At 48.4% G+C, this 230,686-nt stretch carries 212 protein-coding genes, 11 tRNA genes, 1 other RNA gene, 4 riboswitches and 1 other annotated feature; of the genes, 167 read left to right on the top strand and 57 right to left on the bottom strand.

Going from position 1 to position 230,686, the window contains the following annotated elements:
• The first annotated feature begins 33 nt into the window (after positions 1–33).
• From Q7Q81_RS01120 to ffs, 4 genes are all read left to right on the top strand, one after another.
• Positions 34–348, top strand: a complete 315-nt coding sequence (locus tag Q7Q81_RS01120; RefSeq protein ID WP_210685134.1) for a helix-turn-helix domain-containing protein — start codon at positions 34–36, stop codon at positions 346–348.
• 145 nt (positions 349–493) lie between these two features.
• On the top strand, positions 494–1,354 hold the full coding sequence (locus tag Q7Q81_RS01115) for a universal stress protein (protein ID WP_293388036.1): 861 nt from the start codon (positions 494–496) through the stop codon (positions 1,352–1,354).
• A 157-nt stretch (positions 1,355–1,511) separates the two neighbouring features.
• Positions 1,512–1,601, top strand: a tRNA-Ser gene (locus Q7Q81_RS01110).
• 70 nt (positions 1,602–1,671) lie between these two features.
• An RNA gene (gene ffs / locus Q7Q81_RS01105) (signal recognition particle sRNA small type) lies at positions 1,672–1,771 on the top strand.
• A gap of 65 nt (positions 1,772–1,836) precedes the next feature.
• On the opposite strand, the gene Q7Q81_RS01100 is transcribed toward ffs, so the two are convergent.
• The gene (locus Q7Q81_RS01100) at positions 1,837–3,405 is read right to left on the bottom strand and encodes a nitrite/sulfite reductase (RefSeq protein WP_304273002.1); all 1,569 of its coding nucleotides are present in this window, start codon (positions 3,403–3,405) and stop codon (positions 1,837–1,839) included.
• Between the two features lie 166 nt (positions 3,406–3,571).
• Here Q7Q81_RS01100 and dnaX point away from each other — a divergent pair, with 166 nt between their 5' ends.
• The 13 genes from dnaX (at position 3,572) to rlmH (ending at position 16,223) form a co-directional block, all read left to right on the top strand.
• Positions 3,572–5,395 carry a DNA polymerase III subunit gamma/tau gene (gene dnaX / locus Q7Q81_RS01095; protein ID WP_304272999.1) on the top strand — a complete coding sequence of 608 codons (1,824 nt, stop codon included), beginning with the start codon at positions 3,572–3,574 and terminating at the stop codon, positions 5,393–5,395.
• A gap of 87 nt (positions 5,396–5,482) precedes the next feature.
• Positions 5,483–5,809 carry a YbaB/EbfC family nucleoid-associated protein gene (locus tag Q7Q81_RS01090; RefSeq protein WP_009144537.1) on the top strand — a complete coding sequence of 109 codons (327 nt, stop codon included), beginning with the start codon at positions 5,483–5,485 and terminating at the stop codon, positions 5,807–5,809.
• Positions 5,810–5,813: 4 nt separating this feature from the next.
• Positions 5,814–6,413 carry a recombination mediator RecR gene (recR, locus tag Q7Q81_RS01085; protein WP_009144536.1) on the top strand — a complete coding sequence of 200 codons (600 nt, stop codon included), beginning with the start codon at positions 5,814–5,816 and terminating at the stop codon, positions 6,411–6,413.
• Positions 6,414–6,434: 21 nt separating this feature from the next.
• Positions 6,435–6,707, top strand: a complete 273-nt coding sequence (locus tag Q7Q81_RS01080) for a pro-sigmaK processing inhibitor BofA family protein (protein WP_293388048.1) — start codon at positions 6,435–6,437, stop codon at positions 6,705–6,707.
• A gap of 178 nt (positions 6,708–6,885) precedes the next feature.
• Positions 6,886–8,103, top strand: coding sequence for a dicarboxylate/amino acid:cation symporter (locus Q7Q81_RS01075; RefSeq protein WP_293724367.1), 1,218 nt, complete (start codon positions 6,886–6,888; stop codon positions 8,101–8,103).
• Positions 8,104–8,315: 212 nt separating this feature from the next.
• Complete coding sequence (locus tag Q7Q81_RS01070; protein ID WP_304272995.1) at positions 8,316–8,981, top strand: NUDIX hydrolase; 666 nt, start codon at positions 8,316–8,318, stop codon at positions 8,979–8,981.
• A gap of 14 nt (positions 8,982–8,995) precedes the next feature.
• Entirely contained in the window at positions 8,996–10,354 is a 1,359-nt protein-coding gene (locus Q7Q81_RS01065; protein WP_304272992.1) for an LCP family protein, read from the top strand.
• Positions 10,355–10,733: 379 nt separating this feature from the next.
• Complete coding sequence (locus Q7Q81_RS01060) at positions 10,734–11,591, top strand: DegV family protein (RefSeq protein WP_304222004.1); 858 nt, start codon at positions 10,734–10,736, stop codon at positions 11,589–11,591.
• A 21-nt stretch (positions 11,592–11,612) separates the two neighbouring features.
• Complete coding sequence (locus Q7Q81_RS01055; protein WP_304272989.1) at positions 11,613–13,220, top strand: DAK2 domain-containing protein; 1,608 nt, start codon at positions 11,613–11,615, stop codon at positions 13,218–13,220.
• Positions 13,221–13,225: 5 nt separating this feature from the next.
• Positions 13,226–13,657 carry a Fur family transcriptional regulator gene (locus Q7Q81_RS01050; protein ID WP_021720189.1) on the top strand — a complete coding sequence of 144 codons (432 nt, stop codon included), beginning with the start codon at positions 13,226–13,228 and terminating at the stop codon, positions 13,655–13,657.
• A 163-nt stretch (positions 13,658–13,820) separates the two neighbouring features.
• A complete protein-coding gene (locus Q7Q81_RS01045; protein ID WP_304272987.1) occupies positions 13,821–14,636 on the top strand; it encodes an MBL fold metallo-hydrolase in 816 nt (271 codons plus the stop codon).
• Between the two features lie 13 nt (positions 14,637–14,649).
• Positions 14,650–15,747, top strand: coding sequence for a S1C family serine protease (locus tag Q7Q81_RS01040; RefSeq protein WP_293389622.1), 1,098 nt, complete (start codon positions 14,650–14,652; stop codon positions 15,745–15,747).
• Entirely contained in the window at positions 15,744–16,223 is a 480-nt protein-coding gene (rlmH, locus tag Q7Q81_RS01035) for a 23S rRNA (pseudouridine(1915)-N(3))-methyltransferase RlmH (RefSeq protein WP_293806539.1), read from the top strand. Before Q7Q81_RS01040 ends, rlmH begins: the two co-directional genes overlap by 4 nt.
• A 191-nt stretch (positions 16,224–16,414) precedes the next feature.
• Here the strand turns inward: rlmH and rbr are convergent, their stop codons facing one another.
• The 4 genes from rbr to Q7Q81_RS01015 all read right to left on the bottom strand — a co-directional run bounded on the left by rbr (position 16,415) and on the right by Q7Q81_RS01015 (position 20,505).
• Positions 16,415–16,954 carry a rubrerythrin gene (rbr, locus tag Q7Q81_RS01030; protein ID WP_009146377.1) on the bottom strand — a complete coding sequence of 180 codons (540 nt, stop codon included), beginning with the start codon at positions 16,952–16,954 and terminating at the stop codon, positions 16,415–16,417.
• 251 nt (positions 16,955–17,205) lie between these two features.
• Complete coding sequence (gene mnmA, locus Q7Q81_RS01025) at positions 17,206–18,279, bottom strand: tRNA 2-thiouridine(34) synthase MnmA (RefSeq protein WP_304272985.1); 1,074 nt, start codon at positions 18,277–18,279, stop codon at positions 17,206–17,208.
• Positions 18,276–19,355: a [FeFe] hydrogenase H-cluster radical SAM maturase HydE gene (gene hydE, locus Q7Q81_RS01020; RefSeq protein ID WP_304272982.1), complete on the bottom strand. Its 1,080-nt coding sequence runs from the start codon at positions 19,353–19,355 to the stop codon at positions 18,276–18,278. Before hydE ends, mnmA begins: the two co-directional genes overlap by 4 nt.
• Positions 19,356–19,359: 4 nt before the next feature.
• Positions 19,360–20,505: a cysteine desulfurase family protein gene (locus tag Q7Q81_RS01015; protein WP_304272980.1), complete on the bottom strand. Its 1,146-nt coding sequence runs from the start codon at positions 20,503–20,505 to the stop codon at positions 19,360–19,362.
• Between the two features lie 402 nt (positions 20,506–20,907).
• On the opposite strand from Q7Q81_RS01015, the gene cysK reads away from it, so the two are divergent.
• Positions 20,908–21,837 (top strand): cysteine synthase A, encoded by a 930-nt coding sequence (cysK, locus tag Q7Q81_RS01010; protein WP_040565217.1) that lies wholly within the window; start codon positions 20,908–20,910, stop codon positions 21,835–21,837.
• Between the two features lie 118 nt (positions 21,838–21,955).
• Here cysK and Q7Q81_RS01005 read toward each other — a convergent pair whose 3' ends face one another.
• Positions 21,956–22,393 carry an RrF2 family transcriptional regulator gene (locus tag Q7Q81_RS01005; protein WP_009145806.1) on the bottom strand — a complete coding sequence of 146 codons (438 nt, stop codon included), beginning with the start codon at positions 22,391–22,393 and terminating at the stop codon, positions 21,956–21,958.
• A gap of 367 nt (positions 22,394–22,760) precedes the next feature.
• On the opposite strand from Q7Q81_RS01005, the gene Q7Q81_RS01000 reads away from it, so the two are divergent.
• The gene (locus Q7Q81_RS01000) at positions 22,761–23,318 is read left to right on the top strand and encodes a hypothetical protein (RefSeq protein WP_246869421.1); all 558 of its coding nucleotides are present in this window, start codon (positions 22,761–22,763) and stop codon (positions 23,316–23,318) included.
• Positions 23,319–23,417: 99 nt separating this feature from the next.
• Here Q7Q81_RS01000 and hemL read toward each other — a convergent pair whose 3' ends face one another.
• The 8 genes from hemL to Q7Q81_RS00960 form a co-directional block, all read right to left on the bottom strand.
• Positions 23,418–24,716: a glutamate-1-semialdehyde 2,1-aminomutase gene (hemL, locus tag Q7Q81_RS00995; RefSeq protein ID WP_304272977.1), complete on the bottom strand. Its 1,299-nt coding sequence runs from the start codon at positions 24,714–24,716 to the stop codon at positions 23,418–23,420.
• A 12-nt stretch (positions 24,717–24,728) separates the two neighbouring features.
• The gene (gene hemB, locus Q7Q81_RS00990; protein WP_304272975.1) at positions 24,729–25,718 is read right to left on the bottom strand and encodes a porphobilinogen synthase; all 990 of its coding nucleotides are present in this window, start codon (positions 25,716–25,718) and stop codon (positions 24,729–24,731) included.
• A gap of 14 nt (positions 25,719–25,732) precedes the next feature.
• A complete protein-coding gene (gene cobA, locus Q7Q81_RS00985; RefSeq protein ID WP_304272973.1) occupies positions 25,733–27,250 on the bottom strand; it encodes a uroporphyrinogen-III C-methyltransferase in 1,518 nt (505 codons plus the stop codon).
• A gap of 13 nt (positions 27,251–27,263) precedes the next feature.
• Positions 27,264–28,184, bottom strand: a complete 921-nt coding sequence (gene hemC / locus Q7Q81_RS00980) for a hydroxymethylbilane synthase (RefSeq protein ID WP_304272970.1) — start codon at positions 28,182–28,184, stop codon at positions 27,264–27,266.
• Positions 28,156–29,460, bottom strand: a complete 1,305-nt coding sequence (gene hemA / locus Q7Q81_RS00975) for a glutamyl-tRNA reductase (protein WP_304272967.1) — start codon at positions 29,458–29,460, stop codon at positions 28,156–28,158. Before hemA ends, hemC begins: the two co-directional genes overlap by 29 nt.
• Positions 29,414–30,076, bottom strand: coding sequence for a precorrin-2 dehydrogenase/sirohydrochlorin ferrochelatase family protein (locus Q7Q81_RS00970; protein WP_304272963.1), 663 nt, complete (start codon positions 30,074–30,076; stop codon positions 29,414–29,416). The genes hemA and Q7Q81_RS00970 overlap by 47 nt, the downstream gene beginning before the upstream one ends.
• A gap of 267 nt (positions 30,077–30,343) precedes the next feature.
• A complete protein-coding gene (locus Q7Q81_RS00965) occupies positions 30,344–30,889 on the bottom strand; it encodes an NADH peroxidase (RefSeq protein ID WP_021720205.1) in 546 nt (181 codons plus the stop codon).
• A 161-nt stretch (positions 30,890–31,050) separates the two neighbouring features.
• On the bottom strand, positions 31,051–31,662 hold the full coding sequence (locus Q7Q81_RS00960; RefSeq protein WP_210685112.1) for a hypothetical protein: 612 nt from the start codon (positions 31,660–31,662) through the stop codon (positions 31,051–31,053).
• 177 nt (positions 31,663–31,839) lie between these two features.
• Between Q7Q81_RS00960 and Q7Q81_RS00955 the strand changes: the two genes are divergently transcribed.
• The 3 genes from Q7Q81_RS00955 (at position 31,840) to Q7Q81_RS00945 (ending at position 35,600) form a co-directional block, all read left to right on the top strand.
• The gene (locus tag Q7Q81_RS00955) at positions 31,840–33,450 is read left to right on the top strand and encodes a putative polysaccharide biosynthesis protein (protein ID WP_304272961.1); all 1,611 of its coding nucleotides are present in this window, start codon (positions 31,840–31,842) and stop codon (positions 33,448–33,450) included.
• Between the two features lie 13 nt (positions 33,451–33,463).
• Positions 33,464–34,402, top strand: coding sequence for a peptidoglycan DD-metalloendopeptidase family protein (locus Q7Q81_RS00950; RefSeq protein WP_304272958.1), 939 nt, complete (start codon positions 33,464–33,466; stop codon positions 34,400–34,402).
• Between the two features lie 271 nt (positions 34,403–34,673).
• Positions 34,674–35,600 (top strand): alpha/beta hydrolase, encoded by a 927-nt coding sequence (locus Q7Q81_RS00945; RefSeq protein WP_293811254.1) that lies wholly within the window; start codon positions 34,674–34,676, stop codon positions 35,598–35,600.
• A gap of 42 nt (positions 35,601–35,642) precedes the next feature.
• Here the strand turns inward: Q7Q81_RS00945 and Q7Q81_RS00940 are convergent, their stop codons facing one another.
• Positions 35,643–36,290, bottom strand: a complete 648-nt coding sequence (locus Q7Q81_RS00940; RefSeq protein WP_304272955.1) for an HAD family hydrolase — start codon at positions 36,288–36,290, stop codon at positions 35,643–35,645.
• Positions 36,291–36,394: 104 nt separating this feature from the next.
• Between Q7Q81_RS00940 and Q7Q81_RS00935 the strand changes: the two genes are divergently transcribed.
• Both Q7Q81_RS00935 and Q7Q81_RS00930 read left to right on the top strand, forming a co-directional pair.
• Positions 36,395–37,204 carry an HAD-IIA family hydrolase gene (locus Q7Q81_RS00935; RefSeq protein WP_249747639.1) on the top strand — a complete coding sequence of 270 codons (810 nt, stop codon included), beginning with the start codon at positions 36,395–36,397 and terminating at the stop codon, positions 37,202–37,204.
• A 43-nt stretch (positions 37,205–37,247) separates the two neighbouring features.
• Entirely contained in the window at positions 37,248–38,474 is a 1,227-nt protein-coding gene (locus Q7Q81_RS00930; protein WP_304272949.1) for a M24 family metallopeptidase, read from the top strand.
• Between the two features lie 60 nt (positions 38,475–38,534).
• Here Q7Q81_RS00930 and Q7Q81_RS00925 read toward each other — a convergent pair whose 3' ends face one another.
• On the bottom strand, positions 38,535–39,173 hold the full coding sequence (locus Q7Q81_RS00925; protein WP_304272946.1) for an isochorismatase family protein: 639 nt from the start codon (positions 39,171–39,173) through the stop codon (positions 38,535–38,537).
• 263 nt (positions 39,174–39,436) lie between these two features.
• On the opposite strand from Q7Q81_RS00925, the gene Q7Q81_RS00920 reads away from it, so the two are divergent.
• Complete coding sequence (locus Q7Q81_RS00920; RefSeq protein ID WP_299825796.1) at positions 39,437–39,580, top strand: FeoB-associated Cys-rich membrane protein; 144 nt, start codon at positions 39,437–39,439, stop codon at positions 39,578–39,580.
• A 157-nt stretch (positions 39,581–39,737) separates the two neighbouring features.
• Positions 39,738–40,856: an alanine racemase gene (alr, locus tag Q7Q81_RS00915; protein WP_021720760.1), complete on the top strand. Its 1,119-nt coding sequence runs from the start codon at positions 39,738–39,740 to the stop codon at positions 40,854–40,856.
• 108 nt (positions 40,857–40,964) lie between these two features.
• Here alr and Q7Q81_RS00910 read toward each other — a convergent pair whose 3' ends face one another.
• From Q7Q81_RS00910 to thiS, 6 genes are all read right to left on the bottom strand, one after another.
• Entirely contained in the window at positions 40,965–41,492 is a 528-nt protein-coding gene (locus Q7Q81_RS00910) for an inorganic diphosphatase (protein WP_040564460.1), read from the bottom strand.
• A 141-nt stretch (positions 41,493–41,633) separates the two neighbouring features.
• Positions 41,634–42,212, bottom strand: coding sequence for a thiamine phosphate synthase (locus Q7Q81_RS00905; RefSeq protein ID WP_304272943.1), 579 nt, complete (start codon positions 42,210–42,212; stop codon positions 41,634–41,636).
• Positions 42,205–43,422: a 2-iminoacetate synthase ThiH gene (gene thiH, locus Q7Q81_RS00900; RefSeq protein ID WP_304272940.1), complete on the bottom strand. Its 1,218-nt coding sequence runs from the start codon at positions 43,420–43,422 to the stop codon at positions 42,205–42,207. The genes Q7Q81_RS00905 and thiH overlap by 8 nt, the downstream gene beginning before the upstream one ends.
• A gap of 9 nt (positions 43,423–43,431) precedes the next feature.
• Positions 43,432–44,199 carry a thiazole synthase gene (locus Q7Q81_RS00895; protein WP_304272938.1) on the bottom strand — a complete coding sequence of 256 codons (768 nt, stop codon included), beginning with the start codon at positions 44,197–44,199 and terminating at the stop codon, positions 43,432–43,434.
• A 1-nt stretch (position 44,200) separates the two neighbouring features.
• Positions 44,201–44,830, bottom strand: a complete 630-nt coding sequence (gene thiF / locus Q7Q81_RS00890; protein ID WP_304272935.1) for a sulfur carrier protein ThiS adenylyltransferase ThiF — start codon at positions 44,828–44,830, stop codon at positions 44,201–44,203.
• The gene (thiS, locus tag Q7Q81_RS00885; protein ID WP_210685095.1) at positions 44,831–45,025 is read right to left on the bottom strand and encodes a sulfur carrier protein ThiS; all 195 of its coding nucleotides are present in this window, start codon (positions 45,023–45,025) and stop codon (positions 44,831–44,833) included.
• A gap of 242 nt (positions 45,026–45,267) precedes the next feature.
• On the opposite strand from thiS, the gene Q7Q81_RS00880 reads away from it, so the two are divergent.
• The gene (locus Q7Q81_RS00880) at positions 45,268–45,615 is read left to right on the top strand and encodes a cupin domain-containing protein (RefSeq protein ID WP_304272932.1); all 348 of its coding nucleotides are present in this window, start codon (positions 45,268–45,270) and stop codon (positions 45,613–45,615) included.
• Between the two features lie 64 nt (positions 45,616–45,679).
• Here the strand turns inward: Q7Q81_RS00880 and Q7Q81_RS00875 are convergent, their stop codons facing one another.
• From Q7Q81_RS00875 to Q7Q81_RS00860, 4 genes are all read right to left on the bottom strand, one after another.
• Positions 45,680–47,272: a helicase HerA-like domain-containing protein gene (locus tag Q7Q81_RS00875; RefSeq protein WP_304272929.1), complete on the bottom strand. Its 1,593-nt coding sequence runs from the start codon at positions 47,270–47,272 to the stop codon at positions 45,680–45,682.
• Positions 47,273–47,300: 28 nt separating this feature from the next.
• On the bottom strand, positions 47,301–47,531 hold the full coding sequence (locus Q7Q81_RS00870) for a hypothetical protein (RefSeq protein WP_299824688.1): 231 nt from the start codon (positions 47,529–47,531) through the stop codon (positions 47,301–47,303).
• A 9-nt stretch (positions 47,532–47,540) separates the two neighbouring features.
• Positions 47,541–48,491 (bottom strand): magnesium transporter CorA family protein, encoded by a 951-nt coding sequence (locus Q7Q81_RS00865; RefSeq protein WP_021720430.1) that lies wholly within the window; start codon positions 48,489–48,491, stop codon positions 47,541–47,543.
• Between the two features lie 185 nt (positions 48,492–48,676).
• Complete coding sequence (locus tag Q7Q81_RS00860) at positions 48,677–48,916, bottom strand: TIGR03905 family TSCPD domain-containing protein (protein ID WP_304272927.1); 240 nt, start codon at positions 48,914–48,916, stop codon at positions 48,677–48,679.
• 275 nt (positions 48,917–49,191) lie between these two features.
• On the opposite strand from Q7Q81_RS00860, the gene Q7Q81_RS00855 reads away from it, so the two are divergent.
• The 17 genes from Q7Q81_RS00855 (at position 49,192) to aguB (ending at position 63,220) form a co-directional block, all read left to right on the top strand.
• Complete coding sequence (locus Q7Q81_RS00855; protein ID WP_304269403.1) at positions 49,192–50,634, top strand: sodium:solute symporter family protein; 1,443 nt, start codon at positions 49,192–49,194, stop codon at positions 50,632–50,634.
• A gap of 49 nt (positions 50,635–50,683) precedes the next feature.
• Positions 50,684–51,124: a HutP family protein gene (locus tag Q7Q81_RS00850; RefSeq protein ID WP_304242747.1), complete on the top strand. Its 441-nt coding sequence runs from the start codon at positions 50,684–50,686 to the stop codon at positions 51,122–51,124.
• 9 nt (positions 51,125–51,133) lie between these two features.
• Positions 51,134–51,799 (top strand): L-serine ammonia-lyase, iron-sulfur-dependent subunit beta, encoded by a 666-nt coding sequence (gene sdaAB / locus Q7Q81_RS00845; protein ID WP_304272923.1) that lies wholly within the window; start codon positions 51,134–51,136, stop codon positions 51,797–51,799.
• 10 nt (positions 51,800–51,809) lie between these two features.
• Positions 51,810–52,697, top strand: a complete 888-nt coding sequence (gene sdaAA, locus Q7Q81_RS00840) for an L-serine ammonia-lyase, iron-sulfur-dependent, subunit alpha (RefSeq protein ID WP_303679137.1) — start codon at positions 51,810–51,812, stop codon at positions 52,695–52,697.
• A gap of 25 nt (positions 52,698–52,722) precedes the next feature.
• Complete coding sequence (locus tag Q7Q81_RS00835; protein WP_021720424.1) at positions 52,723–53,097, top strand: RidA family protein; 375 nt, start codon at positions 52,723–52,725, stop codon at positions 53,095–53,097.
• 143 nt (positions 53,098–53,240) lie between these two features.
• Positions 53,241–53,316: transfer RNA gene (locus Q7Q81_RS00830), tRNA-His, on the top strand.
• 42 nt (positions 53,317–53,358) lie between these two features.
• Positions 53,359–53,434: transfer RNA gene (locus tag Q7Q81_RS00825), tRNA-Gln, on the top strand.
• Positions 53,435–53,436: 2 nt separating this feature from the next.
• A tRNA-Lys gene (locus tag Q7Q81_RS00820) sits at positions 53,437–53,512 on the top strand.
• A 92-nt stretch (positions 53,513–53,604) separates the two neighbouring features.
• A tRNA-Leu gene (locus tag Q7Q81_RS00815) sits at positions 53,605–53,689 on the top strand.
• A gap of 320 nt (positions 53,690–54,009) precedes the next feature.
• Entirely contained in the window at positions 54,010–54,549 is a 540-nt protein-coding gene (gene ilvN, locus Q7Q81_RS00810) for an acetolactate synthase small subunit (RefSeq protein ID WP_021720421.1), read from the top strand.
• A gap of 29 nt (positions 54,550–54,578) precedes the next feature.
• Positions 54,579–56,240, top strand: a complete 1,662-nt coding sequence (gene ilvB / locus Q7Q81_RS00805; RefSeq protein ID WP_304272920.1) for a biosynthetic-type acetolactate synthase large subunit — start codon at positions 54,579–54,581, stop codon at positions 56,238–56,240.
• 123 nt (positions 56,241–56,363) lie between these two features.
• Positions 56,364–57,812 carry an aminotransferase class I/II-fold pyridoxal phosphate-dependent enzyme gene (locus Q7Q81_RS00800; protein WP_304272917.1) on the top strand — a complete coding sequence of 483 codons (1,449 nt, stop codon included), beginning with the start codon at positions 56,364–56,366 and terminating at the stop codon, positions 57,810–57,812.
• Positions 57,813–57,825: 13 nt separating this feature from the next.
• Positions 57,826–58,680 (top strand): polyamine aminopropyltransferase, encoded by an 855-nt coding sequence (speE, locus tag Q7Q81_RS00795; RefSeq protein WP_009144908.1) that lies wholly within the window; start codon positions 57,826–57,828, stop codon positions 58,678–58,680.
• Positions 58,681–58,715: 35 nt separating this feature from the next.
• Positions 58,716–59,975: a saccharopine dehydrogenase family protein gene (locus Q7Q81_RS00790; protein WP_304272914.1), complete on the top strand. Its 1,260-nt coding sequence runs from the start codon at positions 58,716–58,718 to the stop codon at positions 59,973–59,975.
• 1 nt (position 59,976) lies between these two features.
• Positions 59,977–61,215 (top strand): carboxynorspermidine decarboxylase, encoded by a 1,239-nt coding sequence (gene nspC / locus Q7Q81_RS00785; protein ID WP_304272912.1) that lies wholly within the window; start codon positions 59,977–59,979, stop codon positions 61,213–61,215.
• Positions 61,212–62,345: an agmatine deiminase gene (gene aguA / locus Q7Q81_RS00780; protein WP_304272909.1), complete on the top strand. Its 1,134-nt coding sequence runs from the start codon at positions 61,212–61,214 to the stop codon at positions 62,343–62,345. Before nspC ends, aguA begins: the two co-directional genes overlap by 4 nt.
• Positions 62,342–63,220, top strand: coding sequence for an N-carbamoylputrescine amidase (aguB, locus tag Q7Q81_RS00775; RefSeq protein ID WP_304093079.1), 879 nt, complete (start codon positions 62,342–62,344; stop codon positions 63,218–63,220). Before aguA ends, aguB begins: the two co-directional genes overlap by 4 nt.
• A gap of 62 nt (positions 63,221–63,282) precedes the next feature.
• On the opposite strand, the gene Q7Q81_RS00770 is transcribed toward aguB, so the two are convergent.
• The 5 genes from Q7Q81_RS00770 to Q7Q81_RS00750 all read right to left on the bottom strand — a co-directional run bounded on the left by Q7Q81_RS00770 (position 63,283) and on the right by Q7Q81_RS00750 (position 67,753).
• A complete protein-coding gene (locus Q7Q81_RS00770; RefSeq protein WP_304272906.1) occupies positions 63,283–63,696 on the bottom strand; it encodes a type II toxin-antitoxin system HicB family antitoxin in 414 nt (137 codons plus the stop codon).
• A 4-nt stretch (positions 63,697–63,700) separates the two neighbouring features.
• Positions 63,701–63,895, bottom strand: coding sequence for a type II toxin-antitoxin system HicA family toxin (locus tag Q7Q81_RS00765; RefSeq protein ID WP_304272903.1), 195 nt, complete (start codon positions 63,893–63,895; stop codon positions 63,701–63,703).
• A gap of 229 nt (positions 63,896–64,124) precedes the next feature.
• Positions 64,125–64,718 carry a hypothetical protein gene (locus Q7Q81_RS00760; protein ID WP_304075017.1) on the bottom strand — a complete coding sequence of 198 codons (594 nt, stop codon included), beginning with the start codon at positions 64,716–64,718 and terminating at the stop codon, positions 64,125–64,127.
• A 211-nt stretch (positions 64,719–64,929) separates the two neighbouring features.
• A complete protein-coding gene (locus Q7Q81_RS00755; RefSeq protein ID WP_304272901.1) occupies positions 64,930–66,384 on the bottom strand; it encodes a sodium/proline symporter in 1,455 nt (484 codons plus the stop codon).
• A 157-nt stretch (positions 66,385–66,541) separates the two neighbouring features.
• Complete coding sequence (locus Q7Q81_RS00750) at positions 66,542–67,753, bottom strand: DUF401 family protein (protein ID WP_304272898.1); 1,212 nt, start codon at positions 67,751–67,753, stop codon at positions 66,542–66,544.
• A gap of 175 nt (positions 67,754–67,928) precedes the next feature.
• Here Q7Q81_RS00750 and Q7Q81_RS00745 point away from each other — a divergent pair, with 175 nt between their 5' ends.
• The 5 genes from Q7Q81_RS00745 to galE all read left to right on the top strand — a co-directional run bounded on the left by Q7Q81_RS00745 (position 67,929) and on the right by galE (position 73,480).
• The gene (locus Q7Q81_RS00745) at positions 67,929–69,245 is read left to right on the top strand and encodes an AAA family ATPase (protein WP_210685078.1); all 1,317 of its coding nucleotides are present in this window, start codon (positions 67,929–67,931) and stop codon (positions 69,243–69,245) included.
• A complete protein-coding gene (locus Q7Q81_RS00740; protein ID WP_304272895.1) occupies positions 69,242–70,021 on the top strand; it encodes a retron system putative HNH endonuclease in 780 nt (259 codons plus the stop codon). Before Q7Q81_RS00745 ends, Q7Q81_RS00740 begins: the two co-directional genes overlap by 4 nt.
• A gap of 118 nt (positions 70,022–70,139) precedes the next feature.
• Entirely contained in the window at positions 70,140–71,510 is a 1,371-nt protein-coding gene (locus Q7Q81_RS00735) for a phosphomannomutase (RefSeq protein WP_304272891.1), read from the top strand.
• A gap of 95 nt (positions 71,511–71,605) precedes the next feature.
• Positions 71,606–72,487, top strand: a complete 882-nt coding sequence (gene galU / locus Q7Q81_RS00730; protein ID WP_304272889.1) for a UTP--glucose-1-phosphate uridylyltransferase GalU — start codon at positions 71,606–71,608, stop codon at positions 72,485–72,487.
• Between the two features lie 3 nt (positions 72,488–72,490).
• Positions 72,491–73,480: a UDP-glucose 4-epimerase GalE gene (gene galE / locus Q7Q81_RS00725; RefSeq protein ID WP_303710049.1), complete on the top strand. Its 990-nt coding sequence runs from the start codon at positions 72,491–72,493 to the stop codon at positions 73,478–73,480.
• Between the two features lie 137 nt (positions 73,481–73,617).
• On the opposite strand, the gene Q7Q81_RS00720 is transcribed toward galE, so the two are convergent.
• Both Q7Q81_RS00720 and pyc read right to left on the bottom strand, forming a co-directional pair.
• Positions 73,618–75,147: a hypothetical protein gene (locus tag Q7Q81_RS00720; RefSeq protein ID WP_304272885.1), complete on the bottom strand. Its 1,530-nt coding sequence runs from the start codon at positions 75,145–75,147 to the stop codon at positions 73,618–73,620.
• Positions 75,148–75,319: 172 nt separating this feature from the next.
• On the bottom strand, positions 75,320–78,760 hold the full coding sequence (gene pyc, locus Q7Q81_RS00715; protein ID WP_304272881.1) for a pyruvate carboxylase: 3,441 nt from the start codon (positions 78,758–78,760) through the stop codon (positions 75,320–75,322).
• A 226-nt stretch (positions 78,761–78,986) separates the two neighbouring features.
• Here pyc and ftsH point away from each other — a divergent pair, with 226 nt between their 5' ends.
• From ftsH to Q7Q81_RS00675, 8 genes are all read left to right on the top strand, one after another.
• On the top strand, positions 78,987–80,837 hold the full coding sequence (ftsH, locus tag Q7Q81_RS00710; protein WP_368502095.1) for an ATP-dependent zinc metalloprotease FtsH: 1,851 nt from the start codon (positions 78,987–78,989) through the stop codon (positions 80,835–80,837).
• 555 nt (positions 80,838–81,392) lie between these two features.
• A complete protein-coding gene (locus Q7Q81_RS00705) occupies positions 81,393–82,580 on the top strand; it encodes an MFS transporter (protein ID WP_303679120.1) in 1,188 nt (395 codons plus the stop codon).
• A 207-nt stretch (positions 82,581–82,787) separates the two neighbouring features.
• The gene (locus Q7Q81_RS00700; protein ID WP_304272874.1) at positions 82,788–83,828 is read left to right on the top strand and encodes a type II secretion system F family protein; all 1,041 of its coding nucleotides are present in this window, start codon (positions 82,788–82,790) and stop codon (positions 83,826–83,828) included.
• A 17-nt stretch (positions 83,829–83,845) separates the two neighbouring features.
• Positions 83,846–84,232: a type II secretion system protein gene (locus Q7Q81_RS00695; RefSeq protein WP_293692489.1), complete on the top strand. Its 387-nt coding sequence runs from the start codon at positions 83,846–83,848 to the stop codon at positions 84,230–84,232.
• Positions 84,222–84,683: a hypothetical protein gene (locus Q7Q81_RS00690; protein WP_304272871.1), complete on the top strand. Its 462-nt coding sequence runs from the start codon at positions 84,222–84,224 to the stop codon at positions 84,681–84,683. Before Q7Q81_RS00695 ends, Q7Q81_RS00690 begins: the two co-directional genes overlap by 11 nt.
• On the top strand, positions 84,673–85,044 hold the full coding sequence (locus Q7Q81_RS00685; protein ID WP_304272868.1) for a hypothetical protein: 372 nt from the start codon (positions 84,673–84,675) through the stop codon (positions 85,042–85,044). Before Q7Q81_RS00690 ends, Q7Q81_RS00685 begins: the two co-directional genes overlap by 11 nt.
• Positions 84,929–85,447, top strand: a complete 519-nt coding sequence (locus tag Q7Q81_RS00680; protein ID WP_304272866.1) for a hypothetical protein — start codon at positions 84,929–84,931, stop codon at positions 85,445–85,447. Before Q7Q81_RS00685 ends, Q7Q81_RS00680 begins: the two co-directional genes overlap by 116 nt.
• Positions 85,437–86,336, top strand: a complete 900-nt coding sequence (locus tag Q7Q81_RS00675; protein ID WP_304272865.1) for a hypothetical protein — start codon at positions 85,437–85,439, stop codon at positions 86,334–86,336. The genes Q7Q81_RS00680 and Q7Q81_RS00675 overlap by 11 nt, the downstream gene beginning before the upstream one ends.
• Positions 86,337–86,412: 76 nt before the next feature.
• Here the strand turns inward: Q7Q81_RS00675 and pth are convergent, their stop codons facing one another.
• From pth to ispE, 8 genes are all read right to left on the bottom strand, one after another.
• Positions 86,413–87,009, bottom strand: a complete 597-nt coding sequence (gene pth, locus Q7Q81_RS00670) for an aminoacyl-tRNA hydrolase (protein WP_293693916.1) — start codon at positions 87,007–87,009, stop codon at positions 86,413–86,415.
• 14 nt (positions 87,010–87,023) lie between these two features.
• Positions 87,024–87,815: a polysaccharide deacetylase family protein gene (locus Q7Q81_RS00665; RefSeq protein ID WP_304272861.1), complete on the bottom strand. Its 792-nt coding sequence runs from the start codon at positions 87,813–87,815 to the stop codon at positions 87,024–87,026.
• Between the two features lie 87 nt (positions 87,816–87,902).
• Positions 87,903–88,862: a ribose-phosphate diphosphokinase gene (locus Q7Q81_RS00660; protein WP_298880604.1), complete on the bottom strand. Its 960-nt coding sequence runs from the start codon at positions 88,860–88,862 to the stop codon at positions 87,903–87,905.
• 138 nt (positions 88,863–89,000) lie between these two features.
• On the bottom strand, positions 89,001–90,377 hold the full coding sequence (glmU, locus tag Q7Q81_RS00655; RefSeq protein ID WP_304272858.1) for a bifunctional UDP-N-acetylglucosamine diphosphorylase/glucosamine-1-phosphate N-acetyltransferase GlmU: 1,377 nt from the start codon (positions 90,375–90,377) through the stop codon (positions 89,001–89,003).
• A gap of 75 nt (positions 90,378–90,452) precedes the next feature.
• The gene (gene purR, locus Q7Q81_RS00650; RefSeq protein ID WP_304272856.1) at positions 90,453–91,262 is read right to left on the bottom strand and encodes a pur operon repressor; all 810 of its coding nucleotides are present in this window, start codon (positions 91,260–91,262) and stop codon (positions 90,453–90,455) included.
• Complete coding sequence (locus Q7Q81_RS00645) at positions 91,240–92,034, bottom strand: NTP transferase domain-containing protein (protein ID WP_304272854.1); 795 nt, start codon at positions 92,032–92,034, stop codon at positions 91,240–91,242. The genes purR and Q7Q81_RS00645 overlap by 23 nt, the downstream gene beginning before the upstream one ends.
• Before the next feature lie 2 nt (positions 92,035–92,036).
• Positions 92,037–92,729 carry a GntR family transcriptional regulator gene (locus tag Q7Q81_RS00640; protein WP_009144941.1) on the bottom strand — a complete coding sequence of 231 codons (693 nt, stop codon included), beginning with the start codon at positions 92,727–92,729 and terminating at the stop codon, positions 92,037–92,039.
• Position 92,730: 1 nt separating this feature from the next.
• Positions 92,731–93,591 carry a 4-(cytidine 5'-diphospho)-2-C-methyl-D-erythritol kinase gene (ispE, locus tag Q7Q81_RS00635; RefSeq protein WP_304272851.1) on the bottom strand — a complete coding sequence of 287 codons (861 nt, stop codon included), beginning with the start codon at positions 93,589–93,591 and terminating at the stop codon, positions 92,731–92,733.
• A gap of 190 nt (positions 93,592–93,781) precedes the next feature.
• Between ispE and Q7Q81_RS00630 the strand changes: the two genes are divergently transcribed.
• The 3 genes from Q7Q81_RS00630 to Q7Q81_RS00620 all read left to right on the top strand — a co-directional run bounded on the left by Q7Q81_RS00630 (position 93,782) and on the right by Q7Q81_RS00620 (position 96,497).
• Entirely contained in the window at positions 93,782–94,678 is an 897-nt protein-coding gene (locus Q7Q81_RS00630; RefSeq protein ID WP_246869414.1) for a YitT family protein, read from the top strand.
• Between the two features lie 143 nt (positions 94,679–94,821).
• Positions 94,822–96,297 (top strand): DinB/UmuC family translesion DNA polymerase, encoded by a 1,476-nt coding sequence (locus tag Q7Q81_RS00625; protein ID WP_304272848.1) that lies wholly within the window; start codon positions 94,822–94,824, stop codon positions 96,295–96,297.
• On the top strand, positions 96,294–96,497 hold the full coding sequence (locus Q7Q81_RS00620) for a hypothetical protein (protein ID WP_303706377.1): 204 nt from the start codon (positions 96,294–96,296) through the stop codon (positions 96,495–96,497). Before Q7Q81_RS00625 ends, Q7Q81_RS00620 begins: the two co-directional genes overlap by 4 nt.
• A 77-nt stretch (positions 96,498–96,574) precedes the next feature.
• On the opposite strand, the gene Q7Q81_RS00615 is transcribed toward Q7Q81_RS00620, so the two are convergent.
• A complete protein-coding gene (locus Q7Q81_RS00615) occupies positions 96,575–97,657 on the bottom strand; it encodes a linear amide C-N hydrolase (protein ID WP_293806684.1) in 1,083 nt (360 codons plus the stop codon).
• A 35-nt stretch (positions 97,658–97,692) separates the two neighbouring features.
• On the bottom strand, positions 97,693–98,439 hold the full coding sequence (locus Q7Q81_RS00610; RefSeq protein ID WP_304272845.1) for a hypothetical protein: 747 nt from the start codon (positions 98,437–98,439) through the stop codon (positions 97,693–97,695).
• A 476-nt stretch (positions 98,440–98,915) separates the two neighbouring features.
• Here Q7Q81_RS00610 and Q7Q81_RS00605 point away from each other — a divergent pair, with 476 nt between their 5' ends.
• The 11 genes from Q7Q81_RS00605 to atpC all read left to right on the top strand — a co-directional run bounded on the left by Q7Q81_RS00605 (position 98,916) and on the right by atpC (position 108,074).
• Entirely contained in the window at positions 98,916–99,935 is a 1,020-nt protein-coding gene (locus tag Q7Q81_RS00605; protein WP_009144949.1) for a glycosyltransferase family 4 protein, read from the top strand.
• Between the two features lie 15 nt (positions 99,936–99,950).
• Positions 99,951–101,111, top strand: coding sequence for a non-hydrolyzing UDP-N-acetylglucosamine 2-epimerase (gene wecB / locus Q7Q81_RS00600; protein WP_368502091.1), 1,161 nt, complete (start codon positions 99,951–99,953; stop codon positions 101,109–101,111).
• A gap of 77 nt (positions 101,112–101,188) precedes the next feature.
• Positions 101,189–101,455: a hypothetical protein gene (locus Q7Q81_RS00595; RefSeq protein ID WP_210685052.1), complete on the top strand. Its 267-nt coding sequence runs from the start codon at positions 101,189–101,191 to the stop codon at positions 101,453–101,455.
• Positions 101,445–101,852, top strand: coding sequence for a hypothetical protein (locus Q7Q81_RS00590; RefSeq protein ID WP_021719238.1), 408 nt, complete (start codon positions 101,445–101,447; stop codon positions 101,850–101,852). Before Q7Q81_RS00595 ends, Q7Q81_RS00590 begins: the two co-directional genes overlap by 11 nt.
• Positions 101,853–101,870: 18 nt before the next feature.
• Positions 101,871–102,587 (top strand): F0F1 ATP synthase subunit A, encoded by a 717-nt coding sequence (atpB, locus tag Q7Q81_RS00585; protein ID WP_021719237.1) that lies wholly within the window; start codon positions 101,871–101,873, stop codon positions 102,585–102,587.
• Between the two features lie 42 nt (positions 102,588–102,629).
• Positions 102,630–102,893 (top strand): F0F1 ATP synthase subunit C, encoded by a 264-nt coding sequence (gene atpE, locus Q7Q81_RS00580; RefSeq protein WP_363186368.1) that lies wholly within the window; start codon positions 102,630–102,632, stop codon positions 102,891–102,893.
• Positions 102,894–102,933: 40 nt separating this feature from the next.
• Positions 102,934–103,413: a F0F1 ATP synthase subunit B gene (gene atpF / locus Q7Q81_RS00575; protein WP_021719235.1), complete on the top strand. Its 480-nt coding sequence runs from the start codon at positions 102,934–102,936 to the stop codon at positions 103,411–103,413.
• A 90-nt stretch (positions 103,414–103,503) separates the two neighbouring features.
• Complete coding sequence (gene atpA, locus Q7Q81_RS00570) at positions 103,504–105,327, top strand: F0F1 ATP synthase subunit alpha (RefSeq protein WP_304272842.1); 1,824 nt, start codon at positions 103,504–103,506, stop codon at positions 105,325–105,327.
• Between the two features lie 7 nt (positions 105,328–105,334).
• On the top strand, positions 105,335–106,219 hold the full coding sequence (atpG, locus tag Q7Q81_RS00565) for an ATP synthase F1 subunit gamma (RefSeq protein WP_021719233.1): 885 nt from the start codon (positions 105,335–105,337) through the stop codon (positions 106,217–106,219).
• A gap of 28 nt (positions 106,220–106,247) precedes the next feature.
• Positions 106,248–107,660: a F0F1 ATP synthase subunit beta gene (gene atpD / locus Q7Q81_RS00560; RefSeq protein WP_021719232.1), complete on the top strand. Its 1,413-nt coding sequence runs from the start codon at positions 106,248–106,250 to the stop codon at positions 107,658–107,660.
• 3 nt (positions 107,661–107,663) lie between these two features.
• Positions 107,664–108,074 (top strand): ATP synthase F1 subunit epsilon, encoded by a 411-nt coding sequence (atpC, locus tag Q7Q81_RS00555; protein WP_210685050.1) that lies wholly within the window; start codon positions 107,664–107,666, stop codon positions 108,072–108,074.
• A gap of 161 nt (positions 108,075–108,235) precedes the next feature.
• On the opposite strand, the gene Q7Q81_RS00550 is transcribed toward atpC, so the two are convergent.
• Entirely contained in the window at positions 108,236–109,282 is a 1,047-nt protein-coding gene (locus tag Q7Q81_RS00550; RefSeq protein WP_304272840.1) for an AAA family ATPase, read from the bottom strand.
• A 185-nt stretch (positions 109,283–109,467) separates the two neighbouring features.
• On the opposite strand from Q7Q81_RS00550, the gene Q7Q81_RS00545 reads away from it, so the two are divergent.
• The 7 genes from Q7Q81_RS00545 to Q7Q81_RS00515 all read left to right on the top strand — a co-directional run bounded on the left by Q7Q81_RS00545 (position 109,468) and on the right by Q7Q81_RS00515 (position 117,677).
• Positions 109,468–110,172 (top strand): helix-turn-helix domain-containing protein, encoded by a 705-nt coding sequence (locus Q7Q81_RS00545; protein ID WP_304110827.1) that lies wholly within the window; start codon positions 109,468–109,470, stop codon positions 110,170–110,172.
• A gap of 171 nt (positions 110,173–110,343) precedes the next feature.
• Positions 110,344–111,750, top strand: a complete 1,407-nt coding sequence (locus tag Q7Q81_RS00540; RefSeq protein WP_304272837.1) for an aminopeptidase — start codon at positions 110,344–110,346, stop codon at positions 111,748–111,750.
• Positions 111,747–112,436: a hypothetical protein gene (locus tag Q7Q81_RS00535; RefSeq protein ID WP_304272833.1), complete on the top strand. Its 690-nt coding sequence runs from the start codon at positions 111,747–111,749 to the stop codon at positions 112,434–112,436. The genes Q7Q81_RS00540 and Q7Q81_RS00535 overlap by 4 nt, the downstream gene beginning before the upstream one ends.
• Before the next feature lie 171 nt (positions 112,437–112,607).
• Complete coding sequence (locus tag Q7Q81_RS00530) at positions 112,608–112,793, top strand: hypothetical protein (protein WP_009144962.1); 186 nt, start codon at positions 112,608–112,610, stop codon at positions 112,791–112,793.
• 159 nt (positions 112,794–112,952) lie between these two features.
• A complete protein-coding gene (gene murA, locus Q7Q81_RS00525) occupies positions 112,953–114,218 on the top strand; it encodes a UDP-N-acetylglucosamine 1-carboxyvinyltransferase (protein WP_304272829.1) in 1,266 nt (421 codons plus the stop codon).
• Positions 114,219–114,231: 13 nt separating this feature from the next.
• On the top strand, positions 114,232–115,257 hold the full coding sequence (locus Q7Q81_RS00520; RefSeq protein WP_210685046.1) for a rod shape-determining protein: 1,026 nt from the start codon (positions 114,232–114,234) through the stop codon (positions 115,255–115,257).
• A 1,025-nt stretch (positions 115,258–116,282) separates the two neighbouring features.
• The gene (locus Q7Q81_RS00515; protein ID WP_304272826.1) at positions 116,283–117,677 is read left to right on the top strand and encodes a phosphodiester glycosidase family protein; all 1,395 of its coding nucleotides are present in this window, start codon (positions 116,283–116,285) and stop codon (positions 117,675–117,677) included.
• Positions 117,678–117,762: 85 nt separating this feature from the next.
• On the opposite strand, the gene Q7Q81_RS00510 is transcribed toward Q7Q81_RS00515, so the two are convergent.
• Complete coding sequence (locus Q7Q81_RS00510) at positions 117,763–118,356, bottom strand: L,D-transpeptidase (RefSeq protein ID WP_304272823.1); 594 nt, start codon at positions 118,354–118,356, stop codon at positions 117,763–117,765.
• Between the two features lie 24 nt (positions 118,357–118,380).
• Complete coding sequence (locus tag Q7Q81_RS00505; protein WP_304272821.1) at positions 118,381–119,175, bottom strand: SH3 domain-containing protein; 795 nt, start codon at positions 119,173–119,175, stop codon at positions 118,381–118,383.
• A gap of 268 nt (positions 119,176–119,443) precedes the next feature.
• Here Q7Q81_RS00505 and Q7Q81_RS00500 point away from each other — a divergent pair, with 268 nt between their 5' ends.
• From Q7Q81_RS00500 to thiD, 39 genes are all read left to right on the top strand, one after another.
• Entirely contained in the window at positions 119,444–119,746 is a 303-nt protein-coding gene (locus tag Q7Q81_RS00500) for a hypothetical protein (RefSeq protein ID WP_021720697.1), read from the top strand.
• A gap of 102 nt (positions 119,747–119,848) precedes the next feature.
• Positions 119,849–121,516, top strand: coding sequence for a SpoIVB peptidase S55 domain-containing protein (locus tag Q7Q81_RS00495; protein ID WP_210685042.1), 1,668 nt, complete (start codon positions 119,849–119,851; stop codon positions 121,514–121,516).
• Between the two features lie 138 nt (positions 121,517–121,654).
• Positions 121,655–122,425 carry an MlaE family ABC transporter permease gene (locus Q7Q81_RS00490; protein WP_293806713.1) on the top strand — a complete coding sequence of 257 codons (771 nt, stop codon included), beginning with the start codon at positions 121,655–121,657 and terminating at the stop codon, positions 122,423–122,425.
• A gap of 27 nt (positions 122,426–122,452) precedes the next feature.
• Positions 122,453–123,208, top strand: a complete 756-nt coding sequence (locus Q7Q81_RS00485; protein ID WP_368502094.1) for an ABC transporter ATP-binding protein — start codon at positions 122,453–122,455, stop codon at positions 123,206–123,208.
• Complete coding sequence (locus tag Q7Q81_RS00480) at positions 123,195–124,463, top strand: MlaD family protein (RefSeq protein ID WP_304272817.1); 1,269 nt, start codon at positions 123,195–123,197, stop codon at positions 124,461–124,463. The genes Q7Q81_RS00485 and Q7Q81_RS00480 overlap by 14 nt, the downstream gene beginning before the upstream one ends.
• Before the next feature lie 84 nt (positions 124,464–124,547).
• Positions 124,548–125,942, top strand: a complete 1,395-nt coding sequence (locus Q7Q81_RS00475) for a TolC family protein (RefSeq protein ID WP_304272815.1) — start codon at positions 124,548–124,550, stop codon at positions 125,940–125,942.
• 228 nt (positions 125,943–126,170) lie between these two features.
• Positions 126,171–130,460, top strand: a complete 4,290-nt coding sequence (locus tag Q7Q81_RS00470) for a translocation/assembly module TamB domain-containing protein (RefSeq protein WP_304272812.1) — start codon at positions 126,171–126,173, stop codon at positions 130,458–130,460.
• Between the two features lie 32 nt (positions 130,461–130,492).
• Positions 130,493–131,128 (top strand): sigma-70 family RNA polymerase sigma factor, encoded by a 636-nt coding sequence (locus tag Q7Q81_RS00465; RefSeq protein WP_009144975.1) that lies wholly within the window; start codon positions 130,493–130,495, stop codon positions 131,126–131,128.
• Positions 131,129–131,285: 157 nt separating this feature from the next.
• Positions 131,286–131,777, top strand: a complete 492-nt coding sequence (locus Q7Q81_RS00460; protein ID WP_303713055.1) for a hypothetical protein — start codon at positions 131,286–131,288, stop codon at positions 131,775–131,777.
• Between the two features lie 20 nt (positions 131,778–131,797).
• Complete coding sequence (locus Q7Q81_RS00455; RefSeq protein ID WP_304272809.1) at positions 131,798–133,663, top strand: BamA/OMP85 family outer membrane protein; 1,866 nt, start codon at positions 131,798–131,800, stop codon at positions 133,661–133,663.
• A gap of 22 nt (positions 133,664–133,685) precedes the next feature.
• Complete coding sequence (locus Q7Q81_RS00450) at positions 133,686–134,957, top strand: hypothetical protein (protein ID WP_304272807.1); 1,272 nt, start codon at positions 133,686–133,688, stop codon at positions 134,955–134,957.
• A 150-nt stretch (positions 134,958–135,107) separates the two neighbouring features.
• On the top strand, positions 135,108–135,593 hold the full coding sequence (locus Q7Q81_RS00445; protein ID WP_298884402.1) for an OmpH family outer membrane protein: 486 nt from the start codon (positions 135,108–135,110) through the stop codon (positions 135,591–135,593).
• Between the two features lie 103 nt (positions 135,594–135,696).
• Positions 135,697–136,617, top strand: coding sequence for a hypothetical protein (locus Q7Q81_RS00440; protein ID WP_304272805.1), 921 nt, complete (start codon positions 135,697–135,699; stop codon positions 136,615–136,617).
• A 54-nt stretch (positions 136,618–136,671) separates the two neighbouring features.
• The gene (locus tag Q7Q81_RS00435; protein ID WP_293689504.1) at positions 136,672–137,079 is read left to right on the top strand and encodes an OmpH family outer membrane protein; all 408 of its coding nucleotides are present in this window, start codon (positions 136,672–136,674) and stop codon (positions 137,077–137,079) included.
• 69 nt (positions 137,080–137,148) lie between these two features.
• A complete protein-coding gene (gene lpxD / locus Q7Q81_RS00430) occupies positions 137,149–138,171 on the top strand; it encodes a UDP-3-O-(3-hydroxymyristoyl)glucosamine N-acyltransferase (protein WP_293806734.1) in 1,023 nt (340 codons plus the stop codon).
• A gap of 15 nt (positions 138,172–138,186) precedes the next feature.
• Positions 138,187–139,077, top strand: a complete 891-nt coding sequence (locus tag Q7Q81_RS00425; RefSeq protein ID WP_304272802.1) for a lysophospholipid acyltransferase family protein — start codon at positions 138,187–138,189, stop codon at positions 139,075–139,077.
• A gap of 21 nt (positions 139,078–139,098) precedes the next feature.
• Positions 139,099–139,947: a UDP-3-O-acyl-N-acetylglucosamine deacetylase gene (lpxC, locus tag Q7Q81_RS00420; protein ID WP_210685028.1), complete on the top strand. Its 849-nt coding sequence runs from the start codon at positions 139,099–139,101 to the stop codon at positions 139,945–139,947.
• A gap of 3 nt (positions 139,948–139,950) precedes the next feature.
• Complete coding sequence (fabZ, locus tag Q7Q81_RS00415) at positions 139,951–140,397, top strand: 3-hydroxyacyl-ACP dehydratase FabZ (protein WP_021720680.1); 447 nt, start codon at positions 139,951–139,953, stop codon at positions 140,395–140,397.
• A 176-nt stretch (positions 140,398–140,573) separates the two neighbouring features.
• Positions 140,574–141,380, top strand: a complete 807-nt coding sequence (gene lpxA, locus Q7Q81_RS00410; protein ID WP_299822982.1) for an acyl-ACP--UDP-N-acetylglucosamine O-acyltransferase — start codon at positions 140,574–140,576, stop codon at positions 141,378–141,380.
• Between the two features lie 4 nt (positions 141,381–141,384).
• Positions 141,385–142,191, top strand: a complete 807-nt coding sequence (locus Q7Q81_RS00405) for an LpxI family protein (RefSeq protein WP_293391684.1) — start codon at positions 141,385–141,387, stop codon at positions 142,189–142,191.
• A 104-nt stretch (positions 142,192–142,295) separates the two neighbouring features.
• Entirely contained in the window at positions 142,296–143,432 is a 1,137-nt protein-coding gene (gene lpxB / locus Q7Q81_RS00400; RefSeq protein ID WP_304272800.1) for a lipid-A-disaccharide synthase, read from the top strand.
• Positions 143,429–145,162, top strand: coding sequence for a lipid A export permease/ATP-binding protein MsbA (msbA, locus tag Q7Q81_RS00395; protein ID WP_304272797.1), 1,734 nt, complete (start codon positions 143,429–143,431; stop codon positions 145,160–145,162). Before lpxB ends, msbA begins: the two co-directional genes overlap by 4 nt.
• Before the next feature lie 19 nt (positions 145,163–145,181).
• On the top strand, positions 145,182–147,713 hold the full coding sequence (gene lpxK / locus Q7Q81_RS00390) for a tetraacyldisaccharide 4'-kinase (RefSeq protein ID WP_293806747.1): 2,532 nt from the start codon (positions 145,182–145,184) through the stop codon (positions 147,711–147,713).
• On the top strand, positions 147,710–148,444 hold the full coding sequence (gene kdsB / locus Q7Q81_RS00385; RefSeq protein ID WP_009144992.1) for a 3-deoxy-manno-octulosonate cytidylyltransferase: 735 nt from the start codon (positions 147,710–147,712) through the stop codon (positions 148,442–148,444). Before lpxK ends, kdsB begins: the two co-directional genes overlap by 4 nt.
• Positions 148,445–148,458: 14 nt before the next feature.
• Positions 148,459–149,277: a 3-deoxy-8-phosphooctulonate synthase gene (kdsA, locus tag Q7Q81_RS00380; RefSeq protein WP_009144993.1), complete on the top strand. Its 819-nt coding sequence runs from the start codon at positions 148,459–148,461 to the stop codon at positions 149,275–149,277.
• A gap of 15 nt (positions 149,278–149,292) precedes the next feature.
• Positions 149,293–150,267 carry a KpsF/GutQ family sugar-phosphate isomerase gene (locus tag Q7Q81_RS00375; protein WP_304272795.1) on the top strand — a complete coding sequence of 325 codons (975 nt, stop codon included), beginning with the start codon at positions 149,293–149,295 and terminating at the stop codon, positions 150,265–150,267.
• Positions 150,267–150,845 (top strand): KdsC family phosphatase, encoded by a 579-nt coding sequence (locus tag Q7Q81_RS00370; protein WP_277271168.1) that lies wholly within the window; start codon positions 150,267–150,269, stop codon positions 150,843–150,845. The genes Q7Q81_RS00375 and Q7Q81_RS00370 overlap by 1 nt, the downstream gene beginning before the upstream one ends.
• A complete protein-coding gene (locus tag Q7Q81_RS00365; protein ID WP_210685021.1) occupies positions 150,845–151,747 on the top strand; it encodes a lysophospholipid acyltransferase family protein in 903 nt (300 codons plus the stop codon). The genes Q7Q81_RS00370 and Q7Q81_RS00365 overlap by 1 nt, the downstream gene beginning before the upstream one ends.
• A complete protein-coding gene (gene lptC / locus Q7Q81_RS00360; protein ID WP_304272792.1) occupies positions 151,737–152,291 on the top strand; it encodes an LPS export ABC transporter periplasmic protein LptC in 555 nt (184 codons plus the stop codon). Before Q7Q81_RS00365 ends, lptC begins: the two co-directional genes overlap by 11 nt.
• A gap of 1 nt (position 152,292) precedes the next feature.
• On the top strand, positions 152,293–153,063 hold the full coding sequence (locus tag Q7Q81_RS00355) for an LptA/OstA family protein (protein WP_304272788.1): 771 nt from the start codon (positions 152,293–152,295) through the stop codon (positions 153,061–153,063).
• Between the two features lie 18 nt (positions 153,064–153,081).
• Positions 153,082–153,801, top strand: coding sequence for an LPS export ABC transporter ATP-binding protein (gene lptB, locus Q7Q81_RS00350; protein ID WP_009144999.1), 720 nt, complete (start codon positions 153,082–153,084; stop codon positions 153,799–153,801).
• A 14-nt stretch (positions 153,802–153,815) separates the two neighbouring features.
• Entirely contained in the window at positions 153,816–154,907 is a 1,092-nt protein-coding gene (locus Q7Q81_RS00345; protein WP_009145000.1) for an LptF/LptG family permease, read from the top strand.
• Positions 154,908–154,941: 34 nt separating this feature from the next.
• Complete coding sequence (locus Q7Q81_RS00340; protein WP_304272785.1) at positions 154,942–156,099, top strand: DUF3084 domain-containing protein; 1,158 nt, start codon at positions 154,942–154,944, stop codon at positions 156,097–156,099.
• A complete protein-coding gene (locus tag Q7Q81_RS00335) occupies positions 156,092–156,502 on the top strand; it encodes a pre-16S rRNA-processing nuclease YqgF (RefSeq protein WP_304074849.1) in 411 nt (136 codons plus the stop codon). The genes Q7Q81_RS00340 and Q7Q81_RS00335 overlap by 8 nt, the downstream gene beginning before the upstream one ends.
• Positions 156,502–157,131, top strand: a complete 630-nt coding sequence (locus Q7Q81_RS00330; protein WP_304272782.1) for a cyclodeaminase/cyclohydrolase family protein — start codon at positions 156,502–156,504, stop codon at positions 157,129–157,131. The genes Q7Q81_RS00335 and Q7Q81_RS00330 overlap by 1 nt, the downstream gene beginning before the upstream one ends.
• Before the next feature lie 72 nt (positions 157,132–157,203).
• Positions 157,204–157,293: transfer RNA gene (locus tag Q7Q81_RS00325), tRNA-Ser, on the top strand.
• A gap of 66 nt (positions 157,294–157,359) precedes the next feature.
• Positions 157,360–157,451: transfer RNA gene (locus Q7Q81_RS00320), tRNA-Ser, on the top strand.
• A 150-nt stretch (positions 157,452–157,601) separates the two neighbouring features.
• The gene (locus Q7Q81_RS00315) at positions 157,602–159,464 is read left to right on the top strand and encodes a TonB-dependent receptor (protein ID WP_304272780.1); all 1,863 of its coding nucleotides are present in this window, start codon (positions 157,602–157,604) and stop codon (positions 159,462–159,464) included.
• 143 nt (positions 159,465–159,607) lie between these two features.
• Positions 159,608–160,420 carry a bifunctional hydroxymethylpyrimidine kinase/phosphomethylpyrimidine kinase gene (thiD, locus tag Q7Q81_RS00310; protein ID WP_304272777.1) on the top strand — a complete coding sequence of 271 codons (813 nt, stop codon included), beginning with the start codon at positions 159,608–159,610 and terminating at the stop codon, positions 160,418–160,420.
• Positions 160,421–160,489: 69 nt separating this feature from the next.
• Here thiD and Q7Q81_RS00305 read toward each other — a convergent pair whose 3' ends face one another.
• Positions 160,490–161,878 carry an NAD(P)-dependent oxidoreductase gene (locus Q7Q81_RS00305; protein WP_246869407.1) on the bottom strand — a complete coding sequence of 463 codons (1,389 nt, stop codon included), beginning with the start codon at positions 161,876–161,878 and terminating at the stop codon, positions 160,490–160,492.
• A 14-nt stretch (positions 161,879–161,892) separates the two neighbouring features.
• Positions 161,893–162,585, bottom strand: a complete 693-nt coding sequence (gene cysE / locus Q7Q81_RS00300) for a serine O-acetyltransferase (RefSeq protein ID WP_210684991.1) — start codon at positions 162,583–162,585, stop codon at positions 161,893–161,895.
• A gap of 370 nt (positions 162,586–162,955) precedes the next feature.
• Between cysE and Q7Q81_RS00295 the strand changes: the two genes are divergently transcribed.
• The 16 genes from Q7Q81_RS00295 to meaB all read left to right on the top strand — a co-directional run bounded on the left by Q7Q81_RS00295 (position 162,956) and on the right by meaB (position 181,574).
• Positions 162,956–164,266, top strand: coding sequence for an amidohydrolase (locus Q7Q81_RS00295; protein WP_304272774.1), 1,311 nt, complete (start codon positions 162,956–162,958; stop codon positions 164,264–164,266).
• A 29-nt stretch (positions 164,267–164,295) separates the two neighbouring features.
• Positions 164,296–165,102, top strand: coding sequence for a DUF3100 domain-containing protein (locus Q7Q81_RS00290; protein WP_303709977.1), 807 nt, complete (start codon positions 164,296–164,298; stop codon positions 165,100–165,102).
• Positions 165,102–165,548: a DUF340 domain-containing protein gene (locus Q7Q81_RS00285; protein ID WP_293391126.1), complete on the top strand. Its 447-nt coding sequence runs from the start codon at positions 165,102–165,104 to the stop codon at positions 165,546–165,548. Before Q7Q81_RS00290 ends, Q7Q81_RS00285 begins: the two co-directional genes overlap by 1 nt.
• A 136-nt stretch (positions 165,549–165,684) precedes the next feature.
• A complete protein-coding gene (locus Q7Q81_RS00280; RefSeq protein WP_021719541.1) occupies positions 165,685–166,131 on the top strand; it encodes a hypothetical protein in 447 nt (148 codons plus the stop codon).
• A 3-nt stretch (positions 166,132–166,134) separates the two neighbouring features.
• Positions 166,135–166,422, top strand: a complete 288-nt coding sequence (locus tag Q7Q81_RS00275; RefSeq protein ID WP_304272771.1) for a hypothetical protein — start codon at positions 166,135–166,137, stop codon at positions 166,420–166,422.
• Positions 166,423–166,518: 96 nt separating this feature from the next.
• Positions 166,519–166,593: transfer RNA gene (locus Q7Q81_RS00270), tRNA-Gly, on the top strand.
• 177 nt (positions 166,594–166,770) lie between these two features.
• Complete coding sequence (tig, locus tag Q7Q81_RS00265; RefSeq protein ID WP_304272770.1) at positions 166,771–168,054, top strand: trigger factor; 1,284 nt, start codon at positions 166,771–166,773, stop codon at positions 168,052–168,054.
• A 36-nt stretch (positions 168,055–168,090) separates the two neighbouring features.
• Positions 168,091–168,684, top strand: a complete 594-nt coding sequence (clpP, locus tag Q7Q81_RS00260) for an ATP-dependent Clp endopeptidase proteolytic subunit ClpP (protein WP_304272768.1) — start codon at positions 168,091–168,093, stop codon at positions 168,682–168,684.
• Positions 168,685–168,709: 25 nt separating this feature from the next.
• Entirely contained in the window at positions 168,710–169,960 is a 1,251-nt protein-coding gene (clpX, locus tag Q7Q81_RS00255) for an ATP-dependent Clp protease ATP-binding subunit ClpX (protein ID WP_293391484.1), read from the top strand.
• Between the two features lie 123 nt (positions 169,961–170,083).
• Positions 170,084–172,417, top strand: coding sequence for an endopeptidase La (gene lon / locus Q7Q81_RS00250; RefSeq protein ID WP_304272765.1), 2,334 nt, complete (start codon positions 170,084–170,086; stop codon positions 172,415–172,417).
• Positions 172,410–173,060: a ribosome biogenesis GTP-binding protein YihA/YsxC gene (gene yihA, locus Q7Q81_RS00245; RefSeq protein WP_009144836.1), complete on the top strand. Its 651-nt coding sequence runs from the start codon at positions 172,410–172,412 to the stop codon at positions 173,058–173,060. The genes lon and yihA overlap by 8 nt, the downstream gene beginning before the upstream one ends.
• A 5-nt stretch (positions 173,061–173,065) precedes the next feature.
• Positions 173,066–174,103, top strand: a complete 1,038-nt coding sequence (locus Q7Q81_RS00240) for an AbrB family transcriptional regulator (RefSeq protein ID WP_304272762.1) — start codon at positions 173,066–173,068, stop codon at positions 174,101–174,103.
• A gap of 630 nt (positions 174,104–174,733) precedes the next feature.
• Positions 174,734–174,908, top strand: a riboswitch (cobalamin riboswitch).
• Positions 174,909–175,306: 398 nt separating this feature from the next.
• Complete coding sequence (locus tag Q7Q81_RS00235) at positions 175,307–175,729, top strand: conserved domain protein (RefSeq protein ID WP_009144834.1); 423 nt, start codon at positions 175,307–175,309, stop codon at positions 175,727–175,729.
• 238 nt (positions 175,730–175,967) lie between these two features.
• Complete coding sequence (locus Q7Q81_RS00230; protein ID WP_304272759.1) at positions 175,968–178,193, top strand: acyl-CoA mutase large subunit family protein; 2,226 nt, start codon at positions 175,968–175,970, stop codon at positions 178,191–178,193.
• Positions 178,193–180,388, top strand: a complete 2,196-nt coding sequence (gene scpA, locus Q7Q81_RS00225) for a methylmalonyl-CoA mutase (protein ID WP_009144832.1) — start codon at positions 178,193–178,195, stop codon at positions 180,386–180,388. Before Q7Q81_RS00230 ends, scpA begins: the two co-directional genes overlap by 1 nt.
• A gap of 10 nt (positions 180,389–180,398) precedes the next feature.
• Positions 180,399–181,574, top strand: a complete 1,176-nt coding sequence (gene meaB / locus Q7Q81_RS00220; protein WP_210684981.1) for a methylmalonyl Co-A mutase-associated GTPase MeaB — start codon at positions 180,399–180,401, stop codon at positions 181,572–181,574.
• Between the two features lie 796 nt (positions 181,575–182,370).
• On the opposite strand, the gene Q7Q81_RS00215 is transcribed toward meaB, so the two are convergent.
• On the bottom strand, positions 182,371–183,303 hold the full coding sequence (locus Q7Q81_RS00215) for a LysR family transcriptional regulator (RefSeq protein ID WP_304272756.1): 933 nt from the start codon (positions 183,301–183,303) through the stop codon (positions 182,371–182,373).
• A gap of 300 nt (positions 183,304–183,603) precedes the next feature.
• On the opposite strand from Q7Q81_RS00215, the gene Q7Q81_RS00210 reads away from it, so the two are divergent.
• The 3 genes from Q7Q81_RS00210 (at position 183,604) to Q7Q81_RS00200 (ending at position 185,715) form a co-directional block, all read left to right on the top strand.
• Complete coding sequence (locus Q7Q81_RS00210; protein WP_293724114.1) at positions 183,604–183,783, top strand: hypothetical protein; 180 nt, start codon at positions 183,604–183,606, stop codon at positions 183,781–183,783.
• Between the two features lie 440 nt (positions 183,784–184,223).
• Positions 184,224–184,421, top strand: a complete 198-nt coding sequence (locus tag Q7Q81_RS00205; protein WP_021720459.1) for a hypothetical protein — start codon at positions 184,224–184,226, stop codon at positions 184,419–184,421.
• Positions 184,422–184,437: 16 nt separating this feature from the next.
• The gene (locus Q7Q81_RS00200; protein ID WP_021720458.1) at positions 184,438–185,715 is read left to right on the top strand and encodes an SLC13 family permease; all 1,278 of its coding nucleotides are present in this window, start codon (positions 184,438–184,440) and stop codon (positions 185,713–185,715) included.
• Between the two features lie 408 nt (positions 185,716–186,123).
• On the opposite strand, the gene Q7Q81_RS00195 is transcribed toward Q7Q81_RS00200, so the two are convergent.
• The 4 genes from Q7Q81_RS00195 to Q7Q81_RS00180 all read right to left on the bottom strand — a co-directional run bounded on the left by Q7Q81_RS00195 (position 186,124) and on the right by Q7Q81_RS00180 (position 189,063).
• On the bottom strand, positions 186,124–186,453 hold the full coding sequence (locus tag Q7Q81_RS00195) for a branched-chain amino acid transporter permease (protein WP_304272753.1): 330 nt from the start codon (positions 186,451–186,453) through the stop codon (positions 186,124–186,126).
• Entirely contained in the window at positions 186,450–187,145 is a 696-nt protein-coding gene (locus Q7Q81_RS00190) for an AzlC family ABC transporter permease (RefSeq protein WP_304272751.1), read from the bottom strand. Before Q7Q81_RS00190 ends, Q7Q81_RS00195 begins: the two co-directional genes overlap by 4 nt.
• Before the next feature lie 73 nt (positions 187,146–187,218).
• Positions 187,219–188,286, bottom strand: coding sequence for a LacI family DNA-binding transcriptional regulator (locus Q7Q81_RS00185; RefSeq protein WP_304272748.1), 1,068 nt, complete (start codon positions 188,284–188,286; stop codon positions 187,219–187,221).
• A gap of 48 nt (positions 188,287–188,334) precedes the next feature.
• The gene (locus Q7Q81_RS00180) at positions 188,335–189,063 is read right to left on the bottom strand and encodes a glycerophosphodiester phosphodiesterase (RefSeq protein ID WP_304272746.1); all 729 of its coding nucleotides are present in this window, start codon (positions 189,061–189,063) and stop codon (positions 188,335–188,337) included.
• 249 nt (positions 189,064–189,312) lie between these two features.
• Here Q7Q81_RS00180 and dctP point away from each other — a divergent pair, with 249 nt between their 5' ends.
• From dctP to glpK, 4 genes are all read left to right on the top strand, one after another.
• Complete coding sequence (dctP, locus tag Q7Q81_RS00175; RefSeq protein WP_210684974.1) at positions 189,313–190,353, top strand: C4-dicarboxylate TRAP transporter substrate-binding protein; 1,041 nt, start codon at positions 189,313–189,315, stop codon at positions 190,351–190,353.
• Positions 190,354–190,480: 127 nt separating this feature from the next.
• On the top strand, positions 190,481–190,963 hold the full coding sequence (locus Q7Q81_RS00170; RefSeq protein ID WP_304079214.1) for a TRAP transporter small permease: 483 nt from the start codon (positions 190,481–190,483) through the stop codon (positions 190,961–190,963).
• Positions 190,963–192,240 (top strand): TRAP transporter large permease, encoded by a 1,278-nt coding sequence (locus Q7Q81_RS00165; RefSeq protein WP_210684972.1) that lies wholly within the window; start codon positions 190,963–190,965, stop codon positions 192,238–192,240. Before Q7Q81_RS00170 ends, Q7Q81_RS00165 begins: the two co-directional genes overlap by 1 nt.
• Before the next feature lie 372 nt (positions 192,241–192,612).
• Entirely contained in the window at positions 192,613–194,115 is a 1,503-nt protein-coding gene (glpK, locus tag Q7Q81_RS00160; RefSeq protein WP_304272743.1) for a glycerol kinase GlpK, read from the top strand.
• Positions 194,116–194,303: 188 nt separating this feature from the next.
• Here the strand turns inward: glpK and Q7Q81_RS00155 are convergent, their stop codons facing one another.
• The 4 genes from Q7Q81_RS00155 to Q7Q81_RS00140 all read right to left on the bottom strand — a co-directional run bounded on the left by Q7Q81_RS00155 (position 194,304) and on the right by Q7Q81_RS00140 (position 197,514).
• A complete protein-coding gene (locus Q7Q81_RS00155; protein WP_368502093.1) occupies positions 194,304–194,855 on the bottom strand; it encodes a substrate-binding periplasmic protein in 552 nt (183 codons plus the stop codon).
• Positions 194,856–194,868: 13 nt separating this feature from the next.
• Positions 194,869–195,084, bottom strand: a complete 216-nt coding sequence (locus Q7Q81_RS00150) for a transporter substrate-binding domain-containing protein (RefSeq protein WP_304272740.1) — start codon at positions 195,082–195,084, stop codon at positions 194,869–194,871.
• A gap of 163 nt (positions 195,085–195,247) precedes the next feature.
• The gene (locus tag Q7Q81_RS00145; protein ID WP_304272737.1) at positions 195,248–196,192 is read right to left on the bottom strand and encodes a cation diffusion facilitator family transporter; all 945 of its coding nucleotides are present in this window, start codon (positions 196,190–196,192) and stop codon (positions 195,248–195,250) included.
• 75 nt (positions 196,193–196,267) lie between these two features.
• A riboswitch (NiCo riboswitch) is annotated at positions 196,268–196,362 on the bottom strand.
• A gap of 177 nt (positions 196,363–196,539) precedes the next feature.
• Positions 196,540–197,514, bottom strand: a complete 975-nt coding sequence (locus Q7Q81_RS00140) for a M14 family metallopeptidase (RefSeq protein WP_304272733.1) — start codon at positions 197,512–197,514, stop codon at positions 196,540–196,542.
• A gap of 254 nt (positions 197,515–197,768) precedes the next feature.
• On the opposite strand from Q7Q81_RS00140, the gene Q7Q81_RS00135 reads away from it, so the two are divergent.
• The 27 genes from Q7Q81_RS00135 (at position 197,769) to Q7Q81_RS00005 (ending at position 230,587) form a co-directional block, all read left to right on the top strand.
• Complete coding sequence (locus Q7Q81_RS00135) at positions 197,769–199,076, top strand: MATE family efflux transporter (RefSeq protein WP_304272731.1); 1,308 nt, start codon at positions 197,769–197,771, stop codon at positions 199,074–199,076.
• Positions 199,077–199,179: 103 nt separating this feature from the next.
• Positions 199,180–199,308: riboswitch (cobalamin riboswitch) on the top strand.
• A gap of 107 nt (positions 199,309–199,415) precedes the next feature.
• Complete coding sequence (gene nikB / locus Q7Q81_RS00130) at positions 199,416–200,357, top strand: nickel ABC transporter permease (RefSeq protein ID WP_304272728.1); 942 nt, start codon at positions 199,416–199,418, stop codon at positions 200,355–200,357.
• A gap of 6 nt (positions 200,358–200,363) precedes the next feature.
• A complete protein-coding gene (nikC, locus tag Q7Q81_RS00125) occupies positions 200,364–201,200 on the top strand; it encodes a nickel transporter permease (protein ID WP_304272726.1) in 837 nt (278 codons plus the stop codon).
• Between the two features lie 82 nt (positions 201,201–201,282).
• Complete coding sequence (locus Q7Q81_RS00120) at positions 201,283–202,854, top strand: ABC transporter substrate-binding protein (protein WP_304272722.1); 1,572 nt, start codon at positions 201,283–201,285, stop codon at positions 202,852–202,854.
• Between the two features lie 30 nt (positions 202,855–202,884).
• Positions 202,885–203,679, top strand: a complete 795-nt coding sequence (locus Q7Q81_RS00115) for an ABC transporter ATP-binding protein (protein WP_304272719.1) — start codon at positions 202,885–202,887, stop codon at positions 203,677–203,679.
• Positions 203,669–204,649 (top strand): ABC transporter ATP-binding protein, encoded by a 981-nt coding sequence (locus Q7Q81_RS00110; RefSeq protein WP_304272716.1) that lies wholly within the window; start codon positions 203,669–203,671, stop codon positions 204,647–204,649. The genes Q7Q81_RS00115 and Q7Q81_RS00110 overlap by 11 nt, the downstream gene beginning before the upstream one ends.
• Positions 204,650–205,650: 1,001 nt before the next feature.
• A complete protein-coding gene (locus Q7Q81_RS00105; protein ID WP_368502092.1) occupies positions 205,651–208,023 on the top strand; it encodes a heavy metal translocating P-type ATPase in 2,373 nt (790 codons plus the stop codon).
• Between the two features lie 243 nt (positions 208,024–208,266).
• On the top strand, positions 208,267–208,476 hold the full coding sequence (locus Q7Q81_RS00100) for a FeoA family protein (protein WP_363186546.1): 210 nt from the start codon (positions 208,267–208,269) through the stop codon (positions 208,474–208,476).
• Positions 208,477–208,493: 17 nt separating this feature from the next.
• Positions 208,494–208,715 (top strand): FeoA family protein, encoded by a 222-nt coding sequence (locus tag Q7Q81_RS00095; RefSeq protein ID WP_021720435.1) that lies wholly within the window; start codon positions 208,494–208,496, stop codon positions 208,713–208,715.
• Between the two features lie 14 nt (positions 208,716–208,729).
• A complete protein-coding gene (gene feoB / locus Q7Q81_RS00090) occupies positions 208,730–210,877 on the top strand; it encodes a ferrous iron transport protein B (RefSeq protein ID WP_304272710.1) in 2,148 nt (715 codons plus the stop codon).
• Between the two features lie 14 nt (positions 210,878–210,891).
• On the top strand, positions 210,892–211,062 hold the full coding sequence (locus Q7Q81_RS00085) for a hypothetical protein (protein ID WP_293724065.1): 171 nt from the start codon (positions 210,892–210,894) through the stop codon (positions 211,060–211,062).
• A 420-nt stretch (positions 211,063–211,482) separates the two neighbouring features.
• Positions 211,483–211,565, top strand: a riboswitch (ZMP/ZTP riboswitch).
• Between the two features lie 78 nt (positions 211,566–211,643).
• Positions 211,644–212,852, top strand: coding sequence for an L-lactate MFS transporter (locus Q7Q81_RS00080; protein ID WP_304272707.1), 1,209 nt, complete (start codon positions 211,644–211,646; stop codon positions 212,850–212,852).
• Between the two features lie 181 nt (positions 212,853–213,033).
• Positions 213,034–213,573: a hypothetical protein gene (locus tag Q7Q81_RS00075; RefSeq protein WP_304272704.1), complete on the top strand. Its 540-nt coding sequence runs from the start codon at positions 213,034–213,036 to the stop codon at positions 213,571–213,573.
• Positions 213,574–213,642: 69 nt separating this feature from the next.
• Positions 213,643–213,855 (top strand) — a binding site (T-box leader).
• Between the two features lie 41 nt (positions 213,856–213,896).
• On the top strand, positions 213,897–216,551 hold the full coding sequence (locus tag Q7Q81_RS00070; RefSeq protein WP_304272701.1) for a valine--tRNA ligase: 2,655 nt from the start codon (positions 213,897–213,899) through the stop codon (positions 216,549–216,551).
• Positions 216,552–216,680: 129 nt separating this feature from the next.
• On the top strand, positions 216,681–217,355 hold the full coding sequence (locus Q7Q81_RS00065) for a hypothetical protein (RefSeq protein WP_304272698.1): 675 nt from the start codon (positions 216,681–216,683) through the stop codon (positions 217,353–217,355).
• A gap of 751 nt (positions 217,356–218,106) precedes the next feature.
• Positions 218,107–219,447 (top strand): ATP-binding protein, encoded by a 1,341-nt coding sequence (locus Q7Q81_RS00060; RefSeq protein ID WP_304272696.1) that lies wholly within the window; start codon positions 218,107–218,109, stop codon positions 219,445–219,447.
• 435 nt (positions 219,448–219,882) lie between these two features.
• Positions 219,883–220,686, top strand: a complete 804-nt coding sequence (locus Q7Q81_RS00055; RefSeq protein WP_304272693.1) for a DUF805 domain-containing protein — start codon at positions 219,883–219,885, stop codon at positions 220,684–220,686.
• Between the two features lie 173 nt (positions 220,687–220,859).
• Positions 220,860–222,164 carry a bifunctional folylpolyglutamate synthase/dihydrofolate synthase gene (locus Q7Q81_RS00050; RefSeq protein ID WP_304272690.1) on the top strand — a complete coding sequence of 435 codons (1,305 nt, stop codon included), beginning with the start codon at positions 220,860–220,862 and terminating at the stop codon, positions 222,162–222,164.
• A gap of 390 nt (positions 222,165–222,554) precedes the next feature.
• Positions 222,555–223,928 (top strand): O-antigen ligase family protein, encoded by a 1,374-nt coding sequence (locus Q7Q81_RS00045; protein WP_304272685.1) that lies wholly within the window; start codon positions 222,555–222,557, stop codon positions 223,926–223,928.
• Positions 223,929–224,395: 467 nt separating this feature from the next.
• Positions 224,396–225,004 carry a hypothetical protein gene (locus tag Q7Q81_RS00040; RefSeq protein ID WP_304272682.1) on the top strand — a complete coding sequence of 203 codons (609 nt, stop codon included), beginning with the start codon at positions 224,396–224,398 and terminating at the stop codon, positions 225,002–225,004.
• A 188-nt stretch (positions 225,005–225,192) separates the two neighbouring features.
• On the top strand, positions 225,193–227,790 hold the full coding sequence (gene polA / locus Q7Q81_RS00035) for a DNA polymerase I (protein ID WP_304272679.1): 2,598 nt from the start codon (positions 225,193–225,195) through the stop codon (positions 227,788–227,790).
• 39 nt (positions 227,791–227,829) lie between these two features.
• A complete protein-coding gene (gene mutM, locus Q7Q81_RS00030) occupies positions 227,830–228,642 on the top strand; it encodes a bifunctional DNA-formamidopyrimidine glycosylase/DNA-(apurinic or apyrimidinic site) lyase (protein ID WP_304273118.1) in 813 nt (270 codons plus the stop codon).
• Between the two features lie 12 nt (positions 228,643–228,654).
• The gene (gene coaE, locus Q7Q81_RS00025; RefSeq protein ID WP_304272677.1) at positions 228,655–229,263 is read left to right on the top strand and encodes a dephospho-CoA kinase; all 609 of its coding nucleotides are present in this window, start codon (positions 228,655–228,657) and stop codon (positions 229,261–229,263) included.
• Positions 229,253–229,873 (top strand): lytic transglycosylase domain-containing protein, encoded by a 621-nt coding sequence (locus Q7Q81_RS00020; RefSeq protein ID WP_304272674.1) that lies wholly within the window; start codon positions 229,253–229,255, stop codon positions 229,871–229,873. The genes coaE and Q7Q81_RS00020 overlap by 11 nt, the downstream gene beginning before the upstream one ends.
• Before the next feature lie 108 nt (positions 229,874–229,981).
• Positions 229,982–230,067 (top strand) — tRNA-Leu (locus tag Q7Q81_RS00015).
• Positions 230,068–230,096: 29 nt separating this feature from the next.
• A tRNA-Leu gene (locus Q7Q81_RS00010) sits at positions 230,097–230,182 on the top strand.
• Positions 230,183–230,501: 319 nt separating this feature from the next.
• Positions 230,502–230,587, top strand: a tRNA-Leu gene (locus tag Q7Q81_RS00005).
• The last annotated feature ends 99 nt before the right edge of the window (positions 230,588–230,686 follow it).

Below are 230,686 nucleotides of genomic sequence, written 5' to 3'. Positions count from 1 at the left end.
GGAATAATGAATATATATTATGAAAAGGGGAGGATGATGATGAATATGACAGAGGAATACAATCGCCTGATAGGCAAGCGTGTAAAAATGCAGCGCATTTCCGCTAAGGTATCTCAGACAGAATTGGCGAAAGAGTTGGGGGTAACTCAGACGCATTTAAGCAATATCGAAAACGGACGCGCGGGTTTGACAATACCCAATCTGATTAAGCTGCATCAGATTTTGGAATGTCCTATCAGTTCTTTTTTTGTGGATATCGAAGGGGAAAAGGAAGCTGATAACAGCAGCGATATAACTCTGGAAAATGTTATGGAGCTGGCAAGACTCCTGAAAAAGGCACGTGCCTGAAACAAAAAGCAAAGTCATTTTATGGCTTTGCTTTTTGTTTTTGTTGTGGCAGTATTTTTAGGAAAGCTGTTTTTTACTCAGGCAGGAATTTCGGGATTCATGGCGAACTATCCATATATTACATATTTTTTAAAGGAGCAATTAGATGAGTACATTCACCAAGGTCCTGTTGGCCACAGATCTGTCCCCGCAGGCTGATAAATTGACCGAGTGTCTGTTTTGCTTATGCCCCGATACGGAAACGGAAGTGGTTTTGGCTCACGTCTTTGATGATGACGATGATGCCGACCCTGACGGTAGCAGCTTTAAAAAAGCGCGCAGCCGATTGGATGGGTATAAAAATGATATAGAGCAGGCAGGCTATGAAGAAATTTCCATTGTAACCCCGGCAGGCGAGCCCTGCGAAACCTTAAGCAGGCTGGCGGAAGAAAACGACGCTGACCTGATGCTGGTAGCATCTCACCGCAAGGGCTTTTTGAAGCGTGCGCTGATGGGCAGCACTACCTATGAGCTGGCACGGGCTACAATGATTCCCCTGCTGATTAATAAGGATGAGGAAGATGAGGTTACAGAAAATCTGCTGGATACTGTGCTGATACCGACCGATTTTTCCCGTAAATCCTTAGAAGCGCTGAACGTTATCCGTAGCTTGCGTGAATATGTAGGCAAGGTATTGTTTGTGCATGTTGTTGAGCATAGCAGAAACAAACATGATTACAAGGAAAAATACGGCAGTGCCAAGATGTTTTTGCAAGAGCTGGTAGACGAAATGAAAATTTTCGGTATTGAAGCCGATTACCGCATTGCACATGGCGTAGCCTCCAGAAAAATTGCCGCTATCTGTGAGCGCGACAATGTCAGTCTGATTATGATGACTAAAACCGGTGCCGATATGACTAACGGTGATGACTTGGGCAGCACCTCGGAAAACGTGGTTCTGAATTCTGATTGTGCGGTAATGCTGCTGCCGGCTGAAGACAGTGATGAGGAGGATACCTTCTCCTAAACTGCCGCAGAAGAATTTTTTTGATGATTTTATAAAAATTTTTACAAAAAACGCTTGACTTTCATTAAAAATGCCAGTATAATACTACTTGCAGTTATGTTGACTGCGGGTACGTATTGTGCTGGCAAATTGAAAATAGTTTAAAGTTTTCAACCTTGGAGAGATGACCGAGTGGTTGAAGGTGCACGCCTGGAAAGCGTGTGTACGGGAAACCGTACCGAGGGTTCGAATCCCTCTCTCTCCGCCACTTAAAAATCTGCCGCACTGAGCGGCTTTTTTAATAAAATCATATAGCTTGTTTCTCTGTAGGATCGTAGAGCCGGGTCCTGCGCAATGGGAGCCTGTGAACCAGGTCAGGTCCGGAAGGAAGCAGCCTTAAGCGGATACTTTCATGTGCCGCGGGGAAGCCCGTCTTTGCGGTCCTACAGGGAAATAAACGAAGAAAATCCGTCGCATGTGCGACGGATTTTTTTGTGCTGCGCTTATTTGCTGAGCAGCTCGATTTTTTTCATATAGGGAGCAACGATAGTAGCGATGGCCTGAGGATTTGCTGCCTGCCAGGCGGCAAAGTCCAGACCGCTTTGGGCGATATGCTTGCCGATTTCCAAAAGCACGAAGGGGATATCTTCGGCGAGCAGTGTGCCTGCTTCTTCCCCTAGGCGTTCGCTGCCCTGCAGTGAGCAGCCGTTGATGTACATAGTGAAGGCTGGGTGTGCTGTACCCTTGATGACCTTAACTGTACCGCGGAAGCCGAGTTCGCCTATTTGGTGGGTGCCGCAGCTGGAAGGACAGCCGGAAATATAAATCTGCGGCAGAGCATCACTGGCAGCGTACTGCGTAGCCATTTCTTCAAAGCAGCTTGTCAGCAGGCTTTGTGAATCTCCCATGCCCATCTGGCAGACGGTGGAGCCGATGCAGGCCACGCTGCTTGTGAAGGCATTATAGGCTGTGTCAGGCGTGAGCGACATTACCTTTGCTGCTTCGGGAGCAGTGAGGTTGATAATATATACACTTTGGTCGGGTGCAAGACGCAACTCGGCGGCTTTAACGTTCTGCAGATAATCCGCCAGAGCTAGGAAGCTTTCAATTTTGGGCAGTCCTGCCTGTGGATGATAATTTACGGCGTAAAGACCGGGCTGCTTCTGTGAGGTAATGCGGAAGCCGGTGATGAGCTTGAAGTCGCGCTTGGTGATTTTTGTTGCCTCAGGCTGCAAATCAAGACCGCCTTCCTGCAGTGCCTGCAGGAGACGTTCGCTGTAGGCTGCTTTGTAAGCGGCTTCGCCACCCAAAAGCTCAGGCAGATAACGGGTGCGTGCTTTGGCTCTTTGCGTATAGGTGCCGCATTCGCGGAAGGTGGCGAGCATTGCTTTGATATGATACAAGATTTTTTCGGGAGCAACAGCCTCGGCCATTTTTATACCGATGCAGGGAGCAGGTCCCAGACCGCCGGCGCTGTAGACATCGAAGCGACCGTCGGGACGGGCGGCGAAGCCTAAATCGCGCATGGTAGCGTGCGTAAGATTTTGCGGGGAATTGGAAAAGCCGGTTTTAAATTTGCGTGGCAGCTTGCCGTCGGGAATGGTAGCGACGAGATACTGCGCTGCTGCTTCGGCGTAAGGCAGCACGTCAAAATATTCTTCGCGTTCCACACCGCTTAAGGGCGAGCAGAGCACGTTGCCGGGATAGTCACCGCCGCAGCCGAAGGGGATGATGTCCGCGTCCAGGCATTGCTCCAAAATTTCAGCGGCAGCCTCGGCGCTGAGATCATGCAGCTGTATAGTCTGCCCGGTTGTGAAGTGAATGCGGCTGATGTTATATTTGCGGATCATCTCGGCTATGAAGGCCAGCTTTGCAATAGTGATGCGTCCGGCGCTGCAGCGCAGGCGCAGCATATTGCTTTTGCCGTCGCGCTGGGCGAAGCTGCCGAAGTAACCGGAAAACTCCTTATAGGCAATTTTGCCGATTTTCTCGTTATGATAGTCGGCAGTCTGCCCGGAAAATTCCGGCAGCTGCCTGCGTAAAAAGTCCTTGTCAATTTCGGGGATGGTCATTGCTGTAGCCTCCTTTTGATTAGCTGATAATATTATATAATACTTTAGTGCATTAGTAAAATATTTGTTTTAACGGGAGCCGGGGGACTGCAAAACTTCAATTTACATTTCAGGCTATTTTGAGTATAATAATTATGTATGTAATGAATTCCGGGGAGGTGCGGTGATGGCTTATGTAGCATTATACCGCCAGTGGCGTCCGCAGGATTTTGACGCTCTTGTGGGACAAAAGGCTGTGAAAACAACCTTGAAAAATGCTTTGGCAAGCGGCAAAATTGCCCACGCCTATTTGTTTTCCGGTCCTCGCGGCACCGGTAAGACCAGTATGGCGCGTATTCTGGCCAAGGCTCTGAATTGCGAGCAGGGGCCGACTGCCGAGCCCTGCGGCCAATGCGGCAACTGTCAGCGCATTGTGCAGGGAACCTCTCTGGATGTAATTGAAATTGACGCTGCGTCCAATACCAGCGTAGATAATATCCGTGACCTGCGCGAGCAGGTAGCCTTTACACCTGCCGAAAGCCGTTACAAGGTTTATATTATCGACGAGGTGCACATGCTTTCTACAGGAGCTTTCAATGCTTTGCTGAAAACATTGGAGGAGCCGCCGGCACACGCTGTATTTATTCTGGCGACTACGGACCCGCAGAAGGTGCCTGCAACGATTCAGTCGCGCTGTCAGCGCTTTGAATTCCGCAGGGTAACGGTAGACGAAATTGCGGAGCACTTGGCAATGGTAGCAGCAGGCAGTGGCATTGAGGCCGATGCGGATGCGTTGCGCTTAATAGCGATTCAGGCTGAGGGCGGCATGCGTGATGCTCTGAGCCTGCTGGACCAGTGCGGTGTCATGGCCAAGCGTGTTACGGTGGCTACTGTGCGCGAGGTACTGGGCATCGTAGGGCGTGAAGCGCTGCACGAGCTGACGGGAGCAATAGGCCGCAGGCAGCTGCCGCAGGCGCTGGCTACGCTGAATCTGCTGTTGGAGCAGGGCAAGGATGTCAAGCAGGTGCTTACAGAGCTTATTGAGTATCTGCGGGCGCTGGTGCTTTATCTGGCAGTTCCTGACTATGAAGAAATTTATCTGACGGATACTAAAGAAGCGTTGGCGGAGCTGGCGCCGTTGTTCGGACGTGACCGTCTGCTGGCGGCGGAGGAAAGGCTGCACAGCGCTATTCAGGAGCTGCGCGGTTCTATGCGTCCGCGCATTACGGCAGAGCTGTGCCTTTTGGATTTATGCCGCGTAGAGGGCAGCACATTGGCTGCTTTATCGGCAAGAATAGAACAGCTGGAGCGTCAGCTGGCAGGCGGTGTGATGCCTGTTTATCAGCAGGCTCCGGTTAACGCTCAGCCTGCGCCTGCTGTGGCAGTGCAGCAGCCAATCGTACAGGAATATGCCGCACCGGCAGCACAGCAGCCGATTGCACAGCAGACACCTGCGGCAGAGCCTATGCAGGCAGCAAAAGCTGCTCCGGCTAAGAAGCCTGCAGTTAAAGCGCAATCGCAGCCTGCTGCCGATACGCTGGCTGCAGCGGTGAACGCCGCTCCTAAGCCTAAAAGCGCTAAAGTGCAGCAGACAGAGGAATATGCCGGTGATTTTGCAGCCGGTGAGGATTTCTGGAAGCAGGCTTTGGAGATTATGAAGGCAGAAAAGAAGAATTCTATGGTATCCTGCGCTAAGAACGGCAGAGTCTTCAGCTTTGCCAACAACATTCTGCAGGTTGCCTTCAAGGCACCGTTCCTTGCGGACAGGATGAACAAGGATGATTATCGCAAAGCCTTCGAGGAGGTCCTGCTGCGTCTGGCAAGACGTGAAATCAGACTGGAGGCTGTCATTGAGGGCAAGGCTAAGCTGCCGCATCCCCCTGTAAAGCAGGAAGTGCAGCAATCGCCCGAAAGCGAAACGCAAAATCTGCAGGCAGCGCAGCTGCCGGAAAACCTGCGCAAGGCATTTAATGCCTTAGGCGGCAGTGTAACGGATATATCAGACCAATGAAACCTAATTTGAGGCTCTGAAGCCTTGGCTTATGTTTCTGAGAATATATAATATCAATATATGTAAATATCAAGGAGGAATTTAATTATGTTTCCAGGTGGCATGGGTAATATGCAGGCAATGATGAAAAAGGTACAAAAAATGCAGGCTGATATGGCAAAAATGCAGGAGGATCTGAAAAGCCGTACTGTAGAAACGTCTGTCGGCGGCGGTGCCGTAACCGTTGTTGTCAGCGGTAAAAAAGAACTGAAATCCATCAAAATCAATCCGACCGCTGTAGATCCCGAGGATGTAGAAATGCTGGAGGATATGATTCTGACAGCTGTCAATGACGCTATGAAGCAGATTGACGAGCTTACCGAAAAAGAAATGGCTAAGGTTACCGGCGGCATGAAGCTGCCTGGCATGTTCTAAGCTGATGGCAAGAATGATCAGGCCGCTGGCTAATTTATATGAGCAGCTCAGGCGTTTGCCGGGCATCGGCTCAAAAACAGCTATGCGACTGGCCTATCATGTGATTGACATGCCTGCGGAGGATGTGAAGCAGCTGGCGGCGGCCTTGAGCGGTGCCAAGGAGCAGATTCACTACTGCAGCCGCTGCTTTAATCTTACTGACAGCGATGTATGCGAGATTTGCCGTGACAGCTCGCGCGACAGCTTTACTATCTGTGTAGTGGAGCAGCCGCAGGATATTGCGGCGATGGAGCGCAGTCATGGCTATCACGGACTGTATCACGTGCTGCACGGTGTACTTTCGCCGCTTGACGGTATCGGTCCGGAAAAGCTGCGCATCAGAGAGCTTCTCTTGCGCCTGCAGCAGGAATCGGTCAGTGAAATTATTATTGCGACCAACTCGGATGTAGAGGGTGAAGCGACTGCTACCTATCTGGCACAGCTGCTGAAGCCTGTAGGAATAACCGTCAGCCGTATTGCTCATGGTCTGCCGATGGGCGGCGATTTGGAGTATGCTGACGAAATAACCTTGTCTAAAGCGCTGGAAAACAGGCGCACAATGTAGAAAGGACCGGCGTTATTTAATATGGAATTTAATGCTATTTTGTCACCGCTTGGTGCCTTCGGACCGATGATTGGCGGCGTACTGCTGCTGTTACTGGTAGTAAAGCTGCTGTCAATGCCGTTTAAGCTGGTGTGGAATGGTCTCTGCGGCGCACTGCTGCTGTGGTTCATCAATCTGGTAGGCTCGTTGGCGGGCTTTACCATGAAGATTACGGTTATCAAGGCTTTGATTGCTGGCTTCTTCGGTGTTCCCGGTGCTCTTGCCGTAGTGCTGTATGAGCTTTTAGTTAAATAAGATAATTTGCCTTTGCCCCTGCACGTTGCTGCAGGGGTATTTTTATGCGCTTCGACGGGATAATCGTAAATAATATTGTATACAAACCAATAATACTGTATACAATCGGACTTTTCCATGATAAGTTGCTATAATTATCTTAACAGTTTTTTTACTTAAATATCTGGGGGTTGTAAAAATGAACTTATCTACAAAAATTTTAATCGGCCTTGCGCTTGGTATTATTGCAGGCCTGGAGCTGGGTGCTGAAGGTGCCGGCTTCGCCAAGACCTGGATTGGTCCTCTGGGAACAATTTTCATGAACATGATCAAAATGGTTATCGTACCGCTGGTATTCTCCAGTCTGGTAATCGGTGTTACCAGCTTGGGTGATATCAAAAAGGTAGGTCGTATCGGTGTTAAAACTGTAGCGTACTATCTGGTAACTACTGCTTTTGCTATCGTTATCGGTTTGGCAATCGGTACTATCATGCAACCGGGTGTTGGTTTGCATATGGCTGCTGATACTGCTAAAGTTGCTGCTAAAGCTGCACCGCCTATTTCCAAGGTTATCATTGACATTTTCCCGACTAATCCGCTGGAAGCTATGGTTAAAGCTAACATGCTGCAAATCATCGTTTTCTCTCTCTTCGTTGGCGCCGGTATTACTGTTGTCGGTGAAAAAGCTAACGCTCTGAAACACACCATCGATGGTCTGGCTGAGGTTTCCTACAAAATCGTTGGCATGATTATGGCTGTTGCTCCGATTGGTGTTTTCGGTTTGATTACTCCGGTAGTTGCATCTAACGGTCCTGCTGTTCTGCTGCCGCTGCTGAAGGTTGTTATCGCTGTATATCTGGCTTGCCTCCTGCATGCAGTTCTCGTTTATGGCTCTATGATCAAATTCCTTGCAGGCATGGGCTTCATCCAATTCATTAAGGGTATTGCTCCGGCGTCCCTGATGGCTTTCAGCTCCTGCTCCTCCGGTGGTACTCTGCCGCTGACCATGAGCTGTGCTCAAAAAATGGGCGCTTCTAAAGAAGTTTCCAGCTTCGTTCTGCCGTTGGGCGCAACCATCAACATGGATGGTACTGCTGCTTATCAGGGTGTATGCGCACTGTTCATTGCTCAACTGTACGGCATTGACCTCACTGCTTCCCAATACATGACCATTATCGTTACCGGTACTTTGGCTTCTATCGGTACTGCAGGTGTTCCGGGCGCAGGCTTCATCATGTTGACCATGATTCTGACCAGCCTTGGTCTGCCGCTGGAAGGCTCTGCTCTTATCGCAGGTATCGACCGTATCCTGGATATGCCGCGTACCTCTGTTAACATCACCGGCGATGCTGCTGTAACTCTGCTGGTTGACAAGAGCGAAAAAAAGCATGCAGAAGCTGAAGCTCCTCTGTACTAATTAAAATCTGTCTTTCCCTTGGCGTCAGTTGCATTAGCGGCTGGCGCTTTCCTTTTATTCAGAAACATAATGTTTAAAGTGCAGTTTTCAAGGATTGTTACCTGGATTTTACAGCTTAGTTACATTTGTTGGCAGGAAAAAACTTTTGCTGCGCAGAAATTTATAAATACTATTTAATTTTGCAGGCAAAGGTGTTAAAATAAGGTGTTATTATGAATGAGATGGAAAAATTACAGTATGTATTGTTTGAACGTCTGCATCGCCGTGCTCCCGGCATTGATAAGCTGGACCGCTTGTGGGATGCTGCCGTGCTGCTGCCCTTAGTGCGTACTCCCGAAGGCATCAGTGTGCTGTTTGAGGAAAGGGCACATACGCTGCGCAGTCAGCCGGGTGAGGTGTGCTTCCCCGGCGGCAAGTACGAATGTGAGGATAACAGCTTCCGCAATACCGCAGTGCGCGAAACCTGCGAGGAGCTTGGCCTGAAGCCGGAGAATATCACCATCTGCGGTGAACTGGATTGTCTGGTAACGCATAACGGACCGATTATCCACCCCTTTGTTGGTCTGATTGATGATATCAGCAAGATTACGTACAGTAAAAGTGAGGTGGAGCGTATCTTTACTGTGCCGCTAAAGGTGCTTTTGGAGCAAAAGCCAAGGCGTGGCTCCGTGCAGCTGGCAGACCATCCGGGTGACGATTTCCCATTTGACCTTGTGCCGCAGCGTAAGCGTGGCTGGCGCATGAACAAGTCCTACTATGTGTATTTTTACCTGTATGAGGACAAGGTTATCTGGGGCTTGACTGCACGCATGCTGTATGCTTTCCTGTACCGCAGCCGCAAGGAGCTGATGGAATATCTGGCAGAAGAAATTGATTGAGAGGTTATATAAGGATGAAAAGCATTCTCCAGACAAAAATTTTAATGATTGTAACGGCTATCTGTGTAGTAGGCTATATTGCCTTCGGTTATTTCTTTCCAGAAACGGGATTGGATAATCTTGCGCCGACAGACAGGCTGAATCTGAAAAAGAATATCGTTGTTCTGGGCGTTGACGAACGCTCCGATGATGTGGGCCGCAGTGATACGCTTTTTGTCGTAATGTTCGACAGCAACAATAAAAGCGCTTCCCTGCTTTCGGTACCGCGTGATACACGTGTACGCATTGACGGTCACGGCTGGGATAAGATTAACCATGCCTATGCTTACGGCGGACGTGAGCTGACACAGAAAACTGTAGAAGAGCTGCTGGGTATCAAAATCAACAATTACGTAATGGTTGATTTTAAAGGCTTTACCGGTCTTGTTGATGCTATCGGCGGTATTGATATCGATGTTGAAAAGGATATGTATTATCATGATACCTGGGACGGCTTTACCGTTGACCTGAAAAAGGGCCGTCAGCATCTGGACGGCAAAACAGCAATCCAGTATGTACGCTTCCGCGATGAAGAAGGCGATATCGGCCGTATCCGTCGCCAACAGCATTTCCTGATGGCAGTGTACGATAAGATTACCTCTGCCGATATGCTGCTGCATATCCCCGGTCTGGCTAAGCAACTGACCTCTATGGTAAAGACTGATATGCCTCTTAGCGATATGATAGATTTGGGCAGAGCGCTGCATTCCATGGTTAAGGAAAAGGGTCTGTCTATGGCGATGGTTCCGGGTACACCGAAGTATATCGACGGTATCAGCTACTGGCTGCCGGATATTACCGACCTGCGTGAGCTGATGGTCAAGATGCAGGGTGCAACTATGACGGAGCACTACAAATCTGCAGCTGAGCTGATGGAGAAGGAATATAACAATGCTGTGGAAAAGGTAGAAAGGGGCGATGACAGCGAGGAAAATAAGGAAGCTGTCAAGGAAGAAAAGGAACTGAAGGCTAAGAAAGAAGAAAAAGCGAAGGAAGAAAAGAAGAAGCAGGCTGATAAAGACAAGGATGCAGGTAAAAATACTGCTTTCCAAGAAGCTTCCTCCGACAGCCGCGGAGTTGTACGTCTTGTTAACTGCAGCGGCAGCAAGACAGCAGGCGCAGATGCTGCCGCGCGCTTGCGTAATGCCGGCTTTGAGGTTATCAGCGGCGGCAGCGGCGAAATAATTGCCAATACTGTTGTTGTTTCTACAACTAATAACGGTGCTGTTGTCAATCGTCTTTCAAACGTTCCCTTTGCGCATCAGATGCGTATCAGCCGTGACGGTGCTGCAGACTGCGATGGCGTAATTATGCTGGGTTCAGACTTCAAATAAGCTGTAAGCGGCCGCAGGTTTGATACTGCGGGGCTATGATAATCAATAATGTAATTGTCCACGAATCGTAAGGCTTGCCGGAAGTTCGTGGACAATTTAGTCAGCTAACGTAAAAAAATTTACAAAAAACTCTTGCATTTTGTATACAAAGATGGTATACTAAGAGCATCAAAACAGCCCCTCATTTGGCCCTTCTTCGTAAGGGCTTTTTTTTTTGCCATTTTTAGAAATTTAGTATTTAATTTTGGAAATATTGTCAGTTAGCTATAGTCAATGTAGCAATAGTTTTCAGAATATGGTACAATATAATATAATATAATATGGGAGAAGAACGGATATAACTTATATAGAGAATATTCATAATTAACAGGAGGCTTATATGCACGATGAAATACATGTTGTCGTAGATAGTATTTCGGCAGCAGACGAAACAGCTTTGAAGGATGATCAACGTTGCCACATTCTGCGTTTGATTATTCGTCACGGAGATTTGGAATGGCAGGACGGGGAACGCTCGCTGGCAGAATTGTTCGGTATGGTAGACGCAACCGGTAAGCTGCCGATTACTTCTCAGCCGCCTATCGGTGTTGTAGTGGAGCTTTTCACCAAGCTTGCTCAGGAAGGCAAAAAAGTTATTATGCTGACAGTAGACAGCGTGCTCAGCGGTACCTATCAGACCGCCTGCGTTGCTGCACGTCAGGTAATGGATGATATAAAGGGCGCGGATATCCGTGTAATCGACAGCAAGACTGCTGCCTGCCCTATCAGCGGTATTGCTATGGAAGTACTGAAGCATACAGCTGCAGGCATGGATATTGACGAGGCCGAAAAAATGGCGCGTGAGATGGTTGCGCGTACAGAAACATTTTTCAGTGTAAATACATTAGACTATTTGCAAAAGGGTGGACGCATTGGCGCAGTTGGCGCTTTGATAGGAAGTATTTTTGGTATTCGCCCTATTGTGCACTTAGATAAAGAGGGCAGACTGGAAGTTGCTGACAAGTGCCGTACCCGTAAAAAGGTTATGAAGCGCATGGTTGAGATGGCTGCTGAAAAGGCACCCATTGAAGCAATTTTCGTCGCTCATGCAGAGGCTTTGGCAGATGCAGAGGATTTGAAAAAGCAGTTGCAGGGATTGTTCCCGAATGTACCGACTATGCTTACAGGTATCGGCACCGTTTTGGCTGCTCATCTCGGACCCGGTGCTATCGGCGTATTTGTCCGTCGCAAAGCCTGAAAGGAAAGGTGTGGGGTTTAGATGAATAATAGCAAGGTAATTACCGGCAAGCAGCTGAAGGATATGCTGCTGGGTGCTTACCATAGCTTTGAAAAGAATTTTGAAGCTATTAATGATTTAAATGTTTTTCCGGTACCGGATGGCGATACCGGTACTAATATGATGCATACTATGGCGTCTGTGGCAAAGGCTATCAGCGCAATGAGCGATGAGGCCGAGGCCGGCGAAATCGGTGCCGCAGCTGCCCGCAGCGCTATTATGGGCGCACGCGGCAATTCCGGCGTAATTTTGTCGCAGCTGCTGCGTGGTATCGGCAAGGGTGTTGCCGGTAAAAAGACGCTGAACAATACAGAAATAGGCAAGGCTTTCCAGTTTGGTATTTTATATGCTTACCGTAGTGTATCCAAACCGGTAGAAGGCACTATTCTGACGGTAGCCCGTGGTATGGCTAAGGGTGCTTATAATGCTGTCCGCGGCAACGTTAGCCTGGAGAAAGTACTGCTGGAGGCTATCAGTAGCGGCAAGGAAGAGCTTGCAAGAACTCCGGAGCTGTTGCCAGCATTGAAGGCGGCCGGTGTTGTTGATGCCGGCGGTCAGGGCCTGATTGTCTTTTTCGAGGGCTGTCTGGCAGGCCTGCGCGGTCAGGACTGCGAAGTGCTGCCTGTTACACCGCGTGCCAAGATACAGATTCAAAAGGGCGAGCCGCTTGATTTGGAATATCCTTATTGCACCGAATTTATCGTTAAGGAGGCTAATGTTGATAAGCAGACTGTCAGCAAGGCCTTGGAGGGCATGGGCAATTCCATGATTGTGGCAGTGGTAGAGGATATTGTAAAAGTGCATATCCATACCAAGCATCCCGGTGATGCGCTCAATATGGCGCAGACATGGGGTACGTTGCATGATATCAAAATAGAAAATATGCGTGACCAGCACGAAAACCGTCTCTTTACTGCTGAGGATATTCAACCGGTAAAGCATGGCGTTGGTGTGCTTACTGTTGCAGCCGGTGACGGCATTGCCAAAATCATGCATGAAATGGGTGCTGCAGAGATTATCAGCGGCGGTCAGAGCATGAATCCTCCGGTAGAGGAGTTTGTCAATGCTATTGAAAACGGTACCTGCGAGCAGTACATTATTCTGCCGAACAATAAGAATATTGTTTTGGCGGCTGAGCAGGTGCGTAAGCTGCTGGGTAATTCCAAGGTAGCCTATGTTCCTACTACCAATATGGCACAGGGTTTGTCCGCACTGCTGCATTTTGATGCAACACGCAGCATGGATGAAAACACTGTTATTATGACCAAGGAAGCCAAGGAAACAGCCAGTGGCAGCATTACCGTAGCTGTACGCGACAGCGTAGTAAACGGTATTGCTATCCATGAGGGCGATTATCTTGGTATCTTAAATGATAAAATTGTTTGCAACGGCAGCAGCATGGAGGAAGTGCTGCAGAAGATGCTGACAGATGGGGATTATGAACTGATCAGCTTATATTATGGTGCCGATGTAACCGAAGAGCAGGCTGAAAAGCTGGCAGCTGAAGTGGAAGAGCTGAATGATGAGTGGGAGGTTGAAACCTTTTACGGCGGACAACCGCTGTATCCGATTCTGTTGGCAATGGAGTGATGAATATGCTTACAAGTCAGGAATTAACCAACCTGTTGCGCGAGCGTGGCTATAAGGTCACCCCTCAAAGACTTGCTGTATATGAAGCCTTGGCTGATGAAACATGGCATCCGAATGCAGAGATGCTGTTTAATAAGCTGCAGCCGAAGTTTCCTGCTATGAGCTTTGCTACGGTGTATAAAACCGTAGAAATTCTGCATGATATCAACGTTATTCAGATTCTGAATACAGGAGAGGACAGCTTCCGTTATGATGCCGATATCAGCGAGCATTATCATCTGCGCTGCTTGAAATGCGGTGCGGTAGACGATGCGCTGATGGATGACGGCGTTAAGCTGCAGCTGACACAGGATGTAGAAAAGCAGAGCGGTTATACTATCAGCCGCCGTCAGTTCTATTTCTTTGGTCTGTGTCCGAAGTGCTCCACGATGCATTAAACTATAAAGAAGTGTACCGATTCTCTAGCTGATTGGTACACTTTTCTTTATATATTGAGTAATTATGTCAGATTTTTGTAGCGTTATTTTTACCAAAATGCCACAATAGCAGTTTGTGAATTTGCTATAATAAAGATGTTATATTGATAGGAGTGAAGGCTTGGTGCTAAACGACTTTCAGATTGTGATGCTGGCCAGCGGCAGCAAGGGGAATGCCGCTTTGATAAGCACAGCAAAGCAACGCTTTTTGGTTGATATAGGTATCAGCTGCAGAGCGTTGACAACGAGAATGAAGGAAATAGGCGTCAGCGTAAACGAGCTGGACGGCGTGTTTATTACACATGAGCATGTCGATCATGTCCGTGGGCTGGCAACATTTTTAAAAAATTATCAGGTGCCTGTATATAGCAGTGCGCTTACCTGGCGTGCAATATTAGCCAAGGACAGCAGTCTGGTGCGCCAAAACTGCCGTCTTATTGACAATAACCGTCTGCTTTGCGGTGATCTGGAGGTGCAGAGCTTCAGCATACCGCATGATGCCGTTGACCCGCACGGATATACCTTTACGAGCCGCAGCAACGGCTCTAAGTGCACATATCTTACGGATGCGGGCTTTGTGACCGATACCATCCGTGAGGCGGTTGCCGGCAGCAGTGCTTTGGTGCTCGAAGCCAATCATGATGTGGAAATGCTGAAAAACGGTCCTTATCCGCGTCATCTGAAGCAGCGTATTTTAAGTACGCTGGGACATTTATCCAATGATACTGCCGGGCATTTTCTGACGGAGATCGAACGTCTGCCGGAGCATATCGTGCTGGCGCACCTGAGCGAGCACAATAACCTGCCGCAACTGGCGCATGATACGGTGCAGAATATTTTGCATGATAATAACCGCCTGCAGGAAACAGAGCTTTTTGTGGCTGCCCAGAACAGGGTAGTAGCAGACAGTCCGCTGCCGGCAGTCTTAGATTTAAAATAAGGAGTGGATACAGATGAACAAGAGTATCTGGAAAAAATCGGCCAATATTTTTGTCTGTGGTCTTTTAGGTGCGGCAATTCTGGTTGCCGGCTGCGGCGACAATAAAACATCTGCCGCAGTGCATGATAAGCCTGCTGCCAAGACTGAGCAGCAGCTGAGTGCAGCACGCAATACGCCGATTGTGGCAGCTGCCAAGAAGGTTGGTCCTGCTGTCGTAGGTATTACCAACAAGGCTTATGTGCGCGACTTCTTCAACCGCACACAGCTGATGGAGCGTGGCACCGGCAGCGGCGTTATTTATGATAAGGCCGGCTATATTGCGACTAACAACCACGTAGTTGAGGGTGCATCGGAAATCATCGTCAGCCTGCCTGACGGACGTACCGTTAAAGGCAAGGTTCTGGGTGCCGATGCCGTAACCGATTTGGCTGTAGTAAAAATTGATGCGGATAACCTTACCGTTGCCACCTTTGGTGACAGCGATACACTGCAGGTCGGAGAACCGGCAATTGCTATCGGCAACCCGCTGGGACTGGAATTTCGCGGCAGTGTAACCGCAGGCGTTATCAGTGCGTTGAATCGCAGCATTGAGGTAGGCGAGCGTAAGTTCAACCTGATTCAGACTGATGCGGCAATCAACCCCGGCAACAGCGGCGGTGCGCTGGTAAATGCTGATGGTGAGGTAGTAGGCATCAACAGTGCTAAGGTTGCTGTAAGCGGTGTTGAAGGCATTGGCTTTGCTATTCCTATCAACACAGCTAAACCGATTCTGCAGGAGCTGGCAGAGCGTGGACGTATTGCAAGACCGTATCTGGGTGCTTCGCTGATGGATCAGGAAATTGCTGACCGCTACGGCTTTGAAATTAACCTGCACGGCGGCATCTTCCTCGTAAAGGTTGTTCCCGGCAGTCCGGCAGCAAAAGCTGATATCCGCCCCGGCGATATTATCCTGAGCTTTAACGGCAACAAGGTAAAGACTGCGCTTGACCTGCGCACTGCTCTGTCTAAATGCAAGGTAGGCGACAGAGCCGAAGTAACTATTATGCGTAACGGTCAGAGAGAAAGCAGAACTGTGGTGTTGGAAGAGGTTCCGAAGGATTACGGCAATTGAAGATAACGATAGCCTGTGTAGGCAAAATTAAAGAAAAATATCTTACTGCGGGGATAGAGGAATTCAGCAAAAGACTGACACCCTTCTGCAAGCTGGAAACGCTGGCAATTAACGAAGAGCGTATGCCCGATAATCCCTCCCCTGCGGAAAAGCAGCAGGTGCTGGAGCGTGAAACGCAACGCCTGCTGGCAATTATTCCGGCAAACTCCTATGTGATTTTGCTGGATGTCATCGGCAAGCAGCTGAGCAGCCCGGAGCTGGCGGCAAAGCTCGACGAGCTGGCGCTTGCCGGCAACAGCCATATCACCTTCGTGATTGGCGGTGCCTTTGGCTATACTGATGCGTTGCGTAAGCGTGCTGATTTGGCGCTGAGCTTTTCTAAAATGACCTTTACGCATCAGATGATACGTTTATTGCTGATTGAGCAGATTTACCGTGCTTTTAAAATCAGCAGAGGCGAAAAGTATCATTGGTAAGTTAAGCTGAATAAGCAGTAAAAAAGAGTCGTGCGCAGGCACGGCTCTTTTTTGTTGCAACAGAAATGAAACGTAAAAATTTGCGTTTCATTTGCGTATTGGTTTTGAAACGGAAATAAAGAAAAAGTGCAACGTAAATTTTACGCTACACTTTTCTACTTTCTCTTATGCATTTGGGGAAATGTATAAGCTTAGAAGTTATCCATATGTACTTCAAAGAAACCTTGCGGATGAGCGCAGACAGGGCAAACTTCCGGAGCGCTGGGGCCGACTACAATATGACCACAGTTGCGGCATTCCCAAATGGTCAGGCCGCTGTCTTTGCTGAAAACCTTCATTTCTTCGATGTTTTGTAAGAGTTTACGATAGCGTTCTTCATGACGTTTTTCGATAGCTGCAACACCGCGCATTTTTGCTGCGATTTCAGGGAAACCTTCTTCCTCAGCTTCTTGTGCCATTTTTACATACATATCGGTCCATTCATGGTTTTCGCCTTCAGCTGCTGCTAAAAGGTTAGCTGCAGTATCGCCTAACTGGTCTAATTCCTTGAACCACATATAAGCGTGAGCTTTTTCATTATTAGCGGTTTTCTCAAATAATTCAGCGATTTGATCATAGCCTGCTTTGCGGGCTACAATACCAAACCAGGTGTATTTGTTGCGTGCCATGGATTCGCCAGCAAATGCCTCCAACAGGTTCTTTTCGGTTTTGGTGCCTTTTAATGATTTCATATTATTCCTCCTTACTTCTGGCAAACTTATTTTAGAGCGGTATAAAAATATTGTTTCGCTTTATATCTGCCTGTTGATATTCTATCATATAGAGTCAGTGTTAACAATGTATATATAAAGAAAATATTAATCATGCTTAAAAAGGTTTTGCTGACAACTGGTAAAATTATTACTCATTCAGAACGAGTATAATAAAAGAGCATCAGTTGCTACAATTATTGTAGCAACTGATGCTTTTAATTTGCAGGGTATTATACGATTGTGCCGCCGCCGACAACTACGTCACCGTCATACATTACCACGGATTGTCCTTTGGTAATGGCGCGCTGAGGCTCGTCAAAAACGAGCTGCAACGTATCTGCATCAGGCTGGGTAACAGTTGCCCATTGCTCCTGCTGATGGTAGCGGATGCGTGCTTTCACACGACGCGGTTCGGTGATAGCGTCGCAGTCGATAAGGTTAATGTTCTTTGCTGTAACGTTCTTGGTGAACAGTCCCTCGTTTGTTGTGAGGATAACAGCGTTGTTCTTGGTGTCAATCTCTTTAACGTACATAGGCTGCGGCAGCGCTAAGCCCAGGCCTTTGCGTTGGCCGACGGTGTAATGGATAATGCCTTTATGTCTGCCAAGCACGTTGCCTGCCTCATCTACGAAGTTGCCGGGCTTGAATTTCCTGCCCAAGCGTGCTTCGATAAAATCAGCGTAGGTGCCGGTCTGGATAAAGCAGATATCCTGACTGTCATGCTTTTGAGCGTTGACGAAGCCATGCTTTTCGGCAATTTCGCGCACCTGTGTCTTATGCAGGCCGCCGAGTGGGAACATAGCGTGTGCCAGCTGCTCCTGCGTGAGGGAATAAAGCACGTAGCTTTGGTCCTTCAAAGGATCAATTGCCTTACGCAACAGGTAACGGCCTTTGGCTTCATCATAGCTGATTTGCGCATAGTGGCCGGTGACAACATAGTCACAGCCAAGCTCCTGTGCACGCACGAAGAGCTGGTCGAATTTCAGATAGCGGTTGCAGTCAATGCAGGGGTTAGGTGTTCTGCCGTTAACGTAAGCGTCAACAAAGCGGTCGATAACGTCGCGTTCAAAGCGGTCGGCAAAGTTGAAAACGTAGTAAGGCATGCCAAGGCTGGTTGCTACGCTGCGGGCATCTGCTACGTCATCGATAGAGCAGCAGCTGTTGGCTTTGGAAACGCCGATATCCTCGTTGGCAAAAAGCTTCATGGTTACGCCGGTGCATTCGTAGCCCTGCTCTAGCATCATCAATGCGGAAACGCTGGAATCAACGCCGCCGCTCATAGCGATTAGTGCTTTTTTGTTCATAATTTTTCTCCTTCTGATTTATCTAAAGTGCGGCATACATCGCCTCTGTCGGTTACTATGTTATAGCCTGCTATTTTTACGCGTGCCTCCAGACAGCCACGGCATTGGGCTGCCTCCTCGCCGGTACAGATTTTGTTGGCGTACAGCTCGTATTTTTTGCGTACCCCTACAGGCGAAAGGTTAGGCATTACGACGTTGCCACCGGCCTGCAGTCCCAACTCGCGTCCATTGGGATGGATGGTACCAAGGGCTGTTGTCGAAGGCAGCAGCGCGTAAGGGAAGAGCAGTCGCAGGATAGACAGCAGGCGCAACGTCTGCTCTAAAGTACCGCTTGGCATATCCTTAAACGGCGTGTGCTCGTGTGTAATATAAGGACCTATGCCAATCATATCAGGCTGCAGCTTTTGCAGAAAGCGCAGGTCGCTGACAAGGTTTTGCGGTGTCTGGTAGGGGGAGCCTACCATGAAGCCAGAACCAACCTGATAACCGATTTCCTTGAGGTCAAATAGGCAGCGCTTACGTTTTTCCAGGCTCATACTGGCAGGATGCAGCTTGGCGTAATGCTCTGCATCCGCTGTTTCGTGGCGCAGCAGATAACGGTTGGCGCCTGCATTGAAGTATGCCTGATAGCTGGCACGGCTTTTTTCGCCGATGGAAAGTGTAATGGCGCAGTCCGGATGCTGCTTGCGAATGGCGCTGACGATAGCGCAGATTTTGTCATCCGTATAATACGCATCCTCACCACCCTGTAGCACGAAGGTACGGAAACCGAGCCTATAGCCTTCGGCACAGCAGGCAAGAATTTCCTCCTGTGTAAGGCGGTAGCGTTCCGCAAGGCTGTTGCCGGCGCGGATACCGCAGTAGTAGCAGTTGTTTTTGCAGTAATTGGTGAATTCAATCAGACCACGGATATAGACCTTGTCATCGTAATATTTACGGCGGAGTTTATCCGCTTCGCAGGCGAGCAGCTTGTTGGTGTCAGGTTCAGTGCTTGTTATCAGCGTCAACAGCTCTGCGTCGCTCAGATTATGCTCACAGGCGAGCTTTTTTATTAAATTGGCAGCTGTTGACAGCATAATTTTACCTCCGTAAGCGGTTTACCGCTTCTGTAACCTTAGTTATAATTGTTTGGACTTCGTCCATTGTATTGTATTCGCACAGCGAAAAGCGCAGGGCGCTTTGAGCTGTTTCGTGGCTCAGGCCGAGAGCCAGCAGTACATGACTGGGCTCTAGCGAGCCTGCGGAGCAGGCAGAGCCGGACGAGCAGCAGATACCTTCGTTGGAAAGCAGCGAAAGCAGTGTTTCGCCGTTTACTCCCTGAAAGCTGTAGTTGACAGTACCGGGCAGGCAATGCTCACGGCTGCCGTTGAAACTGGCGCCGTCAATTTTATCTAAACCGTTGCGCAGAGCATCGCGCAGACCTGTGATATAAGCAGTATTTTGCTGCATATTTTCCTGTGCATCTTTAAGCGCTGCGGCAAGTCCGATGATGCCGGGAAGGTTTTCAGTACCGGCACGCTTGCCGCGCTCCTGACCGCCGCCGCGGATAAGACTTGTAAGCTGAAGATTGCTCTTGGCGAATAAAAGGCCGATGCCCTTCGGTCCATGGAATTTGTGCGCGGAAAGCGAAAGCATATCGATGTTATCGCGCTGTACGTCAATAGTAAGATGTCCTGCGGCCTGCACGGCGTCGGTATGGAAAAGCACGCCGCGCTTGCGGCAGAGAGCACCGATTTCGCGTATAGGCTGGATGGCACCTGTTTCGTTGTTGGCGTACATGACGGAAACCAGGCAGGTGGTATCTGTAATAGCTTCTGCTACCTGCGTGGCGGTGACGATGCCGTCAGCCTGCGGACGCAGCAGTGTTACGGTAAAGCCTTCCGCTTGCAAAGCTTCGAGCGTGTGCAAAATAGCATGATGCTCCATGGCAGTGGAAACGATATGGCATTTGCCCTGCTTTTTGCCGAGGGCCGCAGCGCTGATAAGCGCCTGGTTATCTGCTTCGCTGCCGCCGGAGGTAAAGAAAACTTCCTTCGGAGCACAGTTAAGTACCTGTGCCACCTGCTGCCGTGCGCTAAACAAAGCTGCTGCACTGCGCTGACCTAAAAGGTGCACGCTGGAAGCATTGGCATATATTTCCTGAAGATAGGGCAGCATTGCTTTAACGGCAACGTCGCTCATTTTTGTTGTAGCTGCATTATCTGCATAGATAAATTGCTTTTCCATAATAGTAAAACATTCTCCTTCAATAGCGGAAATCCTGCTTTTACTTTTATATTATACGCTTACCGGCGTTAGATTTACAGAGTCAGCGTCTTTTTGCGGCGTATTTTGAGTAAAATTCAATTCCTACTGTATCAATATGTTTCATATGGTACATTACAGAGCTTTTTTTGTCAAGAGAAGAAAATTTTAATTCTTTTTGTTGACAGTAAGAAAAAAATCAGTATAATAATACCTATAAATCAACTATGATTACTAGAGATTATAAACAGAGGAAATGAGGGATTTTACCGATGAGGAGCTTACATTTTAATACACGATGTTGACTTTGGTTACCTGTTGATATAGAGCAAAAACTAAACGAAGAAAATTACTGATTATAGAAAGATAAAGGAGCGATTTATTATGGCAATTTATACTAGCATTACTGATTTGATTGGCGGCACTCCGCTGCTGGAGCTGAAAAACTACGAAGCTGAAAACAAGCTGGAAGCAAAGATTCTGGGCAAGCTGGAATATTTCAATCCCGCCGGCAGCGTCAAAGATAGAATTGCTAAAGCAATGATTGATGATGCAGAGGCTAAGGGTGTTCTTAAGCCGGGGGCTACTATTATTGAGCCTACCAGCGGCAACACCGGTATCGGTCTGGCATCCGTAGCTGCTGCCCGCGGTTACAAAATTATTTTGACTATGCCTGAAACCATGAGCGTTGAACGCCGCAATCTGCTGAAGGCTTATGGCGCACAGCTGGTACTGACTGACGGTGCTAAGGGTATGAAAGGTGCGATTGCCAAAGCTCAGGAGCTGGCAGAAAGCACTCCAAACAGCTTTATCCCCAGCCAGTTCACCAATCCTGCTAACCCTGCAACTCACAGAGCATCTACCGGTCCGGAAATCTGGCAGGATACCGAAGGAAAGGTTGATATCTTTGTTGCCGGCGTAGGTACCGGCGGTACTCTTTCCGGTGTAGGCGGATACCTGAAATCCCAAAATCCCAATGTGAAGGTTGTTGCTGTAGAGCCTGCAGGTTCTCCGGTACTTTCCAAAGGTGTTGCCGGTCCGCATAAAATTCAGGGCATTGGCGCAGGCTTTGTACCTGACACTTTGGATACCAAGGTTTATGATGAAATCATCGCTGTTGAAAACGAGGATGCCTTCAAAACCGGTCGTGCTATTGCCCATAAGGAGGGCGTGCTCATAGGCATTTCCTCCGGTGCTGCTGTATATGCGGCAACTGTGCTGGCAAAACGTCCGGAAAACAAGGGCAAGGTTATCGTAGCGCTGCTGCCTGATACCGGCGAGCGTTATCTCTCCACTCCGTTATTTGCTGAATAAGCAGATAAAATACATATCACATCCCATTTCCTAACCAAAAGAAAGCAGTCCGCGCGGACTGCTTTCTTTAATTTAGAGCGCAAAAAACCGCCGGCTTTATGTAACCGGCGGTTAAGCATTAAATTGAATAATTATCAATGCTGCGAGCTTTATAATTATCGAGAATATCCTGCAGGGTGATATTGTCCAGATAGTCCGCAATAACCTTGTTCAGTCCCTGCCACAGCGGTAAGGTAATGCATTCGTTGCGGCGCTCGCAGCCTACAGGGTTAAAGTCCAGACAGGCTACCGGTGTAAGGTTGCCTTCTGTAAGGCGCAGGATGCTGCCTACAGTATACTCACGCGGTGCGTTTACCAGACGGTAACCGCCCTGAAAGCCACGGTTAGCCTGCAGAAAGTTGGATTTATTCAGAATAGGCACAATCTGCTCCAAGTATTTTTTGGAAATGTTTTGTCTTGCCGCAATGTCCTTGAGGGCAACGAAGCCATCCTGCTGATGCTCAGCCAGATCCAGCATCATGCGCAGGGCATAGCGTCCTTTAGTTGATATTTTCATTGATTCTCCACCTTTGAGTTAAACTCGGTAATTATCTATAAACCTACTTAAATTATATGCTATTATGGATAATAAGTCAAATCGAGAAGGTTTGGTTAGCGGAATAATAAGCAGAAGACAGAAGAGTTTATTGTAAGGCAGATTTTTATAAAGAGAATGCACAGCTTTTATCCACCAATCCACAAAAGTTATGCACACTGTGGATAACTTTTGTGAAAAACTGGGGATAAGTGGGAAATTATCGGGATAAATCCACCGGGAGAAGTGAATAACCTAATTTAAAAAAAATCATTTTTACATAGTACTTGCAAGTTATCTCAAATAGTGCTATAATCACTAGCTAATACTTGATTGGGAGGAAATAGTCTTGGAACATAAAAATATTTATCAACTTGTTCTCGCAGGCGTATTGTGCGCTATAGGTTTGGTTGTACCTATGGTTATGCCGAAGGTGATTATCGGACCGATGTCCTTTACTTTGGGTGCGCATGTGGCAATTTTTTTGGCAATGTTTATTTCGCCTAAGGTGGCAGCTGCTGTCTGCCTTGGTACAACGATGGGCTTTTTCGTAACCACACCCCTGATTATCGCTGCGCGTGCAGCAACGCATATCATTTTCGCTCTGGTCGGTGCATTAATTATTAAGCGCTATCCGAATATTATGGAGAGCTTCGTGGCCGGTATCGGTCTGAATCTGGGACTTGCTGTATTGCATGCTCTGGGTGAGGTGCTTGTGGTAGCGCCTTTCTTCTTCAGCGGTTATATGTTTACACCGGAACAGTTATCTAACGGCTTTGTGATGAGCGTTATCGTGCTGGTGGGTGCGGGTACAGTTTTGCATTCGGTTATGGATTGCAGTATTTCCGTGCTGCTGTGGAAATTTGTCAGAGCGGCGGTGCCTTCTATCAAGCTGATTCGTGGCTAAGATGAGATTTTAAAATTTAAAATTAAAAGCGTGCAGGCTTACTGCTGACTGATGTCAGCTTGTGCAAGCCTGCACGCTTTTTTTATAATGCTTTATCTATTATTTTCTTGCTTTGGCAACCTCAGCGAAGGCAACTTCTGCTGCGTCGATAGTCTTTTGTAAATCCTCGGGACTGTGAGCAACGGAAACGAAGTTTGTTTCGAATTGGGAAGGAGGCAGATAGATGCCCTGCTCCAGCATGGAGTGGAAGTAAATTTTGAAGGCTTCCAAATCGCTGGCTGCAGCGCTGTCAAAATCAGTTACCGGTTTATCGCTGAAGAAGACGGTAAACATGCTGCCGAGACGGTGAATCTGTACAGGCACACCAGCCTTAGCTGCGGCCTTTTCCAAACCGCCAGTCAGAATAGCGCAAAGGCTTTCTGCGCGGTTGCAGACATCGTTCTGCTCCATGTAGGTGAGTGCGGCAATGCCTGCAGCCATAGCCAGCGGGTTACCGCTTAAGGTGCCTGCCTGATACATCGGGCCAGCAGGAGAAACCATTTGCATGATTTCACGCTTGCCGCCGTAAGCAGCAACAGGCAGACCGCCGCCGATTACCTTGCCGAGGCAGGTGATATCGGGGTCGATGTCATAAAGGGACTGGCTGCCGCCCTGAGCGCTGCGGAAGCCGCTCATAACCTCATCACAGATAAGTAGAGCACCATACTTTTTAGTGATCGCACGCACGCCTTCCAGAAAGCCTTCGTGCGGAAGAACCAGGCCCATGTTGCCCGGAGTAGGCTCCATGATAACGCAGGCGATTTCTTCGCCACGCTCGGCAAAAACCTTTTCCAGAGCAGGAAGATCGTTGAACGGTACGGTAATAGTGGTTGCTGCTACTGCCTTGGGGACGCCCGGGCTGTCAGGTACGCCGAAGGTAGCTCCGCCGCTGCCTGCTTTTACAAGCAGGCTGTCATGGTGACCATGGTAGCAGCCGATGAATTTAATGATGCAGTCACGGCCGGTGTAGGCGCGTGCTAAGCGCAGAGCGCTCATGGTTGCTTCGGTACCGCTGTTGACCATGCGGACCATATCCATGGACGGAACAAGGTGGCAGATTAATTTTGCCAGCTCGGTTTCGGCAACAGTCGGAGCGCCGTAAGAGGTGCCCTTTTCAGCAGCAGCCTTGATAGCGTCGGTTACACAGTCGGGTACATGGCCCATGAGCAGCGGACCGTAGGACATAACGTAGTCGATGTATTCGTTGCCGTCGATGTCATAGATTTTGCTGCCCTTGCCGCCGGAGATGAACGGCGGTACACCGCCGACACTGCGGAAGGAGCGCACGGGGCTGTTAACGCCGCCGGGGATATATTGGCGTGCTTCCTCAAAAGCAGCCTGAGATTTTGTATGTTCCATTGTTATATCTCCTTATTTGCCTTGCAGCCATTTTGCTACATCAAGCGCATGGTAGGTAATAATCATTTTGGCACCGGCACGCTTGAAGCCCAGCATGGTTTCCATAACGATACGTTTTTCGTCAATCCAGCCTTTTTCAGCTGCAGCTTTAACCATAGCGTATTCGCCGCTGACATTATAAACACACAGCGGACGGTTAAATGTTTCGTGTACACGTTGTACAACGTCGAGGAAGGCCAGAGCCGGTTTAACCATAACGATGTCAGCGCCTTCTTCAATATCCAGAGCAACCTCACGCAGAGCCTCGTCGCTGTTGGCAGGGTCCATCTGGTAACCCTTGCGGTCGCCTGCGGACGGAGCGGAGTCTGCTGCGGCGCGGAATGGACCGTAATATGCGGAAGCAAATTTTGCGGAATAAGCCATAATAGGAATATGGTTGAAGCCTGCTGCATCCAGTGCTTCGCGGATAGCCTTAACATAACCGTCCATCATATTGGAAGGAGCAATCATGTCAGCACCGGCCTGAGCATGGGAAACGGCAACCTTAGCCAGGAGCGGCAAAGTTTCATCGTTGTTTACGGTGCAGCCGTTTTGCAGTACGCCGCAATGACCATGTTCGGTGTATTCGCACAGGCAGACGTCGGTAATGATAACCAGCTCAGGATATTTTTCTTTAATCAGCTTGCAGGCTTGCTGTACAGGCTCGTTCATGTCCCAGCCGCTGCTGCCGACAGCATCCTTGTAGGACGGTACGCCGAAGAGCAGGACAGCGGGAATACCCAGCTCAACAACTTCGTCAACACATTCCATAACGCGGTCGATGGACCAGTGGTAGTTGCCGGGCAGAGATTCGATTTCATGTTTAACGTTTTCGCCGGGAACGACGAAAAGCGGATAGATTAAGTCCTTTACGGAAACATCGGTTTCACGGATCATTGCACGCAGATTTTCAGTAGCGCGTGTGCGGCGCGGACGGTATACAGGAAAACCGGTAATACTCATCTTGATACACTTCCTTATTTATTATAAAAATTTGTGATAGCGGTCATGAGGCCGTCGATTGTATATTCAGCGGCATTGATAGCCGGAGTATAGACATGCTTTTTCAGGGTATCGGCAGTAACAGGGCCGATGGCAGCCAGAGCAGCCTTGTTCAGCAGTTCCTTCTTATCGCCGAGAACCTCCAGCAGGTTGGTTACGGTGCTGCTGCTGGTGAAGGTTACGATGCTTGCTTCGCCGCTTTCGAGGGCTTCGATGAGCTCATCCTTGTTTTCGCAGTCGGCAACGGTTTCGTAAGCAGTTACGACGTCAACGATAGCGCCGATTTTGCGCAGGGATTCGGGCAATACTTCGCGTGCAACCTTAGCACGTGCCAGCAGGATTTTGTCACCGGCGGTGATTTCGCCAGCCAGTGCTTCAGCCAGCTCCTCTGCTTTGTAAGCAGAAGGAATGAGGTCGGCGGTGAGGCCGTGCTCTGCCAGAGCCTTGGCGGTGGCGCTGCCGATAGCGGCAAGCTTAACGTTAGCCAGGGCGCGGGCATCCTTCTTAGCTGCGCCCAAACGCTCGAAGAAGTAATCTACGCCGTTAGCGCTGGTGAAGACAAGCCATTTGTAGTCATTGATATTGGCAATAGCGTTGTCCAGCGGAGCGTAATCTGCTGCCGGAACAATTTTGATAGCCGGAGCTTCGATAACCTTGGCACCCTGTGCTTCCAGCTTTTTGGTGAGAGCGCTTGCCTGTGCACGTGCGCGGGTAACGATAACGGTTTTGCCGAAGAGAGGCTTGTTATCGAACCATTGCAGCTGCTCACGCAGGCGTACAACCTCACCGACGAGGAAGATAGCAGGCGGCTTCATGCCGGTTGCCTTAACGTCAGCGGCAGCTTTGCCGAGGGTGGTAATCAGTGTGCGCTGTTCGGGATGAGTGCCCCAGCGGATAACGGCAGCCGGGCAGTCGGCGCTGCGGCCGTTAGCGATGAGCTCGCGGCTGATTTTTTCAATATTTTCTACACCCATGAGGAAAACGAGAGTGTCAACAGAGGTTGCCAGACCCTTCCAATGGATGGTGGATTCGCCTTTAGTAGGATCCTCGTGACCGGTAATAACGGCAAAGGAGGTTGCTACATGACGATGGGTAACAGGGATACCGGCATATTCGGCAACGGCAATAGCACTGGTTACGCCGGGAACGAACTCAAACGGCAGGCCTGCTTCACGCAGCTCGATGGCTTCTTCGCCGCCGCGGCCGAATACAAAGGGGTCGCCGCCCTTCAAACGTGCTACAACCTTACCTTCGGCAGCCAGTTTTACCAACAGCTTGTTGATATCAGGCTGGCGCATGGTGTGGTTAGCGCTGGCCTTACCAACGTAAACCATTTCTGCATCCTTGCGGGCGAAGGCCAGGATACGCGGATCTGCCAGACGGTCATAAACAACAGCGTCTGCAGTCTGCAGACATTCCTTAGCTTTGAGTCCCAAAAGTCCCGGGTCGCCGGGGCCTGCACCGATTAAATATACTTTACCTTGTTTCGTCATAATGTCACTCTCCTTAAAGAATTGAGGCCAGAATTTCCTGACCGCCGGCAGCCAACATTTTTTTGCCAAGCTGTTGACCGAGGCTGACAGCGTCATCAGCCTTGCCGTTTATTGTATCACGCAGAATAGTGCTGCCGTCCAAGGCAGCAATGATTGCTTCAATGCGAATGTTTTCACCTTCAACGTCGGCATGTACACCGATAGGAACCTGACAGCCGCCTTCCAGTAAGCCCAAGAAGGCACGCTCGGCATCGGTAGCTTGTTTGGTGTTCAGGTCGTTTAGGAAGCTCAGCATATCGCGTACTTCTTTATCCTCGGTACGCGCTTCGATTGCCAATGCTCCCTGGCCTACAGCCGGCAGGCAGACATCAGCAGGAATCAGGCTGGAGATGCGGTCACCGTGACCTAGACGCTCTAAGCCTGCAGCTGCCAGAATAATAGCATCGTACAGTTCCTCGTCCAGCTTACGCAGACGGGTATCAACGTTGCCGCGCAGGTCGCGGATTTCCAGATCCGGACGCTTAGCTAACAGTTGTGCCTTGCGGCGCAGGCTGCTGGTGCCGACTACAGCACCGAGCGGCAGCTCTTCGAAGCTGCCATATTTGTTGCTGACAAAAGCATCGCCGACGTTGGCACGCTCGGTAATTGCAGTCAGGCACAGGCCTTCCGGCAGAATGGTAGGCATATCCTTCAGGCTATGCACAGCCAGGTCAACAGTACCGTTTAAAAGATCTTCTTCAATTTCCTTGGTAAATAAACCCTTGCCGCCGATTTGCGCTAGGGGTACGTCTAAAATACGGTCGCCTTTGGTGACAATTTTTTTCAGTACAACCTCACATTCAGGATACTCCTTACGCAGTAAGGCTGCAATATGATTACTTTGCCAAAGCGCTAAAAGACTTTGTCTAGTCCCAATCGTCAATTTTGCTTTCATCACCAAACTCCTCTCCGGTTTCATTTAATAAAAATAAATCACACATCATTTTTTTATAGCGTTCTTCCTCAGAAGTACCTGCTACAGCATTCATAGCCTTCATAGGCTCGCGCAGAAATTTATGCTCCAGGCGTTGAGTCATCAGGTCGATAATGCGCTTTTCATGGTCGGTAAGCTCTGGCATTTTAATGAAGGCCTTCTTTAAAACCTTCTGGCGCAGGAAATTCATTTTATCATGCAACTGTACCATAACAGGGCGCATGGTGTAATAACGCAGGCGCTCCTTGAGGGCACCAATCTCTTCGCTGATAATCTGCTCGGCAACGTGAGCTTCTTTTTCACGGAAGTTTTTGTTGGTATCAACAACGCCTTCCAGATCATCAATGTTATAAATAGTTACGCCGGCAACATCGGCCAGTCTGGGGTCGACGTCACGCGGAACGGCAATATCAATCAGAATCAGCGGTCTGCCGTTGCGCTTGGGCAGCAGCGGTCCTAAATTTTCTACAGTAAGCACGTAATGCGGCGCACCGGTAGAGGTAATGATAATATCGGCATCAGCGGCATGCTCGAACATGGCACGGTAGGGAATGGCTGTACCATGGAATTTGTCTGCCAAATCCTGAGCTCTTTCATAGTGACGGTTGCTGACGCAGATGGTTTGCGCGCCCTTGTCCAACAGATGCTGTGCGGTGAGCTCGCTCATATGACCGGCACCGACTACCAAAATCTGTGACTTGCTCAGGTCGCCTAAAATTTTGATGGCCAAGTCAACAGCGGCGCTGGAAACAGATACACTGCTGTAAGCAATTTTTGTTTCGGTACGCACACGTTTGCCGACAGCAATTGCCTTATTCATGATGGTATTGAGAATTGTATCTGTCATACCGTTATTGCGGGCAATCTGATAAGCATTTTTAATCTGGCTGAGAATCTGGCCTTCGCCGACAATCAGTGAATCAAGACTGGAGGCTACACGGAACAGATGCTTGACGCAATTTGTTCCGTTCAGATTGTAAAAATAATCGCTTTGGTAATGTTCACCTGCTAAATGCTTGAGCAATGATTTGATAAAAGGAATTGCTTCATGCGGATTTTCGATAACCATGTACAGCTCTGTGCGGTTGCAGGTGGAAAGCAGCATGGCTTCGGGAATGTTATCGTAATTGCGCAGGCGGCGCAGAATACTTGCCACCCTGTCATTGGAAAAATTAAAACGTTCACGGATCTCAACGGGGGCGGTCCTGTGATTGAGTCCTAAAACTGTTAACTGCATCTAATACCTTCTCCTTTGCTTGAGCAGCCTTACCTGCCATAACTAAATTTAGTAAATCCTGTTTCAAAACACTGCGCCAGAATTGCGTCCGCTCCTGCGGCGTACTTTCGATGTTTTTGACAGCTTCCCTCTGCAGCAGCAGAAAGCTGTTGAAGTCAGCCAGCTCGGGTGTCAGAATGTGTTCCAGCTGTTTTTTCAGCAGGCGTGTAAAAGCAGGCATGCCGCCTGTTGCTAACGCAATAGTAATATCACCTTCGCTGATGGCTGAGGGGACAGTGAAATTGCTCAGCTCAGGTTCGGTAATATTATTGACGAGGCAGGGCGCAGCCTCTGAAATCTGCCTATTTACAGCCTTATTATCTGTGGCGGCAATAACCACAAATGCATTCTGCAGATATTCCGGTTTGTAGTAATCCTTGATGAGCGTGCATCCCTGCGCTGAGGCGAGCTTTTGCACCTCGTCACAGAAAAGTGGGGCAACAACTGTTACTTTAGCTTCGGCAGCCAGCAGTGTTGCCAGTTTACGGGCAGCAACAGCACCGCCGCCGATGATTGCGCAGTTTTTGCCTGCTACACGCAGCATAGCAGGATAATGAAAATTAGTTTTAATAAGCATATAATTAACCACCTATAGGAACGTGATAATGAGTGTCATTAAATATGTTTCCTAACCTTTATATAATATCATATCTGAAGCAATTTATAAAGATATTGAAGGCTTTTTAAGTGTGAAAAACATAAGAAAGTGCCTGAAATAAGAAGATTGGCGGAATGATTCCCAAAAACGCTGAAAATGTTCGTTGAAAACTAAAAACTCCCGCTGTAATCCGTTAAGATTGCTCAGCGGGAGCCTTATTAAGTCTTATTAATTTTTATTGGTTAATTATTTGCCGAAATATCTTTTCAGCAGGCCTGCGAAAGCTTTGCCATGGCGAGCTTCGTCACGAGCCATTTCGTGAACGGTGTCATGGATAGCATCCAGGTTCAGAGCCTTGGCACGTTTAGCCAGGTCGGTTTTACCTGCGGTTGCACCGTTTTCAGCTTCTACACGCATTTCCAGGTTCTTTTTGGTGGAGTCGGTTACAACTTCGCCCAGCAGTTCTGCGAATTTAGCAGCATGTTCAGCTTCTTCAAAAGCAGCTTTTTCCCAGTACAGGCCGATTTCCGGATAGCCTTCGCGGAAAGCTACGCGGCTCATTGCCAGGTACATACCAACTTCGGAGCATTCGCCGTTGAAGTTAGCGCGCAGGTCAGCTTTGATATCTTCAGGAACGTCGGAAGCGATGCCTACAACGTGCTCGGCAGCCCAGCCCATTTCAGCAGCCATTTCCTGGAATTTGGAAGCGGGAGCGCCGCATTGCGGGCATTTTGCCGGAGCAGCTTCACCTTCATATACATAACCACATACTTGACATACAAATTTTTTCATATTAGTTCCCTCCATGTTTTTATATTGCATTGCTTAATTTTATTTTTGATTTGCACAGCTTGTGTGCCCTTGACACTTATATAATAACACAAGCTGCAAGAGTTGTCAATAATAATTATCCGTTAGTTTTCGTTTTAATTTAGTTAGCTGTAGCTGACAAATTAAAATTTGAGAGTTAAGCCCAGATTAACGCCTTTAGCCTTCATGTCGAGGTCTTCGCCAAAAGCATCATCAAATGTCTGATTGTAGTAAGAAGCGTTAACTTCCAGGTTGTTCAGAATAGGTTTGCTGATGCCGATTTCATAGCCGCTGTTTCTGTTGCCGTAGCCAACATTTCCCCAAACAGTGAAGAGTGCGGGAATATCATAGGCAGCCTGCAGACCGATTTGACCGGAGTTTTTGGTTTTACCGCCAAAGTCACCGGAGGTATCAGCGTTCAGATAACCTGCGTAAGCGGAAATACCAGGCAGAACTTTATACATAATATTGAATTGTTGGGCGCGGGTTTTGGCTTCGTCTGCTTTGTAATTATTCCATTTGTAGTTTAAAGCAGTTTTTTGGCCGATGCCGACAGTTGCGCCAAGATAGGTGCTGTTGGATTTGCTGAATTTATAGTTGTCACCTTTAAGACTGGATGGCAGAGTAATGCCTGCATCAATAGCAACCTTGCCTGCGTCATAATTCTTCAGCGGAGAAGCATAGGCGCTCAGGCTGCAGGTGGTTGCAAGGCAGATTGCTGCACCGAAAGCTAATAAAGCATGTGTGGATTTCATTTTGCATCGCTCCTTTTACAACATAATTTTGATCTTAACTTAATTTTAGCATATAAAGACAGTTATGCAAGCAAAAAGCAGTGATGTGTTTATGACAAATGTGTTAAAAGTACTTGTAAAATCACGCGGAAAAGAGGATAATTATAATGTATATCTATCTATAAACAAGGGGATTTTATGAGCGCAGATTCTAAAGCTTCGAATAGCAAATTTTTAAAGGGAACCTTAATCCTTACGGCCTCCAGTATTGTGGTCAAGGTTATCGGTTCTCTGAACTGGATTATTTTATCACGTGTATTGGGTGGCGAAGGTATCGGTCTGTATCAGATGGGCTTTCCAATCTATCTGATGGCAATAACCGTATCAAGTGCCGGCGTACCGGTGGCAATATCTATTATTACCTCCGAAAAGCTGGCGAATAAGGATTATCGCGGAGCCAAGCGAGTCTTTAATGTTTCGCTGCGAGTGCTGCTGTTGACGGGCCTTTTGTTTTCGTCCTCACTGTTTTTTGGTGCGGACTGGCTGGTTAATAACCATATCATCCGCGACAGCCGTGCGTATTATTCTATTATCGCTCTGGCGCCTGCGGTTTTCTTCGTAACCTTTCTGGCCAGCTTCCGTGGTTATCTGCAGGGCTGGCAGATTATGACGCCGACGGCGGTCAGTGAGATTGTTGAGCAGCTGACGCGTGTTATTACCATGCTCGTTTTTGCCGACCTCTTTATGCCGTACGGTTTGGCGTTCGCTGCAGGCGGTGCCAGCATGGGCGCCGGCGTAGGTGCGTTCTGCGCACTTTTGGTGCTGATGTGGTTCTATCGCCGTCTTAAGCAGCGTCTGCAAAAGGAAATGGCAGAGCAGGATGACAGTGCGCCGGTAGAAAGTGCCGGACATATCATCAAGCGTCTGCTGAAGCTGGCTCTGCCTGTTTCGCTGACCAGTCTGATGCTGCCGATAGGTGCAAATCTGGACCTTTTGATTGTGCCGCAGCGTCTGGAAGCAGCCGGTTTTAATATTCATCATGCGACCGAGCTGTTCGGTTATCTGACAGGTATGGCTGTACCGTTGGTTAATCTGGCAACAATTTTTACGGCGGCAATGACTATCAGCTTGGTGCCGTCTATTTCCGAATCGCGTGCGCTGAGCAGCTTTGAAGCGATTCGCGATAAAATCCGCATTGCCTTCCGTGTGGCAATGATTATCACCTTCCCGTGCTTTATGGGCCTCTATTGTCTGGCAGAAAAGGTTGCGGCGCTTGTGTATAACGCTCCCGGTGCGGCGCCTGCGATTCAGACAATGAGCATCGGTATTCTGTTTTTAGGTATGCATCAGATCAGTACAGGTATTCTGCAAGGCCTTGGCCGCACGGCAATCCCTGTAATCAATATGATTATTGCCTGCATTGTAAAAATCGTTATGAGCTGGTATCTTACTGCGGTGCCGGAGCTGGGCATCCGTGGTGCGTCGATGGCGACGGTAGCAGATTTTGCCGTGGCAGCGATTATCAATATGGGCTTTATTTACAAGCTGACAGGCTATAGCTTCTCTGTGGGCAGCATTATCCGTCCCTGCTTTGCTTCCGGTGTTATGGGCGCGGCGATTTACGGCGTGCTGATGCTTACGGAAAGCATGGGTATGTGGTGTGTGCTGTTTGCTATGGCGGCATCTGTTCCTGTCTATGCATTGGCGCTGCTGGCTTGCGGTGGTCTGAATAAAGAGGATTTGGACAACGTGCCCTTTGTGGGACGCAGATTGTTGGCAGTAGGCCAACGCTTTGGTCTTTTCAAGTGAGGTAATTAAAATAATGGAGGAAAGGAAATGTGAGCTGCGCTTGCCTAATGGCAAGGTAGTAAAGTTTTCGTATGCTAAGCTCAAGGCAGGCATTGCTGTTACTGCCCTGGTGCTTGTAGGAGCAGTCGGCGGAGCCGGCTATTTATATCATCAGCTGGCGGATTATCGCAGTGAAGCAACTGATTATGCTGCTTATAAGCAAAATAAGGCTGAGCAGCAGACAAAGCTGCAGAAGCTGTTGCAGGATAACGAAAGAATGCTGCGTGACATGGCGGAAATCTCTAATCTGGAGAAAAAACTGCGCCGTGCCGTTATCCGTGATGTAGACAGCAGCAAGCTGGGTGAAGGCACGAGTATGGTGGATTCAACAACGGCAAAGGAAAGTTCTGCGAATACATCCTATACGGGCAAGGGCGGGCCTGCTAAAATGGATATCACTGGGACTATGGCAGTGCTGACTGCGCAAAATGCCAATATCAAAAAGATGCTTGATAGTACCAAAAAATCTGTCAGCGAGCTCTTAAGTGAGGTTGAAGGCTCCGGTGGCGGCATGGCGTCCTTCCCGGATAAATGGCCTACAGACGGTGGCACTATCAGCAGTAATTACGGTGTGCGTACTGGTCCGATTGAGGGCGGTTATGACTGGCATCCCGGTCTGGATATAGCGGTTGACTTTGGCGCACCGGTTTATGCTACGGCTGCCGGTACGATTGAACAGGCAGGCTGGAACGGCGGCTATGGACGCTATGTGCGTATAAATCATGGCAATGGCTACGAAACAGCCTATGGCCACATGAGCGGCATTGCCGTTGCTGCAGGGCAGAAGGTTATCAAGGGTGAGATTATCGGCTTTGTAGGCAGTACAGGCTACAGTACAGGTCCGCATATTCATTATGAGGTGTTGGCTGACGGACAGAATATCGATCCGTTCTATGTGCTGAAAAATAAATAAAGACTGCGGTATATCAATATAAGCGGTAAAACAGTTCAGTGCTAAGCTGACCGTTAAAATTAAAAATAGATTTTGCAAGCCACTATGACAAATTTGTTGTAGTGGTTTTTGTATGCCTTGGTCAGAAATTATGAGAGATATGCAGAGATGGATTTAGTGTAAAAAATACGTAAAACATTCTTTGGAGCGCTATTATTGCTTTACAGCAGGAAATGCAGGTGTTATCATTATCTTAATATTATAAATAATTACAGGCGAGGAGGTCCGCATTATGTCCATCAGAGAAATTTCCTTCCCTTCTGCCAACGGCAGAGATACCATCAAGGCCTGGTCCTACAGTCCTTTAGGCAAACCGAAAGCTATTGTACAGCTGATTCACGGCTACGGTGAGCATTCACGCCGCTATCTGCATATGATCAGCAAGTTCAATGAAGCAGGCTTTGTAGTTTTTGCTGATGACCATCTCGGTCACGGTAAAACCGGCTATGACGGAGGCACCTTGGGAGACCCGCATTCCGGCGGCTATATGACCTATCTGAAGGATGAAAAGGCTTTGCATGATATTGCTAAAGAGGCTTATCCTGAGCTGCCGTATTTCGTTTTCGGCCATAGCTGGGGTTCTATGCTGGCGCGTGCTTATGCGTCAATCTACGGTGAGGATATCAAAGGTATGATGCTGTGCGGTGTCTGCTCGCAGTGGCAGGGCTGTGAGGATGCCTATGTTAATGCAGAATTCAAGGCTGCTTATGAGGCAGATCCGTATCAGCCATGCGGCGTTTGGTTTGAGCGTGTTTTCTGCGGCATGACGGACAGAGTGGAAAATCCCAACAGTCCGGCAGACTGGATTGCAACAGATCCGCGCATTGTTGAGGATCATGCAGGCGATATGTTCAATACCTTCGATACTACGCTGGAGCTGTGCTATGATTTCGTGCAGTTATATCATTATATTGAAAATGATGAGTGGGCTGCCAAGGTGCCGCAAAATATTCCCAGCTATCTGATTGCCGGTGACCAGGATCCTTGCGGTAATTACGGTGAGGGCTTGTATCATGTAGCAAATCTGCTTGCCAAAACAGGACATAAGGTTTCCGTAAAGCCGTATCCTGGTTTCCGTCACGAAATTCACAATGAGCTTTGCTTGCGTGATGAAGTTGAAGCCGGTCTGATTAAATTTATGGACGATTGCTTAGCTTAATATAGTTATAAAGTAAAAGGGACTGCCATAAGGCAGTCTCTTTTACTTTATAATCTCCCAAATATCGCCCACATTTTCAGCCAGCAGCTTAGCGCCGTGTGCTTCCAAAAAGGCGCGTCCTCGGAAGCCCCAGCATGCACCGATGCAGGCAACGCCTGCATTGCGGGCGGTGTCGAGGTCGGTATCCGAATCACCGATATAGATAGTGCTTGCGGGCTCAGCCTTTAATTGCTGCATGATTGCCAACAGCATATCTGGCGCAGGCTTTTTGGCTATACCGGCGCGCTCGCCGCAGGCAGCGTCGAGCTGTCCGTCAAAGTATTGCTTAGCCAGCGCCTGTACGCCGTAATCCGCTTTGTTGGAAACAATGGCTGTACGGCAGCCTGCAGCATGCAGCTGCTGCAAAAGCTGCGGTACACCTTCGTAGGGGCGGGTGCTGTCGGCACAGTGCTGCTTGTAGTATTTGTTGAAGCTTGCAAAGACTTCCTCCTGCAGTTCTGCAGGCGTGTCAGCCGGTACCGCACGCTCAATCAGCTTGTGAATGCCGTTGCCGACAAACAGGCGTACTTCGTCTGTGGTGCGTTGAGGCAGCTTGTGCTCTGCTAAAGCATGGTTGGTAGCGGCAGCCAAATCTGCCAATGTGTTGAGTAAGGTACCGTCAAGATCAAAAATAATGGTTGTATATTTCATGATTAATCTCCTTTTGAACTTCAGATTTTCTTCCTCGTCTATTGTAGCACAAATAAGGCAAATGCTTTATAATATTGTTATATTTTAAGTATGGAGGATAGAGCATGACTTATGATTACGCTCGCTTAGCGAAAATTAAGTGTTTTCTTTTTGATATGGACGGAACCATTAACCTGGGTAACGAACTGATTCCGGGTATGGAGGGCTTTTTTGATAAATTGAAGGCAGCAGGCAAGGAATATTATCTGCTGACAAATAATTCTTCCCGTAGCCACGAGCATTATGTGCAGAAGATGAACGGACTGGGCGTACCTGTTACACGTGAGAATATCTTGATTTCATCAGATGCGTTGACCAACTGGATGCAGAAGAACAAACCCGGTGCGAAGCTGTTTGTGCTGGGAACGCCGCAGCTGTTGGCAACAATTGAGAAAGCAGGCTTTACGCTGACAAATACATTAGAGGAGGGCGCTGATTATGTAGTTGTCGGCTTTGACCAAACACTTACCTATGACCGCCTTACTACCGCCTGCCGCCTGATTGACAAGGGTGTGCCGTACGTTGCTACGCATCCTGATGTGCGCTGCCCGATTGAAGGCGGCGAATTCATTCCTGATACCGGTGCAATGCTGGAGCTGATTAAAACTGCTACCGGCAAAAAGCCACAGCTGATTTTCGGCAAGCCTTACAAGTATATGGTGGATGTGGTTTTGGACAAAACCGGTTATAAAAAAGAGGAAATTGCTATGGTGGGTGACCGCCTGGCAACTGATATTGCCTTTGGCCTAAACAATGACATTCTTTCTGTGATGGTGCTGACAGGTGAAGCAACCATGGAAGATGTGGAAAACGGTTCTATTAAGCCGGATATTATTTTACCGCATGCTAAGGAAATTCTGCAATATCTTGGTTAATAACGGATAAATATTTTGTCTTGATAATGAAAGGAGTATTGCTATGGCTGTTTTGGAGCAGACTGCTGTATTGACTGATGCTATTCGCCCGGTGCCTGCGAGTGAGCTGGAGGCGCGTCTGGAGAAGTTTCGCCGCCTGATGGATGAAATGCATCCCGGTTGGGAGATGGCTGCAGTCAATCATAAGGTTGCAATGTATTATTTCACGGGTACGATGCAGGATGGTGTACTGCTGATTCGTCCGCAGGATGCTGTTTTCTGGGTGCACCGCAATTATGAGCGCGCAGTAAACGAATCGCATTTCAGCGATATCCGTCCGATGCACAGCTTTCGTGAGGCTGCTGCCTATTATGGCAGTGCGCCGCGCATTATGTATGTAGAAACGAAGAAGGCTACCTTGGACTGGGAGCGTATGCTGCATAAGTATTTTGCCTTCGAAGAGGTTGGCTCCTTTGATGCGGTACTGCAGGAGCTGCGTCTGCGCAAGAGTGCTTATGAGCTGCAGCAGATGGAACACTCCGGCGCTATTCACGAAACAGTGCTGGATGTTATTGCACCGAAGCTGATTCATGCGGGTATCAGCGAGGCTCAGCTTGCTATCGAGCTTTACAGCGAGATGGTGCAGCGCGGCTCGCACGGAACAGCGCGCTTTAACCAGGCCTTGGGCGAGGAGGTTATAGGTATTGCTTCCTTTGGCAAGAGCGGTTTAGTACGCACCGGCTTTGACGGCCCCGGCGGTACCGGCGGCACCTGTATAGCAGTGCAATCCATAGGCAATGCCTTCCGCAAGCTGAAGTCCGGTCGATTGGTTTATCTTGATGTTCCCTGCGGTTTTGACGGCTATCATACAGATAAGACGGTTGTATATTATTTCGGCAGTCTGCAAAAGGACGAGCAATGCGCAAGACTGTTGGCGGCACAGCAGCGCTGCCTGGAGCTGGAGCAGGAGGTAGTATCCATGATGGTTCCGGGTGAGCCGATTGAAAACCTGTATCTGCGCACTATGGAAAAGTTCGAGAATGTTTACGGTGATGCGTTTATGAACGGCGGTAAATTCCTGGGTCACAGCATTGGTCTGGTGATGGATGAAGCGCCGGCTATAGCAAAGGGCTTTAAGCAGCCGCTAGAGCTCGGTATGACCTTTGCCGTAGAGCCTAAAATTGCTTTGCCGGGTTTAGGCTTGGTAGGTACGGAAAATACCTATGTGGTTACGGAAAAGGGCGCACGTTCACTGACAGGACGCTCACACGCATTGCGTGAAATTGAATAGTAGTACAGTACAACAAAAATGCTGCGGGCGCAAAGCCTGCAGCATTTTTCAGTAATAGTCTTATTCAGCTAATTCCTTGGCGCACTCTACGAATTTTACTCCGGCAGCAGCCATTTCCTGCATAGCGCTTGCGATGGTTTCGGGAGCAATGCCGCGGCAGGCAGCCTTGTTCAGGATAACGTCGAAGCCTGCAGCCTTCAGCTGCAGTACAGTGTTTTTTACACAGTAATCGGTTGCCAGACCGCCGCAGATAACGGTGGTGATACCGTGGCAACGCAGATATTCGATGGCACCGGTGGAAAGAGTGTCCTTCAAGTCATGGTAGCAGGCACCGTAGGGATGCTTATCTGCTTCAATGCCTTTGAATACCTGATAATCATAGGCAGCTTCATCAAGGCCGTCGATAAAGTCAAAGCCTTTGGTGCCGATAATGGCATGTGCCGGCCAACGGATATCAAGATCAGGATAGCCGCTGATGGGAGTGAGCGGAGCGTGCTCGGCGTCGCTGATCCAGAGCGCGCAACGGCTGTGCGCGTCGCGGGAAGCGAGGCGCAGGATGGCGAACTGTGCCTGGGCGTTCAGCTCGGGAGCGATGGTGTCGCCTTCGGCAACCGGCAGCTCATCGGGGCAGACCGGGGTGAAGGTGTTTTGTGCGTCAATATCAAAGGAGGCAATATATTTTTTTTCCGGTAATTGCATAGTGAACCCTGCTTTCTGTTTTAATTTAGACTTATTGTAGTATACCACCGTGATTTTAGCAATAGGGAAAACGCTTTTGCTATAGGAATATACGGTGAGTTAAATAAAATGTTGCAAGCAGTATATTGTTCCTCTCAGAAAAATTTTTCGTGTCACTCTTTCACAAAGAATTCATTTGTCAAAAGTATTGTTTTGATTTACACTATAGCTAGAATTCTTGGTTAATATGGTGAATGATGATAATTGTAAAGTGAGGCAGACTGATGGCAACATATATTATTGCGGGTTTGTTAACAATATTGGTGATTTTGGCAGTGCGCAGTTATTTTGGTAAAAAGTATCGCGGCGGGTGCAACGGCTGTTCCGGCTGTCCGCATGCTAAAAACTGTACCTCGATAAAAAAATAAAATGTTGACAAAATCCCTTGTTGGTTATATGCTAATATTAGAGTTTTGTAAAATATGAATGTATGCTATACAAAATTCTTGGGTAAGTTTGATGCCGCGGCAACGATGCTTTGCCTGCGGCTTATTTTATGGACGATAAGCTTAGGAGGATGCCATTGTGCATATTCAACGTGGTGCGTGGGCAGAAATAAATTTAGATGCAGTTGCACATAACGTGCAGATGGCTAAGGCCAATCTGAAGCCGACAACCAAATTATGTGCTGTCGTCAAGGCAGATGCCTATGGTCATGGCGCTGTGCGCGTAGCGCAGGAAGCAGCGCGTAACGGTGCAGACTTTTTTGCGGTAGCTCTCCTGCAGGAGGGCGTGAAGCTGCGAGAGGCCGGTATTGAAACACCAATTCTGGTGCTTGGCTCAATGCTGCCGGAGGTTGCGGAAATCTGCGTGCGCTATGATATCAGCCATGCAGTATTTGATGAAGAACGCTTATATGCTTTGAATGCGGCGGCTTTGAAGCTGCATACGAAGGCTAAAATACATATTAAGATTGATACAGGTATGCACCGTATCGGTGTGCATGTGCGTGATGCCGGCAGGTTTGCCAAGCTGGCAGCGTCCTTGCCCGGTATTTATATTGAGGGCGTATTCAGTCACTTTGCGACTGCCGACGCTGATGATAAGCAGTATGCTGCCTATCAGTTTGAACGCTTTCAGGAGGCGCTGCGCCTGATTGAAGCGGAGGGAGTGCATATTCCTATACGTCATATCGCCAACAGTGCTGCGCTGACGGAGCTGCAGGAATATCAGCTGGATATGGTGCGTCAGGGAATTACCCTGTATGGCCTGCACCCGGCGCATATGATTGACTGCTACAAGGATTTTGAGCCTGTTATGACTGTGAAGACGCAGGTTGCTTTTGTGAAAACACTGCCGCCCGGTGAAACCATCGGCTATGGCAGAACCTATACATTGACGAGACCCAGTGTTATCGCTACTGTGCCTATCGGTTATGCCGATGGCGTAAGCCGCCGCTTGTCTAACCGCGGGTATATGCTGGTTAACGGCATGAAGGCGCCGATTATCGGACGCGTGTGCATGGACCAGACGATGCTGGACGTGACGGATATTCCGGACGTTAAGCTGGGCAGTGAGGTTATCGTGTTTGGCGGCCGTGAGCTGCCAATGGAGCTGGTTGCGGAATGGGCGGATACTATCTGCTATGAAATTATCTGCGACGTGAGCCCGCGTGTGCCGCGCGAGTATGTACGCGGCAACTAAAAAGAAGCATTGGCGTGAGCCGCTGCTTCTTAACTAAATACGCTTTCCCTTATTTTATGGCTGCTGGACGCATTTGCGAAAGGCAGTCCTTTTTTATGCTTTTAATTTTCAGCAAAAGGTATCTTTATAGCGCTGTTGGCACTGCTTGATAATTTCCTTTGCTTTGTCTACGTCATGCGCCTCTTCAAGAGCGGTGCTTTTGCCTTCAAGTGATTTATACACGCTGAAGAAGTGAATCATTTCATCGCTGATATGCTGCGGCAGCTCGCTGATGGATTTGTAGGAATTATACATCGGGTCGCCGAAGGGGATCGCAATGATTTTTTCGTCCATATCACCACTGTCCTCCATGATGATAACGCCGATGGGGTAGCAGCGCATCAAGGTCATCGGTACAACGTTTTCGGAGCATAAAACCAATACGTCCAGCGGGTCGTTATCTGCTGCATAGGTACGGGGAATAAAGCCGTAGTTTGCAGGATAGTGAGTTGCGGTGTACAGGATGCGGTCCATTTTGAGCAGGCCGGTTTCCTTGTCCAGCTCGTACTTTACCTTGCAGCCTTTGGGAATTTCGATAACTGCAATAAAATCGTCAGGAGAGATACGTTTGGGGTCAATGTCATGCCAGATATTCATAGTCATTTCGTGTTTGCCTCCTCTTGTGTTTTGGGACAGAAATAAATATGTTGCTTACAAATTCCTCTCTTAATCATAGATGTTATGGAGGCCGATGTCAAATTTTGCAGGATGATTTTGCACAACTTTTACCAAGCATTATTATATCCTCATATAAGCACTCATTACGCACGCTCCGCGTGCTCCATTAGCTTGAAGTTCGGCGTGCTGCGAAGCATCGAAACTGATGCCGCCGATAGCGTAAACCGGCAAGTTTACAGTGCTGCAGACAGCCCGCAGAAAGCCAAGTCCGCGCGGTGCAAGACCTGCCTTGCACTGAGTAGTGTAGATGTGCCCGGCGATAAGCATGGTGGCGCCTAACGCCTGCGCTTCCTGCGCTTCACCTACGCTGTGAACGGAGGTGGAGAGCCAGGTGAAATACGCACGCTCGTACTCCGATATTTGTCGCAGAAGTGCCAGCGGCAGATGCAGCATGCTTATGCCAAGCTCGCGTGCCAGCTGCCAATCGCTGTGCAAAATGAGCGGTATACCTGCAGCTTCGCAGCTTTGCTGTGCTTGCAGCGCAAGCGTGCAATAGGCTGCTTTATCTAAAGACTTCGCACGCAGGATGACAGCCTGCGGACGCAGCTCCGTCAGCTTTGTCAGACGCTCTATTTGCTCAGCTAGCGGACGGGGACAGCTGGCGCTGTCCGTAACGGCAATCAGCGGCAGCTCAGACATAAACGTACTCCGACATTACAGGCTGCAGGCCGATTTTCAGCAGGGCATCGTAGATTTCCTGCAGGCTTCTGCTGTCATCAATCTCAAACTGCTCGTCACCAAGCTCCTGCTTTTTACTGTGCGCACCGATGCCTGTGTTGACGCCGGCGGAAATCTTGTTGGCGGCAATGAGCATCAGGTTATCACGTACGCGCGCGCATTCGCGGCTGGAAACGGTAATCGAGGCGAAGGGCATGAACAGGCGGTAGGCACAGACAACCTGCAGCAGCTGACGTTCGTGCACGTCCATCGGTTTAATCTTGTCATTGTTGATGATGGGGCGCAGGCGGGGGCAGGAGAAGGCGATTTCCGCATGCGGATATTTCTTTTGCAGCAGGTAGGCATGCAGGCCGGTAGCGATGGCGTCGCGACGGAAGTCGTCGAGGCCGAGCAGAGCGGCGAAGCCGACGCCACGCATCTTGCCGCGCAGTGCACGCTCCTGTGCGTAAAAGCGGTATGGGAAGATGCGCTTATGACCTGCCAGATGCAGTTGTGCGTATTTATCCTTGTTATATGTTTCCTGGAAAACAGTTACGTAATCCACGCCGCATTCATGCAGGTAAGCATATTCATCGCTGTTGAGCGGATAAATCTCTACGCCGACAACCTTAAAGTATTGGCGGGCTTGCTTGCAGGCTTCACCGATGTAATGCACGTCGCTCATCTTGCGGCTTTCGCCGGTAAGAATAAGGATTTCCTGCTGGCCGGTGGCGGCGATGGCCTGCATTTCGGCAGCAATCTGCTCGCTGCTCAGGCAGGCGCGCTGAATTTTATTGTGACTGTTGAAGCCGCAGTAGATGCAGTAGTTTTCGCAGTAGTTGGCAATGTACAGCGGGGTGAAAAAGGTAACGTTATTGCCGAAGTAACGCTGGCGCTCAATTTGTGCGGCGTGGGCAATTTCCTCTAAAAGAGGCAGAGCAGCAGGCGAAAGCAGGGCCGCGAAGTCATCGGGCGTACGCTCGCTGTGAGCGAGGGCTGCAAGCACGTCTGCTTCAGTGTATTGGTTGTAATCGTAAGTAGCACGGGCAGTCTGCACCTTGTCAAAAATATCGGAGTCGATAATTTCCATGCCTTCCTGATACTGCATCGGATCGGTCAGCTGTTTTTCGCTGAAGGCTGCTGCCTGCTCATCATAAATACTGTTGTTAAAAAATTTATCTTCGTTCTTCATGCTGTCACCTCAATCATGCAAAAAGCCTGTCAGCGGGGAGCTGGCGCAGGCTGCATCACGGACACTGCCGCAGCCTGCAAGATAAGCCTTGCGGCCGGCGTTGATGGCATCGCGGAAGGCACTGGCCATGAGCGGCAGGTTGCCGGCGCTGGCAATCGCGGTGTTCGCCATGATAGCCGCTGCGCCCATTTCCATAGCTTCGCAGGCCTGTGACGGTTTGCCGATGCCTGCGTCGACAATAATCGGCAGGTAGATTTCGTTGATTAAGATTTGGATAAAGTCCTTGGTGCAAAGGCCCTTGTTGCTGCCAATCGGTGCACCCAGCGGCATGATGCAGGCAGCACCGGCGTCACGCATGTCACGTGCACTTTGCAGATCAGGGTACATATAGGGCATAACGATGAAGCCTTCTTTGGCAAGAATTTCTGTTGCCTTGAGGGTTTCATGGTTGTCGGGAAGCAGGTATTTGCTGTCTTTGATTACTTCGATTTTTACAAAGTCGGTGTGGCAAAGCTCGCGTGCGAGGCGGGCGATGCGCACTGCTTCTTCGGCGTTGCGTGCACCACTGGTGTTGGGCAGCAAGGTGACGTTTTCCGGCACGTAATCAAGAATGTTGGCAAGAGCGCCGCTGTTGGCGCGGCGCAGAGCGAGCGTAAGGATTTCCGCACCGGCCTGCTCTACGGCTGCTTTGATTAAGTCCAGCGAATATTTGCCGCTGCCTAAAATAAAACGGGAATGAAATTCGTGTCCGCCTAAAGTCCATGTATCGTTAGTCATTTTAATTCTCCTCCAAGTTTAAAATAATGCGTGCAGCAAGCAGTGCCTGCTGCATGGCGCAGAGCGCGACGCGCGCACCGCAGAGCGGTAAATCGTGAAAATCGCTGCTGCCGTCGCCGCAAAGATAAAGATTTTTTGTGATTTTTTTACTGGTGATTTCTTCTGCTTTGCCGAAGCCTGCAATGCCGCTGCCGGCGATAACCTTTTTATCGCTCCAGGTACTCAATACAGTGCTCACGAGCATAGCCTTGCCGGCAGCATCATCAAGCGCTTCGCAGATGATGTCACAGTCACCTAAAAGCGTGGGGATATTTTCCTGAGTTACCTTGACTACCTGCGAATGCAAAGCTGCGTAGGGGTTTATCTGGCGCAAATGCTTCACAAGGGCGTCTGCTTTGTATTGCCCTATATCATCAAGAAAATAATATTGACGGTTGAGATTGGAAAGCTCTACCTTGTCGAAATCATAAAGATAAAGCTGAGCTATGCCAAGACGTGTTAAGGCGACTGCTATATTGCTGCCGAGTCCGCCGAGGCCGACGACAGCAACGCGCGCGTTATGCAGAGCGTCAAGCTGCGCCTGTGTCAGTCCTTTGCCAAGTGCTGCGTTTATTTCCTCCTTGCTAATCATTCAGCCACCTCCTACAAAGCTGACAATTTCCAATTTATCGGCGTCGGTAATTGTTGTACTGCCAAAATCCGCCTGCTTGATGATATTGCCGTTAAGTTCTACGGCAACAAACGCAGTGCGATAGCCGAGCTGCGTAAGCAGCTCGCTGAGAGCGATGGGGCAGCCTAAGGCCTTTTCTTCTCCGTTGATAAGCATGATTTTCTCCTTTCGGGTAATAAAAAAAGCTCATGAAAAAGCTACACCCGTGGTGGTGTACCCCTTCATGAGCTAAATTTCAGACTCACTCTAAGCTTTGTTAATGAAGTTGTTAGCATAAGTATAATGTTTTTGTCAGTAAGTGTCAAGGAGATAACTTATATATGCTGGCAGAGAAATATTTGCCTGCAGCACGAAATAGGCATATAATGGAAGCAGTAAAAAAAGAGGGGGCTTTGCTTATGAAAATAACAAACAGCAAAACAGATATCTGTGCCAACCGCTTCGGTGGAAATGGTGACGTAATTATTGAACATTATCTTGACGAAAGCATGCTTAATGACAGCGTAGTAATGTACGCTAAGGTAATTCTTAAACCGGGCTGCAGCCTTGGCTATCATATCCATGACGGCAACAGTGAAACTATCGTAGTGCTGCAGGGAACTGCCGAGTACAATGATAACGGTAAGGCAATAACGCTGCACGCAGGTGACAAGGTGCACTGTCCCAGCGGTGAAGGCCATGCTATCGGTAATCCGGCAGATGCTGCCGAGGATTTGCTGCTGCAGGCTCTGGTAATCAAAAAATAATTATAGCTTTTATGTCTAAACTAAAAGGACTGACGCCTTGGCTGTGCGTCAGTCCTGAATTTTTTTATTTACCTTTAAAAAGACTTCCTAAAATACCGCGTACCAGCTTGCTGCCGATTTGGCTGCCGACTGTGCGGGTAGCGGAATTAACGGCGCTGTCAAATACCTTGTCCAACACGCTCTTGGTTTGGCGGCCGCTGCTTCTTTGAGCAGCACGTTCTGCTGCAATGCGCTCACGTTCCGCAGCTTTGGCAGCACGTTCTGCTTCCTTGGCCTGCTTAGCTTCTTCTTTTTCTCTCAGCGCTGCTTCCTTCGCTTCAGCTTCAGCCTTCGCTGCCGCTTCGGCTTCCGCATGTGCCTCTTCTGCCTTTTGTGTCAGCAGCTCGTAGGCGGATTCACGGTCAACAGCTTCTGCATATTTGCTGTAGAGCGGGCAGTCCTTAATCAGTTGCTGGCGTTTATTATCGTCGCACACGCCAAGATAGCTGCGCGGCGGCATTACATAGGCACGCTGTACGATAGAAGGAATACCTTCGGGGTCCAGCATAGAAACAAGCACCTCGCCTGTACCAAGCTCGCCTAAGGCTGCTTCGGCATCTAATGCCGGGTTTTCGCGGAAGGATTGTGCGGTAGCTTTAAGGCTCTTGCGTTCCTTGGGAGTGTAGGCGCGCAGTGCATGCTGCAGCTTGTTGCCGAGCTGTGCCAGTACACTTTCGGGTACGTCTGTAGGCTGTTGGGTGATAAAGTAAATACCGATGCCCTTGGAACGGATGAGGCGGACAATCTGTTCAATCTTATCCAAAAGGGATTGCGGTGCATCCTTAAAAATCAGATGTGCTTCGTCGAAGAAGAAGACCATCTTGGGTTTATCCAAATCGCCTGCTTCCGGCATCATTTCGTAGAGCTCGGAAAGCATCCACAGCAAGAAGGTGGAGTAGAGCAGCGGGCGTTGGAACAGTTCTGTAGCGTGCAGCAGATTGATAACGCCGCGGCCGTCTTCTGCCGTAGCAAACCAGTCCTTGATATCAAGTGCCGGTTCGCCGAAGAAAATATCCGCACCCTGATCCTCCAGACGCAGCAAAGCTCTTTGGATAGCACCGATGCTGGCGGGAGTGATATTGCCGTAGCTGGTCTTGAACTGGGCTGCGTTATCACCGACGTATTGCACCATGCTGCGCAAATCCTTGAAATCCAACAGCAGCAGGCCTTGGTCATCTGCTACGCGGAAAACAATATTCATTACACCGCTTTGAGTTTCGTTCAGCTCCAGCAGACGGCTGAGCAGATCAGGTCCCATTTCCGAAACGGTAGCGCGTACGGGAATGCCTCCCTTGCCGTAAACGTCCCAGAAGCGTACCGGATAACCGGCGAATTTCCATTCCGTTTCCAGACCCAGCTTGTTTCTTAAGCGCTTGCGGAAGCCTTCGCTGTCCTCACCGGGTAGGCACATACCGGAAACGTCGCCCTTGATATCAGCCAGAAAAACAGGTACGCCCATTTCACTGAAGCTTTCTGCCAGCACCTTGAGCGTAACGGTTTTGCCTGTACCGGTAGCACCGGCAATCAGGCCGTGACGATTTGCCATTTTGGGATACATATAGATACCGCCCTTGTCGTTTTGACAAAGCCAGATTTTATGCAGTTTAGGGATATACATCTTGCAATCCTCCTTGCGGTATTATGATTTAGTATGAACGCTTGCCCCAAAGAGGATGGGTACAGGGGCGCAGCGCAAGACGATGAACCTGCTGTGCCGCTTCTTCAAGAGGCAGGTCCTCACGGCTGCCGCCGCGTTCCAGCACGCAAAGAGGCGCTTCGCTGCCAACCTCTCCACCGGGCAGGTAAATATATTCTTCGTTATCATTGTCGCCGAAAATAATTCCGGCGAGCAGTTTTTCTTGCGTAACTTTAGACATTTTCTAACCTCAGAACATTCTCTTCTTCCACAGCAGGAAGGCAGTGCCGATGGCAATACATGCCGCCAGACTGATGACGATAAGGAAACCGAAGGGGTTTTCCGCAAAGGGGACAGGTACGTTCATGCCCCACAAACCGCTGATGAGTGTAGGAATCGCCAAAATAATGGTGACGGATGCCAAAAATTTCATGACTAGGTTCAGGTTGTTGCTGATGATGCTGGCAAAAACTTCCATCATGCTGTTAAGAATGTGGCTGTACATTTCAACCATTTCTACAGCCTGCTTATATTCGATGATAACATCGTCCAGCAAATCCTCATCTTCTTCGTATACTTTTATAAGATGCTGGGACTGCGTCGCATTACGCAGACGCAGCAATCTTTCCAGTACAATGGAATTACTGCGCAGAGAGGTGGAAAAATAGGTCAAGGACTTCTGCAGATCAAGCAGGTTGAAGAGCTCGCTGTTTTCCATGGACTGGCGCAGGTGAATTTCCAGTTCATCCGTACGGCGGATGATGATACGGATATATTTCAGATAGAGAGTAGCGGATTTATAAAGAATCTGGAACAAAAAGCGCGTTTTTTTGAAGGTGCTGAACATTTTACTGTTGTGCGTGCCAAAGTCTGCAGTTACGGCGTTAGGTTCCAAACAGATAGTGGCAATACCTTCTTCGGTTACTACGATACCTAAAGGCAGGGTGTCATAATCTTTATTGCTGCGTAAAAAAGGGATGTCGACCAAGATCAGAATCTGGTCATCTTCTACTTCAATACGCGATTTTTCTTCTTCGTCCAGTGCGGCACTCAAAAAATCCATCTGGATTTTTGTCGCTGCCGCTATTTCCTGCAGCTCTTCTACAGAAGGAGCCACTATGTCAAGCCAGTAGCCCTTTTCCAGATGTTCCAGCTCCAGCTCGTCCAGTCCTTGGTCGGTACTTTTTAAAATTTTGTACATAGTAGGGTTCCTCCTTTCCTCTTCCTTTATGTAGACGTGCGATAAAGCACCGTCTGCGTCACAACGGCTCCTAGACGTACAAGAAGTACGCCGTCGTCGCCATTGCCTAGCATCCGGCACTTTCTCCCACGCCTATATAAGTTTGGCACTGCGATAAAGCACCGTCTGCGTCGCAATAGCTGCGCTTACAGATGCTCTTCGATGGCTTTTGCTAATTGGTCGGCGCAGCTTGTGCCGCGGCCGCGGCAGTCATTGCCTTTGAGCAAATCGGCAACTGCTTTAGCGTCCTTGCCTTCTACCAGCTTGCCGATAGCAGCCAGATTTCCAGGGCAGCCGCCGTCAAAGCTTACATTGTGCAGCTTGCTGTCAACTATATCAAAATGAATCTCGCGGGAGCAGACTCCGCTAGTTTTATAAGTAAACATATTTCTTTCCTCCATTGTATCACAACATACATTAAACAATTCGACAAAAATAAATAAAATCCTTTTTCTTACGCTTGCGCAAGAAAGATTTTACGTAAATTTTATTTCAAAAATTTCCCGCTGCAGAAAAGTTTTGGCGGGAGCTTTAATTTACTAAAAAAAGTTGGTATAATATAAGACAAATTATTGTACGTTGTAGGATGGTAGCATGGTTTATATTCTTACAGCACAAGTATTATGCTTTTGTAGCATGGAAGAAAGGTAGTGTAATTTTTATGTCTATTCAGTTGGTAATTGTCGTAGTGTACATCGCGTTGCTTTTTGGCATCAGCTTGTGGGTTAAGCACAAGGCTGATTCGGGTTCAACAGCGTTTTTGCTGGCCGGACGTAAGCTGAACACGATTCTGGTAGCTGTCAATGTTACCGGTCTGGCAGTCGGTGCCGCTTCTACCGTAGGTGTAGCTCAGCGTGCTTTCAGTGTTGGTCTGGCAGCAGGCTGGTATAACGGTGCCTGGTCTATCGGTGCTATTGTTATGGGCCTTTTGGCAGCAGGTAAGCTGCGTTCCATGAAGGTTTCTACTATCCCGGAATTCTTTGAGTTCTATTATGATACTAAAGGCCGTGCCATCGCTGCGATTGGTCTGGTTATCATTATGTGCGTTATTACTGCTTTGCAGTATATGGCAGGCGGTGCGATTTTATCCTCGCTGTTGCCGGAGATTTTCTCCTTCCATGGCGGTATGATTATGAGTGCCGTGGTATTTATCGGTATCACCTTGATTGGCGGTCTTTGGTCCAGCGGTCTGGCAAATATCGTCAGCGTTACCTTGATTTATATCGGTATTATCTACTCTGCAATCCAATCTGTATCCAACGTAGGCGGTTGGGATGCAGTGCTCAGTAAGCTGCCTAACCCCGAGGTTATGGGCAGTCCGGTAGCAGGCCTGGCTTTTGCTACTATTCTTGGCTGGATTATCGTTATGATTACCCAGACTATTACTGCGCAGGGCCCTGTACAGATTGCCTGCGGTGCGAAAAATGCCAAGGCTGCCCGCAACGGTTATGTTCTGGCCGGCCTGATGATTTTCCCGGTTGGCTTCATCTGCGCTGTGTTGGGCGTTGTCTGCAAGGCTATGTATCCGGAAATGCCGGTGGCACAGGCTGCACTTGCTATGCCCAAGGTTGTTATGACTCTGGATCCTCTTGCCGGCGGTGTAACTCTGGCTGCTTTGTGGGCTGCGGATGTATCTACTGCCTGCACTATTCTGCTGGGTGCGGCTACGCTCTTCAGTAATGATATTTACAAACGCTTTATTAATCCTGCTGTTGCGGAAAATAAATTTGTCATCATCAATCGTCTGTCTGTTTTTGCTGTCGGCCTGATTACTCTGTGGTTTGCCTTCAATGCGGCAGGCATTGTTAAGACAATGATTGCCGGTTTGTCTATGACCTGCGGCCTGACCTGTGTGTTCTTCTTTACGATGTTCGCTCCCGGCCTGTGCCGTCGCAGCTCTGCTTTCTGGACTACATTGGTGAGCCTTATCGGCATCGCTCTCTGGTTTGTTCCCGGCAGCCCGCTGGCAGGCATCAAACCGCTTTTTGCCAACGAAGTAATTTACTTTGAATGGCCTATCTGCATTATTACCTTCCTGTTGGTAGCAATGCTGGATAAAAATAAAATCAAAGAGGTTGTAGAGGTTCCTGAAGAGGACGAGTAATCTTTGCGCCTGCTGATATAAAAATAGTTTTGTGAGGGGTGTGACTAACATGCATGAATGTAGTAAAAGCTGCATCAACAGCATCGAAATCGGCCGTGCTGCCTTGCGTATTGCACTTACCTCCAGTCGCATGGAGGAAACGAAGGTAAAGGAACGCTTAGCGGAGCATGGTATCCGTTCGACAGCTGTTGATTTCGGCGGTGAATTTATTCCTTCTATTGTAAAAATTGTCGAGCGCGCTGTAGTTGCCGCGCAGCGTCAGGGACTGGTAACCGAATCTCATGTAGGTGCCGGTGCTGTGGCCGGAGCGGCGCACGAAGCGTTGGAACAGGTGAAGGTTAAGGCCTTTGGCTTCAACGTCGGCGGCAAAATAGGTATTGCTCGCGCCGGAGAGCATCTTTGTGTTGCTATTTATATGGGCGTTGGCGTGCTGAATCTCAATGAGCTGTGTGTCGGACTGGCACATCGTTCGCTGGCCAGTGATGAATAGAGGTGCTTTATGAGTATTTTGGATATTATCGGACCGGTGATGATTGGTCCCTCCAGCTCGCATACTGCCGGTGCTGTTCGTCTGGGACTTTTGGCCGCCAGTATTCTTGGCTCTAAACCGGTAAAGGCAGAAATTTATCTGCATGGTTCTTTTGCCGAAACCTATAAGGGACACGGCACGGATATGGCGCTGCTTGCTGGCCTGATGGGCTGGCTGCCGGATGATGAACGCATTCCGCAGGCTGACAGCTTTGCGGAGAAAAACGGCTTGGAATATTCCTATCATAAAATTGATTTGGGCAATAAGGCTCATCCCAACACTGTGCTTTTTAAGCTGACTGCAGAAAATGGTGCCCGTTGTGATATCGTCGGTTCTTCTGTTGGCGGCGGTCAGGTACAGGTTACGGAAATTGACGGGTTCCCTGTAGAGCTTACTGGACGCCTGCCTGCTATTTTGACAGTGCATATTGATACAAGAGGTGTTATTGCGCTGGTTACCAGTACCTTGGCCAATGTCGGCGTAAATATCGCTACAATGCGCTTGTTCCGCAGCGACAAGGGCGGTATGGCATCTATGGTTATTGAATGTGATGAGGCAGTGCCGCAGGAGATTATCAATCTTATCAGTGCGCTGCAGCAGATAGAATCGGTGCGTTTTATCGCCAGTGTTTTGTAAGGGGTGCAGCATGAAAAAAGAAATGCTGTCTTTGAACAGCTGGATTAAAGAGGCTGCTGAATGGCAGCAGCCGTTAGACGAATTTCTCATAGACTACAATATGCGCGAGTTGGAATGCAGTCAGGAAGATTTACTGGCGAAGATGCAGGAAATGCTGGACGTTATGGAGAAATCAGTAGAGCATGGGTTAACCGGTGTCCGCTCGCATAGCGGTCTGACCGGCGGCGATGCCAAAAAGCTGGCTGCAGCTGCAGGCGCCGAAGGCTTTGTCAATCTTTTGGGCGAGAAGGCTTTGGATGCAGTTATCTATGCTACAGCAGTTGGTGAATGCAACGCGGCTATGGGCCGTATAGTTGCTGCTCCTACCGCAGGTGCCAGCGGCGTACTTCCGGGAGTGTTCTTCACCCTGAAAAAGCACTGCGGACTGGACGATGCAACCTTGCAGCGTGGTATGGTGGTTGCCGGCAGTATTGGTATGGTAATCAACGAGCGCGCTTCTCTGGCAGGTGCTATGGGTGGCTGTCAGGCAGAATGCGGCAGTGCTGCGGCTATGGCAGCAGGTGCTGCGGTTTCTATGCTGGGTGGCACACCGCAGCAGGTTGGTACAGCAGTAGCAGTTGTTTTTAAAAACGTGCTGGGCCTTGTCTGCGATCCTGTGGCAGGCCTGGTAGAAGTACCCTGCATTAAACGTAACGGAGCCTGTGCTTTGCAGGCGCTGTTGGCAGCAGAGCTGGCGTTGGCCGGAATCAGCAGCTTTATAAACGCTGATGAAGCAATTGATGCCATGAAGAGCGTGGGGGATGCGCTTCCCTGTGCTTTGAAGGAAACCGCAGGCGGCGGTATGGCCGCAACGCCTTCGGCTATAGAGTGGGCGAAAAAATACTTTGCCCGTAAATAAAAAAGTAGCAAAGGAGACTTTAATCATGGAAGTTATTGCAACAACAAATGCACCCAAAGCTTTAGGTCCTTATTCTCAAGCTGTATTAGCAGGTTCTATTCTGTTTGTATCCGGTCAGATTGCTATCAATCCGGAAACAGGTGAAATGGTTCAAAGCTCTATCGAAGCTGAAACTCAGCAGGTTTTAGACAATATTGAGGCTATCCTGACGGAAGCACGCTTCAGATTCATGGATGTTGTAAAAACTACTATTTTTGTAGATGACATCAAGAATTTTGATGCTATTAATGCTGTTTATGCAAAAACCTTTAAGATTGAGCCGCCGGCACGCTCATTTGTACAGGTAGCAGCTCTGCCTAAAGGCGCTCATGTAGAAATTGAAGTTATTGCCCGCCGCTGATTAACTGCTGCGAAGCAATTTTTGACTATGTCCGGTGATTGCCGTAAAATTTTTTATAAAAATTAAATTTTCCTATTGACGCAGTGCCGGGAATATAGTATAATACTATTCGTCGCCAAGCTATTCAGCTTGGAAACAAGATGGTGGCTGTGGTGAAGTGGTTAACACGGCGGATTGTGGCTCCGTTACGCGTGGGTTCGACTCCCACCAGTCACCCCACCTTTTCAGATTTGGATGAATCTGAATAACCACTAATAAGCTTGGGGCGTAGCCAAGTCGGTAAGGCACGGGACTTTGACTCCCGCATGCGTTGGTTCGAGTCCAGCCGCCCCAGCCAATGATCCACTAGCTCAGTTGGTAGAGCACCTGACTTTTAATCAGGGTGTCCCGAGTTCGAGTCTCGGGTGGATCACCACGAATTTAAGGCCGTTCTTCGAAAGAAGGACGGCTTTTTGTTTACATGGACAGTTGCCATAGATGTTCTTGTTATGATATAATATTTTATATGCGAGTGTGGCGGAACTGGCAGACGCACTAGACTTAGGATCTAGCGCCTTTCGGCGTGCAGGTTCGATTCCTGTCACTCGCACCAACCTTATAAATCAGGCTCACGTGGAATGGTCACGTGAGCTTTTTGATTATATGCTTCAACTGTTAAACAAAAGAATGCTGTTGGAGGTTTTACTGCTCACGTAGCAATAGCTGCGTGAGCTTTTTTGTACACTGAAATCTGTAATAGTGTTTACACTAATAAGCTGCAATCGAAAAATAATTTACAAATATTACACTTTCTGTTGACAAAAAAACTGCTTGCTGAAATAATAAAAAAACACTGATTAGATGATGCCGGCAAGCCTGACAGATTTGTAAGAGCATCAGAACTGTAGACATGTTATTGCAGGAGGGAAAGATATGGAGCAGATTTTATCGATTGTTGTACGTAATCAGCCTGGCGTACTGATGCGTGTAGCAGGCATGTTTTCACGTCGTGGCTTCAATATTGACAGCTTGGCTGTAGGCACGACGCAAAATCCGGAGTTCTCACGTATGACAGTGACGATGGAGGCTGACGAGCCGACCATTATCCAGGTTACCAAACAGCTGGCGAAGCTGGTTGAGGTAGAACGTGTCAAGGTACTGCCTCCTAAATCCAGTGCTACCCGCAGCATGATTCTGGTTAAGGTAAAGGCCGGAAATAAGCGTCCGGAGCTGTTGCAGCTGGCGGAAGTGTTCCGTGCGCATGCTGTGGATGTAACCGGTGAGTCACTGATATTTGTTGCTACAGGTGATGAAGGAAAGCTGCGGGCTTTTGTTGATGTCATGCGCCCGTACGGCGTAACCGAAATGGTACAGACCGGCCTTGTTGCTTTAGAGCGCGGTGATACGTCGCTGGCTGTGGAGAAATCACGTTTTGAATGGCCGCCGCTGGATGATGGTCATGCGGCAATATAAGAGATAGATTTGCGGAAGGAAGTGAGCGTATGCAGTTAAGCGGCGCAGAGATTATGTGCAGAATACTGGCAGAAGAAGGGGTAACAACGGTTTTCGGATATCCCGGGGGTGCGATTCTCCCTTTTTATGATGCATTACGGCAAAGTCCGATACAACATATATTAACGGCGCATGAGCAGGGTGCTGCGCATGCGGCAGACGGCTTTGCGCGTGCTTCAGGTAAGGTGGGCGTGTGTATAGCTACATCAGGTCCCGGTGCAACCAACCTGGTCACAGGCCTGGCAACGGCATTTTTGGATTCCGTACCGGTGGTGGCCGTTACAGGTCAGGTAAACAGGGCGCTTATCGGCCATGACGCGTTCCAGGAGGTAGATATCACCGGTATTACAATGCCTATTACCAAGCATAATTTTTTAGTTAAAAAGCCGGAAAACCTGGCGCAGACATTGCGACTTGCCTTCCAGCTGGCGCGTGAAGGACGCCCGGGACCGGTGTTGGTAGACGTGCCGCGCGATGTGCAGACGGCGCTGATAGATTTTGAGGAAGCCAGTCTGGCGGAGCTGCAGCCGTTGGAGCCTGATGCTGAGCGTGTGGCAGCGGCCGCAGCGGCTATCAACAAGGCACAGCGCCCGGTAATGCTGGTCGGCGGTGGCGTTATCAATGCCAATGCAGAATATGATGCCATGCATTTGTGTGAAAAGCTGCATATTCCGGTTGTCAGCACGTTGATGGGGCTTGGTGCGATTAGTGCCTACCGACAGCTGTTTTTGGGAATGACAGGCCTGCATGGACATGAACGTGCCAATAATGCCGTTAAGGAAGCTGACCTGATTTTGGCTGTCGGCAGCCGCTTTAATGACCGCGTTACGGGCGAGCGCAGCAGCTATAGTGCCAACAAGCTTATTATCCATTTGGATATTGACCCTGCTGAGGTAGATAAAAATATTGATTCGGGCATAGGCATCACTGGAGATATGGTGGCAACGCTGAATGCGTTGAAAAAGGCAGCGCAGCCGCACGATTTGAGCTCGTGGTGGGACAAAATAAACTCCTGGCCGGGGATGGACGATGATTTTGGAAACGAGGAGGCGCCCAAGTTTTTTAAAGCATTGAATCCGGTGCTCAAGGACAAGGATTATATTATTACTACGGACGTAGGCCAGCATCAGATGTGGGCAGCGCAGCATTTGAAGATACAGTTTGCCCGCCAGTGGCTGACAAGCGGCGGATTGGGAACGATGGGATTCGGTCTGCCTGCTGCGTTAGGCGCACAGATGGCGCGTCCGCAGAGCCGTGTCATCAGTATAAGCGGTGACGGCGGCTTTAAGATGACAGGCAGCGAGCTTTTTACTATTGCAAGCAATAATGTGCCTGTTATCGCTATAGTGTTCAATAACAGCGGACTGGGAATGATACGCCAGCTGCAGACGGTGCAGTTTGCCAAACGCTTTACGGCCTGCGAGCTGCCGGGCTATGTTGACTTTGTAAAATATGCTGCTGCCTTCGGAATTGAAGGTGAGCATGCGGATACGCCGGAGGCTTTGGCTCAGGCAGTGGCCAAGGCGTGGGAATGCAGGAAGCCTTATCTTATAGAGGTTTGCGTTAATCCTAAAAATATGGTGCTCCCGATGGTAGCTCCGGGACTGGGAATTAATGATTTTGTAAAATTCGCTAACGATGAGATAAACTGAATTGGCTAAGATTTTGCTTAGTTACTCTTAAAACTCTTGCTGAAACAGGTTAAAAATGTTACGATAAAGGGACAGAAGAAAATATCATCTGTCCTTTTATTTTTTTATGCTTTGGAGAAGAAAATGGGAAATTTATCACAAACTTCTGCTCCGGTGTACGAGGCACTGGAGCGTTTTCGTAAAAAACGCGTTGTACCATTTGATGTACCAGGTCATAAGCGCGGTCGTGGCAACCCGGAGCTTCGCGAGCTGCTGGGAGAAAAATGCGTAAACCTGGATGTCAACTCTATGAAGCCTCTTGATAATCTCTGCCACCCTGTTTCGGTAATCCGTGACGCAGAGGAGCTGGCAGCAGAGGCTTTCGGTGCGGCACACGCATTCTTTATGGTAGGGGGTACGACCTCGTCCGTGCAAAGCATGGTGTTGTCCTCTTGTAAGGCAGGCGATAAAATTATCCTGCCGCGCAATGTACACAAAAGTGTGATTAACGCGCTCGTACTTAATGGCGCGATTCCGGTTTATATCAATCCGCAGGTTGACAGTAAGCTGGGAATTTCTCTGGGGATGGAGATCGGCGAGGTAGCTAAGGCGATTAAGGCAAATCCCGATGCTACGGCAGTGCTCGTAAACAATCCTACTTATTATGGTATCTGTTCGGATTTGCGTTCTATCGTCAAGCTGGCGCATGAGCATAACATGCTCTGCCTGGTAGACGAGGCGCACGGTACACATTTTTATTTCGGAAAAAATATGCCTGTTAATGCGATGGCGGCCGGTGCTGACATGGCATCTGTTTCCATGCACAAATCAGGCGGCAGCCTGACGCAGAGCAGCCTTTTGCTGACGGGCCCGAATGTTAACTGGGAGTATGTAAGCCAGATTATTAATCTGACGCAGACTACCAGTGCTTCGTATCTTCTGCTTTCCAGCCTGGATATTTCACGCCGTAACCTGTATATGCGCGGCGAGGAATCCTTCGGCAAGGTGCAGGAGATGGCGGAGTATGCCCGCGAGGAAATTAATTCTATCGGCGGCTTTTATGCTTACGGACGCGAGCTGAAAAACGGCAGTAGTATTTATGATTTTGATGTTACCAAGCTTTCGGTCTATACGCGTGATATTGGTCTTGCAGGCATCGAGGTTTATGATTTGCTGCGCGATGAATATGATATCCAGATTGAGTTCGGTGATATCGCCAATATTCTTGCTTATATTTCTATCGGTGATCGTATTCAGGATATTGAACGTCTTGTAGGTGCTTTGGCGGATATCAAGCGCCTGTATTCCAAGGACCCGTCGCAAATGCTCAATACCGAATATATCGCGCCTAAGGTTGTTGTTTCGCCGCAGAAGGCTTTTTATGCCAAGGACGAATCTTTGCCTATACGCGAAACTGCGGGACGCATCTGCAGTGAGTTTGTAATGTGCTACCCGCCGGGAATTCCTATTTTGGCGCCGGGTGAGGTTATTACCAAGGATATTATCGATTATATTATTTACGCTAAGGAAAAGGGTTGCTCAATGCAGGGACCTGAGGATCCGGATGTTAATAATATCAATGTATTAGTATAAAGGACGTGATTAAATGGAGCTATGGTTTTCTGACTATCATACAGAAGATGTGAAGCTGGATATCAAAATCGAAAAGCAGCTTTTCGGTGCGGATACGGATTTCCAAAGAATAGACGTTTTTGAATCTAAGGAATTCGGCCGCTTTATCAGCTGTGACGGTACCATAGTCTTTTCAGAAAAGGACGAATTTGTTTATGACGAAATGATTGTTCATGTGCCTATGGCAGTGCATCCGCATGTGCGCAAGGTACTGGTAATCGGCGGCGGCGACGGCGGTGTAGCGCGCGAGCTGACGCATTATGATGAAATAGAGGAAATCGACGTAGTAGAAACGGACCATGTTTTTATCGATGTCTGCCGTGACTATTTTCCGGATAACGCCTGCGGTCTTGATGACCCGCGCGTAACTGTTTTCAACGCTAACGGTCTGCGCTTTTTGCGTACCAAGGTTGATGAATACGATCTGATTATCAGCGATGCTATCGATCCCTTAGGTCATGCAGCGGGCCTGTTTACCAAGGAATTCTACGGTAACTGCTTCCGTGCGCTCAAAGAGGACGGCATCATGGTTTATCAGCATGGCAGTCCCTTCTACGATGAGGACGAGGAAACCTGCCGCGCCATGCACCGCAAGGCCAGCCACAGCTTTCCCATCAGCCGTGTATATCAGGCGCACATTCCGACCTGTCCTTCCGGCTACTGGCTGTTTGGCTTCGCTTCTAAGAAATATCATCCGCTGAAGGATTTTGATGCCAAGAAGTGGCTGGAGCGTGGTATTAAAACATGGTATTATTCCGAGCATCTGCATAAGGGAGCGTTTATGCTGCCTAAGTATGTTGAAGATATGCTTGAGGAAGAAGAGAGATAATTTATTTAATTTATGAACAGGAGATGATTTGAATTATGAGTAAATTATTAGTAATCGGCTGCGGCGGTGTTGCCGGCGTAGCTATCGCAAAATGCTGCCAAAACAGTAATGTTTTCACCGAGCTGTGTATTGCCAGCCGTACGAAGTCCAAATGTGACGCAGTTAAAGAAAAGCTGCAGCCCACGACCTCTACTGTGATTACTACAGCACAGGTTGACGCTGACAGCAAGGAACAGCTTGTACAGCTGATTAAGGCTTACCAGCCAGACGCAGTGCTAAATGTTGCTCTGCCTTATCAGGACCTGACTATTATGGATGCCTGCCTGGAATGCAAGGTTGATTACATCGATACCGCTAACTATGAGCCGGAAAACATTGACGATCCTGCATGGCGTGCAGTTTATGACAAGCGCTGCAAGGAAGAGGGCTTCTCTGCTTACTTCGATTATTCCTGGCAATGGGCTTATAAAGAAAAATTTGAGCAGGCCGGCATCATGGCTCTGCTCGGCACCGGCTTTGACCCCGGTGTTACCAGTGTATTCTCTGCTTATGCACTGAAGCATTATTTTGATGAAATCGAAACTATTGATATTCTGGACTGCAACGGCGGCGATCACGGTTATCCGTTTGCTACCAACTTCAACCCCGAAATTAATCTGCGTGAGGTTTCTGCTCCCGGCTCCTATTGGGAAAACGGCCATTGGGTAGAAATCCCGGCTATGGCTATTAAACGCGAGTATGATTTCCCTGAGGTTGGCATGAAGGATATGTATCTGCTGCACCATGAGGAAATTGAATCTCTGGCGAAGAATATCCCCGGAGTAAAACGCATCCGCTTCTTCATGACCTTCGGCCAAAGCTATCTGACACATATGAAGTGCCTGGAGAACGTTGGCATGCTGTCCACCAAGCCGATTAACTATGAAGGCAAGGAAATCGTTCCTATTCAGTTCCTTAAAGCGCTGCTGCCGGATCCTGCTTCCCTCGGTCCTCGCACCGTAGGCAAAACCAACATCGGCTGTATCTTCACCGGTACCAAAGATGGCAAGAAAAAGACCATTTATATTTATAATATCTGCGACCATCAGGAATGCTACAAAGAGGTCGGCTCTCAGGCTATCAGCTACACCACCGGCGTTCCTGCAATGATCGGTACTGCTCTGGTTATTACTAAGCAATGGCAGGGCAAAGGCGTATTCAATGTGGAAGAATTCGATCCGGATCCGTACATGGATATGCTGAATAAGTTCGGCCTGCCTTGGGTTGTTGACGAAAACCCGGCTACGGTAGAATAAGATGACGGACGCCAAGAAAACTGTAATGCCGGCATATGTTGTCGACAAGGCTGAGGGTGCTTCCCGTCTGGCTGATTTGCAGAAGAATTTGCGCGCAGAGCGTGAGGAGGCGGCGCTGAAGGCGCTGCCGACTCCCTGCTATGTGGTTGATGAGGCTAAGCTGCTGAATAATCTGCGTCTTTTGCAGCATGTGCAGCGCGAAAGCGGTGCGCATATTCTGCTGGCACAGAAATGCTTTTCTATGTTCCGCCTGTATCCGCTGATGGGCGAATATTTGGCAGGCACGACGGCAAGCGGCATTTATGAAGCGCGCCTCGGTCATGAGGAGATGGGCAAGGAGAACCATGTTTTTGCACCTGCTTTTAAGGAGCAGGATATGCAGGAGCTGGTGCAAATCTGCGACCATATCATTTTCAACAGCTTTGCGCAGTTTGAAAAGCATAAGGCTGTCTGCGCTCAGGCCGGTGTGAGCGTTGGTATCCGCGTGAACCCGGAATGCTCGACGCAGGAGGGTGAGCATGCAATTTATGACCCATGTGCCTATGGCTCACGTCTGGGCGTAACGCTGGCGAACTTTCCGGAGGTTTTGCCGCCGGAAATCGAAGGCCTGCATTTCCATACGCTGTGTGAGCAGAATGCTGATGATCTGCTGACTACCTGGAAGGCTTTCGAAGCGAAGTTCAGCAAGTACTTTAAGCAGCTTAAATGGTTGAATCTGGGCGGCGGCCATCATATTACGCGCAGTGATTATGATGTGGAAGCGCTGATTGATTTAGTAAAATATATTCGTAATACCTATCATGTTGAGGTATATCTGGAGCCCGGTGAGGCTGTGGCGCTCAATGCCGGTTATCTTGTGACCGAGGTGTTGGATATTGTGCATAACGGTCTGGATATTCTTATCCTTGATGCCTCGGCTGCCTGCCATATGCCTGATGTGCTGGAGATGCCTTACCGTCCGCCTCTGCGCGGCGGTTATGAGGCTGACGAAAAGCAATATAAATACCGTTTATCCTCGATGACCTGTCTGGCCGGTGACGTGATTGGCGATTACAGCTTTGACAAGGAAATCAAGGTTGGCGATAAGCTGATTTTTGAGGATATGGCGATTTATTCCATGGTTAAAAATAATACCTTTAACGGCATTCCGCTGCCTGATATTGTGCTGCTGCACAAGGACGGTACTACAGAGCTGGTACGCCGTTTCGGTTATGAAGATTTTAAAGGACGTTTGTCATGATGTTAGAGAAAAACTTTACTCCCGCTGCTGACGGCTTTCACATGCCAGGCGAATACGAACCGCATGACGGCTGCATTATCGTGTGGCCGCAGCGTCCGGGCTCCTGGAGCTTTGGCGCAGTTGCGGCCTGCGAAGCGTTTACGGCTGTGATTAAGGCGATTGCGGCGAGCGAAAAGGTTTATGTTATCTGCGGTGCTAAGCACTTTGCTGTGGCGCAGAAATATCTTGCAGGTGTCGCCAATGTTGAGCTGGTTGCTATGGAAACGGATGACAGCTGGGCGCGTGACATCGGCCCGACTTTTGTTGTACGCGACGGCGCACAGGGACGTGAGCTGCGCGGTGTGAACTGGCGCTTCAATGCCTGGGGCGGCGAGGTAGACGGCCTGTATCCCGATTATGAGCAGGACGATGCTTTTGCGGAAAAGTTTGCCGAGCATTATGGTGCTGCCCTGTATGATGCTGTTCCCTTCGTGCTGGAGGGCGGTTCTATTCACTGTGACGGCGAGGGCACGGCACTCGTAACGGAGGCCTGCCTGCTGAGCGCAGGACGCAATCCCGACCTTTCCAAAGAGCAGATTGAGCAAAAGCTTAAGACTTACCTGGGCGTGGAAAAGGTTTTGTGGATTCCGCGCGGTATTTATAACGATGAAACAAACGAGCATGTAGATAATGTCTGTGCCTTTATCCGCCCCGGTGAGGTGGTGCTGGCGTGGACAGATAACGAAGCTGATCCGCAGTATGCCTTGAGCAAGGCAAGCCTGGATGCTTTGGAGCAGCTGACGGATGCCAAGGGACGCAAAATCATCGTGCATAAGCTGCCCGTGCCTGCGGTGCCTGTGTGCATTACCGAGGACGAGGTAGCAGGCTTCGACTTTGTCGAGGGTGAGGATATGCGCGAGGCAGGTGAACGTCTGGCGGCTTCGTATGTAAACTTTTATTTCAGTAATGACAGTGTTGTAGTGCCTGCCTTTGGCGGTGAGAATGCGGCTAGCGATACGTTGGCGGCGGAAATTCTTGCCAAGCTCTGTCCGGAGCGTAAGGTAGTGCAGATACCGGCGCGGGCAATTTTGACCGGTGGCGGCAATATTCACTGCATTACACAGCAAATTCCGAAGGGAGTGTGCTTATGAGCAAGGTAAAGGTGGCAGCAGTGCAGATGCGCTGTGCGCCGACCGTAGAAGAAAATTTGCAGCACGCTGAAGCGCTGGTGCGCGAAGCTGCAGCGAACGGTGCGCAGATTATTCTGCTGCCGGAGCTGTGGGAGCGTCCGTATTTCTGCCAGCAGCGCCGCTATGATTTCTATCAATATGCACTGCCTACGGAAGAAAATCCTGCGGTGCAGATGGGCAAGCGTTTGGCAAAGGAGCTGAATATCGTTCTGCCTATCAGCTTTTTTGAGCGTGATGTCAACGAATTATATAATTCCATCGCCTGCATTGATGCTGACGGTGAGATTTTAGGCGTTTATCGCAAAACACATATTCCTGACGATCATTTTTATCAGGAAAAATTTTACTTTAAACCCGGTAACAGCGGCTTTACGGTTTTCAATACCAAGTATGGCCGTGTCGGTATCGGTATCTGCTGGGACCAATGGTTCCCTGAGACAGCACGCTGCCTGGCGCTGAACGGAGCAGAGCTTTTGTTCTATCCTACGGCAATCGGTTCCGAGCCTATCTTAGACTGCGACAGCATGCCGCATTGGCGTCGTGTTATGCAAGGCCATAGCGCAGCCAATCTGATGCCTGTGGTAGCCGCAAACCGCATCGGTTTGGAAACTGTGGAGCCCTGCGAAGGCAATGCGGGCCAACAGTCCTCCTTGCTGTTCTACGGCTCTTCCTTTATGACCGACGGTACCGGTGAGCTTGTACAGGATGCATCGCGTGATCAGGAAGAAATTCTTTATGCGGAGTATGATTTGGCAGCTTTGGCTGAGGACAGACTGAGCTGGGGCCTGTTCCGCGATCGCAGACCTGAATGCTACGGCAAAATTGCCGGTAAGTAAATATTGAAGCTATAATAAAAAATCACAATCGGTTAATAATATAACCGGTTGTGATTTTTGCTTTATCCGATATTGAGCTCGTGCTTGAGAGCATCCTGTAAAATTTTGGAGAAGTTCAGCTTTTTGGCAATTGCCGCATCATTTAACCATTTGGGGATGGTGAGAGTTTTTTTGACTGCTTTGGTAAAGTGCTCTTTGGCATATGCTTCTACATCAACACTTACTATATTAACAAAGGCTTCTGCGTAATCGCTATATTCTTCGTTAACGTCAATAGTGTTTAATTCAGATGGTGCCGGAACAGCTTCATTGCTGAGCTTTGCTTCGTAAAGAAAGCCGGCAAGGCAGTCTGTTGCCATTTTCATAGCATCTTGTAAATCCGTACCACAGGTTGCCAGGTGGTTAAGGTCTGGGAAAATTACGGTGTATTGTCCGTCTTTTTCTTTATAAAAGCACGCAGGATACATTGATAACATAAAATCACCCTTTCTGAAAATCTAAACCGGCTTGTTTGAAAATAGCTTTAACTGTGCCTATGGGAATATCTCCCTTATGGTTAGGAACAGTTACTTTATTAGACTGGCGTGGATGTACGTAATAAAAGTGGGAGCCTCTGGTCGAATATAATGTCCAACCGGCTTTTTTCAGTAGCTTTTCCAGTTCTTTAAATTTCATGATATTGCTCCTTTCATAATTGTATCATTTAACACGTATAAAAACAATACGTATTGATGATGCTATTAAAAAAGGAGTATTGCAGTTGGTACTACAATACTCCTAAGAGAACGACAACAGTATTAAATTTGTATGTTAGACTTATTATATCATAGAAAATATGGTTAGAGGTATATTTGCAAAAATTTCATAAGATGTTTGGATTAATGATGATAAAATTTTGACTATCTCATCCTCCTACTTTGTCATCAGGCAGATACATAATGGTTATGCTGTAAATAATGATGGTGCAGACTGCCAGACAGATAGCTATTATTGTGAACAGCTTCAGCCAGGGAATTTCCTGCTGCAGATACTTGCGGCAGTAGCGCCAGAAGCAGGTGATGGTGAAGATGTTGAAAATGCTGCCTAAAATGAGCATAGTCCAGACGCTTTTGGCGAGCGGCAGGTAGGAAAGGCTGAGATTGATGGCTGCGAGCACAGGCATGGCAGTCATAGTGTTGTAGATTTTGCCGTCTGCTATGGCAAAGCTGGCGGTGAGAACAACGCTGCCTAAAATCAGCGGCAACAGTGAGGCGCAAAGCAGCTGTGTGTTGCCGGGATTATATTGCTGCAGCCTGCTGCGCCAGAGAAAACGCCCGAAGAGCTTATAGAGGATTAAGGCATAAAGTGTTATCAAAATGCCGCTGGCAAGTGTATCCATGCCGCCGAAGCCAATGAAAGCAACAAGAAAATGAATTACAAAAAATCCTAATGCCCCCAAAAAGAAGAAGAGCTGATTATAGAGCCAGTACCAAAAGGCTAATGGCAGAAAAGTACGCATAGCAGAACCTCCTCATATAATGTATTCAGCAAATGCTTGTTGATAGTTTAGTGCTCACTTTTATTATAATATGAGTGCGGTGAAAATGCTATGCTTTTGCTTCGTTGAGTAAAATTAGCTTGAATTTTTGCTGAGAATATAAAAAGTCCGATTCGTCTGTTCTGACAAATCGGACTTTCTTATTTGGCTGATTTTTTTAGCTTTACCATTATTACTCAACGTAATTGTTGGCTTTATCATAAAGTTCAGCAACATCCTTGGAAGGACCGCCGCTGAGCAGGGAAACAATGACGCCTGCTATAAGGCTGGCAAAAAAGCCGGGGATAATTTCGTAGATGCCGGTGGAGGCTGCCATAGTCAGGTACCAGCCGATATCGACAACAGCACCGACGATGATGCAGGCTACAGCACCCTGGAAGGTGAAGCCGCGCCAGAAAAGGCTGAGCATGATAGCAGAGCCGAAGGCTGCACCGAATACGCCCCAGGCGTTGGCAACCAGCTCCATAATGCTGCCTGCACGCGGGGAATCGGCAATAAGCAGCGCAACGAAGGAGATAACGAGTACGACGATGCGGCCAGCCCAAAGCATTTCCTTGTCACCGGACTGGTATTTACGGATTACAGGCTTATAAACGTCGCTGGCAAAGGCAGAAGCGGAAGCGAGCAGCTGACTGGAAGCAGTACTCATGGAAGCTGCCAATACGCCGGAGAGCAGGATACCGCTCATCAGAGCCGGGAAAATGCTGCGAACCATGGCGATGAATACCAGAGAGTTTTGGTTGATGTTTTCATCCAGGCCCAGATACATACGGCCAACAACGCCTACCATGGTAGCGAAGAAGCAGATGAGGGCGGTCCAGCTGATAGCGATAACAGCGGATTTCTTCATTTCCTTTTGGGATTTGAGGGACATGAAGCGGATGATGATATGCGGCATACCGAAGTAGCCGAGACCCCAGCCGAAGCCGGAGATAATATCAGAGGTTTTGGCAACCGGATTCCAGTAATCGGGCGGAATGCCGGCAACAGCCTGTGGATTGATTAAGGATACTGCGAAGATAGGTGCAATCAGCAGAGAACCTAAAATCATCAGGCCTTGGTAGAAGTCGGTCCAGCAAACAGCGGAGAAGCCGCCTAAGAAGGTGTAGCCGATGATGATAAAGGCTGCCACATACATGGTGTAGGTCTGATCAATGCCGATAACGGTGTTGAACAGAGTACCGCAAGCCTTGATGCTGGATGCGGAATAAATAGTGTAGGCAATCAGAAAAACAATTGCACAGATTACCTGCAGCACGTGGGACTTAGATAAAAAGCGGTTGCTGAGGTACTGCGGAATAGTGATGGCATCGTTGGCCACGATGGAAAAACGACGCAGGCGCGGAGCCTGGAAAATCCAGCTTAAGGAATAGCCGGTGAGCAGGCCGATACTGATCCAGGCCTGACCGAGGCCGAGAGCGTAGATAGATGTCGGCAAGCCCATGAGCACCCAGGCACTCATATCAGAAGCACCGGCAGAAAGCGCGGTTACCCACGGTCCCATCTGACGGCCGCCGAGAAAGTAGGTTTTTTCACCACCCTGACGATTTTTATAGAAGAACCAGATGCCGATTGATAGCATGAACAACAGGTAGATAATGAATACTACCATTTCTGTATAATTCACAAACACCCCTCCAAAATTTAAGAATAGATAACATTATTATACACTTAATCTTTGTGCTACTGCAAGCAAATAATAAAAATAAAGTGCTTAATCTGCGGCGGACAGTGTTTTGAGGACTAATCCGAACACTGCTTGCTGCTGATTAAGCACTGAAAGTTTACCATGTGAAATATGTATAAGCTGTAAAGAGAGTCAGAATGATGATTTCGCAAAGCAGGACTGGCTTAAGCGTTTTGAAAAAGTTGGCTTTAAAATAATCGACGGTGATAACAAGACACATATGCGTCGGGGTAAGCATTTGTCCGGCAATACCGAAGGCCATGGCAACGCCGGCCAGGTTCAGGCTGCCTGTCTGCATAGCGGCGACAATGGGCATAACGATGGCCACGTGTCCTTGCGACATACCTGTAAGCACGCCGATGATGAAGCTGACGCAGGCGATGATAACAGGCACCGGCAGCGGAGAGCTTTGGAAGGCTGCGACGATTTCCTGCAGCACGTGGGTGACGGTCAAGATCTGAATGAAGTAGAGGATGCAGAGCACATTGAGAAACATTTTGATGTCCAGCGCACCGATAACAACATCCTTGAGACCGACCTCACGCTTAGTAAAGCGCAGGACCAGAAACAGGCAGGCTGTGACCAGGCCCATGCCGGCGGAGGCATTAAAGCTGCAGAATACTACGAGAATAAAGGTGATAATGACAGGCGAGAGCGCCAACCATAAATCCTGTGTACACTGACTGTCATTGGCAATGGTTTCGGTACGGTTATTATCTGCTTTAATGGGGCGGATGAGGACAAACCAGCCGGCGGCGAAGGCCAGGACGGTGAGCCAGGCCAGATGCAGAATAAATTCACCGTAGCTGACACCGGCGATGTTGCAGGCCATAATCATACCGGGGATAATCGGGCTGGAAAATTCAAAGATGTGGCGGAACCAGAAGTTGATGGCTGCCTTGTGGTCTTGTTCGATAGGCAGATTTTTGCTGGCTTCCTCTACAATGGGAGCCGAGAAGCGTGCGCCGCCCAACGACGGCAGCAGTCCTAAGAAGGCAGGCATCACGGCCAGGGTTACCTTAGCGCTGGAAAAGATGCGCTGCAGCGCCTGCACCATACCTGCCAATGCACCGCTGGTGCGCAGCTCGATTTCCAGGCACATGACAAAATAAAGGGCAAAAAGAATATCATAGGTGCGCGGCATTGTTAAGGTTTCGCGTAATGCCTGCACCAGATACGGCAGCTCCGGTGCTTTCATCAGCCAGATAAAAATACCGCTGGTGAGCATACAGGGGCCGATGGGGATGTGACGCCGCAGCATGAGGATAATCATGAGCATGGCGATTGTAAGCAGAAGAAATATATTCATAAACAGTTTTTCCTTTCGATTGCGTAATTGTTGGCAAGTACCAAGTAATTGCTGATGATGTTTATTTATTATACACCCTGCCACAAAAAAATCATAATAAAACTGTAAAAAATCTTAGTATGGGATGTAAATAATGCTATAATGTAAGCAGAGATACAGAAACGGAGGTCAGATTATGCAGATAGAAAGATTAAGGCTGAAGAATTTCCGTTGTTACGATGAGCTTGATATTGATTTTGAACCTAGGCTGACAGTTATTGTAGGTGAAAACGGCAAGGGCAAGACGGCGATTTTTGATGCGCTGGCAATTGCTCTGGAGCCCTATCTGCGCAGCTTTGATGCCAGTGGCCGGCAAATTACTCCCCAGGATGTGCGACGTGTGCCTGTTTATAAAAAGGATATGCGTCATATTGATGGTATGGAATGCCATTATCCGGTAGAAATTAAGCTGGAGGGTGAGGTTTACGGCAAAAAGCTTACCTGTACCCGCCGCCTGCTGGAGTGTAATGTGCCTGAGGATGATGCTGATGAGCTGTGCGAACGTGGCTGTGCATTGGCGCACGATGCCAAGGAGAACGGCAACAGGCTGCTGCCGGTGCTGGCCTATTACGGTACTCAGCGCATTTGGGTAGACAGCAAGCTGATGACAAATTTTCATAAATCGCTGATGGAACGCAATGTAGGCTACGAGGAATGTCTGGAGCCGTCTTCTTCCTACAGCACCTTCGGAAAATGGTTTGAGTACGTTACCAAGTGTGCGCAGTCAGAGCAGCAGTACAGCGCAGAGGTGAAGCGCAATGTGATGCTGAAGAATGCGATTCAGAACGCTGTAGACGTGTGTCTGGAAAGTACCGGCCTGCGTGATTTGTATTATAATTATCGCCTGAAATGCTTTGTTGTCAGTCATCCCGATATGGGTGAAATGGTGGTAGATGAATTGAGCGACGGCTTCCGCAGTATTATCAGCATGGTGGCTGACCTGGCCTATCGCATGGCGCGTCTGAATCCGCAGCTGCGTGAGGATGCGGTAACCAAGACTCCGGGGCTTGTATTGATTGATGAGGTAGAAATGCATCTGCACCCGCTGTGGCAGCAGACGGTACTGCTGGATTTACAGAAAACCTTCCCGATGGTACAGTTTGTAGTGACTACGCATAGTGCGCAGGTGCTTAGCAGCGTGCCGGCAGAGAGCATACGTGTATTGGCCTGGGGCAAGCAGTTCGAAGGCGTGCGCCACGTAGATTTTTCCTTGGGTGCCAACAGCTATCAGCTGCTGCAGGATATTCAGAATGTGAGCCCACGTCCGCAAGCTCTGCCGATTGTGCAGGATTTAAAGCGTTATCTGCAGCTGGTGAGCGAGGATGCCTGGGATACGCCGGAGGCGCTGGAGCTGCGCAAAAAGCTGGATAAATGGTCCAAGGGCAAGGAGCCTGCTCTGCTGCGTGCGGATATGGATATCCGTATGCGTCAGTTCCGCAGGAGGCGCTCATGAAACGTGTTTATAAAAGCAAGGAAGAACCTGAGCTTCTCAGGCAGTACAGGCTGCATAATCCCGAGGAAACCTGGGAGCATTTCCGCCGTCGCTGCCGCAGGGGTTATAAACAGGTGCGGGAAGCAATTTTGCGTGACCAGCACGGCCTTTGCGCCTATTGTGAGGTAGGCATTAAGCTGGCGGAGGAGGAAGGCGAGGTTGACGACTTCCGCGTGGAGCATTTTTATCCGAAAAATGCTACGCAGGAGCATGGGCACAACTATCATCTGGATTGGCGCAATCTGTTGGGCGTATGCCACGGCGGCAGTCAGCCGTATGTGCCTGATCCCGAGTGGCGCTATTCCAGCCAGAAGCGGGACCGTAGCTGTGATGTGCCGAAGGGTGGGCGTGAAATTACAAACTATATTCTCAATCCGCTGAAGATTCCCGGCAAAATCCGCCTGTTCCGCTATGCCGAGCATAGCGGGCGGATGTATGTAGACGAAGATACCTGCCCCAAAGATTTGCAGGGGAAGGCGCGCAGCACTATCCACGAGCTGAATCTGAATGCGCCGCGGCTGATGCGTATGCGCCGAGAGGTAATCCATACGCTGGAGGACCAGATAAGTGATGAGCTTAGTAAGGGCCGTGAGCTGGATGAAGTTCTGGAAATGCTGGCGACCATCTGTCTGGTGCCTGATTATAATGGCGTGACGCTGCCGTTCTTTTCCGTTATCCGTTGGTATCTGGGTGAGGCAGCGGAAGAAGTTATCCGTTCGAGCGGAGCAAAGCTGTAGCATTTAAATCCTGTCTGCAATGCAGGCAGGATTTTTTTGTTTGATGAAGAATAATATAAAATGGTTCTTGAACAATGAAATTTTGCTAAATACACTATAAAAAAAGGAGAATAGAGAAATGCAAGTTACGAACAAGGCTTTTAAGGCCTACGATGTACGCGGCGTTTATCCCACAGAAGTTAACGAGGAAATGGCTTACCGTATAGGACGCATTTTTTCAGCAATGTTCGCTGCGGAAACTGTTGTTGTCGGACACGATATCCGCCTGAGCGGCAGAGCATTGGTAGATGCGCTGACAGAGGGACTGCGCCATGGCGGTACCAAGGTTATTGATATCGGCCAGTGTGGTACAGAAATGATTTATTTTGCTACCGCGCATCTGAAAGCAGATGGCGGTATTATGGTTACTGCCAGCCATAATCCTAAGGAATACAATGGCATGAAGCTGGTGCGTCGTGATGCGCGTCCTATTTCCAGCGATACCGGTCTGAAGGAAATTGGTGAGATGGTTGCTACTACAAAGCCGTTTGCACATCAGGTGGTAGCAGGCAAGACTATGGGTGCCTTGGAGCAGCTGGATATTATGCCTGCTTATATTGAGCATTTACTGACTTACGTTGATACGAGTGTGCTCAAACCGATGAAGATTGTTGCTAACCCCGGCAATGGTGGTGCTGGCCCGATTTTGAAGGAGCTGGCTAAGCATTTGCCGTTTGAGTTTATTACGCTGAACGAAACGCCTGACGGCACCTTCCCCAATGGTGTGCCTAACCCGCTGCTGCTGCCAAATCGTGAGGCTACGGCCAAGGTTGTGCGCGAGAGTGGTGCTGATCTGGGTATTGCTTGGGATGGTGATTTCGACCGCTGCTTCCTTTTTGACGAGAAGGCAGATTTTATCGAAGGCTATTACATTGTCGGCCTGCTGGCGGAGGTTTTCCTGCACAAGGAGCCGGGTGCGAAGATTATGTTCGACCCGCGCCTGACCTGGAATACGGAAGCTATTTTGCAGCGTGACGGCGGTGTGCCTGTGCGCTGCAAGAGCGGCCATGCCTTTATGAAGGAATGCATGCGCAACAATGACGTGCTGTACGGCGGCGAGATGAGTGCGCATCATTATTTCCGCGATTTCTCCTGCTGCGACAGCGGCATGATTCCCTGGCTGCTGGTTACCGAGCTGATGTGCCGCAGCGGCAAAAAGCTAAGCGAGCTGGTAGGCGAGCGCGTTGCTATGTATCCCTGCAGCGGTGAAATCAACCGCAAGGTTGCTGATTCCGCAGCAGTACTGGCAGAGCTGGGCAAAAAATATGCTGACGGCGAGCAGGATCACCTGGACGGCCTGAGCGTTGCTTATGATAACTGGCGCTTTAATGTGCGTGTATCCAATACGGAGCCTGTAATGCGCCTGAACGTAGAAACTAAGGGTGATAAGGAGCTGCTTGCTGCGAAGACAGCAGAATTATTGGAAGTTATTGGCGGCGAAGAAGCTTAACTTTCCTGAGTATCCGTGTTTTTTCGTAAAGCACTGTCTGCAGCGTTGCTGCTATGCATATATTTCATTTGAGTCTGTAAAGGAGATAAGATTAAATGTTTAAACCTGTACGTAAAGCCGTTATTCCGGCAGCAGGCCTGGGCACACGCTTTTTGCCTGCTACCAAAGCAACTCCGAAGGAGATGCTGCCTATTGTTGATAAACCGACCATCCAATATATTATCGAAGAGGCTCTTGCTTCCGGCATTGAGGATATCCTGATTATTACCGGCCGCAGCAAGCGTGCCATTGAAGATCATTTCGACCGCAGCATCGAGCTGGAGCTGAACCTGGAGGCCAGCGGCAAAACCAAGGAGCTGGAGCTGGTTCGCAAAATTTCTGATATCCGCATTCACTATATCCGCCAAAAGGAACCGCGTGGACTTGGCCATGCTATTTTGTGCGCTAAGCATTTTGTGGGCGATGAACCCTTTGCTGTATTGCTGGGTGACGACGTTGTTGACAGCCAGGTGCCTGCGCTGAAGCAGCTGATCGATGTCTATGATAAAACCGGTGCCAGCGTTTTAGGTGTGCAGGAGGTGCCGCAGGAGAAGGTATCTGCTTATGGCATTGTTGCCGGTGAACCGACTGGTGAAGCACGCACTGTCAAGGTAAATGATATGGTAGAAAAGCCTGCGGTAGAAGAAGCGCCCTCTCGTCTGGCGGTTTTGGGCCGTTATGTAATTACACCGGAAATTTTCCCGATTCTGGAGCAAACTCAGCCCGGCCGTGGTAATGAAATCCAGCTTACCGATGCGCTTAAGGTATTGGCCAAGGAGCAGCCGATGTATGCTTATGATTTTGTAGGCCGTCGCTATGACGTAGGTGATAAGCAGGGCTTCCTGGAGGCAACTGTAGAAATGGCGCTGAAGCGTCCTGAGCTGCGTGACAAGTTCCTGACCTATCTGCAGGGAATCGTTGCAAAGGATAGCAAATAATTAATGAATATCCTTGTTACCGGCGGAGCAGGTTATATTGGCTCCCATGTAGTGGAGGAGCTGCAAAAGAGCGGCTTTACTCCTATTGTTTATGATAATTTTTCTACCGGCCATGAGGCGGCAGTGCCTGACGAGGTACAGCTGGTAGAAGGCGATATCCATGATGTACGCTTTGCCAAGCACATTATGGAGCAGTTTAAAATTGATGCGGTGATTCATTTTGCTGCCAGCAGTCTGGTAGGTGAATCTATGACCGACCCGGCGAAATATTATTTTAATAATGTTGAAGGCAGCCTGCATCTTTTAGAGGCTATGCGTGGTGCCGGTGTGGACCGCATGGTATTTTCTTCTACCGCAGCTGTTTACGGTGAGCCGGAAGCAGTACCTATTACCGAGGACAGCCGTCTGGCACCGACCAACGTTTACGGCCGTACTAAGCTGGCAATTGAAGGCATGCTGGCGGATTATGATCATGCCTATGATATGCGTTATGTAGCTTTGCGTTATTTTAACGCTGCCGGTGCTTCTCCTACGCGTGATATCGGCGAGGATCACAGCCCGGAAAGCCATCTCATTCCGCTGATTCTGAAAACGGCGCAGGGCGTGCGCAAGCAGGTTTCTATCTTCGGTACCGATTATCCGACGGCTGACGGTACCTGTGTGCGTGATTATATTCATGTCTGCGATTTGGCGAAGGCGCATGTGCTGGCGCTCAAGCATCTTTTGAGCGGCGGCAGCAGCCGGGTGTATAATCTGGGCAGTGAAAACGGCTTCAGTGTGCGCCAGATGATTGACAGTGCCAAAAAGGTTACCGGTGTTGACTTCCCCGTTGTGGAGGAGGCGCGTCGTGCCGGTGATCCCGCAGTGCTCATTGCTTCTTCGGCTAAAATTCGTGAAGAGCTGGGCTGGGAGCCGCAGCACAGCAGTGTAGATGAGGTTATCAGCACTGCGTGGAAGTGGCATAAGGGCCATCCGCATGGCTATTGCGGCTAAAAGTAAATAAGTGCATACTAAAAAACCGGTTTCCCAGGCTTTTAAGCCGATAGGGAAACCGGTTTTGTTATGTGTTGAGAAAGCTTTTCTTAGCAATAACTGTCTAAGCTAAGCAATAACATTGCATAGCAGTCTGCTTATTTGCGTTTGTTGAGGAACTTGCCGATTTCGAAATGCTTGCCTGCCAGCAGGCAGTCGATACGCGCGGTAACTACATCGTTATTGCTGAGCTGACGTGCTTTAATCAGCGAGCGGCGGATGGCAGGCGTGATAAATTCCTGTCCCCAGTCATCGACAATGCCGCAGGCGATGCCGCGCGGCAAATCGAAGATAGATTCCAGGGCAGCGCAGATAATAGCATCGCTTTCACCTGGATGTGTGTTGAGATAACGCAGCGGTACCAGCAGGTCGTTTTGTTCTACGCAGTAGCGGGGCAGGTCTGATTCTATTTGACGTAGCACGCGTTCGGAGCGCTGCTCGCCTTCGTAGGAAAGCAGGTACGGGAACAGCGGTGTTTCGTCCGGATGCGCCAGCCAAAAATCGAAAAGCCGCGGCCAAATGTCTATATCAAGCTCCACTGCCAGGTTGCACAGCTGGTAATCGAGCTTATCATCCTTGATTAAATTATTTTCTATTTCAGGCTGCCAGTCCTTGCGGTAGATGATTTTTTCGCAGGCGGCAATCTGCTCATGGCATTGGTTAAGCGTGAGCTGCATATGGTTCTGCTCATCGCAAAGCTGCTGCAGCGCTGTAACGTAGCTGATTAAGTCCAGTACATCCTCCGGTTTGCTGACATGTACTTCCGCCTGCTTGAGCAGACATGTAAGCAGCTTGTTCAGATGGATATCGCTGATGTTGAACTGCTCTTCGATTACCTCTGCCGGGAAATGGTTGAGCATAATCAGATAATTGCCCACGATGATGACAGCGCTTTTATACTGTGCGTAGTTAAGCGGATGTGCCAGCTGTTCCTCTAAATGTGTTTCTCTGATGAATTTGACGGACAGCGGCGGATATTCTACGTCGATATCGGGACCGTTTTGCAGCAGCCAGAGGCGTTCCTCCTCATCACGGCAGTGGCAGTCGGTAATGCTGAAAACCTTGCCCCAGCCGCTGGTGCAGCGGATAAGCTCCCAGATAGCGTTTTGCGGGTTGAAATTAGTTACGCGGCAGGAATATAAAAAGGCGAAGGTAAATTCCTCGCAGTGTGCTATGCGCAGCAAATCCTGCCACAGCTCCGGCTCCTGCTGACAAATTTTTTCCATGCCGTACATGCCGAAAAGCAGCAGGGCGAATTTTACCTGCTCACGTCCGTCGGCGTTGTAGAAAAAGCGTCGCGCCAGATCAAAGGCAACACTGTTGATATCATTTTGGTCTAAGGCTTCAATAAAGGGATCGCAATATTCCGCAAAGGCCATGCCCTTCAGTTCATTGTACAGTTTGCTGCGCTGCTTGGTGGTAGGTTCCTTCAGATAAGCCTGCAGCAGCTTCAGCAGTATGCTGGCGGATTTGGGATTGGGCAGGTTGCCCATTGTATAGTGAAAGGCATCCTCGGAGCCAAGGGGACGGGGAATGGTGGCGTAGCGGTCATCGCACAGATTGGTAGCAGTAAAGCGGCCATGCTCGTCCAGATGGCTGTTTACATATTGATAGATTGTCTGCTTCATGTGCTCACCTCGTAATAAAAATATGTATTGCAGCAAATAATGCTGTTTTTAAAAAAGCAAAGAGTAACTATATCATAACATAGAGGAAAAATAATGACCAGCAAAAAAAGTAAGGCTGCTGTAGCAGCGGAAATCCGCCACGGCAGCAGCCTTAAGTTTAAGCGTATGTAATTTACATTTGAGTTTTGATTTCCAGGAGGCAGTCGCCGCTTTCTACGCGTTCGCCTGCAGCTACATGGATAGCGCTGACGATGCCGGAAATCGGTGCCGAAAGCGTGGTTTCCATCTTCATAGCTTCGGTAACAATCAGCGGAGTGCCCTTGGTAACGGACTGGCCTTTTTCTACCAGAACCTTGACAACGGAGCCTGAAAGGGAAGCGCCGATTTCACCCATGTTGCCTTTTTCTGCTTTCTTGCGTGTAACAGTGGTGGTCTTGGCGTTGCGGTCCTTGATTTCGATTTCACGCGGCAAGCCGTTGAATTCGAAGAATACGGTACGCATACCGGCAGCATTGGCTTCGGAGATGTGGTCCAGCTTGATAACGAGCACTTTGCCTTGTTCAATTTCAACCTTGATAACCTCGCCCGGCGTCATGCCGAAGAAGAAGGTAGGAGTATCGAGAACGGATACATCGCCGAATTGGTTGTAACGGTTTACCCAGTCGATGAATACCTTAGGATAGAGGCAGTAAGCACTGACTGCTTCGTCCGTAGTAGGTGCATCCAGTTCCTTGAGCTTAGCGCGTACATCCTCAAAATCTACCGGAGGCAGTACAGCGCCCGGACGCTCGCTGATAGGTGCGCGTCCTTTGAGCACCAGCTTCTGCAGTTTTTCGGGGAAGCCCTGGTACGGAGTGCCGATGCGTCCTTCGAAGAATTCCACAACGGAGGCCGGGAAGTCCAGAATATCGCCCTTAGCGTAAACATCCTCTTCCGTCAGCTCATTCTGCACCATGAAGAGTGCCATATCACCGACAACCTTGGAGGACGGAGTAACCTTGATTAAATCGCCGAACATCATGGATACGCGGTGATACATATCCTTGATTTCCTCCCAGCGATGGATGAGGCCCAGAGCCTGTGCCTGCTGTTTGAGGTTGGTATATTGTCCGCCGGGCATTTCGTGTACGTAAACCTCGGGGTTGGGGAAGTTTTCGGTTCTGTCGGCAGCCTTGTAGTAGGGGCGCACGGTTTCCCAATAACGGGACAGCTCGTTCATAGCGTCTACGTCAAGACGCGGTTGACGCGGATGACCGCTGAGTGCGTAGTACAGGCTGCTGCCGCTGGGTTGGGAGGTACCGTTGCTCATGGCGCTCATAGCAGTATCTACGATATCAACGCCGGCATCAATAGCACGCGCGTAGGTGTAGATAGCGTTGCCGCTGCCCTCGTGGGTGTGCAGATGGATAGGTACGTTGACATAGGATTTGAGGCTGCTTACAAGGCGGTAAGCTGCTTCCGGTTTCAACAGGCCTGCCATATCCTTGATGGCGATGATGTTGGCGCCGGCTTTTTCCAGCTCCTTAGCCATATTGATGTAGTAATGCAAATCGTATTTATCGCGGTTGGGGGCGAGAATATCACCGGTGTAGCACAGTGCTGCTTCTGCTACCTTACCGCATTCGCGGACGGTGTCAATGGACAGGCGCATATTGTCCAGACCGTTGAGGCTGTCGAAGATACGGAAAACGTCGATACCGTTCTTGGCTGCCAGCTTGATGAACTGCTTAACAACATTATCCGGATAGCTGGTGTAGCCTACGGCGTTGGCACCGCGCAGCAGCATCTGGAAGAGAATGTTCGGAGCAGCCTGACGGAACTGTGCCAGACGTTGCCAGGGGCTTTCATCGAGGAAGCGATAGGCTACGTCAAAGGTAGCGCCGCCCCAGCATTCAAAGGAGAAGAGTCCGGGCAGTTTACCGGCGGTGTCGCGCATAACGCGCAGCATATCGGCAGTACGCAGGCGGGTTGCGAAGAGGGACTGATGCGCATCACGGAAGGTGGTGTCGGTGAGCAGAACCTCCTGCTGTGCCAGTACCCATTCAGCCAGACCTTCAGGTCCGCGGGTATCAAGAACGTGCTTGGCACCCAGTGCCAGAATGCCGTTGTAGGGCTTGGGCATATTCAGCGGTGCAAAGTCCGGCTTCGGCTGTACGCCGACGTTGGAATAACCGTTGACAGTAATGTCAGCAATATAGTTCAGCAGCTTGTTGCCACGGTCCAAGGTTTTTTGGAAGACAAACAGCTCCGGTGTATTATCAACAAAGTCGGTTGTGTAATCGCCCTTGATGAAGTGCGGGTTCTGCAGTACATTTTCCAAAAACTGGATATTGGTTTTGACGCCGCGGATACGGAATTCTTTTAAGCAGCGCAGCATCTTGGTAATTGCAATCTGGTGAGTGAGGCCCCAGGTGGTAGCCTTAACCAGCAGAGAATCGTAATACGGAGTGATGACGGAGCCGGTGAAGGCGTTGCCGCCGTCCAGACGGATGCCGAAGCCGCCGCCGCTGCGGTAGGTAATCAGCTTGCCGGTATCGGGCATAAAGTTATTGGACGGGTCCTCAGTGGTAATACGGCATTGGATAGCGTGGCCGATGGTTGTCAGCTCATCCTGCTGCGGCAGGGCGATTTCCGGGCCGTGCAGGTTGTAGCCCTCGGCAATCTTGATTTGTGTCTGTACAATGTCGATACCGGTAATTTGCTCGGTAACGGTGTGCTCAACCTGAATGCGGGGGTTAACCTCGATGAAGTAGAACTTGCCGTCGGGAGTAGCCAAAAATTCTACGGTGCCGGCGCTGATGTAGTCAACATTTTTCATCAGCTTGACAGCAGCGTCGCAGATAGCTTTGCGTTGTTCTATAGGCAGAGCGAAGGCCGGAGCAATTTCAACCAGCTTCTGGTGGCGGCGCTGTACGGAGCAGTCGCGCTCAAACAGATGCATTAAATTGCCGTGGGTATCGCCGATAATCTGTACTTCGATGTGTTTCGGATTTTGCAGATATTTTTCCAGATATATTTCATCATTGCCAAAGGCTTTTTTAGCTTCGCTTTTAGCCATGTCGTAGGCAGTTATGGCTTCTTCGGCGCTGTGAACAACGCGCATACCGCGGCCGCCGCCGCCGTTGACTGCTTTAATGATGATAGGATAGCCGCATTTTTCACCAAAGGCCAGTACCTCATCGAGGCTGTTTACCGTGCCCTTGCTGCCGGGAATCATGGGGATGCCTGCCAGCTCGGCTTGCTTACGGGCGTTTATTTTGTCGCCGAACATTACCAGGTGTTCCAGGCGAGGGCCTATGAAAATCAGTCCTTCCTCAGCACAGCGGCGAGCTAAATTGCTGTTTTCAGATAAAAAGCCATAACCGGGATGGATGGCATCTACGTCATGCTCCTTGGCTACGCGCAGAATGTCTTCGATATCAAGATAAGCGTCGGTCGGACTTTTGCCTTCGCCTACCATGTAGGCCTCGTCGGCTTTGTTGCGATGCAGGGACAGGGTGTCCTCCTTGGAATATATAGCAACAGTACGGATTCCTAATTCGTTGCAGGCGCGGAAAACGCGGATGGCGATTTCGCCGCGGTTAGCAACTAAAACTGTATTAATTTTAGGCATAAGTTTGACCTCCTTAGATAGTTACATGCTAATTGTATAGAAAACGGCATGTAAATTCAAGGGATAGGACGCATGTATACAAGTATTCTTGCAGGGGACTGGGAGAGTGTGATTTTTTAACACTTTTTGTGTTGACGATACAATCAGCTTCACATTTTTTTCGTTTGTTTATTGCTATAAATAGGTATACAATAATACTTATAAAGCATAGCGAGGAGATGAAATGATGAACGATAACAATGATAAAAAACGGCCATTGACGTATTATTATATGCTGATGCTGGTTTTGATTCTGGTATTCAATTCCGTAATCATGCCAATGTTCTTCAACCCGAAAATGAAGGAGGTTTCCTATAATAATTTTCTTCAGATGGTGGATGAAGGCAAGGTATCTAAGGTAGAAATTACCGATAAGCGTCTGGCTGCGGTTGATAAGAACAACGAAAAGGAAATTTATGTTACCGGCAGAGTGGAGGACCCGGAGCTGGCTAACCGCCTGATGAAAAGTAAGGTAGAATTTACGCAGGTTGTGCCCAAGGAACAAAGTCCGCTTGTAACCTTTTTCACCAATTGGGTACTGCCTATTCTGATTTTCTTTGGACTTGGACAGCTGTTTATGTACTTTATGGGCAAGCGCATGGGCGGCAACGCCATGAGCTTCGGCAAGAGTAATGCCAAGGTCTATGTGGAAGCGCAGACAGGCAAAAGCTTTGCCGATGTAGCAGGTCAGGACGAGGCTAAGGAGGCACTGATGGAGCTGGTGGATTTTCTGCATAATCCCGGCAAGTACAAGGATATCGGTGCTAACATGCCGAAGGGTGCATTGCTGGTAGGCCCTCCCGGTACGGGTAAAACCTTGCTGGCGCGTGCGGTAGCAGGCGAAGCCAAGGTGCCGTTCTTCAGTATCAGCGGCAGTGAATTTGTAGAAATGTTTGTCGGCATGGGTGCTGCCCGTGTGCGCGATTTGTTTAAGCAGGCGCAGGAAAAGGCGCCTTGCATAGTATTTATCGATGAAATCGATGCCATCGGCAAACGTCGTGATAACGGTCAGTTCGGCGGCAATGATGAACGCGAGCAGACTTTGAATCAGCTGCTGAGTGAGATGGACGGCTTTGATGGCAGCAAGGGCGTAGTAATTTTGGCGGCTACCAACCGTCCGGAATCCTTGGATAAGGCGCTTTTGCGTCCAGGACGCTTTGACCGCCGTATTCCGGTTGAGCTGCCTGATCTGAAGGGCCGTGAGGCTATCCTGAAGGTTCACGCACGCAGTGTGCGTATGGCAGACAATATCGATTACGGTACGTTGGCGCGGGCAACAGCCGGAGCCAGCGGTGCAGAGCTCGCCAATATTATCAATGAGGGTGCTTTGCGTGCCGTAAAAATGCATCGTAACGTGGTGGAGCAGGAAGATCTGGAGGAATCCATTGAAACCGTTATCGCCGGTTACCAGCGTAAGGGTGCGGTAATTTCTCCCGCAGAGAAAAAGGTTATTGCCTACCACGAAATCGGTCACGCACTTGTGGCTGCTATGCAGAAGCACAGTGCTCCGGTTCATAAGATTACTATTATTCCGCGTACCAACGGCGCTTTGGGCTACACCATGCAAATCAGCGAAAATGACAGCGTGCTGATGACCAAGGAAGAGCTGTTCAACAAGATTGTAACCATGACCGGCGGCCGCAGTGCCGAGGAGGTTGTTTTCGGCAGCATTACCAGCGGCGCTTCCAATGATATCGAGCAGGCAACCAAGCTGGCACGCAGCATGGTAACGCGTCTGGGTATGACGGAAGAATTTGATATGATGGCTACCGAGGTTGTGGCCAACCGTTATCTGGGCGGTGACGCTGCCCTGCAGTGCAGTGAAACTACAGCCGGCAAGATTGATGCCAATGTTTTGGCGTTGATAAAGGAGGCTCACGCAAAGGCACGCACGATTTTGCAGGACAACAGAGATAAGCTGGATGTACTGGCACAGTACCTGCTTGAGAAGGAAACTATCACCGGTGAGCAGTTTATGGCTTTGCTGCAGCAGGAGCAGGCTAAGGAAGCTGCCGGCGAGAACAAGCCGGAAGTATAAAATAAGTGCAAGCTTAAACGCAGTTACGTATTCCGTAAAACGGCAACGTGACTGCGTTGTTTTTTGCACGCAGCGTTAATCGCGAAAAAAATAAAAAAAATTAAAATTAGCTATTGCTAACTGTAAAAATATGTGCTACAATAATCATGAAGTTAGTGATGGCTAACCAATGTATATCGTCCCTTCCTGATTTTGCATTGCAGCCTTGACCTTTGACCTTTGACCTTGACAATTTCCTTAAGTGCATTGGTTAGCTCCTCTACTTTTAAACAAGCTGCTATTTGCTTTTTAAGCAAATTCATATTTTCTCCTCCAAAAACAGACAGAACGCTGAAAATCCGTTAGGCAAGCGGGTTTCGGCGTTCTGTTTTGTTGTGTTGGCATTATTTTGGTACAGTTTTATATAGGTTTCTGTTGCGGCGGAACTCGTTTTTCTAAGCGTAATTTTATTATGCAATTGAGGCTGTATTGCAGATTTTTTATTTGCACAAAAACGGCCTTAGCGTTATAATAATCTATTACTGCTGTATGATTTTTTGTTTTGAGGTGGATTTTATGAAAAACTGGAAGCTTATTCTGGCTATCCTCACGGCTAATGTCGTATTGATGGCTGCAGGCTATACTATGCTTATTCCCTTTTTGCCGATGTATCTGATGAACGAGCTGGGAGTGAGCGCAGACGATGTAAAAATGTGGAATGGTGCGATTTTTTCCATAACCTTTCTGATTGGAGGTATCATGGCGCCTATCTGGGGTAAAATGGCTGATACGCGCGGCAAAAAGATGATGGCGGTGCGTGCGGGTGCAGGCCTGGCTCTGTCGTACTTTTTGGGCGGCATAGTAACTACGCCGGAGCAGATGTTCGGTGTGCGTGTGCTGCAGGGCTTTGCTGCCGGCTTGTGGAGCGCCTGCCTGGCGATTGCTACCAGTCTGGTGCCGATGGAAAAGCTGGGCGTGAGCTTGGGCATTATGCAGGCAGGACTGACCTGCGGCAACGTCATTGGTCCGCTTGTAGGCGGTTCATTGGCAACGCTGTTTGGCATGCGTGCCTCATTCTTCGTTGCAGGTGGGTTACTGACGATTATTACGCTGGTATTTATGTTCTACATTCCCGAGCCGCCGAAGGCGGAGCCGAAAAAGCTTGCGGCCAAGCCGCAGGTACAGCTTTTACAGCAACCTGTAATTCGTGAAACGCTGATTTACATTGCTGTAGCTCAGATGGTTATCCTGCTGATTCAGCCGATTTTGAGCCTTTATGTGGCAGAGCTGAATCATGGTGAGGGCAACATTATGTTTCTTTCCGGCGTGGCCTTTTCACTCGTAGGCATTGCCAGCGCTATTACTGCGCCGAGCTGGGGACGCTTCGGACAGGAGCACGGCTTTTATAAAGCGTTGTGCGCTGCTACGCTGCTTTCCGGCTTGATGAGTGCGGTGACGGCAATGCCGCAGACACTGCTTTTGTTCTGTGTCTGCAATTTTTGCTATGGCTTGTGCTGTGCCGGTATTCAGCCTTCGCTGAGTGCGGTTTTGGCCAGCAATACAACTACCGACCAGCGCGGACGCGTTTTTGGCTTTATGTTCAGTGCTCAGCAGTTCGGTTCCATGGTAGGGCCTGTACTTGGCGGAGCTATTGCTACATTTGCGCCGTTGCAAAGTCTTTTTGTAGTAGCCGGCGTGATTCTTTTCGGCATCAGCGCTTGCGTTTGGCTTCGTCATGGTCATGAGCAAAATATTGTTGCTTAGACTGCTTAGAACGTTATAATTGCAGATAATTTTCAGGAAATTAATCAGTTTAGAAAAACTCTGTAAGTCTTGTAATATGAGGCTTGCAGAGTTTTTCTTTTGCTTGCGGTAAAAATAAGATTTTTATGTCACACAGATTTCACATATGTGACAAATAAAATTAGACAGAAAATTCACAAATAGTCTATAATCGGCCATGTGGAGGTGATGAAAATTAGGCTTAGAGGAGGCGTGAGCCTGGCGGAGCAGATTAGCTTCTACAGGCAGCTGGCGGTTATCCTGCGCAGCGGCCTGTCATTGCTGAATGCTCTGCAGCTATTGCAAAAGCATGGCAGCGCTAAGCAGATGCTGCTCTGCTATCGTCTGCAGCAAAGGTTGCGCCGTGGCAGCAGCCTGGCACAGGCCTTGGCAGCGGAAGCGGATTGCTGTACTCAGCTGGCAGTTACTTTGGTGGCTGTGGGGGAAGAAAGCGGTGAGCTGGCCATGTTGCTGGAGCAGTTGGCAGATTATTACAGCCGCCAGCTTAAGCTGCGGCGTTTTGTGCAGAGGGCTGTAACTTATCCGGCATTTTTGCTGCTGGCATCGTTTTGCGTGCTGCTGCTGTTTTTACTGTACATCCTGCCGGTGCTGGCGGATACCTACAGCGCTATGGGCGTGCTGCCGACGGGTACATTGGCTTTGCTGCTGATGCTGAAGGATGCTTTGCTGCAGCAGCCGTTGGCAGCGCTGGCGTTGACGGCAGGCGTAGCAGCTGCACTTTTTTTGCTGGGACGCAGGCTGCTGCGCTGTTTTTTACGCAGCCGGTTAAGCGGAAATTTTCATGGCCTTTTATTAGAAGTACGCTTTTGCAGATTGCTGGCCTTGCTTTTGGAAAGCGGTGTAGGCATAACAAAAGCGGTGGCGATTGTGACGGATACCATGGATGATGAGCAGTATGCCGGGCAGCTGCGCCTGCTGAACAGCAGACTAAAGCGAGGCATTGCGATTGAACAGGCTGCAGGCGGCGCGAAAGAGCTTTTTTCGCCGCTGATGCTGGAGCTTGTATGCGTGGGCGCATCTACAGGCTATCTGCCGCAAATGCTGCAGGAAGCAGTAACGGCCGGTGAGCAGCGTCTGCAGCAGCAGCTTGGCAGGCTGCAGGAGCTGCTGGTGCCCTTGTTGCTTTTAGTGGCAGCGATTATCATAGCGGGAATCGTCTGCATAGTTATCGGTCCGCTATTTGAGATGCTTTCGGCAATGCCGGAGTAAATTCAGGAGGTGCGATTATGTTAAAAACAATGCGTAAACAGGGAGGCTTTACTTTAATCGAGGTAGTAGCAGCGGCGGCGCTGATTGGCATTATGGCTACCATGCTGCTGCCTTCGCTTTCGGGTGCTAACGACAGAGTGAAGAATGCCCGTCTGCAAAACGATCTGGTGACTATCGACCAGGCAATTCAGCTGTATAAGATGGATGCAGGCACGGTGCCGGCAGAGCTTACTACATTGGACAGCGAATATCTGGGCGGTAAGCTGGAATTCAAGGATGCCAAGGGCGAGGCACTTACCTATACACCCAATACAACCGACGGCACCTATACCCTCAGCGGCAAAAACAGCAAGGGTGCGGCAGTAACATCACCTGGCAGTAAAGCTAACGCCGGTGAACAATAAGACAGCAGGCTATCTGCTGTTGGAGCTGCTGCTGGCACTTGGGTGCCTGGGACTTGCGGCAGTAATGCTGTATCCCGGAAGCAAGACGCTGCAGCGCCAGTATTACAGGCAGCAGCTGCGCTATACAGCATATCTTTTGGCGGCGGATATCAGACAGATGCAGCAGCAGACGCTGTTTCAGCCGGAAAATTATATGTACACGCTTAAAGTCAGCGATAAGGATAAGCATAGCTACAGAATTGAGCGCGCGCATAAAATCTGGAAGCGTGTAAGGCTCGATGCTGACATCAGCCTGACGTGCGAAAAAGCGATTAAGAATCTCAGCTATAATGAAAACGGCAATCCGACAGCCATTGGCGGTTACAGGCTGGAGCATAGACAGCTGCCTGATATGCACTGCCGGCTGACGGTGCAGCCGGTTACAGGCAGGGTGACTGTTTATGAAAAATAGCAGAGGTTTTTGCCTGGTACAGGAGCTGGTGTGCTTCTGCCTTACGGCAGTGCTGCTGGCGACAGCGATACAGGGCTTTTACCGCAGCAATTATCTGCTGAATGAAAGCCTTGAACTGCAGCAGGCTGTGGAGGCCGCACAGCAGGTGCTGGCGGGCGAAGAATATAGCGGCCGCTTTGACGTGACGCAAAGGATTAGCGCCGGCAGCACAGACGGCTTGGCGGTACAGGAGGTGCAGGCTGCTTATGGCAAGGTCAGGGTTACGCTTATCCGTGCGCTGCCGACGGCAGAGGGGCTATCTGCTTCTGGAGCTGCTGTTGGGACTTTTGCTGGCAGTAGTGCTGGTGACGTTGGTCTTTAAAGCAACAGGCACTGTCGGTCGCGGCTTTGGCTGCCTGCAGGATGAGCTGCAGCTGCAGGAAGCCAGACGGCATATTTTGGCGCAGCTGGAAAAGACAGTCTGCTATGATGCACAGAGCGTGCGTCTGCAGGCTGACGGCAAAATAAGCTGCAGGATGCTTGAGGGGTGTAAACAGGTGACTGTTTACAGCGATAAGCAGGGAGTATATCAGAGGACGCGTACCAATAAAGGCACGGGTGTGAATCCGGTGTCGCTGGAGGAGGTAGGCGTTTTCGGATGGCAGGTGCGACGCTGCTCGCCGCAAATGCTGTGCGTAAGCTTCGATCTTTACCGTAACGGCAGAAGCATGCGGGTGACGCAGTATCTTATTTGTTATAGTGCGAGGATAACAGATGATGCATAGCGCAAAGGGAAGTATATCGCTTCCGTGCCTGCTGGCAGCGCTCTTGCTGGCACTCAGCGCCCAGCTTTGCCTGCTTTATGCAGTAAAGGGCTATGAGGCGGAAAAGGATTTTTTACGGGGGCAGCAGCTGCGGCTGCTGTGCGGCTCCGTATTGCAGGCCATAGGTCAAAAACCGCAGCCTGCGGGTACGCAGCTTTGCTATGAGGGCGAGCTGCAGCCGGGCAACGAACCGGTAAAAGTGACAAGCGAAAGCAGTTACAGCTCAGATGGGCAAATAGATTACCTGAAGGTGTCTGCCATAGCCGCTAATCATGTTGGCGCAGTACAGCGGCTGCACAGGCTTAGGGTGAGCTTCAGTCCGCAGATGCTGGCTTTGGCAACTAAGAGCGTGCTGGCAGGGCGTTCGCTGATAGGAAGTGAATATCTGCAGCAGGCAGCGTTATATACAAGCACAGAAGAAGTAAGGCTGCCGCAGATTAGCTTTCTGCAGAATAAATGCTCTGCCTCGCTGAACAAAAGGACTACGGAGGAAAACGGCCTCAGCGCCCGCTTTTATTATCTGAGGAGTAATACTTCGCTGAGTCTTGGCAGCAAAGGCCTGCAGGGTGCAACATTGATAGCCAATAAGCTGTCGATAAATACCGCACCGGGTTCATATTACCCGGACCGCATAGTGCTTATCAGTGAAGAGGGCGATATTACGCTGGGCGACGGTACCAAAATGGCACAGGCGCTGCTGCTGGCGAAGGGAACGGTGACGATAGGTGCAAGCTGTCAGCTGAACGGCTTTGTTCTGGCAGACAAAATCGTGCTCAGGGGAACAGCAGACCTTATTCCTGATACAGGTGCTGTTGAACCGATGCTGACACCGGCCTTTAATAAGCCGTAATTTTATTAAACAAATTGCATAACCAAAAAAGAACTAGCTGGAGCTATGACTGCTCTTGCTAGTTCTTTTGCATTGCTTATTCAGCCGCAGGTTTTTCAGCCTTAGGCTTTTTCTTGTTGTGGGCCTGCATAACCTCTTCGATATCGCCGGATTTAATCCATTCCTCCAGCGCTGTAGCCATTTCTGCTACAGCTGCTTCGATGGCGGTTTTGTCATCGCCCTGGAAGGCATGCAGTACATGGTTGACAACTGCCTTGTTGTTGCGTGCCGGGTGGCCGATGCCGATTTTAAAGCGTGGATATGCGTCGGTGCCTAAATGCTCGGTAATGGATTTGATACCATTGTGACCGCCGGCGCTGCCCTTGCGACGGATGCGCAGCTGACCTACGGGCATATCCATATCATCCTGGATAACAGCGATATCATCTGGGTCGATGTGATAGAAGTTGGCGTAGGCACCTACGGCAACACCACTGAGGTTCATGTAGGTGGTAGGCTTGATGATGATGATTTTTTCGGGAGCGCGGTATTCTGCCATATAGGCACTGCGGTCCTCTTTACCGAAGCTCACGCCGAGACGGCGAGCCAGCTCGTCAACTACCATAAAGCCGATGTTGTGACGGGTATTTTCGTATTCGCGGCCGATATTGCCAAGGCCGACAATTAGTTTCATATTGTTGCTCCTTTTTATTTATTAAGTTCTTCGAGGGTGACAAATTCATATCCCTCTGCACGCAGACGGTCGATGATGAGGCCGACTGCCTCAATCGTCTGGTCACGCGGTGCGGAGTTTTTGGGACTGTCGCCGTCATGCAGCAGGACAATAGCACCGGGGGCTGCGTTCTCGCAGACTCTGTCGGCGATTACCTGCACGCCGGGGTTCGTCCAGTCGCGGGGAATGATGCTCCAGTTTACTATCTGCATACCTGCATCATTGATAGCCTTGACAGTGCTCCAGTCCTTGAAGCCGTGCGGCGGACGCATATACTGCGGTGCAGTACCGGTGATGCTCTGCAGCGTTTCCTTGCCGTAGGCAATGTTGGCGGCAGCTTCGCTGCTGCTGAACTTAAGCAAATCCTTGTGATAGCCTGCATGCAGAGCAATCAGATGTCCTTGTGCTTGTACGAGCTTTACTGTTTCCGGATGCTTGGCAGCGTTTTCGCCAACCATAAAGAAGGTGGCATGCACGTTTTTGGCAGCCAAAAGCTTGAGCAGCTTCTGGGTATAGGGCGGATAAGGGCCGTCATCAAAGGTGAGGGCAATGAGCTTGCGCCCATGGGTGTTTTCCGCATGTGTTATAACCTTGCCGTAAAAGCTGTTGCCCGGAAGTACGGCGAGCAAGAGCAACGCGCCTGCAAGCGCAAGGCTGAGAGCAGCGCTTATAGCGGCAGTCTTTCTGCTGATTTTTTTGTATATCCCCAGCCACAGCAGCAGTACGCCGGCAAGGGAGCAGATGATAAGAAGATAAATGATACGCATAATTACTCCAAATATTAAAGCCGGTAGTTTTGCCGGCTTTAATCATAACAAAAAGGCTTGCCAGAGGCAAGCCTTTTTATATTACGCTTAGTGTTTGGTATCGAATAATTGGCTTACAGACCAGTCATTGTAAATGCGCAGAATGGTTTCTGCCAGAATCGGCGCAATGGAGAGCACCTTAATTTTCGGGTGCTTTTTGGAAGGAGCCAGAGGAATGGTGTTGGTAACAACCAGCTCGGTGATATCGGATTGAGCAATGCGGGACAATGCCGGATCGGTCAGGATCGGGTGAGTGCAGCATGCATATACTTCTTTAGCACCGAATTTCTTCAGAGCGCGTGCGCCTTCGGTCAGGGAGCCTGCGGTATCAACCATGTCGTCTACCATGATGCAGGTTTTGCCTTTAACGTCGCCAATCAGGTTCATAACCTCAGCAACGCCAGGTTCCGGACGACGTTTGTCGATGATAGCCAGCGGTGCATTCAGCATTTCAGCGAAATTGCGGGCACGGCTTACGCCACCAAGGTCCGGAGAGATAACAACCATGTCTTCCAGATGCTTGGATTTAATGTATTCTGCCATCAGCGGGCCGCCGGGCATATGGTCAAAGGGGATGTTGAAGAAGCCTTGAATTTGTGCAGCGTGCAGGTCTATGGTTACTACACGGGTAATGCCTGCGGTTTCCAGCAGGTCTGCCATCAGCTTAGCAGTGATAGGCTCACGGCCGCGTGCTTTGCGGTCCTGGCGTGCATAGCCATAGTAGGGGATAACAGCAGTGATGTGGTTAGCGCTGGCGCGTTTGAAGGCATCAGCCATAATCAAAAGCTCCATTACGTTATCGTTAACGATAGGGCCGCAGGTCGGTTGTACAATGAAGATATCCTTGCCACGTACACTTTCGTTAATCATTACCTGAACTTCGCCGTTGTTGAAACGGTTAACTACAGAATCACCAACGGTGGTTCCGAGGTAAGCAGCGATTTCGCGTGCCAGATCAGGGTTTGCATTACCGGTAAATATTCTTAACTTATTCTCGTCAGACAACATGTCCAATCCCTCCAAAATTACCTTGTTGTAGTTTGCTGGTGCGATGAGCAAAACTTTACTTAAATTTAATTATACACAAAAAACACGTAAATCACAAGTTTTTTGTAAACTTTTTGACACATATGTGACTATAAAAGGTTATTTACTTTCGTTGCGGTATTTTTCGGCCCAGCCTTCGATATTTTTCTGGCGGGCACGTGCAATACCCAGAGCATTTTCGGGTACTTCCTTGGTAATGGTGCTGCCTGCACCGATGTAGGTGTTGGCCTGTACGGTTACAGGTGCAACAAGGTTGGTGTTGCAGCCGACGAAGGCGTTGTCACCGATAACAGTGCGATGCTTCTTCTTGCCGTCGTAGTTTACAGTGATGCAGCCGCAGCCCATGTTAACGCCGCTGCCGATGTCGCTGTCGCCGATGTAGGTGAGATGCGGCAGCTTGGTGCCTTCGCCTACGTTAGAGTTTTTAACCTCTACATAGTTGCCGATTTTAACATGGTCGCTGATAACGGTGTCGGGACGCAGATGAACGTACGGACCGGCGGTAACGTGGTTTTTAACCTCGCAGTCATGGCCGTAGATGAATTGCAGATGGTTGTCGTCACCAATTTTTACATTAGTGAAGCGGGCGTTAGGACCGATTTCGCAGTCCTCGCCGATTTCGGTTGTGCCTTCCAGCCAGGTGTAGGGATAAATAACGGTATCGCGGCCGATTTTTACGCTTGCTTCGATGAAGGTGCTGGCGGGATCCATGATGGTTACGCCTGCATCCATCAGCTTATCCAAAATGCGTTGGCGCATAACGCCTTCGGCAACGGAAAGCTGCTTGCGGGAGTTGATGCCCATAACCATATCGCTGTCGGCAGTGGAAATACCGCCAACCTTAGCGCCTGCTTCGTTGAGCTTTTGCAGTACGTCGGTCAGGTAATATTCGCCCTGCGCATTATCGTTGGTCAAGGTAGCCAGCACGTCAAACATTTGCGGGCATTCCATGCAGTAAATACCGGTGTTGATTTCCTTGATAGCCTTCTGATCTTCGGTAGCATCCTTTTGCTCTACGATGCCCTGTACATTGCCGTTGGCATCGCGTACAATGCGGCCGTAGCCGAACGGGTCATCCATAATTGCCGTAAGTACGGTAGCAGCAGCGCCGCTTTCCTGATGTGCTTCGCAGAATTTTTTCAGCTCTTCGCCGTCCAGCAGCGGAGTGTCGCCGCACAGGATGAGCGCAGTGCCGTGGAAGTCCTTCAGGGCATCGGCAGTTTGCATTACAGCGTGGCCGGTGCCAAGCTGCTCGGCCTGCAGGGCGATAGTTCCCTGATTGCCTACCATTGCTTCTACCAGCTCTGCTTCATGGCCTACGATAACAACCTTTTTGTCTGCGCCGGCAGCGCTTGCAGCGTCAATTACGTGCTGCAGCATGGGCTTGCCGCCTACCTTGTGCAGTACCTTGGGGTATTTGCTGCGCATTCTTGTGCCTTTGCCTGCGGCGAGGATTATTGCTACTAATTTTGACATGTGAGTTCTTCCTTTCCTGGCCGTCTATAAGGCACCATCTTACGACACCTTCTAGCCAGCCTGACATATTCTATATTATTTATTTACTTCCAATGTTACCTTCTGCTGCTCTTCGTCTACGTTATGCAGGGTGAAGAAGGCAGTATAATCTTCTACCAGCTTGCGGTCCGGTGCAGCGGTGGCAATTAAAAAGGCTTTGCCTACAACCTGAGCGCCAACCTCATGTGCCAAAGCAATCATACCCTTGGCGGTGCCACCGCCCTTCATAACATCATCCACAATCAGCACACGGTTGCCGGGATGCAATGCGCGCTTGGGCATGGCCATGTTTTGGATAACCTTGGTGGAACCGCTGACGTAATTGATGTTGACGGTGCTGCCTTCGGTAATATCACTGGTGTGACGGGCGATAACGAGTGGCACGTTAAAGGCACGCGCTGTCTGCATAGCAAGCGGAATACCGCTTGTTTCAACCGTCATGATGCAGTCCGGTGCCAGCTCCTGCAGACGGAGCATAAAAATTTCACCCAGACGCACTACGGTTTCCGGATGGCAGAGAATATCGGTAGTATAAAGCATACCGCCTGGCAGGATGCGGTCCGGAGAGGTGAGGCGGGCAGCCAGCTCTTCCAAGAAGGCTGCGTCATCCTCCGGCAGATGGCCGGGGATAAAGCGCACGCCGCCGGCAGCGCCGGAAACGGTTTCTACCTTGCCGAGGCCGTAAAGCTCCAATCCTGATTTTACGGCTAAAACATCCTCGCTGAGGGTGGATTTGGCGATAGCAAATTTTTTGCAGAAATATGAAAATGAAAACAGCCGATATGGATGATCGGCTAAAAGTTTACTTAACGCTGCTACGCGTTCAATTCTTTTGGCTTTTACCATATGTAAGCGTCCTCCTTGCAAGTTCTAAGTCACTTGGTTTATCTATATCCATGCCGATACATGCATGACGGGTGATGATGGCTTTGCAGCGCATTTCCAGAAGTGCGGAGGTGCGTGCTTCCGCATCGGCCATTGTCAGGCGATGGCACAGGAGCTTTATTAAAAAGCCCCATCCGAGCCAGTTGCACAGCTTAAGCGGTGATTTGCGGCGGGCAAAGATTTCGCGTGCTTTTTGCTGACCGCCGGGAATAATCTCTTTGGCCATCAGCATCATGTTGCCGCCGGTAAAGACGCCGTCACGCAGCTTGCCGTAGGTGCGCTGGGCATCGGGATAAGCACTCAGGCAGGCATCCTTGGGGATGATGGGATAATAAAGCTGGCCTTCGGGGAAGGCATTGCAGGCTGCAAGAAAGTCGCGTACTGCAAGGGAGGTCAGCAGCGGAATGTCGTCGCATACTCCCAGCAGCTTTTCACTGGCATCAGGGCCTAAGGCTTCGGAGGCAGCGAAGGCTGTAGCCGGCAGGTCGCCTGCGGCTTCACATAGCAGAACGTCGGCCGGTAACGTACCCTCTAAAAGCGCCAAGGCTTCGGGGCGGGCAGCTACGACAATACGGCGGATGCGTCCGCTTCCCTGCAGGGCTGCAATGATATAGTCTATGAGGCGCTTATCGCCAAGCGGTGCCAGGCAGCGGTGTTCGGTGCCGGCATAGGACTTCAGCCAGGGACTGAGGCCGCCTGCTACAATAAAAGCATCTATATTAGCAGTTGTCATGCTTACGCCTTCTTCTGCGGCAGATGCTCGCTGAGGGAACGCATGAGGGTATGCTCGGCGTTTTCCAGATGGATACGGGCTGCGTACTGCGCACGTTCTACATCATGTGCGGCAATAGCTTCTACCAAGTTGCGGTGCTCGTCCATAGTTTCCACCAAACGTCCCGGGTAGCTCATGGAACGGCCGCGGATAGTAGTCATCTGCTCGCGCAGGTTATTGATGATGCTGCGCAGACGCTCGTTGCGGCTGGCAGTGTATAACATATCGTGGAAAGCAGTATCTACTTCGACGATTTTATCCATATCGTTGTTGGCGATATGCTGGCCGATTTCAATAAGATAACCGTTAAGCTGCTCAAGCTCCTCATCCGTAATACGCTCGGCAGCCAGACCGGCAGCCAGAATATCAAGGCTGATACGGATTTCGTAAATTTCGGTGATATCTTTAATGGAAATATCGGCAACATAGGTACCGCGACGGGGAATCATAACTACAAAGCCTTCCAGCTCCAGCTTACGGATAGCTTCGCGCACGGGCGTACGGCTTACGCCCATTTCGTCAGCCAGCTGGATTTCCATGAGGCGTTCCCCGGGGCTGAAGGTGCCGTCAATAATGGCTTGACGGATATTTTCACAGACAAGCTCACGCAGAGGCTTGTAGCTGTCTAGTTTTATAGGCTGCAAATGTCCGGACATATTAGTTTCTCCTTCCGATAGTTGTCGTAATAGCTGTTTCTACATCAAAATCTGTCAGTGCCTGCTGCACACGTTCCGCAGTTTCTTTGTCAGCGGTAAGACCGAATACTGTCGGGCCGCTGCCGCTCATAAGAGAATAGTAGGCGCCTGCTCCCAGCATAGCAGCCTTAATAGAGGCTATAACGGGGTGTGCCGGGATAGTTACTGTTTCTAAAACATTGCCCATGTAGGGAACGATGGCTTTGTCGCCTTCGCGCAGATATGCTTCCAGCTGCCAGATGCAGGGTGCATGAACTACACGGCCGTGGTTAAAGTTCTTGTAAACCCAGGCGGTGGAAACCTCCAGTCCGCGGGGCTTGGCCAGTACCAGCCAGGTTTCGGGCATGTCCTCCAGCTTGGTGAGGACTTCACCGCGTCCTGTTGCCAGCATGGTGCCGCCTTCGATGCAGAAGGGGATATCGCTGCCTAATTGTGCAGCGAGCTGTTCCAGTTCATAATTTTCCAGGTTAAGCTCCCAATAACGGTTCAGACCGCGCAAAACTGCTGCTGCATCACTGCTGCCGCCTGCCAGTCCTGCCGCCAGAAAAATTTTTTTGTTCAAGGCGATGTGAACGTTCGGAATAATATCGCAGTGACCTGCGAGCAATGCGGCTGCTCTGTAGGCCAGGTTATCAGGACCGCAGCTGAGGTTGTGCAGATTGCAGCTGATCTGAATGCCGTTGCCCTTGCTGATAACAACCTCGTCGCTCAGACCGACGCTCTGCATAATCATACTTACCTCATGGTAGCCGTCCTCTCGCTTGCCGAGAATATCAAGTCCCAGATTTATTTTGGCGTATGCCGTTTCTTTTATTTGCTTCATTATAAGTTCACCTGCCTAATGTTGTATACAGTATTATTTTATACTGCTTATGCCTGCATAGCAAGAATTTTTTTCGAACGTTCGGGATTTTGGCGAGAAAAATATTTAGTTGTTGCCTTTCTGCGTTAAAGTGTTACAATATATACATAAAAAACATATTCAGAATATTTTGCTTGCAAAGGAGAACTCTATGAATCCCGCTTTGAAGAAAAAACTTTACCATTATGCTATGGTGACCTTGGCCTGTGCGATTATGGGTATTGCCATGAATACCTTTTATATGCCTAATAAGATGCTCAGCGGCGGCATCGGCGGCGTTGCCGTACTTGCTTATTATGTTGCCGGCCTGCCGATGGGCGCTACCAGCTTAATCTGCAACGTGCCGCTGTTCTTTTTAGCCTATAAGTATATGGACAGGGAATATACTATCAGCGCGCTGTATGGTATTATTGCTTTTTCTGTATCCCTGGATTTCTTTCATTTTTTGTCGACCTATACTGTAGTGCATGACAAGCTGCTGGCCTGCATTGCCGGCGGTGTGCTTTACGGCATCGGTGCTGCGTGCATGTACCGCGTGGGCGGCTCCAGCGGCGGTACGGATATTATCGGCGCTATTATCCAGAAAAATTATTCTATCTCTATCAGTACGACAGGCTTTGCCTTCAACATCTGCCTGCTGCTGGCCAGCGTTTCCTTATTCGGTATTGAGCCGGTGCTGTATACATTGCTTACCTTTTTTGTGATGACTAAAACCTGTAATGCGTTTACGACAGGCTTTGATTATAAAAAGAAGGTTATCATCATCAGCGAGCATCACGAGGAGATTGCGGAAGCGATTATTAAAATCGTTGGCCGCGGTGTTACCTATATCAGCGGCGAGGGCTGCTTTACGCATCGTCACCGCGAGCTGGTTTTTGTAGTCATCAAGCTGACGCAGCTGGCAAAGGTACGCTCCATTGTGCGCGAGATTGACCCCAGTGCTTTTATGATTATCAGTGATGTTAACGATGTCTTCGGCCGTGGCTTTACGCTTAAGCCGTCCGGGCCTAACTTCCCCAGACCTAAATTCCCGGAGAAGCATGAATAAGAATTTGCGTTGTTCCCCTGCCTGATTGTGTGCAGGGGATTTTCTTTGTCTAAAATAACGAAAATATTTTTATTATAATACAGACATGTACGCTTGAAAGTGCTATAATAAAAACAAAGCTGACAGTAAAGGAGGAGAAGGCGTTGCAGCGTACCTATATTGCTATAGATTTGAAATCGTTTTATGCATCGGTAGAATGTCGTGAGCGCGGACTTGATCCTCTGGATACTAATCTGGTGGTGGCGGATGAGCGGCGGACGGATAAAACCATCTGTCTGGCGGTGACGCCTTCGCTGAAAAGCTACGGTATTCCGGGGCGCGGGCGCTTGTTTGAGGTGAAGCAGCGTGTGCAGCGGATAAATGCCGCACGGCGTTTTGCTGCTCCCGGCAGGCAGCTTTGCGGTTCGTCGTGCTCTTATGCGCAGCTGCAGGCCGAGTCGCAGCTGGCACTGGATTTTATTATTGCGCCGCCGCGGATGGCTTATTATATGGAATATAGCACGCGGATTTACGAAATTTATTTGCGTTATGTTGCGCCGGAGGATATCATCGTTTATTCTGTTGACGAGGTTTTTATGGACGTAACGCAGTATTTTGAGCTTTACGGCTTGTCGGCGCGGGAGCTGGCGATGCGTATTATTCTGGATGTTTTGCGCGAAACGGGTATTACCGCTACCGCAGGCATCGGCACTAATTTGTTTTTGGCGAAGGTGGCGATGGATGTGCGGGCGAAGCATATTGCTGCGGATGCCAACGGCGTGCGTATTGCGGAGCTGGACGAGCAGAGCTTTCGGCGTGAGCTGTGGCAGCACCGGCCGCTGACGGATTTCTGGCGCGTAGGCCGTGGCTACGCAAGCAAGCTGGAGGCGCGGGGCATATATACTATGGGTGATATAGCGCGCTGTTCGGTATATAATGAAGAGCTGCTGTACCGTCTTTTCGGAAAAAATGCGGAGCTTTTGATTGACCATGCCTGGGGATGGGAGCCTTGTACGATTGCCGATGTGAAGGGCTACCGGCCGCAGGTCTGCAGCCTGAGCTCGGGACAGGTGCTGCATCGTGCGTATGAATCGGCGGAGGCACTTTTGGTGCTGCGCGAGATGGCGGATGCGTTGGCGCTGGAGCTGGTGAGCAAGGCGCTGGTGACTGACCAGATAGTGCTTACTGTGGGCTATGACATCGATAATTTGAAGCAGGGCAGCAGCTATCAGGGCACGGTGAAGATTGACCGTTACGGGCGCAGGGTGCCGCAGCATGCGCATGGCAGCTTTAATCTGGGGAGCTTTTCTTCTTCATCTAAACTGCTGGTGCAGGCGGCAGCGGATTTGTACGAGCGCATTACGGACAGCAATCTTTTAGTGCGGCGGCTGACTTTGGCAGCGAATCATGTGCTTCCGGCGCAGGCTGCGGCCAAGAAGCAGGAACAGGAGCTGAGCTTGTTTGACTTTGGGAATGAGGCAGTGCAGCAGGCTGTAGGGCAGCGCGAAAACAGATTGCAGCAGGCACAGCTGGAGATTAAGCGGCGCTTTGGCAAGAATGCCGTTTTGAAGGGCATGAGCCTGCTTGACGGGGCAACAGCAAAGGAGCGCAACGAACAGATAGGAGGGCACAAGGCATGAACGATAGTTATGAGGATATTATCAATTTGCCGCATCATGTATCAAAGCGGCACCGGCAGATGCCGCTGGCAGAGCGGGCGGCGCAGTTTGCACCCTTCGCCGCGCTGGAGGGACATGCTGCCGCCGTAAGCAGTACGGCGCAGCGGGTGCGCCTGCAGATGGAGGAGCAGGAGAAGCAGCAGGCTGGCTGGGACTGCTGAAAGTGGTCATACAAAAAAGAAGCTGCGGCACATAGGTGCCTGTCAGCTTCTTTTTGCTTAAGGTATATGGTTATAATTTAGATTTTAGCCTTGCCGCTTAAATCTGCCAGCGTAAAGTTAAACAGCTTATCATAATTTCTGCGGATGGCAACCTGCGCTGTCAGGTCATGCAGATTATATACTACGGACCATTGTGTCATGCTGGTTGCTTCTTCGGTTTCCGGCTGGCTGACCAGGGAAAGCAGGGACATAGCTTCAAAGGGCGTAAAGATGCTCTTTTTAAACTTTACAGCAGAATCCAGTACAGCAAAGCGGTCATAGGCGTGTCCCAATCCATGCATTTTGGGTGCCAGATAATGGTTGGCAACATAATTGGTATCGATAACAGTCATATCATCAATAGTATATTCCAAAACAACGTTTTTTCCGTCTGCATCGCTGAGCAGAAAATGGAAGTTGGCAGTTTCCATAGATGAATTCATATCATATTTTTCCAATAATGCTAAAGCTTCGTCTACATTGGCTGCCTTATCAAGCATCAGGCGCAGAGCAGCTGTTGTTGTAATCTGAGGCTTGCCGGTGCGCTGATGCGTAGGCTTGCCGTCCAGCTTCAGCACGCTGACAGCAAGGCCCTTTTCGTTCATACCGTCCATAATCAGGTATGGCATTGCTACTGCTGCCGATAAATCACTCTTGCCGTCGCTGAGGCTGCCGATATCGTATCCTACCCAGCCTGCATCCGCCATACCGATAGAGCGATAGCCGTCCTTAGGAGCAGTACGTACCATTACGGCAGTCATTTTCATTTTATAGTCAAAGTTGCGTCCGTAGATAGGCTTGCCTTCTTCCGTGCGTCCGGCGAAGGCACTGCAGCCGGCGTCAATGGCGCCCGGAGCCGGTTTGGCTGCGCCGAGAAGCTCCCTGCCGACGAAGGCCAGCATGGTGTCAACGCTGTTGACATTCTGCTGCAGCATTTTGTCCAGCTTATAGTCTGCCGTATAATCCATTACGTACAAACGCCCGTTATCCAAATCTTTAATGGTAGAAATTGATGCCTTTTGTGCTTTGTCGGTTACAGAGGCAGCAGGATTTTTAGCCATGATGCTGCTGCAGGGACACATAATAAGTGTTGCCATAAGTAAAGCGGTGATTGTTTTCATGCCGGAACCTCCTCTTTGGTTTTCATAATAAAATGTTAAAAGCTGTAGCTCAGGGCGCCGTACCAGCCGGAAAGCTTGTACAGACCGGTGCCGTCATCGTTTTTGATTTTTAAATCCAGAATACGGTAGCCGGCGTTGGCGCTGAGGTTTTTACAAGGACTGTATTTTACGCCGATATCAAGGTCGTAGGTGTGCCCGCGGCCGCCTAAGGGCAAGCCAGAAAGCTCGCTGTAAAGCTGCAGCCGGTGTGCCTCATCAAGGTAATGCTTGCCGCCGATGCCGAAGGCAGGGGCGAACTGGTTCAGCTGCTTAGCATACTTTTTGTTAAGTGCCGGTACGGGACTGCTGAACTGCAACGCAGTATCGAAGCGGTAACAGCGCAGGCCTGCGAGCCAGTAGGCGGTGCCGTTTTCTGTTGTTTTGATGGGAGAAAGATAGTTAAAGGAAGCATAGTCCAGATTCAGCTTGGTGCGGCTGTCCACCGGAACCAGGCTGCCTTGTGCCGGAATGTGGTGTGAGGCATAGCCTTTTTCGTGGATAGCTATGTAATCTACATACCAGTTTTTGCCACTTAACCTGTATTCGGGTGCATTACCGTTTTTAATGTTGAGCGTATCGCGGAAATTACTGTAAGCAGCAGGCACAATTCCGTGAGATGTAAATTTCAGTTTAGGTGCATAATAACGCAGCTCCAGCTGCAGATCATCATCTGCTGTCTGTGCGCTTGCCAGAGCAGGCAGAAGCAGCAGAATTGTTGTGAAAAATGAGCTCTTGGACAGCATTCTCATCCCTCCCTTTCTTAAATTTAATTTTAGCAGAAAATGTACAAAAAAACTATAAATTTAACATAAATTTTCGCTGTGTTACGATAGAGGAGTTTACTTGACTTTTTTCCAGAGCAGATTTACAGCAGATAGAAGCAAAGTGAGGTTAAAAAAGCCTCAACGGTGATTATTTCTGAAAAATCATCTGTAAAAAGTCTGCGATATGAGATAAATCCGTAAGAATTTTTAACAGGCAACATCCGGAGAACCGAAACAATATATAAGTTATGCCAAAAGGATATATTCCCTTGATGATATTATGCTATAATAAATGGGAATAATTAGGGATAATTTTGCGGAAAAAAAGGCTTATTTCATTATTTTTGTAATAAAAGTAATTGACGCAAGTGTCAAAAATGTTATACTATATAAGGAATGAATAGTTAAGTGTTTTTCGTGTGCAAGGAATCAGGTTTCGGTGGAGAAAGAAATAAATGTTAAGTGCTTATGGTTTTCCCTTTCTGCTTGCCGCTCTGGTGAGCTATATATTGACCCCTTATATTAAAACATTAGCCTTTAAAATCGGCGCGATTGATAAGCCCGATAACCGCAAGGTGCATAAGAAGATTATGCCGCGTCTTGGCGGTCTGGCTATTTATATTGCCTTTATGATTGCCGCAGTGGCAAGCTTGGAGCTGACGAAGGATATTGTCGGCATTCTGCTTGGCGGCAGCGTGATTGCCATCGTAGGCGTACTGGATGACAAATATCAGCTGCCGGCAAAGGTCAAGCTGCTGGGGCAGATTTTTGCTGCCTGCGTACTTGTGGCCTTTGATATCCGTATCGAATGGCTGAACAATCCCTTCGGCGGCTATTTTTATCTTAACGAATGGTTTATTTCTATACCGCTGACAATTTTCTGGGTTATCAGCTTTACGAACGTTGTCAATCTGATTGACGGTCTGGATGGCCTGGCGGCAGGCGTATCTGCGATTGCTTCGATGACGGTCATTCTGGTTGCGGTTCAGATGGGTTATTACCATATAGCTGTAATGACTGCGGCTCTGGCCGGCGGCATTATCGGTTTTATCCGCTATAATTTTAATCCCGCTACTATTTTCATGGGCGATACAGGCAGTATGTTCATCGGCTATATGCTGGCAGCTATTTCTGTTTACGGCGCAGTCAAGACTGCTGCTACCGTAGCGCTGATTGTACCGGCGATTGCACTGGGCCTGCCGATTATGGATACAGCCTTTGCGATTATGCGCCGCTACAGCAACGGCCGCCCTATTTTCCAGCCCGATAAGGGCCATTTGCATCACCGCCTGCTGGCGATGGGCATGAACCAGAAGCAGGCAGTTCTGCTGATGTATGCTATTACAGCCGTGCTCGGTATCGCAGCTGTGCTATGGGCAGAGTTCGACGGCTTTTATGCCGCACTTATTATAGCGGTTATTATTACGGCAGTTGCCGTTGGTGCTAAGAAAATCGGTATTCTGAACGACAGATAAGGGGGAGGAAGAACCGTGGAGAAGATAAAGTTAATGACAGTTTTCGGCACTCGTCCGGAAGCCATCAAAATGTGCCCGCTGGTGCTGGCAATGCGTAAATATCCCGAATATATCCAGCCGATTGTGGCAGTTACCGCACAGCATCGCGAGATGCTTGATCAGGTACTGGATTTGTTTGGCATTACGCCTGATTATGATTTGAATATTATGTCGGCAGGTCAAACCCTGTATGATGTTACTACCCGCGCGCTGATGGGCCTGAAATCCGTAATGGAGGAAGCAAAGCCCGATATGGTGCTGGTGCATGGTGACACCTCGACTACCTTTGCCGGTGCTCTGGCTGCCTTTTATGCGCAGATTCCCGTAGGCCATGTGGAAGCAGGCCTGCGTACCGGTAATAAATATTCTCCTTACCCGGAGGAAATGAACCGCAAGCTGACCGGTGCGATTGCCGATATGCATTTTGCGCCTACCTCTACCAGCAAGGCTAACCTGCTGAAGGAAAACATCTGCCCCGAGCAGATTCTGGTAACAGGCAACACTGTTATTGATGCTCTGCAGACTACGGTGAAGGAAGGCTACCGCTTTGAGGACGAAGAGTTCAATAAGGTATTTGCCAGCGGTCATCGTCTGATTCTGATGACTACCCACCGCCGTGAAAACCTGGGCGAGCCTATGCGTCATGTTTACCGCGCGTTGAAGAGTGTGCTGGAAGCGCATCCCGATGTGGAAGCAATCTTCCCGGTACACAAAAACCCCAAGGTGCGTGAAATCGTCCGCGAGGAGCTGGGACATTTAGACAGAGTGCATCTGATTGAGCCTATGGAATATGAACCGTTTGCCAATTTGATGGCTAAGGTTGATATCGTGCTCACAGACAGCGGCGGAATTCAGGAGGAGGCTCCTGCCTTAGGCAAGCCGGTTCTTGTTCTGCGTGATACCACCGAGCGTTCGGAGGCTGTTGAAGCCGGTACGGTTAAGCTCGTAGGCACCGCTTATGATGATGTGCTGCGCGAAACCAATCTGCTTTTGGATGATGCCGAGCATTATCGCTCCATGGCGGAGGCTGCCAATCCCTATGGTGACGGCAAGGCCTGTGAGCGCATTATCCATGCGATTTTAAGAAAAAATGGCTTTGATGTAGAAAATTTGCCGGAATTTGCGTCTAAGGCGTAGACAGAAACTGTGAAAAATATTAAAATTAAAAGAGTAAATATGATTAATTTGTGAATTCGTGCTGTGGTGAAAAAATCATGACTAACAAAACACCCGATAAGGAGCATATGCGGATGCTTGAAGCTTTGGCTACTGTGTCCTCTCTGGCGTTTATGGCCGTGATTGATTTTCTGCTGGCGTACTTCGGCGGCGACTGGCTCGACCGTCATCTGGAAACCGGCGACCATACGATGCGGGGCATCTGCATCGGCCTGGCAATTGTTTCACTTGTTATGACCTACTATAATCTGATTCAGAGGAGCGTCCTTTCACGGGACACTGAACACAAGAAGGATGAAAAGTAATTTTGATTTGACGCCCATAGCGAGAAACGGCGCGAACGCCTTCGTAGCGCGCATCTGTATGTGTGCGCTGCTCGTAGCGGTGCCGCTCTGGTTATGGCAGCGCAGTGCCTTTGCCCACGGCGTGCTTTGCGGTGTGCTGGCAGGTACTATAGATTTGTCCATTCTGTTTTTAGGCATTAAAAAATCTCTGCCTTATGTAGAGGTGCCCAAGCAGGGACTGAAAATCATGAAGCGTTTCCGTTGGGCCCGCTTGGCGGCCGCGGCTGCGTTTATTATTACGATGTTAAGGATGAAGCTTGCTGTGCATGGCGCATTTGGCGGGTTTCTTCTGATACATATATTTTTTATCTTAAATCTATTATTTATCGCGTACCAACATCAAAATGAGAGGGCGTGAAGAAAGGAGTGTGTAAAAATGGGAAATGCAGCAGCTGAAGGTGCAGAAAAATCCGGAGAGATTATCCATTACCTTACCCAATCTACCTTTTTAGGTGAGGTCAACATGCAAACCATGTACATGACCTGGGTAACCATGGCAATCGTCTTCGTACTGTTCCTTCTGGTTTGTAAGAACCCGAAAATGGTTCCTTCCGGACTGCAGAATGCAATGGAAATCATTCTTGATTTCTTAAATGGTCTGATGGAAGACAACCTGGGATCCAAAGGCCGTAAATTTATGGCACCGTTCATCGTTACCTTGTTTATGTTTATCCTGGTAGCAAACGAACTGGGCATTTTGCTTCCGCAGATTGGCGTTCACTGGACTTCACCTACCAATGACATTAATACCTGCTTTGCGCTTTCTTTGCTAATTGCGTTTAGCGCGTACTGCGTTGGTGTGGCGAAACAAGGTATCGGCCACTTTAAACATTTCATCAGCCCGAGTCCGGCATTCCTGCCGTTGCATCTTTTGGATGCAGTGACTAAACCGCTGACCATGGCTCTTCGTCTCTTTGGTAACATCCTGGCAGGCGAAATCCTGTTGATCGTACTGTATCAGCTGGCTCCGTGGGTAGTTCCTGAACTGTGGGTAATGTTCTCCCTGTTCATTGGCTTCGTTCAGGCTTTTATCTTTACCATTTTGTCTTTGGGCAGCTATGCACTGGCATTTGCTAGCCACGACGAACACTAAGCTTTTTAAGCAAAAAAAATTTAAAATCACAATTTCGAAAGGATGAAACAAATGTCTGAAAATGCAATCATTACTGCTGCATCTGTAATCGGTGCAGGCCTTGTTTGCTTGGGTGCTGCTGCTGGCGCTGGTATCGGTAACGGCAACATGTGCGGCAAATCTATTGAATCCATGGCTCGTCAACCGGAAGAAGCTGGTAAAATCTTTACCAACATGCTGGTTTGCGTAGGCTTGATCGAATCCATGCCTATTCTGTGCTATGTAATCGCTATCGTTCTGGTATTCGCTAACCCGTTCATTAAATAATTTAATTTTGCAAGATATTACAAAAAGGAGCGTGCTATAATTGGTTAACTTCAATGCAACACTTATCGCGCAGATCCTGAACTTTTTGGTTTTAGTTTTCGTTCTTGCAAAATTCGCTTACAAACCCGTATGCAACATTATGGAAGAGCGTAAGAACAAAATTGCAAGCGATCTGGAAGCTGCAGAAAAGGCTAAGACTGACGCAGAAGCAGTTAAAGCTGAATACGCTGCAAAGCTGGCTGAAGCTAAACAAGAAGCTCAAGCTATTGTTGATGCTGCCCGCAAAACTGCTCAGGCTGCTCATGACAAGATCATGGCAGACACCAAAGCTGAACAAGATCAGGTTATTGCAACTGCTAAAGAAGCAATCGCACTGGAACAGAAAAAAGCTATGGACGAAGTTCGTGCACAAGTTATCAACCTGTCCATGATTGCTGCTAGCAAGATCGTAGAACAAAAGTTAGGTTCTGAAGAAGACAAAAAAATGGCTAGCAAAATCGTTGATTCTATCATGAAATAATTTTGCTGCTTTCCCTATTAAGCCGGAAGTATGCCGCTGAAATGCGAAACAGCAGGCAAAACCCCGGTATTCGGAGGTGATTGGTACAATATGAAGACAGAAGAAAATATTGCTTTAATTAAGCAACAATTGTCCGACTTCAAAATCGATCTGGGCTCCATTAAAGAGCTGTTAGATGTAAACGTTACTACCGCCAAGAAATTGTCGGCTGACGAGTATCAATCCATTTCTGTAATCCTGACCGAGAAACTGGGCCGCGATATTTTCCTGAACAAGAAAGTAGACCCGTCCATCCTCGGCGGCATCATCGTACAAGTTGGCGATAAGGTATTCGACGCTTCCGCACTGCGCAAGCTGAAGAAAATGGAAATTGCTCTGAACGGCATCGACGTTCACGAGTACACCAAACCGGAAGCCCTGGGTGATGCTCTCAGCAACAAGCTGGAGAATTACAATGTGGATGCTGATCTGGAAGAAGTTGGTATCGTAGAAAAAATCGGTGACGGCATCGCAACCGTTATCGGTATGAAAAACGCTATGGCTGGCGAATTAGTTGAACTGCCCCACAACGTATCCGGCATGGTTCTGAACCTGAACCCGGACAGCGTTGGTATCGTACTGATGGGCGGCGAGACCAAAATCAAAGAAGGCGACGTTGTTCGCCGTACCGGCCGCATCATGGAGGTTCCTGTTGGTGAAAACCTGCTGGGCCGTGTAGTTAGCGCTATCGGTGACCCGATCGACGGCAAAGGCGAAATCGCTGCTGCAGCTCGTCGTCCGGTTGAATCTCCTGCACATGGTATCGCAGATCGTAAATCCGTTGATACCCCGCTGCAAACTGGTATTAAATGTATCGACGCACTTGTTCCTATCGGACGTGGTCAGCGCGAACTTATCATCGGCGACCGTGGTACCGGTAAGACTGCAGTTGCAATCGACACCATTATCAACCAAAAAGGTCTGGGCGTTATCTGCATTTATGTAGCTATCGGCCAAAAGGCTTCTAACATCGCTCGTATTGTTCGTACTTTGGAACAACACGGCGCTATGGAATACACCATCATCGTTGCTGCTACTGCTGCTGACTCCGCTCCGCTGCAATACCTGGCTCCGTACGCTGGCGTAACCATGGCTGAATACTTCATGGATCAGGGCAAAGACGTTCTGTGCGTATACGACGACCTGTCTAAACACGCTGTTGCATACCGTGCAATGTCCCTGCTGCTCCGTCGTCCTCCAGGACGTGAAGCATACCCTGGCGACGTATTCTATTTGCATTCCCGTCTGCTGGAACGCGCTGCTAAGCTGAACGATGAACTGAAGGGCGGTTCCATCACCGCACTGCCGATCATCGAAACCTTGGCAGGTGACGTAGGCGGCTTCATTCCGACCAACGTAATTTCTATTACCGACGGTCAGATCTTCCTTGAATCCGAGCTGTTCTACTCCGGTATCCGTCCGGCTATCAACTCCGGTCTGTCTGTATCCCGTGTAGGTGGTGCTGCTCAGATCAAAGCTATGAAGCAGGTTGCAGGTACCTTACGTCTGGATCTGGCTCAGTTCCGCGAGCTGGCAGCATTTGCTCAGTTTGCTTCTGACCTCGATAAAGCTACCAAAGCACAGCTGGACCGTGGTCAACGTCTGACCGAGGTTCTGAAACAAGGCCAATACAGCCCGTTGTCTGTTGAAAAACAGGTTATGGCTATTTACCTTGGTACCAAAGGCTATCTGGATGACGTAGCAGTTAAAGATGTAACCCGCTGCGAAAAAGAATTCCTGGACTTCATGGAAGCTAACCATCCGGAAGTTGGCGGAGACATCATCAAAACCAAGAAAATCACTGATGAGAACGAAGAAGCTCTGAAGAAAGCTATCGCCGAGTTCAAGGATACCTTTGTTAGTGAAGGTAGGTGATTAACTAATGGCTACTGCACGCGAGATTCATCGCCACATGAAAAGCGTAGGTAACATTGGCAAGATCACGAAGGCTATGAAAATGGTTGCCGCTGCCCGCCTCAGAAGAGCGCAGGAAAGAGCTGCTGCAAGCCGTCCGTATGCCATCAAGATCAAAGAAGTGTTATCCAGCGTTGTGAGCGATCCGAGCATCCTTGCAGGCTTAAGTGCCAAAAAACACCCGCTGCTTCAACATCGTGATGTTAAAAAAGTTGGTTATCTGGTGCTCGCCTCTGATAAAGGTCTGGCAGGCGCATATAGTTCCAACGCTTTGAAAAAAGCAGTTGCGGAGATTTCCGAATGTGAGCATGACGTAGTCATTATCACCAGCGGCCGTAAGGCCAGGGATTTCTTCCAACGTCGCGGCTATAAAGTGCTGAGCAGCCACTTCGGCTACTCCGACAGACCGTCTTACGCAAATGCAGTAGAAATTGCTCAGGATGCAATCAAACAATTTGCTGACGAGCATTTCGACGAGCTGCATATTGTGTTTACACTTTTCAAAACCGCTTTGTCCCAAATTCCTACCAGCGACAAGATTCTGCCGGTAGAGCCTCCTGTAAAGGAGAAAGGCAAAGCTAGCGCAAGCTTTATTTTCGAGCCTGATGAAGACGAAACTCTGCAGGTACTTGCACCTAAGTATCTGGAAACCGTAGTTTACGCCGCACTGGTACAATCTGCTGCCAGTGAGTTGGGTTCTCGTATGACTGCTATGAGCTCTGCTACCGATAACGCAGGCAAGCTGGTACAAAACCTGGAGCTGTCCTATAACAAGGCACGTCAGGCATCCATTACCCGCGAGCTGAACGAAATCGTTGGCGGTGTAGAAGCTCTGAAGCAGGCACAAAACTAATTAGATATTTCGTAGGGAGGCTAAAACCTTGAATACAGGTAGAATCGTACAAGTTGTAGGCCCTGTTATCGACGTAGAGTTTCCTCCTAAAAGCATGCCTGCTATCCTCAACGCACTGCACATTGACGGCACCACCGATGAGGGTAAAGTAAAAATCCACCTGACCGCAGAAGTTATGCAACACATCGGCAATAACATTGTCCGCGCTGTTGCTATGAGCTCCACCGACGGTCTGGTTCGTGGCATGGAAGTTGTAGATACCGGCGCTCCTATCAGCGTTCCGGTTGGTCCTGGTGTACTGGGCCGTATCTTCAACGTTTTAGGTGAAACTGTAGACCATGATGACACTCCGGTTGAAGCAGCTGATCACTGGCCTATTCATAGACCGGCTCCGAGCTTTGACCAACAGGCTACAGCTACTAAAATTTTGGAAACCGGCATTAAAGTCGTTGACCTTATCGCTCCGTATGCAATGGGCGGTAAAATCGGTCTGTTCGGCGGTGCTGGCGTAGGTAAAACCGTTATTATTATGGAGCTTATCCATAACATTGCTACTGCACACGGCGGCTATTCCGTATTCGCAGGCGTTGGCGAACGTACTCGTGAAGGCAACGATCTGTGGGGCGAAATGAAAGAGTCTGGCGTTATCAACAAGACTGCTCTTGTATACGGCCAGATGAACGAGCCTCCTGGAGCACGTATGCGTGTTGGTCTGACCGGCCTGACCATGGCAGAATACTTCCGTGATGTTGGCGGCCAGGACGTACTGCTCTTTATCGATAACATTTTCCGTTTCATTCAGGCTGGTTCCGAAGTATCCGCATTGCTCGGCCGTATGCCTTCCGCAGTAGGTTATCAACCTACTTTGGCAAACGATATCGGCGCACTGCAAGAGCGTATTACCTCCACCAAGACCGGTTCTATCACATCCGTACAGGCTGTATATGTACCTGCGGATGACTTGACTGACCCGGCTCCGGCAGGCACCTTCGCTCACTTGGATGCAACCACCGTATTGTCTCGTCAAATCGCAGAGCTTGGTATTTATCCGGCAGTTGACCCGCTCGACTCCACCAGCCGTATCCTCGATCCGCTGGTAATCGGCGAAGAGCATTATCATGTTGCTCGTGGCGTACAGGCTATCCTGCAACGTTACAAAGAATTGCAAGATATCATCGCAATTCTGGGTATGGAAGAATTGAGCGAGGAAGACAAAGTAACTGTTGCTCGTGCTCGTAAGATTCAGAAGTTCCTCAGCCAGGCATTCTTCGTTGCTGAACAGTTCACCGGTACCCCCGGTCAATATGTTCCTCTGAAGGAAACCATCCGCGGCTTCAAAGAAATCCTCGAAGGCAAGCATGATGACCTGCCGGAAGGTGCTTTCTACATGGTTGGTACCATTGATGACGCTGTTGCCAAGGCTGCAACTATGAAGGATTAACAGATGGCTACTCCGTTTTCTTTTGAAATTGTCACGCCGGATAAGATGCTGTTCGCTTCTGAAGAAGTAACTTATGTGGGTTTCCGTGCTTTGTCCGGTAATCTGGGTCTCAAAGCTAGACATATGCCTATCATTGCGACCATGGATATTGCGCCGATGAAGCTGGAGTTCACCGACGGCAGCGTTAAAGAATTTGCTGTTTGCGGCGGCTTTCTGGAAATGAAAGACAATAAATGCACCGTTCTGGCAACTATTGCCGAAGCTGATGCAGATATTGATACCGCTCGTGCAACCGCAGCTAAAGAACGTGCAGAGCAACGTCTTGCTTCCAAGAGCGAAGACATTGACACTGTTCGTGCCGAAAACGCGCTGAAGAGAGCTGTTGCCCGCTTGCGTACTACTCACAAGCTGTAATAAGCATTGCGACAATGCCAAAAAAATTACCCCCGTCCGTCAGGGCGGGGGTTTTTATATGCGCGGAAAACGAATTTTCCGTGTTGTTTGTTGTTACTTAGCATAAGCAGGCTGCAGGTGACAGTGTTATAGCTAAAAAAGCGTCACAGCGTCACTAAGCGTCACGCGGTTTTGGCTTCCAGCTTTTGCAAGGTAATATCAGAGCCTTTATTAGCACGCTTATGATGATAATAAACTCCATAGTCTTGATAAAGTCTGTCAACTTTGACATTGAGCCTGCGGGTAAGAATGTGGGGCTTCATATCATCAGTACTTATATTAAGGTCCTGCAGCATTTGCGTTGCGCTGCCGCGCCAAATTTTATTCTCGCCGCTTACTAAAGCTGCTACCTGTTCCAGCAGCATATCTTTAGGTTCCTCCCATAATTGCTGGTTGGAACGGATAAACTGCCAGGTACAGCTTTCCGACGAAAAATCAATAATAATTTCCTGGTCCGGCAGTTCTCTGCCCACAATGTTTAACTGGGCACGCTTGTCGGTACGGTTTTTCTTTTGCAGAATCATTGCCCCGTCGGCAGCACCAAGCAGGCCGGTAGTGCCGGAAATCATATCAAATTTATCTTCCGCCTCCATTTTTCTGGTGTGATGAACAACAATAATACAAATGTTATGGCGGCAGGCTATTTCCTTGAGCAGGGTAATAATGTGATAATCCGAAGCATAGCTGTAGGCTGCACTGCTGAATTCACGGATTTTTTGCAGAGTATCAATAATTATCAGCTTGGTAGCAGGCTTGCTTTGCAGAAAATCCGTTAATTGTTCTTCAAGTCCCTGATTTAAGCTGTCGGCCTTGGTAGCTAAATATAAATTGGCGTTACCTTCTACACCGAACATGCGCGAAAAACGTTTTTGCAGACGCACCAAGTCATCCTCCAATGATAAGTACAGTACGGAAGCAGGTGTTACCTTATGGTTAAAAAATTCCATGCCTGCGGCAACATGGTAAGCAAGTTGAGCCATGAGGAAGGATTTGCCTGTTTTGGGCGGTCCCGCCAAAATATACACACCGCTGTATAAAAAATTGTCGATTAAGGCTGTGGCCGGTGTGTAGCTGGTGTCATACAGATCGGGCAGACTGACTGCTTCCAGAGAAGAGGAGCAAGCAGATGTTGGACTGTTGGGGGGATAGAATACATTGTCTTTTTGCATTTCAATACACTCCTTTAACAAATATAGTTAGTAAAATACTAACCTGTTTAGTACTTATCTTGATGATACTAAACTATTAGAGTAAAGTCAAGCGAAAAGAAAATTTTTCATAAACTTCTTTGCTTAAAAAAGAAAAGGTGCTATACTATACTTAACAAAAAAATTAAGTAGGAGGTGCTTGGCGGATGATAATAAGAAATAATATCGGTGAACGCATCGGCTTCTTTCGCCGTTTACATAATTACACCCAAAAGGAATTAGGAAAATTACTGGGCTTTAGCGATAAAACCTGTGATGTACGTGTTGCCCAATACGAATCGGGTGACAGGGTGCCCAAAGAAGAGATGCTGAAAAAAATTGCCGCTATATTCGGAATCAGTCCTTACGCTTTAAATATACCGAATATAAGAACCTGGGCGAGCAGAATGCATATTTTCTTTGCTATGGAGGATAAATACGGCGCGGAAATTAAAAAGATAGATGATGAATATTACTTGCGGATTGAAAAGACCTATCCTGAGCACCCAACTATAACCGGTGTCAGAAATGCGGTTTTACAGGAATGGGTTGACATGTATTCCGCTTTGCAAAAGGGTGAAATCAGCAGGGAAGAATATGACAGATGGCGTTATAACTATCCGCTGCAGGGAGAATACGGATATATTACCTTCGGGCGCGATGAGGAGGAAGAAGTTGCCACCTATCCCGAGAAGTATTTTTCTCTGCTTAACCTGCAGCAGGATGTACAGAATCTTGCTGACGAAAATCAGGAAATCGACGAAGAAACTATTACTGATTTAGAGGCACGCTATAAGGATGCCGAAAGGATTATCAGTCAGGAGCTGGCGGAGCTGCGCCGGGCGATTGAAAGGGCCAAGCAGAGCAAGTGACGCTTAGTGACGCTGTGACGCTATTGCAGTGGGTAGAGGGATAAAAAGAGCTTGCGGAAGCTCCGATTGTATACATTTCCCTTCCTCTCCCCAAATGGTGCCATTTGTGGTATTATTTACATAGTGTCGTTTGGCACCGCTTACTAAAGTTGATACAAGGAGTGATAGATTATGACAACTGCAAAGGAATTGCAAAAGAATTTGACATGGGAATTCCCCCATATCGCTAAGAAGAACACTGCTGCCAAGGAAGCAGCGTTCGCCTACTGCGAAGGCTATAAGGAATTTTTGGATACAGCTAAAACAGAGCGCGAATTTACCGCGAAGGCTGTAGAAAAGCTGGCAGCCGCAGGCTATGTTCCCTTCGAGGAAGGCAAGGCATATAAACCCGGCGACAAGGTTTATTTTGTAAACCGCGGAAAATCTCTGGCTATGTCCACCTTCGGTACAGCACCGCTGGAGGCAGGCGTGCGCCTGAACGCTGCGCATATCGATTCTCCTCGTCTGGATTTGAAACCGAACCCGGTATACGAAAACCATGAGATGGCTTATTTCAAAACGCATTATTACGGCGGTATTCGCAAATATCAGTGGGTAACCGTGCCTCTGGCTATGCATGGCGTTATCATCAAAAAGAACGGCGAGATGGTGAAGGTATGCGTGGGCGAAAATGCCGGCGATCCTGTATTTTGCGTAACCGATTTGCTGCCGCATCTTGGCGCTAAGCAGAACGAGCGCAAGCTGAGTGAAGGCATTAAGGGCGAGGAGCTGAATATTGTTATCGGCAGCCTGCCTTTTGTTGACGAAGGCGAAGAAGAAGGCGTAAAGGATACCGTAAAGCTGAACGCGCTGGCACTGCTCAACGAAATGTACGGTATTACCGAGCATGATTTTATGCGTGCGGAAATTGAATTTGTTCCCGCAACCAAGGCGCAGGATGTAGGTCTGGACCGCAGCCTGATCGGTGCCTACGGCCAGGATGACAAGGTTTGCGCTTATACTGCACTGACTGCGGAAATTGATACTAAAGCACCGTACTACACTACTGTTACGGTTTTGGCTGATAAAGAGGAAATCGGTTCCTACGGCAACACTGGCCTGAATTCTGATTTCGTGCTGCACTATCTGGAGGATTTGGCAGCAACTCAGGGTGCGAACATCCGCAAGCTGCTGCGCAATACTACCGCACTTTCCTCCGATGTTAACGGTGCCTATGACCCGAGCTTTGCTTCCGTATACGAAGAGCGCAACAGCTGCTTTGTCAACAAAGGTCCTGTGTTGACAAAATATACCGGTGCTCGCGGCAAATCCGGCTCCAACGATGCCAGTGCCGAAACGATGGCCAAGGTTATCAGCATTATGGATGAGGCTGATGTTTTCTGGCAGATTGGCGAGCTGGGCGCTGTTGATGAAGGCGGCGGCGGTACCGTTGCATTGTATGTTGCTGCTATGGATATGGACGTAGTCGATCTTGGTGTGCCTATTCTGTGCATGCATTCTCCGTTCGAGCTGAGCTCTAAGCTGGATGTTTATTACACCTATAAAGCATTTGCTGCTTTCCTGGAGAGCGACAAATGAATACAGCAGCTGTAACAGCTTTGCTTGCAGGCAAGGAGCCTGTGCGCGTACTTGTTCTGGCCTCTGAAAAAGAAGCAGCAGAGCTGGCGGATTTGGGACTTCCTGTAAATACTGTTGACAGCAGCTTATCGATGCAGCATCTGGCAAGTGCAAAACTTGCTGCCGAGCGTATGCTTGGCAAGGCCGGCAGGCTGCAGGTAATGACAGTGACGCGTGAGGAGCCACAGGCTACGGAAGCAGAGCGGGCGCTGATTTATGCGATGCTTGTGCGTTGCCGTAAGGTTATCAGCTGCCGTGACAAGCTGGAGGATATGCTGAAATTTGACGACCGCGAGGGCTGGAATGAATATAAGGCTGCTTATGAAAATAAGGTGCTGGATATTTTTAAGGCTACCTGGCGGGCGAAGGATGTCTATCCCTATAACATTATTGACAATATCAAAGAGTACAACAAAAATGAAAGCTATATTTTAAAGCAGCTGTATTGGCATCTGGCAGAGCGTACTCCGGGCAGGATTAATGACGGTGACGCCAGGATGATTAACGAGCTGCGGCAGATGTTCAGCGATATCAGCATCAGCCTGCTGGCACCGGATGCGGTGCTTGTGGGTGATGTGGCGCAGGACGCGCAGCTTGCTGCGTTGGCGGAAATGTTTGTCGGTAAAGCCGAAATTATCAGGCTGTAAAGTTAAGCCGTCCGGCGGGATGCTCCTGTCGGGCGGTTTTTGCGTTTTGTCACAGATTTTTCCTTGCATATTAAACTTGCTTATAGTAGACTATAATATGTAGGATTAGGCAAGGCCGCATGCTTCTTGAAGAGAAGCACAAGATATATAAGTAAGGACGGTGACTGTAAGATGGCTGATATCGTAGAAAGTCTGGCAGGAAATAAAATGCTGATGCTGAAGCAGGATATAGCTTTTTTGCGCAAGCGTCTGGCGGAATGTGCTGATGAGGATGCTAAAAAGGCTATCCGCAGGGAATTAATGGAGAAGGAAACCTATTATAATATTTTAGCAGACCGCCAACGGGTGAATTTCTGAGCCGGAAGCAGTGCCGGCTTTTTCTTATAAGGTCGGGCGAAATGTGCCTGTGGCAAAATTTTCCGGCTTTTTATTAAGTCTTGAAAAGAGCCTGTGTTTGATGATAAAATATTTGTTACGGAAAAATTTTTCCGACTTCGCATATGCAGGAGGGTTATTTTGGAAAAACTAATTGTGAAGGGCGGAAACCGCCTCGTTGGTGCAGTTAAAACCAGCGGTGCGAAAAACGCTGTACTGCCGATTATTGCAGCTTCTATCCTGGGAACTACCCCAAGTCATCTTGATGAAGTTCCGATGCTGGAAGATGTGCATACTATAAGTGAAGTTTTAAAATGTCTGGGACTGTCTGTAGAATGCAGTCCGGAAAAGAATGTGCTGGATATCGACAGCACTGAGATAACCTCGTATGAAGCACCGTATGAGCTGGTGCGTACCATGCGTGCGTCCTTTCTGGTAATGGGACCTCTGCTGGCGCGTATCGGTAAAGCGCGTATTTCTATGCCCGGCGGCTGCGCTATCGGTGCTCGTCCGATTGATATTCATCTCAAGGGCTTTGAGGCTCTGGGTGTAAAAATCGAACAGGGACATGGCTATATTGAAGCAAGTGCTCCCGAGGGACTGAAGGGTACCAGCATTTATTTTGATTTCCCGAGCGTAGGTGCTACCGAAAATATTATGATGGTAGCTTCTCTTGCTGAGGGTACTACTATTTTGGAAAATGCTGCCGAAGAACCGGAGATTGTCGATCTGGCCAACTATCTGAATAAGATGGGTGCCAAAATCCGCGGTGCCGGTACCGATACTATCCGCATTGAGGGTGTAGACAAGTTGCATGGTGCAGATTATACCATTATTCCGGACCGTATTGAGGCAGGCACTTATATGATTGCTGCTGCTATGACCGGCGGTGATATTGTTGTGGAAAATGTTCTGCCGGAGCACCAGAAGCCGCTGATTGCCAAGCTGCGCGAGGCAGGTGCCGTGGTAGAAGAGGATATTGATAAGGTGCGCGTTATCGGCAAGAATCAGCTGAAGGCCGTATCTATCAAAACTCTGCCTTATCCGGGCTTCCCGACTGATATGCAGGCGCAGATGATGGCGATGATGGTTATTGCCGAGGGCCGCAGCAAGGTTACGGAAACTGTTTTTGAAAATCGTTTCATGCATGTGGTTGAGCTGAACCGCATGGGTGCACAGATTTCTACCGAAGGCCGCAGTGCCGTTATCGACGGTCCCTGCAAGCTGACAGGCTGTGATGTGCGCGCAACCGATTTGCGTGCCGGTGCAGCTATGATTCTGGCAGGCCTTGTGGCCGAAGGTACGACACGTATCGGCGATTTGCACCATATTGACCGTGGCTACGAGAACATTGTTGCTAAGCTGAAAAATCTGGGTGCGGATATTGAACGCGTAGATGTAGATTAAGGAGATATGACTAATGTTTAAAAGTATGGATATCGGTATTGATTTGGGTACCGCTAACATTCTTGTTTATGTCAAGGGCAAGGGCGTTGTCCTGAAGGAGCCTTCTGTTGTGGCTATTGACAAGGTGCGCAACAAGGTGCTGGCTGTGGGCGATGATGCCAGAGAAATGCTGGGACGTGCTCCCGGCAGTATCGTTGCTATCCGTCCGCTGAAGGAAGGCGTTATTGCGAATTATACGGTAACGCAGAAGCTGCTGGCTTACGTTATTGAGAAGGTTGCGGGCAAGAGCCTGTTTTTCAAACCGCGTGTTATGACTTGTGTGCCTATCGGCATTACTTCTGTAGAAAAGCGTGCTGTTATGGAGGCTACTACCCAGGGCGGTGCGTCTAAGACTTATCTGATTGAGGAGCCGCTGGCTGCTGCTCTTGGCGCCGGTATTGATATTTCTGTACCGCGCGGCAACATGGTTGTTGATATCGGCGGCGGTACTACCGATATAGCTGTGCTGAGCCTTGGCGGTATTGTTGTGGATTCTTCTATCCGTATCGGCGGCGATCATTTTGATGAGGCTATTGTGCGCCATGTGAAGAAGGTACATAATGTGCTTATCGGTGAACGTACTGCTGAGGAAATCAAGATGAATGTTGCTACTGTTATTACTGATGGTCGTCATGAGTCTATTACTGTGCGTGGCCGTGATATGGTTACCGGTCTGCCGACTACCTTCAGCGTAAGTTCTGAGGATTGCCGTGTGGCGCTGGAGGATGCTGTTGCTTCCTTGATTGCTACTGTGCGTGGTGTTCTGGAAAAATGCCCGCCTGAGCTGGCTGCGGATATTGTTGATAACGGTATTTATCTGACCGGCGGCGGTGCGCTGCTCGACGGTCTGGCTGAGATTATGCAGCGTGAAACCGGTATTACTACGCATATTGCCGATGATCCGTTGGAGTGTGTGGCTCTTGGCACTGGCAAGGCGCTGGAGAATCTGGATAAGCTGCATCCTGGTACTGTTTATACTGCGTCTAATCTGGTTGATTAATTTTGGGGAGGAGCTGCCTTTGGCAGCTCCTTTTGTGTAGATGTGAAGAAGAATCTTGGGCGTTCCGCCAGCCTTCTAGCCTCTCCTTGGGGAGAGGTGGCATCGCGCAGCGATGACGGAGAGGGGACTGCGAGCGTCGCAATTAAATATCGTTCCAGTCAGCAGCAATTTTCCCGTGCCATAGGGCACAACGCAAATTTCGTGTGGAACCAGGACGAAGCTTCGGTAAAATTTGACAGACAGTAACAGAAAGTTACGTACCCTTGCTTCTATGGTTCCAGACACTCATTTGCTAAAATTGCTATTCCTTACACGATATATAAATTGCTCGTTAGAGCGTTCTGCTAACTTTCTTGCCTGCCCCTTGGGGAAGGTGCCGAGCGAAGCGAGGCGGAAGGGGGTAGTGCTGCGTAATTGACATATCGTTCCAGTCAGCAGCAATTTTCCCGTGCCATAGGGCACAACGCAAATTTCGTGTGGAACCAGTACGAAACGTGCGGCGCCGATTTTGTTCGCAAGTAACTTTTAGTTTTCGGTTGCCTTGTTTCTATGGTTCCAGACACTCATTTGCTAAAATTGCTATTCCTTACACGATATGTTAATTGCTCGTTAGAGCGCTCTGCTAACTTTCTTGCCTGCCCCTTGGGGAAGGTGCCGAGCGTAGCGAGGCGGAAGGGGGCTGTGTGCTGCGTAATTGACATATCGTTACGCTCAGGAAAAATTTTTCCGTGCCCACAGGGCACAACGCAAATTTCGTGTGGAACCAGTACGAAACGTGCGGCGCCGATTTTGTTCGCAAGTAACTTTTAGTTTTCGGTTGCCTTGTTTCTATGGTTCCGGACACTCATTTGCTAAAATTTTTATTCGCTGCACGGTATATCAATTACTTGCTTTGGTGTTCTGCTGTCCTTCTTGCCTGCCCCTTTGGGGAAGGTGCCGAGCGTAGCGAGGTGGAAGGGGGCTCACAACGCTCTAACGCATTCTTCTTCCTTCTGCCTTTGTTTTTCTTTTAAGAGGTCCTGAATATGAATTTCAAAAAACTGATATGTTCTGTTCTTATGTTGGCTGCGCTGTGTGCCGCTCCGCTCGCGGCGAGCGCCGCTCCCGTTACAGCGGTACGCAGCAGCGTTAGTCCTGCGCGAGTACGTCTGGTGTTCGACAGCAGGGAGCCTGTTAAATATACTGCCGAAAAAAACGGCTTGCAGCTGGTGGTTACCTTGCCTGATGGCACGGCGCTGGCGCAGAATCCTGTGTTTAAGCAGGATACGGTGATTAAAAATATCACTGTACCTGTCAAAAAGAAGAAAAAGGCCCAGGTTGTTATAGATTTAACGAAGGATTGCCAGTACAAGCTGTATAACCTGAAAAATCCTGACCGTCTGGTGCTGGATATTTACCGCATTCCTATCAGCAAAACAACGACGCAGCTGGCTGGTGGCGTTACCTATACCTATGCGCAGGAGGAGCTGAACGGAAGGCCTATAGTAAGCTATTTGGTGAGCGTTGCGCCTTCGGCACGCCTGGAGCTGAGGCCGTTTTCTGCCGCAGGCATGTATAACGGACGCGGCAGCCTGGCTAAGCAGGCAGCACAAAGAGGTCTTGTGGCTGCCATTAACGCGTCGTATTTTGACACCGACGGCTGGGTTATCGGCAATGTTAAGGACAAGGGCAATTTTGTCGCTATGGATGCTACGCCGCGCAGCGGTTATGTAGTGCAGGGCAACGAGCAGAAGATTGTGCGCGACATTGCCTACACCGGCAGCGTAACCCTTCCTGACGGCAGAGCGCTGCAGCTGAAGGGCATGAACCGTGCGCGCATTGCCAATGATTTGGTGCTGTTTAATTCCTATTACGCTACATCGACCAAAACGAATCAGTACGGGCGTGAGGTGAAAATCAAAAACGGTCGCGTTGTTGCTGTTTCCACAGCAGGCAATATGCCTTTGGAGCCAGGATGCGCAGTGCTTTCCGGTCATGGCACAAATGCGGCTGCTTTGGCAGGCCTGCGCCTGGGCGACCATGTAATGCTTACTCAGAGCCTGGGCAGCAGCATTGCGGATGCGGCAACAACTGTTGTGAGCGGTGGTCCGCTGTTGGTAGAAAACGGCAGGGTGAATGTGCGCACTGCGGAGGAGCAGATGGCTCCCGATATTGCGCGTGGCAGAGCACCCCGTACTGCAATCGGTCTGAAACCGGACGGCACGCTTTTAATGCTTGTTGTTGACGGCAGAAGCAGTGCTTCCGCAGGTATGACGCTCGCGGAGCTGGCACAGTATTTTGTGAAGCTGGGTGCGGTGAGCGCTGTCAATTATGATGGCGGCGGCAGCAGCGAAATGGTCATCAACGGCAAAATCGTCAACAAGCCTTCGGACGGACGCGAGCGTTTGGTGAGCATCGGTCTGGGATTGTTCATCAAATAAGCTGGTTATATAGGTAAAATAAAAAACAAGGGGCGGTCACGCGTTAGCTGTGACAGCTCCTTGTTTTGTTGTTGCGGGTTATAGCTTAATCCTCGGTGATGATTACGCCGGTGCCGATGCCGCCGTTATCGCTGCAGACGAGCTCCTTAAGGCTTTGGATATCCGCATTGCGCAGGCGGATGCAGCCTTCGGAGGCCATGGTGCCGATAGAGGCGGGGTCGTGCGTACCGTGAATGCCGATGCCTATCCAGCCGGTGTCCAGCGAAAGGAACCAGGGACCGTAGGCACCTTCGATTACGCCCTTGCCGTCACCGAAATCATGTGTCCAGTAATGTGCCGGGCAAACCTCCTCGATGCGGAAGGGAACCAGCGCTGAAGGCACGCCGACTGCCGCACCTGTGTAGTAGGAGGGGATAGCTGCTGCACTGCCCCAGGAGGTGGGGGTGCGGTTGTCGCCGGTGTATTGCTTGTCACCGGGATTTTTGGCAACAGCGATAGGATAGCTGCAGACTGCTTGCTCTACGCCCTGCTGATAGACGTCAAGGCGGTAGCTTTGCTTGTGGATGCAGATGAGATATCTGGCGTTGCCGAACAGGGAAGACGCAGGCGCCGCAGCTGCTAAGCCGCAGCTTAGCAGCAGGCAGACGCTAAATATTAAACCTAAAAGTTTTTTGAGCATTGCTGATACTTCCTTAATGCTTATTTAGCAGGCTACGCGTACAAAATCTGCACTTACATAGCCAACCTCGCCTTGAGCGTTAATAGCCTTCCACCATTGGCGTCCCTCGGCTTCGAATGCGCCTTCTAACGGTGCTATTTCTTCGCCGGACATCAGCGAATCAATTACATTGCTGTCCGTGGAGGGGGCGGTGCGGAAGTTTACATAGTCGCCGGTTAAAACCAGTCTTACGCCGGGAGCCCAATAGCTGTCCATGTTTTCAAATTTGCTGTAGAGGTTGGATATTCTTTGATTGGAGTATTGCAAACTTTCGGCAGACATGCTGTCCCCGTATTGAGCATAGCTTTTGCTGGCAGGGATAGAGTGTGCATTTTCGGTGCGGAGCTCATCGTAGGTACTGATAAAGGCATTGATATATTTTTTGTTGTCATAAATAGTAGTCAGCCAGTAATCACCGTCACCGGAATCGGCTTCGCCCTTGGCGCTGAAGCTTACTGTGGCGCCGTTGCTGTTTTGCTGCACATCATACATCTGCAAGGCGGCAAAGGCAATAGCTTTGGCCTCCATATCACTGATGTAGATGCCTTTGCGGCTGAAGCAGGGAGCGACATATTCCTCGGCATAGTTTACGGTCATGGTATGCTTTACATCAAAGCGGGTATTTTTCAGCAGAAAGGCTTCTGTTCTGCCGCAGCGGGAGTCAATCTTAGTAGGGAGTCTGCTTGCAGAGGTATTATATATTGCTGCCTCCATAACAGATGTGCCGGTGAAGAGCATTGCTGCTGCCAGTGCTCCGATAGCAAAATTTTTGATTTTCATAACAACATCTCCTTTCCGGATGTGGAAATTATATTCTTTGATGCTTATATTATAGCTAAAAAAACGCTTTTGCACCCTACCCCAAAGGGTGATTTCGGGTAGGATAGGCAAAAAAAGCGTAAAAAATTATGTGCCGGTAATTTTTTAACTGCAGATGATTTTCATAATGTTTTATTTAAGAGCTGTTTACAGTCTGTTCACTTGTCAAAATATTGCTGAGGCTGTATAATTTATGTTAGAGAAATATATCTGAAATGAGGTGAGTCACATGGGTAAAAAGTTAATAGTGATTTTGACTATTGCCGCTTTAGGCATCTTTACACTTGCTGCCGTTGGCTGTGCTGCTGTGACTGACCAGCGCGCCGCTGTCAGCGGTATTGTAGTTGCCGATGGACTGGTACAGGAGGGCACCCAGGTTAAGCAGGGTGACATTCTGGTAAAGGTAAAATCTATAGCTGGCGGCAGTATTGCTGCTGCACGTGCTACAACTGCAGGTAAGGTTAGCCAGGTACTGGTTAAACCCGGTGATAAGATTGAGGCACAGCAGGTTGTAGCTAAGGTTAGTGAATAACGGTAAAGAAAACCGGCGAGCTTCTTAGCCGCCGGTTTTTGTAGTATTATAGAGCAAAATACCGGAAGTGGACCGGTAAATATTTTATTTTTAGGAGCGAGTATGAGAGTATTTTTATTAGCATTATTGTTTTGCTGCCAGCTGCTGACGGCAGCTGCCGCCAATGTTCCTCTGATGCCGGTGCGTGACCTGCGCGCAGGTATGCAGGGCATAGGCAAAACCGTTATCAGCGGTGATACTATTGAAACCTTCAATGTAGAAATTTTAGGTGTCAACGGCAGTGAAGCTATGGGATATAATATTTTTGTGCGCCTTTACGGCGATCTGATTGAAAAGACAGGCGGTGTTGCTCAGGGCATGAGCGGCAGTCCTGTTTATGTAGACGGCAGACTTGTCGGTGCTGTGGCCTTCGGCAAGACCTTCAACGACCCGCATTACTGCTTCCTGACACCAATCGGTAAAATGCTGCCGCTGCTGGACGAGCCGAGAGAGCTGCCGGCAGACTGGATTCCTAAGGGAACGGCGCTGATGGCAGGCGGTTTTACGGAATACGGTATGGAATATCTGCAGGAGAAGCTGCAGCCCTTCGGCCTGACTGCCGTAAACAGCGGCGGCACAGGAGCTTCCAGCGATAAGCCGCTGGAGCCCGGCAGCAGTGTCGGTGTTGCTCTGATGCAGGGTGATATGACTTTGGGTGCTCTCGGTACTGTTACCTGGACCGATGACAGCGGTAAGATTCTGGCCTTCGGACATCCCTTTATGCAGCGCGGCAGCAGCAATTTCTTTATGAATAAGGTGTGGGTGCTGGGCGTAGTTCCTAACCTGCAGAGCAGCTATAAGGTAGGCAATCTGGGTGAAGCTATCGGCAGCATTACGCAGGACCGTTCCAGCGGTATCGGCGGCGTGGTCGGCAAACAGCCTGCTTCTATTCCGATGTTTGTTACGGTCAACGACAGCAGCCGCGGACAGGCCAACAGCATGCGCATGCGTCTGATTGACGATGAGCAGCTGGTGCCTTCGATGGTGGATGCAGCCGTAGTAAATACTGTGAGCAAGACTGTGGACCGCAATGGCGGCGGTACGGCCAAGCTGCATTTTACCATTACCGGCGTGGACAGCAAGAAGGAAATGCTGACGATTGACCGCGAAAATATGTATTATTCTAATGACGCGCTGTTGAAAAATCTGGATGCGGAGCTGACGGAGGCTGTAACGATTCTGATGCAGAACAAGTTTGAGCCTGTGCAGATTTACGGCATTAATGTAGAGGCAGAGGTCAGCAATGCGGTGCAGGTGGCGGAAATTCTTAACGTGCGCACCAAGAACGCCAAGGTTAAGCCCGGTGATAAGGTAGCCATTGATGTTACAATGAAGCCTTATCGCGGCGAAGAATTTACCAAGACAGTTTATTTCAAGGTGCCCAAGGATCATCCCGGCGGCAAGCTGGCGCTTAACGTGCGTGGCGGCAGCAGCATGGCATGGGCTATCGAATTGCTGCGCAAGCAGCAGTCCGAGGGTGTTCCCGCTGCCAAGAAAAAGGAAACACGCCACAAGCTCAGCGATTATATCAAGAGCGTGAATACGGCCGACAAGAATAATGAGCTGATTATTGATGTGGCGATGGGACAAATGCAGCCGCCGAATCCGGAGGCTGCTGCGAACGATGCAGGCCTTGCGGGTATGCTGCAGGGCTCTCCGTTCAAGCAGAAGTATCCCTTTGACTTTATTATTGATGGCGAGAGCGAAATCGTTCTTACCGTTGACAAGTAATTTTGTCGAGTGATATTTTCTTTCGCTTAACAAAATTTTTCATATTACTGTATCTGTATGGCTGTTTTGTGTCATACATTCGCCATAATTTGGCGGTATAATGATTATGTAGAAAAAGCTGAAGATAAGGATGTAAAAATGCTGAAATCTATCTGTGAAGCAATGGGCAACAGAATATTGGCCTTCTGTGCTGCCAGCGGTAAGCTGACGCTGCTGCTGTTGGCAACGCTGCGACGTCTGAAGGATGCCAACGCTAAGGAGGTTGTGCGTCAGATGGCACTTTTGGGAGCGGATTCGCTGCCGATTGTGATGATGACGATTCTCTGTACCGGTATGGTTTTTTCCGTACAGACAGCCAAGGAGTTTGTGCGTCTGGGTGCGTCCTCTTCCGTAGGCGGCATTGTAGCTATCGCTATGGCGCGTGAGCTGGTGCCGGTGCTGACAGGCGTTGTTGTTGCCGGCCGCATAGGCGCGGCGATTGCGGCGGAGCTTGGCACGATGAAGGTTACCGAGCAGATTGACGCGCTGCGTGTTATGGCTGCCAATCCGGTGAGCTATCTGGTGGTGCCGCGCTTTATTGCGCTGGTGCTGATGATGCCCGTGCTGGTTGTTTTTGCCAACTTTATCGGTAATATCGGCGGCTGGGTTGTGGCGCATTATTACGCCGGCATCGGCAGCTTTACTTATGAAAATTCTATCAGGACACTGGCAGAGTTCTATGACGTATTTGGCGGTATGGTCAAAAGCTGTGTCTTTGGTGCGATAATTGCTATCGTGGGCTGCTATAAGGGCCTGAACGCTCCGAACGGCGCTGAGGGCGTTGGTCTGGCGACCACTGCCTCGGTAGTGCTTTCGATTATTCTGGTGTTTATCACCAACTATTTTCTTTCTATCGTTTTGTATGTGTAAGGAGTCGGCAGAATGTCAAACGAAGCTATGATTCAGCTCCGACAACTTAAAATGGCCTTCGGCAGCAAGGTGATTCTTGATAATCTTGATTTGGATGTACGTCAGGGTGAAACGCTGGCGGTTATCGGTCCCTCGGGAACCGGCAAGAGTACCATCATCAAGCTGCTGACAGGACTGCTGCCACCTACTTTCGGCAGCATTGTTATCGACGGGCAGGAGGTAAGCGCCTTCACCGAGGATGAATGGGATGGCCTGCGCCAGCATATGGGCGTAGTTTTTCAATATTCCGCTTTGTTCGATTTTTTGAGCGTAGGCGAGAATGTAGCCTTTGGCCTGCGGCGGCACTTTAAGCTGCCGGAGGAGGAAATACAGGAGCGTGTCGGCAAACTGCTGGAGATGGTAGGCATGCCGAATACGCAGCACATGCTGCCGGCAGAGCTTTCCGGCGGTATGAAAAAGCGCGTTGGTCTGGCGCGGGCGCTGGCTATGCAGCCGCAGATGGTTTTTTATGACGAGCCGACCTCAGGTCTGGACCCGGTAATGACGATGACCATCAGCAGGCTGATACGCAAAACTCAGCAGACGCTGGGAGTAACATCGGTTTTGGTAACACACGATATGGAATCTGCCTATTACGCCGCAGACCGTATCGCTATGCTATATAATGGACGCATTGTGCAGATAGGCACGGTTGCGGAGATAAAAAACAGCACTAATCCTGTCGTTAAAGCATTTATTAACGGTACGGAATTGAAAGAGGAGGAGAAGGATGAGCAGCAGTGAGGTTAAGGTAGGTGCCTTTGCATTAGGCGGCGCGGTGGTGCTGGCCGGCATTATTACCTTTATGGGTGCTTTCAGCTTTGGCAAAAAAGGCTATGAGCTGCGCATTAACTATCCTCAGGTAAGCGGACTGATGCCTGGGCATGTTGTGCGCTATGCGGGCGTGCAGGTAGGCACGGTCAAAAAAATCAATGTGGCACCGGATAAGGTAGAGGTTATCACAGAAATCAACGATGATATCAAAATACCGCAGGGAGCAACCTTTACGATTTCTTCCGACGGTATTATGGGCGAAAAATTTGTCAGCGTTATTCCTCCTGCTAAGCAGGGTAACGGCTATGTAGCCGAAGGCAGCACGATTAACGGTGTTGCCGGCGGCGGTATGGATGAATTCTTTGCTTCCTCCGGTGATCTGGTAAAGCGTATGGAAAATATCGCCAATGCCTTTGAAAATGTTTTTGGCGACAAGGAAGTACAGCAGTCCATGAAATCCGGCTTTAAGAATATGAATGATATCGCCGAGAACATGAATACCTTCACGAAGGTCATGGCTGATGTGGCAGTAGCCAACCAACAGGATATTACTTCGATGATTCATCAGATTAATGAGCTGAGCCATCGCATGAACGGCACGGCGGCGCATATCGAAAGCATTATGGCCGGTGTGGACAATAACGGCAAGACAGGCCAGAATGTGGCTGCAATTGCCCAGAATATGGCAGACACCAGCCAGCGTATGGAAAATATTGTCGAGGTTCTGGAAACAGTAGCTAAGGATCCTGTTACGCAAAAATCGCTGAAGGAAACGCTGGTCAACGTCAAGGAAACGAGCGAGCGTGCCAACAGGATTTTGGGAACCCTCACCGAGGCGAAGGTTTCGACTGACGCCGGCTTTGCCGCCAAGGGCGGCGACTGGCGCGGCAGCTTAGGCGTAACGCTGCATCCTGCGGATGATACCTTCCTTTATATGGGCGGTTATGACATCGGCAATGCCAATAAATTCGATTTTCTCGTAGGCCGTCAGTATGGCAACGCAGCCTTCAGCATGGGTGCGATGCAGGGTGACTTCGGGGTCGGCGCCAGCTACGATTTAGGCAGGGACTTCAGATTGTATTCCCAATTATACGATTTTGATGATCTCAAGGTGCGTCTGGGCGGCGAATTCCGTTTGCATGATAACCTGTCGCTTTACGGCGAAACCATGGATGTACGCGGTAATAAAGCTAATACTTATATGGGTGTGCGCACTTATTTCTAAAAAATATTTGACAAACAGCCCTAAAAAAATATATAATTTTACTGCTGACTGGTTAGTCAGTTCTAGAAAATGGAGGTTTTTCGGATGAATAGAAATAAATTAACAAAACGTTTCTTGCTTTTATCTGCAGCGCTGACCATGGCACTGAGCCAAAGTGCTTTTGCCGGCGAAACCGTTGCTTTAAATCTGGACGACGCTATGCTGCGTGCTTTCCAGACCAACCCGACCGTAAGCATTGCCCAATACGAGCTTGACAGCGCACGTGCCAGCTACAATGCTGCCCGCCAGAGCCGCGGTATCAGCATCAGTGCCAGCCATACTACTCAACGCGGCGATGATGATGCTCAGCAAGCTGCTCCCGGCATTTGGACCAAGGGTATCGGCAACAATCATGCCAACAGCCTGAGTGCTTCTTTGCCGATTTTTACCGGCGGTAAATTAAGCGGTACTATTAAACAGGCAAAGGCTAACTATCAATACAATGAGGTTGGCGTACAGCGTACCTATAACGAAATGCGTTCTACCGTTACCGACGGTTATTTTAATATGCTGCAGGCAGATAATATCCAAAAGCTCAGCGCGGAATCCGTTACCCGTCTGGAGGATCATCTGAAAAATGTTCAGGCACAATATAACGTTGGCGTGGTAGCCAAGGTTGACGTGCTGCGCTCTCAGGTTGAGCTGGCAAACGCTAAACAGACACTGATTCAGGCTGAAAATGCCTATCAGGTTGCCGAAGCGAACATGAACAAAATCGTTGGCCTGCCGATGGATACCAATCTGAAGCTCGATAATCTGCTTGTTTATAATGCTTATGATAAAAACATGGATGACTGCCTGGCTTATGCTGCCGAGCACCGTCCTGAGCTGATGCAGGCTAAATATGGCGTGGATGCTGCCAAGGGTGCTTTGATGGTTGCCCGCAGCGGTCATATGCCGCAGGTTGCTGCCAGCGCTACTCAGCAATGGAGTGACAGCAGCTGGCCCGGTGATGACAACGGAAAATGGGGTGTCGGCGTAAATGTCAGTATGAATGTGTTCGATACCGGCGTAACTCTGTCCAAGATTCACGGTGCCGAGGCTGATTTGAAAAAGGCTGAGGAAACCTACCGTAATACCGTGGACTCTGTAAATCTGGACGTCCGCAGCAATTATCTGGGACTGCGCGAAGCAGAAAAACGTATCAGCACCACTAAGCTGGCTGTAGAGCAGGCTGATGAGGATTACCGTATCGCTCAGCTGCGTTATATGTCCGGCGTTGGCACCAACACTGATGTACTCGATGCTCAGGTTGCGCTGACTCAGGCTAAGACCAACTATACGCAGGCTTTGTATGATTACAATACCTCCAAGACAGCACTGGAAACCTCTATCGGCGTACCGATGAGCAATCCTGCTACTGCCGTAAAGGTGCAGGCTGTCAAAACTGCAAAAGCTGTTAAAGCAACCGAAGAAAAAACCGAAGAGGCTGCCAAATAATTAAGGCGTAAATTTAATAAACAGTGACACAATCAGGCCGGTGGGGCATAAATCTCACCGGCTTTTTTATGCGGCTTTAGCCGAGATTTCAGCGGATAAAAGAAATTTCTTCTCAATAAGAGGATGTTTTCTGCTAATGTCGAATAAATAAAAGTCGAAGTATATAAAAAACAGTCTTGTCATATTTTTGTCATAGAATTTTGTTAAACTATTGAATGGTGAAGTGTCATGAAAAAATATCTACAATTTGTTGGAGCGTTAATCATACTGCTTGCGGCAGGCTATATCTTTTTAGTTCATACGGTGATGCCTAAGTATATTAAGCAGGCGATACCGCAAATGCAGCAGCTGGCAGCGGAATACATCAACGGCAGTGTTTCTATTGGCGGTCTGAAATGGGAAGGCGGCCTGACGGCCGAGCTGACGGACGTTGTCGTAAAGGATGCCAAGGGCGAGAAGGTGGCCGAGCTGCCGCGTACTGTGCTTACGCTGCGACCCTGGCTGGCAATGCAGAAGCCTGAGCGTGCGCTGAGCAGGATTGATGTGATGCGCCCGAAAATATATCTCACAATGAATGACAAAAATAAATGGAATATGCAGAATCTGCTGAAGCCGTCGGATTCTGAGGAAACGCCTTTTTACGGTACGCTGGCGGTAGACAAGGGCGAGCTGTTGGTAACTATGCCGCAGGGCAAGTGGCAGTTTGGTGTAGAAGGCAATATCAACGGCGGTGCCAATCCTGATTTTGCCGTGGATTTGGCTGTAACAAGCGGCGCCGATAAGCTGAAGCTGGCCGGCACGATGACTACCAAGGGCGAGGGCCGCATGAAGCTGACCGGCGACAAGCTGGCGCTGGCACCCTATGCTGCTTTGGCCAAGCAATACGGTAATGTTGATGAGCTGCAGGGCGGCTTAGGCAAGCTTGCTCTGATTTATGTGAATAAGAACGGCAAGCAGCGCTTTAGCGGTGAAGTGAAGCTGGCAGCACTCAGCGGCAAGCTGAGTCTGGCAGGCGAGCAGCACAGCCTGCAGCTTGACGGCCTGGTATGCGCGGATGAAAACCTTGTCAGCGTCAGCAGTATTGACGCTCTGGTTGATGGGCAGAAGCTGCACCTGGAGGGTGAAGCGGATTTGCGCAACACCGATTCTCCTTCAGGCTTTGGCGTGCTGAGCAGTGATACCTTGGCCTATAAAGGCTATAAGGCGGAAAAGCTGCGTGTGCCGTTTGATGTGTCTAAGGACGTGGTGCAGCTGCATGATGTGAGCGCGCAATACGGCGGCGGTACGATTACCGCTAACGGTACCTATGACCTTAAGGAGCAGGTGCTGACGGCAGATGCCCAGCTGCAGCAGATTACGCAGAGCCTGCCCGGCAAACAGCAGGAGCAGGTACATATTAACGGTAAGCTGGCTGTTTTGGCCAAGCAGGTACAGGATAAGCTGGTGCTGCATGCTGCTGCCGATACAATGGATATCAGCTGGCGCAGCCTGAAGCTTAACCGTCTGGCTTTTGACGGCAGCTATGACAGCAAGGGCTTAGTTATTGATGACCTCAGCTTTTTTGCCGAAGGCGGCGGTACCTTGGCTGCTAAGGGACGTGTTGCCAAGGATGGCGCTTTGTCCGTTCACGGACGTATGGCAGATTTCCCGATTGATTCCGTGCTGGCTGCGGCAGGTCAGGACGGACGCGGACTGTGTTCCACCGGATTTGATGTCGGCGGTACGCTAAATGCTCCCGAGTTTTCTGGTATGGTACAGCTGACGCAGGCAGAATTTATGTCGCAGAAGCTTAATGAAGCGCATGGCATTATCAGCATGAAGGATAATATCCTGGGCTTTAAGGATTTTACCGCACATATGGATCAGGGACAGCATATTCTTAACGGTACCGTTAACCTGCAGGGTGCAGAGCCTGTGGCAGATCTTACGCTGACAACGAAGAATGTGCGCATTGAGCCGCTGATGGTGCTTGTGGGCAAGCCTGATATAGTTACCGGTAATCTTGATAATACTATGCAGATAAAGGGCAGCCTCAGCCATCCTTATATTCATGGCGAGGTGCATGCTGCCGACGGCAGTGCCGCCAAGCAGCTGTTTAATAATATCAGCGGTCATTATGCTTATGAGGACGGCCTGCTGAGATTGCAGGATTTTGTAGTCAATGCCTTCTACGGCAACCTGACCTTGGATGGCACCATGACAGCCGACCGCAGACTGAACTTTGTTATGGATGCCAAGAATGTTGATCTGGAGCATTTGCCGATAAGTGATGATACGATTGATTTAGGCGGCAAGGTCAATGCCAAGGGACATTTGAGCGGTACGCTCACAGCCCCCTTCTTTGACGGCGAAGTCAGCAGTGAAAAGATAACTGTCAATGGTGAAGCTTTGACGGAGCTGGAAGGAACGCTTGCCAGCAACGGACGTGATAAGAACAAGCTGAATGCTTCCTTTAAGCAGCCTTATCGTGATGACCCTGTCAATTACGGCTTATACAGTGCAGACCTTAATTTTAACCTTGTACAGCATTATATTGAGGGCAAGGTGGAAAATATTTGGGGCGATATCGGCGGCCTGCTGCGTATGGCACGTCAGGATTACGATATTAACGGCCTGATGCAGGGACAGCTGCTGTTCAGCTACAAAGGCCACGGTGAAGGCGTCAAGATTACAGCTGCAGCCGATAATGTAAAAATTCATGATCTTAATTATGCCCACATGCGTTTTGAAGGACGCATTGATAAGGGCGGCGTACTGCATTTTGACAATGTCAGACTGCAGGAGCAGGACGGCGTAAGCGATAAGGGAATTATTGCCGTCGGCGGTTCTGTTGACTTTAAGAAAAAGCAGCTGGATGTAGAGGTTGCCGCAGTAAAGGCCAATCCGGCCGTTGTGACGGCAGTCATGAAGGATCCGCCGGAAATTAAAGGCGAAACGGATATGCTGGTACAGGTGCATGGCAGCTTTGATAATCCGCAGGGAACAGGCTCTCTGGAAATAGCAAACGGCTCTGTTGCCGGTGTAAGTGTGGACGAGCTTACCGCAATGCTGGCGCTGGCCGACGATAATATTAAGCTGCAGCAGCTGATTGCCACTAAGGATGCTTACGGCGTCAGCGCCTCCGGTGATATTCCGCTGGATTTGTTCCGCGATAAAAAGCAACGCCGTAATCCTGATGCACAGATGAATATCGTGATGGACCTTGATAAGGCGCGCCTGGGAATTTTGCCGGCGCTTACTAAAATGGTTGAATGGGGCGTAGGCGATACTCAGGGCAAAATTCGTCTGGCCGGTACACTGGAGGAGCCGCTGCTTTTCGGTTCTGTTAAAATAGACGGCGGCAGCGTTAAGGTAAAATATATAAATACAGTTTTTGATGATATTAATCTTGATGTGCTGTTTAACGGCAATACTGTACAGCTGAAGAATCTTTCCGCTAAATTAGGCAAGGGCACGCTCAGTGCCGAAGGCAGCTATGCACTGCATACCGATGCTGATACAGCCTACAGTCTGCATATCAAGGCAGATAAGGCACAGATGGCCTCCAAGATTTTCACCGGTACGATTACGAGTGATGTAACCTTGCAGCCAGAGCAATATCCCGATATGAAAAACCGTAAGGCCAATGGTGAGCCGCCGACAGCTTTCCGTCCGCGTCTTGCTGGCAGTCTTCGTCTGGATGATGTGCTGATTAATATGCCGACGGTGCCTGAGCTGGGCGAGGGTGACAGCAATATAGGCCTCGATATGAAGCTGGTACTGGGACCGAAGGTACATCTGTACAACAGTTATCTTTATGATATCTGGCTTAAGGGCGGCATCGATATCAAGGGAAGCACAGTATTCCCGATGATTGACGGCACGATTAAAGCCGATAAGGGCACTGTAAAATATCTGCGGACTGACTTTAAGCTGAATCAGGCAGGCTTGGTATGGGTTGACCCGGGCAGCTTCCTGCCGAACGTAAATCTGGACAGCACAGCGCGCTTCAGCCGTTATAATATCTTTATGAAGATTAACGGCCCTGTAAGCGAAATGGATTTGCAGCTGACAAGTGATCCGCCGCTGACACAAAATACGATTGTACGTATGCTGACGCTGCAGCGCGAAAGTGCAGGCAGTAACGAGGTTACCAGTGATGATATGGCAAATCTGATGACTGTCGGCCTGCAGATGACAGTGCTGGGTGACGTGGAGATGTTTGTCAAACAGACATTGGGACTTGACCAGTTCCGTATCTACACCGGCAAAACACGCTCCGGTATCGGCTTTGAAAGCGCTTATGACCGTAATAAAGAGTTGACGGCAGATGAGAAAAACCAGTATAATGTTTTAGTAAGCAAATATCTTAATAATAATTTTATGCTTGGTTATACAACAAGCTTTGATGCTGTTGACAGAAGCATTTTCGGACAGTACGATATCAGTAAGCACATGAATATCACTTATTCACGCAGCTACGATATGTCGAAGGAACCGAAGGACTGGTATGGCTTGGAATATAAGATTTCGTTCTAAGCAAAGAATACTTTACGAGAGGAGGTGAACAGATGCTGCAAGGATATCTGGAAGAGCTGCGCAAGACTTCGCTGCTGGAGCCGGAAGAAGAGCTGGAGCTTTGGCGGCGTGACGCTGCCGGTGACGAAGCAGCGCATCAGCGCCTGATGACAGCTTACCAGCCGTTGGTTTTCAAAATTGCGTCGAGCTTCAGGCTGCCTGAGGCCGATACAATGGAGCTGATTCAGGAAGGCATGGTGGGACTGCTGGAAGCGGCGGAAAGCTATGATTATAAGCGGCAGGTAGCCTTCAGCCTGTTTGCCTCATACCGTATCAGAGGAAGCATGGTAGATTATCTGCGGCACAGCACGGATAAGGGCATGCTTTATCTGGACAGTGAGCTGTCCAAGGGCTTTACCTTAAGTGATGCTCTGCCTTCGGAGCTGGCATCTCCCAGCGAGGTGACGGAACAGCATCTGCTCTGCGAAAAGGTGGCGCAGGCTATGGACCGTCTGCCGCTCAAAGAACAGCAGGTGCTGCAGGGAATGTATCTGGAGGACAGGCCGGCGCAGGCAGTTGCCGATGCGATTGATGTAAGCCTAGGCCATGTTTACCGTCTGCAGAAGCAGGGGGTGCGCCGTATCCGCGGTATGCTTTCCCGCTTTATACATGAATTTAATAAGGAATAGTATTTAGGCTGATAAATAACGAAAAAAAGCGAAAACGCAAGTTAGCTTTACTAAATCTGTTGTAATCATCTGAAATGACTTGTGAAAACTCAAGGCGGCAGACGATTATATAAGACATAGTTATTAAAAACAATTATGCACAGAAAGGGGTAAAAGCATGACGCAGTCAAGCCGTACATTGTTTCAACGCATCCGCTGCATAAAGAGCAGTCTGGATAAGGCAGAGCAAAGCTTTATGGATAATAAGGATATACGGGGCGAGCTTGATTTGATGCTGGCGGAGGCTGAGCTGAAAAATCTGCGTCGGAAGAAGGACCGCCCCTGGAGCTGGAACCGGCAGGTTCTGGCAGGCTGTGCAGCTGTTTTGCTGGTAGTTGCAGGTTTTGGCGGCTGGTGCTTTGCCAGAAACCATTACCGCGCGAAGGCGCAGGCCGCGTTGCCGCCGCCTGTGGCAGCACCTGTGGTCAAGCCGGAGCAGAAAATGCCGGTGCAGGCTGTGGTGCCTAAGACTGCAGTTATACAGAAGCAGCAAGCTAAGGATACACCGGTACAGGAGAAACAAGGCACTCCCGACCGTGTTACTATATCTAAAGCCGATATGCACAAATTAGTGCAGTCAGCGCGAGTTGAGTTGAGTAACTCTAAATGAAATATGAGGAGGAATATCAATTGAAGAAACAAAAATTATGGCGGCCTCTGACAGTAGGCCTGACAGCAATGATGCTGGCCGCACCTGTCTATGCCCAAGAAATTCAGACACCTGTTATGGGTGCTGATACCTCTGTAACGCAGACTGCACCGTCACAACATCAGGAGGAAAACAAGCTGGCTCCTTACATTGGCAAGACCATTACCAAGCAGATTATTGAGGGTAATGTTACTGTGCCTGAGGCTGAAATTGCCGCTGCTTTGAAAACCAAACCCGGCATGCAGTTTACCGAAGCAGGCCTGAGCGAGGACTTGAGCGCTATTTATGATCTGGGCTGGTTCTATGACCTGCGTCCGGAATTCAAGATGGTACCGGAAGGTGTACAGGTAATTTACCATGTTATGGAAAACCCTGTATACCAAAAAACAGATGTTGAAGGCAACACTGTATTGAACAAGCAAAGGGTTGCAAGCTTCTTTGATCTGGAGCAGGGCAAGATTGCCAACCTGAAGGATATTAATAAATGCGTACAGAAGCTGGAAGAGGAATACCGTTCCAACGGCTACATCTTGGCGCGTGTTACCGACGTGCATATGGAAAAGGACGGTACTCTGAAGGTTGCTGTCAACGAAGGTATTGTTGAAGGCTTCAAGGTTAAGGGCAACGTAAAAACCAAGGATTATGTTGTTACCCGTGAAATGAAGCTGAAAAAAGGCGAGCCCTTCAATGCCAAGGCTGCCCGCCGCAGCATGCAGCGCGTATATAACCTGGGCTATTTTGAAGACGTTAATATTAAGCTGAACCCGGGCCGTGAGCCTAACGGTGTTGAAGTAGAAATTTCCGTAGTTGAAATGAACACCGGTACCTTCGGTATCGGCGCAGGCTACAGCAATGCCGACGGCTTTGTAGGCATGGTTTCCATCGGCGATAAGAACTTCCGTGGTATTGGTGACAAGATTAACCTGCGCTGGGAGTTCGGCGGCGAGGATAACAAGAACTATGACTTCAGCTATACCCGCCCCTGGCTGGATGATAAAGAAACCAGTGCTACCATTAACCTTTACGATATCACCAACGAATATGCCGACTACAATATTGACGGTGACGAAATTGCCCGCTACGACAAAAAACGTCGCGGTCAGGAAATTACCTTCAGCCGCAGAACCCATAATGAATTTATCAGCAACTACATTACGATTAAAAACCGTGATGATATTTATAAGGGCGAAGCTGACGGCTACGAAGGCGATGAGAATCAATACTACGAGGATAAATTCAATCAAAGTAGTAAATATGAATCCTGGATGCCTAAGACTGCTGCAGAGCGCCGTAAGGAAAACTTTGGTGTTACCCGCAGTATTACCTTCGGCCGCGTATATGATTCCCGCGATAACATCTATGATCCGCATGAAGGCAAGCGCATCGGCTACAGCGTAGAATGGGCCGGCGGCATGGGCGGTGACTTTGACTTCACCAAATGGACCGCTGACTGGCGCTACTACTTCCGTGCAGGCGGCGAAAGCGTTTGGGCACTGAACCTGGGTGCAGGCTATGCCAGCGGCGATATGCCGTTGTCTCAACGCTTCACTATGGGCGGCAGCGACACCCTGCGTGGCTATGAGGATGACCAGTTCCGCGGCAACAGCATGCTGAAGGCAACTCTGGAATACCGCTTCCCGATTGTCAAGAAAGTTCAGGGCGTACTCTTTACCGATAACGGTTATGCATGGGATAAACGCCATGAGGATGAATTTGATATGGGACTGCTCAAGAACAGCTACGGCGTAGGTCTGCGTATCAACTCTCCGCTGGGACCGGTTAAGCTGGACTATGGCTACGGCGAGGATGGTGGCAAGTTCCACTTCAGCTTTGGTGGACAGTTCTGATTTTACGGAGAATATTTAGGCTATGAAGCTGAATAAGATTCTGTTCTGTGCTGCAATGACAAGCATCTTGCCATTGCAGCATGCTTTTTCTGCACCGGTTAACAGTGTAGAAGTACAAGTTATAGATACTAACGGCGGCACCAGCCAGCTGCTGCTGCAGAAGATGAGCGGCAGTATGCAGGTGGTGGCGGACCAGCTGTTTATTGATAAGGATACGGCGATGATTGCCGCGGCCGGGGAGGACTATGCCCGCCTGCTGACGGAAATCGGCGACAGGGTATTCACCGGCTACGAGCTTACCGATGTTAAGCTGGATGTAGGCGAAACTACACAGGTGAAGCTGTACGCACGTCCTTGGAATAAGGTTATCGAAAAGCCGCTTATCGATTTGCAGTTTTCCGGAGTAGAGCCACAGACGGCGGCGCTGCTCGAGCAGCGTATTCCTGCGCTGCATGCTCAGCTGGAGCAGGCTATCAGCGGCGCTTCGGTGGATGCCGGTGACTGGGCCGGCGGCGTACTGCGCAAGCTGGTACGCAGCGAGGTGCAGGCACAGCTGCCGGAATTTAAGCCGGCGGTGGATGTGCTGCAGGAGGACGGACGCACGGTAGTGCAGGTAGTTATCTATCCCGTAGGCCAGCTGGTGCGTAATATCCGCTACGAGTTGCGCAGCGAGGCTATTCCTAATGTGCTTTTGATGCAGATGAAGTATAAATATGCCGGCGAATGCGACAAGCTACGCGGACTGCCTGTTGCTTATGTGCAAAGGCATCGCCAGGAGCTGGAGCAGCAGCTTTTAGAGAAGCTCATGACTGAGCCGGAGGTTAAAAATTATCAGCTGCGCCCGGAGGTTAAAATTACGCCCGGTGCTGATTTGGGCGTAAATATTATGATTGAATCGGATGATTATAAAATCTGGTTTGAGGGCTATGGCGACATCGGCCGCAATAAGGAAAACCTTTCCGGAAAGGCCCATCTTGGTAAAATGATTTCGCCGCGCGATGAGATTTTCGGCGAGGCGGAGGTTATCCTGGATGACGTCCAATGGCGCTTCGGCACCGGATATACGCATTATTGGGGCAAGAGCGGCTGGAGCTACGTACGGCGGATACCGATAGGCGACAACAATTATCGCCTGGAGTACAGCCTGAGTCCTAAATGGCGTTTGCGGGCCGAGCATTTTTCAGGTGATAACCGTAATGAATTTGCGGTGCGCTACCGCATTCATGAGTTCCTCAGCGCGGAATATGTTTACGGCGGCAGTGAATTTTACCTGCGTCTTATAGGAAATCTCTAGCAATTCTTGAAAGAATTAGCGCAGGCTGATATAATAAGATATATTATTGCAACAGACAGTACAAAAACGGATGACGGCAGCTTGCTGCTGTTTTCTGCTGTTGTAGCTTCTGAATTTTTATATGAGGAAAAGAAGGTAGGGATTTAGATTATGATGCAGAAATTGCGTAACCCTAAAAATGTAAAGCTGATCTCCTTGTTTATTGCAGCTATTTTCGTACTGGGCTGCTTTGCGCTTTCCGTAACGCAGAGTGGTGTAGGCAAGAGTGCTTTTGCCGCTTCCAGCGAATCCGCTATCGGTGTAGTTAACTATCAGATGCTGGTAGCACAAAGCCCGGATCTGAGCAAAGTTAACGAAGCTATGAACAAAGAAATCGAATCTGCCCAAAAGGATTTCAATGAGAAAAGCAAGACCATGAACGAGGCAGAAAAGAGAAAGTATTATACTCAGACTCAGGAACGTCTGGCCAACAAACAAAAAGAGCTGATGGACCCTGTGCTGAAGAAAATCGAAGCCAGCATCAAAAAGATTGCCGACAAAAAAGGTCTGGCAGTTGTAGTAGATAAGAACACTGTTGTTTTCGGCGGTGTAGATATTACTGACGAGGTTGCCAAGTCTATGCAGGCAGGCAAATAACAGCTTCTGCAGCGTTGCTGCTCTGAAGTTGGCAGCTTGCCTTGTGTAATGTCAATTTAATCGCGGTATTTACGGATGTACAGCAATGTTATTGGAGGCAGGCATGAAGAAGAACAAGCTGGTAAAAATAAGTGCTATTATTGCAGCTGCTCTGCTGATTTCGGCATGCAGTACCAATGTCCGGGGACCGCAGGAAAAAATTGCTGTTATCAACTGGGAGCAGGCGGTAAGCGCCCATCCTCAGTATGCTAAGCTGGAGCAGGGTGAAAAGATTCTGCAGGATCTGCTTAATAAGCGTAAAGGTCAGGAAGAGCTGGCCAAGGCGCAGCTAAGCAGCCTGAATAAGCTGCGCAGCTTGCGGCAGCTCAGCCAGCAAAGCTTTATGGAGGCTGATTTCAATACCCATATGGTAGAACAGAGGGAGATTGAAAATGCCAAGCTGCAGAAGTTTGCGGCCCAGGCCGAGGCGGAAGCTGACAATCAGCTGGCAGAACGCAAAAAGAATGTTGAAGAAGCCTATAAGCTGAAAATATTTAATCTGCGTGCTATACTGGAGACTGTTAAAATGAAGCCTGATGAACGTCAGGCCGTTGAAAAACAGCTGCAGGAGCTGCAGAAGGAGCGCGGTGCGCAGATTGCCGAGCTGCAGGCGGAAAAACGCCGTCTGGTTGATGCCAAGGTACTGCCGTACAAGGCAGAGGCCGAGCAGCGGATGCGCGATATGGCGCAGCAGCAGCATGCTCAGGCTATGCAGCAGCTTAAATCACCGGAGGAACGCGACAAGGAAATGCTTGACGCGGCACCGAAGGCTTTAAATAATGCACTGAGTATTATAGACAGAGAAATTGATAAGCAGCAGGAAAAGAACGATAGCCTGAAGAAGCAAATCAATCAGGATATCGAAAGCCAGGCTGTGAAGCTGGCGCATGAGCGCGGCTATACTATTGTTTTCAATAAGTTTAGAGTTAATATGAAGGCAGAGGATATTACCGCTGCTATAATCAAGGCCTTGAAAAAGGCATGACATTGTTAAGTGCCCGGGCCTGATATGAGCTATAATTAAGTGAGGTTAAAAATTATGAAAAAAATTATTGCCGGTCTGATGATTGCAGCATCTATGTTTACTTTCGGCTGCAGCGGACGTAATTCCGATTTTGGTACTGTTGATATGAGCAAGATTGAAGCTGAAGCTCCTATCGTAAAAACCACTCAGGAAGATGTAACTAAAAAAATGACCGATCTGAAAACCCAGATGGATAAGGATATGGCAGGTAAAACCGGCGATGATGCCAAAAAGGTTGCCGAAGATTACGGCGCTAAAGCCAAGCTGATTCAAAGCGAGGCTCAAAATAAGCTGAAGGCAAGTCTGGATACTGCTCTGAAGCAAGTTGCCGACGAGAAAAAGCTGGGCGCTATTTTAGACAAGCGTGCCGTTCCTCAGGGCGGTACCGATGTTACCGGTGACGTAATTGCAAAAATGAAATAAGCAGCACCCTGAAGCGGGCGGATAGTCCGTCCGCTTTTTGCGTAAGCGGCTTTATGGTGGAGGTATGAAATGGAGAAGAGTGTACAAGAATTAGCAGAATTTTTAAAAGGCACGGTAGAGCATGATAACCCCGAATTGCGCATTACCGGCGTTAACGGACTGGTTGAGGCAGGACCGAAGGATATTTCCTTTGCGGTGCCGCCGCATGTAGAGCACTGTCATCTCAGCAAGGCCGGCGTAATGGTTCTCAGTCCCGAGGATCCGGAGCTTGACGGACGCCCTGTTATCAGAGTTGCCAACCCGCGTGCAGCCTTTGCAGCACTGCTGGAGCTGTTCCGTCCGCAGGAAGAGGTTGAGCGTGTTATCAGTCCTTATGCTTATGTATCCAAGAAGGCAAAAATTGGCAGCAATGTTGCTATTCAGCCCTTTGCTGTTGTTGAGGATGATGCAGAAATCGGCGACGGCTGCGTAATCTATCCGCATGCTTATGTCGGCAAGCGCGTAAAAATGGGCAAGGATTGTACTATTTATCCTAATACCACTATCCGTGAGGACTGTGTACTGGGCGACAGAGTTATTCTGCAGTCCGGTTCTGTAATCGGCGGCGACGGCTTTGGCTATATTACCCAAAACGGCAAGCACAGCAAGGTGCTGCAGACCGGTAATGTAGTGCTGCAGGATGATGTAGAAATCGGCAACAACACCTGTATCGACCGTGCTACCGTTGACAGCACTATTGTTGGCAAGGGCACCAAGATTGATAACCTGGTACATCTCGGCCACAACGATATCTTAGGTGAAAACTGCCTGGTTGTTGCTCATGTAGGTATTTCCGGCAGCGTAACCGTAGGCAACAATGTTACCTTTGCCGGTCAGGTAGGTACTGTCGGTCATATTACCATCGGCAGCAACTGCGTCTTTGGCGGCAAAACGGGTATTACCAATAACGTTCCTGACAATTCCGTTATGGGCGGCTTCCCTGCAATGCCTATGAAGGAATGGCTGCGTCAGGAAGCAAATCTGCGTAAGGTGGGCGACATGCTCAAGCGCGTCAAAGCTCTGGAAAAGGAATTGGCAGAGCTGAAAAAATAATAGGGTGGTGAAAGCTTGTTAGGTTATTATATAGTCAAGCTTTTTAGTAAATTTATGTGCATCTCCCCCATGTGGCTGCGCAAGCTGGTGGCAAAATTTCTGGGCAGCGTAGCAGTGGCGGTTGTACCGCGCTGGCGTATGCAGATGGCAGAGGCCAATATCCGCGAATGCCTGGGGGTTGACGAAGCAAGAGCTGCGGAAATCGCTGCAGAAAGTCTGCACCGCTTCGGCCGCATGGTCGTCGAGGTTATGCGTTTTCCGCTGCTGAATAAGGATAATATTGACAAGAAGGTAAGGGTAGAAGGTCTGGAATATCTGGAGGCTGCTTATGCTCAGGGCAAAGGCGTCATTATGGCTACAGGTCACTACGGCAACTGGGAGCTTTTGGGCGCTACCGTAGCGCTGCACGGTTACCCGATGCTTTCTATTACCCGTAAGCAGAACAACGGTCATATGGATAAGCTTATCAATGAATTCCGCCAGATGGTGGGACAGAAGGTTACCTATAACCGTGGCGAGCATGGCCTGCTGGCTATCAGCCGTATGCTGCGCGAAAAAAATCTTCTGGGCATCCTTTATGACCAGGATACGAACGATGATGGCGTACGCATTGACCTGTTCGGCAAGGATTCTGTTATCCCTATGGGACCGGCGGCGCTTTCGCGTATTTACGGTTCGCCGATTTTACCAATCTTTTTGCACAATAATACAGATGGCACCTGTACGGCTAAAATCTATCCTCCCTTGTACACCCCGAAAACAAAAAACAAGGAGCAGGATTTTTATGCGGTAACCCGTGAGCTGGTGACAATACTGGAGCATGAGATTATTGCGCATCCGGAAATGTGGTTCTGGGTGCATGACCGTTGGAAAGACGGACGCCAACGTTTTGGCAGAAAAAAATAAATTTGATAAAGGAGGAGCAAAATGACCGAGCAAAAAAAGGAATACCAGCATACAATTGCTAAAGAGGTATCCTATTCAGGCATTGGTCTGCATTCCGGCAAGGATGTACTGATGACACTGAAGCCTGCAGAGGCTGACACAGGCATTGTCTTCGTCCGTACCGATTTACCGGGCAGACCGGAAATAAAAGCTTTGCCGGAGAATGTAAGCTCCACGGTAAAGGCAACAACACTTAGTGCAAACGGTGCTGAGGTTTTTACAGTTGAGCATCTTATGGGTGCGCTGTCTATGATGGCGATTGACAATATCCGTATTGAAATGTCTTCCCCGGAACCGCCGGTAACCGACGGCAGTGCTAAGGTTTTCTGCGAGCTGATTGAAAAAGCAGAACCGGTGCAGCAGGAGGCAGAACGTCATATATATGCCGTTGATAAAGCATTTTCCGTTTATGACAATGACCGTTATATCGTTATTTTACCTTATGACGGCTACAGAATTTCTTTTACATCCATCAACAGTCATCCGATGCTGGGAACCCAGTATTTCGATATCCTGCTCGATAAGGAGAGCTTTAAAAAGGATATTATGGCTGCCAGAACAGTTGCTTTTACTTCCGAGCTGGAAATGCTTCGTAAGATGGGACTGGGCCTTGGCGGTTCGTTAGAGAATGTAGTTGTTTTTGATGATGAAAAAATTCTTTCTGTGCCGCGTTTTGACGATGAACTGATCAGACATAAGATACTTGATGCCATTGGCGATTTGTATCTGCTGGGACCGATTAAAGCGCATGTTATTGCCGTAAAAACCGGTCATGCTTTTAACTCGCAAATCGCTAAGCAAATTCAGGCTTACAGAACAAAGGGGGAGTAATAAATGACAGTATTAGATATTAACGAAATTAAAAAGATTCTGCCGCATCGTTATCCGATGCTTTTGGTTGACCGCATTCTGGAAGTTGAGCCTATGAAGCGCGCAGTAGGTATTAAAAATATTACCGCTAATGAAATGCAGTTCTTAGGTCATTTCCCTAATGAACCGATTATGCCCGGCGTTCTGCTGATTGAGGCTATGGCTCAGGTTGGCGGCGTTGCTATGCTGTATCCGGAAGAAAACCGCGGCAAGATTGCTGTTTTCGCTAAAATAGACAATGTACGCTTCCGCAAGCAGGTTGTGCCCGGCGACCAGGTTGTAACCACCGCTGAGGTAACTAAAATTATGCGCGGCAGCATGGGTATAATTCATTGCGAGGGTAAGGTTGACGGCAAGGTTGCCTGCGAATGCGATTGCACCTTTGCTATTATGGACCCGAAAGAAAATTAATCAGCAAAATACAAAAAAGCTGTAATTGGTAGAATAAGCGAGCAATACAGCTAAAATTAATGCTAAATTCATTTAACTGTGATTTTTGTAGTGTTAAAAATCGTGGATACCTGTGATTATAGTATTATATTTATATTTAATTGCTTGATTAATATCTTATTTGGGGAGTGAAAATAATGAGTTCGGTTATTATGCCAACTAGTGGTATCCATGAAACTGCAATCATTCATCCGTCTGCTAAAATCGGCAAGGACGTAAGCGTAGGTCCTTATGCTGTCATCGACGAAGATACGGAGATTGGCGACGGCTGCGTGATTGGTGCGCATGTGACTATCCATCCATATACTAAAATCGGCAAGAATTGCCACTTTTTCCCGGGCTGCTCTATTGGTGCGGTACCGCAGGATTTAAAATTTGTAGGTGAAAAAAGCTATACTATTATCGGTGACGGCGGCAGCTTCCGTGAATGCTGCACTGTTCACCGTGCATGCGGTGAAGGCAACGAAACCCGTATCGGTAATAACATCCTGATGATGGCCTATACTCACGTTGCACATAACTGCATCGTGGGCAATAATGTTATTATGTCTAACGTTGCAACACTTGCAGGTCACGTTATCGTTGAGGACCGTGCTGTTATCGGCGGTTTATCTGCGGTACACCAGTTCTGCAAGATTGGTCGTAACGTAATGATCGGCGGTATGGCACGTGTAACCCAGGATGTTCCTCCGTTCATGATCTGCGCCGGTGATCCTGCTTTTGTTTCCGGTCTGAACAGCGTAGGTCTTTCCCGCGCAGGTATGCCGGTTGAAGAACGCAGTGAGCTGAAAAAGGCTTTCCGCATTCTTTATCGCAGCGGTCTGCCGCTGCAGGAAGCAATCAGCACTATGGAGCAGGAGCTGACAAGCTCCGAACCCATGGAACATCTGATGCGTTTCCTGCGTAATGTAGAACGCGGCATCATCCGTACACGCAGAGGCTAAGGCTATGGAGGTGCTGGGCGTACTTTCAGGTGTCGGACATCTGCCGGTAGAGGTAGCACGCTCAGCGAAAGAGCTGGGTTACCATGTTGTCGCTGTAGGTGTTGTTCCCGGTATTGACGAGGAGCTGCCAGGCAGTGTTGATGTTTATTACGATATCAACATCGGCAAAATCGGCAAGATTATTTCTACGCTGAAAAAAAATAAGGTTACCAAGGTCACCATGATCGGCAAGGTAACAAAGGAAGTTTTGTACAAAGCAGGCAGGATTGTTCCTGATCTGCGGGCGATAAAAATTTTGGCTACCATTCCGGACCGCAAGGATGATACTATCATGAATGCGATTGTCAAGGAGCTGGAGGACGAAGGCATTGAGGTTATGGATCAGACCTTGCTGATTAAACCGTTGCTGCCGCCGCCCGGTGTCCTGACCAAGCGTAAGCCTACGGAGGCAGAGCTTGCGGATATGGAATTCGGCTTTGAGATGGCCAAAGCCATTGGCGGACTGGATATCGGTCAGACCGTTGTTGTAAAAAATCGTGCCGTTATGGCGGTAGAAGCGATTGAAGGCACCGATGCCTGCATTCTGCGCGGCGGTTTTTTAGGCAAGGGCGGCGTTATCGTAGCCAAGGCTGCCAAGCCGAAGCAGGACCAACGCTTTGATATTCCCGGTTTCGGTACGACAACGATTGAATCAATGATTCACGCCGGTGCTACCGGAGCGATTATTGAAGCAGGTAATACTATCATTCCGGAGCGCGAAAAGGTGATTGCGCTGGCAGATGAGCATAATATTACCATTCTTGTAAAATAAATATCGGAAAAATTTCGTATTTCTTAGCGGCTGATAGCTTATGTCAGCCGCTTTTTGTGTTATAATATATACTGAATATATATAGGTAAATGCAAGGAGACATCATGGCGAAAATATTAATATCTGCCGGAGAAGCCTCTGGCGATATCCATGCAGCTGCTGTGACTGCTGCTATAAAAAAACTTGACAGCAAGGCCGAGGTCTTTGGTATGGGCGGCGATGCTCTGCGCCAGGCCGGCGGCGAGGTGCTGTGGGATATTAAGGATCACGGCGTAATGGGCTTTGTGGAGGTTATCCGCAAACTGCCTGATTTATTCCGTCTGCGCAGTGATTTTGCGCGCATTATGGACGAATGCAAGCCGGACTGTCTGGTAGTTGTCGATTACCCCGGTTTTAATATGAAGCTGGCAAAGCTGGCTCACGATAAAGGAATTCCCGTTGTATCATATATTGCTCCGTCGGCATGGGCCTGGAATAAGGGCCGTGCCAAAAAGGTTGCGAAGATAGTGGATAAGGTTGCCTGCATCTTTCCTTTTGAATACGATGTGTACAAGGAAGCAGGTGCTCCCGTAGAGTTTGTAGGTCATCCGCTGCTGGATATTGTGCACCCTGCGATGACTAAGGCTGAGGCTGAAGCCTGGGCCGGCAAGCAGCCCGGTAAAAAGCTGGTACTGCTGATGCCCGGCAGCCGTCTGATGGAAATTGAAAAAATGCTGCCGACGCTGTTGGCAGGTGCAAAGCTTTTAAAGCAGCAGCTGCCGGATGTGCAGTTTGTTATGCCGCGCGCCAATACCATTCCGCTTGCTATGCTGCAGGAAAAAATTGCGGCGTATGGCATTGAGGTAAAAATTACCGAAGGCCATAACTATGATTTGTTCAGTGTAGCGGACCTGGCGCTGGCTACCAGCGGTACGGTAACGCTGGAGGCTGCTTTGTGCGGACTGCCGAGTGTTATTGTTTACCGTACTTCCGCACTGAATGCTTTTATCGCGCGTTTGGTAATCAACATCCCCAATATCGGTCTGCCGAATATTGTTGCGGGCAAAACGATTATGCCGGAGCTTCTGCAGGAGGACTTCACCCCGGAAAAATTAGCAAAAACTGCAGTAGAGCTTTTGCAGCCAGAGCGTCAGGCACAGCTGCAAAGCGATTTGGCATATATGAAGCACAGACTGGGTGAGCCAGGTGCGGTAAACCGCGTTGCTCAATTAATCTTAAAAATGACTGAGGAGAGAAAATGAATTTATACCTTCGAGCACTGAAATATGTAAAAGCCTATTGGATGCGTGCGCTGGCAGCACTTATCTGCACCGGCATTGCCTCCGGCTGTACTGCCTATCTGCCCTGGGTTATCAAGGACATGGTAGACCAGGTTCTGCGTGATAAGGATACATCCATGCTGAACTATATCGTTATCAGCATCGTGGTTGTTTTTATTATCCGCGGTGTTTCCTATTACGGACAAAGCTACCTGATGAACTATGTCGGTCAGCGTGTGATTATTGATATCCGCAGGGATGTTTTTGAAAAGCTGCAGCGTCTGAGCATGAGCTTTTATGATAAGCATAAAACCGGTACCATTATGAGTTATGTTACCAACGACGTTAATGCGTTGCAGTCCGCTATGGTGGAAAACGTTGTGGAAATGTTTACCGAGAGCGTTATCCTTATCGTATCTATCGCTATGATGCTGTATCTGGATTGGAAGCTGTTCCTCGTAACCTTTGCAACCTTCCCGGTTGTACTGTTCTTTATCGACAGCTTCGGTAAACGCATCCGTAAATCCGGCAGCCGTATTCAGGAGGCTGCTGCGGATATTACCTCTGTGCTGCAGGAGGTTGCTTCCTCTCCGCGCGTTATCAAATCCTTCGTGCGCGAGGGCTATGAGGTAGAGCGCTTCGACAAGGAAAACATGAACAACTTCCGCGCCAACATGAAGTATGCGCAGCTTTCTTCAACGCTCACCCCGACGATTGAGTTTGTTGCAGCTGTCGGCGTATCTATTATTCTCTGGTACGGCGGCAACAGTGTTATTAACGGCAGCATTACCGCAGGCTCTCTGGTAGCCTTTCTTACCTATGCCGTTAATATTTCTAACCCGATTAAACGTTTAAGCCGTGTTATCGGCAATATCCAGAAGGCATTGGCTGCAGCGCAGCGTGTTTTCGACGTATTGGATTTGCCGGAGGTTATTAAAAATGCACCTGATGCCAAGGCTCTGCCGAAGGTGAAGGGCGATGTACGCTTCAATGATGTAAGCTTTGCTTACAATGAGAACGAAGAGGTGCTCAGCCATGTTTCCTTCGAGGTTAAGCCCGGCGAAATGATTGCCTTTGTCGGTCCTTCCGGTGCTGGTAAGTCTACCGTAGCCAGCCTGTTGCCGCGTTTCTATGATGCGACTAACGGCAGTATTACGATTGATGGCCAGGATATCCGAAAGGTTACGCTGGACTCTCTGCGTGAGCAGGTTGGTATTGTACCGCAGGAAACAGTGCTGTTCAACGGTTCTGTTTATGATAACATTCTTTACGGACGTCTTGATGCGACACGTGAAGAGGTAGAGGCTGCAGCGAAGGCTGCGAATGCCCATGACTTTATTATGCAATTGCCTGATGGCTATGAAACAATGCTGGGTGACCGCGGTATGAATATTTCCGGTGGTCAGCGTCAGCGCATTTCTATTGCCCGGGCAATATTGAAGAACCCGCAGATTCTGATTCTCGACGAGGCAACCTCTGCACTCGATACGGAAAGCGAGCGCGTGGTACAGGAGGCTCTGGACCGCCTGATGGTAGGCAGAACATCCTTTGTTATTGCGCATCGTCTTTCGACGATTAAAAATGCTGATAAGATTATGGTTTTGGAAAAGGGCCAGCTTATCGAGCAGGGTAACCATGATGAGCTGATGGCTATGGACGGGCTGTACGCGCATCTGTATAAGATTCAGTATCGCAGCAAGGAAGCCAAGTAAGGCGAAAAGAGGTTAGTAAATGTATATACTCTACAATATTCTTATTTTAATAGTGCTGGTAATTTTTATTGTCCCCTATTACACTTACCGCCTGTTTACAGAAAAAGGCTTCGCCTTGCGCTTTAAGCAGAGCCTCGGTTGTGTAGATGAAGAGGATATCGCCAAGGTTGCCGGCAAGGACTGCGTATGGATTCATGGTGCATCTGTAGGCGAAATTGTTGCCACCAGTCCACTTGTCAAACAAATCCGCAAGGAAATGCCCGAGCGCCCGGTATTGGTATCTGCCTTTACCGTAGGCGGTTATAACATGGCCAAGCAGATTATTCCCGAAGCAGATGCTATTATCTACTTCCCGCTGGATTTACCGTTTGTCGCAGAATCCCTGGTCAAGCGTATTCATCCCGGTGTCTTTATGCCGGTAGAAACAGAGCTGTGGCCTAATTTCCTGCGCGCTATCCGTGAACGCCATATACCTGTAATGATGGTAAATGGCCGTATCTCCGAAAAATCCGTAAAAAATTACAAATATCTTTATGGTATCTGGGATGATATGCTCAATACCGTAACCCGCTTTTGTATGCAGTCCAGCATTGATGCCGATTATATTGCGCATCTCGGTGCCGACCGCAGCAAAATCTTTGTTACCGGCAATACTAAATTTGACCAGACCTATGCGGAGGTTACGCCGGAGGATTTGGCGAAATACCGTTTTGAGCTGGGCTTGAAAGAGGATTATCCTATTATCGTTGCCGGCTCTACGCATCCCGGCGAAGAAAAGGTGCTCTTTGAATCCTTTAAGTGCATCCGTGAAAAATATCCGCATGCGCGTCTGATTATCGCACCGCGTAAAACTGCCAGAGCGGAGGAAATTGCCAAGCTGGCAAGCCATTACGGCTATGAAACAGGCTTCCGTTCCAAGATGCTGGAGGAAAGCGGTGAACGCAAGGAATATCCTTTGCTGATTATTGATACCATCGGTGAGCTGGGACGTATTTATGCTGTAGGCGATGTTGTTTTCGTCGGCGGTTCCTTCAGCAATACCGGCGGTCACAACGTACTGGAGCCTGCTGCCCATGCCAAACCGATTCTCGTCGGCCCGAGCATGCAGAACTTTAAGGATTCCTATGCACTGTTGAGCAAGGTTAAGGCCTGTAAGATGGTTAACAATAATGATGAGCTGACGAAGGAAATGCTGGATATTCTGGGCAATGACGAGCGTCGTGCGCAGATGGGTGCAGCTTCCCTGCAGGTTATCAAAGAGAACCGCGGCGCAGATGTACGCAGCATCCATTATCTCAAGGAGCTGCTTGATTTAACTGCTGTGCCTGCACGTGAATATAAAAGCTATCCGATTAATACGCGTAACCTGACGGATGAAGGCGGCGGACGCCTGCGTCACGGTGATGCGATTATCCAATATGTTATGCAGGTTGCCTATGGTCCGGAAACTCCGTTCTTCGGCTGGCTGCTGCTGGCAGTTCTGCGTGGCATGTCTTATTTATATGAATTCGGTGTCTGCTGCAAGCTGTCTATGTATAATTGCGGCCTGCTGCACAGAGAAAAGCTGAACTGCTGCGTTATCTCTATCGGTAATATTACCGTCGGCGGCACCGGTAAAACTCCTACCGCCCAAAAGATGGCGGCAATTATCAAGTCTATGGGCTATCGCGTTGTTATCCTGAACCGCGGCTACCGTTCGCATTGGGGCAAGGAGCTGGGCGTAGTTTCCGACGGCAATAAGATTTTCATGACTGCCTATGAAGCAGGTGACGAAGCTTACCTGATGGCCAAGACTTTGCCGGGTATTCCGGTAATCATCGGCAAAAACCGTGCCGTTACCGGCCGTTATGCCGTTGAAAAGCTGAATGCCGAGGTTATCATTATGGACGATGGCTATCAGCACTGGCAGCTGGAGCGCGACCTGGATGTCGTCTTGGTAGATACGCTGAATATGTTCGGCAACGGCTGTGTACTGCCGCGCGGTACTCTGCGTGAGCCGCTCGAAAACCTGAGCCGCGGCGATTTGTTCCTGCTGACCAAAACCGACCAGAGCAGCAAGCTGAGCCGCATTCAGCTGCGTCATACTATTGCCAAATATAATGACAAGGCACCGGTAGTAGAAAGTATTCACCATCCGAAAAACTTTGTGGAAATTGCCGACTGGTACAAGGGTATTTCCGAAAATATCAAGGATCTGGAAGAGCTGCGCGGTAAGGATGTTATGGTCTTTTCCGCAATCGGCAACCCGTCCTCCTTTGAACAGACACTCTCCAGTATCGGTTTGAATATAATGGAGGCTGTACGCTATCCCGACCATCACGATTACGGTATGCTGGAAATGCAGTACATCAACGAGCGTGCCAGCAGCCTAAAGGCTGTAGCAATGGTTACTACAGCGAAGGATGCTGTTAAGATACCGACTGAATTTATTTATTCTGCCCGCGAAATTCCTTTGTATATCCTGAATATGGATATCTGCATTACCGAGGGCATGGATAAGTTCAAAGAATATATTGATCATGCCATTAAAAAGGAGCTTGATAAAAAATGAAAGTTTTATGCGTAATTCCCGCACGTTATGCTTCTACCCGTCTTCCGGGCAAACCGCTTTCCCTGATTGCAGGTAAGCCGATGATTCAGCACGTTTATGAGCGTGCCTGCCAGGCTAAGCTGCCGGATGAGGTAGTTGTAGCTACCGATAATGAGCTTGTCAAAAAGGCTGTAGACGGCTTCGGCGGCAAAGCAATGATGACATCTCCCGACCATCCGAGCGGTACCGACCGTTTGGCCGAAGTAGCGCTGAACTATCCTGATGTTGACGTTATTGTTAACGTACAGGGTGATGAGCCGATGATTCCGCCTGAGGTTATTGACCGTCTGGCTGAATGCTTTACCGGTGACAGCGAGCTGCAGATGGCAACATTGAAGGTTGCTATGAACGAGGAGGATTACAACAATCCTGCTGCCGTAAAGGTTGTAACCGACCTTAACGGCTATGCACTGTACTTCTCACGCAGCCTGATGCCGTATCCGCGCAATAAGCCAGAGGGCTACAAGGTTTATAAGCATGTAGGCATTTATGCTTACCGCCGCAGCTTCCTGCTGAAATATGCAGCACTGCAGCCGACACCGCTGGAAAGAGCGGAAAGCCTGGAGCAGCTGCGTGCACTGGAAAATGGTTATAAGATTAAAGTTCTGGAAAGCGATTTCCAGGGCATCGGTGTTGATACCCCCGAGGATTTGGCAGCAGTCAATGAGCTGTTTGCTAAAATGAATAAATAAGCTGGAGGATACTTATGCAAATCGTTAAAGTTGGTAATTATGAAGTAGGTCAGGGCCATCCCCTGATGCTGATGGCAGGTCCCTGCGTGCTCGAAGGCTATGAGCGCAGCCTGATGATTGGTCAGCGTACAAAAGCAATCTGCGACAAGCTGGGCATTCCCTATGTATTTAAGGCTTCCTTTGATAAGGCTAACCGTTCCTCTTATGCTTCCTTCCGCGGACCCGGCATTGAAGAGGGCTTAAAGCTTTTGGCTCAGATTAAAAAGGATCTGGGCGTTCCTGTAGTAACCGATATCCACGAGCCCTGGCAGGCTGAAAAGGCTGCCGAGGTTGTAGATATTCTGCAAATCCCGGCTTTCCTGTGCCGTCAGACCGATTTGGTTTATGCAGCTGCCAAAACCGGCAAGACTGTTAATGTAAAAAAAGGTCAGTTCCTGGCACCTTGGGACATGAAAAATGTTATCAAAAAGGTTGAGGAAGCAGGCAATCATAACATTATGCTGACAGAGCGTGGTGCAAGCTTCGGCTACAATACACTGGTAACCGATATGCGCGGTCTGGCTATTATGCGTGAGCTTGGTTATCCCGTAGTTATGGATGCTACTCACAGCGTACAGATTCCCGGCGGTCAGGGTACCTCCAGCGGCGGCCAGAGCCAATATGTTCCGCATATGGCACGTGCTGCTGCGGCTGTCGGCATTGATGCACTGTTCTTAGAGGTGCATGATAATCCGGCAGAAGCACTGAGCGACGGCCCGAATATGGTTAAGCTGGATAATCTGGAAAAATTATTGACCGACGTGCTGGCAATCGACAAGATTGTACGTGGCTAAAGGTAGGGTGAGAATATGGAAGCAATGCTAAAGCATGCACAGGATGTTCTGCGCATGGAGGCAGAAGCGATTTTAGAGCTGGTGCCGCGTGTAGATGAAAATTTTGCTGCGGCAGTAAAATTGATTTTAGACTGTCAGGGCCGTACCGTTATTACCGGTATGGGTAAATCCGGTCTTATCGGCCGCAAAATGGCTGCAACCTTTGCCAGCACCGGCACACCATCCTTTTATCTGCATCCTGCAGAGGGTATTCACGGTGACCTAGGCATGGTTACGGAAAGCGATGTTGTTATTGCTCTCTCCAACAGCGGTGAAACTGGTGAGGTTTTGAATATCCTGCCGTCCTTGCGCCGCATCGGTGCCAAGATTATCGCTATGGTTGGCAAGCCTGATTCAACACTTGGCAAGAATGCCGACGTTGTACTTAATGTTGGTGTAAGCAAGGAGGCCTGCCCGCTTGGTCTTGCTCCGACAAGCAGCACGACTGCAGCGCTGGCCTATGGTGATGCGCTGGCTTTGGCGCTGCTCAAAAAGCATAACTTTACCGCAAGTCAGTTTGCTATCTTCCATCCGGGCGGCAGCCTGGGCCGCAAGCTGCTTTTGACCGTAGGCAGCATTATGCATAAGGGCGAGGAGAACCCGACTGTACTGGCTGATACCAAGGTACAGGACGCTTTGTTTGTTATTACCGACAAAGGTCTGGGTGCTGTATCCGTTGTTGATGCGGAAGGTGTTATGCAGGGCGTGCTTACCGACGGTGATATCCGCCGCGGTCTGAGCAAGGGTGTTGATTTCCTGCAGCGTCCTGTTTGCGAGCTGATGACGAAGTCTCCGAAAACTATTACCGAAGACAAGCTGGCAGCACAGGCTCTGCATCTTATGGAAAGCAACAAGCCGAAACCGATTACAGTATTGCCTGTTATTGACAAAGACAATAAGGTTATCGGCCTGCTGCATATGACCGACCTTGTAAGGCAAGGAGTGGTATAATGATCAGCTGGTTCGACGATGCGCAGGATGAAGATGACGAATTTATAGAAGCAGCTAAAGCAATCAGACTGCTGGCTTTAGATGTTGACGGTGTACTGACCGACGGAACTATCTATATTGCGGCAGACGGAGAATGCTTTAAGGGCTTTAACGCAAAGGATGGCATGGGCATCAGCTGTGCTTTGCGTAATGGTCTTGACGTAGCGATTATTACCGGACGCAAAAGCGAAATTATTCACCGCAGAGCCGAAGAGCTGGGCATAACAACCATTATCGAAGGCGCGAAGGATAAGCGTGAAGCGCTGCGTTCCTTAAGAAGGCTGCGTGGGCTGTCGGTAGAAGAGGTTGCTTATGTCGGCGATGACCTCAATGATTTGCCGGCATTTGCCGAGAGCGGTCTTACCTTTGCTCCCGATGATGCTGCAGAGGATGTGTATGATGCAGCTGATATAGGCTTGGATAATCCTGGGGGCAGAGGTGCTGTCCGCGAGGCAATAGAGTATATTTTAGCTGCTCAGGACAAATGGGAAAAAATTGTTGCTTCATATGAGCAAGCTGGACAAGGAGATAGACAATAATGTGGCTTTATTATTTATTAAAAACAATGAGTACCGTAATTTCCTGGCTGCCCTATAAGGCAGTTGTGGTTATCGGTAAGGGTATGGGCCACCTCTATCATAAAATTGCCAAAAAGCAGCGTGTGCGTGCAGAGGAAACTATCCGCGAGCGCTTAGGCTATAGTCAGGAGCAGGCCGAGGCTACAATCAAATCGCTGTTTGTGAAGCTTGGCATAACCTTTATGGAAATTATGTATATGCCGGCGTTGAACAAGGATAATATCCGCGGTCTGGTAACCTTTGACCGTCCGGAGGTTCTGTGGGATGCGCTCAAGGAGAAGCATGGCGTTGTTATGCTTGCCTGCCATATGGATAACTGGGAATGGCTGGGAGCTGCACTGGCGCTGAACGGCTTTCCGCTGAGTGCGGTAGAAAAACCGCAGCCTAACCGTGTTTACAGCGATTTTATGAATGAGCTGCGCAAGGGCGTAGGCCAGGAAATTTTTTCGCGTGGTACAAGTGAAATCCTTGGCTGTGCGCGTGCTATGAAGAAGGGCCGTATGCTGGGCCTGATAGCTGACCAGGACGGCGGCTATGACGGCATCTTCGTTCCTTTTTTGGGCAAGATGGCATCAACGCCTAACGGACCGGCATATTTTTCCCGTAAATTCAAAGCACCTATTGTGCCGATTTTTATAGTACGTAAGCCTGACGGCTATGGCCATAAAGCGATTGTACGCGACCCTATCCATTATGAATTCACCGGCGACCAAAAGCTGGATGATTATAATGTTACCCTGAAAATGACTCAGGAAGTTGAAAAAATAATCAAGGAATATCCTGATAACTGGTTGTGGTTCCAGCATCGCTGGAATACACCATACACCCCACCGGAGGAGGAAAAGCAGCCAGATGAAAAATAAGAAAGTAATTCTGTCAGTATTGGCAGGCATTGTAATTGCCGGTGCAATTATTGCCTGGCTGATGCTGAGCGGCGATAAACCTATAACTGTAAAACCGGGTGATGGTGTTACAGCGCAGATTAATGCTTCCTTAAAAAACAGTATGGTTAAAAGGGAAAAGGATGGCAAAAAGCTGTGGGAGTTTACAGTAGAAGAGGTTGTTAACGATAAGGCTAAAAACACAGCCTATCTGAAGGGCATCAAAGGCAAAGTTTATCGTGCGGACGGCAGCTTTATTGATATTTCTGCCGATAAAGGCAGTGCCGGCATGAAGAGCAATGACTTTTTCCTGGAGGGTAATATTAAGGGTGTACTGAATACCGGCGGCGAGCTTTATGCCGATAAAATAAGCTGGAATCAGGAAAAAGAGCTTATTACGGCAACAGGACATTTTAAAATGCATAAGGATGCCTATACCGCAACTGCGGATAGTGCTGTAACTACCAGTGCTTTTAAGCATATTAAGCTTAAGGGTAATGCTAAAGTGGAGAAAGGCGGCGAATAAGATGGCTTACAAAAATAGATTACTGCTGACACTGGCTGCAGCCGTGCTGGCAGCAGGCGTAACAGCAACTGCTTTTGCGGCTCCCGGCAATTTCAGCGTTCAGGCTGATGAACTGGAGTATGACCTGGCCAGCGGTGAAGCTGTAGCAAAAGGAAATGTTGTACTGATGCAGGATGGCGGCAGAGCTACTGCCGATTATGCCAAATTCAACAGCAAAAGCAAAAGCGGTGTTTTAACCGGCAATGTTATTGCCGACCGTGATGATGCACATATTGTGTGCAATGAGTTTATAGTGCATAATGAAAATGATTTGTCTGCTGTAGGCGGTGCCATGATTACCAAGGGCGGCAAAAGCCTGAGCTCTGACAGAGTTGATTATTACAAGGCGCGCGAATTTGCCGAAACAATCGGCGGCTGGGCACGTCTTACCGACAGCGACGGCAGTGTGCTGAATGCGGCAAAGATTGATTATAATATGGCACAGGGAGTTGCCAATGCATACGGTGGTGTTGATATCCGCAGTGATGCACGCAGCCTGACTGCTTCTGCTGACAGCGCTGTCTATAAAACCGATAACAGCGGTTATGTAGAGCTTATCGGCAATGCCAAAGCAACTCAGAACGGCAACAGCGTTGCCGGTGATAAACTGCGTCTTACCAATACCAACGTGGCTATTGCTGACGGTAATGTAGATATTATCTATATTCCGGAAAAGCAGCCTGCGCTGCCCGGTAAAGAAAAACAGGGCGCAGATGATAAAGCTTTAGCCTAAGAAGCGGAGGGCAAAGTTTTGGTTATAACAACAGATAATCTGGTAAAAATTTATAATACCCGTCACGTTGTTGACGGAGTAAGCATCAGCGTAGAGCAGGGCAGCGTAGTAGGACTTCTCGGTCCTAACGGTGCCGGCAAGACGACAACCTTCTATATGATTGTCGGTATTGAAAAGCCTGATGCAGGTACCGTGATGCTCGACGGCAAGGATATTTCCTCAATGCCCATGTACGAAAGAGCGCGTGCAGGTATCGGCTATCTGCCGCAGGAGGCTTCTATTTTCAGCAAAATGACGGTAGAAGATAACATCATGGCGATTCTGGAAACAACTGATCTGAATGCATCCGAGCGAGAAGCGAAGATGAACGCTCTGCTGGATGAGTTCCGTCTGAACCATGTGCGCAAGAGCGAGGGCAAGGCGCTTTCCGGCGGTGAACGCCGCCGCGTAGAGATCGCCCGTGCGCTGGCTACCGACCCGGCCTTCATTCTGCTGGATGAACCGTTTGCCGGCATTGACCCCATTGCCGTAGCGGATATCCAGGGCATGATTGCGCATTTGGCACAGCGCGGCATCGGTGTGCTGATTACAGACCATAACGTCCGTGAAACACTGAGCATCGTTGATAAGGCCTATATTTTGGCTGAAGGTCATATTTTGCTGCATGGTGACAGTGAAACAATTGCCAATGACCCCGTTGCCCGTAAATATTACCTTGGCGATAACTTTAGCATGTAACAGGAGGAAGAAAAGTGCGCTTACGATTATTAGACCGTTATGTACTGAAGGAGCTGTTATACCCCTTCGTTTTCGGCATCGCTGCTTTCTCCAGTATTTTTATTGCCAGCACGATGCTGTTTAAAATTACCCAATACATGACTAAATACGGTGCTCCGCTGGAGACTGTAGCCCGTTTGTTTATGTATAATCTGCCGGAGGTTATCAACTATACCTTCCCGATGTCTATGCTGCTGGCAGCGCTGATGGCTTTTGGCAAGCTTTCCGGTTCCAGTGAGATTACGGCAATGAAGGCCGGCGGTGTCAGCTACTACCGTATTGTTGCGCCGGTGCTGGTTGTTGGCTTCTTTGTCAGCATGTTTTCCATGGTGTGGGCAGAAAAGGTAGTGCCTACCTCCAAAGCGAAGGCGTCGATAATCCTGAATGAGGAAATCCGCCACAATACGCGCCCCACAACTCAGAATCATATTATCATCAAAACTATCAGCGGTGATACCCAACGTGTTACCTATGCTAATAAGTTTGATGAAAAGCTTGGCAAGATGACCGATATCACTATCGAAGAGTTTAATAAAGGCAAAATTGCCCGTATTCAGACCGCCAAGGAAGGCTATTGGGAAAACGGCAGCTGGCGTATCGTAGACGGCAATGTTTTTGCGCTGGACGATAAGGACGGCGTACAAAGCAGTGCCAAATTCAAGGAGCAGATTATTCCCTTGAATTTCTCGCCGAAGCAGATTTCCTGGGAGCAAAAGGAGCCTGAGGAAATGACTATCCGCGAATTACGCGAATATATCAGCATGCTGGAAGAACAGCATACCTCGGCAGCACGTCAGTGGTGCGAAATCTTTATGAGAATCAATATTCCGCTGGCAAGCTTCTTCTTTGCAATGATCGGTGCTTGTCTGGGCACTCAGAAGCAGCGTACCAGCTCTTCTATCGGTCTGGGCATCAGCATCATCGTAATATTTATTTATTATGCAATAATGACCTTCACCACCGGTTTGGGCAAGGGTGGCGCAATGCCGCCGCTGCTGGCCTGCGCATTGCCTAACATTCTTTGCTTGGGTGTCGGCGTTTATCTGATGAAAAAGAAAAATGCCTAAAAGACTTGGATGAGTAAGTCATGGAGGTGAGTACTTGGTAGGTATAAGATTAATTATCATTATGGCCATTGTAGGTGGCCTGATTGCCTATCTGGCCGATAAAATGGGCAGTAAAATAGGCAAAAAAAGAATGTCGGTATTTGGCTTGCGTCCAAAGCATACGTCCATATTACTTACGGTACTCGGCGGTACTATTATTGCTGTTCTGACTATCAGTGTTATGGCAATAGCATCACAGAGTGCACGCACAGCTTTGTTCGGCATGGAAAAAATTCAGCAGGAGCTTAAGCTTTTAAACCAAGAAAAGGCAGATACAACTGCTGCACTTGAACAGGCTAAAGGCAAGGTTAACGAGCAGAACAAAAAAATCAGTGAGCTTGATGCTAAAATTCAGGAAGCAGTTGCCGAAAATGATGCAATGGAAATCAAGCTGGCCCAGGTTAATGACATGTACAGCCAGGCACAGAATGAGGTAAATTCGCTTACACATTCCAAGCTGCAGCTGACGAATGAAATTGACGAGCTGGAAAAAACTACCGAGGCTCTGCGTAAGGGTATCATCAATATGCGTGAAGGCCAGGTATATTACCGCGCCGGTGAGGTTGTCTTTGCCGGTATTATGCGTGGCGGTCTGAAGCATGAAGAAAATATGATTCAGATGAACTGGCTGCTGCAAAATGCTAATGAAGCAGCATTGCAGCGCTTGGGTGTCATTCACGATGAGCAAAAGCCTCTGCAGGCTATCTGGATTGGCAAAAATGTTGTCGATAATGCTGTAGCAAGGCTGGATAAAAGCAAGGGTAATATGCTGTTCCGTATCCGTGCCGTTGCCAATATCATAGTTGGCGAGCTGGCAGTATGCGATATTGAAATGGTAGATAATCAGTTCATTTATCCTGACGGAACCTTGATTTTCAGTGAGCAGTATAATCTTGGTAATAACGGCCCGAGCTATGAAAGCGTGCTTATGGAATTCTTGGCGCAGATTAACCATAATGCGGTAAAGGCCGGTGTGCTGCCTGATCCGATGACGGGTAAGGTTGGCAGTATGGATGCTGCTACTATGATTGAAGCAGCTAATTCAATGCGTCGCACCAGAGGCAGCTTTATTCTGCGTGCTTATGCTAAAGGCGATATTACGACAGCTGGACCTGTAAGGGTAAGGCTGGAGGTGGTTCCGGTCAATGAGTAATTATCTTGGCGTAGATCCGGGGCGCAGCAAAACAGGATTGGCATTAGTTGCCGCTGATGGCAAAATCCTGAGCCTGCATATTGCGATGACGGATAATCTTGCTGCAGAGCTGCGACAGTTCGTCGGTTCAGCTAAGCTGCAGGGAATTATTATGGGCAACGGCACAAATAATAAGGCTATAGGCGCAGTTTTGCGTGAGCTTTATCCGGATTTGGTACCGGAGCTTGTCGGTGAAGCATACAGTACGGAAGAAGCTCGTAGCCTGTATTGGCAGGAAAATCCTCCTAAGGGCTGGCGTAAGCTGGTGCCGTTAGGTCTTTTGGTGCCGCCTGAGCCGCTTGATGCATATGCTGCTGTTGTGCAGGTGCGCAGATGGTTGAAGAAAAATGAGGAAATGGATTAATGAATAAGCTTGGCGATTTAAGCTGTAAGGAATTTTTAACTGAGCTTGCAAGCGCTGCGCCCGCCCCCGGTGGCGGCGGCGGCGCTGCAATGGCCGGAGCTTTGGCGGCGGCGCTTGCTTCTATGGTTGCTAATCTGACGATTGGCAAGGAAAAGTTCGCCGAACGCGAACCGGAGGTCAAAGAGCTGCTGAAGCAGGCGGAAGCAGAACGCGTACGTCTTTTGACGCTTGTAGATGAGGATGCGGCTGTATTCAACAGCTTTATGAGTTGTTATAAGCTGCCTAAGACTACTGATGAAGAAAAGGCAGCACGTACAGCGGCAATCCGCGCTGCAGCAAAGCAGGCGGCAACCGTACCGCTGAACATTGCCCGCAGCTCTTTTGCTGTACTGAAGCTGGCAGACAGGTTGGTAGTATCAGGAAACCCAGGCGTGATTACGGATGGTGCCTGCAGCGGTTTGCTGGCGCGTGCGGCGCTGCGCTGTGCGGAGTACAACGTGCGCATTAACATGGGACTGACCAAGGATGAGGCGTGGAACGCGCAGGCTGCAGCAGATCTGAAGCAGCTTTTGGCAGATGCCGAAGCGTTGGAAACACGTTTGCTTGCAGTAACGGATAAAGCGTTGTAATAAGGCTTTATTGCTTGGTGCTTTGTAAGTACTTGACGTAAGCGTGTTTTTAAAGTATAATAAAATTCTAATGGAAAGGTGGCCGAGTGGTTGAAGGCTCTAGTCTTGAAAACTAGCGAAGGTGCAAGCCTTCCGTGGGTTCGAATCCCACCCTTTCCGCCATTAAAAAATTATAATAGGGTCTTGCAATTTAGATAAGAATCTGTTATAATAAACAAGTAGTCTAATGGAGTGGTACTCAAGCTGGCTGAAGAGGACGGTTTGCTAAATCGTTAGACGGTTTACCCCGTGCGTGGGTTCGAATCCCACCCACTCCGCCAACTATGGCAATCGGCTCTTGGAGAAATCCAAGAGCTTTTTTGTTTTTGAAAAGCCTGCATCATCGTGAAAACTTTATTGACAAGCATCCTTAAAAGTGTTATAAATTTATATTTGTTAGATGTTTTATGTACATGAGAGGATGAATATTTATGAGAAAAAATACTGTAATTTCCCTGACGGCTGCGCTGTTGGCTGCGAATATATCTTTTGCGGTACCGGCATTTGCCGATGATTTACAGACATACAATCTTGATACCATGGTTGTTACAGCGCAGCGTGAAAGCAAGCGTGATGTTGATACACCTGCTTCCGTTACAACCGTTTCCCAAAAGCAGCTTGTGGAAACCGGTGCTTCTAATCTTTTTGATGCCTTGCGTTTGCAAAGCGGCGTAACTACCTATTCCTATGGCGGCAGCCAGTCCCTTGGCGGTATGAACGCAAAAATCATGATGCGCGGTGCGAATAAAGGCACTGTGGTAATGATTGACGGTGTTCCTGCCAACATCAATGAAACCTATTATCTGGATTCCATTCCTGTAGAATCTATTGCACGCGTAGAAATTGTTAAGGGCGCTGCTTCTACTCTTTACGGTTCCGAGGCTTCTACCGGTGTTATCAATATCATCACGAAAAAGAAAATGCCCAACACCTTATCTCTGACTAAGGGTGAATACGGTAGGGAGAAGGCAGCACTGACATTGAATGCCGACAAGCTGAATTTTGCAGTAGCGCTGGAGCAGAGTGACCCGATGAAGGGATACAGCAGTAATTATAAGCAGATTAATGATTTAAACAAAAAGTCCTTTACCGCAAGCTATAAGTTTGATGATAATTGGAGTTTTTCACATCAGCACAATGACAGCAAGTATTCCTATGATCAGTATGACAAAACCTGGAGCAAGCTTACCGAGGATGCGAATTACCACTATATTGATGATTTTTCACGCTTACAATATAAGGATGACAGCGTGAGTGCCAATTTGTTTTATAACCGCAGCAACCGCAGAAATCAGACTTACAATGTTAAGGGCTCTAAATGGACCAAGTCCGATCATTTACGCTTTGATACCATAGGCCTTGATCTGCAAAAGCAGATTACCGGTAAATTCGGTGATGTTATTGTTGGTACGACGGTTTCCCGTGATTCCTATAAAAATGATATTACCGTAGCAAAAAACATTAAACCCGGTACGAAGATTAATGAATTCAGAACAAATTATGCTGTGTTTGCACAGCTGTCCAAAGATCTTGGCGCAGGCTATACTGCTACCGTAGGTGCCCGTGAAACTGTTGTAGAGGCCAATAAGCGTTACAATGCTTTTACTCCGCAGTTTGCTTTGCTGAAGAAGCTGGATAACAACAGCAGCTTATATGCAAATGCGGCAAAATCTTTTAAGATGCCTACATTTACCCAGATTTACGGCGGCGGCGGTGCCAACTTTGCGGCTAATCCTTTACTGGAGCCTGAAGAAGGCTGGACCTATGAGTTCGGTTACAAAAAGACATCTAATACAAGCATGTTCAAAGCTGCTTTGTATTATATGGATTTGGATACTATTGAGTACGAAGGCAAGGGAACCAGCTCCAATCCGTATGTGACACGTAATATGTCCTTTAAAAACAAAGGTCTGGAAATGACCTATGAGAAGGATTTCGGCAGCAAATACAGCTATTCTCTGGGCGCTAATTTCTGCAATCCTATGGGTAAAAATAAAAAAGGCGTATGGGAGCGTAAATTTGCACGCGAGCAATACAATGCCGGCATTAAATACCATGATGCTAAGTTCAATGCTGCGCTGACAGGCATGTTTACTACAGACAGAGCCAGCGGCTGGGGCGATTTGCTGCCGGTAAACTTTATTGCCGGCTATAAGTTCGATAAGAGCAGCAGTGTAGAGCTTGGCGTGGAAAATATCTTCGACAGGGATGATATCGTAAGCAATCCGGGCTCCGCTACCAAGTATTACTGCCTGCCGCGCATGGTGCATGTGACCTATACTTATACATTCTAAACATAAATAGGTTGCTATGTTTCTAGGGCGTTTTGTTTGCAAAGCTTTTATCTGACTATATTAAATATCCATAAATTGAGCTTATTCATATGCCAGTCGATAGGTTATAATGATTACATTATTAAAGTGAAGGAGTGTGTCTTATGACCTTGATGAATAAAGCATTGACAATTGCCGGCAGCGATACAAGCGGCGGCGCCGGTATGGAAGCGGATATTAAAACTATGGAGGAGCTGGGCGTTTATGGTATGCCTGCGTTGACTTGCATTGTTACTATGCATCCTACTACTTGGGAGCACAGCGTATTTCCGTTGCCGTTGGATTTGGTAGAAAAGCAGCTGGTGACAGCGATTGAAGGCGTTGGCATCAATGCGATGAAAACCGGTATGCTGGGAAGTGCTGAGCTGGTAGAACTGGTTGCAGCTACGATTGATAAGTACAATTTGCAGAACGTTGTTATTGATCCGGTTATGGTCTGCAAGGGCTGTGACCTGATTCTGGTGCCGGATGCGGCAGAATCTATCAAAAAGCTGCTGATGCCGCGCTGCGATGTTATTACCCCGAATACCGTGGAAGCTGCTTATCTTGCAGATATGCCTGAGGTTACTACCGTAGAGCAGATTAAGGAAGCAGCAGAGAAGATTGTTGCTGCCGGTGCGAAGAGCGTTGTTATCAAGGGCGGCGAGCGTCTGAGCGACAATTCCGCAATTGATATTTTTTACGATGGCAAGGAATTCACAGAAATGGCTGTGCCGAAGATTTATCCTTCCTACAACCATGGCGCAGGCTGCACCTTCTCGGCAGCAATCACTGCAGGTCTGGCAGACGGCCTGAGCATGAAGGAAGCTGTGCTGCAGGCGAAGAAGTTCGTTACCGCTGCGCTTAAGCATGGCTTTGCTATCAATAACATTGTCGGCTGCACCAATCATACCGCGTATAGAAAATATAGCGAATAAAAGAAATAAAACCGTCATTTCCTCAGATTATTGGGGAAATGACGGTTTTATTGTATGCAAAAATGCTTATTACAGAGTAGTGGAATCCATAGTGCAGTCTTCCAGCAGCTTTTTGGCATCAACGTATTGTGCAATGCCTGCAGCTACCTTCTTCGATTCCTTCATTGCCAGCACGACGGTAGCAGGACCATGTACCACATCGCCGCTGCTGAAGACACCGGCGCGGGTAGTCATGCCGTAGGGACGGTCACGGGTGATAACAAAGCCCTGCTTATCAACCTGAATGCCTTTGGTACTGGAAACAATGCGTGCTGCCGGTTTTTGGCCTACTGCGAGAATTACGCAATCGCAGGGGATAAGCTCCTGGCCACCTTCCGCGATAAACTCACCATTTTCGGTTTTGGTGATGTTTTGCAGCAATAAGCCGGCTAATTCGGTTTCGTCCGCTGCCGTAGCCTGTCGGCGGATATTCTTTAAGGCGCGCATCTGCTTCTTGTTGAAGTAGGCGATAGGCTGCTTCAGGAAGCGGAACTGTACACCTTCGGCAACAGCGGCTTCATATTCGGATGGAAAAGCAGAAATTTCAGCTTCAGTTTTGTGGTAGACGATGGTAACATTTTTTGCGCCGCGGCGGATAGAGGTGCGGGCCGCATCCATAGCCACGTTGCCTGCGCCAACAACGATAACGTTGTCACCGGTGTGCAGCAGTGTTTCGCTGGCATCCAGCTTGCCTCCGTCAGCCAGTACAACCATACGCAGGAAGTAGGTTGCTGTCAAAATACCGGACAGCTCCTTGCCGGGGATGTCCAATGTGCGCGGCAGAGAGGTACCTGTGCCCATGAAAATTGCATCATAGCCTTGGGCAAAAAGGTCATCTACGGTAAAATCTACGCCGGCAAGCTGCTTGGTGCGGATTTCCACACCGATATGTTGCAGCTCGCTGATTTCACGGCGGACAACATCTTTTTGCAGACGGAATTCCGGAATGCCGAAAAGCAGTACGCCGCCCGGTTCGCTTTGTGCTTCGAAAATAGTAACATCAAAGTCCATTTTTGCCAAATCACCGGCAACGGTAAGACCTGCAGGGCCGGAGCCGATTACGGCAACCTTACCGCGCAGCTTGCTTGAAGGCTGCGTGGGCTTCAAATCATTGTTGTGGGCAAAGTCGGCAATGAACATTTCCAGACTGCCGATTTCGATACCGCATTTCTTTTTTGTCAGCACGCAATGTGCTTCGCACTGACGCTCATGCGGGCAGACACGTCCGCAGATAGCGGGCAGATTGCTGCGTTCGGAAATAATCTCGTAGGCCATACCGATATTACCTTCGCTTAAGGCACGGATAAAGCCGGGAATATTGTTTTCAATCGGACAGCCGGTGCGGCACGTAGGGCGCGCACAGTTCAGGCAGCGGCGTGCTTCCTGAATGGCTTCTGCTGTGGTCATTGTTCTGCTCATTTTTCTACCTCTTTTTAGTCAGAATGCTTACTTTGAGTGTCATAAATAAGATTTTCCAATTCTTTGAGGCGGCCATTTATTTCTTCCATGTGCTTGGCAAGCAGCTCTTCATAATCTGCTACCGGATCAGGCAGCTTATCATGGTTCAGGTCAATCATGCTTTCGGCATCATTGTTGGAGGCAATACGTACACCATTGCGTGTTACAACACGTCCGGGTACACCAACAACGACGGAATTTGGCGGAACCTCTTTAAGAACTACGCTGCCGCTGCCAATTTTGGAATTGTCGCCTACCTTGAAGGAACCGAGCACCTTCGCACCGCTGGAAACAACAACATTGTTGCCGATGGTGGGATGGCGCTTGCCCTTTTCCTTGCCGGTACCGCCGAGAGTAACTCCCTGATAGAGCGTGACGTTGCTGCCAAGCTCAGCGGTTTCGCCGATAACAAGTCCCATACCATGGTCAATAAAAAGACCGGGGCCCAGTTTAGCACCGGGATGGATGTCTATACCGGTAAGAAAGCGGGAAAATGTATTAAGCAGGCGTGGGAATACTACCCAGCCTTTCAGATAAAAGTGATGCGCTATACGATGGAGCCAGATGGCATGTAGCCCGGGATAACACAGTGCGGCCTCCAGTCTTGTTTTTGCGGCCGGGTCGCGCAGCATAATGGCATCAATATCTTTTTTCATCTGAGCAAACATGTCAAGACTCCTTTCCTTATATTATATCAACATGTGCTGTAGTTGTCAGCAGTCAACTGTTTTAAGTCGGATTCTTTCTGCCGACAAATACCATTTTTATATTTTAGCACAGATGTCGGTAAAAGGTAAACAGAAAAACTGTAAAACTTAGCAAAAAAGTAGGGAGTAAACATTTTAGAGCATGTATTTAGTGGACAATATTCTGAAAACTAGCTGATATTGCATCAAATTGCACATTATGAGGCAACGATTTTTTTAGCGGATATTCTTATTTGACTTTACCTATAAGTATGATATAATTGAGTCAAATACTTAATTTTTTTTATTAATGTACGTGTCAAATAGACAGGTACGTTGGAGGCGCACTGAAATGACAAAAGAAATTTTAAAAGAAAAGGCATGTGCGGCAATTGACGCATATGCGGACAAGATAAAGGCTATTTGTGCCGGCATCAACGATGAACCGGAATTAGGCTTTAAGGAAGTCAAGACTGCTGCCAAGGTTGCGGAATTTATGCATGACTTAGGCTTGGAGCCGCAGACAGGCTTGGCAATCAATGGCGTTAAGGGACGTGCCAAGGGCGGCAAGCCCGGTCCGACGGCAGCAGTTCTGGGTGAGCTGGACGCGGTTGGCTGCCCGACAAGTCCGAAGGCAGACCCGGCCACAGGCGCAGCGCATGCCTGTGGCCATAACCTGCAGATTTCCGCCATGCTTGGTGCTGCTTGCGGTATCGTAAAATCCGGCGTGCTGCCGGAGCTTGCAGGTGACGTTGTGTTCTTCGGCGTTCCTGCTGAGGAATATATCGAAATTGCGTACCGCAAAAAATTAGTGGAGTCTGGCAAGCTGCATTTTATGAGCGGTAAGGGCGAACTGATTTATGAAGGTGCTTTTGATGATATTGATATGGCCATGCAGATGCATGCCGATAAAAATATGCCGAAGCCTACGGTTTCTATCGGCGAAAGCAGCAACGGCTTTGTAGGTAAAACCGTTCGCTATATCGGCAAAACCGCTCATGCAGCCGACGCTCCGCATGAAGGTGTCAACGCGCTGAATGCTGCCTGCCTGGGCCTGATGGGCATCAACGCTTTGCGTGAAACCTTCCGTGAGCAGGATGTTGTGCGTGTACACCCTATTATTACTAAGGGTGGTGACTTTGTAAATTCCGTGCCTGATGATGTACGCCTGGAGCTGTATGTGCGTGCGAAAACCATGGATGCTATTGATTCCACACATACACGCGTTGACGCAGCACTCAAGGCTGGCGGCGATGCTGTCGGTGCCAAGACTGTTATCGAAACACTGCCCGGCATGTTCCCGTTGAGTTGCAACAAGCGTATGAATGAGCTGTTTGCAGCCAATGCTAAAATTGCTTATCCGGATGTAGAGATAAAGGATGCCGGTCATTTCAGCGCCTCTACCGATATGGGTGACGTATCACATCTGATGCCTGTTATCCATCCGTTTATCGGCGGTACGGACGGCCTGCTGCATACACCTGACTTCCATATGGTAGATTTTAATGCTGCTGTACTGCTTCCTGCCAAAGCCTTTGCCATGATGTTGATAGATTTGCTGTATGATGACGCTAAGGAGGCTAAGGCTATCTTGGCGGATTTTAAGCCGATTCTTACCAAGGAAGAGTACATTGCAAAATTGGAGAGCTATTTTAATAAGTAAAATAGAAATAATTTGTGGGAGGGAATGTAATGAAGAACATTAAATTACATGCCATAATTCTGGCGCTGATTATAGTTTCCGAGCTAATCGGCACTCATACCCTGAAGTTCGGTATCGGACGCATCGTGCTGCTGCCGATGCTGTACGCTCTGCTTCTGGGCATTTTGACAACACCTAAGTTTTTGAACTTGTCCGGTAAAAAGGAAATGCTGGATGCCAGCAGTCTGGTTGGCGTAACGCTGATGCTTTTGATGGCACGCTACGGTACGCTGGTAGGTCCGACTCTGCCGAAGATTCTGGCTGCTTCTCCGGCGCTGATTCTGCAGGAGTTCGGTAACCTCGGTACTGTGCTTTTGGGCGTACCGATTGCTGTTTACCTGGGCCTGAAGCGTGAAACCATCGGTGCGGCGCATTCTATCGCCCGTGAGCCTAACGTTGCGCTTATCGGCGAAAAGTTTGGCCTGGACAGCAGTGAAGGCCGCGGCGTTATGGGCGTTTATATTGCCGGCACTGTTTTCGGTACTATTTTCTTCGGCCTGATGGCCAGCGTTGCTGCTTCCGTATTGCCGATTCATCCGTATGCATTGGCTATGGCCTCCGGTGTAGGCTCTGCCAGCATGATGACGGCTGCTGTAGGCTCTTTGGTTGCTATGTATCCTGATATGGCTGACCAGCTGGCAGCCTTCGGCGCAGCAAGTAATATGCTTTCCGGTCTTGACGGTCTGTATATGTCCGTATGGCTGGGCCTGCCGATGACCGAATGGCTCTATAAGAGATGCTATAAGATAAAATATGGCGTACTGCCAGAAGCTGATAAGAAAGGAGAGGAAGCATAATGAAAATTAAAGATACAATTATCATTTTGGCTATTGTAACCTTCATGAGCTTGTTCTCCAACGTATTGGGAACCAAGGCTGATATTATCCAGTCTATTCCCGGCCTGCTTATTTTGGCGGTTATTGCTTTTGTCGGTATGCTGATGTCCAAATATATCCCCGGCGGTATTCCTGCAGCAGCATGGGTTGTAACCTTGGGCTGTATTCTGACTATCCCCGGCGTTCCGGGCAGTGATATTGTCAATGGTTATGTAAAAAATGTTGGCTTTGTGGCTCTGTGTACGCCTATTTTGGCTTATGCCGGTGTATCCATAGGCAAGGATCTTGACGACTTTGCCAAGACCGGCTGGCGCATTGTTATTCTGGCAATCGTTGTCTTTGTAGGCACCTATATTGCCAGCGCGATTATCGCTCAATGCATTTTGAAGGCTTTGGGACAAATTTAAAAGAATTGCTTTTGAACCGGCATCTGCTTGATGCCGGTTTTTTTAAAGCTTGCTGCTTATTGTATACATGCTTTTTTGTTGAAATAATCTGCAAGTTAGAGTAAAATATGACTATAAACCATGAGGAGGTATCACTATGTCTGAAATCTTAGCGGAAGCAACTTTTCCGAGTGTAATCCATAATAATGAAGTTTGCGAAGAAATCGTTAAATGGGGCAATAAAAATGGTTTCCCCCTGCAAAAAGCAAAATTATATAATAAAATGGATGGTTATGTAGGCTTTTCTCCAGATAATTATTTCATTAAGGCAACCCGTCTGCCGCCTGTTCCCGGCGGTTGGAAAGTTGTTGTAGAAAAATATGAGGCTGAAAGCCGCATTATTCCTTTGAATGTTAAGCCCGGCACCAATGAGGTTAACCGTTTTATCCTGAAAATGATGGATGAATATGTTAAGGAAGGCCTGAAAATGGAGCTGAGTGACGAGGTTTATGAATCCTACGGTACTTACCTGCGTGATTTGAAGGTTACCGGTCACACCGTATTGATCAACACCTTTGAAGATTTTATCGAAAACATGCGTTAAGCTATGGCCGGTGTTTTGGAAAAACAGCTGGCGCGGGCGCTGGATATACGCCTTGCGGTTTTCGCATCCAAGGCAGCAAGCGGCAGCCTGCTGCATGATGAAATGTCTTTGCGCGCTGCTGCCTATATGGCCAGCGAAATCATTATGCCCTGCTGCTGCATGATGTGCAACAAGGCTAAGCTGGAAGCATTGCTGTCACAGACGAAGTTATGTGCGGAGAACAAAGAATTGACGCAGCGTCTGGCGGCGCTTGTCTATGATGATTTGGCGCGTTGTAATGGGTTAGGATAGGGCTGAGAAAAAAGTTGAAAAAAATCTCAACTTTTTTCAAAAAGGTGTTGACAAAAACACGGTAATGCCTTATACTTATATTCGTTGCTGATGCATGCGGAAATAGCTCAGTGGTAGAGCACCTCCTTGCCAAGGAGGGGGTCGCGAGTTCGAATCTCGTTTTCCGCTCCAATTAAAAATTTGCCCGACAGATTGAGTCTGTCGGGTTTTTTGGTATTGTCAAGAAGCGAGCATTGTGATATGATATTATGAGCGATTTATGTCAGCACATTTTCGCTAAGGAAGGCTGACAGTTTAATCCGATTATATTATTTTTTACCCACATAAATTTAAGGGAGGATTTTATTAATGAACGTTACTGTTGAAAGAGTAGAAAATGAGGCAACTTTAAAAATTACCGCTCCGGCTGCTGAGGTAAACGCAGGCTATAAAAAGGCTGTACAAAAAATTTCTGACCAGGCAAATATCCCTGGCTTCCGTAAAGGCAAAGCTCCGCGTGCTATCATTGAAATGCACTATGGCAAAGAAGCTGTAAAACAAGAAGCTTTTGAAATTGTTGCTAACAAAGCATACAGCGAAGCTCTGGACCAGGAAAAACTGATCCCTGTATCCGATCCTAAAGTTGAAGAATCTACCTTCGAAGAAGGCAAAGATATGGAACTGACCATTAAAGTAACCCTGAAACCGGAACCGGAACTGGGCGAATACAAAGGTCTGCATGTAGAGAAAAAAGAAGTTGAAGTAACCGACGAGCAGGTTGACGCTCAAATTAAAGACATGATGGGCCGCGACGCTAAAATGGTAGTTGCTGAAGAAGGCGCTGTAATTGAAAAAGGCGACTTCGCTATCATCGACTTTGCTGGTACCGTTGACGGTGAACCGTTCAGCGGCGGCGAAGGCAAAGGCTATCCTCTGGAAGTTGGCTCCAACTCCTTCATCCCCGGCTTCGAAGATCAACTGGTTGGCCTGTCCAAAGGCGATTCCACTGACGTAGAAGTAACCTTCCCGGAAGATTACTTTGTTAAAGACCTGGCTGGCAAAGAAGCTATCTTCAAAGTAAACATCCAAGACGTAAAACGCAAAGAGCTGCCGGAACTGAACGACGAATATGTTGCTTCCAAGACCGACTTCAAAACTGTAGAAGAGCTGCGTGCTAACTACAAAGAGCGTATGCAAAAAGCTGCTGAAGCTAACGCTAAAGCTGAATACGAACATGAACTGATTGACCTGGCTGTAGCTAACGCTAAATTCAGCGTTCCGGAAATCATGATCGAAGACAAAATCAGCCAAATGGTTGAAGAAATGAAAATGAGCCTGGAAAGCCGTAAAATGAGCCTGGACATGTACATGCAATACACCGGTTTGGACATGGCTAAAATCCGTGAAAACCAACGCCCGGTTGCTGAAGAAAACGTTAAGACCGACCTTGTTCTGGACGCTATCGCTAAAGCTGAAGACATTCAGGTTGACATGGCTGACGTTGATGCAGAAATCGCTGCTATTTCCGCACAACACGGCGCTTCTCCTGAAGAAGTTAAGAAAATCATCAAAGGCAACGGCACCATGGGCCTGCTGCTGGCTAACATCCTGCGCCGCAAAGCTGCTCACGTTGTTATCGACAGCGCAAAATAATTTTGGGTTATACTTACAGTAAAGGAGTGTGACAAAATGAATTATGTGCCTATCGTTGTTGAACAATCTAGTCGTGGAGAACGTTCCTATGATATTTATTCACGTCTTTTGAAGGATAGGATTGTTTTCGTTACCGGTCCGATTGATGACAATATGGCAAATGTTGTCATTGCTCAGTTATTGTTCCTTGAGTCCGAGGATCCGGACAAAGACATCCATCTGTATATTAACAGCCCCGGCGGAAGCGTAAGCGCCGGCATGGCTATTTATGATACGATGCAGTATATTAAGCCTGACGTTTCTACTATCTGCATGGGCATGGCTGCCAGCATGGCATCTGTGCTCCTGGCAGCAGGCGCGCCGGGCAAGCGTTTTGCATTGCCGTATTCCCGTGTTATGATTCATCAGCCCTTGGGCGGTGCACAGGGCCAGGCAACGGAGATTGAAATCCATGCCCGTGAAATCCTGCGTATCCGTGAAGAAATGAACCAGGTACTGGCAAAGCATACCGGTCAGACAGTGGAAAAAATTGCTGTCGATACCGAGCGCGATCATTATCTGACAAGCAAAGAAGCTAAGGAATATGGCCTGATTGATGAGGTTGTTTCCCGTAGTAAATCTGCAGAGTAAGATATACTATAAGGAGATTTAAAATATGAATTTTGATGAAGGACATGATGGAAAACCATGCTGTTCCTTTTGCGGCAAGCGTGAAGGTCAGGTAAAAAGACTGATTTCCGGTCGTGGTGTATTTATCTGCGATGAGTGTGTCGACTTCTGCAAATCCATGCTTGACGAGGAAAAAGAAAGCGATGCTGCCGAGCAGTTGGCTAATGCAGCTGATCTGCCGAAGCCTCAGGAAATCAAGGCAATCTTAGATGAGTATGTTATTGGTCAGGATGAGGCTAAAAAAACCTTGTCCGTAGCAGTATATAATCATTACAAGAGAATCAACTACGAAATTCAAAATCCGGAGTCCAAACGCGACTTGGAGCTGCAGAAATCCAATATTCTGATGCTCGGCCCTACCGGCAGCGGCAAAACACTGCTCGCCCAGACTCTGGCAAAGATTCTGCAGGTTCCCTTTGCTATTGCTGATGCTACTACCTTAACGGAAGCAGGCTATGTAGGCGAGGATGTTGAAAACATTCTGCTTAAGCTTATCAGCAATGCCGATTATGACATTGAAGCTGCTCAACGCGGCATTATCTATATCGACGAGATTGATAAAATTGCCCGTAAATCTGAAAACGTTTCCATTACCCGTGATGTTTCCGGTGAAGGTGTTCAGCAGGCTCTGCTGAAAATCCTTGAAGGTACTGTTGCCAGCGTTCCGCCTAAGGGCGGACGTAAGCATCCGCATCAGGAGTTTATCAATATTGATACAACTAATATCCTGTTTATCTGCGGTGGTGCCTTTGCAGGACTGGAGCATATCATCAATGCCCGTGTTGGTAAGAAAAACTTGGGCTTTGGTGCTGATATCCGCCGTAAGGAAGAGGTTGATAATGAGGCTGTATTTGCCAAGGTATTGCCTGAGGATATCATGAAGTTCGGTATTATTCCGGAATTTGCAGGACGTATGCCGGTAGTAGTAACACTCAATCCGCTGGATGAGGCTGCACTGGTACAAATACTGACTGAGCCGCGTAATGCGTTGGTTAAACAATACCAGCGTTTCCTGGAAATGGATGGCGTGGATTTGGAGTTTGAGCCGGGTGCTCTGACTGCTATTGCTGAGGAAGCATTGAAACGTAATGCCGGAGCGCGTGGCCTGAGATCTATTATTGAATCCACCATGCGTAACGTAATGTATGATGTTCCTTCCCGTGATGATGTAACAAAGTGCATTGTTACTGAAGCTACTATACGCCAGCATTGCGAGCCGCAAATGCTTACAAAATAACAAAATATCTAAGGGGGAAGGATTAATATACCTTCTCCCTTATTTTATCGCTGTGGCAAGTATGCCTGTAAGCGTACTGCCGATAAATTTCTCTCTTGTTTTGGGAGCTTAAGGAGGGATTATATGGCTAATTTGATAATTACCAAGCCCCTGCTGGCTTTGAGGGGCGTTTTGATTTTTCCGGGCATGATTGCCAATTTGGACGTCGGCCGAGAAAAATCTATAGCTGCTATTGACGCAGCCGAAGCTACAGACAAGCAAATTATTCTGGTCGGGCAAAAACAGCCTGAGCAGGAAAATGTTGCTGCTGATGATTTATATGAATGGGGCGTTCTGGCTAATATCAAGCAAAAGCTGCAGCTTCCTAACGGCGCAGTGCGTTTGTTGGTAGAAGGCCTGGAGCGCGTACATGTACTGAATGCGGCAGAGGTTCATGAGAATGAGCAGGAGTTCTTTGTCGGTGAGGTAGAAGTAGTGCCTGCTGACGATGCTGTAGATGCAGAAGCAGAAGGCCTGCGCCGTCTGCTTCTGGATGCCTTTGAGCAATGGGTACTGCTTACGAAAAAGGTTAATCCTGATACGGTGCAGTCGCTTAAATCGCGTACTGATTTAAGCAAGGTGCCTGATATTATTGTCGGTTATCTGCCGCTGTCTTTGACCGAAAAGGAAGAGCTGTTGGAAATGGCGCCGCTGAAGTTGCGTCTGCGTAAATTATACGAGATTCTGGTGCGTGAGCAGGAAATTGCCGATGTAGCAAAAAATATTTCCGAACAGGTACACCAGCAGGTGGAGCAGAATCAGAAGGAATATTATCTGCGTGAACAGATTAAGGCTATCAGCAAGGAGCTTGGCGAAAACGAAGACGTACAGGCAGAAATCGCTGAGTACAAGGAGCAGATGTCCAAGCTGAAAATGCCGCAAAATGTAGCGGAAAAAATCAACAAGGAGCTGGGACGTCTGGCGAAAATGCCGCCGATGACGCCGGAGGGAGCGGTAATCCGCACCTATATTGATTCTTTGCTGGCATTGCCTTGGGGCAAATTCACTAAGGATAATTTTGATTTGGATAAGGCGCAGGCTGTTCTTGATAATGACCACTACGGCCTGAAGAAGGTTAAGGAGCGCATTCTGGAATATCTGGCAGTGCGTGCGTTGTCCAAAAGCACACGCGGACCGATTCTGTGTCTGGTAGGACCTCCGGGTGTAGGCAAAACAAGCTTGGCGAGCAGCATTGCCAAGGCTATTAAGCGTAAATTTACCCGCGTTTCTTTGGGCGGTGTGCGTGATGAAGCGGAAATCCGCGGTCATCGCCGTACCTATATCGGTTCTATGCCGGGCCGTATTATTCACGGTATGCAGACTTGCGGCTGCATGAACCCGGTATTCCTGTTGGACGAGATTGATAAAATGGCTTCTGATTTTCGCGGAGATCCGGCTTCAGCGCTTTTGGAGGTGCTTGATCCGGAGCAGAACAACAGCTTCAGTGATCACTTTATTGAATTCCCGTTTGATTTGTCGCATGTATTCTGGATTGTAACGGCAAATGCTGTAGATACTATTCCGCCGGCTCTGTTGGACCGTCTGGAGATTATCCAGCTGAGCAGCTATACTGACGAAGAAAAGGTTAAGATTGCTCAGCTGCATTTGCTGCCTAAGGAGCTGAAGCTGAACGGCCTGGAAAAATACAAGGTCAGCGTCAGCGAAAAGGCTATCCGCCGTGTAATTCACGACTATACCAGGGAAGCAGGCGTGCGTAATCTGGAACGCAAGCTGGCAGGTATCTGCCGCAAGGTTGCCTTCAAGATTGTCAAGGGCAAGGGTAAGGGTGCTCAGGTAACAGAAAAAAATCTGGAAAAATATCTGGGACCGGTTATTTATCTTGATGATGATATCAGTCTGAAATCCAGTGTTGGCGTTGCTAATGGTCTGGCGTGGACCAGCGTCGGCGGCGAGCTGTTGAAGGTAGAGGTGCTGGCGTTTAAGGGCAAAGGCAACCTCACGCTTACCGGTCAGCTGGGCGATGTAATGAAGGAGTCGGCTCAGGCTGGCTACACTTATATTCGCAGTCGCGCGGAAGCGCTGGGGATTGCCGCCAACTTTGGCGAAACGATGGATATCCATATCCACCTGCCTGAGGGCGCTGTGCCGAAGGACGGTCCGTCTGCCGGTGTAACTATGGTTACTGCCATGGTATCGGCGTTGACAGGTAAAAAGGTTAAAGGCAAGCTGGCGATGACCGGCGAAATTTCCCTGTCCGGCAAGGTATGGCCTGTCGGCGGTATTAAGGAAAAAATGCTGGCGGCTTATCGCTATGGCGTAAAGACAGTACTGCTGCCAAAGCGCAATATGCAGGATCTGGACGAGCTGCCGGAAAATATTCGCAAGGAAATGCAGTTTATACCTGTTGAGCATCTTGATGATGTTTTGAAGCTGGCATTGGAGGATAAAAATGAGTAAAGATAATTGGGATATTATCCGTGCTAAATATGTGGCCTCCGCAGTACGCGCAGACCAATATCCGCAGCCTGCTCTTATTGAGGCTGCCTTTATCGGCCGCAGTAATGTCGGCAAATCGTCGCTTATCAATTCACTCTGCCGCCGCAACGGCCTGGCACGCGTAAGCTCTACTCCCGGTAAAACTCAGACCATCAATTTTTACGAGCTGGAGGCTAAGCGCGTAGTTGAGGGTGAGGATGAAAGAGCCTCTTTTTATCTGGTAGATTTACCCGGTTATGGCTTTGCTAAAACAAACCATAATAATAAGGATCAATGGTCCGGCTTTATTAGCAAATATTTATCCGGCAGCGAAAACCTCGGTGTAGTCTGCCAGCTGATTGATATTCGCCATAAGCCTATGGACAGCGATATGGAATGCTTTAACTGGCTGCGCAGCTGCGGCCTGAAGGTACAGGTTGTACTGACAAAATCCGATAAGCTTTCTAAAAATGCGGCCATGTCTCAAAAGGCACTCTTTAAGCGTGAAATGGGCCTGAAGGAGCATGAGATTATCACTTATTCCTCCTCACAGCATACAATGCGCGGCGAGCTGATTGAACGCATTATGAATGCTTTATCCGCTAACGGTGTAGAGCAGGAGTAGAAGCTATGTTTTTAAACCGCTTATTGCTTTTTATCATGGCGCTTTGCCTGGGAAGTCTGTTGGTACGCATGCATCTGCCGATACCGTTTTTACTGGGCGGCTTGATGACTGCTCTGCTTTGCAAAACACTGACGCATCGCAGCGATGTGAGCTGGCCCAAGCAATGGCGCGAATATGCATTGATGGTTGCGGGCTACGGTATCGGTTCTACCTTTACCTCGGATACTTGGAATAACTTTTTGGCTGAGCTGGTTGGTGTAGCGGAAGCAACGATAGTTATTTTGGCTGCCAGTATTGCCTTGGCCTTTATTACGGCAAAGCTGGCGCGGGAAAACCTCAAAAGCTGCATTATGGGTATGCTTCCCGGAGGCATGACGCTGACGATGCTGCTTTGCGAGGACGACAAGGAGGTCAACCCCAACGTTGTCATGGTGATGCAAGTGCTGCGTCTGCTGGGCGTAGTTATTACTGTGCCGTTTCTTGTAATCTGGCTTTTGCATGCGCAGGTGACAGGCAGCAGCGTAGCATTGCCCAACCATGGCGGAGTACATTGGCTTGTTGTAGTGCCATTGTCTATATTGGGCAGCTTTATAGCAACGAAAATACATATGCCGACACCGAAACTGTTAGGACCGATTTTGGCGACGGCTGCATTTTCCGTCTTTGACGGCGGTGTGCAGCCTGTGCCTTTTTGGCTCATGGCAGCGGCGCAGGCCAGCATCGGTCTGTTTATGGGTATGCAGCTTGATGCGGACCGCATCGTAAAATCAGAAAAAATGGTGCCTTATATTCTTATCGGTACGGCGATACTCATTGTTGTGAGCATCGGTATGGCTAATGTGCTTTCCGCACGCTACGGCTTTTCGCTGGTAACGGCGTTCCTGGCGATGGCGCCGGGAGGTATAGCCGAAATGTCTTTAGCCGGTATGAGTATGGGTGAGAATGTTTCAATTATCCTGACCTATCAGCTGGTGCGAGTGTTGGTGATAAATATCTTTATCCCGCCGCTGCTGGCGTGGTGGTTTAAGGCTAAGCAGGCATAATTTTAGAGGATTGCAGAAAAATTTTTTATGATTTAAGAAAAATTTTTCTTGCAGTCCTCTTTGCTTTTGTTTGTAAAATCCTTGTAAAAGCGCATGGTGCAAGGCTTTGAAGCATTACAAACATTTATCGGGACATAAAAAGTCCATAGTGGACAAAAACGTCATAAGGTGTTATACTTAATGCATGTTAAGGCAAGACCTTAAAATAAAGCAGAAGGGATGATATAAAAATGACTTTTGAAAAATTTGTTGAAACTCTGTGCAACTTTAAATGGTATATGATTCACTGATTTCAGGAGGTGAGAATAATGCTGGAAAAATTTGTCAAAGCTCTGTATGAAATGAATTTTTACTTTATCCATTAACAGGTGGTATAAAAATGAAGATTGTTAAATCTTAAGAACGCTTGCAGCTGAAGCCGCAGGCGTTTTTTTGTTGCATGAAATCCGGATTTTGCCTGATATAACAGATTTTATTGTATTATATGTAAACGAAACACAAAGAACAGTTAATCAAAAATGGAGCTGGCAACACATGAGAACGTTCTATACATGCAACAGAAAGGCAAAAATAAATATCCGCGAAAAAGGTTGACAATATAAATAGTAACTGCTATAATTAAGACAACAAGTTGATATTGATATTACAGGTGCGAAAGCTCAATAGAGAAGCCGGTGAAAGTCCGGCACGGTCCCGCCGCTGTGACGTGGAGCGTGTTTTGTTTATACCACTGGAGGGGTCCTCTGGGAAGGTGAAACACGTGAAGAAGCGAAGCCAGAAGAACTGCCTGTAAGATGCATCGTCGTTTGACCTGCGAGAGACGGGGAGAGATGTCGTAGAGCTGTAGTATAGGTTTGTGCACCTAGTAGCTTTTGATATTTCGCCGTTTTTCAAAAGTCCCGCCCGTATTGGGTGAAGGATTCTTTTTGAGAAACGGTTTTCTGTTTCTTATGCCATTGAAGGTCACGTGATGGCTGTGACCTTTTGGAGAGTGGCCGGGCCATCGATGTTATCTGTCATACTTGTCCGCGATACTGGACATATCGTGTTTTTCAAATCCCATTCTCAAATTTTTCTTTTAGCTGAGAACATTTCCTTTCTCCTCTCAAGTACGACAGCGTAGGGGTGCGCTGTCGTGCTGACAATCCAGCCATCACAAATGTGGTGGCTTTATTTTTTGCTGTTTAAAGGGAGGTTATTGATATGAAAGAATTATATTTGGCAGGCAAAATTGCTGAACTGCTTGCGGCCTTTGAAGGTATGAAAGGCGTTGAAGAAGTTGTTGCCGGACGTGCTAAAGCCAGCGGTGAGCTGGAAGTAAAGTGCGTACGTGTGCAATATAACCCCAAAAAGACAGATATCTGCGAGCTTTTGAAAAAATACTTTAATGAAGGTGTAAATCCCTATATCATCGCAGAAGATCCTTTGGAACAGGCTGCTGTTATTTACAAGGCTGCCGAAGATGTTCCGCAGATTGAATACTATGCCCGTTTTATGCAGAACCGCGGCGCAGAGCCGGGTGCTGCTTTAGGCAACATGATTCTTAATGATACTATGCCTGAAGAAAACGAGCTGCGCAGAGTTCAGATTAATTACGGACGTCTGCAGGAGTTCTTGGCAGATTAAACTGCCTGTTATTTTGTTATATACGGCCTGGACAACCGTGACCGTGTATATAAATGCTGTTTGCTTCTTAAAATCTATCCAAGCAAGGATGCGGCACATGTCCCCTGATGACCGGGTGAGAGCGGTCGGATAGCAGCTGCATCAGCAGACGAGATTGGCTGGAGGTGATATGCGTTTCAGCTTGGTGCTGTGAGCTTTTTCACAGTAATGATTAAATTATTAAAGGAGGATTATTTGAATGGCTGATGAACAACAAAAAACTGCAGCAGTCGTTGATGGCGAAAGACCGTTGACAGACAAAGAACTGGAAGCCATGTTGCGTAAGTCAGAGAAAGTAACCGAATTCCCGGAGGTAACTTTTGATGAATTTACCGAACCCACCTGGGATGAATGGGTGGAGGCATGTAATGCACTGTTGAAGGGCAAACCCTTTGACAAGATCATGTATACCAAAAACTACGAGGGCATTACCTTTGACCCGATTTATACTCGTAAAGGCACTGATGCAATTCTGCCGACCAACGATTATCCCGGTATGGGCGATTTCCTGCGCGGCGCAACTGTTAACGGTTATGTACACGAGCCCTGGGGCATTGCACAAGCTTGCGATGAAACCCTGCCGGCTGAAAACAACGAGCTGCTGAAGGAAGAAATTTCCAAGGGCTCCACTGTTTACAATATCAAACTGGATACTGCAACCAAAAACGGCGTAGACGTTAAAGATGCAGAAAAACCCGGCGATATTGGCGTGAACGTTACTACTGTTGAAGATATGAGCGTTCTGCTGAATGGTCTGAAACTTGACAAATATCCTATTATGATGTACACCGGTGCCGGCGCTAAAAACCTGCTGGCTCTGACTGTTGCTGCTCTGAAGGGTGCCGGTCATGATGTTAAAACCATGCGCGGTGTTATCGGCGGCGACCCGATCGGCGAGTTGGTAAAAACCGGTAAAACAGAAACTTCTCTGGATGCTTTGTATGATGAAATGGCTGAAACCATTAAATTTGCTAAAGCTAATACTCCGGAGCTGCGCACTGTTTTCATCAACAGTGATGCTTACACCGATGGCGGTGCGGAAGCAGTACAAGAGGTTGCTTACACCTTCGCTACTGCTGTTGAATATGTACGTCAAATGCAAAAACGCGGTGTTGAACTGCATGACATTGCTAACTCCCTGTACTTCTGCTTCAACCAAGGTGCTAACTTCTTCATGGAAATCGCAAAACTGCGTTCCCTGCGTATGATTTGGGCAGCTATTATGGAAGCATTCGGTGCTGAAGAAGCAGACCGTGCTATTAAAGTTCATGGCCGTTGCGCTCGCTTCACCAAAACCGTTGTTGACCCGTATGTAAACATGCTGCGTAACTGCACCCAAACCTTCTCCAGCGTTGTAGGCGGCGTTTGCACTTATGACAACCCGCCGTTTGACGAGCTGATCCGTAAAGGCGACGTATTCTCCCGTCGTATCGCTCGTAACCTGCATGTAATGCTGCAAGAAGAATTTGGTATGCTGAGCCCGATTGATGCTGCCGGCGGTTCCTGGGGCGTTGAAACCCTGACCAAGCAGATCACCGAAAAAATCTGGGCTGAGTTCCAAAAGGTTGAGGAAATGGGCGGCATCATTAAAGCTCTGGAAGCCGGCTATCCGCAAGCACAAGTTGCTGACGTTCTGGCTAAGCGCTTCAAAGCTCTGGAAATGCGCAGCGACCGTGCTGTTGGCGTAAACATGTACCCGAACATGACCGAAGAACCGCTGGAGCGCCGCGAAGAGGACACTCCGAAACTGAAGAAAGAACGCGAAGCTGCTGTTGCTGCTTACGTTGCTGACATCGACACCAACTACCTGGCCGGCAAGCTGGCTGCTGTTGAAACTGTTGAAGGCGCAATCGAAGCATTCAGCAATGGTGCTACTATCGGCCAGGTTGCTGCTGCATCCTGCAAGGCTGAAGCTCCGGAAACCGTTGAAGCAATCGCTGCTCATCACTGGACCGAGCGCTATGAAGCACTGCGTTTCGAAACTGAAGACTATGTTAAGAAAACCGGCAAAAATGTTGAAGTATTCCTGTGCAACATGGGACCGATTCCTCAACATAAAGCTCGTGCCGACTTCTCCACCTCTTTCCTGCAGGTTGGTGAATTCAACGTTCATCTGAACGATGGTTTCCAAGACGGCGAAGATGGCGATCAATACGAAAAATGCCTCAAAGCTTTCAAAGAAGGCGACTACGATGTTGCAGTTATCTGCTCCACCGATGCTACCTATCCGGAAATCGTTCCGAAACTGGCTCCGATGATTAAAGCAGCTATGAAACCGTCCGCTACTCTGTTCCTGGCCGGCGCTGCTCCGAAAGACATGGAACAAGTTTACAAAGATGCTGGCGTTGACGATTTCATCAGCGTAAAAGCTAACTGCTTCCAAACTCTGAAGATGCTGCAAAAGAAGAAAGGGATGATTGAATAATGAGCATTAATCCGGATTTCACTAAAGTAGCCCTTCCTGATCATCCTTCTTGTTCTTATGACGAATGGAAGAAAAATCTGGAAGAAAAAATGGGCGAAAATTATGATGCCCTTTATGATACTACCTTGGAACGTATTCCTAAAGCTCCGCTGTACACCAAGGATATCTATGATAAATGTAACCATTTGGACTTCATGAGCGGTATTCCTCCGTTCCTGCGTGGTCCTTACTCCACAATGTATGTATTCCGTCCGTGGACTGTACGTCAATATGCAGGTTTCTCCACTGCGGAAGAATCCAACGCATTCTATCGTCGTAACCTGGCTGCAGGCCAAAAAGGTCTGTCCATCGCGTTCGACTTGCCGACTCACCGCGGCTATGACGCTGATAACCCGCGTGTAGTTGGTGACGTTGGTAAAGCAGGCGTATCTGTTTGCTCCATGCTCGATATGAACATCCTGTTCTCCGGTATTCCTCTGGATCAGATGTCCGTATCCATGACCATGAACGGCGCAGTACTGCCTGTACTGGCATTCTTCATCGTATCCGGTGAAGAACAAGGCGTTGATAAATCTATCATGGCTGGTACCATTCAGAACGATATTCTGAAAGAGTTCATGGTACGTAACACCTACATTTATCCGCCTGCTATGTCCATGCGTATCATCGGTGATATTTTCGAATATACCACCAAATATATGCCTAAATTCAACAGTATTTCCATTTCCGGTTACCATATTCAAGAGTGCGGTGCAACCTGCGACCTTGAATTAGGCTACACTCTGGCCGATGGTATGGAATATATCCGTACCGGTGAAGCTGCAGGCCTGCCTGTAGACGCATTCGCAAAACGTCTGTCCTTCTTCTGGGATATGGGCAAAAACTACTTCATGGAAGTTGCTAAAATGCGTGCTGCTCGTGTTCTGTGGGCTAAGATTCTTAAGAGCTTCGGCGCTAAGAACCCGAAATCCATGGCACTGCGTACTCACAGCCAGACTTCCGGCTGGTCTCTGACCGAACAGGATCCGTTCAACAACATCTCCCGTACTTGTATGGAAGCTATGTCTGCTGCTCTGGGCCATACCCAATCCCTGCATACAAACGCATTGGACGAAGCTATCGCACTGCCGACCGACTTCTCCGCTCGTCTTGCTCGTAACACCCAGCTGTACATCCAGGATGAAACCAAAGTCTGCAAGATTATCGATCCGTGGGGCGGTTCCTACTATGTTGAATACCTCACCAACGAAATCATTCGCCGTGCTTGGGCTCATATCCAGGAAGTTGAAGCACTCGGTGGTATGGCAAAAGCTATTGCAACCGGCCTGCCGAAGATGCGTATCGAAGAGTGCGCAGCTCGTCGTCAAGCTAACATCGATAGCGGTAAAGAAACCATCGTTGGCCTGAACAAATATCGTCTGGCTAAGGAAGATCCTCTGAACGTACTGTCCATCGATAACACCGCTGTACGTAACGCTCAGATTAAACGTCTGGAAAAACTGAGAGCAGAACGCGACAACGACGCTGTTGCACGCGATCTGGAAGCTATTACCCGCGCAGCAGAAACCCGTGACAACGGCAACCTGCTGGAAATGGCTGTACAAGCTGCTCGCGACCGTGCTTCCCTCGGTGAAATTTCTGACGCAGTTGAAAAAGTATCCGGTCGTTTCAATGCTGTAATCCACACTGTATCCGGTGTATACTCCAGTGAATTCAGCGGCAACGATGACATGGAAAAAGCTACCAAACTGGCTGATGAGTTTGAAAAACTTGAAGGCCGTCGTCCTCGTATCTTCCTGGCTAAAATGGGCCAAGACGGTCATGACCGCGGACAAAAAGTTCTGGCAACCTCCTTCGCTGATATGGGCTGGACCGTCGACGTTGGTCCTCTGTTCCAGACTCCGGAAGAATCTGCACAAGACGCTGTAGATAACGACGTTGATATGGTTGGCTTCTCTTCTCTGGCTGCAGGTCATAAAACCTTGCTGCCGGCAATCGTTGAAGAACTGAAGAAACGTGGCCGTGAAGATATCATGGTATGTATCGGCGGCGTAATTCCTGCACAGGATTACGACTACCTGTATGAACATGGTGCAGCAGGCATCTTTGGACCTGGTACCAACATTCCTAAGTGCTGCATCCAATTACTGCAAATGTTGGTTGACCGTGCAAAAGCTGAACACGCTGAAGACTGAGGTGATATAAATGCCTGAAACTGGTGAAAAAGATATTAGGCCGAGTTGGGTACCCCTGAAAAAAGATCCTAACTTTGCCTGCTCTGTAATGGGCGGGATTGACAGTGCCGTAAACGCTGTCAGCGAGGAGAAGTATAACCCTGTGGATAAAATTAGGAAATTCCCCTTGAGGAAAAAGCCTAGTCCGGAAGAGTTAATAAAAGGAGTCAGTGAAGGCGATCGTAAAACCTTATCTCAAGCTATTACTCTTATAGAAAGCAATGCACCGAGGGATTTTGATAAAGCACAGCGTGTCCTGCAGGCTCTTCTGCCGCGTACAGGCAAAGCTTTGCGCATCGGCATTTCCGGTGTACCGGGTGCCGGCAAAAGTACCTTTATCGAGTCCTTTGGTCAGATGCTGTGTCATCAGGGCTACAAGGTCGCAGTTCTTGCTGTCGATCCTACAAGCTCTATTACCGGTGGCTCTATTTTGGGTGATAAAACGCGTATGCAGATGTTATCGCGTGAACCTAATTGCTTTATTCGTCCGTCCCCTGCAAAGGGTACCTTGGGCGGCGTTGCCCGTAAAAGCCGTGAAACCATGCTGCTTTGCGAGGCTGCAGGCTGTGACGTTATCTTAGTAGAAACCGTAGGTGTAGGCCAGTCCGAAATCACCGTCCGTTCGATGGTTGACTTCTTTATGCTGGTAGTACTGACCGGTGCCGGTGATGATCTGCAAGGCATCAAGAAAGGCATCATGGAGGTTGCCGACGCTATCGTTGTCAACAAAGCCGATGGTGACAATCTGCCGAAAGCTATCGTTACCCAGGGTGAGTATGAGCGTATGATTGAATTCATCCGTCCTGCTACCGAAGGCTGGAAAACTCACGCTTACAGATGCTCTGCTTTGACTAAGGAAGGCCTGCTTGAGCTTTGGGCAGTAATGCGCAAGTTCGAAAAGGTTACCAAGGAATGCGGTTCCTTCGACAAACGTCGTAAATCGCAGACTATTTCTTGGGTTAACAGCATGATTGACGAGCATTTACATAACCTGTTCTTTGAAGACCCGATGATTAAAGGACGCTTACCGGCAGTAATGGAAGCAGCTGTTAATGGCGTGGTATCCCCAAGTCAGGCTGTTACCGAACTGATTAACGCCTTTGATATTGATCGTGCTTCAATGAGGCATCGCAATCAAAACAAATAAAGTCCGGCAAGAAAGCACCCTGTGGTGATTTTTGACCGGCAAGCTAAAGGCTGTCATTGATGAAGCTTCATCGGTGACAGCCTTTTTGTTTTTATAATGGCTTATAGATACTGCAAAACATTAATATAAAAGTGTAAAAACACAATGTAAAACAAAGCGGGGCGTGAGAATTTTTAACCTAAAAAGAGTAAGAGATGCTAATTCTTTTATTGTCAACAAATAAGTACCTCTTTAGTGATATAAGTTCTTACAATATTTTTTTCGAGAACTTTTTCGCTAAAGTCTTGACATTCTTAATCGGACTTAGTATAATTAAAAGCAACAAATCAATATTTCGTATAAAGCACTAATTGGTGAAAATCCACACGGTCCCGCCGCTGTAACAGGCTTGCCTGGAGTCAGCAAAGTACTTTGTACAAGCATATGCTTGACCTGCGAGCGACAGGAGAAGATGTTAACAGACAAGATACTGTTTATGTGAGAGTGGCAGCTATCTTAATTGTGCGCATTAACCGTCTTTGCTTGCAAAGACGGTTTTTTTCAACTATCAAATGTGGGTCGAAATATTGATTTCCCAAACATTAGAACAAACTAAGCAAATCGGACAATTTGCTGTTCTGTTACGTAAAGATTTTTCAAATTCTCCTTCTCCTCCAATTTTATCGTGTGTAGCTTGTTACAGGGGTGTGGCAATGCAACAATAAAAAAACCGCCGGGTAAGGCGGCTTTTTTATTGCTTTCGCAAGGAAAGATAAGCTTAGTATAATAAAAAAACCGCCGTGAGGCGGTTTTTGTTTTATAAAGAAGAATTCTTCAGAACATCGTCCAGATTGCATACCTGCTGTGAATTACGTGTCTTGGAATAGAATTTGAGGAAATGCTGGGCAACGACGGAAAGCGGTCTGTCCTTAACCTTTACTACGGTCTTGTAAACGTCGGCCTTGATGTCGGATATAGGACGGGTGATAAACTCTTCACCAAGGTCCTCTCCAGACTCTACAGGCACGATAGAAACTGCTGCCTTGACGCGTGTCCATTCCAAAGTAGTGCTGCGGGTTGTGCTGGTGCAGGTGATACGCGGCACGATGGAGGCTTGAGCACAGGCCTTGAGGAAGATTTCAGAGCAGCCGGAGCTGATGCTCAGAGGTACATCCTCTAATTCCTTAAGGGTGACAACCTTTTTGCTGTCATCCAGAAAAACAGAGTTTTTATGGAAAACGGCTGTCAGTTCTTCATCGCGACGGAAGAGAACCTCAAAGTTATCCTGATGCTCTACCGGTACGCTCAAAATTCCCAGTTCGGTAATACCGTTAAGCATTTGCTGTGTCTGTTCGTTTATGCTTGCTTCAAACAGCTCACATTTGATATTAGGATAAAGAGCACAGAAATCCTTGAGGGAGGATTTGATGAATAAAGCACTGCGGGAGTTGGCAATGCTGAAACGCAGCGTACCTACAACACCGCCCATGATGTTTTCGATTTCGCTTTTGGCAAGATCCTCCAAAGCACACATGTACTTTGCTTTTTGATAGAGGACGCGTCCTGCCTCGGTCAGGAGAATCTGACGGCTGCCGCGGGTGGTAATTATCAGCTTGGTGCCGAAATAGTTTTCCAGGGCACGCAGCTGCTTGCTGAGGGCCGGCTGAGCGATATGTACGTAATCAGCCGCACCGGTAAAACTACCGGCTTCGATAATTGCCAAAAAGTTTCTGTAATTGTCTAATTCCATGTTTTGCAGACCTCCAACTAATACTAAACTTATGTAAAATAGAAACAGTAATAGATTCTAAATATAGGTATAATATAATTAGTTTATCATATTGCTAGTGTATTTTCAAGAATTACAACGATTAAGGCTATTATAGAACAGAAGAAAGCTAAAAAGCAATAATAAAATGTCATATCTATAATTCCTATTAGCTATTTTTCTTATTAAGCAATATCTGTTATACTAAATGCGTATAAAGCAGAGGCCTTATACAGAGCAAATTGACAAATTGACTTATTCAAAGCAAAGGAGAGAACAATCATGGCTGAAACAAAAATGGCAGTCGAAAAAGAAATCGGTTTATTCGCACACCTGTGCCGTCAACGCAACGGTGCAGCAAAAGTATTCCCGCATTGTGGTGAAAAAGGCTTTGCCTTCAGCAGAAGAGTACAGGGCTTCAAACTGAGCGAAGCATCCCTGAAAGCATTAAAAAGAGGTTAAGAAGAAAGATGAGCTTTGTACTGAACTATCTCAAAGAGTTGGACAGAGAATACTATAGTAAATGGTTTAAGAATATTTTGCTTTAAGCTTTAAACAGCAGTATTATATATGCCAGTCCGCGAGCGATGACGTTATAGCCTACCTCCTTGTACGTCGTTGGCAGACTGGCTTTTTGTTTGCCTAAAATATTCCTGACGGATATATGAATAATGCTACATAGGTATTTTTATTCCGGCGATAATTGTCGTATAATATAAAACTGCCTGCTATAAAAAACAAGTGGAAATTAGTTTCAAAATACATTTAATTACTTTCTAAAATATACTTAATTCATATAACTTCTATTCCAACTAGGTATTTTTATTATTTTGGAATATGTTGTATAATCTCTAACAGTGAAAGGCACTCTCCAAAAAGAACAAGAAAGGAGCTGATAAGTTTTGGACATTGCACTTATCATGAATGATGAAAAAGAAGATTCTAAGATTCGGGAGTACCTGAAACAGGTAGACAAGAAGTTTTACTATCGAGCTATCGAGAACAGGAAAAAGGAAGGTAAAGTCTTCCCGCATCGAGGCGAAGATGGCAAGCTCTTTGTAAACACTTTTCAATATGTAAACCTATTTAAGAAGAAATAAGTGGAGGGAAATTTTTATGACACCAGCAATTAAATGCTTGATTTTGTTAGCAGTAGTTGCACTGTTATTCGTTACCGAAATGATTCCGCTGGCAATGACCGCGGTTCTGGCTGCTATAGCCTGCAGTGCATTGGGCCTGGTTCCTGAGAACCAAATCTTCCTTGGCCTGGCAGATTCTACTGTAGTTCTTTTTGGCGGTATGTTCGTCGTTGGCGCTGCAATGTTTTACACCGGCCTCGCTCAAAAGGTTGGCGGCGCTGTAGTAAAGCTGTTTGGTACCAATGAAAACAGCCTGATGTTTGGTCTTATGGTTATTGCAGCTGTTATGTCTGCGTTCTTGTCTAACACCGGTACCACCGCTTGCCTGATTCCTGTAGTTATGGGTATCTGCGCACAAGCAAAGCTTTCCGCTTCCCGTCAGCTGATGCCGTTGGCTTTCGCTGCCGGCCTTGGCGGTACCTGCACCCTGATTGGTACCCCGCCGAACATTCTGGCAAACGTTGCTCTGAAAGCAGCTGGTATGCCGGAGCTGCAATTTGGCTTCTTTGAATATGCCTACATCGGTATTCCTATTACTGTTGCCGGCATCGTTTACATGATGTTCCTTGGCAAATACATCCTGCCGGAAGCTAAAACCGACGAGGTTGCAGATGTAGAGCAAGAGATTGATGCTACTAACACTACTCCTAAAAAACAGATGATCTGTGGTATCATCATGGTTGGCGTTATTGGTTCTATGGCAACCAGCATCGTTCCTCTGGAACTGGCTGCTGTTGTCGGAGCGGTACTGTGCGTACTGACAGGCTGCATCACTGAAAAACAAGCCTATAACTCCATCGATTGGATTACCATCTTCCTGTTTGCAGGCATGATTCCTGTTGCAACAGCTATGAACACCAGCGGCGCTGGCAAGCTGATTGCTGAATTCACCGTAAGCCTGATGGGCGGTAACCCGTCTCCGTACCTGGTAACTGCAGTACTCTTCGGTCTGGCAGTTGTCCTGACTCAGTTTATGAGCAACACCGCTTCTAAAGCTCTGCTGTGCCCGGTTGGCATCGCACTGTCCGCACAAATGGGTGCATCTCCGAAAGCTGTACTGATGGCAATCCTGATTGCTTCCAGCTGTGCATTCGCTTCTCCGGTAGGTACTCCTCCGAACACCCTGGTACTTGGCCCTGGCAAGTACAAATTCATGGATTATGTTAAATGCGGCGGCGGTCTGGTAGCAGTCAGCATGATTGTTGCAATCATCGTTATTCCTATCGTATGGCCGTTCTTCCCGACTGCAGCATAATTAACTAAAGACTCAGGTCTTACCACCTTTCTTAAAATGTCTGCAACGCTCCCAAATGGGAGCGGTCAGCAGACGCAAATTGGATAGAGAACAATTTATTATAGACGGGGCGGAAGCTGCCCTGACGCACAAAGCTTCAAAGATGCTTACAATTACAAATTCCTTCTTTCTGTATATATTTGCTTAGGGGACATTGGCAGTATATATAGGATATAAATGAAAAGACTACCCTTCGTCATGTTGGACAGAGCATGGCGGAGGGTAGTTTTAATTTTGTACGGCAGATAAAAAACATTCCCCTATACTATATATAATAGTAGAAAATTAATTTACCATTATATATATGGGGAATATTATCTTCCGTATTACAGCTTTGCTGATATCTTTGTGCTTGCTTTCGAACATTCTTTACGCAAACACATATTGCACCAGCAGCATATAGCCTATAGTGCCTGCTGCTATCGTCAGCAGCAGATTACGCAGGGTTGCCTGCAATATGACTATCAGCGCTACGGCTATGGCTTCAGGCAGGCCGTGACTGCCGGTCATAATTTGCGTATCCTTGAGGGAGTAGACCACAAGCATGCCCATAACGGCCGCAGGCAGCATTTTGCCTAAAAACGCTACTAATGGCGGCGTTTTTTTGTTGGCCGGAAACAGGATGAAGGGCAGAAAGCGCGTCAGCATAGTGCCTGCGACAACGGCGGCAATGGTTATGATTTGTTCGGTAAAGGTCATAATTTAATGCCTCCTTTGTAATATGCTGTGATAAATACCAGCAGCAGAAGCAGCATAGCCGGCGGAATAAAGCTTTGCGGACCGATGAGCACCAGGCAAAGCAACGGAATGACAATGCCTAAAACAGCAGGAGTGTGATTTTCTGTCGATTGCCATTGGCTGACGAAAATTGCCGTGAAGAGGGCGACGAGGGCAAAATCCAGGCCTTTGGTATTGATTTGCAGACTGTTGCCTAAAAGACCGCCGATGGTTGCGCCCGCTACCCAGTAGATTTGGTTCAGCAGATTTACGCAGACCATAAAGCAGCCCTTGTCGATGCCTTCGGGGATAACTGTATTACAGTTGATGGCAAAGGATTCGTCGCACATACCGAAAATCAGATAAAATTTTTTCAGACCGGTATTCTTATATTTTTCCAGCATGCTCAGACCGTAGAACAGATGGCGAGAGTTAATCATTAGTGCCATAAAAAAGCAGTACAAAGGATTGAAGGGACTAAGCAGCATTGTGACCAGAACGAATTCCATGCTGCCGGCAAAGACGAGAGCACTGGTAAAAAACGGATACCAGAGAGAAAAGCCCTTGCTGCAGATATAAAAGCCGTAGGAGATGCCTAAAAAAAGAAACGCTGCGCAAATTGGCAGCGTTAGTGGAAAAGCAGCTTTGAGTGCTTTGCTATATTTGTTGTTCATAATGAAAACCTGCACAATTCTTTAATTCATAGAAACTATGTAGGCTTTATTGTACAGTATCCTGCGGTAATTGTCAACGCATGGGAGCAGTGCCGCTGCTGGAGCGGGCAACAAGACGACATTTGTATTCTACATGGGTAATAGGCTCAAATTTGCCGTGGTGCTCGTAGCTGGCTATTTCCTCCTGCAGCAGCTTGAAGGCACTTTTGCCGCACTCTGTCAGCGAGTTGTCGATAGTTGTAAGGCTGATGCCGCGAAGATGCGAGGGGAAGATGTTGTCGAAACCGCAAAGGCTGATATCCTCGGGAATCTTCAGGCCTCTGTCGATAATAGCATTATATGCACCATAGGCAACCATATCATTGATAGCGACCATGGCTGTTGTTTCCGGCGCTGCTTCAAGACAGCGTTTCGCAAGCTCATAGCCTGTACTGTATTCTACTTCAACGTGCGAAAGCTCATAGTCAGAAGTAATCTCTTGAGTGAAGAGGGAAAGCTTGGCACCTGCTGTCTTGCAGGCATCCTCCAGACCCTGATAGCGACGCACACGTGAGGTGTGCTGGTCATTGAGCGTTGTAGAAAGATAGGCAACCTGCTTATGTCCCAAATCCGTAAGATGCTTGCCGATGAGCTGGCCTGCAGTAAAGTTGTTCATGTCAACAGTAGCCAGCTCCAGATCACTGCGTCTGTCACCGATGGCAACAACGGGCAGATATTTGCTGAGCTTGTACGCCAGCTGCGGCTGTTGGGGGATCATGGCAAAGATGACACCGGCAACATTGAATTTGCGAGCCTGCTCCATGATAAATTTTTCTGTATCCGTATCCCAATAGGTGGTGCGGACGGAGGTGACAAAGCCCTGCTTACGGGCAGCGATTTCAATACCCTGGATAATAGTAGTATAGAAAGGATTAAATAATGAAGGACAGATAATAATGATTAGTGTATCTGAGGGCCTGACGAGGGCGTAGGCTTTTTCCTTGCTGCTTTTGTAGCCGAGCTCGGTAGCGATAGCGTAGACCTGCTCAACAGTTTCCGCGTTGAAGCGGTCAATACTGCGCCTGTTGAGAATCATCGATACGCTGGCAGGCGAAAGACCTGCCTTGGCAGCAATATCCTTCAGGGTAACCTTCTTAGGCATAAACACAATCCTTTCTGATTTAATTATGTATCGGGTGGCTGATATAAATTATCTGCCTAAAACCTTTGCGGCAATGTCAGGATAATTGGTAATCAGAACGTCAACACCGGCATCAACCAGCTCCTGCATCATTTCAGCATCGTTAGGAGTCCATGCCTGCAGAGCGATGTTGTGCGCGTGCAGATCAGCAGCAACGCCTTCCTTAGCACAGAAATAGGTGCGGGCGTTAACACTTGCAGCGCCTTGGGAAGCAGCGTATTCACCGATGTTCATCAGCCAGGTGTCGGTTAAAAGACCGTATTTTGCTTCCGGCATCAGTTTTTTGATTCTGGCAACAGTGTAATGGTTGAAGGAAGAATACCAGATCTGGTCTTCCAGACCGAATTCCTTGACCATAGCAATGAGCTTTTCTTCAATGCCTTCATATTCAAAATAGCTGGTTTTGAGCTCGATATTGGTAATCAGCTTGGTGGTTTTCAGCCAAGTGAAATATTCGCGTAATGTAGGAATGGTTTGGCGAGGGAAGAAGCCTTTGACATTAACGCCTACAGAAAGCATTTTCAGCTCTTCCAGGGTATGGTCCTTCAGCCAGCCGCTGCCGTTAGTGGTGCGGTCAAGCATTTCGTCATGCATGATAACGATTTCACCATCTTTGGTGAGCTGGATATCCAGTTCAATGCCGTCAACAACAGTTTCTTCTGCTACCTTTTGGAAAGCAAGCATAGTATTTTCAGGATAATAGCCGCTGAAGCCGCGGTGCGCAAAAATTTGAACCATTTCTATTCCTCCTTGAAATTTTCAACAATGTTCAACACTATCTTAGCATAAGATAAGCAAAAAAACAAGTGGGACATAATAAGACCAATAGGGATAAAAAACGGCCAAAAGCTAGACTGTAAGTAGATTTGCTAAATATGCGTAAAATTATTGACAATTCTGTGTCACTCTGTTAATATGGTATCAGATTCAAAACGGGAATCTCTATTACAACAAATTTCAACAAAATTCAACAAGGGATTTAGGAGGATGAACATGAAAAAGATCGTAGCTCTTCTGTTAATGTCTGTTATGATGTTGGCGCTGACCGGTTGCGGCGGTTCTGACAAAAAGGATGAAAAGGCAGCAGGTTCTGACAAAAAGGTTGTTTTGAAGCTGAGCCATGTATTTTCTCCCGATGAGCAGCTGTACAAATCCATGGAATTGGTTGCTGAACGTATTAACAAGAAAACCAATGGCCGTGTAGAAATTCAATGCTTTGGTCAAAACCAGCTGGCTTGCTACAAGGATGGTCTGGAGCAGGTTGCTAACGGTGCTAACTTTATTTCTGTGGAAGACCCGTCTTATCTGGGCGACTATGTACCTGATTTCAAACCTTTGGTTGGTCCGATGCTGTATCAATCCTATGACGAATATGAGAAGATGATTGAAACTCCGTTGGTTAAGGATATGGAAAAGAAAGCTGAAGAAAAAGGTATTAAGGTTCTGGCTCTGGACTACATCTTCGGCTTCCGTAATGTTATGACCAACAAAGTTATCACCAAACCGGAAGATATGAAAGGTCTGAAACTGCGTACTCCCGGCAGCAAGCTGTTCATTGACACCATCAATGCTATGGGCGCTACCGCTACCAGCCTGCCGTTCTCCGAAACTCTGTCCGGTGTTTCCCAAGGCGTTGTAGATGGTTTGGAAGGCTCTGAATTCACCAACATCGGCACCAAATGCTATGAGCACGTTAAAAACGTAGCTACAACCAAGCATTTCTTGGGCACCTGCGGCGTATACATTTCCACCAAAGTATTCAACAGCCTGTCTCCGGAAGATCAGAAGATTGTAGCTGAAGAATTTGCTTACGGCGGTAAAGAAATGACCAAGATTTCCACCGAATCCTATAACAAGGTTTATAAGGAACTGGAAAGCAAGGGCGTAAAATTCAACGATGTTGACCATGCTGCTTTCGAAAAAGCTACCGAGCCTGTATTCAAACAGATGGAAGAAAAAGAAGGCGCAACTCCTGGTATCTATGAAAAGCTGAAAGCTGAGCTGGCAAAAATCCGCGCTGCAAAATAAGCTGTAGATTTTTTCAACATTACTAAACAGTTATAATGAAACACTAAGGAGCTACCACGCTGCATGCATGCGGCGTGACAGCTCCTTCCTTTGCATAAGTATTACTATAAAAAATGGAGGTAAAATTTTGGGTAAAAACCTGAGCTTTGTGCTAAATAATCTGGAAGATTTAGTTGCTGCATTTTTCATCAGCATTACTACTATCCTTGTTGTCATCAATATTGTTCTGCGTTATGTTTTTAACTCCGGCCTTGTTTGGTCTGAAGAGGTTGCTACCGGCTGCTTTGTCTGGTCGGTATTCATCGGCGCTGTTGCCGTATTCAAGCATCGCGGTCACGTTGGCGTTGATATCATCGTTAAAAGAATGCCCCAAGGTATGCAGAAGGCTATCGGCCTGATTACCGACATTATTCTTGTAGCGCTCAACGGCTACATGTCTTATCTTTCTATTATCTATATTTCCAAATCCTATACGAAAATGACCCCGGTACTGGGTATTTCTTCTGTTTATATCAGTTCTTCCGTACTGATTGCGTTTGTACTCATGACCGTGTATTCTATTAAATTTGTTTGGCAGGATGTTACCGGTTCCGGAAAGGAGGAAAAATAATGGCTTATTTGCCCGTCATCATCGTTTTTGTGCTTTATTTTTCCAGTATTCCAATCGCTTATGCCCTGTTCGGTGCAACGATTTCTTACTTTACCTTTTTGGATGCGACTTCTCCTGCGCATCTGGTATTCCAACGTATTATTACCAGCACGCAGTCCTTCCCGCTGCTGGCAATTCCCTTCTTTATTATGGCAGGCTCCATCATGAACTATGCCGGTATCAGCGATAAGCTGATGAAATTTACCGACGTACTCATGGGTCATATGACCGGCGGTCTGGCTCAGGTTAACGTACTGCTCAGCCTGTTGATGGGTGGCGTTTCCGGCAGTGCTAACGCTGACGCTGCTATGCAGAGTAAAATGCTTGTTCCGGAAATGGAAAAGCGCGGTTACGGCAGAGCCTTCAGTGCCGCTGTAACAGCTGCGTCCTCTGCGAGCACGCCTGTAATTCCTCCCGGAATTAACCTGATTATTTATGCACTGATTGCCAGCGTATCCGTAACCAAAATGTTTATGGCAGGCTATGTGCCCGGCATTCTCATGGCAGTATCTATGATGATTGTTGTTGCCATTGTTTCCAAAAAGCGTGGCTATAAGCCTTCACGTGAAAAGGCTGCTACCTTCGGTGAAATTATGACTCAGCTTAAGGAATCTATCTGGGCGCTGCTTTTCCCGTTCGGTATTATTGCCGGCCTGCGCATGGGTATGTTCACTCCGTCCGAGGCAGGCGCTGTAGCTGTAGTTTACTGCATCCTGGTAGGCGCCTTCATCTATAAGGAGCTGAAGTGGGAATACGCATGGCCGATTATGAAGGAAACTATTTACGGTACCAGCTCTGTTGTACTGATTATCGTAGCAGCTTCTTTCTTTGGCTATTATCTGAACTGGGAGCGTATTCCGCAGCATATCACCTCCGCAATGCTTGACTTTACCCGCAATCCGTACATGATGCTGATGCTGGTAAATATCCTGCTGCTGATTCTTGGTATGTTCTTGGAGGGTGGCGCCGCACTGATTATTCTGGCTCCGCTGCTTGTTCCTGTTGTAACCAAACTGGGTGTAGACCCTGTACACTTCGGTATTATCTGTATTGTTAATATTATGATCGGCGGTCTGACGCCACCGTTCGGTTCGATGATGTTTACGGTTTGTGCTATAACGGAAACGCCGCTCGGCGAATTCTTCAAGGAGGTTTGGCCGTTTATCGTAGCGTTGTTAGTAGCATTACTTATTGTCACCTATGTGCCGGGGTTGGTAATGTTCTTGCCTAATTTATGAGACGTGCGATAAGGCACCGTATACTTCATCAGGATTCCTAGACGTACTAAAAGTACGCCGTCGTCACCCTTCTTCGTCTCCGTCACCTTCTCCCACGTCTTTGGCGAAGGTTTGCGGACGTGCGATAAGGCAGCGTATACTTAGCCAGGATTCCTAGATGTACTGGAAATGCCGTCGTCACCCTTCTTCGTCTCCGTCACCTTCTCCCACGTCTTTGGCGAAGGTTTGCGGACGTGCGATAAGGCGCCGTATACATCATCAGGATTCCCAATCACATATAATTAAATATGCTTTTTCAGGAGCTGCTACGAAAGTGGCGGCTCCTTATGTTTTGTGTTATACTTAAAAATATCAAGGAAAGGTCGTGAAAGCATGAAAAATAAATATATCATGGCACTGGATTTGGGAACTACCAGCTGCCGTTGTATTTTGTTTGACAAGCATGGAGAAATCTGCAGCGTAGCACAAAAGGAGTTTACGCAGTATTATCCGCAGGCAGGCTGGGTGGAGCACGATGCCGAGGAAATCTGGGCTACCCAGGTAGGCCTGATGTACGAGGCAATGAGCAAGCTGAATGTTACTCCGGCTGATATTGCCGGCATCGGTATTACGAATCAGCGCGAAACTACCGTAGTGTGGGACAAGAACACCGGTCGTCCTATCTGCAAGGCGATTGTCTGGCAGTGCCGTCGTACCGCAGAATACTGTGATCTGCTGAAAATCCGTGGCTATGCCAATATGTTCCGTGAAAAGACAGGCCTGGTTCTGGATGCTTATTTCTCCGGTACCAAGCTGCACTGGATTCTGGAAAACGTACCTCATGCACGCGAGCGTGCGGAAGCAGGCCAGCTGCTGTTCGGTACTATTGACAGCTGGATTATCTGGAAGCTGACCGGCGGTAAGGTTCATGTTACGGATTATTCCAATGCTTCGCGTACATTGATGTTTAATATTCATACTCTGCAGTGGGATGACGAAATCCTGACTGTTTTGGGCATTCCGCGCCAAATGCTGCCGGAGGTTAAGCCCTCCAGTTGCATATACGGCTCCACCGATGCCAAGCTGTTTGAGGCATCGATTCCTATTGCCGGCGCTGCAGGTGATCAGCAATGTGCGCTGTTCGGACAGACCTGCTTTGCACCCGGCGAAGCAAAAAATACCTACGGTACGGGCGGCTTTATGCTGATGAATACCGGCGAAAAGCCTGTAGACAGCAAAAACGGTCTTGTTACAACTATCGCCTGGGGTGTAGACGGCAAGGTAGAATATGCGCTTGAAGGCTCTATTTTCGTTGCCGGTGCTGCTATCCAATGGCTGCGTGATGAGCTGGGCCTTATTCGCAATGCTGCCGAATCCGAAGCTATGGCGAAATCTGTGCCCGATTCCAACGGCTGCTACATGGTTCCTGCTTTTGTAGGCTTGGGTGCGCCGCATTGGAACCAATATGCGCGCGGTGCGATTGTCGGCCTGACGCGCGGTGTTAACCGTAATCATATTGTGCGTGCAACGCTCGAAGCCATTGCTTATCAGGTGTACGATGTACTGAAGGCTATGGAGGAGGACAGCGGTATTAAGCTGAGCTCGCTGCAGGTTGATGGCGGTGCCTGTGCCAACAGCTTCCTGATGCAGACGCAGGCGGACATCATCAATGTTAAAGTGGAACGCCCGAGCTGCATTGAAACAACGGCTATGGGCGCTGCTTATCTTGCAGGTCTGGCAGTAGGCTATTGGGATGACAAGGAAATGATTAAGGGCAATCACGTTATTGAGCAGACGTTTACGCCTGCTATGGATGAAGAAACGCGTAATCATCTGCTGCGCGGCTGGCACAGGGCTGTGCGTGCGTCCTGCATTAAGCTGCATCCGGAAGATTAAACTGAATATAAAAATACAGCAAAAAGCCTTGCAGTTTGGACTTACTGCAAGGCTTTTCTGCTTTTTGATGAGTTGAGTGTTTGTTAGCCGGCTTTAGGAGTGCCGGCTGATAAGGAGTATTATAAAAAGAGTATTGTAAGGGGTGTGATATATATAAGCTATTAGCTTTTAGCTGAGTTAGGGGTGTATCAGGACTGTTTTTCGATATCGCCGAAGTAGAATTTGATGAGTCGTTTGTATTCGCCGCTCTTTTTATAGTCGCTCAAAGCAACGTTAAACTTTTTAATCAGCTCTTCATTTCCTTTTTCAGCATAGACAACAAGATCATCCTGGCGTTCGGAATGTCCTACTACCTCAAGGCATTTGTCGCTGTCGGAGTGAGTCATGTAATAAGCAGTAGTCAGGTTACCGCAGATAGCGTAATCAGCTTCGCCGGTTTCTACTGCATGTAAAGCGCTGGCATTTTCCGGATATTCAACAATGATGCTGCCGGGGAAGGATTTTGCAACGCGTTCAGCAGATGCACCTTTTTTTATAGCAACCTTACGGCCGTTCATGCTGTCGATGTCTGCTTTAAGGTTACTGCCTTTTTTGGCAACGATGGAGAAAGCAGCTTTAGCATAGGAATCACTTGCAGCATAATCAATGGAACGTGCCTTGGTTTTACTGAAGTTGTTCATGGCAATATCATATTTCTTATGATTCAGACCGGGCAGAAGTTCGTCGAACGGGGTATTGATAAATTCAACTTTGTCATAGCCCTGCTACATCGTTGATTAAATCAATATCAAAGCCGGTAAATTTGTTTTGCTCCTTAAGATAAAGCTCAAAGGGCGGAGAAGCAGGTGATGTTGCCACACGCAACACCTTGTCGGCAGCAGGTGCTTGCGCTGCCTGTTTATCGCTGCCGCAGCCGACTGATAAAAGCAGGCACAGCATGCTGACAAGAATAAATAACATCTTTTTCATTAGCAGATACCTCCATACATTTATTGGTGAATACCACAATATACATGAGCAATCATTCATTAATTAATTGCCTAAATTATATATCCCCTTAAGAGTTCTTGTCAAGAGGGTGTATCGAGAAAAATTTTAAAAATTTATTTTGCATGAAGTAAGCGGTTTTTGCTTAATCATTCTGATTGTGCGGACGCAAGTCCGGAGGCAGCATAGTGCAGGCTTCATGGCTGTCCTCGCTCAAAGGGTTGACATGCACCATGCAGTGCTTTACCAGCGGGAAGTTGGCTTCAACGGCAGTGTGGACCATTTCAGCGATGTGATGTGCCTGCAGCAGGGTAAGGTTATCCTTGACGCTGATTTCAATATCAACGTAGATACGGCTGCCGAAAAGACGGCTGTGCAGACTGTCGAGATGCTCTACGCCGGGAACGCGGGAAACAAGCTCTTCTATAGCGGTTGCCGTTTCTTCATCACAGCTGCGGTCAACCATCTTGTCCATAGAGTCCTTGAATACCTCATAAGCAGCATATAAAATCATAACGCAGATTACCAGGCTGGCGATGGGGTCTAAAATAGGATAGCCCATGCGTGCGCCAAGAATACCGATGAAAGCGCCTACGGAGCTCATAGCGTCACTGCGATGATGCCATGCTTCCGCCATCAGGGCGCCGGAATTGATTTTTTGTGCGGCGTTGCGGGTGTACCAGAACATTGCTTCTTTAGCAACAATGGAAATAATTGCTGCCCACAGAGCAAGCTGGCCGGGAACCTCCAACTCAGCCGGGTCGCCTACGATTTTTTCGTAACCGCTGTAACCGATAAGCAGGGCGATAATCGTCAGAATTATTGCCAGAAGAATAGCTGCAATGCATTCGATACGCTCGTGGCCGTAAGGATGCTCTTCATCCGAAGCCTTGTTGGAAAATTTTACGCCGGCCATAACAATGAGGGTACCGAAAACATCGGACGCAGAGTGGATACCGTCAGAAACCATAGCGGCGGATTGGGCGACGAAACCGGCAATCAGTTTACCAAGCGACAAGAGCAGATTACCGATAATACTGTTGATGGAAACAATCATAGCGATTCTTTCAGCATCGTTTTCAAATTTCATAATAAAACCTCCTAAAGTGGTCTTTGCATTTGTGCAGGCCTTTTACATATAAAAAACGCCTGCGAGATAGTAGTTAACTGTCCCGCAGACGTTGAGTCAAGGTCTGCTGCCCAGAGGGCCCGGCTGCAAAAACCCGGAAGAAGGTTTACCGCCTGATCAGTTTGTACTGTAGCTAAATTGCAGTGCAAAGAGATTATCTGAATTATAAGCGGTTAGCAAAGGCTTTGTCAAGCGGTTTTTGCAAAATATTTTACAGTTTTTAGAGAAAAAATTCCTGCATAGAGATTAAGTGCTAACTTAAGCAGGAGGATACCTATGGCTAATCGATAAAGGCCATCAAGCAATTTTTATTCTTCGTCATCAAATTCCTTGATGGTGCCGTAGGCTACAAGAATAGTACCCTTGGGAGATGCCAGTGCCGGGCAGACGTAAAGGATTACACCTGTCTGCTCTGCGTAATAGGTTGTCAGCGTGTTGCCGAAAACGTCGGTGATGCGTCCCAAAACCTGGCCTTCCTCAACAAAGTCGCCGCTGTGAATATGGTGCAGCCAGCAGCCTGTTTCCAACGCTTCCAAATAAATAAGGTTTTCTACATCACGCGGAGAGTGATGGCGTGGCTTTACAGGTAGGGAGAACATTTTCAGTTTGCGCAGGATATTGCGGATATCATCCTTGTAGGCTTCGATATCCTCGTGCAGGCAGAGGCCGGCACCGCCGCGTTCAATAAGAATAGAAGGAAGTCCGGTGCTGGCGGCGTAGTTATAGGCACCGCCCGTTGCCAACGAGCGTACCATATATTCCAGATCGAGTACGCGTGCCACGGAGCGTGATTTCTTTTCTACTTCGGCAGTAGGCTGGCCGGGATAGTAAACGTAGGGATGCAGGCTTTCGTGGATATCACCGCTGTGCATGTCTACATAAAAATCAGCAATCGGGAAAAAGTTGTTGCTGATTAAATATGCAGTTTTATCGGCAAGCGTTCCCGTGGGATCGCCCGGGAAAACGCGGTTCAGGTTTTTGCCGTCTTCGGGCACAATCATTTCGCGGCGTGCCCAAAAGCCTTGGATATTGACAGGGTGCATCATAATCAGGCGGCCGGTAACGTGCTCGGGCTCAATATCGCGGCCCAGCTCCATTGCTGCTGCGATACCGGGATATTCGCCGCCATGGATGCCTGCGGTAATAAGCAGTGTAGGGCCATCGTTTTCGCCGTTGATAATAGTAAGGGGAATTTTTACATTGGTGTCCGGTACGGGCAGGTATGTGCGCAGCTTAGTGCCGCGTTCGATAGTCAGTCCGCATATATTTAGTGTTTCAGACATGTGCTCACTCCTTTGATATATTTCTCATACTTTTTAAAATAATTTTTCTATTAGCGTCAGCTAACTGAAGCCTAAAAAATTAAGCAATAGCGTATAAATTTTTCTTTTGCGAAGAATGGCAAATTTTCCGCAGAAATATTTTTGGCAATTGCTGCTTTTTTACTTGCAATAAATTATAACATATGATAAGCTATTCACACAAGATGTTTTTTAAAAATAAAATTTAGTGCGAATAAACAAGGGGGACAGATAAAGTGAGCCTGCTGACTGATAGGGAATACTTGGGACTGACAGTACCATTTATGCTGTCGACAATGACACAGCCGCTGATGGGTGCGGTGAATACGGCAGTTATGGGACAGCTTCCGGACCCTAAATATATTGCAGCAGTTTCTCTTGGAGCTATCTTGTTCAACAATTTATATTGGTTATTTGGTTTTTTACGTGTGAGTACTACCGGTTATGCGGCACAGGCCTTTGGCGCTGCCGATAAAAGACTTGGTATGCTCGCCTTTTTTAAGCCCTTGGTTCTGGCAATGCTGATAAGTGCCTGCTGTATTTTGTTTCAAAAGCCCATATTAGAGCTGTATTTGGCTATGATTGGTGCTGCTCCCGAGGTCAACGAGCTGTGCCGCGATTATTATTACATTCTTATCTGGGGTGCGCCGCTTGTTTTGGGTAATTATGTAGCCCTTGGTTGGCTCATGGGCCAGACGCGGGTGCGGGCGAGTGTGTTTATGCAGGTTTCCATGAACGTGCTGAACATGGCGCTGAGTATCTGGTTTGTTTTTTGGCTGCATATGGATATTACGGGCGTGGCTTTTGCTACTTTGCTAAGTCAGCTTTACGGCGGTATCTTGAGCGTAGTACTGATGTACTATTACGGTGATTTTGATTACAAGGCGTTGCCTTGGAGCGAGCTGCTGGATTGGCGTGAGTTTATCGGCATGTTGCAGGTGAATGTCAACCTGATGATTCGCACAGCCTGCCTTCTGACTGTAAATAACATTATTGCGGCAGTCGGAGCTTCCTTCGGTACTGTGGTGCTGGCAGCCAACGCTGTACTGCTGCAGCTCAAGGATATAATGAGCTACCTGATTGATGGTATGGCGAACGGCGCGGCGATTTTCAGCGGCCGTGCGGTAGGTGCAAAGAACGGCAAGCTGTTTGCCGCTACCATAAAAATGACCTTCAAATGGCTGGTAGTGCTGGCCGCTATCCTGATGCTTGGTTACCATTTGAGCAATGAATTCTTTATCCGCCTGTTTACCAATATCGAAGAGGTTGTAGCGATGGCTATGACCTACAATGTTTTCGTTTTGTTCTATCCTGTCTGCGCCGGTATCGGCATGGTACTTTACGGAGTTTTCTGCGGAGCTACTCAAACCGCACCGGTACGCAACATGATGCTGATGGCACTCTTAGTATTTTACCTTTTGCAGTGGCAGCTGGTGCCCATTTGGGGCAACAGCGGACTGTGGCTGGCCTTGCTGGGCTTTATGCTGTCTCAGTCAATAATACTTTTATTCTATTTGTCTTCTTTGAAAAGAAGGTTTGCCTAAGCAACCATTTTGCAACAAATTTGTTGCAAATTATGAGAACTAGTGTTATTATAAATTTATAAGTGTTAGCTTATTCTTTTTTGCCGATATAAGGAACTTTTACAAATCTATACTCTTCTGAGGTGCCTGCCTATGCAGGTAATAATCGGAATACGGTGCAAATCCGTAGCGGTCAAGCCACTGTGATGCCGCAAGGCTAAGTCAGGTTGATTTCCTCAGTTGATATATTCCTGCTAGCGACGGAAATATATATAATTACAATTGTGCACATTGTAAGTATGTACCCTTTCTGCGCTCTTTTGCAGGAAGGGTAATTTTTTTTGATGGAGATGATGTGCTTTGACGAAAAAGCAGCTTCTGTCCCGTTTGGGACAGATCATCCTTGTTCTGCTGGGTATCAGTTTTATTACCTTTGCTTTGGTAATGCTGGCCCCCGGTGACGTTGTTCGCCAAATGATTGCAGGTAACGAGGATATTATTGTAAGCCAGGCTGAAATTGATGCACTGCGTGCTGAATTAGGTCTGGACAAGCCCTTCTTCTTCCAATACCTTGACTGGTTAGGAAGAGCTTTACAGGGCAATCTCGGCTTCTCTTACATGGTTAAAAAGCCTGTAGTTGAAGCACTTATGGAGGGCCTTCCCGGTACTATCGTACTTTCTTTGGCTTCTCTGATTATGATGATGGTGGTAGCAATTCCTGCCGGCATCTACTCTGCCGTAAAGCGTGGCAGCATGGTTGATAATATCGTGCGCGGCTTCACTTTTATGGGCGTATCTATGCCCGGCTTCTGGGTAGGCCTGATGCTGCTGTGGTTTTTTGGTCTGAAGCTGGACCTGCTTCCCATCGTTGGTGGTGAAATCGGTATTGATACCTTGATTCTGCCGTCCCTGACACTGGCTATCGCTATGGCCTCCAAGTATACCCGTCAGGTACGCACGGCAATTCTGGAGGAGCTGCATCAGGACTATGTTGTCGGTGCACGTGCTCGCGGTATGAGCGAAAGCCATATCCTTTGGAAAGAGGTTCTGCCGAACGCTCTGTTGCCGCTGATTACTTTGCTTGGTTTGTCTTTAGGTAACCTTCTGGGTGGTGCTGCGGTTATCGAGATGGTTTTCCAATGGCCCGGTCTTGGCCGTATGGCTATTGAAGCTATCACCTACCGTGACTTCCAGTTGGTACAGGGTGTAGTTGTGTGGATTGCGTTGATGTATATGGTTATCAACCTCATTGTTGATATCTCTTACAACTATCTTGATCCGCGTCTGAGAAAGGTAAGGTAAAAGCAGATGGAAACAATTATTAATGGTTTTAAAACCAACCGTGCTTTTGCCGTAACCTCTGTTCTGGTGCTTTGCCTGCTGCTGATAGCAATCGCAGCTCCGGTAATTGCTCCTTATGACCCGACTCATGCTGCTATGAAAGATGCCTTTTTGGAACCCGGTGCACAACATCTTTTTGGTACAGATAAGTTAGGCCGTGACTGCTTCAGCCGTGTGCTGTACGGCGCACGTGCTTCTTTGACAGGCGTATTGGTTCTGGTAGCTAGCGTATTTGTCGTAGGTACTACGATGGGTGTTGTTTCCGGCTACTTTGGCGGTAAGGTTGATATGGTTATCATGCGTATCTCTGATATGATGATTTCCTTCCCCGGTATGATTTTGGCGATTGCAATCGCCGGTATTATGGGCGGCAGCCTAGTTAATGCAGTATTTGCGCTGACAATTGTCAGCTGGACCAAATATGCACGATTGGCCCGCAGTATGGTTTTAAAGGTAAAACGTCGTGACTTCGTAGAAGCAGCCATCGTTAACGGCGGTACCTCGCCGCATATTCTGTGGGTACATATCCTGCCCAATATTTTGCCGATGATGGTTATTACCGCAGCAGCAGATATTGGTGCTCTGATGATGGAGCTTGCAGGTTTGTCCTTCCTGGGCTTTGGCAGCCAGCCGCCTGCTCCTGAATGGGGCCTGATGCTGAACGAGGGCCGTCAGCAGCTGCAGACTGCTCCGTGGCTGATGTTCTTCCCTGGTCTGGCAATTTTTGTTACCGTAGTAGTGTTCAACCTGTGGGGTGATAATCTGCGTGATGTGCTTGACCCGCGTGGTGATGTTGAAGATTAAGGCTTACTTGGTGAAGCTTTGATTTTCAGATATGTTTTACGTTTTTTGTTTAACTTGAGTATAAGAAATGGAGAGATGTACAATGAAAAAATCCTTAAAATTTACCGCAGCAGCGGCTATGATCGGCTTAATGGCATTTGCAGCAGCAGGCTGTGGCGGCGACAAAAAAGCAGCTGTATCCAACGAAGTAGTAAAATTTGGTGTAACCAACTTTGCTGATAACCTGGATCCTGCTGATAATTTCTTCAGCTGGGTTGTAATGCGTTACGGCCTTGGCGAATGCTTGGTTAAATTCGACGAAAAAATGAATGCTGTTCCTTGGCTGGCTGATAAATGGACCATTTCTGATGATAAGCTGACTTGGACCTTCCACATCAATGATAAGGTTTGCTTCTCCAATGGCGATAAGCTGACTGCTGAAATTGCAAAAGAATCCATTGAAAGAACCTTCAAGCTGAACACCCGTGCTCAGTCCATCTTCCAATATGATGAAATTAAGGCTGATGGTCAGAACCTGATTATCAAAACCAAAAAACCGACCCCGACTCTGCCGGGCATGCTGGCTGATCCTCTGTTTATCATGATTGATACCAAGGTAACCGGCCGTGACATCAAAAAAGAAGGTCCTATCTGCACCGGTCCTTATGTTGTAAAATCCTACAGCAAGGCTAAAGCAGTAATGGTTGCTAACGAAAAATACTGGAATGGCAAGGTTCCGTTCAAAAATGCTGAAATCCCGACTATCGACGATCCTAATACCCGTGCTATGGCACTGCAAAAAGGTGAAATCGACTTCGCTATCAACATTGCAGCAGGTGACCTGCAGCTGTTCAAAGACAAAGCTAAATATAACATTTCCGAAATTGCTTCCCTGCGTACCGTATTGGCTCAAATCAATATGAACGAAGGCAAACCGCTGCATGATCCTAAGGTTCGTGCTGCTCTGATTCAGTGCCTGGACCGCGAAACCTATAACAAGGTTCTGCTGAAAGACACCTTTATTCCCGGTAAAGCACCTGTTCCGCCTTCCTTGGACTATGGCTTTGACCAACTGAAGGATCCGAATGCTTACAATCCGGAAAATGCTAAGAAGCTGCTGGCTGAAGCAGGCTGGAAGGATACCAACGGCGACGGCTATGTTGATAAAAACGGCAAGAACCTGGAAATCGACTTCGTATTCTACAGCGGCCGTGCCGAGCTGCCTCTGTATGCAGAAGCTACCCAGGCTGACGCTAAGAAAATCGGTATTAAGGTTAACATGAAGAACGTTGACTATAACGTACTTGACCCGATGCGCCGCAACGGTGAATTCGACCTGATTATCTCCAACATTCTGACTGCTAACACCGGTGACCCGGAAGTTTACCTGAACTGGTACTGGAAGAGCAATATCAACGGCAGCCAGCCGCAAAACTCCACCGGCTACAGCAATCCGCAATACGATGCACTGTCTGATAAGCTGGCTGTAGAATTTGATCCTGCTAAACGTCGCGATTACATGATTCAAATGCAGCAAATCCTGCTGGATGACGGCGCAGCTCTGTTCTTTGGCTATCCGAAGACCAACATGGTATCCAAAGCAGGCCTGGCTAACGCTAACATCTTCCCGGCTGACTACTACTGGCTGACTAAAGATGTTTGCCCGAAACAATAATTAATAAAGAAATAAAGAGGTAATTGTTCAATGCTTCTTGAAGTAAAAGATTTAGACATCAGCTACGGTGACAAGCTCACCGTAACCGGTGCCAGCTTAGAATTGGATAAGGGTGAGATTATGTCCATCGTCGGCGAGTCCGGCAGCGGCAAAACCACCGTTATCCGCGCTATTATGGGCTGCCTGCCCGGTGCCGGCCGTGTTAGCCGTGGCAGCATCATCTTTGACGGCAAGGATGTATTGCAAAATACTCCTGAAGAGTGGCGCAAAATGTATGGCAGCGAGATGTCCATGATTTTCCAGGACAGCGGCAACATGATTAATCCTATCCGCCGCATCGGCCAACAGTTCATTGACTACGTTCAGGCGCATCAGCCGGACAAGTCTAAGGACCAGGCTTATAAGATGTGCTGTGATATGCTGACTAATGTGCGTCTGCCGAACCCGGAAAATATTATGAACAGTTTCCCGTTTGAGCTGTCCGGCGGTATGCGTCAGCGTGTAGGTATCGCTATGGCCATGATTTTCAGCCCGAAAATCCTCCTGGCTGACGAACCTACCAGTGCGTTGGACGTAACTACTCAGGCACAGATTATCCGTCAGATTGTTGATATTCGTGACGAATACGGCGTTGCCGTTATTATGGTTACGCATAACTTGGGCGTTGCTTCCTACGTATCCAACAAGCTGATGGTTATGAAGGGCGGTCATGTTGTGGAATATGGTAAGCGTGAGGACGTTATTGCTAATCCGCAGGATGATTATACAAAACAACTGCTTAATGCAGTTCCGGTCATAGGAGGTAAGACGTATTATGAGCAATAATGAAAGACCAGCCTATGAACGTGCTAAACTGGTACTGGAGATTAACCATCTTACCAAAAAATTCGCAGTTGACGGCGGCAAATTCCTGACTGCCTGCAATGACATCAACCTGCGTGCATACGAAGGCCGTACCCTGGGCATCATCGGTGAATCCGGCTGCGGTAAGAGTACACTGGTGCGTACTCTGCTGCGTATTCACCCTGCTACCAGCGGTGAAGCAATTTTCGAAGGCCATGATTTGATGCAGTCCAAGGGTGAACAGCTGCGTCAGGACAGAAAGAACATCCAGATGGTGTTCCAGGATCCTACTGCTGCTTTCAACCCGAAAATGCTTGTTAAGGATATCCTCACCGAGCCTTTGAAAAACTTCGGCCTGATTAAAAACAGCGAGGTAGACGCCAAAGCAGCAGAGCTGCTGGAAATGGTTGAGCTGCCTGCTGAATTCAAGGACCGCTATCCGCACAGCATGTCCGGCGGTCAGCGTCAGCGTCTGGGCATTGCCCGCGCTCTGGTACTGGAACCGAAGATTATCGTGTGCGATGAAGCGACCAGTGCGCTGGACGTTTCCGTACAGGAAAAAATCTGCGAGCTGCTGTGCCGCATTCAAAAAGAAAAAAATATTACCTACCTGTTCATTGCCCATGACCTCGGTCTGGTAGACCTGATGTGCCATCAGGTTGCGGTAATGTACTTGGGTAACGTAGTAGAATGGCTGGAGCACGGCCGCATTGCAGAACAATGCAAGCATCCGTACACTAAGGCGCTTATGGGCGCTGTATTTAAGGTAGACTTCAAGCCGGGCGAAAAGATTGAGCCTTTGGAAGGCGAAATCCCGAGTCCGCTGGACCTGCCGCCTGGATGCCCCTTTGCCAGCCGCTGCGAGCACTGCACCGAGCATTGCGTGCAGGTTAAGCCTGAGCTGAAAGAGGTTGAGCACGGCCATTGGGTTGCCTGCCATCTGTTTGACTAATATAGTCATAAAGCGATATGCGTAAGCATAGAGCTTCTTTAAAAGTAATTTTCTCCATCAATTTTTATAGTGGGTACAGCGAATGCTGTACCCATTTTTTTCTTAGGAATTTTTATCACTAATTTTACGAGTGAGTATTGACTCATACGTTATTTGTGTTATAATATAGGTATCAAAGAGTTTACTGAAAGGTGTTATCACCTTTCCTATTATTTTTTACACTATATATGAATAGATACTCATATGAAGAGTGAGACAACCTGAAAAGAAAGGTGGTAGATACAATGAAGAAAGATTTGGAAGATATCCGTAACGGTTCCGGCGATGTAAGAGCATTTCGTCATATTGACGGTCATATCAATAGCGTAGAGGATTACAGCAAGCATCCGGAAGGCTGCACCTGCGGTCACTGCGGCAAGGACCATGATCATAAAACTATGGGACATGTGCCTAAGCATACTCATGGTGATGCTTGTGGTTGCGGACACGATCATGAACATGACCATAAAGAGCATTCCCATGAGCATGGCGATGATTGCTGCTGTGGTAATGAACATGAGCATGAAGATGAAGAACACGCTCACGCACACGCGCACGGCGACGCATGCGGTTGCGGACATGACCATGAGCACGAGCATGCTCACGAACATTCCCATACACACGGCGAAGAGTGTGGTTGCGGACATGATCATGAGCACGAAGAACACGCTCACGCACATGGCGACGAGTGTGGCTGCGGACACGACCACGGCCACGAGCACGAGCACGCACACGCACATGGTGACGAATGCGGTTGCGGTCACGACCACGGCCACGAACACGAACATGCTCACGCACATAGTGACGAATGCGGTTGCGGTCACGACCATGGCCACGAACATGCTCATGTACACGGACACCACGTTCCCGGTCATCCTGCTGACTGTAATTGTGAAATCTGCCATCCGCATGAGGAGTACTGCGATGTATGCGGCGAGAGCCTGGCTAATTGCACCTGCCGTATGCCGGATGCCGATAAGGTAAAACGCGTATATATTTTACAAAATCTTGGCTGTGCTAACTGCGCTGCTAAAATGGAATATAAAATCAAAGAGCTGCCGGGCGTAACCTATGCCAACGTAAGCTTTGCTACCAAGCAGCTGCGCCTCAGCGCTGCCGACCACGAGGCTTTGCTGCCGGAAATTCAAAAAATCTGCACATCTATTGAATCCGACGTATTGGTAGTACCGCGTGACCGCCGTCCGCAATTAGGCGGCAAGAGCAGAGTATATTTGGTGAAAAATCTGGATTGCGCTAACTGCGGTGCCAAGATTGAACGTGCGCTGAACGCTATGCCTGAGATTGATGAAGCAATCCTGACATTTACTACGAAAAAGCTGCGCGTAAGTGCAAAAAATTACAATGGTCTGCTGGAGAAAATGCAGGCTGTAACCGATAAGACAGAAGAGGGCGTTGTGCTGCTGGAGGCTGAAAGCAAGCCTTCTCTGGCGCCCGAGCTGGAGGAGCGCAAAAAATCCGGCGGTATCCTTTCCGAGCTGAGCGAAAAGCAGACGATTATCGAAATCGTGCTGGGCGGTGCTGTGTTCATCATCACAGAATGGCTGGGACTGGTGCCGGAAGCGTACCATATGTACTTCCTGATTTTTGCATATATTCTGCTTGGCGGACGCATTGTGCTGACTGCCTTGAAGAATATTGCTAAGGGTAATGTTTTTGACGAAAACTTCCTCATGACCGTTGCAACATTGGGTGCGTTTGCAATTCAGGCTTGGGAAGAGGCTGTTGGCGTTATGTTCTTCTATCGTGTGGGCGAATATTTTGAGCAGCGTGCGGTAGAAAAGAGCCGTGGCCAGATTATGGACGCTGTTGACATGCGTCCGGAGGTTGTCAACCTGCTGGTAGGCGAAGAGGTGAAGGTTATTCCTGCCGCTGACGCACATGTAGGCGACATTCTGCTGGTGCGCGTAGGCGACCGTATTCCTCTGGATGGTGTTGTTATCGACGGCGAAAGCTTGGTAGATACCTCCCCGGTAACCGGTGAACCTGTGCCTGTAAAACGCAAATATGGCGATGAGGTTGTTTCCGGTTGCGTAAATACCTCCGGTATGCTGAAAATCCGTGTAGAAAAGGTTCTGGAGGAGTCCATGGTTACCCGCATTCTGGACAGCGTGGAGAACGCTGCTGCCAGCAAGCCGACCATCGACCGCTTCATTACCCGTTTCGCACGTATCTATACTCCGTTTGTTGTTGCTGCCGCAGTACTGACTGCCGTGATTCCGTCCCTGATTACCGGCGACTGGAATAAATGGATTTATACTGCGCTGACCTTCCTCGTTATCAGCTGCCCCTGCGCATTGGTGCTGAGCGTGCCGCTGGCTTTCTTCTCCGGCATCGGCGCCGGCTCCAAGTACGGCATTCTCTTTAAGGGCGGCGTTGCTATGGAGGCTTTGAAAAACATTGCTGCCGTAGTTATGGATAAAACCGGTACCGTTACCAAGGGTAACTTTGTACTGCAGAAGGTTAATGCTGCCGAAGGCATGAAAGCTGACGAGCTGCTGCGCCTGTGTGCAAGTGCTGAGCTTGTTTCTACCCACCCGATTGCCGTAAGCATCGTAGAGGCTGCCAAGGCTGAAAAGCTGGAGATGGTACGCCCCGATAAGTTTGAAGAAATTGCCGGCGAAGGCCTGGTTGCGTACTTTGGCGCACGCAAAGTCCTGTGCGGCAATACAAAGCTGCTGCAACGCTTTAACGTTGAATACGGCGGCTATACTCCTACCGAAAGCGGCAGCGAGGTGCTTGTTGCCGACAATGGCTTATACATGGGCCAGCTGCTGATTAACGATACTCTGAAGGAAGATGCCAAGGAAGCAATTGCTTCTTTGAAGGCACAAGGCCTGGTAACCGCTATGCTCACCGGCGATGCGCAGAAGGAAGCGCAGGCTGTGGCTAAGGCAGCAGGTATTGATGAGGTACGCGCTCAGCTGCTGCCGCAGGATAAGCTCAGCGAGCTGAATATGCTGCGCAACAAGTACGGCCCGGTTATGTTCGTTGGTGACGGCATTAACGATGCGCCTGTATTAGCCGGTGCGGATGCCGGCGCTGCTATGGGCAGCGGTGCAGATGCAGCGATTGAGGCTGCTGATGTTGTCTTCATGAATTCCGAAGTGAAGGCTATTCCGCAGGCGATTGCTATTGCGCGTGCAACCGGTGCGATTGCCTGGCAGAACGTAATTTTCGCTCTGACTGTTAAGGTTATCATTATGATTGCAGGTCTCATGGGCTATGCTTCTATGTGGGCAGCAGTCTTTGCGGATACCGGTGTATCTTTGCTGTGCGTGCTGAATTCTATCCGTATTCTCTACAAAAAGATATAATAAAAAGCTATAGCTAATATGCTAATTTGGTTTACGTCGGCTGACTATAAAGTCAGCCGATATTTTTTGTAAACATAACAGCATAAGCTAACCAATTTTGTAAATTAGCGTAGGATTTTACAAAAAATGCTTGACAAAAATTTATAGCTGACGTAAACTTTCAATAGTAGTTAGGAATGCCTAACTGCTAAAAAAATCGTGTCAAGTTAGTATCTGCTAACAAATTCTTTGGAGGGAATTATGATGCCTTTATTAATGGCCCGTCGCGGCGAGACTAACAAAATCAGCGCTGTTCGCGGCAAGGATGAAATCAAACGCTTTCTGGCTAACCTGGGCTTTGTAGAAGGCTCAGCTGTAACTGTTATTTCTGAAATTGACGGTAATCTTATCGTCAATGTGAAGGATGCCCGCATTGCCCTGAGCAAGCAGATGGCAGCCAAAATATTTATCTGATGCAAGTGGAGGATGTTATGAAAACATTAAAAGAAGTTCCTGTTGGTGAAACAGTTACCGTTGCTAAGCTCGTTGGCGAGGGTGCGGTAAAAAGACGTATTATGGATATGGGCGTGACTAAAGGTGTGAGCGTATTCGTACGTAAGGTTGCACCGCTGGGTGACCCGGTGGAGGTAACTGTGCGTGGTTATGAGCTGACACTGCGTAACGGCGAGGCTGAACACATCGTTGTAGAATAATTTGGAGGGAAAAGATGAAACAGATCAAGATTGCCCTGATTGGTAACCCTAACTGCGGCAAAACAACAATGTTTAATGATTTGACCGGTTCTAACCAATATGTTGGTAACTGGCCTGGCGTAACTGTAGAGAAAAAAGAAGGCAGCCTTAAAGGTCACGATGATGTAATTATTACCGACCTGCCCGGTATTTATTCCTTGTCTCCGTACACTTTGGAGGAGGTTGTTTCCCGTAACTATCTGCTGCAAAATGATGTTGACGGTGTACTGAATCTGGTTGATGGCTCCAACATTGAACGTAACCTGTACCTGACTACTCAGGTTATGGAGATGGGTTATCCGGTAACGATTGCGTTGAATATGATTGATATTGTGCGCAAGAACGGCGATAAGATTAATACTGCTAAGCTGGCTGCCGAGCTTGGCTGCGAGATTGTGGAAACCTCCGCACTGCAGGGTGAAGGTACCGGTGAGGCTGCCGAAAAAGCAATTAAAGCTGTCGGCGGTGCTGCACCAAAATATATGCGCTTTAGCAGCGAGGTAGAGGCTGCTCTGACTGCGATTGCCCGCGAAGCCGGCAACAAGGTGCACGGTATGAGCGAGCGCTGGCTGCTGGTAAAGCTGTTTGAGCGTGATAAGAAGATTGCTGATGCTTTGGGCCTGAGTGAAGGCGAGCAGGCTAAGATTGAAGAAATCGTTGCAGCCTGCGAGGAAGCGCTGGATGATGATGCCGAAAGCATTATTACCAACGAGCGTTATAACTACATTGGCGAGCTGATGAGCAATGCAGTTGTCAAAGGCCATACCGGTCTGACTATTTCCGATAAAATCGACAGCATTGTAACGAACCGCTTCCTGGCTCTGCCGATTTTCGCAATTATCATGTTCCTGGTTTACTACATTGCTGTAGAAACCGTAGGTACTGTTGTAACCGATTTCACCAATGATACACTGTTCGGCGAATGGATTCAGCCTTGGGTGCAGGAGCACATGGAGGCTGCCGAATGTGAGGATTGGCTGGTATCTCTTGTTGTTGACGGTATTATCGGCGGCATTGGTGCACCGATTGGTTTTGCTCCGCAGATGGCGATTGTCTTCCTGTTGCTGAGCTTTTTGGAGGACTGCGGTTATATGGCACGTGTAGCCTTTATTATGGACCGTTTCTTCCGTCAGTTCGGCATGAGCGGCAAGAGCTTCATTCCTCTGCTGATTTCTGCAGGCTGCGGTGTACCGGGTATTATGGCTTCCCGTACTATTGAAAATGAAACCGACCGTCGTCTGACTATCATGACGACTACCTTTATCCCCTGTGGTGCTAAGCTGCCTGTTATTGCTTTGCTTTCCGGCGCAATTATGGGCGGTGACTGGTACATGGCACCGATTATGTACTTTGTCGGCTTCTTCGCTGTAATTACTGCTTGCATCATTCTGAAAAAGACTGAGCTGTTTGCCGGCGATCCTGCTCCGTTTGTTATGGAGCTGCCGCCGTACCATCTGCCTGCTGCTAAGAACGTGCTGCTGCATACCTGGGAGCGTGTTGCAGGCTTCCTGAAAAAAGCCGGTACTATTATCTTCCTGTGCTGCGTTGTTATGTGGTTCCTGGCAAGCTTTGGTATTGATGAAGGCTCTGTTGTTATGGTTGATACTGAAAAGAGCTTTGTTGCCTACATCGGTAACGGTCTTGCTCCTATCTTCGCTCCTCTGGGCTTTGACAGCTGGCAGGCTGTGGCTGCTGCTTTCTCCGGCTTTGTGGCTAAGGAATCTATCGTCAGCACGATGGCTATTCTTTCCGGTCTGGCTGATGCAGCTGAGGATGAGCCTGATTTGTGGACTGCTGTTATGGCGTTCTTCCCGAGTGCTGTTGCAGCGTTCTCCTTCCTGGTGTTCAACCTGCTGGATTCTCCCTGCCTGGCAGCGATTTCCACTATGAGCCAGGAGATGAACAGCAAGAAGTGGACCTGGGCAACTATCCTCTTCCAAAACCTGTATGCTTATAGCATGTGCCTGATGGTTTACCAGTTCGGCAGAGTATTTGTCGGCGGTGAAGCATTCAGCTTCGGTACTGCTGTAGCTGTTGTTTTCCTGATTGCGTTCCTGTATCTGCTCTTCCGTCCCGCTAAAAAGTATGATAAAGAGACTGTTATGAGCGTTGATGCAAAATAAAAGAGGTGTTTCGTATGGCAACCTGGATTATTGGTCTGATTATTGTTGGTTGTGTGTATTTGGCATCCAAGCAGGTCATCAAGGCACATAAAACCGGTGGCTGCATTGGTTGTGATGCCGGTGGCGGTAAGGGTTGCTGCCCGCATTGCAAGCATACGACAACTGTAAATCTTCGTAAGAAATAAATTTAGCTTGATGAGTATTAAAGGGCCGCGCGTTCGCGCGGCTCTTTTTGTGCTTGTGTGAGCTTTAGCTCAGCCTTCTTGCCTGCCCCATAAGGGAAGGTGCCGAACGAAGTGAGGCGGAAGGGGGGCGTATGTGTCGCAATTAAATATCGCAACCCTTCCGTCTGCTCGCAAAGCTCGCAGCCACCTTCCCTTTCAGGGAAGATATAATGATATATTGAAACTCTAACTTTCTATATGCTCCCTGCAAGGGAGCTGGCATCGCCGTAGGCGATGACTGAGGGTTGTGCCCCATAGGGGAAGGTGCCGAGCGAAGTGAGGCGGAAGGGAAAATTCTCTACACTATATAGTATTAAAATATTAACAAAACACTATATGTTGACAATTGCGTAATTTTGTGTATAATAGAGTCATAACCTAATGCAGTCTGCTTCCTGACGGATGAGTGGAATTGACCACGTGGAGGCAGATGAATGTATGCGCCGACCGTCTGGGCAAAATCGCCCAGACGTTTTTTCTTTATAAGGAGCAAAAGGAAAACCCGGGTGACTAGGTAATACTTGTAAAGAGAGGTATTCATAATGCAACAGACAAAAAACAGATGGCTGATCGTGCTGGCAGCCATCGGCATTCACATCAGCATTGGCAGCGTATACGCATGGAGTGTACTGACTAAGCCTATTATGCAGGCTATGGGGTTTTCGCTGAAGGAGGTTACCTGGACCTTTTCACTGGCGATTTTGTTCCTGGGTACTTCCGCAGGCTTTTTGGGAACGTATGTTGAAAAATACGGTCCGCGCCGCAGCGGTCTGATATCCATGTGCTTTTTCGTAAGCGGCTTGCTGGGTACAGCCTATGCACTGACGCAGCACAGCCTGATGCTGTTATATCTTTTTTACGGCGTTATCGGCGGTATCGGTCTGGGAACAGGCTATATTACGCCGGTGTCTACACTGGTGAAGTGGTTCCCCAATAATCGCGGTCTCGCAACCGGCCTGGCGATTATGGGTTTTGGCTTTGCTAGTCTCGTTGCAGGTCCTTTGATGCAGATTTTGATTGCTAAATACGGCCTGATTGAAAACTTTGTGATTCTGGCCTGCATTTATGCAGTAGTTATGACTGCTTCCGCGCTTTATCTGGAGCCGCCTAAGCAGGAAACTGCAGCAGGCAAGGGACAGTTTAAGGCAAATATGCCTGAGCATGTGCAGTACACTGTGAAGGAGGCTATGCACACCTGGCAGTTCTATGCTTTGTGGTGGATTTTCTTTACGAACATCACCTGCGGTATCGGTCTTTTGGCTGTAGCTTCGCCCATGGCACAGGAGGTTATCGGTATGTCTCCGATTGCGGCGGCGTCTATGGTTGGTATCATCGGCCTGCTGAACGGCGGCGGCCGTATTGTGTGGTCCACTATTTCCGACTATATTGGCCGTGCGAATACCTATCTGGCATTTTTCGTGATTGAGATTGTGGCCTTCTACCTTTTGGGTGGCGTAAATGAAAGCTTTATGTTCCAACTGCTGGTTTTCATTATCATCACCTGCTACGGCGGCGGCTTCTCCTGCATGCCGGCATATCTGAGCGATTTGTTTGGCACGAAGCAGCTGAGCGCAATCCACGGACGTATTTTAACAGCGTGGGGTCTGGCAGGTATTGCCGGACCGCTGCTTTTATCCGTAATTTACGAGCGCACACACAGCTACAGCTTTACCCTGTACTTTTTCAGCGCCTGCTTTGTAGTAAGCCTGCTGCTGGCAGCAGTGCTCAAGCTGAAGGGCAAAACTGCCTGAGCTTTTGCCTGAAGAAGCAAGTTCCACTGAAAAATAACTTTTTTAGCTAAAAAAACGAAAAATTTTAAGCGTCCTACCCTAAAACTGCTTTTGGGGTGGGGCGCTTTTTCGCTCCCTGGCATATAATAAGCGTAGAGAAAAGCAAAAAGCTTAAGCAGATGTAAAAAAGGGGGCGTAGATTATGAAAAAGCATTTTAAGTATCTGGCAACGGCAGGCTTGATTGCAGCGCTGTTTTTGTCGGCGGGCTGCGGCGATGATGCCAAGGACAAAAAGCCTGCGCCTGAGCCGGAGAAGAAGGTGGAGAATATTGTAGTAAAACCTCAGGACGGAAAATATTACAGATATCCAGATTACATTAAGGATGTGACCAAAACACCGAAGATGACACCGGAAATAGTTAAGTACATTGATGATTTTGCTTCGACGCTTAAATTCCATCCGGATTCCAAGGGAAAATTCACCAATAACTCCCTGATAAAGAATCCGGAAGAAAAAATTCACTATATCAATATGTCTGCTCTTGGTCCAAATCATAACAATAAGATCAAGTTTAAAAATTCCAAAGGTAAGGAAGTTTATCAGCAGGAGGTTTACAGCATCAATATGACGATAGATGCCGCTACCGATAAATTAAAGTCTGTAAGATGCTCTATTTTCGAACAGAATCCGGATATTCCTGATGGCAAAACTACATATGTTGTGAAAAAAAGATTTGATTGAGCTGTTTTACTAAAATCATCTTGACAATCCCACCTCTTCCTTGCTAAGATATAGAGTATAACAAAATATCTACAGGCAAGGAACGAGAGGCTTATCTCCGTAAAGCCACTAAAGAGAAGCAGCGGTTGGTGCAAGCTGTGTGGCGGTGAGGTGAGTGTAGCTCGGGAGCTGTTTTGCTGAACATTGCAGTAGGCAAAAACGTGCGCACACGTTACGTGCATTGAGTGCCTTGTGCAAAAAGCATAAGGAAGATAGGTGGTACCACGATTATTCGCCCTGTCCGTAAAGGACAGGGCTTGTTTATTTTAAGGAGGAATTTTTTTATGTGTGAAGAGCATAATATCCCTAAGGTTTATGATCCTGCTTCCGTAGAGAAGAAATGGTATAAATTCTGGGAAGAGCATCGTTATTTTCATGCCGAAGTAGAAGAGGGCAAGGAAGCCTTCAGTATTGTTATCCCCCCACCGAATATCACCGGTCAGCTGCATATGGGCCATGCACTGGATAATACCCTGCAGGATATCCTGATCCGCTGGCACCGCATGATGGGCCACAACACTCTGTGGATGCCCGGCTATGACCATGCAGGTCTGGCAACCCAGATTAAGGTTGAAGAGGTTATCAAAAAAGAGGAAGGCAAGACTCGTTATGACCTGGGCCGCGAAGAGTTCCTGAAACGCGTTTGGAAATGGAAGGAGCAATATGGCGACCGCATTATCAACCAGCTGAAGCATCTGGGCGTTTCCTGCGACTGGGAGCGTAAGCGCTTTACTATGGATGAAGGCTGCTCCAAGGCTGTTCGCGAGGTTTTCTGCACTCTGTTTGAAAAGGGCCTGATTTACAAAGGCACCCGTATCACCAACTGGTGCGTAAACTGCAACACCGCACTGAGCGATATCGAGGTTGAGCATAAGGATGACCCGGGCCATCTCTGGTACATCAACTACCCCGTAGTTGAAGAAGAAGGCCGCAGCCTGATGATTGCAACCACCCGTCCGGAAACTCTGCCCGGCGATACTGCAGTAGCAGTTAATCCGGAGGACCCGCGTTATGGCGACCTGGTTGGCAAAACCCTGCGTTTGCCAACTACCGACAGAATTATTCCTATTATCGCCGACAGCTATGTTGATACCAAATTTGGTACCGGCGCTGTAAAAATTACTCCGTCCCATGATCCTAACGACTATGAGATGGGTATCCGCCACAACCTGCCGAGCATCGTTGTTATCGGCATGGATGGCATTATGACTAAGGAAGCAGGCAAATACGAAGGCATGACCCGTGAGGAATGCCGTAAGGCTATCGTTGCCGACCTGAAGGCTGACGGCTATCTGGTTAAGGTTGAAGAGCATTCCCATGCTGTAGGCCACTGCCAACGCTGCGGCCATGCTGTTGAATCCCAGGTTTCCACCCAATGGTTCGTTAAGATGGAGCCTTTGGTTAAGGCTGCTGTGGACTGCGTTGAAGACGGCCGTACTCAGTTCGTACCGGAACGCTTCACCAAAACCTATACCGGCTGGATGGATAACATCCGCGACTGGTGTATTTCCCGTCAGATCTGGTGGGGCCACCGCATTCCTGTATGGTACTGCGATGACTGCGGCGAAATGAGCGCCAGCCGCACCGATTTGACTGTCTGCCCGAAATGCGGCAGCGCACATATCCATCAGGACGAGGACGCACTGGACACCTGGTTCAGCTCCGCTCTGTGGCCGTTCTCTACCATGGGCTGGCCGGATAAAACTCCGCTGCTGAAGCAATTCTATCCGACAAGCGTGCTCGTAACCGGTTACGATATCATCTTCTTCTGGGTTGCACGTATGCTGATTATGGGTATGGAATTCATGCATGAGATTCCGTTCGACAAGGTATTCATCCATGGTCTGGTTCGCGACAGCCAAGGCCGTAAGATGTCCAAATCCTTGGGCAACGGCATCGACCCGCTGGAGGTTATTGATCAATACGGCGCCGATACATTGCGCTTCATGCTGATTACCGGCAACACCCCGGGCAACGATATGCGCTTCTACTGGGAGCGCGTTGAGGCAACCCGTAACTTTGCCAACAAAATCTGGAACGCTTCCCGTTTCGCTCTGATGAACATGGAAGGTTACGATGCCAACGCTAAGCTGGCTCCGTATACCTTGGCTGATAAATGGATTCTGTCCCGTCTGCAGTACACCGCTAAGAGCGTTACCGAAATGCTGGAGAAGTTCGAGCTGGGCGAAGCTGGCCGCATGATTTACGACTTCATCTGGGGCGAGGTCTGCGACTGGTATATCGAGCTGGCTAAACCGCGTCTGTATAATAAAGAAAACGCTGAAGAGCGTGCAACCGCACAGCATGTTCTGGCAACCGTACTGACCAGCGCTATGCAGCTGCTGCATCCGTACATGCCGTTCATCACCGAGGAAATTTACCAATGCCTGCCGCATGAAGCAGAAAGCATTATGATTTCCAAGTGGCCTGAGGCTGACGAGGCTCTGATGGACGACGAGGCTGAACGTCTGATGGGCGCTATTATGGAAAGCATCAAGGCTATCCGTAACATGCGTGCAGAGGTTAACGTACCGCCCGGAAAGAAGGTTCCGGCAACCATGCTGGCTGCTGCCGACCTGAAGGACGGCATTGAGGCTAACGCTGACTACATCCATCTGATGGGCGCTATCAGCGAGCTGACTGTGCTGGCTGACAATGCTGCTAAACCGGAAAATGCTATGGCTGCAGTTGTAGCAGGCATTGAGGTTTATCTGCCGCTGGCAGGCCTGATTGATGTCGAGAAGGAAAATGCCCGCCTAAACAAGGAGCTGGCTGCTATCGACAAGGAGCTGAGCCGTGTTGAAGGCAAGCTGGGCAACGCCGGCTTCCTGGCTAAAGCACCCGAGGCTGTTATCGAAAAAGAGAAGGCTAAGGCTGAAGAGCTGAATGGTAAAAAGGCTGCGATTAACGAGCGCCTGGAATACCTGAAGACTCTATAAGACTGACTGAAGTGATTTTTGTTACATTTTAGACAGTTTAGGAGAGCTACCGTAAAATTTGCGGTAGCTCTCTTTTTTTGCAGAAAGGGTGTGTTATAATAAAGTTAATAAATATAGGGAGGCGTGAACATGAAAAAGGTATTAGCTTTAGGTGCGAGTGTAGCAATGCTGCTGAGCTTTACGCTGCAGGCAGAGGCTGGTTTTAACTTGGGTAATATTGCCAACAAGATTGCCAATAAGGCTGTGGACAGTGCAATGCATTCCGGTAGTAAGAAGACGGATAGCAGTGCTGCTAAAAAGAAGAGCGAACAAGGCATGACTAAAGAAGAGCGTGCAGATGCAGCTGCGGCAAAGCAGGGCGTTAAAATTACCAGAACTAAGGTTGATGGTTCCGTGCCGACTGCTTTTTATGGCGAGCTGGACCCGCTGCCTCCTGATGCGTTTGAGGAGCGCCCGGGTTGGTTTGATAACCGTACCAACATTTATGTGATGACGAACGCGCGCCTCATAGCGGAATATGAAAATATGGATAAATGGCGTACTCATGCCAAGGAGACTGGCATTGGCTGGGTAGAGCCTGATATGTGCCGTTATGAGGAGCTGGGTGATGAAATTCAGCACCGCATAACTGCTCTGGAGCGTTATGGCCATAATGTTGACGCGGGCTGGCTGGATATGGCCAATGACAGTGCGAGAAATGAAACCTATAAGCGTGCTGTGGCAAGCAACATTGAACCGCTGCGCAAGTATGGTTTAGGGCTGAAAACATCGGCATTGCCCGGTTATCATCCGGAGAGAAATTAAAGACTTTGGTAAAAAGCGGTAAGCGAACAATAAAAAAGCACGGCGAAAGCCGTGCGGAATTTGTGAAATAAGCTAGGTTAGCTTGTCAAAAGCGCTTATCTGTGTTATTATAAGTGTAGAAAAGGTGCCGACGATAGACGGTTAACCATTGAAAAGTTTTATCTACAAAAAGTAACCGCTTGTTTTCTCAGGACAGGGCGGTTATTTTTTTGCGTTTTTGTTGATTTCCATACCTAGTTTAATGCAGGCTATGCATAAGCTCAGCAAAGCAATAACTTCGAGTATATCCATCAGCAACACCTCCCTCTTGTGGGATTTTCAGTGAAACTGAATTTATCACGTCAGAGGGTTAACCGCCTACCGTTATGGAAGCACCATAAGAATATTCTACCACAAGAATGGAGAGCGTAAAACGAACAAGCTGTGAAGGTTTAGTGGTGTACGCTTTTTGCCCTGCAGACAGCACTCCCTAAAAACCGTACAAAAGCGTACAAACCGTACAATCCCTTGCCATATGCGGCTTTGGGGCTGTACGGTTTTTTGCATGTGTACGGTATTGAGCTGGCGAATTTTAAAATATTCTCATGAAATTGTAGTCGACACTTCAAAATAGGCTCATGAAATTGTTGTCAATACCCAAAAATATCCTCATGAAATTGTAATGAACCCCTAAAAATAGACTCATTTTTTTGTTGAAGGAGTATTGCATACGTTGTATAATAGAAAAAGAGCACAAAAGGAGGGTGAAGGCATGACTTATCTGGAGAGAAAAATAGATACCTATCTGATGCAGTGGAAGCAGGAAAAAGAGCATAAGCCGCTGATTGTTAAAGGTCCTCGCCAGGTAGGCAAAACTGAATCTGTCAGACGTTTTGCTGAAGCAAATTACGAGCATGTTATTTACATAAATTTTGTTGAAGAACCCAAGTACAAGATGATTACTGCTGATGGTTATAATACAGATGCGATTATAAAAAATATTTCCTTGCTGGATACAAGTAAAATATTCGAGCCGCAGAAAACAATAATCTTCTTTGATGAATTACAGGATTTTCCTGAAATTGCTACAGCGTTAAAATTTTTTAAGCTTGATGGACGTTTTGATGTTATCTGCAGTGGTTCCATGCTTGGTATCAATTACAAAAGGATTGAAAGCAACAGTGTAGGCTATAAAACAGATTACGAAATGTATTCCCTGGATTTTGAGGAATTTTTGTGGGCCAAGGGACATCAAAAATCGGTGCGCGACAGTTTCTTAGAGCATATGCGCACGCTTAAGCCTTTCAGTGAGGTTGAAATGCAGGTGTTCATGCAATTATTTACCGAGTACTGCATTTTAGGCGGCATGCCTGCTGTGGTGCGCGAATACATAGAGAAGGGAACCTTTGCAGGTTCTCTGGAAACACAAAGGCAGCTGTTGGCGGATTATGAAGAGGATATACGTAAGTATGCAGATGGCATGGACCAGACACGTATTCTGAATGTATTCAAGCATATACCTGTACAGCTGGCGAAGGATAATAAAAAGTTTCAGATAACGAAGGTAGCTAGGGGGGCACGCTTTAAGGATTATCGCGGTTGCATAGAATGGCTGTGTGATGCAGGGATTATTAATGCTTGCTACTGTCTGTCTTTTCCTGAGCTGCCGCTTAAGGGCAATTATGATGAGACGAAATATAAGCTGTATATGGCTGATACCGGTCTGTTGGTGGCCATGCTTGACGATGAGGCGCAGGAGGATTTGCGTGCCTATAAAAATTTAGGTGTCTATAAGGGGGCGTTGTACGAAAATATTGCAGCAGAGGCGTTGAAAAAAGCCGGCTGTGGTTTGTATTATTATAAAAAGGATGATTCTACGCTGGAAGAAGACTTCTTTATGCGTACTGCTGACAATCTTGTGCCGGTTGAGGTTAAAGCGACTAATAACATGGCCCGCTCCTTGAATACCTTGATTAATAGCGATAAGTATCCTGATATAAGATTCGGGATTAAGGTTGTAGGTGGTAATATAGGCTACAATAATAATGTCTATACGTTTCCTTATTTCTGCACCTTTTTGTTGAAGGAGTATTTGCGCAGCTTTGGCAGGTAGGCCTGCCTAAACTTGCCAAAAGCTTGTATCTGTGCTATTATAAATATAGAAAAGGTGCTTCCGATAGACGGTTGCCCTTAAAAACTTTTAGTTATGAAAAATAACCGTCAGTTTGCGAGGCTGGGCGGTTATTTTTTTGCGTTCTTGTTGATTTCCATACCTAATTTAATGCAAGCAATGCATAAGCTCAGCAAAGCAATAACTTCGAGTATATCCATCAGTAACACCTCCCTCTTGCGGGATTTTCAGTGAAACTGAATTTATCACGTCAGAGGGCAACCGCCTACCGTTATGGAAGCACCATAAAAATATTTTAACATATATAAAGGAAAGTGTACAACGAACAAGCTGTGAAGGTTTGGCACTGTAAGCTTTTTACTCTCTTGAATTGCAGTGCTTCTTGGGTTACAATAAAAGAAAAAGGGGGCGATGAAAATGGCTAAATTCTGTACTAATTGCGGAAGTGAAATTAAACCAGGTGCCAAATTTTGCGAGAATTGCGGACAAAAGCTGGAGCAGGAGCAAAAGCCGCAGGAGGGAGCAGGCGGAATTGCCGCGGCTGCCGGAGCTGTTGGTGCAGCCGGTTCTGCTTCCGGTGCCGATACAAGCTATAAAAAAAGCATTGGCGACAGCCACGATAATTTTGAGTCGGGAGCTAAGGCTGATGCTGCGCAGGTAAATCATAATACCGATAGTCAGGAAAATTCCTATAATAATTTTACTGCCGATAATCAGCAAAAGTTTGCGGAGGAACGTTTTGGCAGCAAGGATGATAACGGTTCTGCCGCTTATAATACACCGCCGGGAGCAGGTAAGAAGTTTTTGAATCTTGGCGAGGGCCTGAATCTGCTGTTTAAGGACAGCAGTGCGGATAAGGAAGCGGTTTTCAAGGAACTGTTCTTTACGTCTGAAGGACGCTTGAACCGCAAGTCATATATTTACAGAAGCTTTTTCCTGTCAGTGGTGCTTTGTGTGGTGCAGGGGATTTTGACCTTTGCAGCCGATACTTTCGGCGCTCTTGATCTTCTCTTTTCGATTATTGCCTTTGTGCTAGGAATCTTCCAGTTGGCAGCTAATATTATGATGGGCGTGCGCCGCTTGCATGATTTGGATAAATGTGGCTGGTGGATGCTGCTTTTGATTGTGCCGCTGGTTAATCTTTTCTTCTGCCTTTATCTTTTATTTTTCAAAGGAACAGAAGGACCGAACCAATATGGCGAGGATCCCTTGCAGCAGTAGGACTGCTTTGGCAGCTGAAAGCTATTATATATAATATGTAAGTATTTCGCTTAACAAAATAGTCGCTCGTTCTTGTGACGCAGTGGCTATTTTTGTGCTTTTTCGCAAGACGCGGCGCGCGAAACTATGTTATAATAAACTGTTAGTTAATTATTGATGGAGGCGTAAGCACAATGAATTATACAGAAAGCCTGGCATATTTAGACAGCCTGGGCAAATTTGGCATTAAGCTCGGTATGGAGCGTATTGAAGGACTTTTGCGGGAGTTGGGAAACCCGGAGCAAAAGATTAAAACAGTGCATGTAACCGGTACTAACGGTAAAGGCTCTGTTACCAGCATGATTACGAATATTCTGCTGGCAGCAAACCTGAAGGTGGGCAAGTTCACTTCCCCACATCTGGTGAAGTACAACGAACGCATCAACCTCAACGGCAAGGATATCAGCGACGAGGATTTTGCTACGGCGATTACTGCGGTAAAGGTTGCTGCCGATAGCGTTGTCAAAAAGGGCGTGTGCGAGCAGCCGACGCAGTTTGAGATTCTGACGGCGGCAGCATTTTTATATTTTTATCTGCAGAAGGTGGATTATGCTGTTATTGAGGTAGGCATGGGCGGCCTGTGGGATTCCACCAACGTGATTACGCCTGTAGTTAGCGTTATTACCAATGTTGCGCTGGACCATACAGACCGCTGCGGCAAAACTTTGGAGCGCATTGCTATGCAGAAGGCAGGCATTATCAAGGAGAAGGTGCCTCTGGTTACCGCTGCCGAAGGCAATGAAGCTCTTGGTCCTATTGTAAGCCTGGCTATGTTTAAGGAAGCGCCTGTTTATCTTTACGGCAAGGCTTTTCACGGCACGGAGGTAAAAAGCTCGATGGAGGGCCAGACCTTTACGCTGCATGCAGGTGATTTTTATCATTCCGATTACGAAATCAAGCTGCCGGGCGAGCATCAGATTAAGAATACCAGCGTAGCGATTGTTGCTGCCAAGCTGGTGAGCAAGCAGGATGACCGCATTAACGAGCTGGCGCTGCATGTGGGTGTAGCGAATACCGTTTGGCCGGGACGTTTGGAGCGTATTCATAAGAATCCGGATATTATTCTGGACGGTGCGCACAATCCTGACGGTGCCAAGGCTCTGCGTAATGCTTTGGATAAATACTATCCCGGCAAGCAGGTGCAGTTTGTCTTTGGCATGATGGGTGACAAGGATATGAGCGGTGTTATCAAAACACTGATTAAGCAGGATGATGTTGTTTACACCGTGCGTGCCGATGAGGGTGCGCGTGCTGCGGAGGCTGCGGATTTGGCGAAGCTGGTGGGTAGCAATGCTGTGGCGGAGGCTGATCTTGCTACGGCGTATGATGCTGCTATCAGCGGAGCAGGCACTGACGGTGTTGTGTGCGTTTGCGGCAGCCTGTATCTGGTGGGCGAGTTTAAGAAGATGCTGCTGGCATATAAGCGTGGGATGAACTGAAGGCGATATTGAGGTTTATTGACTTCGGTAACGAGTATCTGCATCGCAATTAAATATCGTTTCAGTCAGAAGCAATTTTCCCGTGCCTTAGGGCACAACGCAAATTTCGTGTGGAACCAGGACGAAGCTTCGGTAAAATTTGTCAGACGGTAAGAGAAAGTTACGTACCCTTGCTTCTATGGTTCCGGACACTCATTTGCTAAAATTGCTATTCCTTACACGATATATTAATTGCTCGCTAAGGCTGTTTGCTAACCTTCTTGCCTGCCCCTCGGGGAAGGTGCCGAGCGAAGCGAGGCGGAAGGGGGCGTATCTGCGTCGCAATTAAATGTTGCGCTGCGATATATTAATTGCTCGTTTAGAAAATAGAATTTTTTGTTAGGGTGTATCATGACAAAACTGGCAAATTATCTCGAAAATAAAATATGGTATATGCTGCTGTTTACTGTGGCGGTTATTCCTCTGGAGCAGGAGTTCACCTCCTTCTGTGTGGCGATGACCTTTATCGGTGCAGTGATTGTGTCGCATGTTAAGGGGCGCCCGCAGCAGGAGAATGTGCTGAAGCCGTGGCAGCAGGGAGCGTTTTATCTTCTTTTGCTGATTGCGGTTGTTTCGGTATATTTTTCCTTGGACAGATTTTTGTCCTTCTGGAATTTGGTGTATGTTGTAGGCCAGTATGCGGCGCTGTTTTTTGTGCTGCTGCGTTACGGCCGCAGCAGTGAGCAGGACAGGGCAAGTCTGACTGCCTGTGAGGCTGAGCCGCTGACGCAAAGTGAGGCTTGGAAAAATGCTGACGCTAAGCAAAAATTTGCGCTTGAGTGGCAGCGCTTCGGCATACTGCCGCGCCCGCTGCAGCTTATCGGTGCCTTTTTAGGCGTATCGCTGCTGGTGAGTGCAATCGGTATTGCGCAGAAGATTTTCGGCGTTACGGCTGAGGGCATCTGGGTGGACCCGGCGCAGTTCCCTGATTTGAAGGTGCGCGTTTTCTCTACGCTGGTTAACCCCAATATCCTGGCAGGCTATCTTGTGCTGGTTGTTGCTTACAGTACAGCCTTTTTCAATCAGACGAAGGCGTATAAAAAATGGCGTCTGGCGTTTCTTGTTACGGGACTTTTGGCAGCAGTCTGCCTGCTTTATACATATTCACGCGGTAACTGGGTAGCCTGCGCTGTGATGCTGCTGGCGTTCTGCGTGCTGTTCTGCCGTAAGGCTTTTATTCCTGTCCTTGGCGGCGGTGCGGCGGCTCTGGCGCTTGGCGGGCAGGCAGTGCTGCAGCGTCTGGAATCTATTCGCGGTGGCTATGGTGGTGACACCTCTATTGCTTTGCGCATGGCTTATTTGAAGAGCACCAAGTGGATTATTGAGGAATTCCCGTTTGGTGTAGGCTGGTATGGCTATCGTTTTGTATATCCGACGTATAATTTCTATTTGGCGGACAAGAACGTTATCATGTACCACTGTCACAATATCTTCTTGAATATCTGGGCGGAGCTTGGAGCGCATGGTTTGCTGGCCTTTCTTGTTATCTGGTTCGGCATTTTTCTGCCTGCAGGCTGGAAGCTGGCATATCATGGACGCAGCTTGTGGCTGAAGGCTATGGGACGCGGTTATGTGCTGGCAACAGTAGGCATTATTATTGGCGGGTTGACGGACCATGTTTATTTTAATACTCAGATGGGATTATTGTTTTGGACCTTGGGTGGTTTGACTTTGCTTTGTGCCGGAATAAATGAGCGCTCCGATAAAGAAGCAAAGAATCGATAAACAGTTTTAATAAGAATAAATCTAGTACTGATATAAAAGATAATTAGAGGTAAAATAAAACTCGGATTAATTTTTAAAAAATACTAGACAAAAATAATGCGGTATAGTATAATTATGCATATAAAAACTAGTTAATAAAACAGCTCTGGGAACGGAATCTTTACTACGGCTATTTGTGATTCGTGAAGCTCATCAAATAGCCGTAAAAAATAGCGATGAATTTTACGAATAAAGAAAAGAATCTAAATATAGAGAATTTTTTAATTATGATAGACGGGTAAGCAAAAATATAGTGTTTCTATAATCTGGGAAAGGAGAACAGCCTTGAAGGGCATGGGAGAAGTCAGGTAAACAATTAATTTGATTAAGGAAGGGATGATGCAATGTATAAGTGCAGAGAAGCAAGCACTAAGGAAATCATTGCTTTTCAAAAAGAGTTTTGCGAGAATTTGTCAGCAGCTATAGGAATGAATAATAAACATCGCGTTCAGGTAGAATCTTATGAGGAACTGCCGCCATGGAGTTTTGTTTATAATGCTGATGGCAGCGATCGCTTTTTGAAGGATGATATTATTATGCTCAAAGTGTGCGATTTGGAAAAAAGAGTTGTCTATTATCCGGTTTTTCCGGAAAAAAGAGGACTCAAGCTGCTCCAATGCTGGGATATGGCAGTTCCGCCGAAGCTGACTGCATTTGAACAGGAAGGTAAACAGGAAGGCAATGTACATCGTGCCAACCAAAGCTTGCGTAATCTTATCGCCTTTGCCCGTCTGTTTATGCTGTCGCAAAGCCGTTGGCATAAACCTATGGCCTACAGCTTCAATAATATTATTTCGCAATCATATCTCGTGCCGGAGGCAGACGTTGCTCCGGAAACGATTAAGCTTATAAATGATGTAATCGGCAAATATATCAGGGATGATTCCCAAGAGCATTATATTAAATGTGACAATTTACAGGATTTTATAGATTATATTAAAACCAAGTATTCTCTGGTGATGTTTAAGTCGGATGATTTTTCGCTTTTAAGGAAAATACTGCATGACTATTATCCGGCAGAAAAAATATATTTTTAAGCAGTAGCTCAGCGCAGAACACGGCATGCGGACAGTTCTGCGCTTTTGTATTGCATGGATATCAATGCGGCAGCATAAGCCGAAGTTTGCCCTTTCTTACATTTTAGTTACATATTTTCTTGCCTCGCTATGATATAATAATTACATTAATGTTTATTCTATGTGAGCGGCATAGAGGAGGAGCAGTTATGGCAGATAAATTTTTAGTAATAGATGGCAGCAGCTTAATACATAGAGCGTTTTTTGCTTTGCCGCCGCTGACTACGCGTCATGGTATCCATACGGGAGCAGTGTACGGACTGTGCAACATGCTGCTGAAGCTTTTGGATGAGGTGAAGCCGCGTTATATGGCGGTTGCCTTTGATAAATCGCGCAAAACCTTCCGCAGCAAGCTGTATGCGGAGTATAAGGCGCAGCGTAAGCCTACTCCGAGCGAGCTGAGCGAGCAGTTTCCTTTGGCGATGAAGGTTTTGGAATGCATGGGAATCCGCACGTTGGAGCTGGATGATTATGAGGCCGATGATATTATCGGTACCTTTGCTGTGCAGGCACCGCCGGAGGTTGAGGTTATCATTGTTACCGGTGACCGTGATGAGCTGCAGCTTATTGATAAGCGTACCAAGGTTTTTTACACCAAGCGCGGCATCAGCGATATTCAAGTTTTTGATGAGGCGGAATTTGCTGCCAATTATGAGGGCCTGCAGCCTAAGCAGCTTATCGAGTTGAAAGGCCTGATGGGTGATACCTCGGATAATATTCCCGGCGTGCCCGGCGTAGGTCCTAAAACAGCTATGAAGCTGATTAAGGAATACGGTAATGTTGAAACGGTGCTGGAGAATATCGAGAAGGTTTCCGGCAAATCGTTAAAGACGAAGCTGACGGACAATAAGGAATCTGCACTGCTGTCGAAGCAGCTGGCAACAATCTGCACGCAAGCACCGGTTGATACCGCTGTGCAGAACTACGAGCTGCAGCCGATGAAGGAGGAGGCACGCACCCTGCTGCAGGATTTGGAGTTCCGCAATATGTACGAGCGCTTTGCCGCGGTACTTGGCGGTGCGCAGGACAGCTTTGACCTTTTCGGAGAAGCTGTTGAGCAGGAAGGCCTGCCGCAGATTGCTGTAAATACGCCGCAGCTGGCAGAGGAGCTTTTTGGTGCATTGGCTAAAGCAAAGCAGCCTGTTGCTGTGCATGCTCAGGTAGCAGGACAGCTGCCTGAGCTGTATTTCAGCAGTGCCGAAATTTTGGCTGATGATAAAATTTATGTGCTGGGAGCGCAAAGCGGCTGTTGGGATAAATTCGACGCTTGGCTGGCAGACGCGGACAGCAAAAAGATAACGATAGACAGCAAGGAGCTTTATAAATGCTGCCTGTGCCGCAAGGTGAAGGTACAGGGAATAGTTGATGATGTTGCCCTGGCAGGCTATGTTGCCGACCCCGGCCACAGCTCTTACAGCCTGGAGGATTTGAGCCGCCGCAATCTGCCGGGAGTACTGGCAACGCCTTGCGAAAATCTGCAGCAGCTCGCATCTAAGCTGCGCGGACTGTTGGCTGAGCAGCAGCAGCTCAAGCTGTACGAAGAATTTGAGCTGCCGTTGGCACCGGTGCTGGCGCAGATGGAGTTTGCCGGTATTACTCCGGACAAGGAGCTTTTGCTGCAGCTGAACGAAGATATGGGGCACCGTATTGCCAAGCTGGAGGCATTGGCACAGGAGCAGGCGGGCGAAGAATTTAACCTGAAATCTCCCAAGCAGCTGGGCGTGATTTTATTTGAACGCTTGCAGCTGCCGGTAATCAAAAAGACGAAAACAGGCTATTCTACCGATGCCAAGGTATTGGAAGCACTGGAGGGCAAGCATCCGCTGATTGCTACCATTCTGGAGCATCGCAAGCTGGCGAAGCTGCAATCTACCTATCTGGAAGGCCTGCAGCCGTTGATTAATCCTAAAACGGGACGCATTCATACGCACTTCCAGCAGACGGTGACGGTAACAGGACGCTTGTCCAGCACTGATCCTAACCTGCAGAACATTCCTGCACGCACGGAGGAGGGGAGACAGATTCGCCGTATTTTTGTTCCGGGAGCAGGCTATGATCTGCTGATGAGCTGTGATTATTCGCAGGTTGAGCTGCGTATTCTGGCCTGCATTGCGCAGGATGAGCTGCTTTTGGAGGCCTTCCGTCATGGTCAGGATATCCATGCGCGTACAGCTGCCGAGGTTTTCGATGTGCCGCTTGAAGAAGTAACGCCCCAAATGCGCAGCCGTGCGAAGGCTGTTAACTTCGGCATTGTTTACGGTATCAGCGATTTTGGTCTGGCCAAACAGCTTGATGTCGGCCGCAAGGAGGCAGCAGGCTATATTGACAGCTACTTTGAACGCTATACCGGTGTAAAAAAATATATGGAAGATATTGTAGCCAAGGCACGTGAGCAAGGCTATGTCAGCACGCTGATGGGACGCAGACGTTATCTGCCGGAAATCCGCAGCAGTAATTTTAATCTGCGCAGCTTTGCGGAGCGTACCGCTATCAACACCCCGATTCAGGGAACTGCCGCAGATATTATGAAGAAGGCTATGATTGCCGTGCAGCGCGAGCTGGATAAGGCGCAGTGCAAGAGCAGAATCCTGCTGCAGGTACACGATGAGCTGGTGCTGGAAGTTACTGAGGATGAGAAGGAGCAGGCAGCGCAGCTGGTGCGAACAGCCATGGAAGGTGCTGCGTCACTGGATATTCCGCTGCTGGCCGACGTTAATTGCGGTCGTGACTGGGCGGAAACAAAATAACGGATACTTTATGGAAAGAGGGGAAGACCTGTGCCGGAAATGCCTGAGGTGGAGCAGGTGCGCAAAACACTTGCGCCTCATATAGAAGGAAAGAAAATTTTAGCAGTAGAAATATATTTGGAGCGATTGATAAAATATCCTCAGCCTGATGCCTTTATCAAAGGACTGGTGGGCAAAACTATCAGCAGCGTGGGCCGACGCGGTAAATATCTTGTGCTGCATACAGCACCGAAGCAGCAGCTGATAGTGCATCTGCGCATGACAGGCGCGCTGTTGGCGCAGCCGTCAGACGCACCTGCACCGGCTTATGCTAAAATCAAGTTCACGCTTTCTGATGACGTGACGATGTGGTTTACGGATATCCGTACTTTCGGTACGCTGTATCTGGTAACTGATAATGATACATATATTGAAGGCTTTGAAACGCTGGGACCGGAGCCGCTGAGCGAGGGCTTTACTGCCGAGTATCTGCTGCCGTTGGCGCAAAAAAGCAAGAAGGCTATCAAAAGCTTTATTCTGGACCAGCAGATTATTGCCGGCCTTGGCAATATCTATGCCGATGAATGTCTGGCTCTGTCCGGAATTCTGCCTATGCGCAAAGCCTGCAGCCTGAGTGCTGCTGAGGTAGGCAGCTTGTGTGAGGCAGTCAATGCGGTAATCGCGCAGGGCATCAAAAATCGCGGTACAACCTTCCGTGATTATAAGGACGGCGAAGGAAATAAGGGCGATAACCAGAATCATCTGCTGGTATACGGCCGAGGCGGCAAGCCATGTAAAAAATGCGGTACGCTGCTGCAGACAACCAAGGTAGGCGGCAGAGGCACGGTTTATTGTGAGCATTGCCAAAAGTAGGAGTGGAGAATAATGATAACAATAGGTTTGACGGGAGGCATTGCTTCCGGTAAAAGTACAGTTTCGGCAGAGCTGCGCAGCTTAGGCCTGCCTGTTTTTGATGCGGATGCCGAAGCACGTCTGGCAGTAGCTGCAGGCAGCGAAGGACTGGCGCAGGTGATTGCCGTATTGGGCAAGGAATATCTGAGCGAGGAAGGAACACTTGACAGAGCCAAGGTTGCCGAGCGCATTTTTCATGACAAAGAAGCGCTGAAGGCAGTGGAGGCGATTATCCATAAAATAGTCTGGCAGCAGGCAGAAAGCTTTTTGGCTGCAAGCAGCAAACAGGGACATAAGGCAGCGGTGCTGGATGTGCCTCTGCTGATTGAATGCGGCTGGCATAAGAATGTGGACAGCGTATGGCTGGTATCCGTCAGCCGTCAGCAGCAGGTTGAAAGAGCAATGCTGCGCAGCGGTATGACAGCAGATGAGGTGAATGCGCGCATTGAAGCGCAGATGTCCTTGGCAGAAAAGAAAAAATATGCCGATGTAGTATTGGACAACAGTGGCAGTCAGGCGGAAACCATGCAGGCTGTGCGTTCGCAGCTGGAGCTGCTTTTGGGTGGCGTCGGTGAAGAGTAAGCGCAAAGTCCGCAGCAAACGGACTAAGACACACGGAAGGTTGTACAGCTGGCTGCTGCTTCTTGGCGTGTTGCTTGTCATAGGCTTCGGCGGCTGGAAAATCTGGAGCAGCGATACTGTACAGATGCGCTTCGTTTATATGTGGGATTATCAGCAGGATATTGTGACCTACAGTAAGAAAAATAATGTAGATCCTTTTCTGGTTGCTGCCATTATCAAAAATGAAAGCAACTTCAAGCATGATGCTGTTTCCAAAGTCGGAGCAGTAGGCCTGATGCAGATTATGCCGGAAACAGGTCGTTGGATTGCCGAGCAGATGGGCCTGGAGAATTATCAGGACAGTGATTTGTACCAGACTAGAAAAAATATCCGCATGGGCTGCTGGTATGTAGGCGAGCTGGAGCACGAATTTCAGCATAACCTGGTACTGCTGATGGTGGCCTACAATGCGGGGCGCGGACAGACGCATGAATGGATGCAGGAAAACGGCTGGGACTATAATTTCAATGATATAAAATCTATTCCTTACCCTGATACCCGTGAATATGTAGCTAAGGTTATGCAGGATAGGGATAAATATTATCTGCTTTATAAGGATAAGATCAAATAATAGCAAAAGAAGATTTTATAAATTTTTTCGCAAGGTTACTTGACGAACGCGTCAGAGTATGCTATTATATCTATGTTGCTTATGACAGCAACGAAGTGAATAAAGCATGCGGTAGTGGCGGAACGGCAGACGCGCTAGCCTCAGGAGCTAGTGGGGGAGACCCCGTGGAGGTTCAAATCCTCTCTACCGCACCATTTTTATTTATGAACTTTATCCCAAAGACGCGGTCGTGGTGGAACGGCAGACACGCCACTTTGAGGGGGTGGTGGGAGAAATCCCGTGTGGGTTCAAATCCCACCGACCGCACCAACATTGAATTAATGAGGACTTGTGTTAACGCATGAGTCTTTTCTTGTTTTGTGATTTTACGATATTGTAAGAATGTAGCTGCAATATGCAGAAGTCAGCTTTGTTAGGTTTGCTTAAGTATAAAGCATTTATTCGGCGAATAAAGTCTGCTGCTGGCGCTAAATGGTATGGTTCAAAGGAATGCCTCTTACATTCAAATGCTGTCTTCGGATTTAATTTAAATTTTTGCAGAAAAAAATTAAAAATAGTGTTGACATGACATGCCGTTTGTGGTATTATATCTATGTTGCTTATGACGGCAACGAACTGAATACAGTATGCGGTAGTGGCGGAACGGCAGACGCGCTAGCCTCAGGAGCTAGTGGGGGAGACCCCGTGGAGGTTCAAATCCTCTCTACCGCACCATTTAAATCTCAGGTCTAAGAGCATGGCTCTTGGGCTTTTTTGTTGGCATTGGTCCAAATTTTGGGGTTGGGCTGTTACATGAGTGTGGGTGGACCTAGT

This window comes from Phascolarctobacterium succinatutens (assembly GCF_958453765.1).
Taxonomy (GTDB): domain Bacteria; phylum Bacillota; class Negativicutes; order Acidaminococcales; family Acidaminococcaceae; genus Phascolarctobacterium_A; species Phascolarctobacterium_A succinatutens_B.
The sequence above is the reverse complement of the archived record's forward strand: the minus strand, read 5'-3'. Positions and strand labels throughout refer to the sequence as shown.

What these genes read in the sequence shown, in the direction of transcription:
- Q7Q81_RS00855 (WP_304269403.1), top strand. Translation starts at nt 49,192, where the DNA reads ATGTCTATTCAGTTGGTAATTGTCGTAGTGTACATCGCGTTGCTTTTT.
- Q7Q81_RS00095 (WP_021720435.1), top strand. Translation starts at nt 208,494, where the DNA reads ATGAAAACATTAAAAGAAGTTCCTGTTGGTGAAACAGTTACCGTTGCT.
- Q7Q81_RS00080 (WP_304272707.1), top strand. Translation starts at nt 211,644, where the DNA reads ATGCAACAGACAAAAAACAGATGGCTGATCGTGCTGGCAGCCATCGGC.
- Q7Q81_RS00335 (WP_304074849.1), top strand. Translation starts at nt 156,092, where the DNA reads ATGAGTAATTATCTTGGCGTAGATCCGGGGCGCAGCAAAACAGGATTG.
- yihA (WP_009144836.1), top strand. Translation starts at nt 172,410, where the DNA reads ATGAGTAAAGATAATTGGGATATTATCCGTGCTAAATATGTGGCCTCC.
- Q7Q81_RS00925 (WP_304272946.1), bottom strand. Translation starts at nt 39,173, where the DNA reads ATGCAATTACCGGAAAAAAAATATATTGCCTCCTTTGATATTGACGCA.
- lpxC (WP_210685028.1), top strand. Translation starts at nt 139,099, where the DNA reads ATGACCGAGCAAAAAAAGGAATACCAGCATACAATTGCTAAAGAGGTA.
- galE (WP_303710049.1), top strand. Translation starts at nt 72,491, where the DNA reads ATGAATATCCTTGTTACCGGCGGAGCAGGTTATATTGGCTCCCATGTA.
- Q7Q81_RS01090 (WP_009144537.1), top strand. Translation starts at nt 5,483, where the DNA reads ATGTTTCCAGGTGGCATGGGTAATATGCAGGCAATGATGAAAAAGGTA.
- Q7Q81_RS00835 (WP_021720424.1), top strand. Translation starts at nt 52,723, where the DNA reads ATGGAAGTTATTGCAACAACAAATGCACCCAAAGCTTTAGGTCCTTAT.
- Q7Q81_RS00280 (WP_021719541.1), top strand. Translation starts at nt 165,685, where the DNA reads ATGTCTGAAATCTTAGCGGAAGCAACTTTTCCGAGTGTAATCCATAAT.
- Q7Q81_RS00290 (WP_303709977.1), top strand. Translation starts at nt 164,296, where the DNA reads ATGAAGAACATTAAATTACATGCCATAATTCTGGCGCTGATTATAGTT.
- aguB (WP_304093079.1), top strand. Translation starts at nt 62,342, where the DNA reads ATGAGCAAGGTAAAGGTGGCAGCAGTGCAGATGCGCTGTGCGCCGACC.
- Q7Q81_RS01100 (WP_304273002.1), bottom strand. Translation starts at nt 3,405, where the DNA reads ATGACCATCCCCGAAATTGACAAGGACTTTTTACGCAGGCAGCTGCCG.
- Q7Q81_RS00150 (WP_304272740.1), bottom strand. Translation starts at nt 195,084, where the DNA reads ATGAAAAAGATGTTATTTATTCTTGTCAGCATGCTGTGCCTGCTTTTA.
- Q7Q81_RS00905 (WP_304272943.1), bottom strand. Translation starts at nt 42,212, where the DNA reads ATGTCTGAGCTGCCGCTGATTGCCGTTACGGACAGCGCCAGCTGTCCC.
- Q7Q81_RS01060 (WP_304222004.1), top strand. Translation starts at nt 10,734, where the DNA reads ATGCACGATGAAATACATGTTGTCGTAGATAGTATTTCGGCAGCAGAC.
- Q7Q81_RS00460 (WP_303713055.1), top strand. Translation starts at nt 131,286, where the DNA reads ATGACGCAGTCAAGCCGTACATTGTTTCAACGCATCCGCTGCATAAAG.
- Q7Q81_RS00720 (WP_304272885.1), bottom strand. Translation starts at nt 75,147, where the DNA reads ATGAAGCAGACAATCTATCAATATGTAAACAGCCATCTGGACGAGCAT.
- scpA (WP_009144832.1), top strand. Translation starts at nt 178,193, where the DNA reads ATGAGCATTAATCCGGATTTCACTAAAGTAGCCCTTCCTGATCATCCT.
- Q7Q81_RS00085 (WP_293724065.1), top strand. Translation starts at nt 210,892, where the DNA reads ATGGCAACCTGGATTATTGGTCTGATTATTGTTGGTTGTGTGTATTTG.
- Q7Q81_RS00120 (WP_304272722.1), top strand. Translation starts at nt 201,283, where the DNA reads ATGAAAAAATCCTTAAAATTTACCGCAGCAGCGGCTATGATCGGCTTA.
- Q7Q81_RS00230 (WP_304272759.1), top strand. Translation starts at nt 175,968, where the DNA reads ATGGCTGATGAACAACAAAAAACTGCAGCAGTCGTTGATGGCGAAAGA.
- kdsB (WP_009144992.1), top strand. Translation starts at nt 147,710, where the DNA reads ATGAAAGTTTTATGCGTAATTCCCGCACGTTATGCTTCTACCCGTCTT.
- Q7Q81_RS00140 (WP_304272733.1), bottom strand. Translation starts at nt 197,514, where the DNA reads ATGTCTGAAACACTAAATATATGCGGACTGACTATCGAACGCGGCACT.
- Q7Q81_RS00630 (WP_246869414.1), top strand. Translation starts at nt 93,782, where the DNA reads ATGAATCCCGCTTTGAAGAAAAAACTTTACCATTATGCTATGGTGACC.
- Q7Q81_RS00210 (WP_293724114.1), top strand. Translation starts at nt 183,604, where the DNA reads ATGGCTGAAACAAAAATGGCAGTCGAAAAAGAAATCGGTTTATTCGCA.
- Q7Q81_RS00695 (WP_293692489.1), top strand. Translation starts at nt 83,846, where the DNA reads ATGTTAAAAACAATGCGTAAACAGGGAGGCTTTACTTTAATCGAGGTA.
- Q7Q81_RS00935 (WP_249747639.1), top strand. Translation starts at nt 36,395, where the DNA reads ATGACTTATGATTACGCTCGCTTAGCGAAAATTAAGTGTTTTCTTTTT.
- Q7Q81_RS00480 (WP_304272817.1), top strand. Translation starts at nt 123,195, where the DNA reads ATGAGCAGCAGTGAGGTTAAGGTAGGTGCCTTTGCATTAGGCGGCGCG.
- cobA (WP_304272973.1), bottom strand. Translation starts at nt 27,250, where the DNA reads ATGACGAAACAAGGTAAAGTATATTTAATCGGTGCAGGCCCCGGCGAC.
- Q7Q81_RS00910 (WP_040564460.1), bottom strand. Translation starts at nt 41,492, where the DNA reads ATGAATATCTGGCATGACATTGACCCCAAACGTATCTCTCCTGACGAT.
- recR (WP_009144536.1), top strand. Translation starts at nt 5,814, where the DNA reads ATGGCAAGAATGATCAGGCCGCTGGCTAATTTATATGAGCAGCTCAGG.
- Q7Q81_RS00510 (WP_304272823.1), bottom strand. Translation starts at nt 118,356, where the DNA reads ATGCTCAAAAAACTTTTAGGTTTAATATTTAGCGTCTGCCTGCTGCTA.
- atpC (WP_210685050.1), top strand. Translation starts at nt 107,664, where the DNA reads ATGGCTACTCCGTTTTCTTTTGAAATTGTCACGCCGGATAAGATGCTG.
- hemL (WP_304272977.1), bottom strand. Translation starts at nt 24,716, where the DNA reads ATGGAACATACAAAATCTCAGGCTGCTTTTGAGGAAGCACGCCAATAT.
- Q7Q81_RS00870 (WP_299824688.1), bottom strand. Translation starts at nt 47,531, where the DNA reads ATGTCTAAAGTTACGCAAGAAAAACTGCTCGCCGGAATTATTTTCGGC.
- hemC (WP_304272970.1), bottom strand. Translation starts at nt 28,184, where the DNA reads ATGAAAGCAAAATTGACGATTGGGACTAGACAAAGTCTTTTAGCGCTT.
- Q7Q81_RS00490 (WP_293806713.1), top strand. Translation starts at nt 121,655, where the DNA reads ATGCTGAAATCTATCTGTGAAGCAATGGGCAACAGAATATTGGCCTTC.
- Q7Q81_RS00215 (WP_304272756.1), bottom strand. Translation starts at nt 183,303, where the DNA reads ATGGAATTAGACAATTACAGAAACTTTTTGGCAATTATCGAAGCCGGT.
- polA (WP_304272679.1), top strand. Translation starts at nt 225,193, where the DNA reads ATGGCAGATAAATTTTTAGTAATAGATGGCAGCAGCTTAATACATAGA.
- Q7Q81_RS00060 (WP_304272696.1), top strand. Translation starts at nt 218,107, where the DNA reads ATGACTTATCTGGAGAGAAAAATAGATACCTATCTGATGCAGTGGAAG.
- feoB (WP_304272710.1), top strand. Translation starts at nt 208,730, where the DNA reads ATGAAACAGATCAAGATTGCCCTGATTGGTAACCCTAACTGCGGCAAA.
- Q7Q81_RS01015 (WP_304272980.1), bottom strand. Translation starts at nt 20,505, where the DNA reads ATGGAAAAGCAATTTATCTATGCAGATAATGCAGCTACAACAAAAATG.
- cysK (WP_040565217.1), top strand. Translation starts at nt 20,908, where the DNA reads ATGGCAATTTATACTAGCATTACTGATTTGATTGGCGGCACTCCGCTG.
- Q7Q81_RS00535 (WP_304272833.1), top strand. Translation starts at nt 111,747, where the DNA reads ATGAATACAGCAGCTGTAACAGCTTTGCTTGCAGGCAAGGAGCCTGTG.
- pyc (WP_304272881.1), bottom strand. Translation starts at nt 78,760, where the DNA reads ATGCCTAAAATTAATACAGTTTTAGTTGCTAACCGCGGCGAAATCGCC.
- Q7Q81_RS00965 (WP_021720205.1), bottom strand. Translation starts at nt 30,889, where the DNA reads ATGAAAAAATTTGTATGTCAAGTATGTGGTTATGTATATGAAGGTGAA.
- Q7Q81_RS00930 (WP_304272949.1), top strand. Translation starts at nt 37,248, where the DNA reads ATGGCTGTTTTGGAGCAGACTGCTGTATTGACTGATGCTATTCGCCCG.
- meaB (WP_210684981.1), top strand. Translation starts at nt 180,399, where the DNA reads ATGCCTGAAACTGGTGAAAAAGATATTAGGCCGAGTTGGGTACCCCTG.
- glmU (WP_304272858.1), bottom strand. Translation starts at nt 90,377, where the DNA reads ATGTCAAAATTAGTAGCAATAATCCTCGCCGCAGGCAAAGGCACAAGA.
- mutM (WP_304273118.1), top strand. Translation starts at nt 227,830, where the DNA reads ATGCCTGAGGTGGAGCAGGTGCGCAAAACACTTGCGCCTCATATAGAA.
- lpxB (WP_304272800.1), top strand. Translation starts at nt 142,296, where the DNA reads ATGGCGAAAATATTAATATCTGCCGGAGAAGCCTCTGGCGATATCCAT.
- Q7Q81_RS00665 (WP_304272861.1), bottom strand. Translation starts at nt 87,815, where the DNA reads ATGCGTATCATTTATCTTCTTATCATCTGCTCCCTTGCCGGCGTACTG.
- mnmA (WP_304272985.1), bottom strand. Translation starts at nt 18,279, where the DNA reads ATGAACAAAAAAGCACTAATCGCTATGAGCGGCGGCGTTGATTCCAGC.
- Q7Q81_RS00740 (WP_304272895.1), top strand. Translation starts at nt 69,242, where the DNA reads ATGAAACGTGTTTATAAAAGCAAGGAAGAACCTGAGCTTCTCAGGCAG.
- msbA (WP_304272797.1), top strand. Translation starts at nt 143,429, where the DNA reads ATGAATTTATACCTTCGAGCACTGAAATATGTAAAAGCCTATTGGATG.
- Q7Q81_RS00100 (WP_363186546.1), top strand. Translation starts at nt 208,267, where the DNA reads ATGCCTTTATTAATGGCCCGTCGCGGCGAGACTAACAAAATCAGCGCT.
- lptC (WP_304272792.1), top strand. Translation starts at nt 151,737, where the DNA reads ATGAAAAATAAGAAAGTAATTCTGTCAGTATTGGCAGGCATTGTAATT.
- clpP (WP_304272768.1), top strand. Translation starts at nt 168,091, where the DNA reads ATGAATTATGTGCCTATCGTTGTTGAACAATCTAGTCGTGGAGAACGT.
- Q7Q81_RS00375 (WP_304272795.1), top strand. Translation starts at nt 149,293, where the DNA reads ATGGAAGCAATGCTAAAGCATGCACAGGATGTTCTGCGCATGGAGGCA.
- Q7Q81_RS00615 (WP_293806684.1), bottom strand. Translation starts at nt 97,657, where the DNA reads ATGAAAACAATCACCGCTTTACTTATGGCAACACTTATTATGTGTCCC.
- Q7Q81_RS01080 (WP_293388048.1), top strand. Translation starts at nt 6,435, where the DNA reads ATGGAATTTAATGCTATTTTGTCACCGCTTGGTGCCTTCGGACCGATG.
- hemB (WP_304272975.1), bottom strand. Translation starts at nt 25,718, where the DNA reads ATGAGTATTACCGGTTTTCCTGTATACCGTCCGCGCCGCACACGCGCT.
- pth (WP_293693916.1), bottom strand. Translation starts at nt 87,009, where the DNA reads ATGAAACTAATTGTCGGCCTTGGCAATATCGGCCGCGAATACGAAAAT.
- Q7Q81_RS00940 (WP_304272955.1), bottom strand. Translation starts at nt 36,290, where the DNA reads ATGAAATATACAACCATTATTTTTGATCTTGACGGTACCTTACTCAAC.
- Q7Q81_RS00065 (WP_304272698.1), top strand. Translation starts at nt 216,681, where the DNA reads ATGAAAAAGGTATTAGCTTTAGGTGCGAGTGTAGCAATGCTGCTGAGC.
- Q7Q81_RS00165 (WP_210684972.1), top strand. Translation starts at nt 190,963, where the DNA reads ATGGCTTATTTGCCCGTCATCATCGTTTTTGTGCTTTATTTTTCCAGT.
- hemA (WP_304272967.1), bottom strand. Translation starts at nt 29,460, where the DNA reads ATGCAGTTAACAGTTTTAGGACTCAATCACAGGACCGCCCCCGTTGAG.
- hydE (WP_304272982.1), bottom strand. Translation starts at nt 19,355, where the DNA reads ATGCTGTCAACAGCTGCCAATTTAATAAAAAAGCTCGCCTGTGAGCAT.
- Q7Q81_RS00550 (WP_304272840.1), bottom strand. Translation starts at nt 109,282, where the DNA reads ATGCAAAAAGACAATGTATTCTATCCCCCCAACAGTCCAACATCTGCT.
- Q7Q81_RS00970 (WP_304272963.1), bottom strand. Translation starts at nt 30,076, where the DNA reads ATGCTTATTAAAACTAATTTTCATTATCCTGCTATGCTGCGTGTAGCA.
- Q7Q81_RS00145 (WP_304272737.1), bottom strand. Translation starts at nt 196,192, where the DNA reads ATGAAATTTGAAAACGATGCTGAAAGAATCGCTATGATTGTTTCCATC.
- Q7Q81_RS00540 (WP_304272837.1), top strand. Translation starts at nt 110,344, where the DNA reads ATGACAACTGCAAAGGAATTGCAAAAGAATTTGACATGGGAATTCCCC.
- ftsH (WP_368502095.1), top strand. Translation starts at nt 78,987, where the DNA reads ATGAACGATAACAATGATAAAAAACGGCCATTGACGTATTATTATATG.
- Q7Q81_RS00620 (WP_303706377.1), top strand. Translation starts at nt 96,294, where the DNA reads ATGAACGATAGTTATGAGGATATTATCAATTTGCCGCATCATGTATCA.
- Q7Q81_RS00465 (WP_009144975.1), top strand. Translation starts at nt 130,493, where the DNA reads ATGCTGCAAGGATATCTGGAAGAGCTGCGCAAGACTTCGCTGCTGGAG.
- Q7Q81_RS00405 (WP_293391684.1), top strand. Translation starts at nt 141,385, where the DNA reads ATGGAGGTGCTGGGCGTACTTTCAGGTGTCGGACATCTGCCGGTAGAG.
- Q7Q81_RS00735 (WP_304272891.1), top strand. Translation starts at nt 70,140, where the DNA reads ATGCAAGTTACGAACAAGGCTTTTAAGGCCTACGATGTACGCGGCGTT.
- Q7Q81_RS00295 (WP_304272774.1), top strand. Translation starts at nt 162,956, where the DNA reads ATGACAAAAGAAATTTTAAAAGAAAAGGCATGTGCGGCAATTGACGCA.
- Q7Q81_RS00275 (WP_304272771.1), top strand. Translation starts at nt 166,135, where the DNA reads ATGGCCGGTGTTTTGGAAAAACAGCTGGCGCGGGCGCTGGATATACGC.
- thiF (WP_304272935.1), bottom strand. Translation starts at nt 44,830, where the DNA reads ATGATTAGCAAGGAGGAAATAAACGCAGCACTTGGCAAAGGACTGACA.
- dctP (WP_210684974.1), top strand. Translation starts at nt 189,313, where the DNA reads ATGAACATGAAAAAGATCGTAGCTCTTCTGTTAATGTCTGTTATGATG.
- Q7Q81_RS00485 (WP_368502094.1), top strand. Translation starts at nt 122,453, where the DNA reads ATGATTCAGCTCCGACAACTTAAAATGGCCTTCGGCAGCAAGGTGATT.
- cysE (WP_210684991.1), bottom strand. Translation starts at nt 162,585, where the DNA reads ATGTTTGCTCAGATGAAAAAAGATATTGATGCCATTATGCTGCGCGAC.
- Q7Q81_RS00195 (WP_304272753.1), bottom strand. Translation starts at nt 186,453, where the DNA reads ATGACCTTTACCGAACAAATCATAACCATTGCCGCCGTTGTCGCAGGC.
- Q7Q81_RS00705 (WP_303679120.1), top strand. Translation starts at nt 81,393, where the DNA reads ATGAAAAACTGGAAGCTTATTCTGGCTATCCTCACGGCTAATGTCGTA.
- Q7Q81_RS00450 (WP_304272807.1), top strand. Translation starts at nt 133,686, where the DNA reads ATGAAGCTGAATAAGATTCTGTTCTGTGCTGCAATGACAAGCATCTTG.
- Q7Q81_RS00955 (WP_304272961.1), top strand. Translation starts at nt 31,840, where the DNA reads ATGAGCGCAGATTCTAAAGCTTCGAATAGCAAATTTTTAAAGGGAACC.
- Q7Q81_RS00495 (WP_210685042.1), top strand. Translation starts at nt 119,849, where the DNA reads ATGAGAGTATTTTTATTAGCATTATTGTTTTGCTGCCAGCTGCTGACG.
- Q7Q81_RS00240 (WP_304272762.1), top strand. Translation starts at nt 173,066, where the DNA reads ATGTTTTTAAACCGCTTATTGCTTTTTATCATGGCGCTTTGCCTGGGA.
- atpA (WP_304272842.1), top strand. Translation starts at nt 103,504, where the DNA reads ATGAAGACAGAAGAAAATATTGCTTTAATTAAGCAACAATTGTCCGAC.
- Q7Q81_RS01065 (WP_304272992.1), top strand. Translation starts at nt 8,996, where the DNA reads ATGAAAAGCATTCTCCAGACAAAAATTTTAATGATTGTAACGGCTATC.
- Q7Q81_RS00800 (WP_304272917.1), top strand. Translation starts at nt 56,364, where the DNA reads ATGGGAAATTTATCACAAACTTCTGCTCCGGTGTACGAGGCACTGGAG.
- Q7Q81_RS00075 (WP_304272704.1), top strand. Translation starts at nt 213,034, where the DNA reads ATGAAAAAGCATTTTAAGTATCTGGCAACGGCAGGCTTGATTGCAGCG.
- Q7Q81_RS01055 (WP_304272989.1), top strand. Translation starts at nt 11,613, where the DNA reads ATGAATAATAGCAAGGTAATTACCGGCAAGCAGCTGAAGGATATGCTG.
- Q7Q81_RS01070 (WP_304272995.1), top strand. Translation starts at nt 8,316, where the DNA reads ATGAATGAGATGGAAAAATTACAGTATGTATTGTTTGAACGTCTGCAT.
- Q7Q81_RS00200 (WP_021720458.1), top strand. Translation starts at nt 184,438, where the DNA reads ATGACACCAGCAATTAAATGCTTGATTTTGTTAGCAGTAGTTGCACTG.
- Q7Q81_RS00960 (WP_210685112.1), bottom strand. Translation starts at nt 31,662, where the DNA reads ATGAAATCCACACATGCTTTATTAGCTTTCGGTGCAGCAATCTGCCTT.
- fabZ (WP_021720680.1), top strand. Translation starts at nt 139,951, where the DNA reads ATGACAGTATTAGATATTAACGAAATTAAAAAGATTCTGCCGCATCGT.
- Q7Q81_RS00470 (WP_304272812.1), top strand. Translation starts at nt 126,171, where the DNA reads ATGAAAAAATATCTACAATTTGTTGGAGCGTTAATCATACTGCTTGCG.
- Q7Q81_RS00770 (WP_304272906.1), bottom strand. Translation starts at nt 63,696, where the DNA reads ATGTTATCAATGTATCCTGCGTGCTTTTATAAAGAAAAAGACGGACAA.
- Q7Q81_RS00445 (WP_298884402.1), top strand. Translation starts at nt 135,108, where the DNA reads ATGATGCAGAAATTGCGTAACCCTAAAAATGTAAAGCTGATCTCCTTG.
- Q7Q81_RS00590 (WP_021719238.1), top strand. Translation starts at nt 101,445, where the DNA reads ATGAAAAGTAATTTTGATTTGACGCCCATAGCGAGAAACGGCGCGAAC.
- Q7Q81_RS00950 (WP_304272958.1), top strand. Translation starts at nt 33,464, where the DNA reads ATGGAGGAAAGGAAATGTGAGCTGCGCTTGCCTAATGGCAAGGTAGTA.
- Q7Q81_RS00070 (WP_304272701.1), top strand. Translation starts at nt 213,897, where the DNA reads ATGTGTGAAGAGCATAATATCCCTAAGGTTTATGATCCTGCTTCCGTA.
- lpxA (WP_299822982.1), top strand. Translation starts at nt 140,574, where the DNA reads ATGAGTTCGGTTATTATGCCAACTAGTGGTATCCATGAAACTGCAATC.
- Q7Q81_RS00750 (WP_304272898.1), bottom strand. Translation starts at nt 67,753, where the DNA reads ATGAATATATTTCTTCTGCTTACAATCGCCATGCTCATGATTATCCTC.
- Q7Q81_RS01120 (WP_210685134.1), top strand. Translation starts at nt 34, where the DNA reads ATGATGATGAATATGACAGAGGAATACAATCGCCTGATAGGCAAGCGT.
- Q7Q81_RS00515 (WP_304272826.1), top strand. Translation starts at nt 116,283, where the DNA reads ATGAATTTCAAAAAACTGATATGTTCTGTTCTTATGTTGGCTGCGCTG.
- Q7Q81_RS00640 (WP_009144941.1), bottom strand. Translation starts at nt 92,729, where the DNA reads ATGTCCGGACATTTGCAGCCTATAAAACTAGACAGCTACAAGCCTCTG.
- lon (WP_304272765.1), top strand. Translation starts at nt 170,084, where the DNA reads ATGGCTAATTTGATAATTACCAAGCCCCTGCTGGCTTTGAGGGGCGTT.
- atpG (WP_021719233.1), top strand. Translation starts at nt 105,335, where the DNA reads ATGGCTACTGCACGCGAGATTCATCGCCACATGAAAAGCGTAGGTAAC.
- Q7Q81_RS00880 (WP_304272932.1), top strand. Translation starts at nt 45,268, where the DNA reads ATGAAAATAACAAACAGCAAAACAGATATCTGTGCCAACCGCTTCGGT.
- thiH (WP_304272940.1), bottom strand. Translation starts at nt 43,422, where the DNA reads ATGAAGAACGAAGATAAATTTTTTAACAACAGTATTTATGATGAGCAG.
- dnaX (WP_304272999.1), top strand. Translation starts at nt 3,572, where the DNA reads ATGGCTTATGTAGCATTATACCGCCAGTGGCGTCCGCAGGATTTTGAC.
- sdaAA (WP_303679137.1), top strand. Translation starts at nt 51,810, where the DNA reads ATGAAAAAAGAAATGCTGTCTTTGAACAGCTGGATTAAAGAGGCTGCT.
- Q7Q81_RS00530 (WP_009144962.1), top strand. Translation starts at nt 112,608, where the DNA reads ATGGCTGATATCGTAGAAAGTCTGGCAGGAAATAAAATGCTGATGCTG.
- atpB (WP_021719237.1), top strand. Translation starts at nt 101,871, where the DNA reads ATGGGAAATGCAGCAGCTGAAGGTGCAGAAAAATCCGGAGAGATTATC.
- Q7Q81_RS00680 (WP_304272866.1), top strand. Translation starts at nt 84,929, where the DNA reads ATGGCAAGGTCAGGGTTACGCTTATCCGTGCGCTGCCGACGGCAGAGG.
- clpX (WP_293391484.1), top strand. Translation starts at nt 168,710, where the DNA reads ATGAATTTTGATGAAGGACATGATGGAAAACCATGCTGTTCCTTTTGC.
- Q7Q81_RS00760 (WP_304075017.1), bottom strand. Translation starts at nt 64,718, where the DNA reads ATGCGTACTTTTCTGCCATTAGCCTTTTGGTACTGGCTCTATAATCAG.
- Q7Q81_RS00435 (WP_293689504.1), top strand. Translation starts at nt 136,672, where the DNA reads ATGAAAAAAATTATTGCCGGTCTGATGATTGCAGCATCTATGTTTACT.
- ilvB (WP_304272920.1), top strand. Translation starts at nt 54,579, where the DNA reads ATGCAGTTAAGCGGCGCAGAGATTATGTGCAGAATACTGGCAGAAGAA.
- aguA (WP_304272909.1), top strand. Translation starts at nt 61,212, where the DNA reads ATGATGTTAGAGAAAAACTTTACTCCCGCTGCTGACGGCTTTCACATG.
- Q7Q81_RS00595 (WP_210685052.1), top strand. Translation starts at nt 101,189, where the DNA reads ATGACTAACAAAACACCCGATAAGGAGCATATGCGGATGCTTGAAGCT.
- Q7Q81_RS00605 (WP_009144949.1), top strand. Translation starts at nt 98,916, where the DNA reads ATGTTAAGTGCTTATGGTTTTCCCTTTCTGCTTGCCGCTCTGGTGAGC.
- Q7Q81_RS00660 (WP_298880604.1), bottom strand. Translation starts at nt 88,862, where the DNA reads ATGTTGTCTGACGAGAATAAGTTAAGAATATTTACCGGTAATGCAAAC.
- Q7Q81_RS00040 (WP_304272682.1), top strand. Translation starts at nt 224,396, where the DNA reads ATGAATAATAAACATCGCGTTCAGGTAGAATCTTATGAGGAACTGCCG.
- atpE (WP_363186368.1), top strand. Translation starts at nt 102,630, where the DNA reads ATGAAACAAATGTCTGAAAATGCAATCATTACTGCTGCATCTGTAATC.
- Q7Q81_RS00920 (WP_299825796.1), top strand. Translation starts at nt 39,437, where the DNA reads ATGGCAACATATATTATTGCGGGTTTGTTAACAATATTGGTGATTTTG.
- thiS (WP_210685095.1), bottom strand. Translation starts at nt 45,025, where the DNA reads ATGCTTATCAACGGAGAAGAAAAGGCCTTAGGCTGCCCCATCGCTCTC.
- Q7Q81_RS00475 (WP_304272815.1), top strand. Translation starts at nt 124,548, where the DNA reads ATGAATAGAAATAAATTAACAAAACGTTTCTTGCTTTTATCTGCAGCG.
- Q7Q81_RS00505 (WP_304272821.1), bottom strand. Translation starts at nt 119,175, where the DNA reads ATGAAAATCAAAAATTTTGCTATCGGAGCACTGGCAGCAGCAATGCTC.
- Q7Q81_RS00745 (WP_210685078.1), top strand. Translation starts at nt 67,929, where the DNA reads ATGCAGATAGAAAGATTAAGGCTGAAGAATTTCCGTTGTTACGATGAG.
- Q7Q81_RS00675 (WP_304272865.1), top strand. Translation starts at nt 85,437, where the DNA reads ATGATGCATAGCGCAAAGGGAAGTATATCGCTTCCGTGCCTGCTGGCA.
- Q7Q81_RS00045 (WP_304272685.1), top strand. Translation starts at nt 222,555, where the DNA reads ATGACAAAACTGGCAAATTATCTCGAAAATAAAATATGGTATATGCTG.
- Q7Q81_RS00545 (WP_304110827.1), top strand. Translation starts at nt 109,468, where the DNA reads ATGATAATAAGAAATAATATCGGTGAACGCATCGGCTTCTTTCGCCGT.
- Q7Q81_RS00105 (WP_368502092.1), top strand. Translation starts at nt 205,651, where the DNA reads ATGCCGGATGCCGATAAGGTAAAACGCGTATATATTTTACAAAATCTT.
- rbr (WP_009146377.1), bottom strand. Translation starts at nt 16,954, where the DNA reads ATGAAATCATTAAAAGGCACCAAAACCGAAAAGAACCTGTTGGAGGCA.
- ispE (WP_304272851.1), bottom strand. Translation starts at nt 93,591, where the DNA reads ATGAAGCAAATAAAAGAAACGGCATACGCCAAAATAAATCTGGGACTT.
- Q7Q81_RS00110 (WP_304272716.1), top strand. Translation starts at nt 203,669, where the DNA reads ATGAGCAATAATGAAAGACCAGCCTATGAACGTGCTAAACTGGTACTG.
- purR (WP_304272856.1), bottom strand. Translation starts at nt 91,262, where the DNA reads ATGGTAAAAGCCAAAAGAATTGAACGCGTAGCAGCGTTAAGTAAACTT.
- Q7Q81_RS00790 (WP_304272914.1), top strand. Translation starts at nt 58,716, where the DNA reads ATGAGTAAATTATTAGTAATCGGCTGCGGCGGTGTTGCCGGCGTAGCT.
- Q7Q81_RS00520 (WP_210685046.1), top strand. Translation starts at nt 114,232, where the DNA reads ATGTTTAAAAGTATGGATATCGGTATTGATTTGGGTACCGCTAACATT.
- Q7Q81_RS00765 (WP_304272903.1), bottom strand. Translation starts at nt 63,895, where the DNA reads ATGAAATTTAAAGAACTGGAAAAGCTACTGAAAAAAGCCGGTTGGACA.
- lpxK (WP_293806747.1), top strand. Translation starts at nt 145,182, where the DNA reads ATGTATATACTCTACAATATTCTTATTTTAATAGTGCTGGTAATTTTT.
- Q7Q81_RS00370 (WP_277271168.1), top strand. Translation starts at nt 150,267, where the DNA reads ATGATCAGCTGGTTCGACGATGCGCAGGATGAAGATGACGAATTTATA.
- Q7Q81_RS00500 (WP_021720697.1), top strand. Translation starts at nt 119,444, where the DNA reads ATGGGTAAAAAGTTAATAGTGATTTTGACTATTGCCGCTTTAGGCATC.
- tig (WP_304272770.1), top strand. Translation starts at nt 166,771, where the DNA reads ATGAACGTTACTGTTGAAAGAGTAGAAAATGAGGCAACTTTAAAAATT.
- Q7Q81_RS00700 (WP_304272874.1), top strand. Translation starts at nt 82,788, where the DNA reads ATGAAAATTAGGCTTAGAGGAGGCGTGAGCCTGGCGGAGCAGATTAGC.
- Q7Q81_RS00440 (WP_304272805.1), top strand. Translation starts at nt 135,697, where the DNA reads ATGAAGAAGAACAAGCTGGTAAAAATAAGTGCTATTATTGCAGCTGCT.
- thiD (WP_304272777.1), top strand. Translation starts at nt 159,608, where the DNA reads ATGACCTTGATGAATAAAGCATTGACAATTGCCGGCAGCGATACAAGC.
- Q7Q81_RS00185 (WP_304272748.1), bottom strand. Translation starts at nt 188,286, where the DNA reads ATGCCTAAGAAGGTTACCCTGAAGGATATTGCTGCCAAGGCAGGTCTT.
- ilvN (WP_021720421.1), top strand. Translation starts at nt 54,010, where the DNA reads ATGGAGCAGATTTTATCGATTGTTGTACGTAATCAGCCTGGCGTACTG.
- coaE (WP_304272677.1), top strand. Translation starts at nt 228,655, where the DNA reads ATGATAACAATAGGTTTGACGGGAGGCATTGCTTCCGGTAAAAGTACA.
- Q7Q81_RS01005 (WP_009145806.1), bottom strand. Translation starts at nt 22,393, where the DNA reads ATGAAAATATCAACTAAAGGACGCTATGCCCTGCGCATGATGCTGGAT.
- Q7Q81_RS01050 (WP_021720189.1), top strand. Translation starts at nt 13,226, where the DNA reads ATGCTTACAAGTCAGGAATTAACCAACCTGTTGCGCGAGCGTGGCTAT.
- Q7Q81_RS00055 (WP_304272693.1), top strand. Translation starts at nt 219,883, where the DNA reads ATGGCTAAATTCTGTACTAATTGCGGAAGTGAAATTAAACCAGGTGCC.
- Q7Q81_RS00865 (WP_021720430.1), bottom strand. Translation starts at nt 48,491, where the DNA reads ATGTACAAAATTTTAAAAAGTACCGACCAAGGACTGGACGAGCTGGAG.
- sdaAB (WP_304272923.1), top strand. Translation starts at nt 51,134, where the DNA reads ATGAGTATTTTGGATATTATCGGACCGGTGATGATTGGTCCCTCCAGC.
- Q7Q81_RS00875 (WP_304272929.1), bottom strand. Translation starts at nt 47,272, where the DNA reads ATGTATATCCCTAAACTGCATAAAATCTGGCTTTGTCAAAACGACAAG.
- Q7Q81_RS00895 (WP_304272938.1), bottom strand. Translation starts at nt 44,199, where the DNA reads ATGACTAACGATACATGGACTTTAGGCGGACACGAATTTCATTCCCGT.
- galU (WP_304272889.1), top strand. Translation starts at nt 71,606, where the DNA reads ATGTTTAAACCTGTACGTAAAGCCGTTATTCCGGCAGCAGGCCTGGGC.
- Q7Q81_RS00235 (WP_009144834.1), top strand. Translation starts at nt 175,307, where the DNA reads ATGAAAGAATTATATTTGGCAGGCAAAATTGCTGAACTGCTTGCGGCC.
- lpxD (WP_293806734.1), top strand. Translation starts at nt 137,149, where the DNA reads ATGGAGAAGAGTGTACAAGAATTAGCAGAATTTTTAAAAGGCACGGTA.
- Q7Q81_RS00645 (WP_304272854.1), bottom strand. Translation starts at nt 92,034, where the DNA reads ATGACAACTGCTAATATAGATGCTTTTATTGTAGCAGGCGGCCTCAGT.
- Q7Q81_RS00860 (WP_304272927.1), bottom strand. Translation starts at nt 48,916, where the DNA reads ATGTTTACTTATAAAACTAGCGGAGTCTGCTCCCGCGAGATTCATTTT.
- Q7Q81_RS00190 (WP_304272751.1), bottom strand. Translation starts at nt 187,145, where the DNA reads ATGAACAACAAATATAGCAAAGCACTCAAAGCTGCTTTTCCACTAACG.
- Q7Q81_RS00305 (WP_246869407.1), bottom strand. Translation starts at nt 161,878, where the DNA reads ATGAGCAGAACAATGACCACAGCAGAAGCCATTCAGGAAGCACGCCGC.
- Q7Q81_RS01075 (WP_293724367.1), top strand. Translation starts at nt 6,886, where the DNA reads ATGAACTTATCTACAAAAATTTTAATCGGCCTTGCGCTTGGTATTATT.
- glpK (WP_304272743.1), top strand. Translation starts at nt 192,613, where the DNA reads ATGAAAAATAAATATATCATGGCACTGGATTTGGGAACTACCAGCTGC.
- Q7Q81_RS00850 (WP_304242747.1), top strand. Translation starts at nt 50,684, where the DNA reads ATGCATGAATGTAGTAAAAGCTGCATCAACAGCATCGAAATCGGCCGT.
- kdsA (WP_009144993.1), top strand. Translation starts at nt 148,459, where the DNA reads ATGCAAATCGTTAAAGTTGGTAATTATGAAGTAGGTCAGGGCCATCCC.
- Q7Q81_RS00285 (WP_293391126.1), top strand. Translation starts at nt 165,102, where the DNA reads ATGAAAATTAAAGATACAATTATCATTTTGGCTATTGTAACCTTCATG.
- Q7Q81_RS00315 (WP_304272780.1), top strand. Translation starts at nt 157,602, where the DNA reads ATGAGAAAAAATACTGTAATTTCCCTGACGGCTGCGCTGTTGGCTGCG.
- Q7Q81_RS00330 (WP_304272782.1), top strand. Translation starts at nt 156,502, where the DNA reads ATGAATAAGCTTGGCGATTTAAGCTGTAAGGAATTTTTAACTGAGCTT.
- Q7Q81_RS00115 (WP_304272719.1), top strand. Translation starts at nt 202,885, where the DNA reads ATGCTTCTTGAAGTAAAAGATTTAGACATCAGCTACGGTGACAAGCTC.
- Q7Q81_RS00685 (WP_304272868.1), top strand. Translation starts at nt 84,673, where the DNA reads ATGAAAAATAGCAGAGGTTTTTGCCTGGTACAGGAGCTGGTGTGCTTC.
- Q7Q81_RS00355 (WP_304272788.1), top strand. Translation starts at nt 152,293, where the DNA reads ATGGCTTACAAAAATAGATTACTGCTGACACTGGCTGCAGCCGTGCTG.
- Q7Q81_RS00050 (WP_304272690.1), top strand. Translation starts at nt 220,860, where the DNA reads ATGAATTATACAGAAAGCCTGGCATATTTAGACAGCCTGGGCAAATTT.
- Q7Q81_RS00365 (WP_210685021.1), top strand. Translation starts at nt 150,845, where the DNA reads ATGTGGCTTTATTATTTATTAAAAACAATGAGTACCGTAATTTCCTGG.
- speE (WP_009144908.1), top strand. Translation starts at nt 57,826, where the DNA reads ATGGAGCTATGGTTTTCTGACTATCATACAGAAGATGTGAAGCTGGAT.
- Q7Q81_RS00610 (WP_304272845.1), bottom strand. Translation starts at nt 98,439, where the DNA reads ATGCTGTCCAAGAGCTCATTTTTCACAACAATTCTGCTGCTTCTGCCT.
- Q7Q81_RS01115 (WP_293388036.1), top strand. Translation starts at nt 494, where the DNA reads ATGAGTACATTCACCAAGGTCCTGTTGGCCACAGATCTGTCCCCGCAG.
- nikC (WP_304272726.1), top strand. Translation starts at nt 200,364, where the DNA reads ATGGAAACAATTATTAATGGTTTTAAAACCAACCGTGCTTTTGCCGTA.
- Q7Q81_RS00945 (WP_293811254.1), top strand. Translation starts at nt 34,674, where the DNA reads ATGTCCATCAGAGAAATTTCCTTCCCTTCTGCCAACGGCAGAGATACC.
- nspC (WP_304272912.1), top strand. Translation starts at nt 59,977, where the DNA reads ATGACGGACGCCAAGAAAACTGTAATGCCGGCATATGTTGTCGACAAG.
- Q7Q81_RS00180 (WP_304272746.1), bottom strand. Translation starts at nt 189,063, where the DNA reads ATGGTTCAAATTTTTGCGCACCGCGGCTTCAGCGGCTATTATCCTGAA.
- Q7Q81_RS01040 (WP_293389622.1), top strand. Translation starts at nt 14,650, where the DNA reads ATGAACAAGAGTATCTGGAAAAAATCGGCCAATATTTTTGTCTGTGGT.